The sequence below is a fragment of the Sphingobium sp. R-21 genome (assembly GCF_049913335.1).
In the GTDB taxonomy this organism is placed as follows: Bacteria; Pseudomonadota; Alphaproteobacteria; order Sphingomonadales; family Sphingomonadaceae; genus Sphingobium.
This window is the reverse complement of sequence record NZ_CP184374.1, coordinates 679,642-907,951: the sequence shown is the minus strand read 5'-3', so window position 1 is coordinate 907,951 and position 228,310 is coordinate 679,642. Positions and strand designations below refer to the sequence as shown.

The following is a 228,310-nucleotide window of genomic DNA, read 5'->3' as shown; positions in this document are numbered from 1 at the left end:
CGCGGTCACATAAGTCACACCTTCGTCCGGCCAGCCATTGCTCGTGCCGAAATTGCTGTTCTTGAGGCCGAGGCGCTTGGCTTCCTGGTTCATCAGGGCGACGAAGGCCTGCTCTGTCCCGGCAATGCCCTCCGCCAGCACGACGCAGGCATCATTGCCCGAAAGCGTGACGATGCCGTGGAGAAGATTTTCCACCGACACCTGCTCGCCCGGCGACAGGAACATGGTCGATCCCGCCTGCGGGCCATGCCATCGCTGCCAGGTTTCCGGGCGGACGGTGAATTTCTGGTCGAGTTTCAGATCGCCCTTCTGGATCAGGCGAAAAGCGACATGGGCCGTCATCATCTTCGCCATGGAGGCGGGCGGCATCCGCGTCTCGCCCCCCTTGTCGTAAAGCACGGCGCCCGACGAGAGATCCTTCATATAGGCGATCGGCGCCTCGCTGCTATAGGGTGGCGCGGCGGCGGTCAGCGGCGTGGACAGCAACCCGACGAACAGGAGGGCGGCGATGGACTTCTTCATGCGGGATGCCTTTGGACTGGTGGATTCTTCGAATGCCTAGCGCATTCAATAGCCATGGCAGAACCAATATCAAGGCGCTCTATTGCTTCACCGCATCGGCCAGCAGGCCAACGGACAAGGCATAGAAATTCGAACAGTTATAGTCGAGGATCGCCCGGTAGTTGCTGGTCAGAAGATAGGCGGTCTTGCCCGGACCATCGGGCTCCAGCAATGTCGCCATCACCCGGTCGGCGGGCCAGCCGGCGCCGCTGGGCACGATTCCCATGCGCCGCCATTCGGCCATGCTGAGCCAGCGGCTATGGCGGCTGAAGACGCGGGGGCAACGGACCGCAGTGGTGCGCGCGGCGAGGCCGGAACGGTCCAATCCGACCGGAACGGACACGGCAATGCCCCAAGGCTCGCCGCGTCGCCATCCGGCCTGAACGAAATAATTGGCGATGGATGCCAGGGCGTCGGCTTCGCTGTTCCAGATATCGACCCGGCCATCGCCATCGCCATCCTTGCCCAGCCGCAGATAGACGCTCGGCAGGAATTGGGGATAGCCGGTCGCGCCAGCCCAACTGCCCACCAGGCGGCTGCGCGGCACGCCATCATCGAGCATCTTCAGCGTCGCCAGCAGTTCCGGTTCAAACAATGTCCGGCGACGCCCCTCATAGGACAAGGTCGCAAGCGAGCGGATCAGGTCGAAATCGCCGGTATAGGCGCCGTAATTGGTTTCGTGGCCGTAGATGGCGACCATGATCTCTTCCGGCACACCGGTTTCCGCTTCTATCCGGGCAAGGCGGGCGCGATTGGCCAGATATGCGGTCCGGCCCCGGCTGATGCGTGCCGCATCGACATGCTGGCGGCGATAGGGCTCGAAATTCGGGATCGGGGCATAGGTGCCGCCGCCGGGTTGATTTTGGTCGAGCTGGACTACGCGCGGATTGGGCGTCAGCCCCGGAAAGACACTGTCCAGAGTCGAATCCCGGATGCCCATCGCTCGGGTCTTGGGGCGCAGGGATTCAAGATAGGCGCGAAAGCCGACATTCTCCTGCGCGCTGACGCTGTCCGCCGTCAGACCGCCCGCCACGACGGCAGCAAGTCCCAGCAACAGCGACAGGATCGACGAACGCATTGAAGAATCTCCTTAAGCTCTTTTGTTGCACAGGGATGGCGCGGCGTGAATCCCCTTATTGGCACTTGACGACATTGGCAGGATCAAACCGCCTTCACGCCATTTTACGCTTGGCAAGGCCGTCGGGTTCGCTAGGAAGCGTGACGACGGACAGGTGGCCGAGTGGTTTAAGGCAGCGGTCTTGAAAACCGCCGTGGGTTTACGCTCACCGTGGGTTCGAATCCCACCCTGTCCGCCATCCAGTTTGATCCGCGTTAAGGCGACGCGATTTTCTTCATGCTAGAAGCGGCCGATAATCATCGGAGGTGACAATGTCTGCCGATACCGACGCACGTTATCTGTTCCGGCGTGCAAGAGAGGAAGCCGCGAAAGCCGATGCCGCTGCAAAGCGGAGTGCGGCATCGCAGGAAATTGCCGCCCATCGTGAACTCGCGCTGCGCTATCGGGTACGGGCGCTTGCCATGTCCTGTGCCGATCAGGTTCTCCATGATGCGCTGGGGCGGGAACCCTGATCATCGGTTCTTGCTGGTTGATGACGGTCAGACGTTTCGCGTTCCGGGATGCGGAATAAAAATGCGCCCCCGGGCAAGGGAATGCCGGGAGCGCGATCTGTTTGCTGTCGGGCATCCAAATCCATTTCCGCTTAGCAAGAATGGACGTTCATCGCAATCTATCCAAAGGTAGATCGCCACCTTTCCGTAACGTCAATCGGCGGTCACGGGTGGGCAATCCTTCGAGCCGAAAGGCGGCCTGAACCATGCAAATGGCGATAGCACCGCACCTTCGTCATCAGGCTGAAAATGCGCGCGAGCCAATGTGATGACCCGGCGCGGGACGCTGCCAAGGCGCGCGTGGAACCATTCACCAGCGATCGGGACCGATCGCGGCAGGTGATTCCCGAAAAACATAAGGCCAGAAGCGTGACCTGCCCCTGTCAGGTCACAACCCTTCTAGTTGAGCGCACCGTGGCAATGCTTGTATTTCTGGCCCGATCCGCAGGGGCATGGCGCGTTGCGGCTGATGTCCAGATTGGCGAACTCGCCAGCCGGTCCTCCTGCGGCGGGACGAGGCAGGGTCGTCGTGATGCCGCTGATCTGACCACCGTCGAAGTCTCCGCTATTATCCTCGCCCGAAAACGGGTCGATATGCGTCGTGATGAAGTCGGGCAGTATCGGCAGGTCGAATTCCGGCAGCGGCTCCTCCATGCGGAACTGGACGCGGGCGATGGAGCCGGTCACATCCTCGCGGATATTGCCGAGCATGCGTTCAAACAGGGCGAAGGCTTCCTGCTTATATTCATTGATCGGCGTTTTCTGGGCATAAGCGCGCAAATGGACAACCTGGCGCAGCGCGTCGAGGGTCGACAGATGCTCCTTCCAATGATGGTCCAGACTTTGCAGCAGGATCGACTTTTCGATCATATGCCAGCTCTCGGGATCAAGTTCCCTGACCTTCTCGGCCACGGCCGCGTCGGCCAACGTTCTGAGCCGTTCCTCGATCATCTCCGGATCGACATGGTCCTCGGCCAGCCAGGCGTCGAAATCGGGTTCGAGGTTCAGCACCTCGGCCGATCGAACCTTCAACCGATCGATATCCCATTGTTCGGGATAGGTACCCTGCGGGCATGATGCGCCGACAAGATCATTGACCGTTTCATGCCGCATGTCGGCAACGACATCATCAACCGTATCCGCATCCATGATGTCGCTGCGCTGTTCGTAAATGACCTTGCGCTGATCGTTCATCACATCGTCATATTCGACGACCTGCTTGCGGATGTCGTAGTTGCGGGCTTCCACCTTCTTCTGGGCAGTCTCGATCGCCTTGCTGAGCCATTTGGACGGGGGCAGCGCCTCGCCATCCTCCAGGTTGGAGCGGATCATCTTGGCGAACATCGTGTCCGGGCCGAAGATGCGCATCAGGTCGTCGTCGAGGCTCAGATAGAAGCGCGAAAGGCCGGGGTCACCCTGACGGCCCGAACGGCCGCGAAGCTGGTTGTCGATGCGGCGGCTTTCATGCCGTTCCGTGCCCAGCACGAAAAGGCCGCCAGCCGCGAGCACTTCCTGCTTTTCGGCCTCGATCTCTGCATCGATCCGCGCGATGGCGGCTTCCCGCTCCGGCCCTTCGGGCATGTCGCGCAGTTCGTCCTCGACGCGGAATTCAAGGTTGCCGCCCAATTTGATGTCGGTACCGCGACCGGCCATGTTGGTGGCGATGGTGACGGCGCCCTTGCGGCCTGCCTGCGCCACGATATGCGCTTCGCTTTCATGGAAGCGGGCGTTGAGGACGGCGTGCTTCACGCCTTCCTGCGTCAGGAATTCGGAGAGCATTTCCGATTTTTCGATCGAAACCGTGCCGACAAGGACAGGCTGGCCCTGCTCCGCATGGACCTTGATGGTCTTGGCGATTCCGCGGAACTTGTCTTCCAGATTCTTGTAGAAGCTGTCTTCCTCGTCGACACGTTGCACCGGCCGGTTGGTCGGGATGGTGACGACGTTCATCTTGTAGATTTCGTAGAATTCGGTGGCTTCGGTCGCGGCCGTGCCGGTCATGCCGCCCAGTTTCGGGTACATGCGGAAATAATTCTGGAAGGTGATGGAGGCGAGTGTCTGGTTTTCCGGCTCGATATTCACCGCTTCCTTGGCTTCCACCGCCTGGTGCAGACCGTCCGACCAGCGGCGGCCATCCATCATGCGGCCGGTGAACTCGTCGATGATGATGACCTTGCCATCCTTGACGATGTAATCGATGTCGCGGCGGAACATCACGTTCGCACGCAGCGCCTGATTGACATGGTGGACGACGGCGGTGTTTTCGAAATCATAGAGGTTGGCACCTTGCAGCAGCCCAGCCCCTTCCAGCATGCGCTCGATCTTCTCGGTCCCGTCCTCGGTCAGCGTGACGGTGCGCTGCTTCTCGTCCTTCTCATAATCGCTCTCGTCCAGCTGCTTCACGATGGCATCGACGGAGACATAGAGTTCCGACTTGTCATCGGTCGGGCCGGATATGATCAGCGGCGTGCGCGCTTCGTCGATGAGGATCGAGTCCACCTCGTCGACGATGGCGAAGTTGAAAGGCCGCTGTACCATCGACGCGCGGTCATATTTCATGTTGTCGCGCAGGTAATCGAAGCCGAGCTCGTTATTCGTCGCATAGGTAATGTCGGCACTGTACGCCTCGCGGCGCTGGTCCTCCGACAGGTTCGGCACGATGACGCCGGTGGTAAGGCCCAGGAAGCGATAGACCTGTCCCATCCATTCGCAGTCGCGGCTGGCCAGATAGTCGTTCACGGTGACGACGTGGACGCCCTTCCCTTCCAGCGCGTTCAGATAGGTGGCGAGCGTCGCGACCAGCGTCTTGCCCTCGCCCGTGCGCATTTCGGCGATCTCGCCGCGATGAAGCACGATTCCGCCCACCATCTGCACGTCATAATGGCGCTGGCCCAAGGTCCGCTTGGCGGCTTCCCGCACCGTGGCGAAGGCTTCGGGCAGCAGGCCGTCAAGCGTTTCACCCTGTGCCAGCCGCTCCCGGAACCGCACGGTCTGCGCCGCCAGTTCCTCGTCACTCATGGCCGAAATGGTGGGTTCGAAAGAGGCGATCTGTTCGACGGTCTTGCCCAGCGACTTCACATAGCGGTCGTTGGAGGAGCCGAAAATAGACTTGGCGAGTGCGCCGAACATGCAAATTCCTGACAAAAGGGGACGCGCACGCCTTTTGGGGCGATGCACGCGGACATGCGCGGCGATTTAGGACGCGCACAGGCGTTAGTCAATCAGAGCGGGCATGCCGGATAGCATCGGAAAGCTCCATGTCCGCCCATCTCTCCGTTGACGGACGGGCATATTGCGCTAAGCGACGGGCATGACAGAACGTTCGCCCCTCGCCCCCGCTGCCTTTCCTGAACTTCCGCCCATTGCGGGCGTCACCGCGCGCGTCGCCAGGGCGCGATACAAGAATTGGGACAGGTGCGACCTCACCTATGTCGAACTGAGCGAAGGCACGGCCGTGGCGGGCGTCACGACGCAGAGCAAATGCCCCTCTCCTGAAGTCGAATGGTGCCGGGACGCCATTCCACTGGGTTCCGCGCGGGCGCTGGTGGTGAATGCGGGCAATGCCAATGCCTTTACCGGCCACCGGGGCCGTGCAGCGGTGGAGGCGATCGCCGCCAAGGTCGCGAACCATCTGGATTGCCAGCCTTCCAGCGTCTTCATCTCCTCGACCGGGGTAATCGGTGTTCCTTTGCCGGTGGACAAGGCGGAGGCAGGGCTGGAGGCCGCCTTTGTCGCCGCGCCCTGCGGCTGGGAAGAGGCAGCGACCACCATCGGCACGACCGACACCTATGCCAAGGGCGCCCGCGCCTCTGCCATGATTGGCGGCACGCGGGTCGAACTGGTCGGGATTATCAAGGGTTCGGGGATGATCGCTCCCGACATGGCGACGATGCTGGGCTATATCTTCACGGACGCCGCCATCGACGCCAAATTGCTGCAGCAGATGCTGTCCGCCGCCAACCGGAAGAGCTTTTCCTGCATCACGGTCGACAGCGACACGTCGACCAGCGATACGGTGCTGGCCTTCGCAACGGGCAAGGCGGGCAACACGCCGCTCCTCTCGATGGAGGATGGCGGGGCGGACGCCTTTGCCGCGGCGCTCGACGATCTTTGCCGCCAACTGGCGCATCTGGTGGTGCGCGACGGCGAAGGCGCGACGAAATTCGTTCAGATCACCGTCGAGGGAGCGGAAAGCGACGCGAGCGCCCACCGCATCGCGCTTTCCATCGCCAACTCGCCGCTCGTGAAGACCGCCATTGCGGGCGAAGACGCCAATTGGGGTCGCGTGGTGATGGCGATCGGCAAGGCAGGCGAGCCGGCCGATCGGGACAAGCTCTCCATCCGCTTCGGCGCGACGCAGGTCGCATCGGGCGGACGGGCGGTGGAGGGCTATGACGAGGCGCCGGTGACGGCCCATCTCAAGGGGCAGGACATAGTGATCGGCGTCGACCTGGGGCTGGGCGATGGTCGGGCCACGGTTTGGACCTGTGACCTGACTCACGGCTATATCTCGATCAATGCGGATTATCGCAGTTGAAAAAGGACGGGCCGGATGCCCACGGAATTGCATGAACCCGTCGTCGCGCTGATGCGCGAGGTGGCTCGTGACGTGGTGATGCCGCGCTACCAGAATCTCGCCAGCCACGAAGTGGCCGAGAAAGCGGCCGATGACTTCGTCACCATCGCCGACAAGGAAAGCGAACTCCGGCTGGCGGAGGGGCTTTCCGCCATCCTGCCCGAAGCAGGCGTCATCGGGGAAGAAGCATGCGCCGCCGATCCCGCCATGCTGGACCGCGCGGGCGAAGGGCTCAACTGGATCATAGACCCCATTGACGGGACCGGGAACTTCGCCGCGGGAAAACCGCCCTTCGGCATCATGGTCGCGCTGGCGGATGCAGGCACGATTTTGGCGGGTTGGATATTGGACCCGCTGACCGGACGCATGTGCCACGCCATATTGGGCGCTGGCAGCCATATCGACGGTCAGCAGGTCCATGCACGCGAAAGCGGCGAAGCGCTGCCGATTGCTGCGCTTGCCGTCTATTTCATGACGGAGGAGGAGCGCGCCGACGTCAGGCGCCGGTCGGAGGCGATCTTCCAGCTGGTGGACATTCCCCGTTGCGCTGCCGAGCAATATCCGCGCCTTGTGCTGGGGCAGAATGACGTATCGGTCTTTGCCCGCACCTTGCCCTGGGATCATGCGGCCGGGACGCTGTTCGTGAACGAAGCGGGTGGGCTGTGCCAGCGGCTGGACGGTTCACCCTATGTCGTGGGTGATCTGCGACGCGGGTTGCTCGGGGCTTCATCCCCTCGCCTCTGGGATCTGGCGGCAGACCGGCTGTTCCGTTGATGGAGTGAGGCGCGGGGAGCGCGATCGCGGAACGCCAGCTTCCAGAACGAAAAATGCTCCCGCAAATGCGGGAGCACCAAAGGGAAAGGCCGTTTCAGGCCTTTCCGGACATCATCAAAGGACGCTTTCGATCCAACCCTTGAGCGCGCTCTTGGGCGCCGCGCCCACCTTGGTGGCGGCGGCTTCGCCATTTTTGAAGAGGATCATCGTCGGAATGCCCCGCACGCCATAGCGGCCGGGCGCATCGGGATTTTCGTCGATATTGATCTTCGCGATGGTGACCCTGTCAGACAGTTCGTCCGAAATTTCTTCCAGCGCCGGGCCGATCATCTTGCACGGGCCGCACCATTCCGCCCAGAAATCGACAAGCACGGGCTTGTCCGCATTGATGACGTCCTGCTGGAAGCTGAGGTCGGTGACTGCCTTGGTAGCCATTTAGATATCTCCTTCGATTGCGGAATATTTAGGATGATGACGCATCCGGCTCAACGGTCGGAAGCGGCAAATTCTCCTGCGTGGGCGGAAAGCCCGGCTTGTGCCGTTCCAGCAGCTCAGGCGGCAGCGTGATGAGCCTTGGCGCAGAAGTGTATAGCAGGCCGGCCTCTATCCTGCGGCCGGGAAATATCACCTGAAGCGCAGCGGAATAGGCCGCCATCTGCCGGATATGGGCCAATGGTACCTCTTCGATCCCCAGGGGTGATATGCGGCCGGTCTTGAAATCGACCAGCTGCACGACATCGTCACTGATGCGCAGCCTGTCCACGGTCCCGGCGATCACCGCTTCCCCCACCACGGCGGCGATCGGGGCCTCAGCCAGCGCATCGGCATGGAACAGCGGCGCGAATCGCGGATCTTCAATGATCCGCATGGCCTGTTCGATGACGTCATGCCGCTGCGCCGGATCGCCAAGGCCCTGCTGCGCCAGCCAGTTGCCGGCACGTGCACGGCGGCTGTCCGGCGGCACGTCGGCCAGCCGTTCGAACAGCCGGTGCAGCCAGCGCCCTCGTTCGGCTGCGTCCCGCATGGCCGGGGTCGGCGGCGGATAGGGCACATCATCCTCGATGGCGGCGGAGGGCGCCAGGGGACGTGGCGGCCGGGCCTCCACAGGCGCGCGGCGGCGAAGCCAGTCCGGTTCGACATGCGCTGTCCGGCTTTCGGGAACGCGTTGCTCCGCCGCCTTTGGAGGGAGCATTTCCCTGCCACGCCAGCGGCGGCGCGCGCCCCACAGCGGATCGGCCTCCCACTCCGCCTCCAGCGAAATCAGCGCGCCTTCGACGGCGGCGTACCAGCTTTCGGGCTTGACCTCGCCCTTGGCGCGCGGACCGAGCGAACCCGCGACCACCAGCCTTTCCTCCGCCCGTGTGAGGGCAACATAGAGCAGACGCCAATGTTCGGCGCGCTCGACGGCACTGGCTTCCTCGGCCAGTTGGCCGATCGCTCCCTGCCGCTCGCTCTTTCGGGGGGCGATGATCGGCAGGCCATTCCACTCCAGCGAATCGGCCCGGTTGCCCGCGTCCGGATCAAGGCAGGCGTCGGCAAGAATGACGATGGGCGCCTGCAATCCCTTCGCCCCATGAACCGTGAGCAGGCGGAGCGAATCCCCCTGCGTGGCCGCGTCGCGCACGATCTCGACCTCTCCCCGGTCGAACCAGTCGATGAAGCGCTGAAGCGAGGGGTGATCATCATTCTCGAAGGCGAGCGCGGCGTTCAGCAATTCCTCTATCGGATCGGCCGCCTCCGAACCCAGTCTTTCGATCAGGCGACGACGGCCATCCATCGGGCCGGACAAGACCTCCTCCAGATAGCGATAAGGGGTGGTGAAGTCCGCCTGCGCCAGCAACTGCCGCAAGGGGTGCAGCAGTGTGTCGTCCAGCGTTCCCGTCAGATGCTGCCACAGTCCGACGCGGCGGCCGACAAGGCGGCCCATCAGTTCGTCCTGCGTCCAGCCGACCAGCGGCGATACCAGCAGCGCCGCGAGGTTCAGGTCATCCTCCGGCTGAACCGCGAAGCGCAACGCGGCGAGCAGGTCACGCACGGCAAGCGGCTGGTTCAGGCGAAGGCGGTCAATGCCTGCAACCGCCACCTTCTCTTCATAGAGCCGCGCCACGATCAACCGCGCCAGTTCGGAGCGGCGGCGGACCAGGATCATGATGTCGCCCGCCGTTACCGGGCGGCCCCGGCTCTCCAGCATCAGCCCGTCATCGATCCACTGCCTGATCTGGCGGGCGATGCTCTGGGCCAGCACCCGTTCCTGGTCGGCGGCCCAATCCTCCTCCCCCTCCGCCTCGTCGGACAGCCCGGCGATGACAGGTTTCCAGAGCAGTACTTCGCCGGGAAAGCGGTTGGCGCTGATGTGCTGGACCTCGCCCGGCTCCAGGCCGAAGCGCTCGGCCCGCAGGCTCGCTATGGTGCGGTCGACCACATCCAATATAGCGGGTGTCGAGCGGAAGCTGTGCTGAAGCGAGAGGTCGTGGAACATCTGGCTTGCATCTTCCGCATGGCGTTGGAAGACGATCTGCGCGGCGCGGAAGGCTTCGGGACTGGTGCCTTGAAATCCGAAGATCGCCTGCTTGAAATCACCCACCGTGAAGAGGGTGCGAACCCTGTCGCCCTTCGCGCCTTCGCCCGCGAAAAATTCCGCCGCCAATGCGCCGACAATCTGCCATTGGCTGATATTGGTATCCTGCGCCTCGTCCACCAATATGTGATCGATCCGCTGGTCCAGCTTGTAGCGGATCCAGTCGGCGATGCCGGGCTGGGACAGAAGGCGGGCCGCATTGGCGATCAGGTCGTCGAAATCGACGGCGCCGGCAAGGCGCTTGGCTTCGGCATAGGCTCTTGCGTAGACGCGCCCGGCATGCAACGCCCTGGCGAGCAGGGCGGCATAGGCTGCCCGAACGCGCAGGCCCAGCAGTTCGGAACAGCATTCGTGCATCCGCGCAATCGCATCACCATAGCCATCCACTGACGGCGCCCAACCCTTGGCGGTGGAAAGCAGATCGCCATCGGCCTTCGCCCAGACCGCGTGGAGATCGACCAGTCCGGTGGCGCGCGCCGTCGGATCGAGAGCCCGCCAGCGCGCTATCCTGTCGCAGCGTTCGAGCGCACGCCCCGTGCCCCAATCCGCATTGGCCTGAGCGATCCAGCCGAGCGTCCGCATGTCGAACAGATCGTCCGCGCATCGTTCGGCAATGTGGGCTTCAATGTCTCCTTCGGGCAGGTTCAGTTCCCGCAGCAGCCATGGCGCGATATCTTCCGGTAGGGTTTCGAGCGCATCCAGCCGGGCCGCGCAGCGCAGCAGGAAATTTTCCGCGCCGCCCTCCCCCATGCGCAGGCTCAGCGCCTGCAACGCTTCCATCAGGATGTCGTCGCCCTGCTCCTGCGCCACCACCACCATATCGGCCAGGGTCTGGCGCGCCAGCATCGCCTGCTCGCGCTGGTCGAGCGGGCGGAAACCGGGGGGCAGGTCGGCCTCCAGCGGGAAGGTGGTGAGCAATTGCTGGCAGAAGCCGTGGATCGTCTGGATGCGGAGGCCGCCGCCGGTCGATTCCAATACTTCGGCGAACAGGCGGCGGGCGCGGTCGCGGGCTTCCGGTCCCGACTCTTCGCCCAGCGCCTCCAGGTCATGAAAAAGGTCGGCCTCGTCCATGAGCACCCAGGCGGCGAGGCGATCATGGATGCGATCCGCCATTTCCGCGGCACCCGCCTTGGTGAAGGTGAGGCACAGGATATTTTCCGGCCGCACTCCCTGGAGCAGCAGACGGAAGACGCGGGCGGTCAGCACATGGGTCTTGCCCGTGCCGGCCGAAGCGGACAACCACACATGCGCATCAGGTGCGGCGGCCTGCGCCTGCGCACCAGCCAGCGGTTGCAGTGCCCCAGGCTTTCTAGCCATCGTCCCGGCCATACCATTCCTCCAGCCGCATGAGCTGGTCATAATCACCATAGCTGGCGACTTCCGGATTTACCTGGGCGTCGAAGGGCGCCGATCCGTTGAGCCAGGCGGCGGCGATGCCCTCGAACTGGGCATGCACCCCGGACGTGAAATCGGCGGTGATGATCTTGTCCCGCTTGCCCAGCGGATCGACCGGGCTTTCCCGATAGCCGAACGCCTCCCCCTTCCTGGCCAGCGACCAATATTCGAAACTCCCGACGACAGGCGCGGCGTCGGTGCCGGGAAAGCCGCCATGTTCCGCGATCAGGCCCAGCAGGCCGAGTTGCAGCGCATAGCCCGCCTTCACCTGCCGCGCGCTGGGCGGCTTGCCGGTCTTGTAATCCACAATGCCCAGCTTGCCGTCCGGAAGCAGGTCGATCCGGTCGGCCTTGCCGGTCAGCGTCACTCCGGCAATCTCCGCCCGGCCTTCGGTCTCGACCGAGAGGATCCTGCGCCCGGCGGCAAGGTCGCTCGCGACTTCAGCGGCGATCCATCTTATGGCTTCGATAAGGCGCGGTTGCCAGAGAGCCCTGAGCAAGGGATGGACATCGGGCCGGTCGAACATCGCCCGGGCCCGCGCCTCCAGATCGGACAGCTTGCCATTGCCCTCCTCCGCCCATCGCTGAAGGATCTCATGGACGGCTGTCCCGCGCCAGGCGGGGCCGGCATCGGCATCCACCGGGTCGAGCCGCGCCAGGCGCAGGATGCGCTTGGCATAGAAGGCGTAGGGATCAGCCTTCAACCGATCGACATCGGTGACGGGAATGACCTTCGGTCGCACGGACAAAGGCGGCACCGGGGCCGGGCGCGCTGCGGGCCTGTGTTCCTCTGCCCGGTCGATCGCCTGCGCCAGTGCGGCATAGCGGCCGGTATTCTTCCATTGCGGCCCGGCCATGGCCTTCAGCCGCAGCCAGAAGCGGGAGGCGACCGCCGGACCGCCCGCCCCGCGACGGGCGCGCGTGATCAGCACCTGCGGCGCGCCCAGGGCGCTGGCGAAGTCATGGGCGGCAAGGCCGATGCGGTTTTCGAGGCCCGGCAGTCCTATTTCCCGACGGATGCGCGGCGCGAGCCATGGATCGGGCGCGGGCAGGCCCGGCCAGGTACCCTCGTTGAGACCGGCCAATATCATGAGGTCGGTCTGCACCAGCCGCGCTTCGATGAGACCGAGGATGCTGATCCGGGGATGGCCACCCTGCGGCGGGCGAACCGACAGGCCGCCCAGAAGATGGTCGAAAAGGGCAGGCAGCCCCCGTATGTCGGCCTGACGCGGTCCTTCGCTCGCCGCCTCCTCCATTTCCGCAAAGAGATCGGCGGCGGCGTGACCCTGATGCCCGGCCCAGACCGTATCATGGGAGAGACGACCGGCATGCTCGCGAATTGCCGCCAATTGGCCCGCAAGATCCGGCGCGGCCATGAAGGCCTGCTCCAGCGGTTCGAGCAGTTCTCGGGCTTCTGCCCACCATAGCCGCGTACGGTCGCGCAAGGCCCGCTGCCGGTCTTCGCCCTCCCGTTCGGCCAGCAACAGGTCGAGCCCATGAATGCCCGCCTGCGGCCTTGGCCCGCGCAGCAACAGGTCAAGCCCACGCACGCCCTCCAGCCAGGCAAGCCGCCCCTCCCCCCGCATGACGAGCGGATGTTTGAGCAGGGTCAGCAGCGCAACAGGAGCAAAGCGCTCCGCCAGCGCCTCCGCCATCGCGATCAGCAGCGTTCCGGGCGGCAGGCGCGAGAGCGGCTGCCCGGCGGAATCGTCCGCCTCTATGCCCCAGCGGCGCAAATGGGCGGACACGCGGGTCGCCAATTGCCGGTCGGGCGTCACCAGCGCCGCCGTGCGTCCCGGCGTCTCGACCGCCTCGCGCAAGGCAATGGCGATGGCCTGCGCCTCTTCGCCCGGCGTCGCGACCTCCAGCGTCTCGACGCCGGCGAGCAGGCGGTCAGCGGTCCTGAGGTCTCGCCAACGGCTGGTCAGCCGGGGCGGCAGCATGGCGTTTGAGATGTTGCGTCCCCGGACAGCGCGGGCGTCATGCTCGCTGCCCCAGCGCCAGAGCGCCACGTCATCGCGCGTGGCGCTCATCCGGTCGAGCAGGCGTTTCAGCGCATATTGCGGATGGCTCTCAAGCCCACCGGGCCCGATACCGGTTGCGCTGCCGGCCGTGCTGCCGGTCGGGGTATCGGCATCCGATGGACCAATGGCGTTCCAGGCGTCGGCGTCCATCTCCTGATCCAGCCCGGCAAAGACAACCGCCCCCTTGGGCAGCATGGCAATCCGCCGGAGCAGCATGGCCACTGCAGGCGCCGTGGTGGACATTCCCGCCGCAATGACGAAGCCATCGGGCGGCGCCTTGGCCCAGCGCGCCGTCATGCGGTCCAGCAGGCGATTGCGTCGATCCGCGAGGTCGATGCACCCCAATCGCGCCAGTTCCTGCGGCCATTGCGCCAGCAATATGCCGAACAACCTGAGCGATGTCTGCCAATGCTGCGACAGGTCGTCCGACAGGCCAAGCTCTGCCAGCGCGCGCACGGGGACGCGCTCCACCTGCATCTGGTCGAGGACCGCGCCAAGCGCCTGGGCCAGCTTCAATGCCTGCCCCGCATCGATCGGGTGTGCCGATGCCTGCTGCACCATGCGCGCCAGGATCATCTGGCGGCGCATCGGCGCTATGGCGGGAGGGATCGGGTCATCCTCCCCCAACGGATCGAGCGCGCCACCCACCTGCTCGCCCAGATCGGGATCGCCCAGCGCGACGAGACGCGGCAACAACAGCCCGCCCCCCGATTTACGGACAAAGGCATCGCTCACCGACCGGATGGCGCGATTGTTGGGCAGCAGGATCATGCCCTGCGCCAGCCGTACCAGATCATTGCCGTGCCGGGCCAGGATGCCCGTGACCAACGCGTCGGAAAAGGCGCGATGCGCGGGGATATTGAACAATGCGGGGCGGGTGCGTTCACCCATGGGCCAGCATCGACTCCACGATGGGAATGGCCTGCGGCGTGCCGACGTCGAACCAGAGCCCCTGGTGCGAGACACCGTAGAGGCGGCCCGACTCTATCGCCCGGTTCCAGAAGACATTGGTGGAAAAGACATCGGACGGCGGATCTACCAGCAGCGTGGGAGACATGATCTGGACGCCGGTGAAGACAAAGGGCGCGACATGGGCAGTCTTGCGCCGCGTCAGTCGCCCATTCGCGTCCATGTGAAAATCGCCCGGTCCCCGATGGCAATGGGCGCGGGCGAGCGGCACCAGCAGCAGCAGCGCGTCCATTCGATCCGGGTTCCAGATCCTGCGCATCATGCCCAGCGTTTCCTGCGGCCCATCGATCCACAGATTGTCGCTGTTGGCACAGAAAAATGGCGCGTCGCCCAACTGCGCCTTCGCGTGGATCAGCCCGCCGCCCGTCTCCAGCAGCTTCCCGCGTTCGTCCGAAATGGCGATCTGCATGCCTTCATTATGCGCCGCCAGATGCGCTTCGACCGTATCGGCCAGATAATGGACATTGACTACGAGCTTCCGGATGCCGCCAGCCGCCAGCCGGTCCAGTGCATGGTCCATCAGCGGCTTGCCGGCCACCCTGACCAGCGGCTTGGGGCGGGTCGCCGTCAACGGCCGCATGCGCTTGCCCAGTCCGGCCGCCATCAGCATCGCGGTGTCGATCATGCCGGGACATGGTCCTCTAGCGCATGGTGACGCTTGTCGGGGGGGACGTTCGCGGCGAACCATTCCGCCACGGGCGCCAGCGCCGGATGGGCGAGGTCGCGTTCCAGCAAGTCCCACATGCGCGGCAGATAGGACAGGTAACGCGGCTTCCCATCGCGCTTCCACAGCCGGGTGAATATGCCGATGATCTTCGCGTTGCGCTGCGCGCCCAGCACGGCATAGGCGGTGTCAAAGTCAGCCGGCGGATTGGCGATGGCGCGATAATGGTCCAGCATCGCCGCCTCCAGCGTGGGCGGCACGTCGCGCCGCGCATCCTGCAGCAGCGAGACGAGATCATAGGCCGGGTGCCCCGCAAGGGCATCCTGAAAGTCGAGCAGGCCCAACCCGTGCGATGCCGTCCCGTCGATCAGCATGATATTTTCGGCATGGTAATCACGCAGCACCGTGACCACCGGGCTGGACGATTGCTCGACGATCGGAAGGACCATGTCCCATGCCCGGACATAGCCCTCCTCATCCACCTGCAGGCCGACGGCGGGACAATAATATTGGGTGAGCAACCCGGCCTCCCGTTGATAGACGGCACGGTCATAGGGCGGCACGTCAGCGGCAGGCAGTCGATGAAGCGCGGCGAGCAGGTCCACGGCCCGGCGATACACATCCCGTTCCGCCTCCGGCTGATCCTCGACATGCTCCTTCACGCGCAGATCGCCGAAATCCTCGATCAGGACCAGGCCTTCCTCCAGGTCGCGCGCCAGTATCCGGGGCGCTGCGAAGCCATTTTCCGTCAGATGTTCGGCTATCGCGATGAAGGGGCGCGGATCCTCATGCGGCGGCGGCGCGTCCATCAGCACGGCGCGGCGCGCGCCGTCGATCACCCGAAAATACCGCCGGAAGGAGGCATCGCCGGCGAGGGGAACGACGGCGGCCTGACCCCACCCCACCTGCGCGAGGAAGGCGGGAGCGGCAACGGGCGGGATCATATCTGTGACCATCGCTCCGTCCAAGCGTCCGGCACGTCCGCTGTCAAGCGCCGAGCGCCGTCGGGTTCCGTGCCGATGTGGAAACGCAGCGCGCCGGGCCAGACCCCGATGCCCATCCGTTCCGGCCATTCGACGATCAGCAGGCTGTCCATCAGATAGTCGTCAAGCGCCAGTTCCTGCGCCTCCTCCGGCCCGTCCAGCCGGTAGAGATCGACATGGGCGACAGGCAGCCTCACATCGGGAATATCATAGGGCTGGACAATGGCGAAGCTGGGGCTCGGTGCTTCCTCTTCCAACCCCAGTCCTTCCAAAATCCCGCGGGCGAGCGTTGTCTTGCCCGCGCCCAATCCGCCTTCCAGCGCAATGACATCCCCAATGCGGACCAGCGCTGCCAGCCGATGCCCGAACGCCAGCATGTCGACCTCCGCGGCCAGCAGGATACCGGCTTCAGCCACGGGGCAGCTCGATCACGACCATCGTTCCCTGCCCCGGCTCCGACACCAGTTGCAAGGTGCCGCCATGGGCCTCTGCCAATTGTTTGGCGAGCGGAAGGCCGATCCCCGCCTTGCCGCCGTTGCGCGCCTGTTCGGTCCGGGAAGACGCGTCGAAGATCGTTGCCTGCCGCTTGATACTGATGCCCGGACCATTGTCGGATACGACAAGGCGCGCCTTGTCCTCGCCGCCATCGCCGTGCAGCAGCACGCGCCCCCCCCGGGCGCAATAACGCACTGCATTTTCCAGAAGATGATCCAGCACCTGGCCGATCCTTCGCTTGTCGCCCTGCACGGTGCCCAGGCTGGACTGGAGCGACGTGGCAAGGTCGATCCCCTTGGCCGTCGCATCGCCCTTGATCCGCGTGACAGCGTCGCGCGCTTCCGCCGCAAGATCCACCGTCGCCTTTTCGATGGGCAGCATCCCGGCCTCGCCCTGCGTCAGGTCAAGCACATTGTCGATCAGCATGGAGAGGCGACTGGTGCTTTGCAGGATGCCATCGACATAGTCCTTGGCGGAATCGCTCAGTTCGCCCGCATAGCCCGCACTCATCATCTCCGCGAAACCAGCGATGGTGGTGAGCGGCGTGCGCAATTCATAGCTCATATTGGTGACGAAGGCTGTCTTCACCTTGTCCGCCTGCTCCAGCGCGTCATTGCGGTCGCGGAGCACCTGTTCCACCCGGCGGCTGTCGGTGACGTCGAGCATGGTGAACAGCGCATTGCCGTCGGGCAGCGGGATCGCCGCGAATTCGAAAATGCGCCCATCCGCAAAACCGACATGGCCGACGCGCTGCTTGCGCTCCACCGTGGCGGCGCGCACCAGTTCGCGGACGAGGTTCGCCTGCTGCGGCTTGGCTAGGCGCGACTGGACGGCGCGCATCAGTTCGTCGATCCGGGGATGTTTGGCCAGCAAATCCTCCGGCACCTCCCAGATCGACCGGAAACGACTGTTCCAAAGGTGCAGTCGTCCGTCCGAGGAAAAGACCCCGATCGATTCGAACAGATTGTCGAAAGTCGCTGTACGGACGCGCAGCAGAGTGTCGCGGGCGCTCGACAACTGAACCTGCTCTGTCCGATCCTCGAATATCAGCAGCAGACCGCCATCGGGCAAAGGCTGCCCATAGACGCGCAAATGGGTGCCGTCCGCCAGCAGCCAGTTTTCCTCTCGCGGATCGGGGGAGAGGAACCAGTCGCGCCGTTCCGCGCGCCAGGCCGGAAAATCCCTGTTCTCGGGCAGCCGCCGTGCTTCCCGCATCTGGTCCAGAACCCGCTCGAACGGCGGATTATCGGCCAGCCGTTCCTGATCCAGTCCGAACAGACTCATGAAGGGCTGGTTCCAGAAGCGCAGCGCACGATCGGACCCGAAGCGCGCCACCCCTGCGGACAGCCGGTCCAGCAGGTCGCGCTGCGCCGCCTCCAGCCGCCGATGTTCGACGCGGGCCTGCTCCAGCTCATTCTGGTCCATGGCAAAGCCCGCGACGCCCGCCGCGCCGAGCGGAACGTCGACCACCCGCATCGTCCGCCTTTCGCCGTCGATAGTCGCGGGGACCAGACGTTCGACCGGCGCGCCGTCGGCCAGGGTCTGCGCCGCGGCAGCCTGCGGCGTGACGCCGCCCACCGTCTCCACCAGTTCAGTGCCGTTGGCGATGACCTCCCGCGCGCTTTCACCGTCCACTGCCCGGACATAGGCCGTGTTGACCAGGCTGAGCCGCATGTCGGCGGCGCGATGCCACATGGGAAAGGGCGCCGCCTCGACCAGCCCCGCCAGCGCCTCCAGCGCCTCGCGAAGCTGCTCCACCTTGCCCTTCAGCGCCTGGATCTCCGCCTGGCTGTCGGTCGCGTCGAAGATCCACAGGACGACGCCGCCGCTCTCGGCCAGCACCGGCCCTGCAGGCGCACCACGGACCAGCAGCAGGCGCGACGAATCGGCGCCCTTCACCGGCAGCGCAAAGCTGCGCCCGGCACGCTGGGCCGCAGCGATCTCCTGCGCCAGGGCGGCCGCATCACCGGGTTCCAGACCGCCGTCCGGCGCGGTGAATTCGGAAACGAAAGTGGGCACCCTATCCTTGCCCAGCCATTTGGCGAGCCGGTCGGCCGCCTCCAGCCGCCCATCCGGGTGGATGACGATGGGCGCGGCCGGCGCCGAAGCGAGCAGGACAGACAGCCTGTCGAGCTTTCCCTGCGCCTGCATGCCTTCGCGGCGCCGACGCTGACCACTGGACAGAGCCCAGACCGCAGCACCCAGCCACAAGGCCAGCACGACGCCCAGGATCACGCCGGAAAGAGGGGTCAACGCCATTAGACCTGCTTCACCCTCATTGCCTGATATCTGCCCTGTCCATTGTTCTGAGGGGACTAACCCAAGTCCGATGCAGCGTGAAGCACCGAGATGGAAAGAATCGCGCTTTGCAACGCGCCGCGACCACAAGCCCGACGGAAGCGCCGGCACCCGGCCCGCAACACGCCGCCCAACGCTGCTGAAGCACGTCGCCGGGCACGAAAAAAAGGCCGATCCAAAAAGGACCGGCCGGAAAGTTTTAGGAGAGGATGCCTGAAAGGCCTTTCCTATGTGCAGTGCAGCACATTATTTTGCAAGTGCGAAAATGAAGCCCGTCATTGCAATGATTGCAATCCCTTGATCATCTCCGCACCGCATGGCGAAAATCAGCGCGTCAGCTTCTTATATGCGAGGCGCGTGGGACGATCCGCCGCATCGCCCAGACGGCGGCGCTTGTCCTCTTCATACATTTCGAAATTGCCCTCGAACCATTCAACATGGCTGTCGCCTTCGAAGGCCAGGATATGAGTCGCCAGGCGGTCCAGGAAGAAGCGATCGTGGCTGATCACCACGGCGCATCCCGCGAAATTCTCGATGGCTTCCTCCAGCGCCGCCAGCGTTTCCACGTCAAGGTCGTTGGTCGGTTCGTCGAGCAGCAGCACGTTGCCGCCCTTTTTCAGCATCTTGGCGATGTGCACGCGATTGCGCTCACCGCCGGATAGCTTGCCGACATTCTTTTGCTGGTCCTGCCCCTTGAAGTTGAAGGCGCCGACATAGGCGCGCGTCGACATGTCGTGGCCGTTCACCTTCACATAATCGAGCCCGTCCGACACTTCCTCCCAGACATTTTTCGACGCATCGAGGTGATCGCGGCTCTGGTCGACATAGCCCAGGCGCACGGTCGAACCGATGTCGATTTCGCCCGAATCGGGCTGTTCCTGTCCGGTAATCAGCTTGAACAGGGTCGACTTGCCCGCACCGTTCGGCCCGATCACGCCGACAATGCCGCCCGGCGGCAGCATGAAGGAGAGGTTTTCGAACAGCAGCTTGTCGCCATAAGCCTTGCTGATGTTCTTCGCCTCGATCACCTTGCCGCCCAGGCGCTCCGGCACCTGGATGACGATCTGGGCCTTGCCGGGGGTACGGTTCTCCTGGCTGGCGACCAGTTCCTCGAACTTCTTGATACGCGCCTTGGACTTGGTCTGGCGCCCCTTGGTGCCGGCCCTGATCCATTCCAGTTCGTCGTTGATCGCCTTCTGGCGACCTGTCGCTTCCCGGTCTTCCTGTTCCAGGCGCTTGGACTTCTTCTCCAGATAGGTGGAGTAGTTGCCTTCGTAGGGGAAATATTTGCCGCGATCGAGCTCGAGGATCCAGCCGACCACATTGTCCAGGAAGTAGCGGTCGTGGGTGATCATCAGCACCGCGCCGGCATATTCCTTCAGGTGATTTTCCAGCCATTCGACGCTCTCGGCATCAAGGTGGTTGGTCGGTTCGTCGAGCAGCAGGATGTCCGGCTTCTGGATCAGCAGGCGGGTCAGCGCGATGCGGCGCTTTTCACCGCCCGACAGGCTGTCGACCGGCCAGTCCGAAGGCGGGCAGCGCAGTGCTTCCATCGCGATCTCCAACTGGTTGTCGAGCGTCCAGCCGTCGACCGCGTCGATCTGTTCCTGCAACGTGCCCATTTCCTCCATCAGCGCGTCGAAATCGACGTCCTCCGGCGGATCGGCCATGATCATGCTGATCTCGTTGAAACGGTCCAGCTTGTCGGCGACTTCCCGCGCGCCGTCCTTGACGTTTTCCAGCACCGTCTTGCTGGGGTCGAGCTGCGGCTCCTGCGGCAGGTAACCGACAGTGATATTCTCGCCAGGCCAAGCCTCGCCGCTGAAATCAGTGTCGATGCCGGCCATGATCTTCATCAGCGTCGACTTGCCCGCGCCGTTGGGGCCGACGATGCCGATCTTCGCCCCGCGATAGAATTGCAGGTTGATCTGGTTGAGCACCGGCTTGGCGGCGCCGGGAAAGCTCTTGGTCATGCTCTTCATGACGAAGGCGTATTGGGAGGAGGCAGACATGGCTTGAAGCAGCTCCGAAGGAATTATGTGAAAATTTGCGGCGGAGTTAGCGGAGGCAGAACGCGTTGGCAAATGGGGGATGCCCCGCTAAGCCTGATCCATGCATAAAATCCGATCGGGCACGCTGGCCGCCCTTATCCTGGGCGGCATCCTTACACCCTCCCCGCTCCTTGCCGCCTCCGGTGCCGATGCGATTCGAACCGCTGCCCTGGCGGACGAGATCGCGATGGACTTCACCGAAGGCCTGACCACGGAGGTCGGCCCCCGCCCCGCCGGTACGCCCCAGGAGGCGCGCGCGCGCGATTGGGCCGTGGTGAAGCTTAAAAGCCTGGGCTTCTCGAACGTCCGCGCAGAGCCCTACACCATGCCGGTATGGCTGCGTGGACATGACGAAGCCCGGGTGATCGCGCCCTTCCCCCAAGCCCTGGTCCTCGCCGCCCTGGGCAACAGCGCGTCGACCCCGGACAAGGGGATTGAGGGCGACATCGCCTATTTCCCGACGCTCGCCGATCTGGAGGCGGTTCCTGACGGCAGCCTCAAAGGCAAGATCGCCTTTGTCAGTCATGCGATGCATGCGACGCAGGACGGCAGTTCCTATGGCTATTTCGGTGCAACCCGTCGGCAGGGGCCCAGCGTCGCCTCCAAAAAGGGCGCCATCGCCATCCTGATCCGATCGATCGGCACAGACAATCACCGCCAGCCGCATAGCGGCGTCCAGATGTGGGCGGACGGCGTAAAGCCCATCCCCGCAGCCGCGCTAAGCGTGCCGGATGCGGACCAACTCGTCCGGATCGTCTCGCGGGGACAGGCCGTGCGGCTTCATCTCACGCTCACCTCGAAGATGCTCAAGGACCAGCCCTCGGGCAATGTCCTCGCTGAAATCCCCGGCAGCGATCCCAAGGCCGGCATCGTCGTCGCCGCATGTCATCTCGACAGCTGGGACCAGGGAACGGGGGCAATCGACGATGGCGCGGGCTGCGGCATCGTCGCGGCCGCCGCGCTCCAGGCGAGCAAGACAGGACCGCTCCGCCGCACCATCCGCGTGCTGATGGCCGGCGCAGAGGAAGTGGGCGGAAATGGCGGGCGCGCCTATTTCGACGCGCATGGCAAGGAAGCGCATGCCATGGCGATGGAATCGGATTTCGGCGCGGATCGCGTGTGGCGCGTGGATTTCAAGCTGCCGCAGGGTCAGGACGCGCTTGCCCGCCGTGTCATCGCCGGACTGGCTCCGCTCGGCATCGGCGCCAGCCGGTTGCCCGCTGGCGGCGGCTCCGACATTGAACCCCTGGTGAAGGCGGGCGTTCCCGTGATCGACCTCCAGCAGGACGGCACCCGCTATTTCGACATCCATCACACACCGGACGACACGTTGGACAAGATCGACCCGGCGCAGCTTCGGCAGAATGTCGCGGCATGGGCAGTTGCACTTTTCGAAATCGCAAATGCGCCGGAATCGCTAGGAAGTAACTGAACTTTTATTGTAGACAACACCCTGTCGCGTGATTCTGTCGCTTCACCGACGCAGAAAAGCATTGATTTGTGCAGCGCACACGTTAATGCGGGTCGCTCGCGTAGGTCACGTTTTTTGGCGTGACGACGCGGCAAAATGCTATGGGAGCCGTACACAATGAAGAAGATCGCTGTTGTTTTCGCTTCGGCCGGCCTGATGGCCCTCGCCGCTTGCGGTGAGAAGCCGGCCAACGAGACCGCGAACGCTTCGAACGCTGTTGTTGAGAACGTTGTCGAAAACGCCACCAACGCTGCTGACAACGCCGCGAATGCCGCTGACAACGCCGCCAACGCTGCGAACGTCGCTGGCAACGCCGCCAACGCCAAATAATCTTCGCTTCCGCGAGATTTTCGAAAGGGCGGATCGTCTTGGCGATCCGCCCTTTTTCTATGCCAACGGAAATGAAGGCAAAAGCGCGATTGACGGGCGGCCTGCTTCACCGCTAAGGCCCGCGGGCGCCGGGGAGTAGCGCAGTCTGGTAGCGCGCCTGCTTTGGGAGCAGGATGTCGCAGGTTCGAATCCTGTCTCCCCGACCATTACCCGAATATATTGTGGATGCCGGTCATGCCGGTTGTTCAGTTCAATGGAATAGAAGCCACAGGACGATGATGACGGGAATGGGCACGCCCAGCAGCCACAGCAGAATGCCCTTGCCCATATAGTCGGTCCTCCGTCGTCTGGCTTTGCATGCTGAACGACAGGGGAAGCTCCGAAGTTCCCGTTCCTAAAGGCACGCCCTTCTGGCGGCGCCCCGGCTTATCCTTGCGTCCGGTGCCGGAACAGCCGACCGCCCGGAACAGCCGCCTGCAAAGCAAAAACCATCACTGCCAACCCTGGGTCGGCAGCGATGGCTCATGATACCGGCATTCACGCCGGACAGGCGATATCAGAGCGCGTAGTCGATCTGCGCCCAGAACTTCCTGGTGTCGGCATCGCCGGCATAGCTGGCGATCCCCTTGCGATCATATTCGGCATATTTGACGAGCGCGCTCAAATGCTTGTTCAGCTTCAGCGTTATCTGCGCATTATATTCGTCGCCATAATGGATCGACAGCCGGTCGCTGCTGAAATGATGGTAGATGAAGGAGGCGACGAGCGGCCCGGCCTTGCCGACCTTCGGCACGGTATAGGCGATGCCGGCATAATAATCCTGAAGGCCGGTGCCGGGTGTAGTCAGGAACTTGTCGGCCCAGCCGTTGAACTTGTGAAGCGTTGCGAAGGGTGTCTGAAAGGCAAAGCCGCCCGCGATACCGGTCGCGCCCGCATCCGATCCCAACAGTTCATAGCCGGCCGTCAGCTTGAACGCCGCAACATCCAACCCCAGTTCCGCCGTGGCATAGTCCGCCGAATAGTCGACTGGATTGATCGCATAGTTGCTCTGCCGCGCATAGCTGGCGAGGTAGCTGAGCTTCACCTTCTTCGTCAGCGGCTGCGCGCCCATGAAGCGGACGCCATATGTCTGGCTACTATTGCGCCTCAGCGCGGCCACGGCCTCATCCTCGTCCACCAGATAGGCAAAGCCGGTCAGCGTCCCAAGCTTGGTCTTGTAGGAGATGTTCGCGAAAATATCGTCGCCGTCGATCTGCGTCGGCCGGTTGACGGAGCCGAACTTGCCCCCGTCAATGCCCCAGATGGTGCGCGCCGAAATGGCGTAGCTCAGGTCGATCTTCAGGTTTTTCACGCCCATATATTCGACGCGCACGGCATCGAATGTCTGCTCATTCTGCCGCCATGCGACGGAGCCGACGAAACGCTGGTCGTCCAGGTTGATCCGCTGGCGCCCCACGGTCACGATCAGCGGCTTGGTGCGATACTGGATCTGCACCCGGTTGGCCTCGACATTTTCCGGATCGGGGACGATGGGGTAGAGCGTCTTGCCGTTGACGCCGCTGTTATAATCCTCATCGATCGCCAGCGTGCCTTCCCCTTCGACCAGCAGCGCCCAGGGGCCCTTCGAAATCTCGCCCCCCGCACGCAGTCGCATTGTCACGGCATTGGCATCCCGGCTGCTGCTGAGCGGCGCCGGGCCGGCCTGATCGACCGTCTCATAGCGCAGGCGCGCTTCCACGATCGGTTTGAACACGACCTCCTGCGCCTGCGCAGCGGCCGCGGACAGACCGATTATCGGTGCCGACGCCGACAACAGGAAATAAACCTTCTTCATAAATCCCCCTTCATTTGCTCCCGATGGCTATTCTGGGCCTTTTCAGGGCAGCCTCTCCAAACCCGATTGTTCCTTTGATTTCAGGCCGCGAGCGTCGCCGGATTGCGATAGCGCTCATGCAGGAAGTGGATCACCGCCGAACGCGCTTCGGCATATTCGACGGTATCTATGGCCTCCAGCCGGTTCCGGGGACGCGCCAGCGACACCGTGAGATCCTCACCGATGCGGGCGGCCGGGCCGTTGGTCATCATGACGACCCTGTCCGCCAGCAAGACCGCCTCATCGACATCATGGGTGATCATCAACACGGTATTGTTCAGCCGTGCCTGCAAATTCATCACCACATCCTGCAACGCCGCCCGCGTCAGCGCGTCCAGCGCGCCGAACGGTTCGTCCATCAGCAGCACGCGGGGGTTCATTGCGATAGCGCGGGCGATGCCGACGCGCTGCTTCATGCCGCCGGACAGTTCGCCGGGCCGCTTGCCCGCCGCGTGGGCCATCTGGACCAGTTCCAGATTATGGATCACCCAATCCTTGCGCTCGGCCTTGCTCTTGCCGCCCGCCGTCTTGTCGACCGCCAGGCGCACATTCTCCTCGACCGTGAGCCACGGCAGCAGGCTGTGGTCCTGGAAGACCACCGCGCGATCCGGCCCGGGCACATCGACCAGTTCGCCGTCGAGGAAGATCGCGCCTCGCGTTGGTTTGACCAGCCCCGCCACGGCGTTGAGCAAGGTCGACTTGCCGCAGCCCGAATGGCCGATCAGGGCGACGAACTGTCCCTTGTCCACCTCCAGGTCGATCCCGTCGAGCGCACAAAAGCGCCCCGCCCTGGTCGGAAATTCGACGCTGATGCCCTCTAGTGCGAGATAACTGCGCTGTTTCATGCCAATCCCCCTTTTCAGCCCGCGCGGCCGATGATGCGGCCCGCAAGCGCGACCATCCGGTCGAGCGCGAAGCCCACCATGCCGATCCAGATCAGCGCGACGATGGTGTCGGTGAGGAGCGAGCTGTTGTAGCTGTCCCAGATGAAGAAGCCGACGCCAGTGCCGCCCTGCACCATTTCCGCAGCAACGATGGCGAGCCAGCTCATGCCGACGCCGATCCGCAGGCCGGTGAACATGTGTGGCACGGTGGCGGGCAGCATGATGCGGGCGAAATATTCGACCGGATTGAGCGCCAGTACCTTGGCCACGTTGCGATAGGCCGCCGGAATGGTCTGCACCCCCACCGCCGTGTTCAGGATGATCGGCCAGATCGCGGTGATGAAGATCAGGAAGATCGCGGACGGCTGCGCCTGCTGGAAAATGGCAAGGCTGATCGGCAGCCAGGCCAGCGGCGGCACGGTGCGCAGCACCTGGAACAGCGGGTCGAGCGCTCGGAAGGCAAACACGCTCTGTCCGATCAATATGCCCAGCGCTACGCCGATCACCGCCGCGATGCTGTAGCCGATCAGCACGCGGCCGAGGCTGGTCAGCACATGGCCGGCAATGCCGACATCGCCGCCGTCCTGGATGCTGAGATGGGTAAGGCCGATCTCCACGCCCTTGAACGGGTGAACGATGACGTCATGGCTCTCCTGCCAGACCTTGAGCGGACTGGGAAAAGTCGCATCCAGCGATCCGCAGAGCAATTGCCAGAAGGCCAGCAGGGCACCGACCATCAGCAGCGTCGGCGTGACGTTTGCGGCGACTGACCTGAGGCTGCGGATCAATGGATGAACCGGCGCCGCAACGGGTTCGAAGCTCCGGCGCGCAATGGCTTCCTCGGGATAGGGCAGGATGACCCCCAATTCGGTGGCGGACCCGCCGGTCGAAGCCGACGGTCCATTGGTCTTGCCGGGCGATGCCGATGCCATGCTGATCTCCTTCATCAGGCGCGCTTGATCGCCAGGCTGGCGAGGTAGGCCTTGGGGTTGGCGGGGTCGAAGGTCTTGCCGTCGAAGAACTTCTCGACGCCGCGGCTGTCGCTGGCGGGGCCCTTGCCGCCCAGCATGGCCGCTGCCTTCCGCCAGATGTCGGATCGGTTGACCTTTCCGATCACCCCCTTGGTGTCGAGGGACACGGGCAGCTTCCCCCAGCGCTGGTTTTCGGTGAGGAACCACAGATCGTGGCTCTTGTACGGGAAGGAGGCATAGCCCGCGAAGAACTTCATCTTGAAGGCCGCGTTCGGGAATTTGCGTCCATCCCCCATGTTGAAATTGCCCTGCAGGCGGTCGGCAATGTCGGTGATCGGGCACTTCAGATAATCGCGCCCGGCAATCGTTCCGGCAAGGCGCGTGATGTTGCCGGGATTGTCCGCCCAACGCTGCGCCTCGATGATCGCCGCCGTGATCGCGACGGCGGCCCTGGGATATTTCGCGACCCAGTCGGACCGCATGGCGAAGCTCTTTTCCGGGTGGTTCATCCACATCTGCCCGGTCGAAACCGCCGTGTAGCCCAGTTGCTGCGCGACGAGCTGGTCGTTCCACGGCTCGCCCACGCAGAAGGCGTCCATCGTGTCTGCCTTCATGTTAGCGACCATCTGCGGCGGCGGCACGGTGATCAGCTCGACATCCTTGTCAGGATCGATCCCCCCGGCCGCCAGCCAATAGCGCAGCCACAGGTCATGAGTGCCGCCTGGGAAGGTCATGGCCATGGTGATCTTCTTGCCCGCCGCCTTGCGCTGCGCGATCACGCCCTTCATCTTGCCGGCGTTCTGGTCCGCCTTGGCGCCCAGATATTCCTTGGAAACGGAAATCGCCTGGCCGTTGACGTTGAGGCGGGCGAGGATGCTCATCGGCGTCGCCTTGCCGATTGCGCCCAGCGTCAACAGATAGGGCATGGGCGTCAGGATATGCGCCCCGTCGATGCCGCCGGCGGCGGAACCCAGAACCAGATTGTCACGCGTCGCGCCCCAACTCGCCTGCTTCGCCACCTGCACGTCAGGCATGCCATATTTGGCGAAGAAGCCCAGCTCCTTGGCGATGATCAGCGGCGCAGCATCGGTCAGCGCGATGAAGCCCAGCTTGGCGCCGGTGACTTCCGGTCCCGCACCTGCGGCGAATGCCCCTGATGGAAAGGCCTGCTGCACAGCAGCAAGCACCGCCGCCGTTCCGCTGGTCTTCAGCAGCCCACGGCGACTGACGCCATCCTGATTATCCCCCTCTGCCATTCCCCAATGTCCTTTCCTTGTTGATCGTGATCGCTGGAGGCGGCACGCGACTGGTCATCGTCGGAAAAGATCCAGCACACGAAAATCGATGTCGAAAGCCGCCCTGCAGCACCTATGCCGCCGGTGAAAAACCAATAAAAAAGCCGCCGGAACGAAGGTCATCTGACCCTGTCCAGGCGGCATCTTTGCCATGTCGGTTTTTCAGAAACCGGGCCGACCCCCAGCCGTCATCGGTGGGTTCAGCCTGAATGCCGAAGCGCCCCTGCCTCGACCGTTATGAAGCTGTCACTGATTCGCCTGAGTCGCAAGCAAAATTTTGCATTGCACAAATTGCAACTTCTTCGCAGCCTTCTGCATCGGGCACCATGTCCCGTCAACGCGGCGAGATTAGTCCGGTCGCGGCTTCGACAGGCATCGCGGAGCAAACACCGGCGCGACATCCTTTGCGATCTTCACAACGTCCTGCGAAGCCGCTCATCCGAGCACCGCGTCGCCCAGATGGGCGTGGAAATGGGAGCGGCACCGCACTGACTGTCACCGTGACGGCGGGGCGAAGGCCCGCCTGGGTGTCAAGGAAGGTCCTCTGTCCGCGCGGGGAGCAGACGGAATGCCTGTCCTGCGGGCGCGCGAGATACGGCCCTGACGCCATTTTCCCGCAGTAACCCACCGATTGCCAGAGCGCGCCGTTCCGAAAGATTGGGTTTGTCGGTATCCGTTTCAGGCAGCGCCGGAACGGAGAGCGCCTGCATATTCCACCGCCGCGCGGCCCATGCCGACGTCAGCACCGCCTGTCGAGCCACGCTGTCGAGCGTGTCGCTATTATCCGCAAAGCTTATGATCGGCAGGTCGGACTGCGGCGGGATGATCGCCAGCTCCCAACCTTCGACCTGCGCCGAAGCACGCGCCTCCAGCGCTCGATAGGTCGCAAGCGTCGCACCAGGGAGCGGAGCCGCCGCTACGCTGGCCCGGTGGTGATCGCGATCCACGGTGACCTGATCGGTCGAGACGCCCGCGGACAGGGCGAGCGACTGGATGACCATATTGACGCGTGTGGTTTCCAGAGCCGCCGTCTCGCTGGCCTGGCGCAATTCTTCGCGCTGGGCATCGACGGCGCCCGCGCCAGGTTCCAGCAGGACCCGATCCAGCCGCAGGCGGACCGGTCTTCCCAGGCGCTGCTCCAGCTCGGATTGCAGGATGTCATTGGCCTTCGCCTGATTGCGCGGCGTGATCACCACGGCTCGCACCAGGAGCGGATGGGCATCAAAGTCCAGATCAAGCTGTGTGATGCGCGCGTTCGAACCGAAGCGATCCGAAAGATAGGAGCGCGCCTGATTGGTCGTCACGGCTTCGGTCGCTATCCGTTTCAGGGAAATGCCCAACGGGATCGCCATGGCCGCAAAGACGAACAGCAATATGATGGTCTGCGTCCAGCTCTGCTGACTGGATAGATGGTGACCAAAGCCATAATAGCGGGCCATCACGGTGGCCGACAGGGCGATCGTGACGAAGTTGGTGACGAACAGCGCGACGGCGCCGCCCAGAACCGGCATATTCCAGGTAGCAAGGCCATAGCCGACCACGGCCAGGGGCGGCATCAGGGCAGTTGCAATGGCAACCCCGACAATCGTGTCCCCGCGACCGCGGATGATCGCGAAGGTGCCTGCGAGCGCTGCAAAAAGGGCGACGGCAAGATCGAAAAGATTGGGACGGGTGCGCGCGATGATTTCGGCGGTCGGCGCCTGAAGCGGCGAAAGCGCGACGATCAGCGCCGTGAAGAGCACAGCCGCGATGCTTCCTACGGCGAGCGCGATGAGCGAGCGGCGCATCTCCCCAAAGTCGAACAGTGCAAGGCTGAAACCCAGCCCCAATATGGGGCTCATCAGCGGCGAGATCAGCATGGCGCCTATGACAACCGCCGGCGACGACAGAAGCAATCCGAGAACCGCAATCCCGGCCGACATCATTGTCATGAAGGCATAGCGGGGCGACCAAGCGCTATCGCCGAAAATCCGTTCCAGCACCCGCTCATGCTCGACCCGCCCTACGACCGCACGACGCCACCAACGATAAAGAGCGACCCGTTCCAGCCGCTCATCGGCAAATTGTGCGAGGCCTTGCAATTGCGCTGTCATGAAGTCCCCTTACGCGCCGTTTCCGGCATGGAGCAACTATAACGTCCGCCGCATTCAAAACCAGATTCAGACCCAGAGTTGCTATTTTTCTCACTATATGGCCCGGTTTTCTTGGACATTTCATGGCAAGGGCCGTTATCGGGTTTCACCATGCTGATGCTTGATGCCTTCGACCGCCCCCGCTCGGCGCTGCGCGAATTTCTCAGGACCGAGGCGGCCGGGGGTATCCTTCTGATCCTCGCGGCGCTGCTCGCGATGATCCTTGCCAACAGCAGATGGGCAGAGGTCTATTTCGAAAGTCTGCACGTCCATCTGGGCCCGCTGTCGTTGCTCCATTGGATCAATGACGCATTGATGGCGCTGTTCTTCCTGCTCGTCGGCCTGGAGATCAAGCGGGAGTTCATAGATGGAAGCCTGTCGAACTGGAGCGACCGCTGGCTGCCCGTAATCGCGGCGGCGGCAGGAATGGCGATCCCTGCCATAACCTATTTGCTGATTGCCGGTCGTACGCCGGGACTCGCCAACGGATGGGCGATCCCGGCCGCGACCGACATCGCCTTTGCCATTGGTGTGCTCGCCCTGCTCGGCAAGCGCGCGCCAACGTCGCTCAAGCTGCTGCTGACCACCGTTGCCATCGTCGACGACATGGGCGCGGTTCTGATTATCGCGCTTGCCTACACCAAGGGGATCAGCGGGTTGGCGTTGCTGGTCGGCGCGCTTCTTTTCTGCGCGATGCTGATCCTCAACCGGTCGGGCGTGAAGAAGCTCTGGCCCTATATGGTGCTGGCCGTGGCCTTGTGGCTGGCGGTATTCTTGTCGGGGGTCCATGCGACGATAGCCGGGGTTCTGGCGGCGCTGGCCATTCCCATCCGCACGTCGCCAGGGGCCCCGGACGACGCAGAATCGCCGCTTCATCGCCTTGAGCACCGGCTGCACCCCTGGGTCGCATTTGCGATCGTGCCCCTGTTCGGCTTCGCCAATGCCGGCGTATCGCTGGCCGGCGTCGGCATGGAGCAGATCATGGGGCCACTGCCACTCGGCATCGGTGCCGGACTGTTTCTGGGCAAGCAGATCGGAATATTCGCCAGCATCCGGGGGGCGGTAGCCCTGGGAATAGCAGACCGGCCGGCAGGCGCTACCTGGCTGCAGGTCTATGGCCTCGCTCTCATCTGCGGCATCGGCTTCACGATGAGCCTCTTCATCGGCGGCCTTGCGTTCAGCGATCCGCTTCTGTCCGACGAGGTCAAGATTGGGGTTCTGGGCGGATCGGTACTTTCTGCGGTCGCCGGTTTTCTGCTCCTGCGGCTCGCGCCCGGATCGCCGCGCAAAGAAGGCAGCATGGCCGATGCGTAATTCCTTGCGCCTGCGCGCCCGCCTGCGCCTCTACGGCCTGCGGCCGACCGTCTGGCGCAGGCGAGCAGCCTTCTTGGGCGGGGCAATATTGATCGGCCTTGTCGCGCTGACATTCGCGCGTCTGGCCGACGAGGCCAATCATGTCTTCCTGTCCGTCGTGGCGCGCTGGTGGTGGGCGCCGCTGCTGATCACGCCGGCGGGCTTTGCCGGGCTGGTCTGGGCGACGAGGCGGTTCGCACCGGCCGCCACCGGTTCCGGCATACCCCAGACGATCGCAGCGACCCGCAATCCGGAGCGGGGCATGGATCGGCTGGTTTCCGCGCGAACCGCGATCGCCAAATTCATTCTCACGATCTGCACTTTGCTGCTGGGCGCGTCGGTAGGCCGAGAGGGGCCGACGGTGCAGATCGCAGCTTCCATCATGGGATATGCGCACCGTTTCCTGGCGATCCCGGTACGGGCTTCGGTCTATATCGCCGGCGGCGCGGCGGGCGTCGCTGCGGCGTTCAACACGCCTTTGGCGGGCGTCGCCTTCGCCATCGAGGAACTGGCCGCAGCCTATGAGCAGAGGATGACCCTCCTGGTGATGGCGGCAGTGCTGATCGCCGGCATGGTCAGCCTGGGCCTTGCCGGGGATTATGTCTACTTCGGCGCCATGCAGCAGACGCTGAGTGTGCGTGAAGCACTGGTGGCCGCACCTATTGCCGGTGTGCTCGGCGGCCTGCTCGGTTCGTTTTTTTCCCGCGCCATGCTGGCGGTAGGAAACACGTCCTGGCGGCCGCTGGCACGGATGAGCCGGCGACCCATCATATTCGCCGGATGTTGCGGCTGCATCGTCGCTGTCACCGGCGTCCTGACGGGCCTCACCTGGGGCACTGGTTATTCCACGGCGCACGCGATCATCACCGGTTCGGACGTCCCGATCTGGTTCGGCGCGGCCAAGCTCCTGACGACACTTGCGACGGCGGTATCGGGCCTTCCCGGCGGTATCTTCGCCCCCTCGCTCTCGGTCGGTGCGGGCGTTGGAGATGTGCTTCGAAGCATTTTTCCGACCTATCCACCCGGAGCGATCGTCCTGCTTGGGATGGTAGCCTATTTCACGGGTGTGGTGCGGGCGCCCCTTACGGCTGTCATCATCATTTCGGAAACAACCGCAAGCCGGGGCCTCATGATGCCGCTCCTGGCCTCCGCGCTGGTAGCCGATTTTGTGGCTCCCTTTGTCTGCCGCAAGCGGCTTTACCACCAGATGTCGCTGCGTTTCATTGAGACTGGCGGTGGGGGCACCCGCTGAGAGCTGATGCCCTCGCCGACAGAAGACAAGTGAGGATGGCTTCAGCAGCGCCCAAAAAATAGCTGGAGAGCACAACCGCCATGTAAAAGCTGGAAAAGGTGAACCGGTTGGGCGGATCCCACTGACCGAGCCACAGCCGAAAAGCAAGGCTTCCCAGAACCAGCAGCAGAATGATGAGAAGCCGGGGGAAAAAAGACTCCCACGTTAGCCGAAGCATAAGGCGGACCATATTCAATTTCCCGAAGGCATCCCAATGCTCCAACCACCCTCCGAATGCAATATGCGGTTGGCTAGGTTGGCCGAAGATGATCGATCCGCTTTGCCGCGCAGGACAAGAGCTACAGGGCAATCTTGCCTCACCCCCGGTCCGTCAATTGTTCTGCTGACATCTGCTTTTTCCAAGCTTGCGCTGAGCGAGGCATGGGCGCAATGCCCTCGTCGGCCCGGATTGGACCGACCACGGAACCTATGGTGACAATGCGGCGAAACTGGCAAGCACTCTTCAGGTCGTTCACCATCAGGCAACGGCGACGCCTGCGCGAAAGCGAGGCGGCCTTCATCCTGTTGGCCGTCATAGCGGGCACCGCGGCGGGACTGACGACCAATGCTCAGCAATGGCTGGCCCATGGTTTACAGCGCATATTTTATGGCGTGACGGTGAATCGACTGAGCGCGTTGGAAACGATCCACCACCCCTGGCGCTTGCTGGCGCTGCCATTGGGCGGGCTGATGTTGATGGCTTTCGCCCTGCTGTTGAGGGGACGTAAAAGGGAGCCGATCGACGTGGTCGAGGCGAATGCCCTTCATGGGGGACGCATTCCGGCGACCGACAATCTTGTGATCGCCACCCAGACGATCATTTCCAACGGCATGGGCGCGTCGGTGGGGCTGGAGGCGGCCTTTGCCCAGTTGGGCGGCGGCGTTGCATCATTACTGGGTCAATGGCTAAAACTGAGGCGCAATGATCTGCGCACTTTGGTGGGCGCAGGCGCAGGGGCGGCCATCGGGGCTGCGTTCGGCGCTCCGCTGACCGGTGCCTTCTATGCCTTCGAGATCGTCATCGGCCATTATACGCCCTCGGCGATCGCGCCTGTAATCGCGGCCGCTCTGGCGGGCGTTTCCGTGTCACGGGCGATGGGGGTGGAGCCTTGGCTGATCGCAACAACTGCCGACAGGGTGATCTCCACAGCGGATTATATGTTGTTCGCCCTGCTGGGCATATTATGCGCCTTGTTGGGGATCATGATCATGCGGCTCGTCACCTTCGCAGAGGCGCGGGCGCAGGGTTGGCGGAGGCTGGGGCGATGGAGACCTTTGGTCGGCGGTCTGCTCCTGATACCTCTCGCTCTGGGCTCGCCGCAAACGCTGTCAGCAGGGCATGGAGCGTTGCATCTGGACCTTGTCCTGCAACCTGCACTCGGACTGCTGCTGCTCATATTGGCACTCAAGATCGCCGCATCGGTGATTTCCTTAAGCTTCGGCTTCCGGGGCGGCCTGTTCTTCGCATCGCTTTTCCTGGGCGCCCTTGTAGGGCAGATTTTCGCTGGCGCGGTCAATGCGTCGGCAATTGGGTTCTCGCTCAATCCCCGAGATGCAGCCTTGGTAGGCATGGCGGGGCTGAGCGTGTCGATCGTCGGCGGCCCAATGACCCTGGCCTTGCTGATGCTCGAGACGACCCATGATTTCGGTCTGATGGCTGTCGTGCTGACCGCTTCCTTGCTGTCGAGCGCGATGACCCGGGAGTTTTTCGGCTATTCCTTCTCGACCTGGAGACTTCACCTGCGCGGTTCAAGCATTCGCAGTCCGCGCGATATCGGCTGGGTGCGAAACCTGACGGCCGCGCGCATGATGCGTCGCGACTGGATTTCGGTGGACGAGAATTGCACCGTGGCCCAGTTTCGGAGCAGAGTGCCGCTCGGCTCCGCGAGCAAGGCCGTGATTGTGAACCAGGACGGCCAATATTGTGGAATCGTACCGACGCCCTCAGCCTATGCGCCAGAGATTGAGGAAGATACGCGAATAACCGAGCTTGCAGTGCTGCGCGAGGCTACGCTCAGTCCGGATACCGACATACAGAAGATTTTGCACCTGTTCGACCAATGGGTGGCTGACGAACTGGTGGTGGTCGATGCGTCCGGCAAGGTCTTGGGTTTATTGACCGAAAAGCATGCAAGACGGCGATATTTCGAGGAAATCGAGACATCGCAACGGGCTCTGTTCGGAGAGATTTGATGTTGCAGGCACGCTCTTGGCACAGCGCTTAGGCTAGCCAAACTCATGTTCAATATCGCTCACCCCTATCTCTCCCTGATCGCATCGATTGCAGTCGGCCTGCTTGTAGGGATGGAGCGCGGCTGGACGCAGCGAGATTTCGGCAAGGGGCGCAGGGTCGCGGGCTTTCGTACCTTCGGGCTGATCGGTTTGCTTGGTGGGCTCGGTGGCCTTTCCCCCGACTTGGTCGCCGCTGCCCTTGCCCTGGGAGTCTCGGCTGTGCTGACGGTCGGCTACAACCGAAGCGCCGATCAGGATCATTTGTCTGCCACGACTACGCTGGCGGGCCTGCTGACCTTTGGAGCGGGCTTTTGCGCGACGCGCCTCTCGCCCGCCCTGGGCTTGGCCATAGGTGCGGCGATCTTTGCGATGCTGAGCGCACGGCAATCGATGCACACTCTGCTCCGGGGAATGGATGAGAGCGAGATCGAGGGCGTGTCCCGCTTCCTGCTGGTATCCCTCATCATTCTGCCGTTGCTGCCGGATGCCTCTTACGGTCCTTACGACGCCTGGAACCCCAGGAAAATCTGGATGGTCGTCGTCTTCGTAATGGGGCTGTCCTTCGCCGGCTATGCCATCTCGAGGCGCTTTGGCCGCGACCGCGGCGTGTTGCTGGTGGCGCTCACCGGGGCCATTGTGTCCTCCACCGCCGTCACCGCAGACTATGCCAGGCGGCTGCGCGACGAACCCGATGGCCGAGGATTATTGACGGCCGGAATTGCGGTGGCATCCATCGTGATGTTCGTCAGGGTGCAGTTGGTGGCACTCGTTCTCGTTCCCCGCGCCTTACCGTCTCTGGTACTGACCATGGCGCCGGCGACGCTTGTAGCCGTCGCCTTCGCCCTGACTGCCTGGCGTGCCCAGGGCAAGGGTGGCAACGGCGTAGCCGTCGCCAATCCCCTGGGCTTCACCCCCGCGCTCATGCTGGCCGCCCTTGTCGCGGGATTGTCGCTTGCCGCGCGTTGGGCCTTGGAACATTTCGGCCAAAAGGGCATGGCATTCGTTCTCACCCTTACCGGCGTGTCGGACGTCGATGCAGCCGTGATGACCATGGCCGGGCTCCCCCCGCATGCAATCGACGATCAAACCGCCGGATTCATACTCGGAGGCGCGGTTCTAGCCAACACTCTGGCGAAAGGCGTCATGACGGTGGTCATCGGTTGGGGGCAAGGCGGCATGAGGGCCGCGATACCACTATTCGCCGCTCTTGCAGCGGCGGCAGCGAGCCTTGCAGTCTGGATTGTCATCGGCTGACCGTCCACGCCACGCCTATTACAGGAAGGAACGGCCATGCATGGAACGCCGTCGCCACACAGTTGCGTCAACCCGCGGCCTTCAATGCCTCCCCTCAGCCCTTCTCCAGATACCGTTCAAGAAGCTTCAGCCGATCCACAATGGAAAAGAAGAAAGCGGTGGACCAGCCGATCAGAATAATGCCGTTCGCACCCTCTATCACGCTCAGAATTCGGCTACCGACCGGCAAAACAACATCGCCATAGCCGATGGTCACATAGGTCGAGGTGGAAAAATACAGCGAATGCTCCAGATTGGGAAATGCATCCAATAGCAGGTAAAGAGCCGCCCAGAGCCAGATTTCCACGGCATGTAACGCGAAAAGCCCAAATGCAGCGAGCAGGATCGCTATTCCATTCACAAAAGAAGCGATGAGCAACTGCGATGCGTGGCGGTGGCGCCGCAGGATCGCCAGCAATCCCGCCAGTCCCACCAAATGAATCAGCACGGTCGTCGCCACCATGGCAGTCGCGATCGCCAATTGCGTCGTCAAACTCATCCTACTTCGATCCCTCTCGGATAGTCCGCGAGGAGCCAGCATCCTCGCTTCGGGAGAGGGCTTGTTCGAGAGCCGTCAGAAACGGTGCCTGGCTCCTGAGTATTTTGACGCGCGCCTCGGCTAGCGAAAACCAAGCGGCGTGATCGATCTCGGGAAAGGAACCTATGATGCCACTTCGGGGCGGCCATTCGACTTCGAACGCATTGCTGGCAAGATCGGCGGGATCAAGGTCACCCTCGACGGCGTAAGCCTCCACCCATTTCCCGCCAGCCTGACGCAGGCGTGCGAGTGGCCACGGATTGCCGGCAGGCCGCGCACCGACTTCCTCCTCGAACTCCCGCAGTGCGGCGTTGTGAAGGGCCTCCCCCGGCAAGGCGCCGCCCTTGGCGATCTGCCATGCCCCCTCATCCTTTCGCTGCCAGTAAGGCCCTCCTGGATGAACGAGAAAAACCTGGAGGGCCCCACCGTGCCATCGATACGGAAGCAGCCCTGCACTTTCTTGCGCTACCATCATATTCGCTGCTTTCAATGTCCTGTTGCAGGGAGTCGCTCCGCTTCACGTCATCATGGCCGCGGCGTGCCTGGAAGCCATACGGAAAAGCCCCAATATCGCGGTCCAGGTCATTTGCGCGATGCTGTGCGAAAGGTGTGGCGTCGGCCGCCGATTCACGATCGGATATGCGGCCAGCCACCGGCAATCCACGCCAGGAAAGGCAAAGCCATGAAAATAGCTTCCGGCACAATCCTGTTGATCGTCGACGGCGCGAAGATGCTGTTGCTGAAGAACGAAGGGAGCGCCGTCTGCCCAGAACTGAAGGTTCTGGTGCATCGCACGATCGATAATCCAGCCAATCGCGAGCAGCGCACCGATGCGCCAGGTGTTAGTTATTCGAGTGCGGGCCCGGAGCGCAGTACCTATGAGGAAGCGGATTTACACCAGCAGAAGGAAGATCGGTTCGCGGTGGAAGCCGCCGGCGCTCTCGCCGAATTGGCTGTCAAGGAAGATGGGGACATCATTGTCGTAGCGCCTCCCTCCACCCTGTCCACCCTGCGCCACCATTATGACCGTGCGACACAGGACAAGCTCGTAGCCGAAATCGACAAGAATCTGGCCGGGCACCCAACCTCCCACATTGCCGAACTGGTTGGTGCCTGGACGCCGTCACAGTAACCGCGCCCCATGTCCCATCCCTGGAAACGCCCCTGCCCCTTCGATTCGGGGCAGCTAGGCGAGAAGTCCGGCTGCATCACGGTGAATTTATATCACTGAAGACGCTACGCTTCACGCGGTCCATGAGCCGTTGCCGCCCGGATTGATTGGAACCACCTGTACGCTCCGCCGAAAGCATTCGTCGTTCGCATCGGCAATCACAGGGCCATGCCGTTTTTCGCGGGCAGCACGGAGCATATGCACCGGGCGGCTCATGCCGCCCGGCAGAAAGGATGCAATCTGCCGCCTTCTTCTGCCCTTGAGCATATTCATCCAACACGGCCCCCGCTCCAGGCCAGGTCATACCCCACGGCACCGGAATAAACCTGGAAGCGTTCCGTAACGGTGATGATAGTAACATCGACGCGCAAGGCCTTCGCCAAGGCAAGACCATGGTCGTTGGTGGGCCCGGCAGGACTCGAACCCGCAACCTAGCCGTTATGAGCGGCCAGCTCTAACCATTGAGCTACAGGCCCCACCTTGTTGCCCGGATAGGCAGCATCAGGCGACTTGGCAAGCCTGTCCTCGCTCCGGAACAGCCTTCAGAAACACATCCAGCGTCGCGGGGCGAACATTCCGACGGTCCAGGTGATCCAGCACCGCGTCCCACCAGCGATAAAAGGCCGTCCTGTCCCCCTCGTTCCGGACATAGGGCGTGTGCCCCGGTTCCAGCGTCGGGGAATGAAAACTGAAATTCAGCACTGGCGAACCTTCTTCAATCAGGGCATCGATCGCGGCGATCGCCTCCTGCGCGCTGATGCCTTCAGGCGTCAGCGGAATGCGGCTCAACATTCCCGTTCGCGCCAGGGCGCCGGACAGCGGACCGGCTCCTTGCGCCAGTCGGTACAGCCGTTCGCCACCGCGCCTCAGCAAGCCGGCAAAGGCGGTGGACAGCGGCAATTCGACCAGGCTCCGGCCCGGCCCGGCCCAATAGGGATATTGCGGCAGCCCCTGGAAATCGGGCCCATATTGGCCGCTATAGTCGAACCGGCTGCGGACCGAACTGTCGATCCGGAACCCGGCCTCCTCCAGCAGGCGGGCGCTATGGCGGCCCACGCCATAACGGCCGGCTCGATAGACGATCGGCCTCGCGCCGAAACGCTCCGCGAGCCGCAGGCACAAGGCTTCCAGCTTCGCCCTTTCCACCGCCTCGGGCAGAAAGCCGACATAGCTGTTGGCCGCCGTCACCTCCTCGATGTGCGGCGGATTGACCCAGGGATGAAGATGCGCCCCCACATCGGCCGCGCCATCGGCCAGCCAGCGTCCCATCATTGCCGCCGCCGCATCGCTGTCGACCACCGGATAGTCGGTCACGTAAATCGGCTTGATCCCGGCCGCCGCAAAATAGGCCTGCCCGCGCTCCATCCCTTCCAACGCCGTCACGCCATGCCCCGTCCGGCGGAAGGGCGCGTTCCAGTCAAACTCCTCCTCCGTGTCGACGAACAGCATGAAGCGCGTGCCGAAAGCCGGATCGAGCGTGATCCTGTCTTCCGGCGCAGGCGCGTGGAGCAGATTGCCGTCATGGGAAAGCGAGGTCATGCCACCACCGCTACCCGGATTTGGTTGCGATAGGGTTTCCCTCAGGCGCGCGTCAGGCGCTGCCGACGGCATCCTCTGTTTCCGCCATGGCCGGCACGGCGAGCAGGAAGCGGCCCGGTTCGATGTCCAGAGCGCCGCCGCATCCCGTCGCCAGACTGCGGATCAGGCGCAGCGAAAAACCAAGGCCCAGCAACGGCCCGTCTGCCCAATTGCCGTCCGGCATATAGCCGGGGTCGAGCAACCGCTCCTCCTCCATACCCTCCAGCGTCGAGGGCCTGTCGATGGCCAGTACCACGCGCCCTTCCGCGCCGCCTGGCTGATGCCAGCATGTGCCGGTCAGCGCTTCCCCGGCTGGCGCCACGGAAATCAGCGTGCGCATCAGATGCTGGATCATGCGCTCGCCCTGCACCGGGTCGATCTGCACCATCGGCAGCCCCCGCGCCATCGCGATGTCAATCCGGGCACCGTCGCCCTGTTCGCGAAAGCGCGTCGAGACCTGCGTCACCAGAAGCGCGGGATCAACGGCGCGCGGCGCTCCATTGCCGTCCTCGCCACGCGACACGCGGGCCGCAAGGTCCAGATCATCGAAGGCGGTCAGCAGATGCCGCGCATCCACAGCGATCTTACCCGCCATATCCTGATATTCAGGACCCGCCGGACCGAACAGTTCCTGCTCGATGATCTCGGCAAAGCCCAATATGGCATTCAGCGGCGTCCTCAGTTCGTGCACCAGTTGCCGGATCGAATCGGCGGACAGCCCGGCGATCGACACAGACTCTGCACGCGGTTCGGCGGCCACTTCGTGAAGATAGGGGCGCCTCGCCTGTCCACGATAGCCCTGGAAACGCCCTGATCGCGGATCGAAAAAGGGTGCGGCCGACAGCCGCCATTCACCGGCCATCGTGCCGCCCACGATCGTATAGCGGCCGTTCTGAAAACCGCTGCGCCGCATGAAGGCGCCCGCGACATGGCCATCCGGCCCGCTGCCCCCTTCCAGCGCCGTTTCATTGAGCGCAAGGCCGATCAGCGCCGCCCGCGGGCCCTGATCGACCCATACGATCGACCCGGATGCATCCGTTTCGAAGGCGAAGGTGCGCGGCCCGGTCATGGCGGCCCGTTGCGGCGCTTCGTCCAGATCACCTGTGCGCCGTGCATTGGTGAAGCGCGCGATGCGGTCGACCAGATTACGGATCTGGCTGCGGTCCTCCGCCGCCTCCTCGACCGGCTCGGCCTGTGGCTGCTCCTCTATCGGATCGGCAGGGACGATCATCGCCTCGGTCAGCAGCATGTCGTCCTGCTCCGCCGCGACATGGCTGGTCAGCACCAGATCGGTCGCGCCGAAAGCCTCAAGTCCCTGCACCGTCGCCGATCCAAGGTCGCGCCGCGACCGCAGCACGCCGCGTGCCGTAGGCGTCAGGCGCGGCAACATCTCCACCCAGGCTGCATCGGGGAGGCGCGCGCGGGACATGGCGGCTGCCGCAATCGCCGGGCGATCATTGGCGAAGAATTCCACCAAGGCGGGTGACCGCAACCGCCCGCCCAATTCCACGACGGTCGCAATGCGCTGCGTTTCCGACAATTTCGGCAGCAGTCCGGTCAACCGCTCCAGCAGTGCCGCCCGCTCCGTGTCGGACATGATCGAACGGTCATGCCGGTCATTTTGCGCCAGCAGATCCACGCATTGCCGCCACAGCGTCACGGCCCCCAGGCCGCTACGCCCTTCCGCGGCGAGAACCGTCTGCATGAGATCGTTGAAGCGCACCCAAATTCCCCAATTCCGGCCCCGGCGCAGCGCTGAAAAAACCTTCCGCCGAGGGTATCGTTACACAGGAATAATGCTTCCCGCTGCAAAGGGGAAGGGCCGCGGAAGGGTTCTTATGCGAACGTTGCATAGTGGGACAATTGCATTGTCCTGAAATATTATTATGGTAACGCGATATTAACAGGCAAGGAAATAAGCGGAATAATGGCCGGCCCCAATATTGACGACATCGATCTCCAGATCCTTGGCGAACTGCAGGACGACGGCAGGATGACCAATGTGGAGCTGGCTCGCAAGGTGGGCCTGACGGCCCCCCCATGCCTCCGTCGCGTGCGGGCGTTGGAGGAAAGTGGCGCCATCAGTTCCTACCATGCCGTGGTGAACCCGTCGATGCTGGGCTACACCATCACCGTCTTCGCAATGGTCAGCCTCAAGAGCCAGGCCGAAGCGGACCTGAAGGCATTCGAGGATCATGTCGCGACCCTGCCCGAGGTCCGCGAATGCTATATGCTCAACGGTGAAATCGACTTCATCCTGAAGGTGGTGGCCAAGGATCTGCAAAGTTTCCAGCAGTTCCTGACGTCGAAACTGACGCCGGCGCCCAATGTCGTGAGCGTGAAGACGTCGCTCACCATCCGCACCTCCAAGAACCTGCCCGGCGTACCGCTTCCGGTTTGACTGGCTGGGGGGAGAAAGCGGGAACCCGGCTTTCGCCCATGATGATGCTACAGAAGCGAGAGCGCGTGACCTGCGTCATCCGACGCAGCGCGCTCCCGGCCCCAGCCCCGACCTCGCCGCGATTTTTCCCTCAGCCCGCCGACGGAACGACGACCGGCTTCGCTGCCGTCTTCCTGCTCTGCTGATCGACCCAGACTGACCAGAAGCCGGCGACATTCGCCCAATTGCCCGTCGTCGCCTGACCAAGCGCCGCCTTTGCGCCCGCCAGATCGCCCGACCTTGCCAGCGCCACGCCAAGCCGCGCATTCGCCTTTGCGGCATCAACGCCCCCCTTGCTCAGGGCGAGCCGATATTGCTCCACCGCCTGCGGAAACTGCGCGAGCGAAAAATAGGTGTCGCCGACCGCCATGGCCGCCGACCCGTCCTTCGCCGCTGCCGCCTTCTTCGCAGCAGCGGGCAGACCGGCTATTTCCTTGGCCGCCTTGGGCGTCGCGCCCTTCAGCAATTGCGCGGTCACCGCCTGTGTCGGAGTCAGCTTGCCGGCCGAGCGACCGGCCTCGATGATCGCCTTGGTCTCCGCGCTATAGCCGGTCTTTTCGGCCAGTTGGGCATAGGCCTGGTAATCGCGCTCGCTGGCCATGGCGCCATTGGCGGCCTGAAGACGGTAAAGGTCGAGTTGCACCTGCGAATCCATGCCGGGCGCCGTCAGGTAATTGGCCAGGGCCGACCGCCACTCGCCCGCCGAATCATAGTGGGTCAGGCGCTCCCGATACAGCGCGCCCACCTCAGCCCAGTCCCCGGCCTGATAGGCCATGGAGATCGCTCTGTCATACCAGGCCGCCGGGATCGGCTGCCCCGCCGCCCGCTGCCGCGCCAGGGCCTGCTGCACAAAGCCGCGCGCATCCTTCGTCCTGTTGCGCCGGATGGCGATGTCGGCGCGCAGCATGGTGGCGTCGATGGGATCGTAACCCAGCGTCTTGGCGTAATCGAGCTGCGCCGTCGCATCGTCATAATTGCCGACGATATAGGACAGGTAGCCCGCAACATAGCGCAGGCGCGGCATGTCGCCCTTGGGCACCGAGGACGTCTTGAACATATCGTTCAGCGCCACGCGCTGCGCCTGCCGGTCGACCTTCAGCACCGCAAGCTCGAAGCGCAGGCCGGCCGCGACATAGGCTTCGAAGTCGCTGACCGGCATCAGGCCCGAAATCTGGGCCTGGGCAGTGGAGACATCACCGGCCTTGATCGCACTGTCCGCTGCCTGGGTGGCGGCGCGGAAACTGTCCGACATCTCGATTGCCGGGCCGACATTGGGCTTTTTCGCGATGACAGGCGTGGCCGTCAGCAAGGCGGCTCCCGTGAACATCCCACAGGTCAGAATCGAAAGTCTCGTCACGGCCATGGCAGCCATCCCCCTTGTTGCCTGGCTTCGGCCAGACGATCATGATGTTCGAAGGCGAAAAGGCGCACCACCCGCCGGGCAGTGCGCCTCTGTCAGGCGAGGATCAGGCCTTGGTACCCAGATAGGCCAGCCACAGATCGGCGATCTGCTTGCGCGAACCGGCCTGCACCGACTGGAAAGCGGCCTTGGCCGACGCATTGTCGCCGCTCAGCGCCTTGGCAATGCCCATGCGCGTGTTGATCTCGTCCGCGTCGACGCCGCCCTTCTGCTTGGCGAGTTCGAACATCGCCACCGCCTTGGCATAGTCGCCATAGCCCAGATAGGCGTCGGCCGTGGCTGCCGCGATCTTGCCGTTCGCTGCCTTGCGCGCATCGGCTTCCGCACTGCCCAGCGATCCCTTGTCGCCCGCGATCTTGGCGACGGCCGGCTGATACAGGTCGCCGCCCTGGCTGGCGCTCAGCACACCCTTGCTCCGGCCGGCATCGATGGCGGTCTTCACTTCGCCGTAAATGCCGGTCTTGGACGCCATTTCCGCATATTCCAGATAGTCCTGAGAGACCACCAGACCGCCGGACGTCGCCATCAGACGCATCACGTCCAGATTCTCGCGGTTGGAAATGTTGGGATTGGCCTGCTGGAACAGGCGGATCAGCGTGCGCAGATTCTCACCGCTGGGTGCCGCCTGATAGGCCGACTTCGCCCATTCGGTGACTTCCGGCAGCTTCGCGTTCGCAGCGCGGCTGACCCCGATCTGATACCATTGCGCCGGCACCTGGCCACCGGCGGCCTTGGTGGCGTCCGCTGCCGCCTTCAGCGCGGCGAGGCCCTGCTGGTTGAGGCCGCGCTGCGGCTCGACCGAGGAATTGGCGGTGCCTGCCTTGCCGAAATAGGCCTGCGCCAACGCGACGTTCACCACGTCTGGCTTGTAGCCGGCCTGCAAGGCGGCCCGCGCATGGGTGATGGCAAGGTCGTAATTCTTCATCTGCAACGCCTGATCGGCGGCAATCGCATTGAACTGGCCCACCTGTTCCGGCGGCGTAAGGCCGCTGTCCAGCATCTGCGTCAGCGCCTCGCCCTGCATCGCGGCATCCTTGCTGGCGATGGAGGTGTTCAGCTTGACGGCGCCGATCTGATATTTGTCGTCGTTCGACTTCGCCTTGCTGTCGGCGTCGGCCAGCGCTGCCTTGGCGGCGGCGAAGTCCTGCTTCCCGGCCGCCTGCTGCGCTGCCTGCAAGGCCTTGATCACGTCGGGCGAGACGTTCAGCTTGGGCGCGCCGCCCTTCTTCTCGTCCTTCTTGGCCGCGAATGCCGGGGCCGAAACGGCGCCGCCAGCCAGCGCAAGAGTCAGCGCGAGCGCCACGGGGGTAACAAAACGCATGTTCATCTTCTCCTCTGCGCCCGGGGGACAGGCGGCTTTCGTTTGACGCCGATTAGGGGTCGGCGCGTGAATAACCATTGAACGACCTATATGCACCAGTTAACCGCCTGTCAGCCCCCCGGAAACGATCTGGCGCACCCTGCACGCATCTCATGCCATTGCGCGTGCGCGCGCGAGGGGTGACAGATTTGTTTCGCTCCGCTAGTGATGCGGCAGCACAATTCATCCATCCAAAAAGAGAATCGCTTTGACCGACGAGACTGCCCTCGCCGACCCCTCGGATATCAGCCCCATCTCCATCGTGGAGGAGATGAAGGCAAGCTATCTCGACTATGCCATGTCGGTGATCGTCGCCCGCGCCCTGCCGGACGTGCGCGACGGTCTGAAGCCGGTGCATCGCCGCATTCTCTTCTCGGCCCATGAATCGGGCTTCACCTACAACAAGCCCTATCGCAAGTCGGCGCGCATCGTCGGTGACGTGATCGGTAAATATCACCCCCACGGCGATAGCGCGATCTATGACGCCCTGGCGCGCATGACGCAGGACTGGTCGATGCGCGTGCCGCTGATCGACGGCCAGGGGAACTTCGGTTCCATGGACCCCGATCCACCAGCGGCCATGCGTTATACCGAAGCGCGCCTGGCCAAGGTGACGAACGCCCTGCTCGACGATCTCGACAAGGACACCGTCGATTTCCAGCCCAATTATGACGCCTCGGAAAGCGAACCGCAGGTCCTGCCGGCGCGCTTCCCTAATTTGCTGGTCAACGGCGCGGGCGGCATCGCAGTCGGCATGGCGACCAACATTCCGCCGCACAATCTGGGCGAGGTGATCCGCGCCTGTTTGGCCTATATCGACAATCCCGGCATCACTATCGACGAACTGATCCAGATCGTCCCCGGCCCTGATTTCCCGACTGCCCCGCTGATCCTGGGCCAATCGGGCGCCCGCAGCGCCTATCACACCGGACGCGGCTCGATCATGATGCGCTCGCGCTACAAGATCGAGGAAGGACGCGGCGATCGCCAGTCGATCGTCCTGACCGCAATCCCCTATCAGGTCGGCAAGAACGGCCTTGTGGAAAAAATCGCCGAAGCCGCCAAGGACAAGCGGATCGAAGGCATCAGCGACATTCGCGACGAATCGAACCGCGAAGGCGTCCGCATCGTCATGGACCTGAAGCGCGACGCCACGCCCGAAGTCGTGCTCAACCAGCTCTGGCGCAACACCCCCGCCCAGTCGAGCTTCCCGGCCAATATGCTCGCCATTCGCGGCGGCCGCCCGGAACTGCTCAACATTCGCGACATCATAGAAGCCTTCATCCGCTTCCGCGAAGAAGTCATCACCCGCCGCACCAAGTACGAACTCAACAAGGCCCGCGACCGCGCCCATATCTTGCTGGGCCTGGTCATCGCGGTGACGAACCTCGATGAAGTGGTCCGCATCATCCGCGGTTCGGCCAGCCCTGCGGAAGCCCGCGAGACCCTGCTCGCCCGCGAATGGCCGGTGGCGGAGATCGCGCCTTATCTCAAGCTGGTCGAGGCGATCGAGACCGAAGCATCGGGCGACACCTACCGCCTCAGCGACGTCCAGGTCCGCGCCATCCTCGACCTGCGCCTGCATCGCCTGACTGCGCTCGGACGCGACGAGATCGGCAATGAATTGGCCGAACTCGCCGCCGCCATCGCGGAATATCTCGCTATATTGGGTGACCGGGTGAAGCTCTACGCCGTCATGCGCGAGGAGTTCGAGGCGATCGAACGCGACTTCGCCACCCCGCGCCTGTCGGAAATCACCGCCGCCGCCGACGGCATCGAGGATGAAGACCTGATCGAGCGCGAGGAGATGGTCGTCACCGTCACCGTGCAGGGCTATATCAAGCGGACCCCGCTCGAAAGCTTCCGCGCGCAGGCGCGTGGTGGCAAGGGCCGCTCCGGCATGGCGACCAAGGATGAGGACGCGATCACCGAACTGTTCGTGACCTCCACGCACACGCCGGTCCTCTTCTTTTCCACCGCCGGCAAGGTCTATCGCCTCAAGGTCTGGCGCTTGCCCGAAGGCGGCCCGGCCACGCGTGGCCGTCCAATGGTGAACCTGCTGCCGCTCAGCCCCGGCGAGACGATCCAGACCGTCCTGCCGCTGCCCGAGGATGAGGAAAGCTGGAAGGATCTGCACGTCATGTTCGCCACCGCGAACGGCACGGTCCGCCGCAACAGCATGGACGCCTTCGCCAACGTGCCCAGCAACGGCAAGCTCGCCATGCGCTTCGACGATGACAGCGACGACCGCCTGATCGGCGTCGCCCTGCTGACCGAAGAGGATGACGTCCTCCTCGCCACCCGCCAGGGCAAGGCCATCCGTTTCCAGGCGACCGACGTGCGCGAATTCCAGAGCCGCACCTCCACAGGCGTGCGCGGCATGACGCTCAGGAAGGATGACGAGGTGATCTCGCTTTCCATTCTGCATCGCGCCGGCATCAAGGATCAGGAAGAGCGCGACGATTATCTCCGCTTCGCCCCCTGGAAGCCGGAGAAGGATGGCGAACCCCAGATGGATGCGGAACGCTTCTCTGAACTCGCCGCGAAGGAACAGTTCATCCTTACGGTCTGCGCCAACGGCTATGGCAAGCTGTCCTCCGCCTATGACTATCGTCGAACCGGACGCGGTGGGCAGGGCATCACCAATATCGACAATATCGGTCGCAACGGTCCCGTCGTCGCCAGCTTCCCCGCGCGCCACGGCGATCACCTGATGCTTGTCACCGATCAGGCGAAGCTGATCCGCATGGGACTGGAAAGCCTGCGCGTCATCGGCCGCAGCTCGGCGGGCGTTCGCCTTTTCAACGTGTCCGACAACGAACATGTCGTCAGCGCGGCGAAGATCGAGGAAAGCGATGAGGAGGCGGAGGTCAGCACCCCGGCCGGCCTCGAGGTCGACCCGCAGGTCAGCCCCGAAACCGACCCGGACCTGACCGAGGAATGACCGACCTCTTCGCATACAAGATCCTGACGAAGGATCAGTATGACCAGCTCAAGGCCGACGGCACGTTCAAGGGCGCGCCCGTCGACCTTGCGGACGGCTATATCCACATGTCCACCCGCCAGCAGGCCGCCGAAACCGCCGCCAAACATTTCGCCGGGCAGGACCATCTGGTGATGGTCATGGTCGATCTCGCTCCCTTCGGCGACACCCTCAAATGGGAGGAATCACGCGGCGGCGCCCTCTTCCCGCACCTCTATGGCGACCTTCCCCTGAACGCCGTGGCGGGTAAGGTGATCCTACGCCTGGACGAACAGGGCAGGCACCAGTTTCCAGCCGGCTTCTGATCCCTGCCTCCGCGCAACGCAGAAAGGCGCAATCCTTCATCCTGCATCATTCCCGCCTAACAAGGGCGGGAATGACGAAACTGAATGGGCGCTCCCTCGACGGATCACGGCGCGTCATCGGGAAGCAGGCATGCAATTAATGCCGTCGACGGTCATTGCCGCCACCTGTCCGGTAGTTTAGAGGGGCCGCCATCATGACGTACTTGGGGGAGTACAATGGTGCAAAAGCAGACATATGCCGTCGCGAAGGATGTGTTGACGTTCCTTCAACAACAGTGGCTCGTAGCGACACCAAGAAATTACGCATTGGGCTATGCGCTAAAGACCGATACGGATTCAGCCTTGGTGCGAGCCATGAACGCCATTATCGATGGCGGCGTTCGCATGAGTCAGCAGCAGGCGGATGACCTTTTCATTCAGTTCGTGGGCCATGTCGGGGTGGCTAATGCCATCGAGGCCGACAAGGGCCAGGACCTGGCACGGCATCATGCCATACGCTTGGGCGAGATCGCGCAAAGCGCGGCCGCCGCGACGGGGGAATTCAACCGGGAACTGAGCGCGGGCTACGACAGGCTGGATGGGGAGACATCGGATCTTGCGCCGATCGTCGCGAGCATGATCGAGCGATCCTTGAGGGCCGAGAACGAGCTTGCGGCAGCGGCTCGCGAAGTCGAGGCGCTCCGGCGCGAGCTGGATGTCGCTCGCCACGACGCGACGAAAGACGCGTTGACCGGTCTTCACAACCGAAGAGCGCTCGACATGGAATTGGAGCGTTTGATCGCATCCGAAGGGCCCTATCTCGTCGCGATCTGCGACATCGACCGGTTCAAGTCGGTGAACGATCGTTATGGCCATGCTGTTGGAGATCGCGTCATCAAGACGGTCGCCGCCTCACTTTCGGAGGGCTGCGCACCACATATGGTCGGTCGATGGGGCGGAGAGGAGTTTCTGGTCATCCTGCCCGATCTGGACCTGGAGGACGGCGTAGCGCTCGTTGACAAGGCGCGTCGAGACCTGGGGCAACGTCCTTTCAATTTGCGCGAGACCGACGAGCCGATGGGCGCCATAACCTTCTCTGCGGGTGTCGCCATGATTGGCAGGGATGAAGCGGATAATGTGGCCGTGCTTGCCCGGGCCGACGCGGCACTCTATCGCGCAAAGGATCAGGGCCGGAATCTGGTGCTTTCTGGCTGACTGGGATCCGATTCCAGTTATTTTGCCCGTTCCATTCGAACGACGCGCCTATCCCTCGTCCAATAGTCATAGCCGTCTCATCTGATCCGTCGCGCCGCCCGCGGCTGATCCCGCTCCACCACGCCCGCGATGCCAGGAGAAAGGGTGGCGGGATGAAAGCGGTTCTCACACCCTGCCGCACCGGCTAAAGCGCCTTCATGTCCCGACTCGCCATCAAGATTTGCGGCCTTTCGACGCCCGACACGATCGGCGCGGCCATGCGGGCGGGCGCCACCCATCTTGGCTTCGTCCATTTTCCGAAAAGCCCCCGGCATGTCGAAGCGGACCAGTTGCGATCGCTGGCCGCGCCCGTCCCGTCCCATATCGGGCGCGTCGCCGTGCTGGTCGATCCAACCGACGAAACACTCTCTGATCTGAGCGCCACCGGCACCCTCACCGCCTTCCAGCTCCATGGCAAGGAGACGCCCGAACGCGCCGCCGCCATTCGCACACGCTTCGGCATTCCCGTCTGGAAAGCCATTTCGGTCAAGACCGGCGCGGATATCGCCGCCGCGGGGATTTACGCCGACGCTGTCGATTTCCTCCTGTTCGACGCCAAGACGCCCGATGGTGCTGCGCTGCCCGGCGGCATGGGCCTGCGCTTTGACTGGACATTGCTGCGTGGCGCCTCCCCCTCCCTGCCCTGGGGGCTTTCGGGCGGACTTGGCATCGACAATGTGGCCGAGGCCATCCGCATCACCGGCGCCCCGCTGGTCGACATTTCCTCCGGGGTCGAAAGCGCGCCGGGCATCAAGAGTGTGGACAAGATCATGGCCTTCTGCAATGCGGCATCGGCATGTTGACGCAGAGCATAAATTCAGAACGCATCAGCCTTCGATGGCGTTGATCACTTGGCCCAAGTGATCCAACCCATGCCCGAAGAGATGGAAATGATGACCGATAATATCACCCTGCCCAACAGCCTGCGTTCACAGCCCGATGCCTCCGGCCATTTCGGCACCTTTGGCGGCCGTTATGTGGCCGAAACCCTAATGCCGCTCATTCTGGAGCTGGAGAAGGTTTACAAGGAAGCGAAGCAGGATCCGGCCTTCGATGCCGAATTCACCGAATTGCTGCGCAGCTATGTCGGCCGCCCGAACCCGCTTTACTATGCGGGGCGCCTGACCGAAGCGCTGCGCGCCGATGCCGGCCCCGGCAAGGGCGCAAAAATCTACCTGAAGCGCGAGGAACTCAACCATACCGGCGCGCACAAGATCAACAATTGCATCGGGCAGGCGCTTCTCGCCCGTCGCATGGGCAAGAAGAAGGTCATTGCCGAAACCGGCGCGGGCCAGCACGGCGTCGCCACCGCCACCGTCGCCGCGCTGTTCGGGATGGAATGCAAGATCTTCATGGGCGCAAAGGACGTGGAGCGGCAGAAGCCCAACGTCTTCCGCATGAAACTGCTGGGCGCGGAAGTGATCCCCGTCATTTCCGGATCGCAGACGCTGAAGGATTCGATGAACGATGCCCTGCGTCACTGGGTGTCGAACGTCCACGACACCTTCTATATCATCGGCACGGCGGCCGGGCCGCATCCCTACCCTGAACTGGTGCGCGATTTCCAGTCGATCATCGGCCGGGAAGCACGCGAACAGATATTGGAACTGGAAGGCCGCCTGCCTGATCTGCTGATCGCGCCGGTCGGCGGCGGCTCCAACGCCATCGGCCTTTTTCACCCCTTCCTCGACGATGCGGAGGTCAAGATGATCGGCGTCGAAGCGGCGGGCGAAGGCCTGCATGGGAAGCATGCGGCAAGTCTGGCGGGCGGCAAGTCCGGCATATTGCACGGCAACCGCACCTATCTGCTCCAGGACGAGGACGGGCAGATCACCGAAGCGCACAGCGTGTCCGCCGGTCTCGACTATCCCGGCATCGGACCTGAACATAGCTGGCTGCACGAAATCGGCCGCGTGCAATATATGCCGATCACCGACGACGAGGCACTGGCCAGCTTCCAGAAACTCTCCGCGCTGGAGGGCATCATTCCGGCGCTGGAATCCGCGCACGCCATCGCCAGCGTGGAAAAGGTCGCGCCCACTCTCGACGCGGAGCAGATCATCATCGTCAATCTTTCGGGGCGAGGCGACAAGGACATCTTCACGGTGGCGAGCGCCCTGGGGGTCGAGATATGAGCGCCGATCGTCTCTCCGCCCGCTTCGCCGCATGCAAGTCGCAGGGCCGCGCCGCGCTCGTCACCTTCGTGACCGCGGGCGATCCGACCGTGGCTGACACGCCCGCCATCCTCGACGCCCTGGTGGAAGGGGGCGCGGACATCATCGAACTCGGCATGCCGTTCACGGATCCGATGGCTGACGGGCCGGCGATCGAGCTCGCCAATCTGCGCAGCCTGGGCTCCGGCACGAAGACGAAGGACATCTTCGCCCTCGCTACTGCCTTCCGCGATCGACATCCCGACACGCCGCTGGTCCTGATGGGCTATGCAAATCCGATGCTGGTGCGCGGCGCGGCCTGGTTTGCGGACCAGTGCAAAGCCGCGGGCGTCGACGGCGTCATCTGCGTCGATGTCCCGCCGGAGGAAGATGCCGAAATCGGCCCCGCCCTGCGCGCCCAGGGCATTCACCTGATCCGCCTTGCAACGCCAACGACTGACGCCGCAAGGCTGCCCACCGTGCTGAACGGCGCCAGCGGTTTCCTATACCATGTCGCCGTCGCCGGGATCACCGGCAAGCAGCAGGCCGCCCAGACCGCTGTCGAACAGGCGGTGGCCAGGCTGAAGGCCGCCACCGACCTGCCCATCGCCGTGGGCTTCGGCGTCCGCTCCGCTGAACAGGCCGCCGCGATCGGACGGGTTGCCGATGGCGTGGTGGTGGGTTCCGCCATCGTCGACATCATCGGTTCGCATGGTGATGCCGCCGCGCCCTTCGTCAAGGATTTCATCGCCGCCCTTCGCGCCGCGCTGAACGCCAACAGCCCTCATTTCCGGGAGACCGCCGCATGAGCTGGATCAACCGCGTCCGCAACGCACTGCCCTTCATGGCGAAGAAGGAAACCACCGCCGAAACGCTGTGGCACAAATGCCCTTCCTGCGCCGAGATGATCTTCATCAAGGAATGGGAGGATAATCTCTCCGTCTGCCCGCGCTGTGACCATCATGGCCGCATCGGACCTGCGGAGCGGTTCGAACAGATACTCGATGCCGGCTTCATCCTGCTGCCAACGCCGCAGGTGCAGGAAGATCCGCTCAAGTTCCGCGATTCCAAACGCTATCCCGACCGCATAAAGGCCGCCCGCGCCGCGACCGGCGACCAGGACGCGCTGATCAACGCCCGTGGGGCCATTGACGATGTGCCGCTCGTCATGGGGGTTCAGAATTTCGCCTATATGGGCGGCTCCATGGGCATGGGCGTGGGCGCCGCCTTCATCCAGGGCATCAACGAGGCCATCGCCCGCAAATGCCCCTATGTGATCTTCACCGCCGCAGGCGGGGCGCGCATGCAGGAGGGCATCCTCTCGCTCATGCAGATGCCGCGCTCGACCGTGGCCATCCGGAAACTCCACGCCGCGGGCCTGCCCTATATCGTGGTGCTGACCGATCCGACGACCGGCGGCGTCACCGCCAGCTATGCCATGCTGGGCGACATCCAGATAGCGGAACCCAATGCGCTCATCGGCTTCGCGGGCCAGCGCGTCATCGAAAGCACGATCCGCGAAAAGCTGCCCGACGGATTCCAGCGCGCTGAATATCTGCTGGAACACGGCATGCTGGACATGGTCGTCCACCGCAGTGACCTGCGCGACACGCTTGCCCGGGTGATCGGCTACCTCGCCCCCCGCGCCGCTGCCTGACGCTGCCTGAGACCAGAGCCGATGGCCGACCACGCCGTTTCCGACGATCCGGCTGTTCAGGCACAGCTTGACCGCCTGGCCACCCTGTCGCCCGGCGCCGACATATTGGGGCTGGAACGCATCGCCCGCCTGCTGGACCGCATCGGCAACCCGCATCGCGCCCTGCCGCCGGTCTTCCATGTTGCCGGCACCAACGGCAAGGGTTCGACCTGCGCCTTCCTCCGCGCTGCGCTGGAGGCGGACGGCAGGAAGGTCCATGTCTTCACCTCTCCCCATCTGGTCCGCTTCAACGAACGCATCCGCATTGGCGGCAAGCTGATCTCCGACGAAGCGCTGGCCCATTATCTCTCCCGCGTGCTCGACGTGGCGGAAGGGATCGGCGCCAGCTTCTTTGAGGTCACCACCGCCGCAGCCTTCCTCGCCTTTTCCGAACATCCCGCCGACGCCTGCATCGTGGAAGTGGGCCTTGGCGGCCGCCTTGACGCCACCAATATCATCGAACGACCCGTGATCTGCGGCATCGCGCAGCTCGGCCTCGACCATCAGAGCTTCCTTGGCGCCACGATCAGGGAGATTGCCGCCGAAAAGGCCGGCATCGCCAAACCCGGTGCGCCGCTGGTGACGCAGCGCTATGCCGACGCGCTCTTCCCCGTGATGCTGGAAGCCGCGGCCCGCAACCGGACCCAATGGTTTGCCATGGGCGAGAGCTGGGACGCGGCGGCCTATCGGGATCGCCTCCATTATCGCGATGATCAGGGACGGCTCGACACCCCCCTGCCGCGCCTGCCCGGCGCGCACCAGATCCACAATGCCGCGCTCGCCTTCGCCATGCTGCGGCACCAGAATGTCATACCCGTAGGCGAGGCCGCCTTGAAGGCAGCGCCGCTCTGGGCGCATTGGCCAGCCCGCCTGCAAAGGCTGGACCATGGTCCGCTGCTCGCCCCCCTGCCCGAAAGCACCGAAGCCTGGCTGGATGGCGGCCACAATGCCAGTGCGGGTGAGGCGATCAGCGCCTTCTTCACCAGCGAAAGGCTTGAGGAGCAGAAGCTCCAGCTGATGATCGGCATGTTGTCGAACAAGGATCTGGAGGCCTACCTCCGTCCTTTTGCCGGTCGGATCGCGCATATCCATGCCCTGCCGGTACCTGGCCATGACCATCATCCACCGGAACGATTCGCCGCCATTGCCGATCGCTGGGGCATTGGCTGCACCGCTCATGCCATGCCGGAAGACGCCATTGCGGCCATTGCCGCTGGACCGGACCACGCCTCAAAATTGCTGATTTCCGGCTCGCTCTACCTCGCCGGTGAAATTTTGCGACTGAACGGGCAATTTCCCGACTGATTTTACTTGCGATTGACTCGCAATAGCGTAGCTTTGCCATCTGACGACAAGGCAGAAGGTAGTGACGCATGGTCCATGGAGACTCCCCCTCTCTCGATAATCTCCGGCCGCTTCCCGGCGGCTATGGCAACCGGCTTTTCCTCTACGTGATGCGCCGCATCGCGACGGCCGGCGTCAACGATGCCCATGCCGCCAATGCCATGCTCGGCGCCTTCGGCCGCAGCTATCGTCGGCCGCTGGTGCTGATGCGCGCGATGATGCTCGAATTGGCCCGGACCTCCAGCCGCAAGATATTGATCGCGCCCTGCTGCTGTTCGCGGATGACAAGCGACGAGGCGCTGATGATGCAGGCGATCGGCAGCGCCCTGCGCGATCCCCGATCGGCCTATGACGATGTGGCGGCACTGCTGGGCAACGACCATGCACTGGGCGCCCTCACCTGCCTTCAGGCCGTGGCGCAGGCGCATCGCGACCTGGGGCGTCCTCTCGGACTTTATGGGGCGGTTTAGAGACTGTCTGGAAATACGCTGCTTCGCGCGTTTTCAAACAGATGCCGAGCACATCGGTTCAGCCATCCTGCGTGGCCGCCGTGCCGACGCTGGCATCGATCAGTCCCGCGCGCATCATCAGCCAGAACAGGACGATGCCCGGCACCGCCAGGGCGGTGGTCAGCAGGTAGAAGTCGACATAGCCGAACCGTTCGATCATTCCACCCGCGGTCGTCCCGGTCAGGAACCGTCCCACAATGCTCGCCGCCGCCGAAATCAGCGCATATTGCGCGGCCGTGAAGCGCAGGTCACAGAGCGCCGAGAAATAGGCGACCACAGTCACCCCGCCGATCCCGCTCGCAAAATTTTCGAAGCCAATGGCACCGGCCATACCCCAATTGCTCTTGCCCAGCGCCGCCAGCAGCGCGAAGCTGAAATTGGACACGCCCATCAGCAGCAGGCTGACCAGCACAGACCGCTTCATCCCCATGCGCGCATAGAGCACGCCGCCGACGAAAATCCCGATCAGATAGGCCCAGAAGCCGATGCCAACATCGTAAATGGCGATCTCGTCATTGGTGTAGCCCATATCGTCAAACAGCAGGCGAAAGGTCAGATTGGCGAGCGTGTCCCCGATCTTGTGCAGCAGGATGAACAGCAGCACCAGCCAGGCGCCGCGCCGCCGGAAGAATTCCACGAGCGGCCCGGCGATCGACTGCCATATTTCGTCCAGCCCCCGCCGCGCCGTCGGTTCGCGGTGCCGCTCCGGTTCGCCGAGTGCGAGCCCGGTCAGCATGGCGGGTAGCGCGAATATGGCGCAGGCCATATAGGCGCCATGCCAGCCGATCCGCGCCGCCAGCACCAGCGCAAGCGCGCCCGCTGCAACCGATCCGATGCGCCAGCCATATTGCGACATGCCTGACCCCACCCCCAATTGCTCCGGCCGCAATGTCTCGATCCGATAGGCATCGATGACGATGTCGAAGGTGGCACCCGCAACGCCGACCAGGATCGCGGCATAGGCCGTCTGCAGCAGGCCGCTGGCGGGGTCGACCAATGCCAGGTTGATGACCGCCGCCATCACGAGCAATCCCGCGAGCAGCAGCCAGCTCACGCGTTGCCCCAGGCGACCTATGACCGGCAGCCGAACCCCGTCGACGACCCAGGCCCACAGCCATTTGAGATTATAGACGAGGAAAGCGAGGGTGAACGCCGTCACCGCCTTCTTGTCGATGCCGTCCTGCGCCAGCCGGGTGGTCAGCGTGGCGCCGATCATCGCATAGGGAAAGCCCGACGATATACCGAGAAAAAAGGCACCCAAGGGCGCCTTCTGCATATAGGGCTTCACCGCATCCAGCCAGCTTGTCGAGCCCTTCGCCATGTCGGTCATAAATTGATGCGCCCCCGGACGATGATAGTCCGGGCCACCATATGGGCAAATGTCAGTGTGGCAAGCCGTCCGCCCATCTTATATCGGCGATCGGATCAGACAGCATCCCCGAACAGGTGCAGGCCATCGGGCAAGCGAGGCAGAATCTTGCCCCGCAGCAGAGCATCCACGACATTGATCGCCGCCAACAGATCGCGCGGCGCATATGGCTTTGCCAGGCATCCCAGTGCCAAGCCTCGCGCGTCGACAGGGCAGGCGCCCGTCACGAACAGCACCGCAACTCCTCGACCTGCGGCAAAGCGCGCCAGGTCGATGCCGCTCTTCTCGCCATGAAGGGTCACGTCCGCGATCACCAGATCGACGCTTTCCTCCTCCATGACACTGACGGCATGGGCATATTCGTCGACGGTCGCGGCGACGCGATAGCCCGCCATTTCCAGCACATGTTCATTGTCGAAGGCAACCAGCGGTTCATCCTCGACCACCAGCACGCTGCGAATGGCCTTGCGGCGCTCCCGCGCTCCGGCTTCCCCTTTTACCAGCCCGAAAAACATTTGCCGATACGCCCCATTTGCGCCATTCAACCGACCAACGTGCAGCGCCCCGCAGGGGTTTCGCATCGTCCTGGCGCATGGGCGCAAGGACAGCACCATTCGTCAATTTCCTGGCTTCTCCAATATGGGGAGGCCATCCCGTTTTGAAAAGGAACTCTTCTGTGGAACCGCCGAAAAAATCTGGGCCGCCGCGTCGGCCGGGCTCCGGTGGTCCCAGACGTCCGAATGACGCCAAACCGGTGCCAGGGTCCCGCCCGGCTCGCCCGCCCTTCAAGAAGGCCAGGACGGCGCCCGCAAAACCGGCCAATCCCCATCCCGCCCGCGCCGCAGCCGTCGCTAGCGGCAAGAACGAGCCGCAGCGCATCGCCAAATTGCTCGCCCGCGCAGGCATTGCGTCCAGGCGGGAGATTGAGCGGATGATCGAGGAAGGACGGATCACGCTGAACGGGGAGACAGTGTCCACGCCCGCCACGCTCCTGACCTCGCTTCACGGCGTCGCCGTCGACGGCAACCCGGTCGCCGCGCCGGCACCCGCGCGCATGTTCCTCTTTCACAAACCATCGGGTTTCCTGACGACAGAGCGCGATCCTCGCGGGCGGCCCACCATTTACGACAAGCTGCCGGCCGACCTTCCCCGCGTCATGCCGATCGGACGGCTCGACATGACGACCGAAGGCCTGCTGTTGCTCACCACCGATGGAGAGTTCAAGCGGCAGATGGAGCTGCCCTCGACCGGCGTGCCGCGCACCTATCGCGCCCGCGCTTTCGGAGAGGTCAGCCAGAACCAGCTTGAGGATCTGTTCGACGGGCTGGAGATCGACGGCATCCGCTATGGCCAGATAGAGGCCAATCTGGAACGCCGCACCGGGCGCAACCAGTGGATCGAAATGACGCTGACCGAAGGCAAGAATCGCGAAGTCCGCCGCGTGCTCGAACATCTGGGGCTTCAGGTGAACCGGCTGATCCGCACCAGCTATGGCCCCTTCCACCTGGGCGAACTCGCATCCGGCGCGGTCGAGGAGGTGCGCCAGCACGACCTGGTCCTGTTCCGCAAGAGCCTGAAGGACGCGAAATGAGGATCGTCGCAGGCCAGTGGCGCGGCCGCCCCCTCGTCGCGCCCCGCGGCGACGCGACGCGACCCACGGCGGATCGCACCCGCGAGACCCTCTTTTCCATGCTGCTGAGCCGGATCGGCTCCTTCGAGGGGTTGAGCGTCGGCGATTTTTTTGCCGGCTCGGGCGCCCTGGGTTTCGAAGCGCTTTCACGCGGCGCGGCAAGCTGCGTCTTTGTGGAACAGGACCGTGCCGCGCTCGATGCGATCCGCGCCAATGGCGACAAGCTTGGCATCCGTCCCGACATTCGCCAGAGCAGCGTCCTGTCGCTTGGCCCGGCGAGCAAGCCGCTGGACCTTATCTTCATGGACCCGCCTTATCAAAGCGGGGCGGGCATGGTGGCGCTGGACAAGCTCAGCCGCCTGGGCTGGACCGGCCCCGCCACATGGATCAGCATCGAGACCGACCGCCGGGAAGATGTCGAGGTCAAGGGCTTCGCCACCGACGCGGTCCGGGACGTCGGCAAAGCCCGGCTGACGCTGCTACGCGCAACGGACCAGGCGGAATAATCCGCCCCTCCGATCGGCCCCGGTCCTCGCGGAAGCCCTTCACGCCGGATCACGCCGCTTCGGCATCCTCATAAGCCTGTGCCTCCTTGCCGATCAGGATATTGGCCAAGAACCAATAGGCCTGCCCCCAGGCGTCCAGCACGGCATCGGTCGCCACCTCCTCGCCCAGCACATCGCGGATGGCGGGCAGCAGCGCTTCGGCCACCTTGGGGTAATGTTCCGCCTTGACCCCCGTTTCGACATGGCGCTGCACCATCCGCGCGACGGCGCCGTCCAGAGCCTGCAACCTGTCGATATTCTCGGCATAGCCCAGGATCGCCGCAGCCAGCCGCTTGGGCTGCTCCCCGCTTTCCTGCGCCGCCTGATCGAACATATCCCTGATCGACGCATCCATGAACAGACGGGCGTACATGGCCGTCGTGATCTCCACGCCATGCTTGCGCAAGGCAGGGGCAGTCGCTTTCACGATGGCAATGGTGTCGTTGGTCAATTGGGTCATGGATGCACCTTTGTCGAGCAGTTACAAAGGTGCATCTACTATGCATGTTTTAAGATGTAAACAGGATATATGTTCAAGACCCGTCCTATGGCCTATAAGCGTGGATGCCATGCAGTTGACCCGCCACACCGACTATGCCCTGCGCGTTCTCATCCATCTCGCGGTCGCACCAGGCGGCCGCGCCACCATCCCGGAGATCGCTGACGCCTACGGCCTGTCCCGCAACCATCTGATGAAGGTGGTGCATCATCTCGCCCAAGGCAGCTTTCTGAAGACCCAGAGGGGACGTGGCGGAGGCTTCACCCTGGCGCGTCCGGCAGAGACTATCGGCCTGGGCGAAGTCGTCCGCCATAGCGAGCCTGACATGAAAATGGCCGACTGTGAGGGTTGCGCGCTACGTCAGGCCTGTGGCCTGTCGGGCATATTGCGGGCCGCCACCACAGCCTTCCTGTCTGTGCTCGACCAGCATAGCCTTGCCGATGCGGCGCGGGACCGGGCCGGGCTTGCGGCCATCATCGCCGCCCTGCCCGGCCCGAAAGCCGTCAGCGCCGCTTGCGCATAGATTTGGGCGCTTCGCTTCTGTTGATGCAGCTATCCTGCACGGTCTTGCTGCACAGCGGATAATCCTTCTGTTCAGTTGGCGGAGGAGTCATGTTGCCGCCGACCGTAGCGGGGTTGGCAGACGTGCCGACCGGAGCGGAGGGATCATGCGGCACGCCGGCGGGCGCCGGCTGCATGCCCGTCTCAGGAGGCACGGCACCCATCGGCTGGCCAGCATTGGGATCAGCGGCGGGCGGCGGTGTAGCCGGTGTCGCCGGACTGGCGGAAGCCGCTCCGGGGTCGGCCGGCGTGGCGGGTGTGGCAGGCGTCGCGCCCTGTTCGGGCGGAGGCGGCGCACCGGTCGCTGGCGGCTGCGTCGAAGCAGGCATGTCCTGCGCGATCGCCATACCAGTGACGCCAGTGCAAAAGGCCAGCATGGCCGCACCAGCCAACAGGATCGATTTCATCGGGATCATCCTTTCCTTGTTCTCACCCCGTTCTGCCATTCGGGCTGGACAAAGAACCGGATGCATTACGCCTGCGTTCCTGCGATGGCGACGAACCGTTGCGATCGCGCCGTCAGACGATGCCCCAATGACGCTCCCCGGTGGGGCCTCAATGCTCCGGATAGCGTTCGAACTTGGGCAATTCATGCGCACCCGCCATCCACGGCGCAGCCTCGGCGAATTGCACATGGATGGTGGGCGGCAGAACGGACTGGTCGTCCAGCGTTGCCGTCTGGATGTCGACCATCCCCGGAAAGAAAGCAGAGTTGCGATAGAACAACCCCGTGCCGCAGGTTCCGCAAAATTCCCGCGTCACATTTTCGGAGGACTGGTAGCTCACGGCTTTGCCCGTCACAGTCACCATATCTTCGCGAAACAGAGCCCAGCCGACCATCGGCGCTCCGGCGCTTTTCCGGCAATCCGAACAATGGCACAGCGCGCTATGGACTGGTTCCCCCCGCGCTTCATACTGGATAGCCCCACATTGGCATCGCCCAGAGACCATGGCCTTTCTCCTTGCATGATTCGCCTTTTGTTCTCATAGAAGGAACGGTAGCGCAAGGGGCCCGCTCTTGCCGCTTCCCGCCCAGCATCCTAGTTGACAGCTCATGACCCTGCCCGCTCCCTCGCCCGATGATCCCCCCTATCTTCAGGGGCTGAACGAACCCCAGCGGGAAGCCGTGCTCACGACCGAGGGGCCGGTGCTGGTCCTCGCCGGCGCAGGCACGGGCAAGACGGCGGCGCTCACCGCCCGCCTCGCCCATCTGATCGCCACCAGGCAGGCCTATCCCTCCGAAATCCTCGCTGTCACCTTCACCAACAAGGCGGCGCGGGAAATGCGGGAACGGGTCGGTCGCATGATCGGCCCCGCAATAGAGGGCATGCCGTGGCTCGGCACGTTCCACGCGATCGCCGCAAAGATGCTGCGCCGCCATGCCGAACTGGTCGGCCTGCAATCCAATTTCACCATCCTCGACACGGACGATCAGCTTCGCCTGATGAAGCAACTCATCCAGGCCGAGGGTATCGATGAGAAGCGCTGGCCCGCCCGCCAGCTCGCCGGCCTTATCGACCAGTGGAAGAACAAGGGCCTGACCCCGGAGGAAATCGGCGCCGGCGAGAGCGAGGGCTATGCCAACGGAAAGGGGCAGAAGCTCTACGCCGCCTACCAGGCGCGCCTGCGCGATGTGAATGCCTGCGATTTCGGGGACTTGCTGCTGCATGTTCTGACGATTCTGAAACGCCACCGCGACGTTCTGGAAAGCTATCAGCAGCGTTTCCGCTACATCATGGTGGACGAATATCAGGACACCAACTCCAGCCAATATCTCTGGCTCCGCCTGCTGGCGCAGACGCGCAAGAATATCTGCTGCGTGGGCGATGACGACCAGTCCATCTATTCATGGCGCGGCGCGGAAGTCGCCAATATCCTTCGGTTCGAAAGGGATTTTCCGGGCGCGAAGATCGTCAGGCTGGAACAGAATTACCGATCGACACCCCATATATTGGGCGCTGCCTCAGGGGTCATCGCGGAAAATGGCAATCGCCTGGGAAAGACGCTCTGGACGGACATCGACGTGGGCGAAAAGGTCCGGGTCATCGGCGTATGGGACGGACCGGAGGAAGCGCGGCGCGTAGGCGAAGAAATCGAATCGATAGAGCGCGGAGGCGGGTCGCTGGACGAGGTCGCCATCCTCGTCCGCGCCCAGCACCAGACTCGCGAGTTCGAAGACCGCTTCATACAGATCGGCCTGCCCTATCGCATCGTCGGCGGCTTCCGCTTCTATGAACGTGCCGAGATTCGCGACGCGCTTGCCTATCTTCGCCTGGTCAACCAGCCTGCCGATGATCTGGCCTTCGAACGGATCGTCAACGTTCCCAAACGCGGCCTGGGCGACAAGGCGGTGGAAAAGCTGCATCGGCTTGCCCGCGCAGAGGGCATACCGCTCGCCCTCGCCGCTGCGCGGATACTCGACACGGATGAGATGACGCCGCAGGCCCGGCGCAGCCTGGGCGCCTTCATCGGCGATCTCGCCCGCTGGCGCGACCGCGCGGCGCAACTGCCTCATGCCGAGCTGGCGCGGCAGATATTGGACGAAAGCGGCTACACCGCCATGCTCCAGGCCGAACGCACCGCCGAAAGCGCGGGACGGCTGGAAAATCTGAGCGAACTGACCCGCGCCATGGAGGAATATGAGACGCTGGGCGCCTTCCTTGAGCATGTCAGCCTCGTCATGGACAATGAGGCGCAGCAGGACGAGCGCAAGGTCACGATCATGACCATCCACGCCGCCAAGGGGCTGGAGTTCGATACGGTCTTCCTGGCAGGGTGGGAGGAGGGAATTTTCCCCTCCCAGCGCGCGCTGGACGAAGGCGGCCTCAACAGTCTGGAGGAGGAGCGTCGCCTCGCCTATGTCGCTATCACGCGGGCGCGGAAATCCTGCATCATCCTCCACGCCGCCAACCGCCGCATCTATGGCCAGTGGACCAGCTCCATCCCTTCGCGCTTCGTCGGGGAACTGCCTCCCGAACATGTGGAGGAGGAGAGCAGCATGGCTGGCGGCGCCTCGCTCTGGCGCGCCAACTGGTCCGAACGTGCAGATCCCTTCGCCAATGTCCAACGGGGATCCGGCCGCGGTCCGGGCTGGCAGCGCGCCCAGCAGGGCGGGCAATTCACCACCGAACCCATCCGGATCGTGGAAGCGCGCACATCAGCCGTCTCGCTCGGCAACAAGGGTCGCGACGACATGAGCATCGGCCTGCGCGTCTTCCACCAGAAATTCGGCTATGGCACCGTGGCGCAGATCGAAGGCAACAAGCTGGAGATCGACTTCGAGACGGCCGGACGCAAGCGGGTGATGGACAGCTTCGTCCAGCCGGCTTGATTTTCAACATGCGTTTCCGGAATGGTTCAAAACAATGGGCATCAAATGCTCCGGCTCTCGCACCCCCCCGACAATATAGCCGGACATAAGATCACCGGTCCGTAACCCTGCATTTTTGCCTTTCAAAAGAAATCCGTATATTCCAATAAGATATACGGCAACAGCAACCGAGTCCGCGCCAGAGGCTCCGACGGCTTCCTGATCTCCGCGCAACGAAACTGGCCCCCAGGCGGTTTCAACTTCGCGCAGATGCCAGCTTAACCGTCCTCGTGTTCCGCCGGCGCTACTGCGAAAGGAGGATAGTACTTCTCCCCAGGCCGTTGCCCCGACAGGGATCGCCAACCTCCCGTCAACGCAGACAGGTGCTTCCACTCGAAGCCTGAACCTGTCCCCCGGCTTCGCCCCTCTGCTGCCTACGGCATCCACCACCGAAAGTTGCACAATGGTGCCGTCGATCCAGCGGGGAGCATCGGCTCTGTTCTGCGACACGCCTGGCAAAGGCGAAGCGAGGATCTGTGCATCTACTGCCGAGACCATGCAACTCGCGCTGAGCCATGCGCTCAAGACGAAACGCATCTTCATTGTGGCACCCCGTTGCGGAACTCCGTCTCGCCCCCGTCGGACATGGGTTGTTGCGTCGTTGCCAATGCCGATTGCGCCAACATGTCGCCGGCCGGCGCGCCCATGATGAATGGAAGATCCTCATCTAGAATGGCGGTGAACGCAGTTCCGCGAGGGATGCGGGCGCTTGTGCCGGTCATGATGAAACCCAATGGCCAGGAAGTCATGACAGCGCCTACAACTACCGCCGTACCCGTTACTCCCTTGTCGTTGATTCCGCCCGTCAAACGGACGCGGCGTCCGCTCATATTAAGGTGGACGGCGCGAACTTCGACAAAGCCCGACTTGCCCCACATGCCTTTGTTGCGAGCTTCAATGATCTCTCCTTCGCCGCGCGTTCCAGCGGGAATGACCACCAGCGGACCAATCATTACAGGAGCGACTGTTTCAATCGGAAATCTTTGACCGGAATAGGATTGCTTCTTCTTGGTGGTCAGGTCGGCCAAAATGCGAACCGCAAACTTGGTGCCGACCGGCACATATTGGACGCTGGCGACACCCGCGGAGCTTGTCATCGGGGCCTGAGCCTGCGCCGGGATTACTCCAATCGAAGTCGACCATAAAATCGTAGCGAGTAGTTTCGGCACGTTCTTCCCCCCTTCACGAACTGAACTTGCCGCGACACTACTGCCTTGTTTTATTTACGCTTCTTCGCATTTAGCATTAGCTCGAAAAATTCAGCAGCTAATCCAAATGGCTAGCTGACGATGATCGCGAGTCAGCCGGCTCCGCTAAGCCTTGCACTGCATATCGCGACAGGCGGCAGCATCTGCGATGCAGACGACGAAATAAGGCTCAACCGTAACCCAGCAGCAACAGCATCCTCAAAAAGCGTCCTATTTGTCCAACAGGGGATATTTTCGCCTGTCCTATTCCGTCCCGACCGACCTACCAGACGCCGTCTTTGAAATGTCCGGCATATCAGACCCCCGCGGATACGCGCGCCCAGGCACGCGCGCGCATACACTGTGAACTTCGGCGGAAAATCAAGGAAATCGGCCGCAATCAGCAGCCTCCCGCCCGACAGGATCGAGCGACCTGCCGATGGCAAGGCATTTCGGATGATAGGAAAATTTGGTGGAGCCTAGCGGGATCGAACCGCTGACCTCCTGCATGCCATGCAGGCGCTCTCCCAGCTGAGCTAAGGCCCCATCGTTTGCGGCATCATACCGCATCCCAATGGATCAGGCCATGTCCGGCGTCAAAGCCGTCGGCCTTATGTCTGGACGTCCCGTGCCCAAATCACCAGGAGCGTTGATCGAAGTCATTTGCAACCTCGACACACCCCTTGCTTGCGCTCGGGAGTTTTTCGGAAAAATGTCCCTAGGGACATTTCATTTCCCGAAAAACTGGTGGAGCCTAGCGGGATCGAACCGCTGACCTCCTGCATGCCATGCAGGCGCTCTCCCAGCTGAGCTAAGGCCCCGTTTCCAGTGTCGGCGCCGTTTGGGTCCGGCGCCTCGGAGGCCGCTGCCATTAGGTGGCAGCGAACTCCTTGGCAAGCACAAAATTCAATTAATTGTCGTCGTCGCCATCGTCCCCGCCGGCATCGACGCCCAGGTCGTCGTCGCCGCCCAGATCGACGTCATTGTCCGGCGAATCGCCGTCATCATCCACGTCCAGATCCAGGTCCAGATCGTCGTCGGCCGTCTCCATTTCACCGTCGGCGGTTTCGATGACCTTCTTGGGCGCTTCCTCATAGGGCAACGGCTGTTTCGACTTCAGCACGGGTTCCGGTTCCCAGGCGGTGCCGCAGTTGATGCAGGTGACCGGGTCATCCTTGCCCAGGTCGTAGAAGCGCGTGGCGCATTTCGGGCAGGTACGCTTCGTGCCCCATTCAGCCTTGACCATGTCCGGCCTTATCCTTCTCTTGCGAGTGCTCAAAACAGAAATTACGCGGCACGACAGGGTCGCCCGCGAAGAGACGGCGCCTTGCCATAGCGAGGCCGCGCTGTCAAAAGCCGGGCGCATTTTTTCAAGTTTTGCAGACGGATTGACCCGTGACCGCTTTTTCCGACCAGCCGACCCCGATGACCTTCACCGCCTCCCCCGCCCTTTCCGGTTCGATCCACGTGCCGGGCGACAAGAGCATTTCGCACCGATCGCTGATGCTTTCGGCGCTGGCCGTGGGCGAAAGCCGGGTCGAAGGACTGCTGGAGGGAGAGGATGTGCTGGCCACCGCGGCCGCCATGCGGGCCATGGGTGCGGACATCAGCAAGGATGCGGACGGCATCTGGCATATCCACGGCGTCGGCGTCGGCGGCCTGCTTCAACCGGACGGCCCGCTCGACATGGGCAATAGCGGCACCTCCACCCGCCTGTTGATGGGTCTTGTCGCCAGCCACGCCATCACCGCGACCTTCGTGGGCGACGCCTCGCTCAGCAAGCGCCCCATGGCGCGCGTCACCGATCCGCTGTCCCGCATGGGCGCGAGTTTCACAAGCAGCCCCGGCGACCGCCTGCCGCTCACGATGCGCGGCGCCTGCCCGGCCGTACCGCTCGACTACCGCCTCCCCGTCGCGTCGGCGCAGGTGAAGTCGGCCATCCTGCTTGCCGGGCTCAACACGCCCGGCATCACCCGCATCGTGGAGCCGGTCCCTACCCGCGACCATAGCGAGAAAATGCTCAAGGGCTTCGGCGCAGACCTTGAGGTCGAGGTGGAAGCGGACGGCACGCGCATCATCACGCTCAGGGGCGAAGCGGAACTTCTCCCGCAATCGATCACCGTTCCCGGCGATCCTTCCTCGGCCGCCTTCCCGATGGTCGCCGCGCTTCTTGTTCCGGGATCGAAGGTCACGATCGCCAATGTCGGCCTCAACGCAACCCGCGCAGGCCTTGTCGATCTGCTGCGGGAAATGGGCGGCGACATCATTGTCGAAAATCCGCGCCAGGTCGGCGGGGAGCCGGTGGGCGACCTCGTGATCACCGCCTCGGCACTCAAGGGGGTGGAGCCGGATCCGGCGCGGGCGCCGTCGATGATCGATGAATATCCCGTCGCCTTCATCGCCGCCGCCCTGGCCGAAGGACGCAGCATATTCCGCGGACTGGAGGAACTGCGCGTCAAGGAATCTGACCGTATCGCGACCATGGCGGCGGGGCTGCGTGCCATCGGCGTGCAGGTCGAGGAACTGGAGGACGGCATCGTCATAGAGGGCAGCAATGGCACGCTCCTGCCCGGCGGCGGTCCGATCGCCACGAAGCTGGACCACCGCATCGCCATGAGCTTCGCGATTGCGGGCCTTGTCTCCAGCAATGGTGTAACCATAGATGACATGCGCCCCGTCGCGACCAGCTTCCCGGGTTTCACCACCCTGCTGCAATCGCTCGGCGCGCTGACATGACCTTCGATCTCGCCAGCATCATCGGGTTGATCGGCAGTGGCATGATGGTCTTTGCCTATGCCTACAGCAACATGGCGAAGACGCTGAACTTCATCCTGTTCAACCTGCTGAACCTGGTCGGCGCACTGCTGCTGATCTATTCGCTGACCATCCATTTCAACATCGCGTCCTTGGCGCTGGAGATCGTGTGGTCCATCATCGCGCTCATCGGCCTTGCCAAGGCATGGCGGAAAGGCAAAGCATCATGATCATCGCCGTCGACGGTCCAGCCGCTTCCGGCAAGGGCACCATCGCCAAGGCGCTCGGCCGTCATTATGGCCTGCCCGTCCTTGACACCGGCCTGCTCTATCGCGCTGTCGGGCTCGCCGTCTTGAAGCGAAGCGGTGATCCCGATCACGAAGCGGACGCTCTCGCTGCCTGCGATTTCGACGCCGCCATGCTGAACGATCCTGCTCTGCGCAGCGAGGCCGTCGGTTCGCTCGCCTCCCGCGTCTCGATCCATCAGAGCGTGCGTCAGGCCCTCGTCAATCGGCAGCGCGAATTCGCGACCCAACCCGGCGGCGCGATCCTGGATGGCCGGGATATCGCCACCATCATCGCGCCCGATGCCGAAGCCAAGATCTTCGTCACCGCCAGCGTCCATGTTCGCGCCCAGCGGCGCTATCAGGACGCGCTCGACCATGGCGGCCATCCCGACATGGATAGCCTGATCGCGGACATCCAGGCGCGCGACACCCGCGACATGAGCCGCGACCATGCGCCGCTCCGTATGGCCGATGGAGCGGACTTGCTCGACACCAGCAATTTGACTATAGACGCCGCCGTCCGGCAGGCCATTGCACTGGTGGACGCCCAGTTGGAACGTCGGCGACAGGCCTGACGCGATGCCGGGTGCCGGGAGTTCCCAGGCGCCCTTTTCGCTTATCCACCAGGCGTCGACTCGTCAGGTCTTACGGATGTTCGCGCGGGTATTCGGCCCCGCGGACGATTTGGCCTGAAAGACCACCGGATACAACCGGTAGGCCAGCAATGAAGAATGAAGGAAACTACCATGGCCTCTACGGCATTCCCCTCGCGCGACGATTTCGCCGCGCTTCTCAATGATTCTCTCGGTGGCGAGGACGGCGGCTTCGAAGGTCGCGTCGTCAAGGGCACCGTTACCGGCATCGAAAACGACATGGCTCTGATCGACGTCGGCCTGAAGTCGGAAGGCCGCGTGCCGCTGCGCGAATTCGCCGCGCCAGGCCAGAAGGCTGACCTGAAGGTCGGCGACGAGGTCGAAGTCTATGTCGACCGCGTCGAAAATGCCCATGGCGAAGCCATGCTGTCGCGCGACCGCGCGCGCCGCGAAGCCGCCTGGGACAAGCTCGAAGCCGAGTTCACCGAAAATGCTCGGGTCGAAGGCGTCATCTTTGGCCGCGTCAAGGGCGGCTTCACCGTCGACCTCGACGGCGCCGTGGCGTTCCTTCCCGGTTCGCAGGTCGATATTCGCCCCGTGCGCGACGTCACCCCGCTGATGGATATTCCGCAGCCCTTCCAGATCCTGAAGATGGACCGCCGCCGCGGCAATATCGTCGTGTCGCGCCGCGCCATTCTGGAAGAAACCCGCGCCGAACAGCGCAGCGGCCTCATCCAGACGCTGGCCGAAGGTCAGATCATCGAGGGCGTCGTCAAGAACATCACCGATTATGGTGCGTTCGTTGACCTGGGCGGCATCGACGGCCTGCTGCACGTCACCGACCTGTCGTACAAGCGCATCAACCACCCGAACGAGATGATCAACATCGGCGATACCGTCCGCGTGCAGATCATCCGCATCAACCGCGACACCCAGCGCATCAGCCTTGGCATGAAGCAGTTGGAAAGCGATCCTTGGGAAGGTGCTGCCGCCAAATATCCGGTGGGCGCCAAGCTGTCGGGCCGGGTCACGAACATCACCGAATATGGTGCGTTCGTCGAACTGGAAGCCGGCATCGAAGGTCTGGTCCACGTTTCGGAAATGTCCTGGACCAAGAAGAACGTCCACCCCGGCAAGATCGTTTCGACCAGCCAGGAAGTCGAAGTTCTGGTCCTCGAAGTCGATCCCGAAAAGCGCCGTATCTCGCTCGGCCTCAAGCAGGCCCAGAACAACCCCTGGGACAGCTTTGCCGAACGTCACCCGATCGGTTCGACCGTCGAGGGCGAAGTCAAGAACGCGACCGAATTCGGTCTGTTCATCGGGCTGGACGGCGACGTGGACGGCATGGTCCACATGTCGGACATCGCCTGGGGCATTTCGGGCGAAGACGCCCTGGCTCTGCACCGCAAGGGCGAGACGGTTCAGGCCGTCGTTCTCGACATCGACGTCGAGAAGGAGCGCATCAGCCTTGGCATGAAGCAGCTTGAGCGTGGCGGCCCGGCTGCTGGTGGCACGACCGCCGCTGCCGCTGGTCTCAACAAGAACCAGACGATCACTGTCACGGTTCTGGAAGTCCGCGACGGCGGCCTGGAAGTCCAGGCGGGCGAGGACGGCGCGACCGGCTTCATCAAGCGCAGCGACCTGGGTCGCGATCGCGATGAGCAGCGTTCGGAACGCTTCCAGATCGGCCAGAAGTTCGATGCGATGGTCACTGGTTTCGACCGTGCGAAGAAGCCGACCTTCTCCGTCAAGGCCCTTCAGATCGCAGAAGAGAAGCAGGCCGTGGCGCAGTACGGCTCGTCCGACAGCGGCGCGTCGCTGGGCGACATTCTGGGCGAAGCGCTGAAGGCCAAGAGCGAAGGCTAAGCGCACATTCGATATGTAACTTAAGTAATATGGCCCGCCGGAACTTAACTCCGGCGGGCTTTTTATTTTCCCAAAATGAGATTGACATACCGATATTGGCCGATTGTCAGAAGGTCGCGGATTCATTATAAATAAACCGGGAACCAGAAGGGGGAGTCTGGAGGACCAATGATACGCTCGGAACTCATTCAGAAATTGGCTGAGGAAAATCCAAACCTCAACCTCCAGGAAGTGGAAAGGATCGTCGATCTTTTCTTCAAGGAAATAGTCGATCGCCTGTCCAGCGGCGGGCGAGTGGAACTTCGTGGTTTCGGCGCCTTCACGACCAGAGCGCGCGACGCACGGACCGGCCGCAATCCGCGGACCGGCGAACAGGTGCCGGTAGATGCCAAACGCGTTCCCTATTTCAAACCTGGAAAAGAGATGCGGGAGCGCCTGAACGGCAAAGCTGCTCTCTGACCAAACCATGTCCTTGACCTGCGCGCCGTTAGCCTTCAGGGGTGGCGGCCTCAAGCGGACGTGGCGAAATCGGTAGACGCAGCGGACTTAAAATCCGCCTCCCCCTGGGAATGCGGGTTCAAGTCCCGCCGTCCGCACCAGCACTGATTTTGCTGGCTTTTTCGAAGGCTGGCGTTCACCTTTTTGCGTCACGTTCCGACAGCATTCCGACAAGGCTGCGTGCGCTCACGAACCGTTCTGGCCAAGAGTAGCGGCAATCCAGGCATCCACGGCCTCCGCCACAATGGGCGCGTCGAGGCCCATCCCGCCGGCTTCGATGGCGACATCATGTCCCGGCCGTCATGATATTTCGTGGTCAGCAGTTCCACTCGAGCGCTGGATCGATAGCCTTCCCGGTCAGTAAATCCATCGATACTTCCTGCGTCAGGCAGACCATGTCCCGCCTGTCATCATTCGGCATTTTTCCGGCTTGCGGTGCTTAGCGCTGGATATCCGCGGCATTTGTCGCGATGATCCGCCATGGCCGGCGCGATCAATCCTCAGAGTTTCAGCGATTCCCTTGTCATCCTGGGCGCTGCGGGGGTCGTGATCCCCGGCTTTGCTCGGCTTCGGATCAGTCCCGTCATAGGCTTCATCCTTGTCGGGCTCGCGGTCGGACCGTCTGGGCTGGGGGCATTGGTCGGCCAATATCCCTGGCTTTACCATGTCACGATTTCGAACAGGGCAGCGATTGAGCCCTTTGCCGAACTGGGCGTCATCCTGCTGCTTTTTTCCATTGGGCTGGAACTCAGTTTCCGTCGCCTTTGGACCATGCGCACGCAAGTGTTCGGCGTGGGCGCGGCAGAATTGATCGGCGGCGGCACACTGATCGCACTTGGCCTTTATCTCCTTGGGCAGGCGCCAGCAGGTGCCTTTGGCCTTGGCCTTGCGCTCGCGCTGTCATCCACGGCCGTCGTTCTGCCGATGGTCGGCACCCAAAGCGCGGTTGGACGCGCGGCTTTTTCCATGCTCCTCTTCGAGGATCTGGCCCTCGTCCCCATCATCTTCATGTTGGGCGCCCTGGCTCCCTCCGTAGCTGCCAGTCCGGATGGCCCGTGGACCGAACTGGCGGACACGCTGCTCAAAAGCGGTATCACCATCGCCGTCATGCTGGTTCTGGGACGGCTCTGCCTTCCGCACATCTTCAGCCAGGCCGCCCGTACGAAAAGCCCGGAAGTATTCCTGGCCGCCAGCCTGCTGGTCGTCATCGTCTCCAGCATGGCCACGTCCATCGCTGGCCTCTCCCCGATCGTCGGCGCGCTGCTTGCCGGGCTGCTGATCGCGGAAACCGATTATCACGGCGAAGTCGAGGTCATGACGGCGCCGTTCAAAGGACTGGCGCTCGGCGTATTCCTGATTACCGTCGGCATGGGCCTGGACGTACGCGTCATCCTCGCCAACTGGCCTACGCTCATTCTGGCGGTGATCGGCGTCGTCCTCGCCAAAACGATCGTAACTGCTGCCCTGCTCTACCTCTCCGGCGCAAGAAAAGGCGTCGCGCTGGAAGTCGGCGTGCTGATGTCCAGCCCGTCGGAAACCACATTGATCGTGCTGTCCGCCGCCGCCGCGGCGCAGTTGATCCTCCCGTCTACCGCCGCCTTCTGGCAGATCGTGACCGCGATCGGGCTGACCATAACGCCGCTGCTTGCGCGGCTCGGGCACGATGTTGCCCGACGGTTGGAGATGGCGCTGGGCGAAGAAACGCCGGAATTCACCGAAGACCATATCCAGGCGGCGGCGGTCGTGATCGGCTTTGGACGCGTGGGACGCATGGTCTGCGACCTCCTCAACCTGCACAAGCAGCGCTTCATTGTCGTGGAATCCGACCCGGATGTCGTCGCGGAGGCGCGTCGCGGCGGATATCCTATATTGTTCGGTGACGTATCGCGCGCCGAAATGCTCGACAAGCTTCGTCTCGGCCATGCGCGGGCGCTGATCCTGACGATGGACGACCCCGTCCTTTCCGTGCGCGTTACAAAGCGCGTCAGGGGATGGGTGCCCGACCTGCCGATCATCGCGCGTGCGCGGGATACCGATCATGCAGCGCAGCTTTATCGCGCCGGGGCGAGCGATGCCGTTCCGGAAACGCTCGAAAGCTCTCTTCAGCTAGCGGAAACCGCGCTGGTTGACCTGGGCGTCGCAATGGGGCCAGTAATCGCATCGATCCACCAGACCAGGGAGGATTTGCGCATGGGTATCAAGGATGCGGCCCAGCTCGAAACCGCGCCCAAGCTGCGGAGGCTGAGGGCAGATGAGGTGCCTTAATCCGGCGCCGGGGGTGGACTGAAGACGGACCAGCCTGTTTGCCTGGCCAGTTCTTCGAGCGCCAGCGTGCCAAGCTTGCTGTTCCCATTGTCGTTCAGGCCGGGTGACCACACTGCTATGGAGGCGCGACCGGGCACGATCGCCAATATGCCGCCGCCCACGCCTGACTTGCCCGGAATGCCGACGCGGAAAGCGAAATCGCCCGAAGCGTCATAATGGCCGCAGGTCAACATCAGGGCGTTGATCCGTTTTGCCCTGTTCGACGAGACAACCCGGCCGCCTTCGGGGTGCCGACCATCAAGCATCAGGTAACGACCGGCGAGCGCAAGCTGGCGACAGCTCATCTCGATCGCGCATTGATGAAAATAGGTGCCGAGTACCAGATCGACCGGATGACGGATATTGCCGAAGGCGCGCATGTAATTCGCCAGCGCCATGTTGCGAAAACCCGTCGCTGTCTCCGACGCGGCAACGGTCTCATTGATCGCGATGCTGTCGTCATTTGCCAGAAAGCGAACGAAGCGCAGCATTTCGCCAATGGCCACGCGAGGTTGATGGCCGCCCAGATTGACGTCCGCGACGACCACAGCGCCAGCGTTGATGAAGGGGTTTCGGGGAATGCCTTGTTCCTGCTCCAGTTGAACGATCGAATTGAAGGCATTGCCGGACGGTTCCCGTCCGACCCGCTGCCAGAGCTGATCGCCTATTTTGCCAAGCGCCAGGGTCAAGGCGAACACTTTTGAGATGGACTGGATCGAAAAGGCGGTTTCGGAATCGCCACCTTCGATCAGTCGGCCGTCCGCCGTCGCAACCGCTATGCCGAACTGGCCGGGATCGATTTTGGCAAGTTCCGGGATATAGCTGGCAACGACGCCGTGGTCTTCCTGCTCCGCCATATGGGCAACGATGTCGGCCAGGATCGCGGGTAGGTCCATGAGGAAAGCGGCGTCCATTTGCTACGGGGCTCGGCGGAACAGATTACACAATGACGAGCAAGAGCATGCCATTTTTCGGCATGCTGCCGTGGCGCATGAAAAGACAATGCGCGTCGCCATCTTCCATAAAGGACAAAACCGCACTGCTTTCTGCGAAGGAGCACGGTTCGCCAGGAATTGTCCGCCTTTCGCTTGTGAGGACCGGACCTGTCGGTTGGTTACGCCGGCACGCTGGCCAGCGCCGCCTTGACGGATTCTATCGCCGTCTGCGCCTTGTCCCCGTCCGGCCCGCCGCCCTGGGCCATGTCGGGACGACCGCCGCCGCCCTTTCCGCCAAGCGCTTCAACACCGGCGCGAACCAGGTCCACGGCGCTTATCGTGGCCGTGAGATCGTCCGTGACGCCCACGGCGATGCTGGCGCGCCCATCGACCACTGCCAGCACCGCGGAAACTCCGCTGCCCAGCGCCGCCTTGTTCTGATCCACCAATCCGCGCAATTCCTTGGGGTCCAGCCCTTCGATCACCTGACCGATGAAATTGATCGCGCCGACCTTTTCAGGACCAGCCGCCTGGGCACCCGCCCCGCCAGCTCCTGCCCCGCCGAGCGCCAGCGCCTTCTTCGCTTCGGCCAGTTCGCGTTCGAGCCTGCGGCTCTGTTCGACCAGCGCAGTGATGCGGGCGGGGACTTCCTCGGGCGTGGTTCTGAGCGCGGCGGCGGACTGGCGCAAGCGATCCTCGCGGTCGGACAGCCAGAGGCGCGCAGCCTCCCCCGTCAGGGCCTCGATACGGCGAACGCCGCTTGACACGGCCGATTCCGAGATGATCTTGAAGATCGCGATGTCGCCCGTCGCGCGGACGTGCGTGCCGCCGCAAAGTTCGACCGAATAGCTGTTCGCGTCCCCCCTGCCCATGGAAAGCACACGGACTTCGTCCCCATATTTTTCCCCGAACAGCGCCATCGCGCCGGCCGCAATGGCATCGTCCGGGGTCATCAGACGTGTGGTCACCGCTTCATTGTGGCGGATTTGCTCATTCACCTGGGATTCGATCGTCGCGATCTGGCCATGGGTCAAAGCCTCTGGGTGCGAGAAGTCGAAGCGGAGGCGATCCGGCGCAACCAGGCTACCCTTTTGCGTGACATGCGCGCCAAGCTGGTTGCGCAATGCCGCATGCAGCAGGTGGGTGGCGCTGTGATTGGCGCGAATCCGGTCGCGACGGCTGACGTCAACGCTGAGATGCACCGTATCGCCCAGCTTGACGCTGCCCGCGCCGATCTTCGCACGGTGGGCATGGAGCCGGCCAAGCGGCTTGGCGGTGTCCTCGACATCCGCGACGAGTCCGGATTGCGAACTGATCGTGCCCGCATCGCCCATCTGGCCGCCGCTTTCGCCGTAAAATGGCGTCTGGTTGGTGATGATCGTCACCGTCTCACCCGCGGTCGCGCTGTCGAAGTTCACACCGTCCTTGACGATGGCAAGCACCTCGCCCTCGCCCTCGGTCGAACTGTAGCCGATGAACTCGGTATTGCCCGCCTTTTCGGCGATGTCGAACCAGATTTCGTCCGACGCCTTTTCGCCCGAGCCCTTCCACGCCGCGCGCGCAGCGGCCTTCTGCTCGGCCATGGCGGCGTCGAAGCCGGCGCGGTCGACGGTCAGGCCGCGCGAGCGCAGCGCGTCTTCCGTGAGGTCATAGGGGAAGCCATAGGTGTCATAGAGCTTGAACGCGGTTTCACCGGGCAAGGTGTCGCCTTCGGCCAGATCGCCGGTTGCTTCGTCGAGCAGTTTCAGGCCCTTTTCCAGGGTCTGGCGGAATCGGGTCTCCTCACGCAGCAGCGTTTCCTCGATCAGTGGCTGCGCGCGGACCAGTTCCTGATAGGCGCCGCCCATTTCGGAGACGAGGCTGCCGACGAGCCGGTGCATCAACGGCTCCTTCGCGCCGATGATGTGGGCGTGGCGCATGGCTCGGCGCATGATGCGGCGCAGGACGTAGCCGCGGCCCTCATTGGCGGGCAGCACGCCGTCCGCGATCAGGAAGCTGGTCGAACGAAGGTGATCAGCGATGACGCGATGGCTGGCCTTGAACGCACCATCGGTGGCGGTCTTCGTCAGCGCGCCCGATTCCTCGATCAGTGCCCGGAACGTGTCGGTGTCATAATTGTCATGGACGCCTTGCAGCACCGCCGCGATACGTTCCAGACCCATGCCGGTGTCGATGCTGGGCTTGGGCAGTTCGCTGACGATCTCGTTCGCTTCCTGCTCATATTGCATGAAGACGAGGTTCCAGATTTCGACGAAGCGGTCGCCATCTTCTTCGGGCGATCCGGGCGGGCCGCCCCAGATATGGTCGCCATGGTCGTAGAAGATTTCCGAGCAGGGACCGCAGGGGCCGCTGTCGCCCATTGCCCAGAAATTATCCTTGGTGGGGATACGGATGATCCGCTCCTCCGGCAGGCCGGCGATCTTCTTCCAGAGGTCAAAGGCCTCGTCGTCGGTATGATAGACGGTCGCCGTCAGCCTTTCCGGCGACAGGCCCCATTCCTTCGTCAGCAGGGTCCAGGCATGGGTGATCGCCTGTTCCTTGAAATAATCGCCGAAGCTGAAATTCCCCAGCATTTCGAAGAAGGTGTGGTGGCGCGCGGTGTAGCCGACATTGTCGAGGTCATTATGCTTGCCGCCGGCGCGGACCGACTTCTGACTGGATGTTGCGGTCGAATAAGGCCGCGATTCCAGCCCTGTGAAGACATTCTTGAACGGCACCATGCCCGCATTGACGAACATCAGCGTCGGGTCGTTGTGCGGCACCAGAGGCGCGGACGGAACGATGGTGTGGCCGTTGGCCCCGAAATAGTCGAGGAAGGAGCGGCGAATGTCGTTGGTCGAAGTCATTCGGGCGATTTAGTGGGAAGCGCTCCAACGCACAAGCGGGGCTTTTCGTCGTTTATGGGAATATCGCTTGATGGGGCGGGGATTGGGATGGGCGGCAGCGCCGAACGTCCCGCCCCTCAGCACGAGACATGCTCCCAGCGCGAGGCTTGGGAGGCAGGCAGTCGAAGGCTGATGGGGGAATGAGCGGACGTCGCACATTCCCCACCAGACGATTGCAGGATTACTGCGCCTTGACCAGGGCGCGGTATTTGTGGAGCAGCGGCTCGGTATAGCCGTTGGGCTGGGCGACGCCCTCGAAGACCAGTGCGCGGGCGGCTTGCCAGGCGAGGCTTTCCGGATTGCCGCTCATCGGGCTGTAAAGCGGGTCGCCCGCATTCTGGGCATCGACCTTGGCCGCCATGCGGGTGAACGCCGCATCGACCTGTTCGGCCGTGCAGACGCCATGGAGCAGCCAGTTCGCCATATGTTGCGACGAGATGCGCAGCGTCGCGCGGTCTTCCATCAGGCCGATGTCGTGGATGTCGGGAACCTTCGAGCAGCCGACCCCCTGATCGACCCAGCGGACGACATAGCCGAGAATGCCCTGGGCGTTATTGTCCAGTTCCTGGGCAACCTCCTCCTCCGACCAGTTGCGGCCCGGCTGCGCGACCGGGATGGTCAGCAGCTTGTCGAGGGCGGCGACGGGTTCGGCCGCACGTTCCGCCTGGCGGGCGTAGACGTCGATCCGGTGATAATGGGTCGCGTGCAGCGTCGCCGCCGTGGGCGACGGCACCCAGGCGGTGTTGGCGCCGCTCTTGGGATGGCCGACCTTCTGCTCCAGCATGTCGGCCATGCGGTCCGGCGCGGCCCACATGCCCTTGCCGATCTGGGCGCGGCCCGAAAGACCGCAGGCAAGGCCGGTCTGGACATTGCGATCCTCATAGGCCGTGATCCAGTCGCTGGTCTTCATCTCGCCCTTGCGGATCATGGGACCGGCGCGCATCGACGTATGCATCTCGTCGCCGGTACGGTCGAGGAAGCCGGTATTAATGAAGACGATGCGGTCCTTCACCGCCTCTATGCAAGCGGCCAGATTGGCGGAGGTGCGGCGTTCCTCGTCCATGACGCCGACCTTCAGCGTGTGGCGGCCGAGACCCAGAAGGTCTTCGATCGCATCGAACAGGCGGTTGGTGAAGCCGACCTCCTCCGGACCGTGCATCTTGGGCTTGACGATATAGACGCTGCCCGTGCGGCTGTTGCCGCCCTCCTTGCTGAGGTCGTGCATGGCGATCAGCGTGGTGACGATGCCGTCGAGAATGCCTTCAGGCGCTTCCTGGCCATTGGACAGCAGGACGGCGGGCGTCGTCATCAGATGGCCGACATTGCGCACGAAGAGCAGGCTGCGGCCCGGCAGGGTGAAGGTGCTGCCGTCGGGCGCGGTGTAGCTGCGGTCCGGGTTGAGGGCGCGGGTCATCTGCGCGCCGTTCTTCTCGAACGTCTCGACAAGGTCGCCCTGCATCAGGCCAAGCCAGTTGGAATAGGCGGCGACCTTGTCCTCCGCATCGACGGCAGCGACCGAGTCTTCGAGATCGCAGATGGTCGTGAGCGCGGACTCCAGGATAACGTCCGCTATGCCCGCAGGATCGGTCTGGCCGATGGGGTGCGCGCGGTCGAAGACGACTTCGATGTGCAGGCCATTATGGCGGAAGAGACGGCCCTTCTCACTGCGGCCGAGATATTGGCCGGGGTCGGCCAGATTGATGTCTTCGCTGGCAAGGTCCGCCCAGGAGCCGGAGGCGAGCGGGACGGCTTCGTCGAGGAAGGCCTTCGCCCAGGCGATGACCTGCGCGCCGCGCGCGGCGTCATAGCCCTTGCCCGCGGCTGCGCCGGGAATGGCGTCCGTGCCGTAGAGCGCGTCATAGAGGCTGCCCCAGCGCGCATTGGCGGCATTCAGCAGGAAACGGGCATTGAGGATCGGGACGACGAGCTGAGGCCCAGCCAGGCGCGCAACCTCGTCATCGACATTCTCGCTGCCGATCTGGAACGGCGCGGGTTCGGGGACGAGATAGCCGATCTCGCGCAGGAAGCCCTGATAGGCGGCGGCATCGATGGGCTGGCCCGCCCTTTCCTGATGCCATGCATCGATCTGGGCCTGGATCGAGTCGCGTTTGGCCAGCAGGGCGGCATTTTCCGGAGCGAATTGCGCGAAGATCGCGGCAACGCCACGCCAGAAGGCGTCGGCGTCGATCCCGGTGTTGGGGAGCGCGCGTTCCTCGATGAAGCTGGCAAGTGCTTGCGCGACCTGGAGGCCTGCGCGATCGGTCATGCTGGTCATGGAATGATCTCCTTTTGACGCGGGAACATAGACGCGTCGCATTATGTTCGGTAGACGATATTATTCGAATTCAGATTTTCCTCTGGTGAAACAAATGATGGACCCCGATTACGACCTTTTCGCGACCATCGTCGAGGAAGGCGGCATGGCATCGGCGGGAAGAAGGCTGAATGTCTCGCCCGCCATGGTGTCGAAGCGGCTGGTCCGGCTGGAGGACAGGCTGGGGACGCGGCTGATCCATCGAACGACGCGGCGGCTGGCACTGACCCCGGCGGGCGAGCGACTGCACGAGGATCTGCGGGCGATCATGGCCGCGCTTGACGAGGCGGAACGACGCGTATCCGGCGCTTCGGCAGAGGCGGCTGGGACATTGCGCGTGTCGGCGCCCACATCCTTCGGGCGGATGCATGTCGCGCCCTATCTGGGCCGGTTTCTGGAAGCCCATCCCAAGGTGCGCATGCAGATCGATCTGTCGGACGATTATGCCGACCTGGTGGCGACGCGCGCTGACGTGGCCATCCGCATCACGGCGGATCCGGGGTCCGGCCTTGCCGCCCGGCGACTGGCGACCAACAGGCGCGTGCTGTGCGCGGCGCCGCGCTATCTGGACCGTTTCGGCGTGCCCGAGACTGCGGCCGACCTGCGCCGGCATCGCCTCTTGGCGGCGGAAGGGCAATTGCCCTGGCGGCTGCTGGGGCCGAGGGGGCCGGTCTCGATCGAAGGGACCAGCCATGTGCGCACCAACAGCAGCGAAATGGTGCGGGAACTGGCGCTTTCGGGCGTGGGCATCGCGTTGCGTTCGCTCTGGGACGTCAGCGACGCGCTGGAGCATGGGGATATTCGACAGATCATGCCGGATCATGAGGGATCTGTGGACGTCGGCCTTTATGCTGTTCATCTGCCGCAGAATAATCCGCCGCTCGCCATCGCGGCCTTCGTAGATTTCCTGGTCGGGCTCTATGCTCCCAGCCCGCCATGGGAACGGTCGGGCATTGCTCCGGCTGAAAACCGGCTTTAAGGGGCCTTTCATGGACGAAAACACCCGGCGCGCCGCCTTAGACTATCACCGCTATCCTCAACCCGGAAAGCTGAGGATCGAACCGACCAAGCGCATGGTCAACCAGCGCGACCTGGCGCTGGCCTATTCGCCCGGCGTCGCCGCGCCCTGCGTCGACATTGCCGAAGATCCCGACAAGGCGATGGACTATACCGCGCGGGGCAATCTGGTCGCGGTGATCTCCAACGGCACGGCGGTGCTCGGCCTGGGTTCCATCGGCGCACTGGCATCCAAGCCGGTGATGGAGGGCAAGGCGGTCCTCTTCAAGAAATTCGCCGATATCGACGTGTTCGACATAGAGGTCGACACCACGGACCCGGAGAAGTTCGTCGAGGCCGTCGCCCTGCTGGAGCCGACCTTCGGCGGCATCAACCTGGAGGATATCAAGGCGCCCGAATGTTTCGCCATCGAGGCGGAACTGAAGAAGCGGATGAAGATCCCGGTCTTCCACGATGACCAGCATGGCACGGCCATCGTGGTTGCGGCGGCCGTCCGCAACGCGCTGGTATTGCAGGGCAAGACGCTGGCCGATGCCAAGCTGGTGACGTCCGGCGCGGGCGCGGCGGCGCTGGCCTGCGTCGACCTCCTGGTGTCCATGGGCCTGCCAATCGAGAATGTGACGCTGACCGACAAGGACGGCGTGATCCATTCGGGGCGCGAGGGCATGTTGCCGAACATGGCCCGCTATGCCCGCACCACTAATGCGCGGACGTTGCCCGACGTGCTGCCTGGCGCGAACCTGTTCCTGGGCCTGTCGGCGCCGGGCGTGCTGAAGCCCGAATGGTTGCCGTTGATGGCGCCTAATCCGCTGATCTTCGCGCTCGCCAATCCGGAGCCGGAAATCCGCCCGGAAGTGGCACGGGAGGCACGGCCTGACGCCATTATCGCCACGGGACGGTCGGACTATCCCAACCAGGTCAACAACGTCCTCTGCTTCCCCTACATCTTCCGGGGCGCGCTGGATGCGCGGGCGACAGAGATCAACGAGGCGATGAAGGTCGCCGCCGCCGACGCCATCGCCAACCTCGCCCGGATGCCCGCCCACGACAGCGTCGCCCAGGCCTATGGCGGACGCAAGCTGGTCTTCGGTCCTGATTACATCATCCCCACCCCCTTCGACCCGCGCCTGATCGCGGAGATCGCCTGCGCCGTCGCCAAGGCAGCGATGGACAGCGGCGTCGCCAAGAAGCAGCTCGACCTGGAAGCCTATAAGCGCCAGCTCATGCAGCAGAATACGCGCTCTGCCCAGCTGATGCTGCCGGTGTTCGAGGCGGCGCGGGGAACGCAGCGGCGCATCGCCTATGGCGAGGGCGAGGATGAGCGCGTGCTGCGCGCCATTCAGGATGCACTGGAAGAAGGCATCGTACGCCCGGTCATCGTCGCGCGCAGGCGGATATTGAACCAGAAACTGCCGAACCTTGGACTGAGCTTCGAAGTGGACCGGGATGTCGAGGTGGTCGATCCCGAAACCGACCATCTGCTGATGGGCGAACTGGTGGAGGCCTATCGCGCCGTCGCGGCGCGTCGCGGTGTTTCGTCGGCAGAGGTGGTGCGCCATGTCTATCGCCGGCCCAGCGTGACGGCGGCCATGCTGCTGCGCACCGGGCGGGTGGATGCCGCTCTGGTGGGCGGCAACAGCGAATATTGGGGCGAGGTCGAGCATGTGCTGCGCATCATCGATCGCACGCCCGGCAACAGCCGGGTCTATGCGCTGTCGGGGCTGATCCTGGACGCGGGCGCGCTGTTCATCACCGACACCCATATGGTGCCCGATCCAACGCCCGAGCAGATCGCGGAAATGGCGCTGCTCGGCGCGACGGAACTCAGGCATTTCGGCCTGACGCCGCGGGTGGCTCTGCTGTCCCACTCCAATTTCGGCGCCTCCCATTCGCCCAGTGCGCGCAAGATGCGCGAAGCGATCAAGCTGGTGAAGAAGGCCGCGCCCGACCTGATGGTCGACGGAGAGATGCATGCCGATGCAGCGCTCAGCCAGGGACTGCGCGAGCGGCTGATCCCGGATTCGCGGTTCGAGGGGCCCGCCAACCTGCTGGTCATGCCCAATCTCGACGCGGCGAACATCACATTGACGGCGCTGTCGGCTTCGTCCAGTTCGCCCACGGTAGGCCCGATGCTGGTGGGGCTGAAGCAGCCTATCCATGTATTGACCCCCGGCGTGACGGCGCGCGGTATATTGAACCTGACCGCCATCGCGGCGGCGGAGGTCGAGCGGGAAGGCTGAAGCCTTAACCTTTGTCTGCCATGGCTTGGCCGGCAATGGACCGGTACCGCCCCAAGGGTGGAGCCGGTTCCCGTCGATCCCTGCCGGAAACGGTCGGGAGAATGCGCCCTTCCGGGCGGGATGACGATGATCGGGTAGTGGCAGGTTCATGGCGGGACAGGTTTCGACTGGAGTCAAGCTGGCGATCGGGGGCGGCGCAGCGGCGGTAATGCTGGTGCTGGGGCTTTCCCTCGGCCGCGGGCGCGACCTGCCTCCGCCTGAAACTGAAAGCGCTCCCACAAAAGAGCCAAAGCCAGTCAAGGCGGCCAAGGCGGCCGAACGCACCCGTGCCCAGCCCGTAGCGGTCGATCCCCAGGCGCTCATGGTCAAACGGGTGCTGGCCATAGACGGCCCCTTCCGCCACGGCGATTATGTCTGGAACGAAAGCGGCGCGCCCGCGACGGGACGGATCATCATCACCGTCGATCTCAAGGCGCAGACCTTGTCGGTCTTCCGCGCAGGCTATGAGATCGGATCGGCGGTCATCCTTTATGGCGCGGATGACAAGCCCAGTCCGCTGGGCGCGTTTCCTGTCATCGAAAAGGACGCCGATCATTATTCGCGAACCTACAACAATGCGCCCATGCCCTACACGCTGCGGTTGACCAGCGACGGCGTCGCGATCCATGGCAGCGACGTTCGTTGGGGCTATGCCACCCATGGCTGCATCGGCGTACCCAAGCCCTTTGCGAAAAGGCTGTTCGGCGTGACGAAGCTGGGCGACCTGGTCGTCATCACCAATGGCAGGATGCTGGATACCAGCCATGCCAAACCCGCCGCCTGAGTTGCGCGGGCCATCATTGCACCTGCAATAAAGTCACGCTCCACGCGGCTTGATTTTCGCAGATAACGTTATCATGTGCGGGCCTCATTCCCATCGCATCGCAACATGGAGCAGCCAATGGCGCAGGCCAGCCGTCCCCCTTCTTCCGGCTCCGTTCACCCCGCGCTCGTCATTCTTGCGCTCTCCATGGGTGCCTTCGCCATTGGCACGACCGAATTTGCAGCGATGAGCCTGCTGCCCTTCTTTGCGAGCGATCTGCGCATCAGCGAACCGATGGCCGGTCATGCGATCAGCGCCTACGCGCTGGGCGTGGTGGTCGGCGCGCCGGTGATCGCAGTGCTGGGCGCAAGGCTGCCACGGCGAACACTGCTGATCGGGCTGATGGCGCTGTTCGCCATCGGCAATGGATTGAGCGCCCTGTCGCCTGATTATGCCACCATGCTGCTGTTCCGCTTCCTGAGCGGCCTGCCCCATGGCGCATATTTCGGCGTGGCGGCGCTGGTGGCGGCGTCGCTGGTGCCGAGCGACCGGCGTGCATTGGCGGTGGCGCGCGTGATGACCGGGCTGACCGTCGCGACCGTGATCGGCGTGCCGGTTGCAAACTGGATGGGACAGGCGCTTGGATGGCGTTGGGGTTTCGGCATCGTGGCGGTGCTGGCAATGATCACCATGTCGCTGGTCGCATTATATGCGCCGCGCGACGCGGGCGATCCGCAAGCCAGTCCGATGCGGGAGTTGGGCGCCCTCAGGAAGCCCCAGGTGCTACTGACGCTGCTGACCGGCGCCATCGGCTTTGGCGGGCTGTTCGCTGTCTATACCTATTTGGCCTCCACCATGATTTCGGTGACCCATGTGTCGGAGCGGTTCGTGCCGATCGTGCTGGCGGTCTTTGGCATCGGCATGACGATCGGCAATCTGGGGGCGGCGTGGGCAGCGGACCGGGCGCAGGGCAGAACCGGGATCATCGTGCTGCTGTGGAGTGCGGCGTCCCTTGCCCTTTTCCCGTTGATGGCTGGAAATATCTGGAGCCTAATGCTGGTGATCTTCATGATCGGCTGCGGCGGGGGATTGGGCAGCGTGCTGCAGACGCGGCTGATGGATGTGGCGGACGATGCGCAGACGCTGGCGGCGGCAGCGCATCACAGCGCCTTCAACATCGCCAATGCGCTGGGACCATGGCTGGGTGGGCTGGCGATATCGGCAGGCTATGGCCTGACCTCGACCGGGTGGATCGGTGCGGGCCTCTCCCTGGGTGGCCTTGCGATCTTCCTTCTGGCGCTTGACCTGCGCCGGAGGTCTTTGTCCTTGGTGGCCGTGGCCTGCGAGTGAGCCGAGCCGGCTTCTACTTTTCCGGGGACGCTCTAATCAGCTTCGCATAGCTGCCCGCCACGGCTGTCACGCGCGTTGAGGGCCGAGGCGGCATCGCTCGCCACGCGAGGGAAGCTGACGCCTTCCAGCGAGCCGCGTCCCCTGCAGAGTTCCGTGCATTTCATGTCGACCACGCCGGGCAATGACAGCTGATCGCCGTCATATTGGGCGACCACGATGCAATGATCGCTGCGGGAAAAGCTGAGTATCAGCTTGTCGCCTGCCTTTCGCGCCGTGCCTTCGCCCGCGCAACTCTGGTCCTCCCCGAAGGTCGCTTCCAGGCCGAAGCGATAATCGCCATTCTTTGCCGGGATTACGCAGAGCGCATCGCGTCCAGCTTCATGTTTTCGCTGGTAGAGGCCGACGGGCGGCACTTTGGCGGCGTCCGCGATTACGCCGGTTTCGATGGCGGCGCGCTCCAGGCCCGAACTGGTCTGAATTCCGGTATCCCGCGGCCCTGGCGCGGAGCCCGCCTGACGCTGGCACGCCGCGAGCAGGAGCAACAGGGCAAGACTAGTTCGGCGCATCGACAGGTGCCAGGCCTTTCGGACCGATGCGGCGGAAGAAACAGGAACGCGCGCCGGTGTGGCAGGTGGGACCGGCAGGCGCGGCCTTTACCCAGACGGCGTCCTGATCGCAATCGATGCGGAGATCGCGCACCTGGAGCATATGGCCGGACGTCTCGCCCTTTTTCCACAGCGCCTGGCGGCTGCGCGACCAGAAATGCGCGAGGCCGGTATCGCGGGTGAGTTGCAGCGCTTCGGCATTCATATGCGCGACCATCAGCAGCTCGCCACTTTCCACATCGGTCACGACGGCAGTGATCAGGCCGTCCCTGTCATATTTCGGATTGAGGGTCAGGCCCTTGTCGCGCGCTTCGTCCATGAGCGGGCTATAGAGGGCTGCAACGCCCGTGCGAAGCCCTGAATGATGGAGAGGCGGGAGACGGACAACTCTTCGACCAGCCCGACGCAAATGGAAGAAGCCGTGTCTGCCCAATAGGGCTTCCAAGAGGAGAATGGGGCGATCGACGGGATCCGAACCCGCGACCTCCGGTACCACAAACCGGCGCTCTAACCAACTGAGCTACGATCGCCACAGGGGCTGTGCCCCTTGAGAGAAGGCCACATATGCGGCCCATCCCGCGCCGTCAAGCGACCTCATGGCGAAAAATCAGCGACGCCGAAATAAAAAGAAAAAGGGGCGAAGAGCCTGACGCTCTCCACCCCTTTTCATGCCCCGGAAAATCAGCGCGCATGGGAACCATCGCCCCTGCTGCGTTAAATCCGGCAATCTCTCCAACAGAAACTTCCGCCAACCGCGATGCCGGCTTGGAATCAAAATGGGACGCCCACGAGGAAGCGCCCCTTGAACCCTTTAGTTAACCGAATCCTTCAGGCCCTTGCCGGCCTTGAACTTCGGCTGGGCCGAAGCCTTGATCGTCATCGTCTCGCCCGTGCGCGGGTTACGGCCGGTCGAGGCCTTGCGCTGAGAAACGGAGAAAGTGCCGAAACCGACAAGGCGGACTTCGTCCCCCTTCTTCAGGGCTCCGGTGATGGCGTCGAAAACGCCCTCGACAGCCTTGCTTGCATCGCTTTTTGAAAGGCCGCTGCTTTCAGCGACTGCGCTGATAAGATCCTGCTTGTTCATGCCTTGGGAACCCCCTTCTAGCTGTTTGGATAGTTTAGGAATCGCGGCGTAGGCGGCGCAATAAGGCCCAGCTTTCGGGCCTTGTCAAAGGGAAAGCGGCGTCAGCAGCCAGTCTGGCGAGATTTTATGGTAAATCCCCGCCGATCAGCCCGCCCAGGCCGCTTTCCTGATCCATATCAATGCCGAATGGAGGCTTCCCCATCCCGCCCCTGCGCCGGACTCGGCTGGGCGGCGAGATCATCCTCCTCGGTCCAGGCGATCGCCTCCGGCTTGCTCATCAGGGCGCGGGCCAGCACCTCGTCCACATGGGATACGGGGACGATCTCCAGCCCTTCCTTGATATTGGCGGGAATCTCCGCGAGATCCTTCTCGTTCTCCGCCGGGATGAGCACCGTCTTGATGCCGCCGCGCAACGCCGCCAGGAGCTTTTCCTTGAGGCCGCCAATGGGCAGTACCCGGCCACGCAGGGTCACTTCGCCGGTCATCGCCACATCCTTGTGCACCGGAATGCCCGTCAGCGTCGACACGATGGTCGTCACCATGCCGATGCCGGCCGATGGGCCATCCTTGGGCACCGCCCCTTCGGGAAGGTGGATGTGGATGTCCTTGCGCGTGAAGATGCTGGGCTTGATCCCATAACCGGGCGAACGCGCCTTCACATAGGAGAAGGCGGCCTGAACCGACTCGTTCATGACCTCGCCCAGCTTGCCTGTGGTCTTGATCGCGCCCTTGCCCGGCACGGTCACGGCTTCGATGGTCAGCAGTTCGCCGCCCACCTCCGTCCAGGCGAGGCCGGTCACGGCGCCGATCTGATGCTCTTCCTCGCCCACGCCGTGGCGGAACTTCCGCACGCCGGCATAATCAGCGAGATTCTCCGGCGTGATCGTCACCTTGTCATAGACGCCTTCAAGGATCTTGCGCAGTGCCTTGCGGGCGAGACGCGCCACTTCCCGTTCCAGGGTGCGGACGCCGGCTTCGCGCGTGTAATAGCGGATGAGGTCGCGCACCGCCTCTTCACTGACGTCCAGCTCGCCTTCCTTGAGGCCGTGGGCGTCGATCTGCTTGGGCAGCAGGTGCCGCTGCGCGATCTCTACCTTCTCATCCTCGGTATAGCCCTCGAGGCGGATGATCTCCATGCGATCGAGCAAAGGTTGCGGCAAATTCAAGGAGTTGGCCGTCGTCACGAACATCACGTCCGAAAGATCGACGTCGATTTCCAGATAATGATCCTGGAACTTGCTGTTCTGCTCGGGGTCGAGCACCTCCAGCAGTGCGGAAGCCGGATCGCCGCGGAAATCCTGTCCCAGCTTGTCGATCTCGTCCAGCAGGAAGAGCGGGTTCATCGTCCCGGCCTTCTTGAGGTTGGTCACGATCTTGCCCGGCAGCGAGCCGATATAGGTGCGGCGGTGACCCCGGATTTCCGCCTCGTCACGTACGCCGCCCAGCGACTGGCGCACGAATTCGCGGCCAGTGGCCTTGGCGATGCTGCGGCCGAGCGAGGTCTTGCCGACACCCGGAGGGCCAACGAGGCAGAGGATCGGGCCTTTCAGCTTGTTCGTGCGCGCCTGCACGGCGAGATATTCGATGATCCGGTCCTTGACCTTCTCCAGCGCGAAATGATCCTCGTCCAGGATCGCCTGCGCCTTTTTGAGGTCGGTCTTGACCTTCCCCTTCTTGCCCCACGGCAGGCCCAGCAGCACGTCGAGATAATTGCGCACGACCGTCGCTTCGGCTGACATGGGCTGCATGCCCTTCAGCTTCTTGAGCTCCGCCGTCGCCTTGTTCCGGGCTTCCTTGCTGAGCTTAGCCTTGGCGATCTTCTCGGTCAGTTCGGCGAGTTCGTCACCCTCCTCGCCATCGCCATTGCCCAGTTCGCGCTGGATCGCCTTCAGCTGTTCGTTGAGATAATATTCGCGCTGGGTCTTCTCCATCTGCCGCTTCACGCGGCCGCGGATTTTCTTCTCGACCTGAAGCACGCCCAGTTCGCCCTCCATGAAGGCGAAGACCATTTCGAGGCGCTTGACCGGATCCGCCTCGACCAGCAGCGACTGCTTGTCGGCGACCTTGACGTTGATGTTGGCGGCAACGGCGTCGGCCAGACGACCCGCATCCTCGATCTCACGAAGTTGCACGGGCGTTTCCGCCGGCAGCTTCTTGTTGAGCTTGGCATAGTTTTCGAACTGTTCGGCGACCGACCGCATCAGCGCGGCGGCTTCCGGACCTTCGGCGGCGATTTCTTCAACCGCGGTCACGTCGGCGATCAAATGGCCACCGGCCTGCGCCATGCCGTCCAGGCGGGCACGCTGCTTGCCCTCCACCAGCACGCGGACCGTACCGTCGGGCAGCTTCAGCAATTGCAGCACCACGGCGATGACGCCGGTGTCGTAGAGCGAATCCTGCCCCGGATCATCCTCCGCCGGGTCGAGCTGGGACACGAGGAAGATTTCCTTGTCGCCTTCCATCGCGGATTCGAGCGCGGCCACGCTCTTGTCGCGGCCCACGAACAGCGGCACGATCATCTGCGGGAAGACGACGATGTCACGCAGGGGAAGCAGGGGATATTGCGTAGTCATTCACTCTCCGGGGTGAGAATCCACCCAGTCATGCGGTTCATCGCCTTTATGGGGACGATCACCGCATGGTTCAATCACGCGTTATGGGATCGCAATCATGAATAAAGGCTGATCCCCGGCATCGCTGCGATCAGAAAGGCAGTTTGAAGCCGGGCGGCAGAGGCAGGCCGGCGGTCATCTTGCCCATTTCGGCGCTGGAGACTTCGTCCGCCTTCTTGCGCGCATCGTTGAACGCGGCGGTGATGAGATCTTCCAACATCTGCTTTTCCGATACGGCAAGCAGGCTGTCGTCGATGGCGACGCCCAATATGCGCCCCTTGGCCGAAGCGCGGACCTTCACCAGCCCGCCGCCGGCGCTGCCCTCGACTTCCAGCTTGTCGAGATTTTCCTGGGCGCGTTGCAGTTCCTCCTGCACGCGGTTCGCCATGCCCAATATTTCGTTCAGATCCTTCATCGCTCTGCGCTCCATTGTTCGAGCTCATTGCCAAGCTCGGCATCGGGGAAAGCGGCGAGCGCCGCCTTGACCACCGGGGTTTCCATGATTTCTGCGCGGGCGTCCGCCGCCTTGCGCATGTCCTGTTCCTGCAGCGTCGGCGCGGCGGGACCGTCGACCGCGCTGACGCGCCAGGCCGTGCCGGTCACCTCGCGCAGCGCCGGGTTCAGGCGGGCGAGGAAGTCGGACGGCAGGGAGGGCGTCGGGACGTAATCCAGTTCCGGCGCGGCATAACGGACAAGGCCGATGCAATCGTGCAGTTCCTGCGCCAATTGCCCCTTGCCCCGTTGCCAGAAGGCCTCGATCAGATCCTCAAAACTGCCTGGCAGCTTCGCGGCGGGCGAGCCGACAGGGCCGACAACCGGCGCCTGACCCGGATCAGCAGCAGCGGACGCGCCAGTGCGGAGCAGGCGTGCGATCTCTCCCGGATCGGGCATGGTTGCGGCATGCATCACCCGCAGCAGCGCCATTTCACAGCTTTCGATCGGCAGGGTGGCGCTGGCGACCTCGTCATGGCCCTTCAGCAGCAACTGCCAGAGGCGGTGAAGCTGCGCGAAGCCGAGTTGCGACGCCCAATCGGCCAAAGCCTCGCGCTCCTCCGCCGACTGGCCCGGACTGGCGATGTCGCGGCCAGCCTTCACCAGCGTAACCGCATGAACCAGTTCCAGCAGGCCGCGCATCAGCGAAAGCGGCTCGACCCCCAGCGCATATTGGTCACGCACCGCGCCCAGCAGCGCGCCGGTGTCCCCCTCCAGCAGCAGGCCCAGGAGACGGCGCGTGGCCCCCCGGTCCGAAAGACCCAGCATGTCGCGGACCTGCAGGGCTGTGACGAGCGGGGCGCCGTCACCCATTTCGGCATGGGCGATGGCCTGATCCAGGATCGACAGGCCATCCCGCGCGGAACCCTCGGCAGCCTGGGCGATCAGCGCCAGCGCATCGGGTTCGGCGGCGACCGATTCCGCCTCCACCACATGGGCGAAATGGGCGGCCAGCAGTTCGGCGGGGATTCGGCGCAGGTCGAAACGCTGGCATCGCGACAGCACCGTCACCGGCACCTTGTTCACCTCCGTCGTGGCGAAGAGGAATTTCACATGCGCCGGCGGCTCCTCCAGCGTCTTCAGAAGCGCGTTGAAGGCGTTCTTCGAGAGCATATGGACTTCGTCGATGATGTAGATCTTGTAGCGGGCCGAGACCGCGGCGTAGCGCACGGCCTCTATGATCTCCCGCACATCGTCGACGCCGGTATGGCTGGCGGCGTCCATTTCGACCACGTCGATATGGCGACCTTCCGCAATCGCCCTGCATGGCTCACAGACGCCGCAGGGATCGATGGTGGGGCCGCCCTGCCCGTCGGGGCCGATGCAGTTCAGCGCCTTGGCAATCAGGCGCGCGGTCGAGGTTTTCCCCACGCCGCGCACGCCGGTCATCAGGAAGGCGTGGGCCAGGCGTCCACGCCGGATCGCGTTGCCGAGCGTTTGCACCATCGCGTCCTGCCCGATCAGTTCCCGGAAATTGCGCGGGCGGTATTTGCGCGCGAGCACGCGATAGGGCTGGGGGGAATCGGACATTTCGACGTTCTAACCGTTCGCGCCGGGCTTGTCGAAGCGCTGTCCTGACTTCGTGGAAAGAAAAGAACAGGGCTTTGACAAGCCCGGGCCGAACGGAATTTGGATGGAGGTGGGAGCCGGAACGACCCGCAGCGAAATCACTGTGGCTGCTTCCGTCAGGACCTGACCAGGTTCGCGACGACTACGCCCGCCCGACTCCCGGCGCGGCATATGGCGAAAGGTGGAAGGGATGGCAAGGGGTGGCGCAATCGTTGCAGCTTCCAAATGAGACATGTTCCTGCCTTTGCAGGAGCAGGATGGTTCCTGAAACGATGGTCGCGCGCCTTCTCGCCGGCTTATTCCAATCCCGTCTTCTGCGCCTTCCCCACAAAATCAAGCGCGGCGCGCGCCGTTTCGGCGATGGCGGCTTCGGCGGCCTTCGCATCCACCGTCGGGTGATCGAGATAGATGGCGAGGATATATTCTTCGCCCGACGGCGCCTTCACCAGCGCCACGTCATTATAGGCGGTGCCGCAGCTTCCGGTCTTGCTGCCCGAGGTCCAGCCCTTGGGCAGGCCTGCCTTGATCCGATTGGCCCCGGTTGTGCTGGCATCGAGCCAGCCGCGCAGCTTTTCGGCACTGGCCGGCGCGAGGTCGCGAAAGATCAGGCGGCCCATCAGGCCGGCCATGGCGGCCGGACTGGTCGTATCGCGCTCGTCGCCCTCGACATTCTGATTGAGCGACGGCTCGTTACGATCGAGCCGGGTCACCATGTCGCCATGGGCGCGGATGAAACGGGTCAGGCCTTCCGGCCCGCCGACCATGGGCAGCAACAGGTTGGCCGCGCTGTTGTCACTGACCTCGACCGCTGCCGCCGCCAGTTCCTCCATCGACATGCGGCCGCGCTTGAGGTTCGCCTTCACGACAGGGGCATAATCCAGAAGATCGGCCTTGCTGAAGCTGATCTGTCCCTCCAGCCCGAACTTGCCGCCTTCCGCGCCGGTCAGCACGGCAGCGGCGAGCGGTGCCTTGAAGGTCGAACACATGGCGAAGCGCTCGTGCGGGTTGAAGCCCAGCATCAACGCGCCCTTGCTGTCCACCAGCGCCACGCCCAGCCGGCCGCCGGTCGCGCTCTCAATCTCCTTGGGATTGCGGACAGACGCCAGCGCGGATTCGCTTATTATATAGCGAGGGGCGGGCGGCAGGAGCGATGGTCGCGGGGTTTCCTGCTGCGCGGACGCCGGCGCGGCGAGCAGCAGAACCGCAGGGATCAAGCGTTTTGGCAAGCTCACATTCCCTGCATATTGTAGGATTCGCCCGGAATGCGGACCGTCAGGCTGTCGAGCTTTTCGTCCAGTACGATCTGGCAGGACAGCCGGCTGGTGCGGGTAGCGGCGGCGGCAAGGTCCAGCATGTCTTCCTCATCCTCGCTCGCCCGCTTGAGCTTCGGAAAATCTGCGGCGTCGACGATGACATGGCATGTCGAGCAGGCCATCTGCCCCTCGCAAGTGCCTTCGAGCGGCTGGCCTGCGGCCTGCGCGACCTCCAGCAGCACGGCGCCCGTCGGCGCTTCGACCTCCTGCTTATGCTCTCCATCGGCGCTGACGAAGACGACCCTGGTCATGATATGCGTTCCCCGCTTTATGGTGTCACATGGGGCGCAAACGGTTTTCCGCTTTTCCGCACCATGCCTCAAGGCGCCCATATTTGGGCTGCCCTGTTCATTGTTTCCGCAGCATCCTCCAATTCGGTCAGCGTCGTGTACCGGCCAAAGCCGATCCGCACCGATCCGCGCGCCTCCGCATCTGAAAGGCCGAGTGCGCGCAGAACATGGCTAGGCCGCCCGGACCCACTTGCGCAAGCGCTGCCGAGCGAAAAAGCGACATCACGGCATTCCGACAACAGCCGCGCACCGTCGACTCCTGAACGACGGAGGTTCAGATTGCCATGATAGCGCAAATTTTCGCTGCCGTTGAGCGTCCATTGGGAGAAGAGATCGCGAGCAGCGGTCCAGAGCGATTCCACATGAAGGCGGTCGCTTTCCGCCCGTTCACGCATCAGCCGCGCAGCGACGCCGAAGCCGGCGCACAGGGCCGGCGAAAGGGTACCCGAACGCAGGCCACCCTCCTGCCCGCCGCCGTGGATGATGGGCGCCAGGGCCACGTCGTCGCGCAGCCAGAGCGCACCGACGCCCTTGGGCCCATGGATCTTGTGGGCGCTGATCGCGATCATGTCGCATCGGGATGGGACAGGCACCCGGCCATAGCCCTGAACGGCGTCGCAGAGAAACAGCGCGCCAGCCGTGCGCGCAAGGTCCGCGAGTTCGGCGACAGGCTGGATAACGCCGATCTCGTTGTTGACCAGCATGGCCGCGACGAGCGCCGTGCCGGGCCGGATCGCCCTGGCTGCCTCTTCAAGGTCGACGATGCCGTCATGGCGAACCGGCAGGATCGTGACGTCCCGCCCGGTCCTGCGCAGCGCGTCGACCGTGTCGAGGACAGCGGCATGTTCGGTCGCGATGGTGACGATGCCGCCCGCCGGTGCGCCCTGAATGCCCAGGTTTAGCGCTTCCGTCGCGCCGGAGGTGAAGATCAGGCGCCCGCCCTCCGGCAGCAGCCTCAGGATTTCCGCGCGGGCCAGCTCCACCTGCGCGGTGGCCGCCCGGCCCAGCCGGTGGGGGCTGTGCGGATTGGCGAACTGGCCGCGGAGCAGCGGAACCATCGCGTCGAAAGCTTCGGGCGCGAGAGGCGTCGTCGCCTGATAATCGAGATAGATCGTCATCGCGCCCGCGCCGCCATCGATGTCCAGGCCGCGGCGAAGCGATCCACCTCCGCCTCGCCGGTATCCGGGCCGAAGCTGACGCGGACGACTTCGCCCGCCTGCGCATCGTCCCATCCCATGGCGTGGAGGACATGGCTGGTCTTGAGCGAGCCCGAAGAACAGGCGCTGCCCGCCGAAACGGAAATGCCCGCAAGGTCGAACTGGATGAGTTGGGCGCGAGCGGACAGGCCGGGCATGCGGTAGCTGGCGATGGCAGGGATGCGCGGGGCGTCGCGAGCGACGATCTCGCCGCCGGATGCCTCGATGGCGGCGTCCAGCCTGGCGCGAAGGGTCGCCGCTTTGGGCAGCCAGTCCTCGCGCGCCTCCAGCGCCGCCGCCATGGCGAGGATGGCGGGCAGGTTTTCGGTGCCGGGGCGATAGCCCTGTTCCTGGCCGCCGCTGGGATGGATCAGGGCAAGATCCTTGATCAGCAGCGCGCCTATGCCCGGAGGGCCGCCGAATTTATGCGCGCTGATCGCGATCATGTCGGCATCGGGGAGGGGAAGCTTGCCCGCGCTCTGGGCGCAGTCCGCGAAGAGGAGCGCGCCTTCACGGTCGAGCGCGTCGAGAGGCTGGATGACGCCGGTCTCATTGTTGACGTGCTGGATGGCGAGGATGATCTTGCGCCCTTCATCCCCGTGCCGGCGGGAAAGACGAAGAAGCCCATTCGCGTCCACCTGCAACCGTTCGGCATGCGGGGTGACGCGCAGGACCGAATCATGCTCCACCGGCGAGTTCAGGACTCGGTCCGCCTTGACGCGGCCGAGCGCGATGGCGATCGCTTCGCTCGCGCCGGAGGTGAAGATGATGTGCCCGCCCCATCCCAGCGCGGCTCCGATGCGCCGCCGCGCATCCTCCAGCGCGGCACGGGCGGCGCGGCCATCGCCATGCGGGCTGGATGGATTGGACCAGTTCGCCAGCGCCTCGACCATCACTGCCCTCGCCTGGGGCAGGATCGGCGTGGTGGCGGCATGATCCAGATAGAGACGGTTGGAAGCCACGGATCTGGGAAGACTCATTGATTGCGGAAATGGTGGCGACTTCTATATAGGCGGTCTGTCGCGCAGCGCCAGCGCTGGCTGCTGCGCCCCCTCCATTCGCGGCCCGCCCTGTTTTGGGTCGGGCTGCCCAGAACCATAACAGGTGCCATGCCCGACGTTATTTTCCCCGGACCCGAAGGCCGTCTCGAAGGCCGCTTCAGCCCCCCGCCCCGCCCCCGCGCGCCGGTCGCGATGATCCTTCATCCGCATCCCCAGGGCGGCGGCACGATGAACGACCGCATCACCCAGGCGCTCTACAAGACCTTTGTGCGGCGCGGCTTCGCGACGTTGCGCTTCAACTTCCGGGGCGTGGGACGCAGCCAGGGCACGTTCGACAACGGCATTGGCGAATTGTCGGATGCCGCCGCCGCGCTCGACTGGGTGCAGAGCTTCCATCCGGAGGCCCAGACCACCTGGATCGCCGGATTTTCCTTCGGCGCGTGGATCGGCATGCAACTGTTGATGCGCCGTCCGGAAATTCGGGGCTTCATCTCGGTCGCGCCGCCGGCCAACATGTATGACTTCTCCTTCCTGGCGCCCTGCCCCTCCTCCGGCATCATCGTGCAGGGGACGGCGGACGAGGTCGTGACGGCAAGCGCGGTGCAGAAGCTGGTCGACAAGCTGCGCACGCAGAAGGGCATCACCATCCATCATGACGAAATCCGTGGCGCAAACCACTTTTTCGAGCATGAGCTGGAGCAGCTCATGAAGTCGGTCGACAACTATCTCGACATGCGCCTGTCGCCCGATTCGCCCATTCGGTGAGCCCGGCCCGATGCTGAAGTTTCAGGGGCTGCTCCGGCGGCCCCTTTTCTTTTCGCGCCTTGGGTCAGGCCCTGCAACGGTCCCGCACGCGAGAGGGAAGCTGGCGCTGAGAAGTTGGGGTTGAGGTGGCAGAGGAATTTTGCGCTTGGCCTGATGGTCTGTGCGATCTAGCCGCCAAGCGCGATGAGTGAGCAGAAGAATGAATCCCGGCTGATCTGGAGCCGTTATTACAGCGCCTTCGTTCCCGCTCCGGCGGGGCCGGGTTTTCTGGATCGGTTGAAGGCGGCGAGCGGCGCCATTGGCGGCATCGCCATTACCGGCCTGCTGTGCGGGCTGATGCTGGGTAACGGGATCGCCCACCCGCTGCTGGTTGCGCCCATGGGCGCCTCGGCCGTGCTGCTCTTTGCCGTGCCGGCCAGTCCGCTGGCCCAGCCATGGTCGGTCTTTGGCGGCAATGTGGTGTCGGCCCTGGCCGGGATCACCGTGGCGAAACTAATACCCGATCCCACCATCGCCGCCGCATTGGCCGTGGGTTGCGCAATTGGTGCGATGTCGCTCTTCCGGTGCCTTCATCCTCCGGGTGGAGCGGTAGCACTGTCGACGGTGCTGGGCGCCACCCACGGGGCGCCCGGCTATATGTTCGCTTTTGTGCCAGTAGCGGTGAACACCGCGTTGCTGGTGACGGTGGCGATCATCTTCCATCGGATAGCCGGACATAATTATCCGCATATCGTGCCGAAGGCGTCCAGCGCCCATGGCACCAGCGATCCTGTGCCGGTCCTGCGCACGCCGTCGGAACAGGACGTCGAGGAGGCGTTGCACGCCTATGGCGAGACATTGGACGTGGATGCGGCCGATTTGCAGATGGTTCTGCATGACGCGGAAATGCGCGCCGCCGAACGGGCGCATGGCCGGCTGACATGCGGAGAGATCATGTCGCGGGACGTCATCTCCGTCCAAGAAGACCGGCCGGTGGCCGAGGCGCGGGAACTGCTCCACCTGAGGCAGCTATTGTCCTTGCCGGTGCTGGACAGATCCGGGCGCGTGCAGGGCGTGGTCGGACCCCTGGACCTGGCGCGCCAGGGGGAGCGGGTGCGCGACATCGCCTCTGCGCCCTACGTGGTGCATGCCGATACGCCGGTGGCGGCGCTGCTGCGGCCCCTGACCGGCGGAGCGCGGCGCGAGGCGATTGTGGTGGACGACGACCGGATGCTGTGCGGCCTGATTACCCAGACTGATTTGCTGACCGCGGTGGCACTTCGCGCCTAGCGACCATGTCCCGGCAGCGACAGGTCCGGCCCCGGAATGGCGGAAATGGCGACATTGGCGAACATCACCAGCCCGGCCAGGATCATCAGCGTGCCACGCTTGCGGTCGCCCCGCTTCGCGATGGCGTATATGCCGCCGCCGGTCAGCGCCATGCCCGCGAGCATCAATATCGATAAAATCGTGCCAGCCATGAAGCAGGCCATAGGTGGGCGGGTGGACTGTGGCAATATCGCGGATCAGCCCCTATGAGGCGCGGGAACGAATCACCTTTTGCGTGACAGGACGAATTTGCCGTGAAAATCGCTATCGCCTCCGACCATGCCGCCGTCGATCTGAAGGCGGAACTTGCCGATTGGCTGCGCGCTGAAGGGCATGAGGTCGACGATCTGGGTCCGGCGACTGCGGACCGGGTGGATTATCCCGACTTTGGTTACAAGCTCGCGACGGCGGTGGCTTCGGGTGCTGCCGAACGCGGCATCGCGCTGTGCGGATCGGGCATCGGCATTTCCATTGCCGTGAATCGCAACCCCGCCTGTCGCTGCGCGCTGGTGTCGGAGCCGCTGTCGGCCGCGCTCAGCCGCGAGCATAATGACGCCAACGTCCTGGCCATGGGCGCGCGCCTGACCGGCGTGGACATGGCCAAGGCCTGCGTCTCCGCCTTTCTTTCCACCGATTTCGGCGGTGGCCGCCATGCCGGCCGTGTCGAGAAACTCTCCCAGCCCGCGCTTTAAGGAGCCTGCCCTATGAGCACCGCCGCCCTCACCCAGCCCGCCCTGTCGGACATTCGTTCCGAAGGCTATTTCACGCGCAACCTTGCCGAAGCCGATCCGGCGGTCTTCGCGGGCGTCACCAGGGAACTGAAGCGCGAGCAGAACCAGATCGAGCTGATCGCTTCGGAAAATATCGTGTCCAGGGCGGTGCTGGAGGCGCAGGGCAGCGTCTTCACCAACAAATATGCCGAAGGCTATCCGGGCAAGCGCTATTATCAGGGCTGCGCGCCTTCCGATGAAGTCGAGCAGCTGGCCATCGACCGGGCGAAGGAAATCTTCAATTGCGGCTTCGTCAATGTGCAGCCCCATTCGGGCGCTCAGGCGAACGGCGCGGTGATGCTGGCGCTGACGAAGCCGGGCGACACCATCATGGGCCTGTCGCTGGATGCCGGCGGGCACCTGACCCATGGCGCCAAGCCCGCGCTGTCGGGCAAATGGTACAATGCCGTGCAATATGGCGTGCGCGAGGATACTCACCTCATCGACTATGACGCGCTGGAGGCGCAGGCGATCGAGGCCAAGCCGACGCTGATCATCGCGGGCGGTTCGGCCTATCCCCGCCACCTCGACTTCGCCCGCTTCCGCGCGATCGCGGACAAGGTCGGCGCACTGCTGATGGTGGATATGGCCCATTTTGCAGGCTTGGTGGCCGGCGGTGCGCATCCGACGCCCTTCGGCCACGCCCATGTCGTGACCACCACCACGCACAAGACGCTGCGTGGCCCGCGTGGCGGCATGATCCTGACCGATGACGAGGCCATTGCGAAGAAGATCAATTCGGCGGTGTTCCCCGGCCTTCAGGGCGGGCCGCTGATGCATGTGATCGCGGCGAAGGCGGTCGCCTTCGGCGAAGCGCTGCGGCCTGAATTCAGGACCTACGCCCAGGCGATCGTCACCAATGCGAAGGCGCTGGCCTCAAAGCTGGAGCAGCGCGGCCTGGCGGTCGTTTCCGGCGGCACCGACACGCACCTCGCCCTGATCGACCTGCGCCCCTATGGCATTTCGGGCAAGGATGCGGACGAGGCGCTGGAGCGCAGCTTCATCACCTGCAACAAGAATGGTGTGCCGGGCGACCCGCTGCCGCCGACCAAGACCAGCGGTATACGGGTCGGTTCCCCTGCGGGAACGACGCGCGGGTTCGGCGTTGCGGAGTTCGAGGCGATTGGCGACATGATCGCGGATGTTCTGGAAGGGCTGCGCGATCATGGCGAGCATGGCGATGCCGCCGTGGAAGCCATTGTCCGCGAGCGCGTTTCCGCCCTCTGCGCCCGCTTCCCGATCTACGAAGGGTAAGCGCCCTTGCGTTGCCCCTTCTGCGCCCATGACGACAGCCAGGTGAAGGACAGCCGCCCGACGGAGGATGGCGCCGCCATCCGCCGCCGGCGTCAGTGCGAGGCCTGCGGTGCGCGCTTCACCACCTTCGAGCGGATTCAGCTTCGCGATATCTGGGTGGTGAAGAGCGAGGGGCGCAAGGAAGCCTTCGACCGCGACAAGCTGGCGCGCTCCATCGGCATCGCCTCCCGAAAACGGCCGATCGATCCAAGCCGGCTGGAGAAGCTGATTTCCGGCATCCAGCGGCAACTGGAGACTTCGGGCGACGGCGAGGTTCCTGCACGCGCCATCGGGGAGATGGTGATGGAAGGGCTGAAACGCCTCGACAGCGTCGCCTATATCCGCTTCGCCAGCGTGTACAAGGACTTCACCGATGCGCGGGATTTCGAGGATTTCGCCTCCACGGTGAAGGAGGTGGGGAGTGATTGAGGCTCTGGCCGACTCTCCCCCTCCCCCTGTCATCGTGCTCGTTCGCCCGCAGCTTGGCGAGAATATCGGCAAGGCGGCGCGGGCCATGCTGAATTTCGGGCTGACCGAAATGCGGCTGGTGTCGCCTCGCGACGGTTGGCCCAATCCCGATGCCGGGCCGTCTGCGGCAGGCGCCGATGCGGTGTTGGACCAGGCGGAGGTGTTCGAGACGCTGGCCGACGCCGTGGCCGATTGCGCGCATGTCTATGCGACGACCGTGCGCAAGCGGGGCGTGACCAAGCCTGTTGTGACGCCCGAAGAGGCGGCACGGGAAATCCACGGCGCCGCGGGACGATCCGCTTTCGTCTTTGGGCCTGAGCGATCGGGGCTGGAGACCGAGGATGTGGCGCTGGCGCGGAAGATATTGACGGTGCCGATCAATCCGGAATTCGGATCGCTCAACCTGGCGCAGGCGGTGATCCTGTGCGCCTATGAGTGGTCGAAACAGGCTTTGCTGGAGCAGCCGACCGTGGTCGATCTGGGCGAGCCGGCGCCGCAGGCGGAGCTGGAGGGGATGATCGCGCAGTTCGAGACGCTGCTGGAAGGGGCCGGCTATTTCTTCCCGCCGGACCGGGCGCCTGCGACCAAGCGAACCCTGCGGAACCTGCTGACCAAGCCCGGCTGGAACCATCTTGAGGTTCGGACCTTGCGCGGCGTCCTGTCCGCACTGGGCCATCCCCGCGCGCGCTGAACTACGTTGCGATTCTAGCTCCTGAGCCGATCGAACTCGTTCATTTCATAAGCGATCGACGCTTCGACCAACGTTTCCCACAGCGCCCCGACCACATCGGCGGGGATGCCGAGACGCTCTGCTTCGGCCTGTGCATTGGCTATGACCTCCGCCTTGCGCGCTTCGTCACGGACGGCGCCGCGATCCGGCTTGATGCGGGCAGCGGCGCGCATATGAGCGAAACGGCGGGCAAGCAGGGCGACAAGCTGGCGGTCGAGTTCATCCACGCCCGCGCGGACTTCGGCCATGGTCGTGTAGCTTTCGGGGTTCATGGCCCGCTCACCTAAGGCCGGAACGCCAGGCTGTCGAGGGTTGACATGCCCCGCGCCCTTCGCCATAGGCGCCGCTTCGCGATTGGCTCCGCATCCCGGTGAAGCGGTGGCCCTGCCCCTGAAATACGGATCGCAGGCGATACCGGGAACAACGTTGAAGCAATTGTCTAGGACCATATCATGTCGAAGCGTTCAAGCGCAAAGTACAAACTCGACCGCCGCATGGGCGAGAACATCTGGGGCCGCCCGAAGAGCCCGGTCAACAAGCGTGAATATGGCCCCGGCCAGCACGGCCAGCGCCGCAAGGGCAAGATGTCCGACTATGGCATTCAGCTGCGCGCCAAGCAGAAGCTGAAGGGCTATTATGGCGACATCACCGAAAAGCAGTTCAAGAAGAACTACACCGAAGCCGCGCGCATGAAGGGCGACACCGGCCAGAACCTGATCGGCCTGCTGGAGCGCCGTCTGGACGCCGTCGTCTATCGCGCCAAGTTCGCCCCGACCATCTGGTCGTCGCGCCAGCTGGTTTCGCATGGCCACGTCTATGTGAACGGCGTGAAGTGCAACATCGCGTCGCGCCTGGTGAAGCCGGGCGATGAGATCACCCTGGGCAAGAAGGCGCAGGAAATGGCGCTGGTCCTGGAAGCCCAGAGCCTGCCCGAGCGTGACATCCCCGACTATGTCGTCGCGGATGGCGCTGCCAAGGTCACCTATGTCCGCGTGCCGACGCTGGACGAAGTGCCCTATCCGGTGAAGATGGAACCCAATCTGGTCGTCGAATTCTATTCGCGCTGATCCGGTTTCGCTTCCGGCGAGACATTCAGGAAGGCGGTCCTTCGGGGCCGCCTTTTTTATTTGCCCGCCCGGCTTGTTGGAGCGCTCCGTTTGTTTGCCCATCCAGCTTGTTTGCCCTCCCCGCTTGTTTGATGGCCGGCCAACTGGCATCAACGGCGCATTCGCAGTCTTTTCAAAGGCCTTGCCATGCGCGCGCTTTTCCTCACCTCTCTCATCGCCCTTGCCAGTGGGGGCGCGGCGATGGCGGCCTCCTCCGTCGGCGGTCCTTCGATCGAGACGATGAAGGAAGTGGTCAAGGAGATATCCTCCGACGCCTATGAAGGCCGCGCGCCGGGAACGGTGGGGGAGGAGAAGACCCTCGCCTATCTGGTGCAGCGTTTCGAGGCCCTGGGGCTGAAGCCCGGCAACAAGGGAAGCTGGTTCCAGGACGTGCCCCTGGTCGAGATCGACGCGAAGAATGTGTCGCCGCTGCGCTTCACCGGCGGAAAGACGGCAGTTTCGGCCAGTTACGGGCCTGAAATGGTGATCGCCACCTACCGCACCGGCCAGCCGCACATCGATGTGAAGGACAGCCCGGTCGTCTTCGTCGGCTATGGCATCAATGCGCCGGAAAAGAAGTGGAACGATTATGCCGGCATCAATGTGAAGGGCAAGACGGTCGTCATCCTGGTGAACGATCCCGATTACCAGACCCCGACGCTGCGCGGCCCGTTCAACGGGCGGGCGATGACCTATTATGGCCGCTGGACCTACAAGTTCGAGGAGGCCGCCCGGCAGGGCGCGGCGGCGGCGATCATCGTGCATGATACCGTGCCCGCCGCCTATGGCTGGAATGTCGTACAGTCGAGCTGGACCGGCGCCCAGCATGTCGCCGACAGCGCCAATGGCAATGCCAACCAGTCGGCCGCCATAGGATGGATCCAGAAGGACAAGGCCGCGGCGCTGATGGCAAGTGCGGGCCTGAACCTCGACACGCTGATGGCGGCGGCGAGGAAGCGTGGCTTCAGGGCGGTTCCGCTCAGGAATGTGAAGGCCAGCGTCTCGTTCGACAATGCCATCCGCAAACATAGCTCGAAAAATGTCGTGGCGCTGCTCCCCGGCAAGGCCCGACCTGACGAATATGTCCTCTATGCGGCGCATTGGGATCATCTGGGCCATTGCGAGGCAGCGCCCGACGGCGACGACATCTGCAACGGGGCCATCGACAATGCGACCGGGACGGCGGCGCTGGTGGCTCTGGCAGAAGCCAATGTGAAGGCCGGACCGACCGACCGCAGCCAGGTTTTCCTGGCCGTGACGGCCGAGGAATCGGGCCTGCTGGGGTCAGCCTATTATGGCGATCATCCCGTGTTTCCGCTCAGCCGGACGGTCGGCGGGGTCAATATGGACGCGCTCAGCATGGCGGGCCTTGCGAAGAATGTCGTGGTGATCGGCAAGGGCAAGTCACAGCTCGATGCCTATCTCGACCGCGCGCTGGCGGCGCAAAAACGGGTGGCCAGCCTGGAGCCGACGCCGGAAAAGGGCTTTTACTATCGCTCCGACCATTTCAGCTTCGCCAAGCATGGCGTGCCGATGCTCTATTTCGAAGGCGGCCAGGATCTGGTGAAGGGCGGCCCCGCGGCGGGCGCCAGGGCCGCGAAGGATTATGAGGAGCATCATTATCACGGCCCCAAGGATGAATATGATCCCAAATGGGATTGGAGCGGGGTGAAGGCGGACCTGAAGCTCTATTATGATGTGGGGCGTGCGCTGGCGAATACGACCGATTGGCCCAATTGGATGCCGGGCGACGAGTTCCGGGCAATCCGCGACAGGAGCCGAGCGGGGAAATAACGGTTTTCCTCCATTTTTTACAAAATGTCGCGCCGAAGTTCACACCATATGCGCGCGCGTGCCTGCGCGCGCGTATGCGTGACGAAACAATCTGTCGGACGTTTCAAAGAGCGATGCCGCGATAGTCTGGCCGACACCGAGTAGGACAGGTCGGATTACGTTCCGTTGAAGAAATAGGATGTTTTTTGAACCCATTGTTGCCGATTGGGCACGCATCATGAGCGGGATGTCATGGTTGATCTTCCCGCGGCTGTCGACCAGTTGCGGACCTATTTCCGTTCAGGCACAACGCCCCAATGAAGACGTTAGTGATTGGAATAATGTTGTTAGCCGGTGCGTTTGACACGCCGCCGGTCTTGGTAAAGCCGGAAGTCGCTGCGGCAAAGGTCGCAGAATGCGGCTTCAGAAAGGTCCATTCGAAATTCGACGACACACTTCAAGAAGAAGTGGTCGAAGTTCTGGACGAAGCCCCAATCTCAGATAACCAGCTACAATGTGCGGCCCGCGCCTCACTTGCTACAAGCTATTACGTCACGTTTGTTCCGCCTGTAGAGCAGGCGTATCAGTCAATATACTGGGACTTATCGCGCAAACAGGCAAAGATTGATGCGCGGGCATGGCTGGATAAGAGAGGGTTGCTTTCAGGCCTGCCAACATATGACGCCAATAGCACTGACGAAGTAGCGTTCGCTCACTCTCTTGAGCAACTTTGCGGGCCAAAGGCTGCGGGAGTTCTTCAGCCGTTAAATGGTATGGCGACATTCAAAGCCAGCATACTGGCTTCTGGCGCGCTGGATGAAGAAACACTCTGGTGCCTTACCAACGCCGCTGAGGTTTCTGGTTATCCGTTGGGCTTCATAGGCAACGAAACAAATCGTCAAGACCGTTAAAAATCGGAGATTTGCGTATTTGGTAGGCGTCAGCTTATGCGGGCTGGTGATCCGAAAGCCGACATTCCGCCATCCACCCATTTCCGCAAACGCTGTCGTGTTCCTTCAACGGGTCCCCTTCCCACCCAAATAGGCCGTTCTTCATAATGCCTCTGGAATGCGTAACGCGATCCTGTAGAGGGCGCGGAGGACAGCTTGCAATCAGGAGCCAGGCCGATGACTTTCCGTATGCCCGCCGAATGGGCGCCGCACGAGTGGAGCTGGATCGGCTTTCCCACCTCTGCCGAGGAATGGCCCGGCGCGTTCGAGGGTGCGCGGCGGCAGATCGCTGATTTTGCCAGCGCGCTGCATGCCGGCGGCAAGGGCGAGGAGGTGCGGTTGGTCTGCGCCAATGAGGGCGATGCGGAGGCCGCTCGCACCCTGGTGGCGCCTGGGGTTGCCGTTGTCGTGCACAGACTGGGCGATGTGTGGCTTCGCGATACGGCACCCATCGCGGTGATGCGGGGCCGGGAAAGGGCGCTGGTGGACTTCGGCTTCAACGGCTGGGGCGGCAAATATCGGATGCCGGGCGACGAGGATATAGGCGCGCGGCTGGCGGCGACGACGGGATTGCCCACATCGACCCAGAATTGGGTGTTCGAAGGAGGCGCGGTCGACACCGATGGCACGGGCCTGTTCGTGACGACCGAGCAATGCCTGCTCAACCCCAATCGCAACCCCGAACTGGACCGGGGAAAGATCGAAACCCTGCTGGCGGGATCGCTGGGGCTGTCCGACATGCTGTGGCTGGGCGACGGCCTGCTCAACGACCATACCGACGGGCATGTCGACAATCTGGCCCGCTTCGTGGCGCCAGGGGTGCTCGCCCTGCCCGAAGCGAGCACGGAGGATGATCCCAATGCGGCCGTCTATGCCGATGCGTGGGCGCGGGCCAGGGCGTTCGGGGTCGACATCGCCTCCATCCCCTCCCCCGGCCGGGTGATCGTGGATGGGGAGGCCATTCCGGCGAGCTACATGAATTTCTTTGTCGGCAATGCCGCCGTCATCGTGCCCATTTATGGCCAGCCCAATGACCAGGCGGCTCTCGATGCCCTCAAACCCTTCTTCCCTGATCGGGAGATTGTCGGGTTGCCCAGCGATGCGATCCTGTCGGGCGGCGGCAGCTTCCATTGTTGCAGCCAGCAGATGCCGTCGGCCTGAATGAGCGCGATGCTGGCGCTGCGGGCGCTCCTTTCCGGGATCATCATCGCCATCGTGTCGGTGGTGTCGCGGCGGTATCCGGGGCTGGGCGCGCTGATCGCGTCGTTGCCGCTGATTTCGGTGCTGGGGATGATATGGCTGTGGAACGACAGGCCGGACGTGGAGAATATGGCCCGCCATGCGGAGGCCACATTCTATTTCGTCATCCCTTCCCTGCCCATGTTCCTGCTGATCCCCATGCTGCTGCGCCGCGGCGTTTCCTTCGCGCCCGCGCTGATCGCGGGTTGCGCGGTCACGATCCTGCTCTATCTCCTGACCGTCGCCATTGCGGCCCGCATGGGCATTCGTCTTTAGGGTATAACCGATGACCAAGATTACCGTTGCCGCGCTCCAGCTCGCCTTTTCCGACGATCGGGCGGACAATATCGAAATGGTCGCGGGCCATGTGGTCAAGGCAGCGGCGCGCGGCGCGAAGATCGTCCTGCCGCCCGAACTGTTCGAAGGCCACTATTTCTGCAAGGTCGAGGAGGAGGAGCTCTTCGCCAGGGCCCTGCCCCTGGACGAGCATCCCGCCGTGCAGGAAATGCGCAAGGTGGCGAAGGCGGAGGGCGTCTATATCCCCGCCAGCTTCTTCGAGCGCGACGGCCATCATCATTACAATTCGCTCGCCATGATCGACGATGAGGGCGAGATCATGGGCGTTTATCGCAAGAGCCACATTCCCGACGGGCCGGGTTATGAGGAGAAATATTATTTCCGCCCCGGCAATAGCGGGTTCAAGGTGTGGAACACGAAATATGGCGTCGTCGGCGTCGGCATCTGCTGGGACCAATGGTATCCGGAAACAGCGCGGGTGATGGCGTTGATGGGGGCGGAGATGCTCTTCTATCCGACGGCCATCGGGTCCGAACCTTATGACGCCGATCTCGACACCAGCCGCATGTGGCGTCGGGCGATGATCGGCCATGCGGTGAGCAACTGCATGCCCGTGATCGCCGCCAATCGCATCGGCGAGGAGGATGGCCAGAAATTCTACGGCCACAGCTTCATCACCGACGAGTGGGGCGATTTTGCCGCGGAAGCCGACGGCAAGGACAATGGCGCGCTGGTGGCGACGCTGGACCTGGCGCAGGCACGCCAGCATCGTGCCGGCATGGGCTTCTTCCGCGACCGGCGGCCGGAGCTTTATGCGCGGATCGCGCAGGACATATAGGCTGCGGCGGCTGGGGCGATTTCCTGACCGGCGATCGGTTTCGGCCGAATGGAAGTCGGGCTAGCCCGCCGCCAGTTCCACCGCCCTTTCGAACACCGCCTCCAACATGTCGGCGGTCAGGCGGCCGGTGTTCTGATTATATCGCGAACAGTGGTAGCTATCGATGACGATCCTGCCGCTGGGCATGCGATGCTCCGCCAGATGAGCGAAGCGCGCCTTGGGGAGCTTGCCACCCAGCGCCTTCACCACGGACTGGTGCGCGATCTGGCCCAGGGCAACGAAGACGTGCGCATGGGGCAAGGCCGCGACGGCGGGCTTCAGGAAGGCCCGGCAGTTGCGGATTTCATCCGGCAGCGGCTTGTTCTGCGGCGGCAGGCATTTGACGGCATTGAGAATGATGACGTTGCGCAGCGTCAGGCCGTCATCGGGCCGCGCATCATAAACACCCTCGGCAAGCCCGAATTTGCCCAGCGTGGCGAACAGCAGGTCGCCGGCATCATCCCCGGTAAAAGGGCGCCCCGTCCGGTTGGCGCCCATCTTGCCGGGCGCAAGTCCGACGACCGCGATCCGGCCGAGCGGATCGCCGAAGAGCGGGACCGGCGCATTCCACCAGCCTGGATGATCGACGCGATTCTGCTGCCGGAGAGCGGCCAGTCGCGGACAAAGCGGGCAATCATGCGGCGCTTCACTTTGCGGGATAGGACTTTTCAGCGTCATGGCGACGGGATAGGCGCTGCTCCATGGCCAAGACAAGCGCTCGTCATCTTTACGCCCTCGCTTTGGGATCGAACCGGGCTCTTTCGGCGCGGATGACTCCCGCGCGCCTGCTGGACGAGGCGGTTCGCCGGATCGCGGCGTTGGGCCAGGTTCTCGACGTCGCACCCGTCATGCGGACCCCGCCGATCGGTCCGTCGCGGCGGATCTTCGCCAATGGCGCGCTGCTGGTGGAGAGCCGCCTGCCGCCCGACGAGATGCTGTCGCAATTGCAGGCGATAGAATGCATGCTTGGCCGGCGGCGGTTCAGACGCTGGGGGCCAAGGCGCCTGGACATCGACATCATTCTCTGGTCCGGCGGTCGCTGGAACAGCCGGTCGCTGCACATACCGCATCCAGACTTTCGCAGCCGCGATTTCGTGCTGGAACCGCTGCACGCCATCGTGCCTGGATGGCGCGACCCTGTATCGCGGCTTTCGATCCGCCATTTGCGCTTCCGCTTGCGAAAAGCGATTTCTGGAGGTTGACCAGCCGCACCGCCGCCTCTAGTGCGTGCGGACCTCAGGACATGAGGGCCCTTAGCTCAGTCGGTAGAGCAACTGACTTTTAATCAGTAGGTCGCTGGTTCGAATCCAGCAGGGCTCACCATCCCGCTGATCTTCGATGTCTCGTCAATCGACGGCGTGGATCAGCAGTGCGGCGAAGCACCAGATCTCGATTGAAACCAGCAGGCCGAACAATATGCCGAACATGGCATGCGGCTTTAGCGCATCGTCCATCTGCCTTCTCCCTTTCTTTCTGCAAGATGAACGACTTAACCACCGATCTGGTTCCAGTAACGGATCAGCGCGGCATTGTCTGGTTCCAGCGCGTAATCGATTTCGGCTTTTGCAGCCTCATGCGCTTTGCGTCGGCAGGCTGTTCGGGCCGCTGGGCTGTCCAGCCAGGATGGGCAGTACGGTTCGCGCAGGAACGTGCACGGTGCCGAAGTCGTGGGGCACATCATCGCCATTGATGAAGACGCTGAAGCCCGAACTGCGGAACCGCATCGCCAGACAGCGGCGGTCAGGCTGCTCCCATTGCGAGACGGTCATCGGCTGGCCCTGCTCGTCCAGCCATTCCACGTCGGCTTCGGACAGCCAGTCGGTACGATGCAAATCCGGCGTCGCTGCGCGCAGGGCGGCAAGGGCGAAGGCATGTGCCTCGATCTCCCGGTCCCGTCCCTGCCAGTCGATCCAGCCGATCGCATTATCCTGCGCATAGGCATTGTTGTTGCCATGCTGCGTCCGTCCGAACTCGTCGCCGGCGGTCAGCATGATCGCACCGCGCGAGCAGAACAGCGTGCCGAGCAGCGCCATGATATCGCGTCGCCGCGCGGCCCGGACGTCCGGATCGGCGCTCTCACCCTCGGTCCCGTTGTTCCAGCTGAAATTCTCGCCATGGCCGTCGCGGTTCTGTTCGCCATTGGCTTCATTGCGGCGATGTTCATAGGCGGTCACATCCGCCAGCGTGAAGCCGTCATGAGCAGCCAGGAAATTGACGGTGCGCGTTGCCGGAGCGGCGTGGAATATGTCGGACGATCCCGCAAGTCGCGTCGCCAGTGCGCCGATCATGCCGTCATCCCCGCGCCAGAAGCGGCGCAGATCGTCCCGATAGCGATCATTCCATTCCAGCCAGTTCTCCCCGAACCGCCCGAGTTGATAACCGCCTGGACCGATGTCCCACGGTTCCGCGACAAGGATGCGATCGGAGAGGAGCGGATCGCCGCGCATCGCCGCCAGCAAGGGCGCGTCGCTGTCGAAACCCGCAGGCAGCCGCCCGAGAGCGGGAGCAAGGTCGAAACGAAAGCCATCGACGCCCGCCACGGTGACGAAATGACGCAGCGAATCCAGGATCAGCCGCTGCGCGACGGGATGGTTGCAGTCGATGCTGTTCCCCGTGCCCGTATCGTTGATCAGGCGGCCGTCCGGTTCGTGCCGGAAATAGCTGCGCGCATCCAGGCCCCTGAGCGACAGGGTAGGCCCCAGACGGTCGCTTTCCCCGTCATGATTATAGACCATGTCCAGGATAACGCCGATCCCCGCGGCATGCAGCGCAGCCACCACGCCGCGCAATTCCGCCATGCCGCCGGGTGCCAGCCGGGGATCGAGCGCGAAATAGCTGACCGGATTATAGCCCCAGGCGTTGTGCAGCCCCAGCGGCCCCAGATGCCGCTCATCGATCCAGGCATTGATCGGCATCAGTTCGATGGCGGAAACGTGCAGGCGGCGCAGATGCTCGACCACTGCGGGGTGGCCAAGGGCGGCTATGGTGCCGCGCTGCGCCTCCGGAACGTCGGGATGCAGCATGGTGAAGCCGCGGACCTGCACTTCATAGATCAGCCCGCCGGGCCGGAAGATCGGCGGTTCTGGAGCGACCCCGGGCAAGGGCGCGGTCACCACCCCCCTGGGCATCAGGACCGCTGTGTCCCGGCCCTCGTGGCGCGGCGCTGCCAGCATCGGGTCATAGGTGAACGGCCGGTCGATGGCGATGGCATAGGGATCGAGCAACAGCTTGGCCGGATCGAACCACAGACCAGTATCGGGATCATAGGGACCATCGGCACGCAGCCCATAGCGCGCGCCGTCCCCCACGCCGGGCGCATCGATGAACCAGCCCCCCGCATCGTCCCTTGCCATGGGCAGGCGTTGCTCGCGATCTCCGGCGTCGAACAGGCACAGCCAGAGCTGGTGCGCATCGGGCGCATGGACGCGGAAACGGGTTCCATGCCCGTGCAGGTCCGGACCCAGCGCCTCAGCGCTCATGCCCTGGTCTGGATCAGTGCGTGGAACAGCGCCGCGTAGCGCGCCGCGCTGCGGGTCCAGGAAAAGTCGGCGTGCATGCCGGCACGCTGCATCGCCTGCCATGTCGGCCGCTGCGCATGGAGCCGGATGGCGCGAGCTATGGCTCCGTGCAGGGCGAGCGGGTCGGACGGGGGGAAGACGATGCCGGTGGCCACTCCCGCGCCGACGGCAGCTTCATTGGCATCGATCACCGTGTCGGCCAGGCCGCCGACCCGAGCCACCACCGGCACGCAGCCATAGCGAAGGCCGTAAAGCTGGGTCAGGCCACAGGGTTCGAAGCGGGATGGGATCAATATGGCGTCGCCCCCCGCCTGCATCAGGTGCGACATCGGCTCGTCATAGCCGATCCGCGCGCCCACCCGCCCGCGATGCCGATCCGCCGCCGCCAGGAACGCGCCCTCCAGCACATGATCGCCCGATCCCAGAAGCGCAAGCTTGCCACCCAGCCCCACCAGATGGTCGATGGCATCCATGACCATGTCCATCCCCTTTTGCCAGGTAAGGCGGCTGACGATGATGAAGATCGGCGCGTCGTCGCGGTCTAGGCCGAACTGCGCTTCCAGGGCCCGTCGGCTGGCGCTGCGCCCGCCCAGGGCCCGCGCGCTGAACGGCCTGGCGATCAGGGGATCGGCGGCGGGATCCCATATGGCGGCATCCACGCCGTTCAATATGCCGTGCAGCCTGTCGGAGCGCCCGTTGATCAGGCCATCCAGTCCCATGCCATGCACCGGGGAGCGGATTTCGTCGGCATAGGTGGGGCTGACGGTGGTGATCGCGTCGGCCGAGACAAGCCCGGCCTTCAGATAGCCGGTGCCGCCATAATATTCGACGCCGTCGACGCCCCAGGCTTCGGGCGGCAGGCCGAGCTGCGGAAAGACGTCCGCGCCGAAGCGCCCCTGGAAGGCCAGATTGTGGATTGTCACCACGCTGGGCACCGCATGGGCCGGCCCGAAGCGCATATAGGCTGCGGTCATCGCCCCCTGCCAGTCATGCGCATGGACGAGGTCGGGTCGCCAGCCCTTCACCCCCTCGGCCGCTATGTCCGCCCCTGCGCGGGACAGGGCGGCGAAGCGTTTCCAATTGTCTGGCCATTCGCCCCCGGCCGAATCGCCATAGGGGCCGCCCTCCCGCGCGAAAAAGTCGGGGGCGTCCAGCACCAACAGGTCCAGTTCGCCCAGCTTCGCCGCCAGTACCGCCGCCGATGCGCCGAACAGCGCGTCATAGCGGCGCAGCGGCTTTGCCTTGCCGAGGCGCGACAGAACAGCCGGATAGCCGGGCACCAACGTCCTGACCTCCACGCCCTGCGCCGCCAGCGCGCCGGGCAATGCGCCGGCCACATCGGCCAATCCGCCGGTCTTCACCAGCGGATAGACTTCGGACGCCACCGAAAGCACCCGCATGGCCCCTGCCCTGCTTTCCCCTGCCTTGCCCAAGATCAGTCCACCAGCCGTTCGATCATATATTGGGTGATCAGCGTCACGCCGCTGTCCGTTCGTCGGAAACGTTGCGCGTCATGTTCGGGATGCTCTCCGACGATCAGGCCCGGCGGGATGATGACGCCCGAATCCAGCACGCATTTGTGCAGCCGCGCACCCCGGCCGATCACGCAATTGGGCATGACGACGCTTTCCGTCACGGACGAGAAACTGTGCGTCCGCACGCCCGTGAAGAGCAGGCTGTGATGCAGCGAGGATCCCGATACGATGCATCCCCCCGCGATCAGGGACGATGTGGCGGAACCGCGCCGCCCCTCTTCATTATGGACGAATTTCGCCGGCGGCGTGACTTCGGAATAGGTCCAGAGCGGCCAGCTATGGTCATAGAGGTCGAGCGAGGGCACCACATCGGTGAGGTCGATATTCGCCTGCCAATAGGCGTCGATCGTTCCGACGTCGCGCCAATAGGGCACGGGTTCGCTTTCCGCGCGGACGCAACTGTTGGAGAAACGATGCGCCACGGCTTTCCCGTGGCGGACGATATGCGGGATGATGTCACCCCCGAAATCGCGCTTGCTGTCCGGATCGTCCGCGTCGCGTCGCAGTTCCTCGATCAGCAGGGCGGTACGGAAGACATAGATGCCCATGGACGCCAGCGCCATGCCGGGACTGCCGGGAATATGCGGCGGGTTCTTCGGCTTTTCCACAAAGGCGGTGATCACGTCCTGCTCGTCCACATGCATGACGCCGAAGCCGCTGGCTTCCTTCACCGGCACCTCCATGCAACCGACAGTGACGTCCGCGCCGCTGTCGACATGCTGCTGGAGCATCAGTTCATAATCCATCTTGTACACATGGTCGCCCGCCAGGATGACCATATATTCCGGCGCATAGCTTTCGATGATGTCGATATTCTGGAAGACCGCGTCGGCCGTGCCTTCATACCATTGGCTTTCCGACACGCGCTGGCTGGCGGGCAGGATGTCGAAGCTTTCATTGCGTTCCGTGCGAAAGAAGTTCCAGCCGCGCTGGAGATGCCGGATCAGCGAATGCGCCTTGTACTGCGTCGCGACGCCGATGCGCCTGATGCCGCTGTTGAGCGCATTGGACAGGGCGAAATCGATGATCCTGGCCTTGCCGCCGAAATGCACTGCGGGCTTTGCGCGCCGGTCGGTCAGTTCGGCAAGGCGACTGCCCCTGCCCCCGGCCAGTACATATGCCATGGCGTCACGGGCGATCGGCTGGTTCCTTGGTTGCATCGCCCTCTTCTCCTTCATGCTCGCGAGCGTTGATATTCCGCCCGTTCGTTTCAATATTCCAGTTCCAGCATCAACGTTGCAAGCGGTGGAATGGTGACATTGGCCCACCCCTCTTCATCAGCGACGACAATTCCCATATTTCCCGCGCCGCTGCCCCCATAGTCGACGGCGTCGCTGTTGACGATTTCCCGCCAGCGGCCGCCGGAGGGAAGGCGCATCCTGTATCCGTGGCGCAATGTGGGCGTGAAGTGGCTGATGACGACGATGGGCGCCACGCCGGGCGCGCGTCGCACCCAGGCGAAGACCGAGTCCGCCGCCGCATCGACCAGGACCCAGTCGAACCCCTCCGGCTCGCAATCGCGGGCATGCAGCGCAGGACGGGAGCGGTAGAGGCGGTTGAGGTCGCTCAGCAGCAACTGCACGCCCCGATGCGGCGCGTGATCGAGCAAATGCCAGTCCAGCGCCCGCGCCTCGCTCCATTCATCGCGCTGGGCGAATTCCTGCCCCATGAACAGCAGCTTCTTGCCCGGATAGCCCCACATCATCGTGTAATAGGCGCGCAGGGTCGCGAATTTCTGCCAGTCGTCCCCCGGCATCTTGTGCAGCAGGGAAGCCTTGCCATGCACCACCTCGTCATGGCTCAGCGCCAGCACGAAATTCTCCGTAAAGGCGTAGAGCAGGCCGAAGGTGATGTCGTCATGGTGATGGGCGCGGTGCACCGGATCACGCGCCAGATAGCGCAGCGTGTCGTGCATGAAGCCCATATTCCATTTGAAGCCGAAGCCCAGGCCCCCTTCATGGACGGGATGCGACACCTTGGGCCAGCTCGTCGATTCCTCGGCGATGGTCATGACGCCGCCATGGGTGCCGTAGAGCGCCTTGTTCATCTGCCGCAGGAAATCGACCGCCTCCACATTCTCCCGTCCGCCCTGGCTGTTGGGGATCCATTCCCCTTCCTTGCGGGAATAGTCGAGATAGAGCATCGAGGCGACGGCATCGACCCGCAGCCCGTCGACATGGTAGCGCTCCGCCCAGAAGAGGGCGTTGTTGACCAGATATTGCGCCACCTCCCGCCGGCCGAAATTGTAGATCGCCGTGTTCCAGTCGGGATGGAATCCCTTGCGCGGATCGGCATGTTCATAAAGGGCGGTGCCGTCGAAACGGGCCAGCCCATGGGCGTCGGTGGGGAAATGGGCGGGCACCCAGTCGAGGATGACGCCCACGCCCGCACGATGCGCGCCATCGACGAAGCGGGCAAAGCCCTCCGGATCGCCAAAGCGCGCGGTCGGCGCGTATAGCCCGGTGGTCTGGTATCCCCAGCTCGGATCATAGGGAAATTCGCTGATCGGCAGGAATTCGATATGGGTAAAGCCCATGCCGACCACATAGGGGATCAACCGTTGGGCAAGGGCATCCCAGCAAAGGAAATTGCCGTCATCGTCGCGCTGCCAGGAACCGGCGTGCACCTCATAGACGGAAACGGGCTCGCGACGCGGATCGGCCTTTTGCCAATAGTCGCGGTGGCGTTCGTCGCCCCAGTCATGGTCCGGGGCGGCCGCCACGACGGAAGCGGTGGCGGGCCGCAATTCGGAGCGGAAGGCGAAGGGGTCGGCCTTCAGCGGCAGGACATTGCCGTCGGGCCCGACAATCTCATATTTATAGGCGCTGCCGACGCCCAGTTCGGGCAGGAAGATTTCCCATATGCCCGCATCCTGGCGACGCCGCATCGGCGCCCGGCGTCCGTCCCAGCGATTGAAGTCGCCCACCACCGACACACGCTGCGCATTGGGTGCCCAGACCGCGAAATGCGTGCCCTCCACCCCTTCATGGGTCATGATATGGGCACCCATCTTGTCGAACAGCCGCGCGTGAGACCCTTCGGCAAAATAATAATCGTCCATCGGCCCCAGTACCGGGCCAAAGCTGTAGGGATCGATCAGCGCATGTTCGCCGCCATCGGCATAGGTCGCCCGGTAACGCAGCGGCTGGCGCTTGCGGATGGCGATCCTGCCGAAGAACAGCCCTTCCGGATGGAGCCGGTCCAACGTGCCGACCGCCTTGCCGTCCAGTCTGCAGGCCTCGACGCGCACCGCGTCCGGCAGGAAGACGCAGGCGGTGAAACCCTTTGCCGCCGGATGGACGCCAAGCGTGGCGAAGGGATCGTCCTCCCGCCCCTCCAGCAGGCGGGCGATCTGTTCCGGGTTCGGGCCCACGCTAGATCCGGCCTCGCTTCAAACCGGCACCTTCCAGATGTCCGTCGCATATTCCCTGATCGTACGGTCCGACGAGAACCAGCCCATGCGGGCGACATTGTGGATCGCCCTGCGCGCCCATAGCGCCTGGTCCTGCCATATTCCGTCCACCCGGCGCTGCGCGGCGGAATAGCTGTCGAAGTCGGCCGCGACCATGAACCAGTCATGATCATGGATGCCCTGCACCAGATCCTTGTACCGTCCCGGATCGTCGGGGGAAAAGACGCCGCTCGCGATCGCATCCAGCGCCTGGCCCAGTTCGCGGCTCTGGCCGATCACCTCGCGCGGGTCGTAGCCCTGGGCGCGCCGTTCGTTCACCTGCGCGGCGGTGAGGCCGAAGATCACGATATTCTCCTCCCCCACATGGTCGCGCATTTCGACATTGGCGCCGTCCAGCGTGCCGATGGTGAGCGCGCCGTTGACGGCGAACTTCATGTTGCCGGTGCCCGACGCCTCCATGCCCGCAGTCGAAATCTGTTCGGACAGGTCCGCCGCCGGAATCATCATTTCCGCCAGCGACACATTGTAGTTGGGCACGAATTGCACCTTCAGCAGGCCATTCACCGCCGGGTCGTGATTGACCGCCCGCGCAACATCGCCCGCCAGTTTGATGATCAGCTTGGCATTGTGATAGCTGGGCGCCGCCTTGCCGCCGAACAGCTTGACGCGCGGCACCCAATGCCGCTCCGGATGCGACCGTATCTGGTCGTAGAGCGACACCGCCTCGATGATGTTGAGCAACTGCCGCTTATATTCATGGATGCGCTTGATCTGGATGTCGAACATGGCCGAAGGATCGATCCGGGCATTGACCCGCTGGCGCAGCAGATCGGCCAGCGCCACCTTGTTGGCGCGCTTGACGCCCAGGAATTTCTCCTGGAACGCGCTGTCGTCGGCGAAGCGGTCCAGCTCGCGCAGCGCTTCGGGATCGTCCATGAAGCGGTCCCCGATCGCTTCCCTGATCAGTTCGAACAGCCCGTGATTGCACTGCATCAGCCAGCGGCGGAAGGTGACGCCATTGGTCTTGTTGTTGATCCGCGTCGGGTAGAGCCGGTGGAAATCGGCAAAAACCGTTTCCTTCATCAATTCGGTATGCAGCGCCGACACGCCGTTGACGCTGTGCGATCCGGCAAAGGCCAGATTGCCCATGCGCACCCGCCGCTCTCCCCCCTCGTCGATCAGGGAGATGGTGCCGATGGCCCGGTCGTCGAACTGGCCCGCGCCATCTTCGGCCTTCAGGCGTCGCGCCTCCCCCAGCAGCCGGCTGTTCACTGCATAGACGATCTGCATGTGCCGGGGCAGCAGCCGTTCGAACAGCGGTACCGGCCAGCTTTCCAGCGCTTCGGGCAGCAGCGTGTGATTGGTGTAGCTGAACGTCCGGCGGGTGATGTCCCACGCCTCGTCGAAGTCGAGGCCGTAATCGTCGAGGAGGAGCCGCATCAGTTCCGCGACGGCAACCGCCGGATGGGTGTCGTTCAGCTGGATCGCCGCCTTGTTCGGCAGGGTGCGTATATCGCCGAAATATTGGATATGCCGCCGGACGATGTCCTGCAGGGATGCGGAAGAGAAGAAATATTCCTGCCGCAGCCGCAATTCCTGACCCGCCGGGGAACTGTCGGCCGGGTAGAGCACGCGCGTGAGCGCCTCCGCCCGATTGCTTTCCGTCAGCGCGCCCAGATGGTCGCCAGCGTTGAAGCGGTCGAGCAGGATCGGATCGATCGGCTGGGCTTCCCACAGGCGAAGCGTGTTGACCCGCTTGCCCCGCCAGCCCGCGATCGGCGTGTCATAAGGCGTGGCGATGACCCGCTCGGCCGGGCGCCAGCGCATCTGGTGGGGACCGGCATCCTCATTTTCCGACGGATCGACCCGGCCGCCAAAGCCGATCTCATAGCTCGCCTCGCGCCGTTCAAATTCCCAGGGATTGCCATGGGTCAGCCAGGTTTCGGGCAGTTCCACCTGCCAGCCGTCCGAAATTTCCTGCCGAAACATGCCGTTCACATAGCGTATGCCATAGCCATAGGCGGGCACGTCCACTGTCGCCATGCTCTCCATGAAGCAGGCCGCGAGCCGGCCAAGGCCGCCATTGCCCAGGGCGGCGTCGGGTTCCAGCGCGGCGATGATGTCGATGTCGACGCCCAGCGACGCCAAGGCCGCCTGCATGTCGTCCAGCATTTCCATGTTGGACGCCGCGTCGCGCATCAGCCGTCCGATCAGGAATTCCAGGCTCAGATAATAGACCCGCCGTCCCTGCTCCTGATAGGTTTTCTCCGTGGAGGCGATCCAGGCGTCGATTACCCGGTCGCGAATGGCGAGGATCACCGCATGCAGCCAGTCATGCGGCTTGGCTGCCGTCGCGTTCTTGCCGATCCGGTAGGTGAGCCGCTCGACGATCTCATGGGCAAGGACCTGTGGGTCGACCTGCCGCGGAGCGGGCTTGGGAAGGGTGGTTTGGCCTTTCAGGTTCATAAATGTGCCCCTTTCGCCTTTGAGTCCAGGCGCGATGATGGCACGCCGTCCCGAGGCGCGCCACCAGCAAATTTTGCAGCGCAGCAATTAATCGGTGCGGCTTTCGGCGATGGCACGGCGAACACCCTGCCTCAACTCGCGACGGACCGGATGGATGCTCGAGGGAAAATGCTGGGTCATGAATATGGCGATCAGCCGCTCGACCGGATCGATGAAGAAGAAGGTGGAGAACACCCCGCCCCAATAATATTCCTGCGTCCGAAGGTCCGTCGCGAAGCCCAGGCCGAAACCGACGCCCGCATAATCCGCTTCGCTGAACATGGAGGAGGACAGGCTGGCCAGGTCGCCGCCGCCGGGCAGATGATTGGCGTGCATCGTCGCGACCGTTTCCGGTTTCAGCAGCCGCACGCCGTCCAGTTCGCCGCCGCGCAGCAGCATCCGCGCGAAGCGGTGGTAATCAGCCACGGAGGATAGGAGGCCGCCGCCGCCCGAACGTAGCCTGAGCGGCCTGCGCCATCCGCTGCGCGCGCCCCGGTCGTAGAGCGAAAGCGTGCCGTCCGGTGCCCACTGCCACGCGTCCGTCATCCGCTCGACCCGGTCCTCCGGCAGTTCGAAGAATGTGTCGGGCATGCCCAGCGGATCGAAGATGCGCTCGCGAAAATAGCGCTCCAGGTCAAGGCCGCTCAGCCGTTCGACCACGATGCCCAGCACATCGGTGGAAACCGAATAGTTCCATCGGTCACCAGGCGAAAATTCCAGCGGCAGCGCGGCGAGGGTCGCAATGAAGTCGTCGGAACTGCGCTTCTGCTGGAACTCGTCCAGGCCAAGATCGCGATAGCGCGCGTCAATGGCCGTCTGCCGCTGCAATCCATAGGTCAGGCCAGAGGTGTGCCGCAACAGGTCGATCATCAGTATCGGTCGCCGCATCCGCCCGATTCCATCGGCGCCGACGGCGAGGTCGGCAAATTCCGGCAGCACCTTCACCACCGGATCGTCCAGCGCGACCAGCCCCTGTTCCACCAGCATCATGAAGGCGACCGATGTCACCGGTTTGGTCATGGAGGCGATGCGGTAAAGCGCGTCGTCGCCCAGCGGCTCGCCGGTGGCGCGCGCCGCGCCGCTGCGGACGGAGACGATCGGCTGCTCGTCACGCGACACGAGCAACTGCATATGGGGCAGCTTGCCGGGCGCGACATAGCGATCATGGACAAAATCGGCCAGCGCCTGCAATTTTCCGGCATTCATGCCGGCCGCTCGCGCCGCCGCCACGTCCACCTGCCCGATTAGCTGCATCGATCCTCCTGCCGACCTGACCATCCAGGACGGATCGACATTCAGTCCTGGCGGCCTGCAAATGGCGGCTTTCCGTGCTTCCGGTGCTCACCTACTGGAAGCAGGCTGCGCGCCGGGTCACGAAAAATCACCATTTTCGGCTCGTCATCACCTGAATGTCGATCCGTCCTAGAACAGGCATGGCCGCGGGTAAATGGCAAGATCCCATGGACCGCTTGCCCGTTGCAACGCCCTCATCGGCCCTTTATGGCAACCGCCTGATCCCACTGGACGCACGTTCTTCATGGCTACCGGCCTCTCCGCCATCTTCCTGAACAATCGCCCTGCTCTGCTGCGGTTTTTGCGCGCGCGCGGCGCGGGCGATGAGTCCGAGGATCTGTTGCAGGACATGTGGATGAAGCTGGAGGAGAAGGATCTCGGCCCGATCGCCGATCCCCTGCCCTATCTCTACCGCATGGCGAACAACCTGATGCTCGATCGCTATCGGTCCGCCACGCGGCGGGAGCGGCGCGAACAGGATTGGGCGGAGGGTGCAGGCGGCGTGATGGCCGATCCGTCGGAGGATATCGCCGTCGATGAAAGGTTGGTCCTGAACGAACGGCTGGAGGAGGCCCGCGCCGTGCTGCGGTCCCTGGGGCCGCGGGTCGAGATGGTGTTCCGTCGCTTCCGTCTGGAGGGCGTGGGACAACGGCTGATCGCGGAGGAACTGGGCGTCAGCCTGACCACCGTGGAGAAGGACCTGCAGAAAGCCTATCGCGCGATGATCGCCCTCAAGCAGAAACTGGATACGGAATGAGGATGGCGGTGGCGTCTGGTTCAGATGAGGGGCTGAAATGAACGGGGCTAAGGCCATGATGAACGAGGAGGCGCTCGGATGGGTCATCCGGACGCGCGATCCCGAATTTGCCGATTGGGAAGCCTTCACCGCCTGGCTGGAGGCCGATCCCGCGCATGCGCCTGCCTATGACGCGCTGATGGCGGCGGACGCCGACCTGGTGCGGATCATTCCTGCAGAGCCGGTCGTCATCGCCGCGCCTGCCAATGATGCGGGCACGCGTGGCTGGCGCTGGCCGAGATCGCTGATCGGCGGCGGCGCAGTGGCCGCGGCGCTGGTCGCGGCGCTGTCTATCGGCATGTGGAACCGCAGCGACATCTACACCGTCACGACCCGGCCCGGCGAAACGCGCACCGTCGCGCTGGATGAAGGCACGCATATCGAACTGAACGGTGGCACCACCATGCGTTTCGATCGCCATGACGCGCGTTTCGCGGCACTCGACAGCGGCGAGGCCGCTTTCACCGTGCGGCATGACCCGGCCGACCCCTTCCGCGTCACAGTGGGCAACGCGCTGTTCGAGGATGCAGGCACCGTCTTCAACATCGTCCGGACCGGCACAGCGACGCGCATCGGCGTGTCGGAGGGCGAGGTCATCTACAATCCGAAGGCGGAGGCGATCGCGCTCCCCGCCGGTCGCGCCCTGACCGATGACGAAAACGGCCTGCGCGTCATGGATATCGCGACCGATGCCGTGGCAAGCTGGCGCCAGGGCCGGCTGAGCTATGCCAATGCCCCGGTAACGCAGATCAGCGCCGACATCGCCCGTTCATTGGGCGTCCGGCTTACCGCCACGCCCGGCGCGGGAGCCATGCGCTTCACCGGCACGATCCGCCTGGACCGGGATCCGGCGCGGTTCTTTGGTCAGGCGGCGCCACTGATGGGCCTTAGCGCCGTCAGGGAAGGCGACGGCTGGCTGTTGAAGGAGGGGGATGGCCCGCCACGCTGACGTCCTGATCGTCACCGCCCTCGCCATGATGGCCGCTTCGCCCGCGCGGGCGGCGGATAGACAGCAAATCAGCATCGCCCCCGGACATTTGGGCGAGGCGGCGATAGCGCTCGGCCGTCAGACCGGAGCCAGCATCGGCATGTCCGACCAGTCGCTGGCCGGCATCGCCACGCCGGCCGTGGCAGGCCGCCTCTCGGTCGAAGCTGCGCTGAAGCGGCTGATCAAAGGCAGCGATGCCAGCATCCGGCGGATCGACGCGACCACATGGCGGATCGTGCGGACTGCCACCGCGCGCGAACAGGGCCGCCCCCACATAGCCCGGCCCGTTGCGCAGGCCGCGCCCGAACCTGCCGACATCATCGTCACCGCGTCCAAGCGCGACACCCCGCTGCCCCGCTATGCCGGCATGGTCGATGTGGTGGGCGATGACGCCTTCACCGCCGCCGAGGCGGCCGGGGGCACCGCCAGCCTGATCTTCCGCGTGGCGAGCCTCAGTTCCACCCATGCCGGCGAAGGCCGCAACAAGCTGTTCATCCGCGCCATCGCCGACAGCGGCGTTGCCGGCCCCACGCAGGCGACGTCGGGCCAGTATCTGGGCGACATGCGGCTCAACTATGCGGCGCCCGACCCTGACCTGCGGCTCTATGACATGCAGGGGGTGGAAGTGCTGGAGGGCCCGCAGGGCACACTCTATGGCGCGGGTTCGCTGGGTGGCATCGTGCGCATGATACCCAATGCGCCCGATCTGGTGCGCACCGGCGGGCAGGCTTCCGCCGGCCTCAGCGCCACGCAACATGGCGCGCCCGGCGGGGACCTGTCCGCGACGATCAACCTGCCGATCCTGACGGAGAAGATCGCGCTGCGCGTCGTTGGGTACGGCGTGCAGGATGGCGGCTATATCGACGACGTCCTGCGCAACAGGCATGACGTCAACCGCATCCGCACCTATGGCGGTCGCGCCGCATTGCGTTTCGCGCCGAACGAGGACTGGACCATGGACCTCACCGGCGTTTTCCAGCGCATCAAGGGCGACGATGCCCAATATGCAGAAAAGGATATCGGCGAACTCGAGCGCGCATCCGCCGTCGCCCAGCCCTATTCGTCCAGCTATGCGCTCGCCAATCTGCGCATCGAAAGGCAGTGGGACAATCTGCGTTTCATCTCGTCCACCGGCTTCGTCCACAACGTCCTGACGGAAAGCTATGACGCGACGCAATATGACCCGTTCGGAGCCGATGCACCCGCCGCCCTGTTCCGGCAAAGGAACAAGGTCGATATCTTCTCGACCGAAAACCGCATTGTCCGCGATCTGGACAATGGTCTGGGCTGGATATTGGGCGCGTCCTATCTGGAAAGCACGTCGGACATCCATCGTTCGCTGACATCCTACAGCGCGGACATCATGCAGCCGCAGGTCATTCCCGGTGTGCCGATGTACGGGCGCGGCATGCCGGCGACGTCGACCGGCGTGCATAACCGCATCCGCGAGGCGACGCTGTTCGGCGAGGCATCCTTCGAACCCGTGCGCGGCCTGATCGCCACGGTCGGTGGCCGGCTGACCAACAGCCGCCTGACCGGCGAGGCGCTCGATCCCATAGCCCTCCTGTCCCTCGCCGCCATTGCGAGGGCCGAGGCGCAGGCGAACCGGAACGAAACGATCTTCCTCCCCTCCTTCTCCCTGCTGACCGACGCCTGGCGGGGAACCACCATCTACGCCCGTTTCCAGCAGGGATTCCGCCCTGGGGGGCTGGCGGTCGACGACCAGCATATCCAGCGTTTCCGCAACGACCGCGCCTCCACGCTGGAACTGGGCTTTCGCCGGGGCATTCCTGGGGTCGACAGGATCGCGCTGACCGGCAATCTCGCCTATACGAGGTGGAAGGACATCCAGGCCGACGTCACCGATCGCATCGGCATCCCGACCACCGACAATATCGGGGACGGACGCATCTATACGGTGGAGGGGCGCGTCGTCGTCCGCCCCATCCCGCGCCTGACGCTGGACGGCAGCATCATCTTCAACGACAGCCGGCTCAACCGTCCGGCGCAGTTCGTGCGGCTGCTGTCCTACGAAGGGCAGTCGCTGAGCCTGCCCAATGTCGCCAATCTGGGCGGGCGCATCGGCGTCGACTACCGCGCGCGTGTGGGAGACGAGATGCAACTCCATCTCAGCGGATCGGCCCGCTATGTCGGCAAGTCGCGCCTGGGCGTCGGACCGATATTGGGACGCGAACAGGGCAATTATGTGGACACGGCGTTCAACGCCGCGCTGACCCGCGGACCCATGCAATGGTCGCTATCTCTCACCAACCTGTTCGACAGCAGCGGCAACCGCTTCTCGCTGGGCACGCCGTTCGACATCAGCGGCGATTATGTGACGCCCCAGCGTCCCCGGACGGTCCGGCTGGGGATGGATTTCGCCTTCTGATCCTGCGTCTCATTATTTTTAGGTGACGGACCGGCCGGTCCGGCGCCGTCTCCCCCGCATGCGCGCTCATCGACAAGAGGCGCGGCACGCAGAGGAGACATCATGCGCAATCTACTGGCCTGTACGGCCATCGCTTCCGTTCTGGCCGCTCTTGCAGTGGCCGATGCGGCGGCGGAAACCACCATAGGTTCCTCCACCACGACGGCGGTCAGGACAGCCACCGCCGCCAACGGCGCCCCCGATGACGTGACGGTCAGTTCCGCAGGATCGGTCACCCTGACCAGCGGCACCGCCATCACCCAGGACAGCAACAACAATGTCAGCAATGCAGGTACGCTGAAGATTTCGAACGCGGACGGCGCGACCGGCATTCTTTCGATCGCGGGCGTGAGCGGCAACATCGGCAACAGCGGCACGATCACCCTGGACGAGGATTATACGGCCACCGACACCGACAATGACGGCGATCTGGACGGCCCCTTCGCCAAGGGTTCGAACCGCTACGGCATCTGGGTCCAGTCCGGCGCGGCGCATATCGGCAATATCGACAGCAGCGGAACCATCACGGTGGAGGGCAACCAGTCGGCCGGGATCCGCATCGATGCGCCGCTGACCGGCAATCTGTCGACCAGCGGCTCCACCAGCGTGCTGGGCGACAATGGTTATGGCGTGCTGGCCAATGCGGTCACGGGCAATGTCACGATCCGCGGAACGACCACGGTCACGGGCGCCAACAGCATTGGCGTGGCCCTGCAGGGGGACGTGAACGGAGCGGTCAAGATCCAGGGCACGATCACCAGCACCGGCTACCGCTACACGACGCGGCCCAGTGACATTTCCAAACTGGACCCCGACGATCTGCTTCAGGGTGGATCGGCGGTGACGATCGCCGGCAATGTGACCGGCGGCGTCATCTTCGACATCCCGCCCACGCTCGACAGCACGAAACCGGACGTCGACAATGACGGCCTGCCCGACGCTACCGAAGGGTCCGCCAATATCATCACCTATGGCTCGGCCGCTGCGGTGCAGATCGGCTCGGCCACGGCGGCCACGACCATCGGCGCGGTGGCAGCCGACAGTTCCGGCTATGGCCTGATCGTCAAGGGAACGATCATCGGACAAGGCGTCTATGATGGCGTGAACGCCAACGGCCTGGTCATTGGCGGGCTGGGCGGCAATGTCACGCTGACCAAGGGATTGCTGGTGTCGGGATCGGTCGGCGCGGTATCCTATGACAGCAATGCCACGGCCATTCGCCTGGGCAGCGGCACCATGGCGGATACCATCCAGATCGGCGGCACGGTGGGCGCGTCGGGTTCGAAACTTGCCGGCACCTCCGCCCGCGCGCTGGTGATCGATGCAGGCGCGACGAGCCGCGCCATCGTCAACAGCGGCACCATCTCCGCCAGCGCGATCAGCAGCACGGACGGCGCGGCCATCGCCATCCTCGATGCGTCGGGCACGGTATCCTCCCTGTCCAACAGCGGTGCGATTTCGGCAACGGGGGGCAAGAGCGGATCGAACGTCGCCATCGATATGACCGCCAACAGCAGCGGCGTTACCCTGACGCAGTCGCTTGCCTCGGCGACCGCGACGGCGCCGAAGATCACCGGGGACGTGCGGCTGGGGTCGGGCAATGATGTCATGACCGTGTCGGCAGGCAGCATCGCGGGCAATGTCGACCTGGGCGGGGGCAGCAACAGCCTGGCGCTGTCCGGTTCCTCCACCCTGGCGGGCAATGTGGCCATGGGCGGAAATGGTTCCAGCCTGGCGCTCTCCGGAAGTTCGCAGATCAACGGCGGCGTGGATTTCGGCGGGGGTCCATCGACGCTGACCCTCTCCGGCACCGCGGCCCTGAATGGCGCCATCAGCAATGCCGGCAATACCGCAGTCGTCGTGAACGGCGGCATGCTCAACGCCAGCAACAATGGTCCCGTCGCGCTTGCCTCGCTAGCCGTCGGCGCATCATCCGTCATCGGCGTGACGGTCGACACGGCCAATGGCACCAATACGCTCTACAATGTCGCCGGAGCCGCAACCTTCGCCAGCGGATCGCAGGTGAAGGCGACCCTGACCCGCGTTGCCGGGTCCGAAGGCAATTATGTCATCGTCCGCGCCGGATCGCTGAACGGCACGCCTGCCCTCTCCAGCACGACGCTGATCCCCTATATGTTCAAGGGCGGCATCACCAGCAATGCGGCCACGGGGGAAGTGACCCTGTCGATCGCCGCCAAGACCGTGTCCGATCTGGGCCTGACCGGATCACAGGCGCGCGCCTATGACGCGATCTTCAACGCGCTGGACAAAGACAGCGCCTTTGCCAGCAACTATCTTGCCATTACCGACGGCGACACGCTGAAGGCCAATCTGCAGCAGATGCTGCCCGACCATGCCGGCGGCACGTTCGAGGCGGTGACCGCCGGTTCGCGCGCCACCGCCCGCATCCTGGCCGATCCGGGCGGCATCTATCGCACGGCTGACGGCAATCTGGGTTTCTGGCTGCAACAGGTCGCGTTCGGCAGCTCCAAGAGCGTGGGCGACACGGCGTCCTATGACATCAATGGATGGGGTGCGAGCCTTGGCGCGGAATATCTGACGGGGATCGGCGCGCTGGGCGCATCCATCGCCTATATTCACGGCAGCGATTCGTCCGGCAGCAACGACAATGTGGTCGATTCGGATCAGTTCGAACTGGCGGCACACTGGCGCGGCGATTTCGGGCCGTTCCAGACCTATGCCCGTGTTTCGGCCGCCCATATCGACTTTCGCGGCGGTCGCCACTTTGCATCCGGCGACCTCGTCCGCACGGCGAACGGCGACTGGTCGGGCAAGCTCTATTCGGCGACGTTGGGCGGGTCCTATGAAATGCGCTTCAATCGCTTCACCCTGCGGCCGGCGGCCGGCATCGACTATTACAGGCTGAAAGAAGGCGGCTATAGCGAAACGGGCGGCGGCGACGCGTTCGACCTGATCGTCGACAGCCGCACCAGCGACGAGCTGACCGCCAGCGGCAATGTCACCGTCGGCTACGACTTCGGCAGCCGCAACCGCGAGGACGGCTGGATGCGGTTCGAGCTGGAGGGCGGGCGTCGGCAGATCATCGGCGGATCGCTGGGCGACACGACCGCGCATTATGTCGGCGGCGAGGACTTCACCCTGATCGCGGACAAGCGCACCAGCGGCTGGACCGGGCGCGCGCGCCTGATCGGCGGCACCGAGAGTTTCCGCGTCGGCGGCGAATTCGGAGCGGAACAACAACAAAATCACGTCGCCCTGTCCCTGCGGGCGACGGTTAACTTCATCCTGTGACGTCCTAGCAGTGAATTGGCGGGCCACACCCCACAGACCCTCCGGGCCCGCCGATCCGCCATGACCTAAGCCGTCTTCCCAACGGTGTCATGGCCCTAAAGGAAGGGGCGCTGCCTTCCCCCGGCAGCGCCCCTTTTATTGTCCCGCCTTCAGGGCCGGATCGCGAAATCGAAGATTCGCGCGCCGCCCGTGCCCCCGCCCCACATGCCGGGCCCGGAGCCGGCACTGACGGAATAGAGAAAGCCATATTCGCCCGTGCCCAGATCCACCCTCGGCATGACCTTGAAGACGCCGGGCGCCACCTGCTCATAATCGAAGGCGATGCGGTCCTTGTCCATCACGCCCGATTTGGCGCCGCCCAGATTCATGCTGCCGACGCGGGTTTCGCGACGGTCCTTCTTCACATCGAACTGGATCAGGCTGAATTCATTGGGCGAGGTGATCGCCGTCGCCGGCCCTGCCAGCCAGAGAGACGGCGCCCCTGCCTGCGACAGGCTGCGATTGGCCTCATCGAAATAGAAGTAGAAGATGGGCCGCGCCTTGCCCGAGACGATGCGGGCGCTGACATTTGGAATGACCGCCTTGATGCTGAGGGAGGCGATGCCGCCGGTGAAGGCATAGCCCAGGATGCCGCCGGTCTTGCTCTGGTTGGAAATGGTAGGATCGATCCGGGCCATGCGGGCAGGCTCGGCGGCGTCGACCAGCATGTAGATGCCGGAGGGATGCGGCACGAGCGGATCGGGCGAGTCCGCCGACATCGCCGCCTTGGCGGAGGTGATGCCCTGCGATCCCGCCTCGATCATCGCGGCGATAACGGGGCCGGAAACGCCGCTCTTCTTGAGCGCGATCAGGTCATCGGTGGAGAGCCTGTACTGGGCCGGCGAAGCCTTGATCTTCGCGATCACGGCTTCATCCCCCAGGCCCGCCGAAACCAGCGCGACGACGCTGTCATTGTTGAGCGTTTCCGCCCGCGCCGCGACGGTCGCGACGCATGCCGCGAGGCACAGCCCCGCGACGAAAATCCCCCTGTTCATATCCACCCCCCATTGAAGGCCGGCATCCCCATGCCGGCCCTAGAAACAGATCAGCCCAATGCCTTCCTGACGAGTTCATTGACGACCTGCGGATTGGCCTTGCCCTGCATGGCCTTCATCGTCTGGCCGACAAAGAAGCCGAACAGCGCCTCCTTGCCCGCCTTATATTGTTCGACCTTGTCGCCATTATCGGCAAGAACCCTGGCCACCGCCGCTTCGATCGCGCCGGTGTCGCTCGTCTGCTTCAGGCCCTTTTCCTCGACGATCTTCGGCGCGCTCTCGCCGGTTTCGAGCATGATCTCGAACACCTGCTTGGCAATGGTGCCGCTGATCGTGCCGTCGGCGATGAGGGCCAGCAGTTCCGCGCCCTCTTCCGGGTTGACGGGACTTTCCTCCAGCGTCTTGCCCAGGCGGTTGAGCGCACCGTAAAGTTCCGACAGCAGCCAGTTGGCCGAAGCCTTGGCGACCTCGCCCTCGCTCTTCTTCTGGATGCGCGCGCCCTCTGCCAGCAGCGCCTCGAACCAGCGCGCGGTGTCGGCGTCGGCGGTCAGCGTGGCGGCATTATAGGCGGACAGGCCCAGCGCCTGCTCATAGCGCTGACGCTTGGCGTCGGGCAGTTCCGGCAGCGACTGGCGGCATTCCTCCAGAAAGGCGTCGTCCAGTTCCAGCGGCAACAGGTCCGGATCGGGGAAATAGCGATAGTCATGCGCGTCTTCCTTCGACCGCATGGAGCGCGTCTCATTCCGGTCCGGATCGTAGAGGCGGGTTTCCTGCACCACCTTGCCGCCGGCCTCCAGCACGTCGACCTGACGGCTGGCCTCATGTTCGACGACAGCCATGACGAAACGGACGGAATTGACGTTCTTCGTCTCGGTGCGGGTGCCAAAGGGTTCGCCCGGCTTGCGGACGGACACATTGACGTCGGCGCGCATCGACCCCTGGTCCATATTGCCGTCGCACGACCCGACATAGCGCAGGATCGTCCTGAGCTTCGACAGATAAGCGCCTGCCTCTGCGGGAGACCGCATGTCGGGCTTCGACACGATCTCCATCAGCGCCACGCCGGAACGGTTGAGGTCGACATAGGAGCGCGTCGGATGCTGGTCATGCATCAGCTTGCCGGCGTCCTGCTCGACATGGATGCGCTCGATGCCGATGGTCTTGGTGCTGCTGTCGGGGTTCTTCTCGTCCAGCGTGATCTCGATCTCACCCTCGCCCACCAGCGGGTGGTAGAGCTGGCTGATCTGGTAGCCCTGCGGCAGGTCGGCGTAGAAATAATTCTTGCGATCGAAGCGGGACCATTTGTTGATCTGCGCCCTGATCGCCATGCCGGTGCGCACCGCCTGACGGATGCACTCGCGGTTCGGCACGGGCAGCATGCCGGGCATGGCCGCGTCGACAAGGCTAACCTGAGTGTTCGGTTCCGCGCCGAAAGCAGTCGCCGCGCCGGAAAAGAGTTTGGCGTTGCTTGTAATCTGCGCATGGACCTCAAGGCCAATCACGACCTCCCACAAACCCGTAGCGCCCTGAACGCGAAATATCGTCTCAGTCATTTTCTTGTCCTCAAGTGTTCCTGCGAAAACAGGAACCCAGGGTGAGTGCAGAGCCCAGGAGGCCCTGGGCTCCTGCTTTCGCAGGAGCACGGTTTCGTTACCACCACTTCTCCGGCCGCGCCGTGAAGCCTGCGCGTTCCTCGATGGCGAGGCCAGCGTTCAGCACGGTCTGCTCGTCCAGCGCCTTGCCAATAACCTGCAAGCCCAAGGGCAGCCCTTGCGCGTCCAGCCCGCCCGGCACCGCCATGGCAGGCAGACCCGCCAGCGACGCAGGCACGGTGAAGACGTCGTTCAGATACATGGCGAGCGGATCAGCCTGCTTCTCGCCCAGCGCGAAGGACGCGCTCGGCGCGGTGGGCGTCAGCAGCAGGTCGCACCTTTCGAAAGCCTGTTCGAAATCGCGCGCGATCAGCGCCCGGACCTTCTGCGCCTGCGTATAATAGGCGTCGTAGAAGCCCGCCGACAGCACATAGGTGCCGATCATGATGCGGCGCTTGACCTCCGGCCCAAAGCCCAAGGCACGCGTCGCAGCATACATGTCCTGCAGGCCCGCCCCATCGGGCAGGTCGCGCTGGCCATAGCGCACGCCGTCATAGCGGGCGAGGTTCGAAGAAGCCTCGGCGGGCGCGATGATATAATAGGTCGGCAGCGCATATTTGGTATGCGGCAGCGACACCTCCACCACCTCGGCGCCCGCGTCCTTCAGCCATTCGATGCCGCGATCCCACATGGCGGAGATTTCCGCGTTCAGACCGTCAGGCCGATATTCCTTGGGGATGCCGACCTTCTTGCCGCGCAGATCGCTGGAAAGTCCCGCTTCCCACTGCGGCACAGCCAGATCGAGCGAGGTCGAATCCTTGGGATCGAAGCCCGCCATCGTCTCCAGCAGGATCGCATTGTCGCGCACCGTCCGCGCCATCGGCCCAGCCTGGTCGAGCGAGGAGGCGAAGGCCACGATGCCCCAGCGCGAGCAGCGACCGTAGGTCGGCTTGATGCCCGAAATGCCCGTGAAGGCCGCCGGCTGGCGGATCGAGCCGCCCGTGTCGGTCCCGGTCGCCGCAGGGCAGAGCCGCGCAGAGATCGCGGCGGAGGAGCCGCCCGAGGAACCGCCCGGCGCCAGCGCGGCATTGTCGCCGCCGCCGCGCCGCCAGGGCGAGATCACATTGCCGTAATAGCTTGTCTCGTTCGACGAACCCATGGCGAACTGGTCGAGATTGAGCTTGCCCAGCATGCCCGCGCCCGCGTCCCACAGCTTCTTCGATACGGTGGATTCATAGGTCGGCGTGAAGCCTTCCAGCATGTGGCTGGCAGCGGTCGTCTGCACGCCCTCTGTGCAGAAGAGGTCCTTCATGCCGATCGGCACGCCCGAAAGCGGCTTCAAAGCCTCGCCCGCAGCCTTCGCCCTGTCGGCGGCGTCGGCGGCCTCCAGGGCCTTTTCCGGGGTCTCGACGATGAAGGCATTCAGCGCCTTGGCGGCGGCGACATTGGCGTTGAACGCCTCTGCCACTTCGCGCGCGGAAAAGTCACCGCCACGGAAGCCGTCGCGGATTTCCGCCACCGTCAGATCAGTCAGCGCGCTTTTGTCTGTAGGATTTGACATTATTCGATCACCTTCGGCACCGCGAAGAAGCCATGTTCGGCCTGCGGCGCATTGGCCAGCACCCGGTCGCGGACATTGCCGTCGGTGACGACATCCTCGCGCAGGCGCAGCGTGTTGGGAATGACGGCGGTCATCGGCTCCACGCCGGTCACGTCCACCTCGCCCAGTTGCTCCACCCAGCCAAGGATGTTGTTGAGTTCGGGCACCATCGCCTCGGCTTCGGCATCCGTCACCGAAATGCGCGAAAGGCTGGCGATCTTCTTTACGGTCTGAAGGTCTATCGACATGCGCCGCCGCTACCATCGGCACCTTCATGCTTCAAGTCCTTGCGCGCATGTTGCGCTTGCGCCAGACAGGAAAGCATCTGCACAGCATCCCGATGGAGAGCGCCGATTGGCCCGCAAATTTCTCTATGTCGTAGCCGGCCTGATCGTGCTGGTCATCGCGGCATTGCTGGCCTATCGCATCTGGGGCATGCAGATGATCCGGGCGGTCATGGTCCCGCGGGAGGCCTTTGCGCAGATTCAGCCCTTGCCGGCCAACGCCTATGACGATGCCGGCATGTGGATCGCGCGGCCGGACATCAGGAAGGACAATCCCGCCGCCTGGCTGCCGGAGGGGGTGAAGGACGCGCCCGCCAGCGACAAGGCTGCGGTCTTCTTCATCCACCCGACATCCTACATCACGACGCTGGGCGACGCGCATTGGAACATGCACCTGGACGACCAGGATTCGCTCGCGACGGCGCGGCGCTTCGTGCAGAATCAAGCGAGCGCCTTCAACGCGGTGGGCGCCATCTGGGCGCCGCGCTACCGCCAGGCCAATTATGGCGCCTTCCTGACCGACAAGCCCGCGGGCGACCAGTCGCTCGCCGCGGCCTATCGCGACGTCGCCCAGGCCTTCGCCGCCTTTCTCAAGGCCAATCCGCAGGGGCCGCTGATCCTCGCCGCGCATAGCCAGGGTTCGTTCCATCTGCTGAGGCTGCTGCGCGAGCAGGTGGCGGGAAAGCCGGTCGCTGACCGCATCGCCGCCGTCTATGCCGTGGGCTGGCCGATTTCGGTCGAGGCCGACCTGCCGGCGCTTGGCCTTCCCGCATGCGCGCGGCGGCGGCAGTCGCATTGCATCGTGAGTTGGCAAAGCTATGCCGAACCGGCCGATCCATCGGCCGCGATCGAGAGTTTCGAGCGCAAGCCCAGCTTCACCGGCCGGCCGCACAAGGGCACGCATATGCTCTGCACCAATCCGATCACCGGCGCCTTCAATGGCGCGGCCCCCGCCAGCGCCAATCGCGGCACGCTGGATGCGCGGGACGCCGGCAAGCCCACCCGGCTGGTCGCCGGCGTCGTCCCGGCGCGCTGCGACACCAGTGGCGTGCTGATGATCGGGGAACCGGTGGACATGGGTCCGTTCACCTTGCCGGGCAATAATTATCACGTCTATGACTATGCGCTGTTTTGGGCCGATGTGCGCGAGGATGCGAAACAGCGGCTGGCCGCCTTTCTGAAGAAGTAAACATGTCCATTGTCACTGCCGACCGCGCGGTTTTCCGCGAAGCCCTGCCCCATGGCGGCCGCCTGATCGGGCTGGATGTCGGCACCAAGACGATCGGCCTTGCGCTCTGCGATGCGGAATGGTCCATCGCCAGCCCGGCCCATACGGTCAGCCGCGGCAAGTTCACCAAGGACAAGATCGCGCTGGCGGCTTTCATGGAGCAGCAGTTGGTGAGGGGCGTCGTGATCGGCCTGCCGCTCAACCTGGACGGCAGCGAATCCCCGCGCAGCCAGGCCAGCCGCGCCTTTGCCCGAAACATCGCGGACATGGGCCTGCCGATCCTGCTGTGGGACGAGCGCTGGTCGACGCAGGCGGTGACGCGGACGCTGCTGGAGGCGGATGCCAGCCGTGCGCGGCGGGAGGAATTGGTGGACAAGCTCGCCGCGAGCTATATTTTGCAGGGCGCGATCGACGGGCTGATGTCCGGGTTCTGACGCCCTGCCCTACTCCTCGAAGCCCTACTCTTCGAAGGCGGAGATGATCGGGCAAGGCCCCTCCTGGGAGGCATGGCAGGCACCGGCCAGTCGCCGCAGACTGTCCCTTGCCGCTTCCAGTTCCGCGATCTTCCTGTCCAGCGCCGCCAGCCGCTCCGCCGCCAGTTCACGCGCCCGTGCGCGATCCTGACCGGCGTCCAGCCGCAGCAACTCACCGATCTGATCCAGGGTGAAGCCGGCCGCCTGTGCCGCGCGGATGAACTTCAAACGCCGCACATCGTCCTCGCCATAGCGTCGCACGCCACCGGCAAGGCCGCCGCCCTCCGGCCGGTCGGGCGTGTCCAGCAGGCCGCGACGCTGATAAAAGCGTATGGTCTCGACGCCCACGCCGCCCGCGCGCGCCAGACCGGAAATCGTCATCACCATGCTTGACTCCGGACCATGGTACGGACCCCATATGGGATGCGAAGCGAAACTCTCCAGAGAAAGCGATGCGATGACCACAGCCGCCGCCGAAGCTCCGCGCAAAGCAGAGCTTTATCGCATGGTGATGCCCGACCACATCTGCCCCTTCGGCCTCAAGGCCCGCTGGCTGCTGAAGCGAAAAGGCTATGCTGTCGATGATCACTGGCTGACCAGCCGTGCCGAAACCGACGCCTTCAAGGCCGCGCACAATGTCGCGACGACGCCGCAGATCTTCATCGACGGGCAAAGGATCGGCGGCCATGACGACCTTCGCCGTTTTTTCGGCCTGAAGGTCGCCGACCCGCAGGCGAAAAGCTATACGCCCGTCCTCGTCGTCTTCGCGGTGGCGGGCTTGCTCGCGCTCGTGACCAACTGGCTGACCGCCCTGCCCCTGCTCGGCATCATGACGGCGGAACGCTTCATCGCGATCGCCATGATGCTGCTCGCCATGCTGAAATTGCAGGATGTGGATCGCTTTGCGACGATGTTCCTGAACTACGACCTGCTTGCCCGCCGCCTTGTCCCCTATGGATATGTCTATCCGTTCCTTGAACTGGGCGCAGGCACGCTGATGCTGGCGCGAGCGCTCGACTGGCTGTCGATCCCCGTGGCGCTGTTCATCGGCGGGATCGGCGCGGTTTCGGTGTTCAAGGCGGTCTATCTCGAAAAGCGCGAACTCAAATGCGCCTGCGTCGGCGGCAGCAGCAATGTGCCGCTGGGCTTCGTGTCCCTGACGGAAAATGTCATGATGGTAGCCATGGCGCTGTGGATGCTGGCCGCGCATTGAGCAAAAACGAAAAATAGAGCGATTTCCAAGCGATCGGAACCGATCGCTGGTCAGGAAATCGCGGAAAACAAGGAATCTGGAGCGGCGCTCAACCGTGCGGTGGCGGATCAGAGGACTTCTGATGAGGCCCTGCTTCTGCCTTCGCTCCAGGATATCGAGGCGATCAGGCCTCTACCCACTCGGCCGAAGCGATGCCCTGCGCATAGAGCAGCACGGAGAGGTCGCCATGCACGATTTCGGCCGCCGCCGCTTCCCGCGTCCTGGGCTTGGCATGATAGGCGACGCCCAGCCCGGCCCCCTGGATCATCGGTATATCATTGGCGCCGTCGCCCACGGCGAGTGTCAGCGGCCGATCGATCCCGTCGTTGATCGCCGCCTCCAGCTCCATCCGTTTGCGCGCAGCGTCCACGATCGGAAGCGTCACCGTGCCCAGCAGGGCGCCGTTGGCGATCTCCAGCACATTGGCGACGGCGTCGTCGAAGCCAATCTCCTCCGCCACCGGGCCAGTGAAGCGCGTGAACCCGCCCGATACGAGCAGCGTCCTCGCCCCCCTCTGCTTCATCGTGCGCACCAGCGCTTTTGCGCCCGGCATGATCTTCACCCGCTCGGTCCGGCATTGGTCGATGGCCGCGTCCGCCAGTCCCTTGAGCAGGGCGACCCGCTCATGCAGCGCGCCGGCAAAGTCGAGTTCGCCGCGCATTGCCCGCTCCGTAATCTCCGCGATCTGCGCCTTGATCCCGGCATAGTCGGCCAGTTCGTCAATGCATTCGACGGTGATCATGGTGGAGTCCATGTCCGCGATCAGCAGCTTCTTCTCACGCCCCTCGGCGGGCTGGACGATCACGTCCGCCCGCTCGCCAACCCCGGTGAGCGCAGCGCGCGCGGCAATCGGATCAAGGCCGAAGAAGATGTCGGCCGCCTTGCCCTCGTCCAGCCACTTGCTATCGACAGGCGCGCAACCCACCGTGGCGAGCCGGCCGGCCGCCTCGGCAATATCCTCCTGACTCAAGGCACCACTTGCCACTAAGGTCGCAACGAACATGGAAACTCCTGACTCAAGGATGGGCGAATCCCGCCCGCGCGTCGCGCTTATTGCCGGGCCAACCGCCAGCGGCAAGAGTGCGCTCGCGGTTCGGCTGGCCCGGATGGCGAACGGCATCGTCATCAATGCGGACGCGAGCCAGGTCTATGCCGACCTTCGGATCCTTTCGGCCCGGCCGGACGAGGAGGAAATGGCGGGCGTTCCACATCGGCTGTTCGGCCATATCGACGGCGCGGAAGCCTGCACCGCCGCGCGCTGGGCGGCTGAGGCGCGCGACGAGATCGGCAAGGCGCATGCGGCGGGGCGCCTGCCCATATTGGTGGGCGGCACCGGCCTTTATCTGCGCACCCTGCTGGACGGTATCGCCCCGGTGCCGGACATCGATCCTGCCATACGCGCTGCCGTGCGCGCTATGCCGGTCGCCGAGGCGCATGCCGCGCTGGCAAGGGAGGATCCCGAGGCGGCCGCCCGCCTCGCCGCCGCAGACACCACTCGCGTCGGCCGCGCGCTGGAGGTGGTGCGATCGACCGGCAAGCCCCTGTCAGAATGGCAACGGCACAAGAGCGGCGGCATAGGCAGGGACATCGCCCTGGCGCCCATGGTCCTGCTGCCCCCGCGCGACTGGCTGATCGACCGCTGCGACCTGCGGTTCGGGCAGATGGTGGACCATGGCGCCGTCGGGGAGGTGGAGGCGCTGCTGGCGCGCAAGCTCTCGGCCGAGCTTCCCGTCATGCGGGCCATCGGCGTCCCGGAGATCGCGGCCTGGCTGGCGGGGGAAATCGACCGCGAAACCATGGTCGAGCGCGGCCGGATCGCGACGCGACAATATGCGAAGCGGCAATATACCTGGTTTTCCCGCCAGCCTCCCGCCGATTGGCCCCGCATCGCCGCGATCATTGATAATCATTTAATGGATGAATTAGTAATAAAATTACAACAATAACTATTGACTAGCCATTTTATGTCCAATAGACGCAGCCGCCTTGCCATCGCTCCGCTTCTGGAGCAGAGGGCGCAACATTTATCCGACGGAAGGATCTATCGTGGCCGAAAAGAGCGGCGCGGACATATTGGTTGAGTGCCTGATCGACCTGGGGGTCGAAGTCGTGTTCGGTTATCCGGGCGGCGCGGTGCTGCCCATCTATGACGCACTCTACAATCATCCGAAGATCCGCCACGTTCTCGTTCGCCACGAACAGGGCGCAACCCACATGGCGGAGGGTTATGCCCGCTCCACCGGCAAGCCCGGCGTTGTCCTCGTCACCTCCGGCCCCGGCGCGACCAATGCGGTCACCGGCATCACCGATGCGCTGATGGATTCGATCCCGATGGTCGTCATCACCGGCCAGGTTCCCACGCAGCTCATCGGCACGGACGCTTTCCAGGAAGCGGATACGGTCGGCATCACCCGCCACTGCACCAAGCACAATTATCTGGTGAAATCGCCCGGCAAGCTGGCGAGCGTCGTCCATGAGGCGTTCCATATCGCCACTACCGGCCGGCCCGGCCCGGTCGTCATCGACATTCCGAAGAATGTCCAGATCGCGACCGCGCCATACCGGAAGCCGGAGAGTTTCGAACATGCCAGCTATCGCCCGCAGACCAAGGCGGACCCGGTCGCGATCGCGAGCGCGGTGGAGATGCTGGCGGCTGCCGAGCGTCCGATCTTCTACACCGGGGGCGGCGTCGTCAATTCCGGTCCCGAAGCATCGACCCTGCTGCGCGAGATCGCGGCGCTGACCGGCGCGCCCGTCACCTCGACGCTGATGGGCCTGGGCGCCTTCCCCGCTTCGTCCCCGCAATGGCTGGGAATGCTGGGCATGCACGGCACCTATGAAGCCAATTGGGCGATGAACAAGGCGGACCTGATCCTTTGCGTCGGCGCCCGTTTCGACGACCGCGTGACCGGGCGGCTGGACGCGTTCGCGCCGCATTCCAAGAAGATTCATATCGATATCGACCGCAGTTCCATCAACAAGACCGTCGAGGTCGACCTTCCCGTCATCGCGGACGTCGGCAGTGCCCTGGCGGACATGATCGCCCTCTGGAAGGAACGCGGGCACAAGGCGGCCGATCTGGGCGAATGGTGGGCGCGGATCGACGGCTGGCGCGCCCGCAACAGCCTCGCCTATCCGGAAAGCCGGGAAGAGATCATGCCGCAGGAGGCGATCGCCCAGCTCTACAAGGCTTCGCGGTCGGCGAAGGATGTCATCATCACCACCGAAGTCGGCCAGCACCAGATGTGGGCGGCCCAGCATTTCGGTTTCGACGCGCCGAACAAGTGGCTGACATCCGGCGGCCTGGGCACCATGGGCTACGGCTTCCCGGCCGCCATCGGCGCGCAGGTGGGCAACCCGGACAGTCTGGTCGTCTGTGTTGCCGGCGATGCCTCCATCCAGATGAACATCCAGGAGATGGGGACGGCCAGCCAGTATCGCCTGCCGGTCAAGATATTCATCCTCAACAATGAATATATGGGCATGGTTCGCCAGTGGCAGGAACTGACCTATGAAAGCCGCTATTCCAACAGCTATTCCGACAGCCTGCCCGACTTCGTGAAGCTGGCCGAGGCCTATGGCTGGACCGGCATCCGCATCGAGGGGCCGCAGGAACTGGCGGCGGGCATTGCCCAGATGATCGACACGCCCGGCCCGGTGATCGTGGACTGCCGCGTGGCGAAGCTCAGCAACTGCTTCCCGATGATCCCGTCGGGCGCGGCACATACCGACATGCTGCTCGACCCCAGCCAGGTCGAGGGCATCATGTCGGACGAGGCGAAGGCGCTGGTGTGAGTATGGCGGCGTGACGCAGCATCTGAAGCTCCGCATCCATGTCAGCGAACCCTTCGATTTCGAAAGGATCGCGGGCACGCCGGACCTCACGGGCTGGACGGTGGACCATGCCGATCCGGAAAATGAGGATTGGGAAGTCCATCTGGACGCGGGTTTCGATTTTCATGAGCGCCATATCGGCCGCCTGCTGGTCAGCCCCCGCTATGTGGGCGAGCATCTGGCGCGGATGTTCGACGCGATCGCGGGCTTCCCGGTAAGGATGGCCCATCGCGACGACGGCGCATGGCACTACGCCTTCACGGGCATGATTTCAGAGCGCCATGAGCGCGAAGAACCGGATAACGGAAACATCTGATGCACATTCAGGAAGAGATTAGCGAGCGGCATGTCCTGTCGCTGACGGTTTCGAACGAGGCGGGCATATTGGCGCGCATCGCGGGCCTGTTCACCGCGCGTGGCTATAATATCGACAGCCTGACCGTGGCGGACATCACCCCCGATCATGCGATCAGCCGCATCACCATCGTCACCAGCGGCCCGCCCAAGGTGATTGACCAGATCATTGCCCAGCTCGAACGGCTGGTGCCGGTGCACAAGGTGACCGACCTCACCGACAACGGCCCCTTCGTCGAGCGCGAACTGGCGCTGGTCAAGGTCGCCGGCGTGGGAGAGGACCGGATCGAGGCGCTTCGCCTGGCCGATGTCTTCCGTGCCAAGGTGGTCGACACCACCATAGAGAGCTTCATCTTCGAGATCACCGGCACGACCGACAAGATCGACAATTTCATCGGCCTGATGCGGCAGATCGGGCTGGTCGAGGTTGGCCGCACGGGCGTCGTCGGCCTGATCCGTGGCAAGGAGCCAAACTAAAGCATCGTGCGCGGTTTTTTGCGCCCAGGGATGCGACAACAGACAACTGGAGCGCGGCGCGCTCCAAATAGATTAGCCCCTCTCCCGCCGGGAGAGGGAGGGGCCCATGCGAAGCATGGGAGGGTGAGGGTGAGATCAGCACATCCCCGCCCGGTGGTTCCCCCTCACCAACTCCGACTGGGGCCATGGGGTCCAAGTCTTCGTATCCTCTCCCTCCAGGGAGAGGGTTAGGATATGAAAAGGAACGTCAAATGAAGGTTTATTACGATCGCGATGCCGATATCGGCCTGGTCAAGGGCAAGAAGGTCGCCATCCTGGGTTATGGCAGCCAGGGCCACGCCCATGCGCAGAACCTGCGCGATTCCGGCGTTGCCGAAATCGCCATCGCGCTGCGCCCCGGTTCGCCCAGCGCGACGAAGGCGGAAGGCGCGGGCTTCAAGGTGCTGCCCAACGCCGAAGCGGCTGCCTGGGCCGACATACTCATGATCCTGGCGCCCGACGAGCATCAGGCCGCCGTCTATGCCGCGGACATCCACGCCAATCTGCGTCCTGGCGCGGCCCTGGCCTTCGCGCACGGCCTCAATGTCCATTTCGGCCTGATCGAGCCGCGCAAGGACGTGGACGTCATCATGATCGCGCCCAAGGGCCCGGGCCACACCGTCCGCGGCGAATATCTGCGCGGCGGCGGCGTGCCCTGCCTGATCGCCGTTCATCAGGACGCGACCGGCAATGCCCATGACATCGCCCTTTCCTATGCCTCGGGCGTTGGCGGCGGCCGTTCCGGCATCATCGAAACCAACTTCCGCGAGGAATGCGAAACCGACCTGTTCGGCGAGCAGGCCGTGCTTTGCGGCGGCACCACCGCGCTGGTCCAGGCCGGTTTCGAAACGCTGGTCGAAGCGGGCTATTCTCCCGAAATGGCCTATTTCGAATGCCTCCACGAACTGAAGCTGATCGTCGACCTGATGTATGAGGGCGGGATCGCCACCATGCGCTACTCGATCTCGAACACTGCCGAATATGGCGACATCAAGACCGGCCCGCGCATCATCACCGAGGAAACGAAGAAGGAAATGAAGCGCGTCCTGGCCGACATCCAGTCGGGCCGCTTCGTCAAGGACTTCGTGCTCGACAACCGCGCCGGCCAGCCCGAACTCAAGATGAGCCGCGTCATCGCGCAGCGCCATCCGATCGAGGAAACCGGCGCCAAGCTGCGCGCCATGATGCCCTGGATCAGCGCCAACAAGCTGGTGGACAAGGACAAGAACTAAGGCATCGTGCGCAAAAGTGGCAACCGATTTTGCGCTTGAAACGATGCTGCAACAGAAAGCTGGAGCGCGCGGCCTGCGTCAGATTTGACGCAGCGCGCTCCAAGCCCCGTCCGCCATTCCGACAGCGGGATGGCAGGTAGACGATCCGGTAACCCTTTGTTTCCGGTTACGGCTCTGGAACAATCGAGGGACGTCGCTTATCGTAGCGGCGTCCCTTGATCGCTTCTGGAGATTGTCCTTCATGCGTAAATATCTGATCCCCGCCGCCGCCCTTCTCGCCGTGGCCGGCGGCAGCGCCGTCATCGCCCAGCAGATGCCGCCCGCCCCCGGCGCGAAGGATGCCACCCGCGTGACCGGCGGCACCTATACGATCGACCCGGGCCACACCCAGATCCTCTTCGCCTATGACCATATGGGCTTCACCAACAATCTGGGCGTCATTGCCGGACCGAGCGGCACGCTGACGCTCGATCCCAAAAATCCCGCAGCGGCCAAGGTTTCGGTCGAAGTTCCGGTGGCGAACCTCAAGACCGGCATCGCTGAACTCGACGCGCATCTGATGAAGCCCGACTTCTTCGATTCCGAAAAATTCGCCAAGGCGACCTTCGTGTCGACCGGGGTAAAGGTGCAGGGCACCTCGGCGGAGATCAGCGGCAACCTGACCATCAAGGGCATCACCAAGCCGGTGACGCTGGACACCGAATTCTACGGCGCGGGCAAGGGGCCGGCGCAGATGGGCGGCAAGGAGAATGTCGGCTTCATCGCCACCACCGCGATCAAGCGCAGTGATTTCGGCATGGGCTATGGCGTGCCGATGGTCGGCGATGCGGTGGAACTGAAGATCGTCGCCGCTTTTCAAAAATAAGCGTTGGCCAGAAATAAACACTGGCCAGCAATAAACATAGTACGCTTGCCCCCTCCCGCCGACGGACGGGGCAAGCGCCTGCCCCTTGCGCTCGCCGGCCGATTCAGGCTATGGCGTGTCCATCATGCAGCGCGCGCTTCTTCCCCTGCTACGACTTACACGCCCTTAGGCGTGGTATTTGTGCTGCTCTTCGCTTGAATGACGCGGCAATCCGCCTAAGGGCATAATCAAGCAGATAGTCGTACCACCGGGCAGGCTGCGGTCGCCCGTATGCAGAGAAGCCATTTTCGTCATGATGCTGACTGATCCCTCGCTGAAATACCGCCCCTTCGCCCAGGTGGACCTGCCCAACCGTCAGTGGCCGGGCGCTGTCATCACCTCGCCCCCGCGCTGGCTGTCGACCGACATGCGCGACGGCAACCAGTCACTGATCGATCCCATGAACGCCGAAAAGAAGCGCCGCTTCTTCGACCTGCTGGTCAAAGTGGGCGTCAAGGAGATCGAGGTCGGCTTCCCCAGCGCAGGCGCGACAGAGTTCGACTTCATATCGGGCCTGGTCCGCGAGGGCGCGATCCCCGATGACGTCTTCCCCCAGGTGCTCACGCAGGCGCGCGAAGACCTGATCGCTACCACCTTCGAATCCCTGCGCGGCGCGAAGAAGGCCATCGTCCACGTCTACAACGCCGTATCCCCGGCCTGGCGCAACATCGTGTTCCAGATGGACCGTCCGCAGATCCGGGAAATCGCGATCAATGCGGCCAAGCTGCTGCGCGACAATGCGGCCAGGCAGCCCGATACCGACTGGCATTTTGAATATTCGCCCGAAACCTTCTCCACGGCCGAACTGGATTTCAGCCTGGAATGTTGCGAGGCCGTGATGGAAATCCTGCGGCCGACGCCCGATCGCCCGCTGATCCTGAACCTGCCCGCCACGGTCGAGGCGGCGACGCCTAATATCTACGCCGACCAGATCGAGTGGATCTGCCGCCATATCAGCAAGCGCGATAGCGTCGTCATTTCGCTGCACACCCATAATGACCGGGGCACCGGCGTGGCGGCGGCGGAACTGGGGCTGATGGCGGGGGCCGACCGCGTCGAGGGTTGCCTGTTCGGCAATGGCGAACGTACCGGAAATTGCGACCTGGTGACCGTGGCGCTCAACATGTACACGCAGGGCATCAATCCGGGGCTGGACTTTTCCGATATCGACGAGGTGATCCAGACCGTCGAATATTGCAACCAGCTGCCCGTCCACCCGCGCCATCCCTATGCCGGCGAACTGGTGTTCACCGCCTTTTCCGGCAGTCATCAGGACGCGATCAAAAAGGGTTTCGCCGCGCAGGAAGCGCGCAACGACCAGATCTGGGACGTGCCCTATCTGCCGATCGACCCCAAGGATCTGGGCCGCGATTACGAGGCGGTGATCCGCGTCAATTCGCAGTCGGGCAAGGGCGGCGTCGCATGGGTGCTGCAACAGGACAAGGGGCTGAAGCTGCCCAAGCGGATGCAGGCCGATTTTTCCAAGGTGGTTCAGTCGCTGGCAGACGAAAGCAGCCGCGAATTGAATGCCGGCGACATCTGGGCCGCGTTCGAGGATCATTACCGCCTGTCGGGCGAGCAGCCCTACAGGTTGATCGACTATAATGAGACCGGCCATGCGGGCGACCGCATCTTCACCGGCAAGATCGCGCACAAGGGAGGCGAGCGATCGATTTCCGGGCGCGGCAATGGCCTGATCTCCTCCGTGCTGGCGGCGCTGCGGGACGAATTGGGCGTCGATCTGGAGGTCGCCGACTATAGCGAGCATGCCATCGGCGCCGGTACGGATGTCGCGGCGGCCGCCTATGTCGAATGCCGCACCCCGGACGGCCGGACGATCTTCGGCATCGGCACGGATACCGACGTGGCTACGGCTTCGGTCCAGGCCGTGCTTTCAGCCGCCAACAGCGTTGCGGTGGGGCGCTAAGGGGCCTCACCATCCGCATGGCCAGCGGAAGGGATGGATTAGAGCGATTTCCAAGCGATCGGCACCGATCGCTGGTTAAGAAATCGCGGAAAACAAGGAAGCCAGAGCGGCGATCTGATTCAATCAGATCGAAACCCGCTCTGGTGGAAGGCTGCTATTGGGCGAGGGCCTTCACCATCCGCTCCCACTGATCGAGCGCCTGCGGAATTCCCGCCACCGGCACGCGCTCGTTCAGCCCATGGGCAAAGCCGTCCTCGCCCCGCTGGAACAGGCTGGATACACCATAGCTCGGCACGCCGAGCGCCCGGAAATAGAGGCTGTCCGTCGCTCCCGCCGACATGGAGGGGATGACCGGAATGTGAGGGTAGCGGGCCGACACCGCTGCCTTCACCGCCTTCAGCACATCCTCCCGCAGGGGTGAGGCGTCGCTCGCCTGCGGGTGGTCCAGCGTGGTGATGGTCGCGCCGGGATCATCTATGGCCTGCGTCAGTTCCGCCTTCGCGACTTCGACGGCGATGCCCGGAAAGATGCGGCAGTTCACATCGACCTTCGCACTTTGCGGCAGGGCGTTTCGCGCATGGCCCGCCTGCGCCATGGTGGCGACGCAGGTCGTCCGCACCTGCCCCACAAATTCGGGATAATCGGACAGCAGGTCCGCCGCTTTCGGGTCGCCTGTCTCGGCATAACGCCGCATCGCCGCGCCAACCGCGCCGCCGATCCTGTCCGCCGAAAGAGCCAATGATGCCCTGGTGAGTTCATTGCGCATCGGCGCGAAGCGATAGGCGGCGATCCGGTCGATCGCCCGCGCCAGGCGATAGATCGGATTGCCGGGCGTGGGCGCGCTGCTGTGACCGCCGGCATCGGTGAAGGCGATCTCGAAATCCGCATAGCTCTTTTCACCTGCCTGCAACTGGTAGAGCACGGCCTGTCCATCCTCGTCCAGCAACCCGCCGCCGCCGTCGCCGTTCAGCAGCATTTCGGCATGCTTATATTTCTCCGCCAGTGCGCGGCTGGTGCGCATATGGCTTTCCTCGTCGCCAGACAGAAGGAGGGTGACCGTCCGGCGCGGCCGCCACCCGGACTTGCGCAAACCAGCCAGCGTCGCCACCATCATGGCGACGTCATATTTATTGTCCTCCGCGCCCCGTCCGAAAATATAGCCATCCTCCTCGACCGGCACGAAGGGGTCGCGCGCCCAGTCCGCCGGATCGACGGCCACCACATCCATATGGCCGATCAGCAGCAGGGGGCGGAGCTGAGGATCGCTGCCCCGGATGGTCGCGGCAAGGCTGGCCGTCTCGCCCAGCGGGGTGATCTCCACGTCGCCTGCCACAAAACCCGCCCGCTGCAGCACCGATGCATAATAAGCGGCGAGGCGGGGAACCTGACCCTCCCCCTCCACCGTGCGGAAAGCGATGGACCTGACCAGCATATCCTTGGCCAATGCCGGATCTCCGGCGGCCTGCGCAGCCGGCGGCAGGAACAGGACCGGCGCGGTGAAAGCCGTCAGAACCGCCCACCATTTCCTCAAATCGCATCTCCTGCTGGATCGGGGCTCATTCTGTGGCATAGTGGATCGCGGCGGCCAATCCGTTTGCTGTCCAGTCGCGGAAAGAGGACATCCTTATCCGCGTTCACCCCCATAAAGAATTGTTTGCGCGCATTTGGCAGCGTCGATCACCATATCGCGCGCCGATCGCCCGAAGGAATAAGGCCATGGCCATCAACTATCGCAGTTTCGGATTCCAGGTCATGGCTGGCATGGCCGTCGGCCTGTTGCTGGGCCTCATGGCGCGCGCCATGGGCGCTGGACCGGATGGCGACCTCAACTGGCTGGCCGCAGCACTCAAGACCACGGGGTCGATCTTTATTTCCTTGCTGAAGGCCGTGGTGCCGCCGCTGGTGTTCGCCGCCATTGTCGCCTCCGTGGCCAATCTGCGCGCGCTCGACAATGCAGCGCGGCTGGCGGGGCAGACCCTGCTCTGGTTCGCGATCACGGCACTGATCGCGGTCGTCATCGGCCTCGCCATCGGCTTGATCGTCCAGCCGGGATCGGGACTCCACGGACAGGCGCTCGCCATCGGCAAGCCCGACTCCATCGGCGGCTGGCTCGATTTCCTCAAGGGGCTGGTGCCCGGCAACAGTTTCGCTCTCTCGGCCAGCACCAAACTGAACGACGAGGGCGCATCCACCGCCCTTTCCTTCAATATCCTCCAATTGCTGGTCCTCTCCATCGCCATCGGCCTCGCCACATTGAAGGTCGGGGAGAAGGCGGAGCCCTTCCTGGCCTTTGTCCGTTCCCTGCTGGCCGTGGTCCGCGCGATCCTGGGCTGGATCATCCGTCTGACGCCGATCGGTTCCGCCGCACTGATCGGCAGCGCCATCGCCACCTATGGCTGGAGCGCCCTTGCCCAGCTCGGTGGTTTTGCCGGGGCCGTCTATCTGGGCCTCGCGCTGGTGCTGCTGGTCGTATATCCGCTGCTGCTGGCGGCAAACGGGCTCAGGCCCCTGCCCTTCTTCGCCAAGGCATGGCCCGCGATCCAGCTCGGCTTCGTCTCGCGATCCTCGGTCGGGACGCTGCCGGTCACCGAAACCGTGACGGAACGCATGGGCGTGGAGAAAGTCTATGCCGCCTTCGCCATTCCGCTGGCATCGACGACCAAGATGGACGGATGCGCCTCCATCTATCCGGCTCTGGCGGCGATCTTCGTGGCGGGCTTCTACGGCATTCCCCTTCATGCGGCGGATTATGCGTTGATCGTCTTCGTCTCCGTCGTCGGATCGGCCGCGACGGCTGGCCTGACCGGCGCGATCGTGATGCTGACGCTGACGCTTTCCACGCTCGGCCTGCCGCTGGAGGGCGCGGGGTTGCTGCTTGCCATCGACCCGATCCTCGACATGGGCCGCACCGCCGTCAATGTCGCGGGACAGGTGCTGGTCGCCACGATCGTCGCCAAGCGGGAGGGGATATTGGACGAAGCCGCTTATTATAGCGACGCTTCATCCGCTCAGGCGCTCGGCTCTTCCATGGCATGAGTACCGACGAGGCCGGTCATTTTGCGCTCCGCTTTTGGCACCGTTTCGCCTAAACGCCCCTCGACTACAGATCGATCGGAACAGAAGCAAAGTGGCAGGACATCAGGTTCACATCATCGGCGGCGGGCTTGCGGGGACGGAGGCGGCGTGGCAACTGGCCCAGGCCGGCGTGAAGGTCCGCCTGTCCGAAATGCGGGGATCGGGCGACATGACGCCCGCGCATCAGACCGATGGCCTTGCCGAACTGGTCTGCTCCAACAGTTTCCGGTCCGACGACGCGGACAGGAACGCCGTGGGCCTGCTGCATCAGGAGATGCGGCGGCTGGGCTCGATCATCATGGCGCAGGCTGAACCGGCCAAGGTTCCCGCCGGGTCGGCTCTGGCGGTGGATCGCCATATCTTTTCCGAAGGCGTCACCCGCACATTGGCGGATAATCCGAATGTGGAGATCGTGCGCGAGCGCGTCGACGCGCTGCCGAGCGAAGGCATGACCATCGTCGCCACCGGGCCGCTCACCGCCCCCGCCCTGGCCGCCAGCATCGGGCAGGCGGCGGGCATCGACCATCTCGCCTTTTTCGACGCGATCGCGCCGGTCGTGCACTTCGACAGCATCGACATGGACAAATGCTGGATGGCCAATCGCTGGGACAAGATCGGCCCCGGCGGCGGCGAAGGGAAGGACTATATCAACTGCCCCATGAACAAGGAGCAGTATCAGGCCTTCGTCCAGGGCCTGCTCGACGGCGAGAAGACCGACTTCAAGGAATGGGAAAAGGACACGCCCTATTTCGAGGGCTGCATGCCAATCGAGGTCATGGCGTCGCGTGGCCCGGAAACATTGCGCCACGGACCGATGAAGCCGATGGGCCTTGACGATCCGCGCACCGGCCGCTGGCCCTATGCGGTGGTGCAACTGCGGCAGGACAATGCATCGGGCACGTTGTGGAACATGGTCGGATTCCAGACCAAGCTGAAGCATGGCGCGCAGATCGATCTGTTCCGCACCATCCCCGGCCTGGAAAAGGCGGAGTTTGCCCGTCTTGGCGGGCTTCACCGCAACACCTTCATCCAGAGTCCCAAGCTGCTCGACGCCACATTGCGCTTGAAAAGCGCGCCGCATATCCGCTTTGCGGGGCAGGTCACGGGTTGCGAGGGCTATGTCGAAAGCGCGGCGATCGGGCTGCTCGCGGGACGATTCGCCGCGGCCGAGATATTGGGCCGGCCGCTCCCGCCATTGCCGCCGCAAACCGCGCTGGGCGCGCTGCTCGGTCATGTGACCGGCAATGTCGAGACGGCGGATTATCAGCCGATGAACGTCAATTTCGGCCTCTTCCCGCCGCTGGAAGACGTGAAGAAGAAGCAGCGCAAGGAAGCCATGACCGCCCGCGCCCGCGCCGCGCTGGGCGGCTGGCTGGGCGAACTTCAGCAGGCCTGAGCGTTGCGCGGCGCCTGACGCGTCAGCATTTGCATTTCGGGGTGGCGGTTCGTTTGGGCGCGGTAGTCGCGAATTCCGCCGGCGTCAGCTTGCCGTCACCATTGCCGTCCGCCCCGGCAAAGCGATCCGAGGTCGCCACCGCCCACTCCTCGAAGGAGAGGAGATTGTCATTGTCCCGGTCGAGCGCCTTGAACGCCTTGACGCGGCTGCCCATCATCTCGACGCGGGTGATGACGCCATCGCGATTGCGGTCATAGCGGCCAAATCGCTTCTGCTCGCGGCTTTGCGGCGACGCTTCGCCGGGCATGGGCGGCGCATCGCCCGAAGCGTCCGGATCACCCTCCGGCAGGACATCGACGGCGGGCGGCGGCGGCGATCCGACCAGGAGCTGGGGCACGGGTTCATTGTTCGCCCGCCCCTGCCACCAGAACAGCCCGCCTGCCGTCATCAGTAATGCGGCCATCACGCTCACCAAAACCCGTCCCAACAGATCCCCCCTATCGCCCGAACAACCCGATGCGCACCAATCGCCAATAGTGCGCAGGGGTCAATCCCGCAGGTGCGCGGCGGCCTTTCTCAATGTCATGACGGGCAAGGTGATAGGCGATCTGCAGCGGACGCCATTGTTTCGTCCAGGGTAAGCTGCCGCCACTTATATAGGTCCGTGCCAGATCGATCGCCTTGCCGGCGACGTCCGGGTCCGCATGATGTCCGGACAGGTCCCAGAGCGCCCATGCCGCCCCGGCGCGATCGAGCCATGGCGGAATATCCTCCTGCCCCGCCAGTGCGCGAAACAGGCCGCTCCCCCGGCCCTCCGCATAGCCGGAAAGATCAAGCTCTCCGATCAACGCTTCCCAGCCGTCCAGCCATTGCGCCAGTCCGTGGGGCGGCAAGGCGGCCAATTGCCGCATCGCGTCGATCAGCGGTTCACCCTGTCCCTTGACCCCGTTTTCATCCGTCAAGGCGTCGTTCCACCAGGCCAGGCGCATCTGGCCGATGATCGGCTCGCTCGTCGTCGCCACCAGTCGCGCGAAACGAGCGTCCAGTGCCCAGACCAGCCGATGCCGGGCAGCGCCAGGCCCTGCATAGGCGCTCAGCAGCGACGGCAAGGGCGCGAGATCGTCGCTCACGGCATGCATCCGACCAGATCGATGAAAGGGGAATGGGCCGACATCATCAGCCTTTCAGGACCGACGGACGGCGTCGGCATTCATGGCCCCGACAAGCGACGACAGAATGCAAGGCGTCGATGGGGAGCGACACACGCCGCTCCCCATCTCCACTTTACCGATAACACACCTTCTTCGCCGCCGCGACGACGCGGGCCGCGTCGATCAGCGCCGCCTTTTCAAGGTTCGCCGCATAGGGCAGCGGCACGTCCTCGTTCGTGACGCGCTGCACCGGGGCGTCCAGATCGTCGAAGCCCTGCTCCATGACCACGGCCGCGATTTCCGAAGAGATCGAACAGACAGGCCAGCCCTCTTCGACCACGACGAGTCGGTTGGTCTTCTTGAGGCTTTCCAGCACGGTCGCCGTGTCGAGCGGACGCAGCGTACGCAGGTCGATGACCTCCGCGTCGATGCCTTCACCTGCCAGCGCTTCGGCAGCTTCCAGAGCGATGCCCACGCCAATCGAATAGCTTACCAGCGTCACGTCGCTGCCCTCGCGGACAATGCGCGCCTTGCCGATCGGCAGGACATAATCGTCCACCTGCGGCACATCGAAGCTGCGGCCGTAGACCAGCTCATTCTCCAGGAACACGACCGGGTCTTCCGAACGGATCGCCGCCTTGAGAAGGCCCTTGGCATCGGCCGAGTCATAGGGCGCGATCACGATCAGGCCGGGCACCGCCGCATACCAGGGAGCATAATTCTGGCTATGCTGCGCGGCGACGCGGCTGGCCGCGCCATTGGGACCACGGAACACGATCGGACAGCGCATCTGGCCACCCGACATGTAATTGGTCTTCGCCGCAGAGTTGATGATGTGATCGATCGCCTGCATCGCGAAGTTGAAGGTCATGAACTCGATAACCGGCTTCAGACCGCCCATGGCCGCGCCCGCGCCAATGCCGGCAAAGCCATATTCGGTAATGGGCGTGTCGATCACCCGCCTGTCGCCAAATTCTTCCAGCAGGCCCTGGGTGACCTTGTAGGCGCCCTGATATTCGGCGACTTCCTCACCCATGACGAAGACGCGCTCGTCACGGCGCATTTCCTCGGCCATGGCGTCGCGCAACGCTTCGCGAACAGTAGTTTTAAGATATTCGGTGCCGTCGGGAAGCGCCGGATCCTTGACGGTGGCCTTCGGTTCGGCAGCGGGCCTGGCCGCGACAGGCGCCAGAGCGGCTTCCGCCTTGGGCGCTTCCGCCCTGGGTGCCGGAGCCGCCTCGCCGCCTTCACCCGCCATCGTCGCGATAACGGTGCCGACCTTCACCCCCTCGGTGCCTTCGGCGATCATGATCTGGCCGATCTTGCCTTCATCAACAGCTTCGAATTCCATCGTGGCCTTGTCGGTCTCGATCTCGGCGAGGATATCGCCGGAACGGACTTCGTCACCTTCCTTCACCAGCCATTTCGCCAGCGTGCCTTCCTCCATGGTCGGCGAAAGCGCCGGCATCTTGATTTCGATACCCATTAATATTGCTCCACCAGCACGTCGGTATAAAGTTCGTGCATTTCCGGTTCGGGAGAGGTTTCAGCGAAGTCCGCAGCGTCGCTGACGATCTTGCGAATGTCCTGATCGATCTTCTTGAGCTCGTCTTCGCCCACGCCGGCTTCGGTGAGATATTTCTTGACGCCCTCGATCGGGTCCGACTTGTCGCGCATCGACTGCACTTCCTCGCGCGACCGGTATTTGGCCGGGTCGGACATGGAATGGCCGCGATAACGGTAGGTCTTCATTTCGAGCAGGATCGGCCCGTTGCCACCCTGGACCCATTTCAGCGCTTCTTCCGTTGCGCCCCGTACCGCGAGCACGTCCATGCCGTTCACCTGGATGCCCGGGATGCGGAAGCTTTCACCCCGACGGTAGAGCTGGTCTTCCGCCGAGGAGCGGTTGACGCTGGTTCCCATGGCATATTGGTTATTCTCGATCACGAAGATGATCGGCAACTTCCACAATTCGGCCATGTTGAACGATTCATAGACCTGGCCCTGATTGGCAGCGCCGTCGCCGAAATAGGCGACGCAGACGCCACCGTCATTATTGTACTTATGCGCAAAACCCAGGCCCGCGCCCAGCGATACCTGCGCGCCGACGATGCCGTGGCCGCCGTAGAATTTATGCTCGACGCTGAACATGTGCATCGAACCGCCCTTGCCGCGCGAAATGCCGGCTTCCCGTCCGGTCAGTTCCGCCATGATGACATTGGGATCGATGCCATAGGCCAGCATGTGGCCATGGTCGCGATAGCCGGTGATAACGCTGTCTTTGCCCGGCTGGAGCGCTGACTGGATGCCTACGGCAACCGCTTCCTGCCCGATATAGAGGTGGCAGAAGCCGCCGATCAGCCCAAGACCGTAAAGCTGGCCCGCCTTTTCCTCGAAACGGCGGATCAGCACCATTTGCCGGTAAAATTCGAGCAACTCCTCCTTGGTGGCTTCATAATCCTGGGGAGCGTCAGGGCGAGGCCGGTTGTGGTCCGCGCCGGCGGCGGGTGCAGCCGCCTTTGCCTTTGCGCGTGAAGGACGCGGCGTCGTTGGTTTCGCCAAGGTTCTTATCCTTTTGCGTGGGTGGGGATGGAAGGAAGGGCGATATAGCGGGAGTCCGCCCCGAATTGCAACGCGGCTTGGCACTCAAAAGCGCGGCAAAGCGATCAATCAGCCGTCCGGACCGTCAGTTGAGCGGAACGATCACTTCATCATGATGAACGACGCCCAGCTCCCGCCGGATCAGTTCGTCGGAAAGATCGGGATCGACGCGCCGGGGATCGAGCAGGTCGACCCGGTTCTTCAATTCCTGCCGGTGGGCCTGAACCTGCTTCAGTTCATCCTGCGCATGGTTCAATTGTCGCTTGTAATCGCCCCAGGCCAGAACGCCGTTGGAGCCAAGCACCACATAGCCCGCGAAGAAAAGAAGAAGAAGAACCGCAATCGCCGGGCCAAAAGCCGAGAAAAGCAACATGCGGAGTTTCGCGATATGCGCCATGGACCAGTTGAATCACAGGGACGAACCGGCCGCAAGCAAAATCTGCGTTGCTTGCGGCCGGTCGCCGAATTTATATTCAGCGGAAGATCGAACGCCCGGCATAACGCGCAATATCGCCCAGCTCTTCTTCGATCCGGATGAGCTGGTTATATTTGGCAAGCCGGTCGGAACGGGCGAGCGATCCGGTCTTTATCTGGCCGCAATTGGTGGCCACGGCGAGATCGGCGATGGTCGCGTCCTCGGTCTCGCCCGAACGGTGCGACATCACGGCGGTGTAGCGCGCCCGGTGCGCCATGTCGACGGCGGCCAGCGTTTCGGTCAGCGAACCGATCTGGTTCACCTTCACCAGCAGCGAGTTCGCCAAGCCCTTGCCGATGCCCATTTCCAGCCGCTTCGGGTTGGTCACGAACAAATCGTCGCCCACCAGCTGCACCTTGTTGCCGATCTTGTCGGTCAGCGCCTTCCAGCCTTCGAAATCATCTTCGCTCATGCCGTCCTCGATCGACTTGATCGGATAGTCGGCGCACAGGGCGGCAAGATAATCGGCCATTTCGACCGGGCTGAGCGACAGGCCCTCGCCCGAAATCTCATATTTGCCGTTCCTGAAGAACTCGGTCGCTGCGCAGTCCAGCGCCAGCACGACATCGTCGCCCGGCTTGTAGCCCGCCTTTTCAACCGACAGCATGATGAAGTCGAGCGCGTCGCGGGTCGAGGCGATGTTGGGCGCGAAACCGCCCTCGTCGCCGACCGAAGTGGCCAGCCCCTTGTCGTGCAGGCCCTTCTTGAGCGTATGGAAGATTTCCGAACCGATCCGCACGGCGTCCGCGATGCTTTCCGCACCGACCGGCATGATCATGAATTCCTGGAAATCGATCGGATTGTCGGCATGTTCGCCGCCGTTGATGATGTTCATCATCGGCACCGGCAGCACATGCGCATTGACGCCGCCGACATAGCGATAGAGCGGCAGGCCGCGCGCGTCGGCGGCGGCCTTCGCCACGGCCAGGCTGACGCCCAATATCGCATTGGCGCCCAGGTTCGACTTGTTCTCCGTCCCGTCGAGCGCGATCATCGCCGCATCGACTTCGGCCTGATCCTCTGCATCCAGGCCGATGATCTGCTCGGCAATCTGGTCATTGACGGCAGCGACAGCGGCGAGCACGCCCTTGCCGAGATATCTGGCGGGGTCGCCATCACGTTTTTCCACCGCTTCATAGGCGCCGGTCGACGCGCCCGACGGCACGGCGGCACGGCCGAAGCTGCCATCCTCCAGCATCACGTCGACCTCGACGGTCGGATTGCCGCGGCTGTCCAGAATCTGGCGGGCATGAATATCGAGAATGGCGGTCATGGTCGCTCCTTGGAGTGGCTCTGGGGACTGGCTCTGGTCGCTTTTCGCGCCCCGCTTAGCCACCACCTCCCCGCTTGGCAATGCGGGGGCTTGCAAGGACTCGAAAAATGCCGATGCTCAAAATAGTAACGGCAACGGAACTGTGGGCGGTGGCGAAGCATTAGAAGCAGAGCCGCCCGCCCGCCTCGCAATCGCGCCGTATTTCAAAGGGAGACACAGGACGATGGCCGACACCCCCGAAACCCCGCCCGCCAAGCGCGTCAAGAAGGCCAGTCCCGCCAAGGCGCCAAAGGCCAAGCCCGCCAAGCCCGCCCTGTCCGGAACGCTGGTGAAGGCCGCGCCCGCAAAGGCCGCCGCCCCGCGCAAGGCCGTAGCAGCCAAGCCGGGCAATGGCACGGCCGCGCATGGCTGGACCGCGCAGATCGCGCCCATAAAGGCCCAGGCCGAAAAGGCCGCAAGGGCCGCCGCCGACAAGCTGAACACCGTCGACTGGAAATCGCATATCGACCCGCTCAAGGACCAGGCGTCGAAGACCGCCAAATCGGCTGCCGGCGTCGCCAAGGACAAGACCGGATCGGCCATGCAGAGCCTGGCCAAGCTGATTTCCGACACGGCGGGCACCGTCGATGCCAAGCTTGGCCCGCAATATGGCGACTATGCCCGCCAGGCGGCCGAATCAGTGGCCGGCGCGGCCAAGACGCTGGACAGCAAGGATGTCGACCAGTTGATGACCGAAGCGCGGGACTTCGTGCGCAAGAGCCCGGCCGTCGCGATCGGCGCGGCTGCGGTGGTCGGATTCGTGCTGATGCGCCTTGCCAAGGGATCGGACGAAGACGCCTGATCGCGTCCTGCCCGATTGACCGACGATAAGGCCCCGGTGCCGGGGCGGAGGATATGTTGACCCAAGAGCCCCTGCAGACCGATGCACAGGACGAGTCCGTGCGCGACGTCTTCGCGCGCCTGTACAGCGACGGCCGGGCCTATGCGGAGGCGGAGGTCGAACGGCAGAAGCTGCGTGCCGGCATTGCCGGAGCGGGGATTCGCGATGCGCTGATCTTCGCTTTGGTGGGCATCATGCTTGTCTTCGCGGCCATCGTCGCCGGTCTGGTGGGTGTCATATTGGCACTGGCGCCGCTTGTCGGCCCCGGCTGGGCGACAGGCGCCGTATTCAGCGGCGCGCTGGTCATCGCCCTGATATTGCTATTGTTCGCAAAGGGGCGCATCGACCGGATGAGGAAGGCCATCAAGCCATGACGCGCGAAGACGCCTATCGTGATGCAGTCGCGCGTGCCGACGCGCGCCGCGCCGCGCTGGTTTCCAGCGCCCTTGCCGCCAGGGCGCGGATCGCGCCCGCCCGGCTCAAGCAGGATGCAAAGGCCAGGGCGACGGCAACGATGATGGACGGGGCCGCCTATGCCGCCGCCAAGGTTCAGCAACGACCAGCGGCGACGGCTGCCGCGGCCGGCGCCCTTGCCCTCTATTTGCTGCGCCGTCCGCTCGCGGCACTTTTCCGGCGCATATACGTTCGGACAGGCAATCGCACAGAAGAGACTTCGGAGACTGACAATGGCTGACATCCGCGCTCAACTCACCCGCGCCCGCGAAGCGGCGAACGACATCGCCGGGACCGCGTCCGGCCGGTTCCGCGATACGGCGGATCGGGCCAGGGAAAGCGCCGGCGACCTTATCCAGACCAGCCGCGAAAAGGCCGGCGACGCCTATGCGGACGCACGGGACAGATCGCAGCGGATTGCGGCGCGCGCCAATGAGATCGTGCAGGAACATCCCGTCGCCGCCGTCGCGGGCGCCGTCGCGGCAGGTGCCGTCATCGCATGGATGTTTCCCAAGAGCCGGACAGCGATGAAGGCACTGCCCGGCCTGGCCACCAGTGCCGGGGCAAAGGTGCTGGACGCGGCGCTCGCCGCCAGGGCCATGGCCGCTGAAAATGCGGAGACCCTGCGCGCGAGTGCGGGAGATGCGCTGCACAATGCGGCCGAAGGGACAAAGGACGCCGCCTCCTCGGCACGCGACACCATTGCCTCAGCCGAACTGGGCGCAAAGGCATCCCGTCTTGCCGACGATGTGATGGCGCTGGTCGCCGCCAAGGTCGACGCGTTCAGCGAGGCCGTGAAGGCGCGGTTGCCGAAAAGCTGAACGCGCCGCCGCCACCAAAAGCATGCTGATCCGGCCCCCTGCCCCCTTTGACGGGTGCGGGCGGCCTGCTACGGTACAGGTTCCCCGAACAGGAGAACAGAAGATACCATGAGCAAGCTGCACCTTGTGATGGGCGGTCGCGTCAAAGATCCTCAGACGCTGGAATTCGAAGATCTTGGCTCCATCGAGCTGGTCGGCGTGTACCCCGATTATGCCGCCGCCGAAAATGCCTGGCGCGGCGCCGCCCAGCGAACGGTCGATGACGCCGAAATGCGCTATGTGATCGTCCATCTGCACCGGCTGCTGGAGCCGGATCTGCCCAGCGGATAAAATTCAGGACAGGGGCTGGGGACGTTTGCGGAAACGCCAGCGAAGCAGCGGCCGCGTCAGCACCAGCCCCACCAGAAAGCCGCCAATATGCGCGGCAACCGCAATCTGCCCAAGGTCACCGAGCCCCTGCGCCGTGGCGAGGCCGATCATGAGCTGGATCGCGATCCAGCTTGCTGCCAGCCACAGCAGGCGAACCAGATTCGCCGACATCGGCCCCACGCGGCGAACCTTCTGCTGGCTGTAGAGCAATGCATAGGTCGCGATGACCGCTGATATCGCGCCGCTGGCGCCGACCATCGGATTGGTGGAATGCGGATCGATCGCCCATTGCAGCGCCGTCGCGCCATAGGCGCCCGCGACATAGAGCAGCAGCGTCGCGCCCTTGTCCAGAACATGCTCCACCTGTCGTCCGCAAAAGACGAACATGAACAGGTTGAACCCGATATGCAGCCAGTTGGCGTGGACAAGCGTGCAACTGATCGGGGTCAGCCAGACCGGGACGGCCGACATGCCGGCCAGCAGCGCGCCGTCCTCCACCCGGGCCGGGATGAATCCGGCCATGATCGCGGCATTATCGACCTGCCCTGTGAGATAAATCAGCAGAAACGCGACGAAAGTTATCGCCGCGATCCCGTTCGTCATGCGACCAGCAGGCAGTTTCACGGATGGATCAAATGAAATCGATCTTGTTGACCAGGTAGAATTTGTCGCCGGAGGGCACCGACACTTCGACCTCCTCGCCGATCTGGCGGCCGATCAGCGCACGTCCCAGCGGGCTGTTATAGCTGATCATGCCGAGCTTGGCATCCGCCTCGGCCTGGCCCACGATCTGGTATTTGACCGGCTTGTCATCCTCATCGAGCAGCGTGACGGTCGCGCCGAACACGACCTTGTCTCCCGAAAGCGTCCGGGGATCGATGATCTGGGCGCGCGACAGCTTGTCTTCCAGATCGGCAATGGTGGCTTCGACCTGCCCCTGACGCTCCTTGGCGGCATGATATTCGGCATTTTCCGACAAATCGCCGTGCGCGCGCGCTTCTTCGATGGCGTCCACGATCAATGGCCGCTCGGCCTTCAATTCGCGGAGCTGCTCGTTGAGCTTGTCATAGCCCATCTGCAGCATCGGCATCTTCTCGACGGTCGCCATTCTTGCAAATCCTTCGTCAAAACTTCCCTTTGGCGGCCCCCAACTTGGGGCCACCCGCAGCATGCTTCCTTGTGCAGGGGATCAGGCTTGCGACAGTGGATAATAGGACTGGAGCGAACGCACTTCAAGGGCATGGCCCTGAAGAGCCTCGATCGCATTGGCCGCCGCGACGCTGGCCGCCGCCGTGGTGAAGCTGGCGACCTTGGCGCGCAGGGCGCTGGTGCGGATCGCCTTGCTGTCCTTGAGCGATTGCCAGCCCTCCGTCGTGTTGAAGATCAGGTCGACATCGCCGTCGGTGATCTTGTCTACGATATGGGGACGGCCTTCGGCCACCTTGTTCACTGGCTGCACGGCGATGCCCTGCTCTTCCAGATAGCGGGCGGTGCCGCCGGTCGCGATGATGGTGAAGCCCAGCGCCGCCATTTTCTGCACGGCGGGCAGGATCACCGGCTTGTCGCTGTCCTTGACCGACACGAACACCGTCCCGCTCTTGGGCAGGATGGTCCCCGCGCCGAGCTGCGCCTTGGCGAAGGCGGTCGCGAAATCGCTGTCGATGCCCATGACTTCGCCGGTGCTCTTCATTTCCGGGGAAAGGACGGGATCGACGCCGGGGAAGCGGGCGAAGGGGAAGACGGCTTCCTTGACCGCAATGTGCGAAATCGCGTTGCGGTCGATCTTCGGCAGATCCTTCAGCTTCTCGCCCGCCATCACCCGGCTCGCGATCTTGGCGATGGGCGTGCCGATGGCCTTGGCGACGAAGGGCACGGTCCGGCTGGCGCGGGGGTTGACCTCGATCAGATAGACCGTCTGCCCCTCCGGCCCATCCTTGACCGCGAACTGGATGTTCATCAGGCCACGCACCGACAGCGCGCGGGCGAGGACATCGGCCTGGCGCTCTATTTCCGCGATGATGTCGTCCGACAGGCTGTAGGGCGGCAAGGAGCAGGCGGAGTCACCGGAATGGACGCCTGCTTCCTCGATATGCTGCAGCACGCCGGCAACCACCACGTCATCGCCGTCGCAGAGCGCGTCCACATCCACCTCTACCGCGTCGCGCAGATATTGGTCGATCAGCACCGGGGAGTCGCCCGACACTTGAACGGCGGTGGCGATATATTCTTCCAGTTGCGCCTGGCCGTCGACGATCTCCATGGCGCGGCCGCCCAGGACATAGGACGGGCGCATCAGGACCGGATATCCGATGCGGTTGGCGACGGCGATGGCTTCTTCCCGGCTGCGGGCGATGCCATTGGCGGGCTGCTTGAGCTTCAGCCTGTCGATCAGCGCGGCGAAGCGCTCGCGGTCTTCCGCCAGGTCGATGGCGTCGGGCGAGGTGCCCAGGATCGGCACGCCCGCATCCTCCAGCGCCTGCGCCAGCTTGAGCGGCGTTTGCCCGCCGAACTGGACGATGACGCCGGCCAGCGTGCCGTTCGACATCTCGACGCTCAGTATTTCCAGCACGTCCTCGGCCGTCAGCGGCTCGAAATAGAGGCGGTCGGAGGTGTCATAGTCGGTCGACACCGTTTCCGGGTTGCAGTTGACCATGATCGTTTCATAACCCGCCTCCGCCAGCGCAAAGCAGGCGTGGACGCAGCAATAGTCGAACTCGATCCCCTGGCCGATCCGGTTGGGACCACCGCCCAGGATGACGACCTTCCTGCGATCGGACGGCTGCGCCTCATTCTCCGCCTCGCCAAAGATCGGCGCTTCATAGGTGGAGTACATATAAGGCGTCTTCGCCTCGAACTCGGCGGCGCAGGTGTCGATCCGCTTGAAAACCGGGCGCACGCCCAGCTTGTGGCGCAGGGCACGGACTTCATCCTCGGTGACGCCACCGGTCATTGCCTTGACCGCGTCATGGATCAGGCCCGAACCGCGAGCGATGCCCCGCTCCATCCCGCGCAGATTGGCGGACTTGAGCGCCAGATAGGCCAAGCGCTTGTCGGAAAAGCCCATGGCCTTGAGGCGGCGCATCCCGTCGGCATCCTGCGGCAGGCCATTGGACAGGATTTCCGCTTCGGCGTCGATGATTTCCTTGATCCGCTCCAGGAACCAGGGGTCGAACTTCGCGATATTGTGGATTTCGGCGACGGTCAGGCCCTCGCGCAGCGCCTGCGCGGCGACCAGCAGGCGATCGGGCGTCGGCTGGGCCAGCGCGGCGATGATGTCGTCCTTGGGCGCGCCGACCAGATGGTCGACCTCGTTGAAGCCGCAAAGCCCGGTTTCCAGGCCGCGCAGCGCCTTCTGCATCGATTCATGGATGTTGCGGCCGATCGCCATCACCTCACCCACCGACTTCATCGCGGTGCCGAGCAGCGGTTCGCTCCCCTTGAACTTTTCAAAGGCGAAGCGCGGGATCTTGGTCACGACATAGTCGATCGTCGGTTCGAAGCTGGCGGGCGTCGCGCCGGTAATGTCGTTCTCGATCTCGTCCAGCGTATAGCCGACGGCAAGCTTGGCCGCGACCTTGGCGATCGGGAAGCCGGTCGCCTTCGACGCCAGCGCCGAGGAGCGCGAGACGCGCGGGTTCATCTCGATGACGATCAGGCGGCCGTCCTTCGGATTGACTGCGAACTGTACGTTCGAACCGCCTGTTTCAACACCGATTTCACGCAGCACCGCGATACTCGCGTTGCGCATGATCTGATATTCCTTGTCGGTCAGGGTCAGCGCCGGCGCGACCGTGATGGAGTCGCCCGTGTGGACGCCCATCGGATCGACATTTTCGATGGAGCAGATGATGATGGCATTGTCATTGCGATCCCGCACGACCTCCATCTCATATTCCTTCCAGCCGAGCAGCGACTCTTCGATCAGCACTTCGGTGGTCGGGGACGCATCGAGGCCAGCGGCCACGATCTGCTTGAACTCGTCCTTGTTGTAGGCGACGCCGCCGCCGGTGCCGCCAAGCGTGAAGCTGGGCCGGATGATGGATGGAAGCCCCGTGAATTCAAGGGCTTCGAGCGCTTCTTCCATAGTATGTGCGATACGCGACCGGGCGGATTCCAGGCCGATCTTGTCCATCGCATCGCGGAATTTCAGGCGATCCTCGGCCTTGTCGATGGCTTGCGCGTCGGCGCCGATCATCTTGACGCCGAACTTCTCCAGCGTGCCGTCGTTGAACAGGGCAAGCGCCGTGTTGAGCGCGGTCTGGCCGCCCATGGTCGGCAGCACCGCGTCGGGGCGTTCCTTCTCGATGATCTTCGCCACGATTTCGGGCGTGATCGGTTCGACATAGGTGGCGTCGGCAAATTCCGGGTCGGTCATGATAGTGGCCGGGTTGGAATTGACCAGGATGATGCGATAGCCCTCTTCCTTGAGCGCCTTCACCGCTTGCGTGCCCGAATAGTCGAACTCGCAAGCCTGGCCGATGATGATCGGGCCAGCGCCGATGATGAGGATGGAGGAGATGTCGGTGCGTTTGGGCATTATTTGGCCTGAAATATTTGGGAGACGATTGCGCCAAGCAAGGCATCAGCCAGCTTAGCAATGGCGGGATTACCGTATTTTTCAATTAATTCACCCAAGCCGCGAACAACGGTTAGGTAAACCAAATAGGCCTTAAATTCGCCGGCTCGAATAAGCTCGATACCCGCTCGAAGTTGACCGAGAATACGCTCGCGTAAACCTGGCTGCTCCGGATTGCCGTTGTCTGCCTCAAGCGCTTCAATAACCGGCGCAAATGAAGCAACGGCCTCGTCTACCTGATTATGACTAAATGTCACAACTCGATCGGAGGCGGGAGCGCCATTACCCAGATTCTGTTGATTTAACCAATCATCGCCATTCATAGCGTACCGGCTAATAAAGGAATCGGGATCAGCTAGCTGCTCTTCCACATACTTGTAGCCCTCCGGTTTAATCGTGGACGAACCGCTATTACTCCAGCGCGACACAAATGATCGCTCTACTAGATCATCAAGCGCTAACTCTACGCGCTTAGCGCTAATGGCGATTGAGAACAGCTTCGCAATTTCATCCTTCAGCAGTCTTTCGTCAGCTTTTTGAGCATGGACGAAAAGCTGGAACAGGACTGCTTCGTTTAGCGCTTGCTGTGGAATAAAATTGATCAATGCACGCCCCCCGTCCGGGCCTCGCAGCCCCAGCCGTCATATTCGACGCCGCACAGGATTTCGATCTGGAGGCATTTCTTCGTCAGCGCGCGGATCGACTGCTCATCGACCGGCTGCACGCATTCGAGGAAGAGGAATAGGTCGCCATCCTCATCTTCCTCGCGGTCCAGTTCGACGAAGCCGAATTGGCTGGCGATGGTGAGAACGCGCTCGAAATCCTTTTCGCTGCCCTTGAAGCTGACATCGACCGGGCGCGCCAAACGCGCCACGTCGCCATTGGCGGCGAGATTGGCGAGGACGGACTTGTCCGCCTCCCACTCGGCGGCAAGGCGGGCTTCGTCAACCGGGGGCAGGTTGAGGCTCATTTAAGCCCCTCGACGAAGCGCTGGAACAGATAGAAGCTGTCCTGCGGGCCGGGCGAGGCTTCGGGGTGGTACTGGACCGAGAAGGCTTTCTTATCCGTGAGTTCGATGCCGCAATTGCTGCCATCGAAGAGCGACACATGGGTCGCCTTCACATTGGCGGGCAGCGTGTCGCTGTCCACCGCGAAGCCGTGGTTCATCGAGGTGATCTCGACCAGGCCGTCCGACAGGCGCTTGACCGGATGGTTGGCGCCGCGATGGCCCTGATGCATCTTGATGGTCTTCGCGCCAGCGGCGAGCGCCAGCATCTGATGGCCAAGGCAGATGCCGAAGACGGGCTTGTCGGCTTCGAGTACTTGTCTGATCACCGGCACGGCATATTCGCCGGTCGCGGCCGGGTCGCCGGGACCGTTGGAGAGGAACACGCCGTCGGGTTGCTGCTCCATCACCTGCTCATAGGTGGCGGTCGCGGGCAGCACGGTGACGCGGGCGCCTGCCTTCACAAGGTTGCGGAAGATGTTGTTCTTCGCGCCATAATCAATGGCGACGACATGGGGGCGGTCATCCGCCGCTTCATCCTTGCCATAGCCGAAGCCCAGCTTCCACACGCCGTCCTTCCAGAGGCGGCTTTCCTTGGCGCTGACCTCGATGGCGAGGTCCATGCCTTCAAGGCCCGGCCAGGCCGCAGCCTTGGCGGTGAGCGCTTCAAGGTCGAAATTGCCTTCGGGATCATGGGCGATGACGACGTTGGGCGCGCCCTTCACGCGGATCATGCGGGTGAGCGCGCGGGTGTCGACGCCAGCAAGCCCGATGCGGCCCTTTTCCTTCATCCACTGGTCGAAGGGCTCGACATTGCGGAAGTTGCTGGGTTCCGTGACATCCTGCCGCACGACGCAGCCCAGCGCGTGGGGCAGGTCCGCCTCCACATCGTCCAGATTGGTGCCGACATTGCCGATATGCGGGAAGGTGAAAGTGACGATCTGCCCCGCATAGCTGGGGTCGGTCATCACTTCCTGATATCCGGTCATCGCCGTGTTGAAGCAAAGCTCACCCACGGCATCGCCAGTCGCACCGAAGCCGCGGCCGAAGACGGCGGAGCCATCGGCGAAAACCAATACCCCTGTCGCTCCTTTGGGCACAATGAGGGTCTTGGCGTCAGCCATGGTCGTATCGTCCTTTATGCTTTTGCTAGGAACCCGTCTTAAGCGGGTTAAACGGCCGGTCACCTATGCGCTGAACCATGGCTGGTCAACCACTGTAAAAAATCTCTTTTGCCGTTATATCTGATCCTTTCCGAAAGAGGCAGGATTCATTCGCATGATTCGCGACACCATCAAGAGCGCTCAGGTCACCGCCATGAAGGCAGGCGAGAAGGATCGGCTGGCCGCCGTGCGCCTGATCCTGGCGAAGCTGAAGGATCGCGACATCGAACTGCGCACCGCGTCCAGCGTGCCGGATGACGACACCATCGTGGTCGAGGTCCTGCAGAAGATGGCGAAGCAACGCCGCGAATCCATCGACATGTTCCGAAGCGGCGGCCGCGACGAGCTGGCCGCGAAGGAGCAGGCGGAACTGGACGTGATCGAGAGCTTCCTGCCGCAGCAACTCGGCGAGGACGAGACAAAGGCCGCGATCGAGGCGATCAAGGCGGAAGTGGGTGCGGCCAGCGTCAAGGACATGGGCAAGGTCATGGCCGTGCTCAAGGAACGGCACGGGTCGGTGATCGACATGAGCAAGGCGAGCGGGCTAGTGAAGGCAGCGCTGGGCTGAGGTCGCATCCCCAGGGTCTTCAAGCCTCCGTTCTGGAAGGCTCCATTCCGGAAGATGGTCTCAAGCGGGAGGATGTAAGTTAAGCATGAGCCTGTCGCCCGCCTTCCTCGATGAATTGCGCGTGCGCACCTCGCTTTCCACCCTGATCGGTCGGACGGTGAAGGTGCAGAAGGCGGGCCGCGAATACAAGGCCTGCTGCCCCTTCCATAATGAGAAGACGCCCAGCTTCACCATCAATGACGAAAAGGGCTTTTATCACTGCTTCGGCTGCGGCGCGCACGGTGATGCGATCCGGTGGATGACCGATCATCGCGGCCTGCCGTTCATGGAGGCGGTGAAGGAACTGGCGCAGACGGCCGGGATGGACGTTCCCGCCCCTGATCCCCGCGCGGCGAAACGGGCAGAGCAGGCGCGGGGACTGCATGACGTCATGGCCGCCGCGCAGGGCTTTTTCGAGGAGCAGCTTGGCGGAATAGAGGGCGCGGAAGCACGATCCTACCTCCAGAAGCGCGGCATCGGCGCAGCGACCGCCAGGACTTTCGGCTTCGGCTTTTCTCCCGACGGACGGGGACGGCTCAAGACAGCGCTCAAGGAATTTGGCGAGCCGCTGCTGATAGAGGCCGGCTTGCTCATCGATCCGGATGGTGCCGAACCGGATGGCGGGAATGCCCGAAAACGCGAAAGCTACGATCGCTTCCGGGGCCGGCTGATGCTGCCGATCCGGGACATTCGCGGCCGGGTGATCGCTTTTGGCGGGCGCATATTGGGCGCGGGCGAGCCCAAATATCTGAACTCCCCCGACACGCCGCTCTTCGACAAGGGGCGCACGCTCTACAATATCGACCGGGCCTCTCCCGCCAGCCGGCATAGCGGCCGGATCATCGTCGTGGAGGGCTATATGGACGTGATCGCCCTCGCCCAGGCCGGCTTTGAGGAATCGGTGGCCCCGCTGGGCACGGCACTGACCGAGCATCAGATCGAGCGCCTGTGGAAGATGGCCGATGTGCCGATCCTCTGCTTCGACGGCGATGCGGCAGGCCAGAAGGCGGCGATCCGGGCAGCGATGCGCGCCCTGCCCCTGCTGCGGCCAGGCATGAGCCTGGCCTTCGCGACGCTTCCCGCCGGTCAGGATCCGGACGACCTCATCCGCGCGGAGGGGCCAGCGGCGATGGAAGCGGTGCTGGCTGCGGCCGAACCGCTGATCGAGCGGTTGTGGACCCATGAACAGGGCGCCGCGCCGCTGGATACACCGGAACAGCGCGCCGCGCTAAAGCAGCGTCTCTCCGCGATTACAGACGCCATCGCCCACCCCGACGTGCGGGCGCATTATATCCATGCCTTTCGCGAACGGCATGACGCGCTGTTCTTCGCGCGGGCGGCATTCCAGCCCCGCCACCAGCGCGGTGGCGGCGCCCGATCCGGCTGGCAGCGGGACCGTCGGGGCAATTGGAAGCCCCCCCTTCCCCCCGCGGGAAGCGAGGCAAGGGCGATCGGCGCAAGCGGCATGGAACAACGGCTTTTGCGTGCCGTACTGGCCAGCCTGCTGCGGCATCCCGATCAGATTGCGCTACATCGAGAGACGCTTATCGGGCTTCGCGTGGCCGACTCCGCATTGGCGGAATTGCTGAATGCGATGATCACGGCCTCGTTCAGCAAAGAAACAGTTGAAACCGATGGCCTCCTTACCATATTGGGGCAAGGTGAAGTGTATAATATGGCAAAAGGGATGCTCCGGGCCGACACGTTCACATTCACCCCCCATAAAAGCAAGGCCGACTCGGATCGCGCGCGGCGCGACCTGGATGAGGCCATTCGGGTGATGGCGCAGGGACCGGAATTGGAGGCGGCGTTGGCACATGCCACCCGGCGGGCGAGAGAAGACCTCAACGAGGACAGCTTTGCCGAACAGCAAAGGGTCCACAAGTTGAAGCTGGATCATGATCGCCGCCTGGCGGAACTGGCGCAGTCCGAAGATATTATATGATATGGATCGCTCCCTTCACGGGCGCGGCGGAGTTAAGGCGAATAAATGGCGAGCAAGGCGAACGGCAAGGGTGCGGGTGAGGATACGGATACCGGCGATGCGCCGCTGCTGGATCTGAACGAGGCGTCGGTCAAGAAGCTGATCGCCCGCGCGAAGAAGCGTGGCTACATCACCTATGACGAGCTGAACGACGCGCTGCCGCAGGACCAGATGTCCTCCGAGCAGATCGAGGACATCATGTCCGCGCTCAACGAAATGGGCGTGAACATCGTCGAGAATGAGGAAGCCAGCGAGGACGGCGAGGATCAGCGCGACGACAGCGATGATGACAGCGCCGACGACAGCGCAGAAGACGACGGCTCGCCGCGCCCCGTAACGGAAAAGAAGAAGGAAACGGTCGACCGCACCGACGACCCCGTGCGCATGTACCTGCGCGAAATGGGGGCGGTGGAACTGCTCAGCCGCGAGGGCGAGATCGCCATCGCCAAGCGGATCGAGGCGGGTCGCGACACGATGATCCTGGGCCTGTGCGAAAGCCCGACCACCTTCAACGCGATCATCGAATGGTCGACCGCGCTCAACAATGGCGAGATGCAGTTGCGCGAGATCCTCGATCTCGACGCGATGCTGTCCAAGGATCCCGCTCCGGAAAATCTGGAGGAAGGCGCCGAGGACGACGACGGGGAGATCAGCGAGAAGACCGCTGGCCCCAGCTTCAAGGAAGAGGAAGAGCCGGAGGAGGAATCCGCCGATTCCGACGAGGATGAGGACGGCCTGACCGAACGCCGTGCCCGCCGGATGGAGGAGGAGGAAGAGGAGGACAACACCCTCTCCCTCGCCCAGATGGAAGAGACGCTCAAGCCGATGGCGCTGGAGAAATTCGCGACCATCACGGAGATTTTCCGCGCCTTTTCCAAGGCGCAGGAATCGCGCATGGCCGCCATGGCCAGCGGGGAAACGCTCAGCCAGAAGGCGGAGGACGACTATCAGGATCTGCGCGAACAGCTCACCGCCGAGGTCGAGAGCGTCCAGTTCCACCAGCAGAAGATCGAATATCTGGTCGACCAGCTCTATGCCTATAACCGGCGCCTGACCGCGCTGGGCGGGCAGATGCTGCGCCTTGCCGAGCGGCACAAGGTAAGCCGCAAGGATTTCCTCGACCGCTATGTGAACCATGAACTGGACGATGGCTGGCTCGACAAGGTGTCGGGGCTGGACAAGAAATGGGCCGCCTTCGCCGCCGCCGAGGGTCGCGCCGTGGAGCGCATCCGCGTCGAGGTGAGCGAGATCGCCCAGGCGACGGGCATGTCGCTTTCGGAATTCCGCCGCATCGTCAACATGGTGCAGAAGGGCGAACGCGAAGCGCGCATCGCCAAGAAGGAAATGGTCGAGGCGAACCTGCGCCTCGTCATCTCCATCGCCAAGAAATATACGAACCGCGGCCTGCAATTCCTTGATCTTATTCAGGAAGGCAATATCGGCCTGATGAAAGCGGTCGACAAGTTCGAATATCGGCGCGGCTACAAGTTCAGCACCTATGCGACCTGGTGGATCCGTCAGGCGATCACCCGATCGATTGCGGACCAGGCGCGAACCATCCGCATCCCCGTCCACATGATCGAAACGATCAACAAGCTGGTGCGGACCAGCCGCCAGTTCCTGCATGAACAGGGCCGCGAACCCACTCCGGAGGAGATGGCCGAGCGGCTGTCCATGCCGCTGGAGAAGGTGCGCAAGGTGATGAAGATCGCCAAGGAGCCGATCTCGCTGGAAACGCCGATTGGTGATGAGGAAGACAGCCATCTGGGCGACTTCATCGAGGACAAGAATGCGATCATCCCCGTGGATGCCGCCATTCAGGCGAATCTCAAGGAAACCGTCACGCGCGTTCTGGCATCGCTGACCCCGCGCGAGGAACGCGTGCTGCGCATGCGCTTTGGCATCGGCATGAACACCGACCATACGCTGGAAGAGGTCGGACAGCAGTTCAGCGTCACCCGCGAACGCATCCGCCAGATCGAGGCGAAGGCGCTGCGCAAGCTCAAGCACCCGAGCCGCAGCCGCAAGATGCGCAGCTTCCTGGACCAATAGAGGCGCTTCGGCAGGCCGAGGCCGCAGCGCGGCAGGATGATCGAAAAAGGGCGGCTTCGGGTCGCCCTTTTTTACTGGCGTAAACTCCTCTTTTACCTCGACTCTCTACCGTCGCGGAATGTGGCTCCGCTGGTTGGCCGGCGTGTGCAGGGGAAGATGATGAGCGAAGCAGCACCGCGCTATCAATTTGGCGATGTATCGCAGATCCTGGATGCCGTGGTCGCCGCCGACGGCACGGCCGGACATGGCTATGCCAGCGGCGCGCGGGCGAGTTTCGGCGCGAATGCCACGATGTCGCTGCCCGACCTGGCCGACGCAGCCTATTATCTCTGCCTGCTCCATGGCCGTCATCCCGGCGTGATCGACCATGCCGCCACCCGATCCGCAGACAATGCGGCGCGCAACTGGCTGATCCAGGCGGCCGACGCCTTTGCACGGGAACGGGCCTATCTGACCCAGGTGACTGTCGCCGTCGGTCCCGCGCCCAGCACGGCGGGACAGAGCGATTGCGAAACCGTCGTCAGCCAGCAGCGCCATGCCCTCGACATGCTGGCCCAGTCGGACCGGCGGGGCTGCGCCATGGGCGCGGCGATCGCGCTGGTGCTCGACTGGCGGGCGGTGCGGCACGTTCTGGACATCGCGGCGATTCGCGTCGGGCTCGAACCCCATGTCTGCGATCTTCCCGGCCGGGCGGCGACTCTGGAGGTCGCCAGGGAAATCGGCGGCGACGACGCCGTCGACCGTGCCATCCTGTTCGGAACACGCCAGTTGCTCAACCAGCATCGCGGGCTGTGGGATGTGCTTCAGGCCCGCGCAGGAATACGCGCCGGCAAGGATCAGGCCGTGACTGGCCGATAAAGGCTTTGCGCTCCACCCCTGCTTTGCCATAGTTGGCCCGGCACAAGCAGGGTGAGAAGCAGCAATATGCGGTTTGAAGGCACGCAGGATTATGTCGCCACCGACGATCTGAAGGTCGCCGTCAACGCCGCGGTGCTGCTTCGCCGTCCGCTGTTGGTGAAGGGCGAACCGGGCACCGGCAAGACCGTGCTGGCGCAGGAAATCGCCAGGGCCCTGGGCGCTCCGCTGATCGAATGGAACGTCAAGTCGACGACCAAGGCGCATCAGGGGCTGTACGAATATGATGCCGTCGCCCGGTTGCGCGATGGCCAGCTCGGCGATCCGCGCGTTCACGACATCGGCAATTATATCCGCAAGGGAAAGCTGTGGGAGGCATTCACCTCCCCTACCCTGCCGGTCCTGCTGATCGACGAGATCGACAAGGCCGACATCGAATTCCCCAACGACCTGCTGCAGGAACTCGATCGCATGGCCTTCCACGTCTACGAGACGGGGGAAACGGTCGCTGCCAGGGAGCGGCCGGTGGTGGTGATCACCTCCAATAATGAGAAGGAACTGCCCGATGCCTTCCTGCGCCGCTGCTTCTTCCACTATATCAAATTCCCCGACCGGGAGACGATGCAGGCGATCATCGACGTCCATTTCCCCGGCATCCAGAAGGTCCTGGTCAAGCGCGCGATGGAAATCTTCTACGAATTGAGGGAAGTCCCCGGTCTCAAGAAGAAGCCATCGACCAGCGAACTGCTCGACTGGCTGAAGCTGATCCTGGCGGAGGACATGCCGCTCGACATATTGCAGGACCGCGATCCCACCAAGGCGATCCCGCCACTCCACGGCGCCCTGCTCAAGAATGAGCAGGACATCATGATGTTCGAACGGCTTGCCTTCATGGCCCGGCGACAGGGCCGGTAAGGATGCCCCCCTTCAACTGAAAGGCCCGACCCATGGCTCATCAAGCTGGATGCCTGTGCGGACAGGTACGGATCGACATCGATGCGGAACCCATGGCGGCGCGCATGTGCTGGTGCCGGCTTTGCCAGTATCTGGGCGCCGGATCAGGAACGGTGAATGTCTGCTTCCCTTCCGACAAGCTGACGGTGACCGGAGAGGTGCGCTGGCATCACAGCATGGCGGACAGCGGCAATGCCATGCGGCGCGGCTTCTGTCCCGAATGCGGCACGCCGCTTTTCAGCCTGGCCGAATCGCGTCCCCACCTCACCTTCATTCGGGCTGGCGCGCTTGACGATCCTGAACTTCTGGGACCGCAGGCGGTGATCTGGACCGATGCGGCGCCCGATTGGGCGCATCTGGACCCGGAATTGCCCCATTATCCGGCACAAATGCCGCCCGTGACCTGAAAGGCCGCTTGCGCCGCCGATGCATTTCGGCTCAACTTCCCCCGACGTTCAAAGCCGCGCCAAGACGGCCATGAATCGGAGGAAGGATGCCAATGCCCAAGCGTGCGTGGTCCCTTTTATCGGCGGTGCTGGCCCTGTCAGCGCCCGCATTCGCGCGCGCGGCCGAGGAAAGGGAAGCCTGGACACCCACTGCCACCGCGCTGCGCGCCGATGCAGCGGGGATCAGCATGCCGCAGACAGTGGCCGGGCTGTCCCTCTCCAAGAGCGGGGAGGTTTCCAACGGCGGCAAGGGGATCGACAATTACGCCCAATATCTGTCCGAAGACGGCGCGGTCCAGGCGACGCTCTATGTCTATCTGCCCAGCTATGCCGACGCGTCGCTGGCCGCCTATATGACGGACAAGGCGGTGATGGAGCGCTTTGGCGCAAGGACGCACCGCACCGATTATTCCAGCGTCGCCGTTGCGGGGCGCGCCAATGCCGCCATTCGCGCCGTCTATGACGATGCCGCCGACGGTGCGCTCACCACAGCGGCGGCATTCCTGCACGCCGGGCGCTGGATCGTGAAGCTGCGCGTCACGGGACCGACCGAACGGCGGAGGGAAGTCCTCGCAGGCCTGGACGGCATGCTGGCGGGTCTCCGCTTCGATGCGCCCGCATCCATCCATGCCACAAAACCGGCGAGGCTGACGGCGTGCCCGGCCGTCGACGCGGCCGAAGCGCGGCTGACCCATCAGACATCTGCCCAACCCGTCGATAATTCCCTGCCCCGCGAAGGGCAGGCGGATCTTTGCGTCCGCGGGAAGGCCGAAACCGCCAATGGCAGCTACGACATCCTGCAACAGGCCGGCATTGCCGACGGCGCGATCATCGTGCCGGTGGACGATTCGGGCACGGTAATGACATTTGATCCCGCCACGACCGGCAGCGGCTATCAGCTTTCGATCCACTCGGTGGGCCAGACCGATCTCTACGGCATTTACGACAAGGTGCCGAGTGCGCGGCAGATTGCCCAGATACTGGATGGAAAGGATCCGCAAACCGCGCAGGCCGGGGCAACCGCAGCCTACACCGCCAGCGGCCAGATGACGGTGCGGACGGCGGACGCAAAGCTGCATTAGGGCGGGCTTCCGGGCGGCCGGGTAGAAATGCGGAGTGGCAGGATAGCCGATCAGATCAGATAGCCGACCTCATAAAGGCCCCAGCGCCGGCCGCCGAACATCAGCGGCACGAAGACGCTGCGCAGCGCCCGGTAACGTCCCTCGCCCAGATCCTGGCGATAGGTGAACAGGAAAAAATCCCCTTCTCCATCCAGGGCGCGGCGCGTCTGGCTGTCCATGAAAATCTGCCGGTTGCGCGCATGCTCCATGTTCCATCGCGCCTCGCCGGGCCGCTGCGGCTGGCTGCGCGCGCTGATATGGGTTGGCAGATAACCATTCATGTCGATCAGGCAACAACCGACGATGGCGCTGTCCTGCGCCGTGCGACGATCCAGGACGGGTTGCACGAAGCGGTCGGCAAAGGCGGTGAAGCCATTTTCATATTGCGCCGGTTCTGAACCGGGAGCCGGCCGATAGGCGGTATCGAACAGGCCGGCCATGTCCAGCGCGCCTTCCGCCAACGCCCGTTCGATCAGCGCCTGCACCTCCTCCGCCCCTTCTTCGGCGAACCCGATATAGCGGCTGTTGCGCGTGACGTGCCCGCCATGCGCCGCCGTGTTGAGCATCGCGTTCGCCATGCCCTCCAGGCTCTCCAGATGGCTGCGCGCCGTCGCCACGCGCGTCGCGCTCTCCGTCGCGGACTGGCTGAAACGGGCCAGCCCCTGCCGCAACGCCGCCACATCGCCATCCGCCTCATCCGTGCAAGTGGCGATCGTGTCGGAACGTTGCCCGAATTGCGTCACCAGCGAAGCGATTTCCGCCATGCTGACGCGCAGAGTATCGATATGCGAACCGACGTCGCGGCCACGCAGGATATTGGCCTCGACCCCGCCGATCAGTCGCCGGGCGTCATGGTCGAGCTGCCCCAGCTTGTCCCCCACGGAAGCGGCGGACTCGCCCGCCTGCCCCGCCAGCCGACGGATTTCGTCCGCCACCACGGCAAAGCCCTGCGTCGCCTCGCCTCCGCGGGCCGCCTCGATCGCTGCGTTCACGCCGAGCAGGCGGGTCTGCCGCGCGATCGCGCCCAGTTGCCCGGAAATATCGCCCACGGTCTCTATAACGCTCAGAAATTGCCGCAAATGCCCTTCAAGGCCAGTCACATTCTCGATCAGCTCCGTGACCTGGCCCAGGGAACGGCCAATCGCCTCATGCCCCTGGGCGATGATCTGGCCCGCGCGACGGGCCGTCAGGCTGAGCTCCTGCGCAGCCAGCACGCTTTCATTCTGGCTGACGGCCAGCGCCTGCATCGTTGATTGCAGTTCACCCAGATGCGCCGAGTCCTCATGAATGCGGCGGGTAAGCTCCCCCAGAAAGCCTGCCGTTTCGCTGCATTGCAACGCAATGTCGCCCGATCGCTCCCCCAGGTCGGTCAACAAATCTCCGTTTTCCAATGGTCACTGCCCCATTCCACCCAATATGGATACTGCCCTGTTAACGATGCAATGCAACACTTAACATTCCGACAACGTCCGCTGCTTGCATGATCCGCCAAGCTGGCGGACAAGGGCGCCATCATGATGCTCAACTTTCTCGATGCGCTGCGCGCTGCCGGCATTCCCGCCAGCATCAAGGAACATCTGCTGCTGCTGGAGGCGCTGGACCGGGACGTGATCGGACAGCGCCCGGAGGATTTCTATTATCTCGCGCGCGCCACCTATGTGAAGGACGAGGGGCTGATAGACCGCTTCGACCAGGTATTCGCCCGCGTGTTCAAAGGCGTGCTGGACAGCGAAGCGGTGGAGGCGGACATCCCGGAGGACTGGCTGCGGCTGGTGGCGGAAAAATTCCTAAGTCCGCAGGAAATGGAGGAGATCAGGTCGCTGGGAAGCTGGGACGAGATCATGGAAACGCTGAAGAAGCGGCTGGAGGAGCAGAAGGGGCGTCACCAGGGCGGCAACAAGTGGATCGGCACCGGCGGCACATCCCCCTTCGGCCATGGCGGCTATAATCCCGAGGGCGTGCGGATCGGTGGCGAGGGCCGGCACAAGCGCGCCATCAAGGTCTGGGAAAAGCGCGAATTCGCCAATCTGGACAATCAAAGGGAACTGGGCACCCGCAACATCAAGGTTGCGCTGCGGCGGCTGCGCCGCTTCGCGCGGGAGGGCGCGGCCGACGAACTGGACCTGGACGAGACGATCCGGGGAACGGCGCGGCAGGGCTGGCTCGACATCCGCATGCGGCCAGAGCGGCACAATGCAGTGAAACTGCTGCTGTTCCTGGACGTGGGCGGATCGATGGACCCGTTCATCATGCTTTGCGAGGAGCTGTTCTCGGCGGCGACGAGCGAATTCAGGAACATGGAGTTCTTCTACTTCCACAACTGCCTTTATGAGGGCGTGTGGAAGGACAACCGCCGCCGCTTTTCCGAACGCACGCCGACCTGGGATATCCTCCACAAATATGGGCATGACTATAAGGTGATCTTCGTCGGCGACGCGGCGATGAGCCCCTATGAGATCAGCCATCCCGGCGGCTCGGTCGAACATATGAACGACGAACCGGGCGCAACCTGGCTGAGCCGCGTGCTGCATACCTATCCGGCGGCCGTTTGGCTGAACCCCGCGCAGGAGGCGCACTGGGGTTATAATCAGTCGACCCGGATGATCCGCGAGATCATGAACGGGCGCATGTATCCGCTGACGATCGAGGGGATAGACGACGCCATGCGGGAACTGACCCGCAAGCGGTGATCCGCCGGCTCGCCCGGTATTGCCGAGGCGACGGAAAACAGCCCTGGGCGGAAGAATTTACGCCGGTTCGAAGAGCACGCCGCCCGTCATCGGCTGCGGCGCGCCGGTCGTGCCGGGGAAGCTGATGGGCAGGCCCTTCATATGGCGTACGGCCATATAGGCGAAACCCTGCGCCTCCAGCGCGTCGCCGTCCCATCCCAGTTCGTCCACGGGCCGCACATCCGCGCCGGTATAGGCCCCCAGCATTCGCATCAGCGTCGCATTGCGGCGTCCTCCGCCAGCGGCATAGATGCGCGTCGGCCGTTCGACGAGATGCTCCATCCCCCGCGCAACGGCTGCGGCGGAAAAGGCCGTCAGGGTCGCCGCGCCATCCGCAAGCGACAGCCCGCGCACCGCGTCGATGGTGAACGCCTCGCGGTCTATGCTCTTGGGCGGAGCGACGGCGAACCACGGGTCGGACAGCATGCGGGCCAGCCGCGCCTCGTCGACCTGGCCGCTGGCCGCGGTCGCGCCATCCTCGTCGAAGCTGCGGTCGCCATGGGTCTGCATCCAATTGTCGATGAGGCCGCTTGCCATGCCGGTGTCGAAGGCAAAAATCTCCCCGTCGGAGGCAATGGCGGTAAGGTTGGCGACCCCGCCCAGGTTCAGCACGGCGAGCGGCTTCGCCAGATCATGGGCCAGCGCACGATGATATACGGGGAGCAGCGGAGCACCCTGCCCGCCTGCCGCGACATCGGCGCTGCGCAGGTTCGCGACGACAGGGATGCCGAATGCCCCCGCCAGGGCGGCGCCGTCGCCGATCTGCCAGGTCCAGCGCCATTCGGGACGATGGGCCACGGTATGGCCATGGAAGCCGATGACGGCAATGTCCTGCGTCACATGGCCGCTGCGGGCCAGCAGGTCCGATATCGCCTCGACATGAAGCTCCGTCAGTTCCTCCTCGACCGCGTGGATGAGCGGTTCGAAACCCGGCCTCTCCATCGTCATGGCGCGCTGACAGGCTTCGGCAAGGCGAAGGCGGAAGCCCTCGCCATAGGACATGGCGTGGAAAGCGACGCCCTTGCCGGCGCCCTCGCCATCGGTTTCTATCAACGCGGCGTCTATGCCGTCGCGCGATGTTCCCGACATCAGGCCTATTGCGAGCATCGATGATCCTGCCTCTTTTACACTATTCCTCTCAATGCTACAGGGCCGCGCCATGAGCAACTACCAGTCCGATCTGCTCCGCCTGCTCGAAGCGCGCGGCTATATCCACCAACTGACCGATGCGGAGGGCCTGGACGCCCTGGCCGCCAGACAGATCGTGCCGGGCTATATCGGGTTCGATCCCACGGCGCCCTCGCTGCATGTCGGTCACCTGGTGTCGATCATGATGCTCCGCCAATTGCAGAAGGCCGGGCACAAGCCCATCGTCCTGATGGGCGGGGGCACCGGCAAGATCGGCGATCCCAGCTTCAAGGACGAGGCCCGCAAACTGCTGACCACAGACACGATCGCGCAGAATGTCGGGAGCATCAAAAGCGTGTTCGAACGCTTCCTGACATTCGGCGACGGGCCGACCGACGCGATCATGGCCGACAATGCCGATTGGCTGGACCGCCTGGAATATATCCCGTTCCTGCGCGACATCGGCCAGCATTTCTCGGTCAACCGGATGCTGAGCTTCGATTCGGTGAAGCTGCGACTGGACCGGGAACAGTCGCTGAGTTTCCTGGAGTTCAACTATATGATCCTCCAGGCCTATGATTTTCTGGAACTGTCGCGCCGTTCGGCCTGCCGGTTGCAGATGGGCGGATCGGACCAGTGGGGCAACATCGTCAACGGCGTCGAACTGGCACGCCGGGTGGACGGTACGCATGTGTTCGGGTTGACCACCCCGCTGCTGACCAATGCCGACGGCACGAAGATGGGCAAGACCGTGGGCGGCGCCGTCTGGCTCAATGAGGACCAGCTTTCGCATTATGATTACTGGCAGTTCTGGCGCAACACGGCCGATGCCGACGTTGCCAGCCGGCTGCGCCTGTTCACCGATCTGCCGATGGACGAAGTGGAGCGGCTGGCCGCCCTGCAGGGAGCCGAAATCAACGAGGCGAAGAAGATCCTGGCGAACGAGGCGACGACCCTTTGCCGCGGTGCCGAAGCCGCCGCCGCGGCCGCGGAGACGGCCCGGCGAACCTTTGAAGAGGGCGCATCGGACGCCAATCTGCCCAGCGTCAGCCTGGGCGCGGACGGGCTGAACATCCTGCAGGGGACGACAGCGCTGGGCTTTGCCGCTTCCAACAAGGAAGTGCGGCGAAAGCTGGCCGAGGGCGCGATCCGCGTCAATGGCGAGGTGGTGAGCGATCCCGCCCTGTCGCTGAAGGCCGGTGACAAGGTCAGCTTCGGCGCGAAACGGCACGGGCTGGTAACCCCCTGAAATCGAAAAAGGCTTTAGGCGGCCTTAACCACAATAGGTAAGGAAGAGGCCATCTTCCCTACCTATCCTGTTTCCATGCCTTCAGTGTTCGCCAGCCTTTCCCATCTGAACGAGCGGGGTCCCGCGGTCAGCCAGCGGCGCGTGCAGCGAGATCTGGTCGATATGGTCAGCCATATCACGGCAAAGGGCCGCAGCCATGGTGTGCGGATCATCAACATCTCTGCCCTGGGCCTGATGTGCCGGACAGAGGCGCCGCTGACCATTGGCGAGCGGGTAACGATATGGCTGCCCGTGGTGAAGAACCAGGCCGCGGAAGTGCGCTGGTCGGAAGAAGGGCGGATCGGCGTGGAGTTCCTGCAGCGGATCGAGCCGGAGGTCTATGACGCCATGCTCGCCCTCATACCGCCGCGCCAGACGGCCTGGTAAACGCCTTACCCAGATCATCCCCCGCCTCCAGCCGCTGACGCGATCGCACCAGCGCCTGCGGCATTTGCGTGCGCAGGAAATTCATCATCGCCTCTCGCACCTCGCAGCGCAGGTCAAAGGCTATGCCGGCGTTGCGGGCGCTCAGAAGGCCGCGCAGTTCCAGCGCATCGGCGCGCTGGTCGGTCACCTGCATGATGGCGACGCGGCCATCCCAGCGGCTGTTGGCCTGGACCGCCTCGATGAATCTCGCCCGTATCGCCTCTATGTCCGCGGCAGGATCGACATAAAGGAAGACGGTGCCGAGCAGGTCGGAGGTTTTCGTCGTCCAGTTCTGGAAGGGCTTTTCGAGGAAATAGGATATCGGCACGATCATCCGCCGGTCGTCCCAGATGCGGACGACGACATAGGTCAGCTTGATATCCTCGATCCGGCCCCATTCACCCTCGACGATGACGACATCATCCAGCCGGATCGGTTCGGAAAAGGCCATCTGTATGCCCGCGATCAGATTCTTGAGCGCGGGCTGCGCGGCGGCGCCGACGGCCAGCCCCGCCAGCCCCGCAGATGCCATCAGCGTAACGCCGATGCTCCGTACGCCGGGAATGGCGATCAGCATCAGCGAGAGGATCAGGAAGCCGACGATGAACTGCGTCACGCGGTAGAGGATACGGATTCGGGTATGCTGCCGCCGCGCCTTGAGATTGTCCGCCACGCTGATGTCGCTGCGGCGCTCCAGGATGATGCGCCCCGCCCGCATCAGGGAAAAGATCAGCCATCCCATGAGCAGGATGAACAGCATCCTGGAACCGATGGACCAGATCGCCTCCACATTCGGGGTGAAGGTCAGCGGCTGGACGCCCGCCGACAAGGTCATCAGGACGATCAGCCAGCGCGTAGGGTGGTAGAGGGCGGGCAGGATCACCGGCTCCATCCGCATCCGGTGGACGATGCGGGTCGCCAGCCAATAGGCCAGCCAATGGAGCAGGAAGGCGACGACGACCGACAGGCCGATCGAGATCGCCGCCATCGACGTGACATGGTGCAGGCTGATGTCGGATTGCATGGCGATGCAACGACAGGGCGGCGGGATGGTTTCGCAACTGCGGCAAGACGTTGTTTTCACAATATGTGCCGCGCCGTCCTGTCCTGTTCCTGGCCCTGTTCCTGAAGGCAGGAGCAGGGACTCTACCCGCTGCGAAGCAGGCCCACCGCCGCGTCGCGTTCGAAAAGATAGAGGCAGGTTCGGGCTGCCTGCCCGCGTGCTTCGCTCAGGCCGCCATCCCTGTCGATCAGCAGATGGGCGTCGTCCCGAGCCGGGTCCAGCAGGGCGGAGAGATGCTCCGGCGTAGCGAGCTTCAACTGCTGCTCGCCCGACTGGCGCGTGCCCAATATTTCGCCCGCGCCCCGCAGGCGCAGGTCTTCCTCGGCTATGCGGAACCCATCATTGGTTTCCCGCATCAGGGCAAGGCGCGCCCTCGCTGTTTCACTCAGCGCATTGCCGCGCAGGAGAATGCACACCGATTGATTCTGCCCCCGCCCGACGCGCCCGCGTAGCTGGTGAAGCTGGGCAAGGCCGAAGCGGTCGGCCCCTTCGATGATGATGAGGTTGCTGTTGGGAACATCGACGCCGACCTCGATCACCGTGGTCGCCACCAGGATTTTCGTGCGGGCCGAAGCGAAGGACTCCATCGCGGCGTCCTTTTCCGGCCCCTTCATCCGGCCATGCACGATGGCGACGCGTTCGCCAAAGCGCATCCGCAGCGTTTCCGCCCGCGCCTCTGCGGCGGCAAGGTCGCTATTCTCGCTTTCCTCGACCAGCGGGCAGACCCAATAGGCCTGCCCCCCGCCCTCCACATGGCGGGCCAGCGCCTCGACCACTTCGTCGAGACGTCCGGAGGACATGACGACGGTCTGGATCGGTTGCCGGCCCGGCGGCATCTCGTCCAGGCGCGACACGTCCATCTCGCCATAATAAGTGAGCGTCAGGGTGCGCGGGATCGGCGTGGCGGTCATCACCAGCAGATGCGGCGTGCGCTCCGCCTTGGCCGCCAGCATCATGCGCTGCGCGACGCCGAAGCGATGCTGCTCGTCGATCACCGCCAGGGCGAGGTTCCTGTAACGCACCGCATCCTGGAAAATGGCATGGGTGCCGACCAGAATGTCGATGCTGCCGTCGGCCAGCCCCATGAGGGTGGATTCGCGCGCCTTGCCCTTTTCCCGCCCGGTGAGGATGGCGATGTTCACCGGCAGGCCCGACGCCATCCTGCGCAGCGTTTCATAATGCTGGCGGGCCAGGATTTCGGTGGGAGCGAGGAGCGCGCCCTGGGCTCCCGCCTCCACCGTGTTGAGCAGGGCCATCAGCGCCACCAGCGTCTTGCCGGATCCTACGTCGCCCTGCAGCAGGCGGAGCATGGGGACAGGCTGGGCCATGTCCCCCTCGATTTCTCCGAAGGCGCGGCGCTGCGCGCCCGTCGGCGCGAAGGGCAGTTGCAGCATGGCGCGCAGTCGGCCGTCGCCGGCGATCGGCACGCCCCTGCGCTTGCGGGAGGACTGGCGGACCAGCATCAACGCAAGCTGGCCGGCGAAGATCTCGTCATAGGCAAGGCGCTCGCGGGCCATGGCGTCGCTGGGGTCGGCGTGGATGCGGGTGAGCGCTTCGCGCCATGTGGGCCAGCCCCTTTGCGCAAGGAGGCTGGGTTCGATCCATTCGGGGAGGTCAGGCGCGCGGGTCAGCGCCTGCGCCACCAGGTCGCGCAGGCGGTTGTTGCTGAGGCCTTCGGAGAGGCCGTAGACCGGCTCGCGCGCCGGGATGGTATCGGCTTCCTCCGGCGGGAGGACATGGTCGGGGTGGACGATCTGAAGATTGTCGCCATAGGCCTCCAGCTTGCCGGAGACGAATTTGGGTTCGTTGAGCGGCAGCAGCTTGCGCGGCCATGCGCTGTTGCGGCCGAAATAGACCAGCGCGACGCTGTTGCCGTGCTTGTCCCGCGCGATCACGCGGAATGGAGCGCGGGCGCTGCCGGAAGCTCGGTAATCGGTCGGCGTCAGTTCAATGCCGATGACCCGGCCGGAGTCGGAGAGGATCAGTTCATCCACCATGCGGCGGTCGATGAAGCTGACCGGCAGGTGGAATGCCACGTCCACGGCGCGAGCCAGCCCCAGCCGCTCCAGAGGTCGGGCGAGCGCGGGGCCGACGCCCTTCAGGGCTTCGATTTCGGTGAAGAGTGGGTTGAGGATATCGGGTCGCATGGCTATCTGAGGCGGTCTAGAGCATTTTCGAGCCGGACGGTACGTCTGGCGGCCCGGAAAATGCGCAAACAGAAAAACTCCAGCCGGGATGGTGGTTCAAACATCCGATCGGCGAATTTGTCATGTCCGCGCAAGGAACAAATTGTGAACGAAGACCCCCGCATCCGCCGCCTGCAATTCCGGGCCTGGCATCGTGGCATCAAGGAAGCGGACCTGGCGGTGGGCGGGTTCTTCGACCGCTACCATGGCGAATGGGGCGAAGCGGAACTCGACTGGTTCGAGCGGTTTATCGAGGAACAGGATGCCGACATCATGGCCTGGGCCCTGGGGACGCTGCCGCTGCCGGACGAGTGGCGCGGGCCGATGTGGGACAGGTTCGTGAAGATGGATTTCGTGGAGATCGGCAGGAAGTAATCCCCTCCGACCTGACCTGACCTGACTTGCCCTCCCTGACCCCTCCCGTCTCCGGGCGGGCTACTGAGTAGCGAATGACCGACCTTCTCAAAATCCTCAAAGCATCCTCACCCATCACCCTTTCGGGCGTGCCTGCCGGTTTCCAGCCCTGGTTGCTGGCCGACATTGCGCGGGCGGCGCCTTCCCGCGCCCTGTTCGTCGCGCCTGACGAGCAACTCATGCGGGCGGTGGCGGACACGGCGCATTATTTCGCGCCGGAGATCGAGATTGTCGAGATTCCGGCCTGGGACTGCCTGCCCTATGACCGGGCCAGTCCTTCGCTGCGGACAGCGTCGGCGCGGCTGGCGGGGCTTCATGCCTTGCAGGCCAGGCCCAGGGGGCCGCAACTCGTCCTGACCACGCTCAACGCCCTCACCCAGCGCACCCTCACCCCGTTCCGCGTGCGGCAACTGGTGGCGAAGCTCGCGCCCAAGGAACGGATCGCGATCTCGCGGCTGGCCGAAATGTTGCAGGCGAACGGCTATGTGCGCACCGACACCGTGCACGATCGCGGCGAATTCGCCATTCGCGGCGGCATTGTCGACCTGTTTCCGGGCGGCGAGGAACAGCCGCTCCGGCTTGATTTCTTCGGGGACGAGATAGAAACGGTCCGCCGCTTCGATCCTGCCGATCAGCGGACGAGCGGGAGTGTCGAGGGCTTCACCCTGCTGCCCGCGTCGGAGGCGTTGCTGGACGAGGAGACGATCAAGCGTTTCCGCGGCCGCTATCGCGAGATTTTCGGCGCCACGGCCACTGGCGACCCGCTCTACCAGGCGGTGAGCGACGGACGGCGACTGCAGGGCATGGAGCATTGGCTGCCGCTGTTCGAGGAACGGCTGGTGCCCCTGACCGATCATCTGGGCGACGACAGCCTTATCCTGCTGGACCACGGCGTCGCCGGCGCGGCAGAGGCGCGGTTCGAGGCGATCAGGGACTATCATGCCAATCGTGCGGCGGCGAAATCCTCCGATCCGGGGGCCTATCGGCCGCTGGAGCCCAAGGCACTTTATCTAGAGGCGGAGGAATGGGCCGCCCTCGCGCACGACTGGCCGATGCACGCCACCACGCCCTTCCATGAACCGGAAAGCGCTTCCGTCATCGACTTCGCCGTGGACGGCCCGCGCGACTTCGCACCGGAGAGGGCGCAGAACGCCAACGTCTATGAGGCGGTGGGCAAGCATATCGCCTCGCTTCAGCGGGCGAAGAAGAAGGTGGTGATCGCCAGCTATTCGGGCGGCGCGCGGGAACGGCTTTCCGGGCTGCTGGCCGACCATGGGCTGAAACGGATCGCCGCGGCGGACAGTTGGCAGGAGTCTCTGGGCCTCGCCGCCGGGGGCAGCACGGTGCTCACCGTCCTGCCGCTCGACCATGGCTTCACCGCCCCGGATGTCGCGGTGCTGACCGAGCAGGACATGCTGGGCGACCGGCTGGTGCGGCGGGCCCGGCGGAAGAAGAGCGCGGACGCCTTCCTGGCCGAACTGGCGACGCTCTCGCCGGGCGACCTGGTCGTGCATATGGACCATGGCATCGGCCGCTATGAGGGGCTGACCCAGATTCCCGTCGCCAAGGCGGCGCATGATTGCGTCGCGCTGGAATATGCCGGCGGCGACAAGCTCTATGTGCCGGTCGAGAATCTGGAGGTTCTCTCCCGCTACGGCTCCGAAAGCGAAGGCGTCAGCCTCGACAGGCTGGGCGGAGAGGCCTGGCAGCGGCGCAAGGCGCGGATGAAGGAACGCATCCGCGAGATCGCCGGGGAATTGCTCAAGACCGCGGCGGAGCGCGCCCTGCGGCCCGCGACCGTGGCGGAACCCGACAGCGCCGGCTATCCCGCCTTTGTCGATCGCTTCCCCTATCAGGAAACCGACGATCAGGATCGGGCGATCAGCGATGTGATCGAGGATCTGGGCGCGGGCAGGCCGATGGACCGGCTGGTCTGCGGCGATGTCGGATTCGGCAAGACGGAGGTCGCGCTGCGGGCCGCCTTCGTCGCGGCGATGGCGGGGATGCAGGTTGTGGTGATCTGCCCGACCACCCTGCTCGCCCGCCAGCATCACATGAATTTCGAGGAGCGTTTCCGGGGCTTCCCGGTTAAGATCGGCCGCCTCTCCCGGCTGGTCCCGGACAAGGAGGCGAAGGCGGTGAAGGCCGGTCTGGCGGACGGCACCGTCGACATCGTCGTGGGCACCCACGCGCTGCTGGCCAAGGGGCTGGAATTCAAGCGGCTGGGCCTTGTCATCGTGGACGAGGAACAGCGGTTCGGCGTGACCCACAAGGAACGGCTCAAGTCGCTCAAGACCGACGTCCACGTGCTGACGCTGACCGCGACGCCCATACCGCGCACCCTGCAGATGGCCATGTCTGGCCTCCGGGAACTGTCGGTCATCCAGACGCCGCCGGTGGATCGCCTGGCGGTGCGGACCTACATCATGCCCTGGGACGGCGTGGTGGTACGCGAGGCGCTGCTGCGCGAACATTATCGCGGCGGCCAGAGCTTCTTCGTCGTGCCGCGCATTTCCGACCTGACGGAGATCGAGGAATTTCTCCGCACCGAAGTGCCGGAGGTGCGCCCGGTCGTCGCCCATGGACAGATGAGCGCGACGGAGGTGGAGGAACGCATGTCGGCCTTCTACGACAAGCGCTATGACGTGCTGCTCTCGACCACCATCGTCGAGAGCGGGCTCGACATCCCCTCCGCCAACACGCTCATCATCCATCGCGCCGACCGCTTCGGCCTGGCACAGCTCTACCAGCTTCGCGGACGCGTCGGACGCGCAAAGACCCGCGCCTATGCCTATTTCACCACGCCTGCCAACCGGGTGATCACCGAAACGGCGGAAAAGCGGCTGAAGGTCCTGTCAGACCTCGACACGCTGGGCGCCGGCTTCCAGCTCGCGTCCCACGATCTCGACATACGCGGCGCGGGCAATCTGGTCGGCGACGAGCAGTCCGGCCACATCAAGGAGGTGGGGTTCGAACTGTACCAGTCGATGCTGGAGGACGCGATCCTGGAGGCGAAGGCCGGCGGCGCGGGGCTGGACAAGGCGCGCGAGAGCTTCTCGCCGCAGATCACCGTCGATGCGCCCATCCTCATTCCGGAGGATTATGTGCCCGACCTCGACCTGCGCATGGGGCTCTACCGCCGCCTCAACGAAGTCGAGGACCGGCAGGGGCTGGAGGCCTTCGCCGCCGAACTGATCGACCGTTTCGGCAAGCTGCCCGCGCCGACGCAGAATCTGTTCAAGATCATCGAGATCAAGCAGAATTGCGTCACCGCCAACATCGCGAAAATCGATGTCGGGCCAAAGGGCGCGCTGGTCAGCTTCTTCGAGGACCGCTTCCCCAGGCCGGAGGGGCTGGTCGCCTATATCCAGCGGCTGAACGGCGTGGCCCGGCTGCGGCCCGACAGCAAGGTGGTCGTGAACAGGGCCTGGGCCGATCCGGCCGCCCGCCTCAACGGTGCGTTGCAGCTTTCCAAGGGGCTGGCGAAGGCGGCGAACTAGAGCGATTTCCAAGCGATCGGAACCGATCGCTGGTTAAGAAATCGCGGCAAACAAGGAATCCGGAGCGGTATCGACATTCAGCCAGCACCCCTTTGTCATCCGCCAGACAACAGCCAGCAACAGTCGCAACCTAGATCCCGCTCTGACGACCGGACAGCAAAGTCCGGCGTCGAGCAGGAGATAGACATGAGTTTGACCCTTATTGCCCTGGCCGCGGCAGCGGCCACGCACAGCGTGCAGATCGACCATGGCGGAACGCCGGTCGATGCGACCTACAGCGCCCGCGCCGAATTCCGCACCAGGACCATAGGCGCCCGAACCCCGAACCGCGCGGACGCGCAGCGGTGCCAATGGACCGCCACCATCCTGGTCGACCGGGCGCTCAGCCATGGACCTGCGCTCAGCCGCACGGTTTCCAGCGACAAGCAGTTTACGGGCAGCGAGCATGGCGCCTGCACGCCCGGCCGCCAATCGGGCGAGCGCAATCTGGCGCGCCATGAAGGCGAGATCCGCGCGCACCTGGTCGCGGTTGCGCAGGCGGACCACGCACCGCTACTGGCCGAGCTTGATGCCGTTCGCAATCTTGCCTCCAATTAAAAGGAAGGCTGCGCTGGCCTGCGCCTTTCTGGCCTCTGCCGGCGCCAGCCCCGCCTTCGCGCAATATGCCGATGGCGTATCTGGCACGATGGAGGCCGCCAGCGAGGAACGGCGCCGGGGGCTGAGCTGGAGCGACGGCGACCCGGTGCTGCGCGGCACCCTCTCGGTACCCGTGGCGGAAGGGCTGAGCCTCGACGGCGTGGCCGTCTCGCTATGGGGCAGCGATCGGCATGGCGGAGCCGACGCTGTCGTCGACCTGGGTGCCACCTATGCGCGGCAGATCGGCGGATGGCGGCTGTCCGCCGAAGGTCGCTATCATCTTTTCCCCGGAAGTGCCGACCAGGCTTATGGCGAAATCGGCGCAGGCGCGGCTTTCCTGATTGGTCCGGCCAGCATCGATTTCAACGGCAGCTATGCCCCGCGGCAGTCGTCCATCGGCGGCGACAATCTCTATCTGTCCGCGTCGGCGACCATGGGGTTGCCCGGCACGCCCTTGACCATCTCGGCGCGGATCGGCCGGTCTTCGGGCGATGTGCAAGACCCGGCCCGTGCCATGCGGCTGCGCCCCGATGGCACCTATTGGGATTATGGCGTGGGCGTCGATTATATGAAGGATCGCTGGTTCGCCGGGCTACGCTATGCCGACAGCAGCATCGCAGGCCCAGCCAGCCGGCATGCGGGCGCAAGCCTGATCGCACGGATAGGACTGAGCCTTTAGCCTGCAACCGTGGCACGCCCCTTACGGTTTGAGCGCCAGCGCCACCAGATCGGCGGAGGACACCCCCGCCGAACGCAGGAAACCCTGATAATAATCGCAGCCTTCGCGCGTAAGGAGATCAAGCTGCTGCTCGGTTTCCACCCCCTCGGCGATCACCCGCAGACCCAGCGACTTCGCCATATGGATGACGCCGCGAACGACGATCCGGTCGCGGGACGTCCCGGCGATGTCCTGCGCCAGGCCGCTGTCGATCTTCAGATAATCAAGCGGCAGGCTCTTGAGATAGGCGAGGCTGGAATAGCCGGTGCCGAAATCGTCCACCGCCACCGCCAGCCCTTCTGCGCGCAACGCCGTCAGCAACGCCGTGGCATTTTCGACATCCTCGATCAGGCCGCTTTCGGTGATCTCCACCGTCAGGCGCGACCGGGGAAAACCGCTCATGTCGACCAGGTTCAGGAATTGCGGCATGAAGCCGGGCTGGGCGATGTCCTCCGCCGTGACGTTGATCGACAGGCGCAGGTGGGACAGGGCGTGCGGCCAGGCGGCGGCCTGGCGCAGCGCTTCGGCCTGGATATGCGCCGAAAGCGGCAGCATATAGTCGGAACGCTCCGCCGTGGCGAACAGCATCCCCGCGCCCAGCGCGCCATATTGCGGGTGGTTCCAGCGCGCCAGCGCCTCTACCCCGATCATATGCTCGCCATCGACGGGATATTGCGGCTGGAACAATATGCCGATCTCCCCGCGATGAAGGGCAAGGCGCAAGTCGGTTTCCAACTGGTCGGCATCCACCTGGCGGCTGCGCTTTTCCGAAGAGAAGATGCGGATGCCCTCCCCGCCCCCGACCCGGGCATCGGCCAGGGCAGTTCCGGCGCGACGGATCAGCCGGGTGGCGTCATCGTCGGGGCGCGACTGGGCAATACCGCAGCGCGCCGTCAGACGGATCAGATGGTCCCCCGCGCTGAACGGCCGGCCAATGGCGCCGATCAGTTGGCGGGCCAGGAAGGTCGCCTTGTCCGCGGTGGCCGCCTCTCCGGTCAGGCCGATCAGGAATTCCGTCCCGGCGATGCGCGCGACCATGGTGCCGGCCGCCATATCGATGGTCATCCGCTCTATGCGGCGGGCGATTCGGCCCAGCAAGGCATCGCCCACGACCTGGCCATAGGCGGCGTTCATCCGGTCGAACTGGCTGATCGACAACAGCAGCACCGTCGTCGCCAATCCCTGCCGCCGCTCCAGCCAGTCGAGCGCCGCCTGGCGCGAACGCAGGCCGGTCAGGTCGTCACGGCCGGTCGCCTCATGGCCATGCGCATCGGAAAGCCATTCCACGTCCGCCGCAACGACGCCGTCGATCAACCGAAGATGATGAACCAGCCTGTCACCGGGCCGGCCCGGCGCCGCGTGGGCGAACGCCTCCGGACGACCCGACCGCATCATGCCGCGCAGCGCCGCGATCACGGACCGGCGTTCCGACCGGGGCAGGCACCGGATAAAGCCCGCCGGATCGACGCTCTGCCCCTCGACGCCAAGATGGCGGGCGAGATTGTCGCTGAGGCGGATCCGGTTCCCGTCCCGCTCCCAGAACAGGGCGTCGCCGCGCCGGATGCGTTGCGCCCGCCGGCTATGGGTGGTGCCGCCGACGAGCCGGTCGACCAGGCGCTGCGCCGAAGCCAGCGTCGCGCCCAGTTCGGCAGGCGTGAAGGGGGCCGCGAGATAATGCGTCGCCCCCGCCTCCAGCATGGCCGGCACGGCGGGAAGGTCATGCGCGTCCACCAACACGACCAGCGCACCCCCGCCCGCGTCCACCGCCGGCACCAGCGACGCGATCAGGCGAAGGTCGCCGTCCCGCGCGCCACGCATGTCGGTCAGCGCTATGCGGGCATCGCTGTGCAGGAAACGCTGCGCCGCATCGGTGGCGCGCCGCGCTGCGATCACGCGCCAGCCGGCCGACTGCGCGAGCTGCGACAGTCCATCGCGGTCGCCCGGCGAGAGAATGTAGAGGCTGCGCTGTCCGTCCAGTGCGGTCTCGCCGCTCACATCTTGCTCCTTGGGACGATCCACCAGCTCTTCCCTATGCTCTATCGGTTAGCGACCTGTTTACGCTCCCGCAACCAGTGACGCTTGCACGGGGCAGGTCCATCGCCTAACTTGCATATATGAAGACGACTGATCTTACGCGTGCGGCTCTGACCGATGCACTTGGCCGCCGGATCAGCTATTTGCGGATTTCGGTGACGGATCGCTGCGACCTGCGCTGCCGCTACTGCATGTCGGAACGGATGACCTTCCTTCCCAAGGACCAGGTGCTGACGCTGGAGGAGATCGGGCTGCTGGCCGACCTCTTCATCTCGCGGGGCGTTCGCAGGATTCGGCTGACCGGCGGCGAACCGCTGGTGCGCCGGGACATTGTCGACCTTGTCCGCCGCATCGGCCGCCATGTGGGCGAGGGTCTGGACGAACTGACGCTCACCACCAACGGCACGCGGCTCGCGCAGCATGCCGAGGCGCTGGCCCAAGCGGGCGTCAGGCGGATCAACGTCAGCCTGGACAGCCGCGACCCTTCGCGCTTCGCCCATGTCACTCGCAATGGCGACATCCGGCTCGTGTTCGAAGGACTGGAAGCCGCGCGGGCGGCCGGGCTGGCGATCAAGATCAACATGGTCGCGCTCAAGGGCCTCAATGAGGATGAAATCCTCCCGATGCTGCATTGGTGCGACGAACAGGGCTTCGACCTGACGCTGATCGAAACGATGCCGCTTGGCGAAACCGGGGAAGACCGCACCGATCATTATCTGCCCCTGACGGAGGTGGCCGACTCGATCCGCCAGCATCATGCCCTGACGCCGATACCGCATCGCACCGGCGGTCCGGCCCGCTACCATGCTGTGGAGGGGCTGAAGGCAAGGCTGGGGCTGATCACGCCGCTCACTCATAATTTCTGCGCCGATTGCAATCGCATGCGCATGACCTGCGAGGGCAAGATTTTCATGTGCCTGGGCCATGAAGATCATGTCGACCTGAAATCGGCCTTCCGGCAGGGCGGACTGCCGGCGGTCGAGCCGCTGATAGACCGCGCCCTTCGCCTGAAGCCGGCGGCGCATGATTTCCGCATCGGCGCTGGTGCTGCGCCGGCGGTGCGAAGACATATGAGCGTGACCGGCGGATGACCGAAGAGGTCCGGCGCGCCCTGGTCGCCTCCTCCAGTCCAGCAGCCAAGGCGGCGGAGGAAAGGTTGCGCGCCGCTTATGATTTCGTCCCGGTCGAGCAGGCGGACATGATCATCGCGCTCGGCGGCGACGGCTACATGCTCCAGACGCTGCACTCCATGCTGGAGGGGCGGCACATCCTGCCGGTCTTCGGCATGAATCTCGGCACGGTCGGCTTCCTGATGAACGAATGGCGGCTCGAACGGCTGGAACAGCGGATCGAGGCGGCGAAGCCGTTCAAGGTCAATCCCCTCCGCATGATCGTCGACACGGTGGATGGAGAGCGCTTTTCCATACCCGCGATCAACGAAGTGTCCCTGCTGCGCGAAACGCGCCAGACCGCCAAGCTGGAGGTCAAGGTCAACGATCGCACCGTCCTGCCCGAACTGGTGTGCGACGGCGTGCTGGTTGCTACGCCGGCCGGATCGACGGCCTATAATCTTTCCGCCCATGGGCCCATCCTGCCGCTGGGATCGGCGCTGGTGGCGCTGACGCCGATCAGCCCCTTTCGCCCCCGGCGCTGGCGCGGCGCGATCCTGCCTGAAAATACCGCGATCCAGTTCACCGTGCTCGATCCGGTGAAGCGGCCGGTCAGCGCCGTCGCCGATCAGCGCGAGGTTCGCGACGTGGCGCAGGTGGAGGTGAAGATTGATCGCGCGACGCCGCTGACCCTGCTGTTCGACCCGGAACATACGCTGGACGACCGGATCGCGGCCGAACAGTTCATCGCGTAAAAATTCCGTCATTTGCCGCTTGCCATTGCGGGAAAGCCGCTGCTATAGGCGCGGCCTGCCCGGCGAAGGCCGGGTTGCTCCCCGATAGCTCAGCGGTAGAGCATTCGACTGTTAATCGAATGGCCGTAGGTTCGAATCCTACTCGGGGAGCCACTTTTCAACCGGCGATCGAGCCGGAAAATCCACCATGATCCGACAGGCTGGCCGCCCCTCTTCACGGTACATCAAGCCACCGGTCCATTTTTTCGGGCGGACGGCTTTTGCCACCCTTGCCATTTCACGAAAGCCACTGCATATGCGCGGCCTGCCCGACGAAAGTCGGGTTGCTCCCCGATAGCTCAGCGGTAGAGCATTCGACTGTTAATCGAATGGCCGTAGGTTCGAATCCTACTCGGGGAGCCACTTTCCTTCCGGTGCCGAAGCCGTAGTCCGGCGGATCGTCATCCCGCCCCCGACAGCCTCCGTTCAGCCGCGCTGATCCGCCGCCAGGGCGCGCACCACCTTCTGGTCGACCGCCCCGAAATGGTCGCCGACCGCCTGCATCTGCACGCGATCGCCGAACCGCAGGAAAGACGTCGCAGGGGCGCCAGAAGCGATCATTTCAATGGCGCGGCGTTCGGAAATGCAGGCCGAACCAACCCTGTCATAACTGGCATTGGAAACAGTGCCCGAACCAATGATGGTCCCCGCGACGAGATCTCGGGTCCGCGCGGCATGGGCAACAAGTTCATGGAAACCAAAGGCCATCTCGCCCCCGTCGGGATTGCCGAACCACTGGCCGTTGACATGGACCTCCAGCGGCAGGTGCACCCTCCCGTTCTTCCACGCGTCGCCCAGTTCATCCGGCGTGACGGCAAAGGGAGCGGCGGAACAGGCCGGCTTGGCCTGTACCCAGCCAAAGCCGGTCTTCATCTCGACAGGCGCGATGGCCCGCAGCGACCAGTCATTGGTGAGGATGACGAGCCTTATATGCTTCATCGCCTCCTGCGCGGTGATGCCCATCGGCACCGCATCGGTGATGACGCCGAACTCGCCCTCGAAATCGATGCCATCCGCCTCGCTGGGCAAGGGCACATCGGCGTGGCCCGGCAGGAAACGGTCGGACAGGCCCTGATACATCAGTGGCCGGTCAGTCTCGATCGGCGGCAGGTCGAAGGCGCGCTGCATAAGCTCGCCATGCTGCGGAAATGCCGATCCATCGAGCCATTGCCAGGAACGCGGCAGGGGAGCCAGCAGCGCTGCGGGATCCAGCACCTCTCCCTCCCCCGCTTCCAGCCGGGCCGCCAGCCCCCGCATCGCCCGTTCGGTCTCCCCCCAATGCTCCATCGCCGCAAGGAGGCTCGCAAAGCGCCCACCAACCGGCAGCAGGCGATCGCCACCGGCCGATATCACCACAAGTTCGCCATCCGCCTGACCGTTGGCCCGCGTTGCAACCCTCATGCGGACTGTTCCCCCTTGATCATCATTTGCAGCTTCCGGCGCGCCCGCGTCCCGCCGGAGTCTATGCCCAGCGAAAGCGGCTTTGCCGTCCAGAAATCCTCACCCTCCAGATTCTCGTAGGCGGCCTTGATGATCGGCTTGTCCTCCTCGTCAAATGCCTGGGCGAAAAGCGCCTTGAGAAACGCGTCCGTCTCTGGCGAGTCCAGATCATGCATGCGCGCGGAGGCCCAGAAATAATGCGCCGTCGTCGCGCTCGCAGGCGTCAGCACGTGCGCCTGATACGCAACCACCCCCGTCTCGCGCAGTCCGCCCGACGGACAGGAACCGATCTCCAGCAGCATTGTCGCGGGCGCGTTCCACCGCATCTCCAGCCAGTGGTCGGTAATCATGTCGGGGGGATAGATGCCCATCGTGTGGCTCGGGGCGGGCACGCCGGGCATCCACCAGTTGGATCGCAGCGTGTCGCCTTCGTCGATCACCTCGTGACGGCCGGCAAATATGACGCCACCCCCGGCAAAGGACCCCTTGTGCACGAACTCGATATGCGAAAGGTCCATCAGATTGTCGGTGCCGAACTCATAGGGCGCCTCCAGCAGCGTATAGCCGCGCACGACGCGCACGGTGTCGCTGTCCTCGACCAGGCCAAGGTCCGGTATCATCGCGGGATCGGCGGATTGCGGCTCGCCACCCCATAGCCAGATCGCGCCATGACGTTCGTCGCACAGCCACGCGTCGATGCGGGCGGCGGCCGGAATATTCTCCGAAAAGGGGTTGCGGACGCAGCCGCCCGATCCATTGAAGGTCAGGCCGTGATAGGAGCAAACCAGCGCGTCGCCGTGCACCTCTCCCAGGCTCAATGGCGCGAAACGATGGGGACACCGGTCCGCCACCGCGCTGACGGCGCCCGCGTCCGTCCGGAACAGGGCAATCCGGCGGTCACGGATGCGGCGGCTGATCACCTGGCCGGGACCAAGTTCCTCGCTCCACCCGGCCATGTACCAGACGTTGCGCAGATACTCGGCCATGGCCTTCACTCCTCGAAAATGGCGACGGCGCGGGTCCAGCCGGCCGAGGCGCCCTTGATCTTGTGCGGGAAGCAGCTGACGGTGAAGCCATCGGGTGGCAACACCTCCAGATTGTGCAGCTTTTCAAGGTGGCAATAGCCGATGTCGCGGCCCGCCTTATGCCCTTCCCAGATCAGCGAGGTATCGCCGGTTTCCTTCACCTTTTCCGCCGTGTGGACGAAGGGCGCGTCCCACGACCATGCGTCGGTCCCTGTCACCCGCACGCCCCGGCTGGTCAGGTAGATGGTGGCCTCATAGCCCATGCCGCAGCCCCGGCTGACATAGTCCGGATCGCCCAGCGCCTTGCCCGCAGCCGTGTTGATCATCACGATTTCCAGCGGCTTCAGCTCATGTCCGATGCGCTTGAGCTCCGCCTCCACATCCGCCGCCGTGACCACATAACCGTCGGGAAAATGACGAAAGTCCAGCTTGACCCCTGGCTGGAAACACCATTCCAGCGGCACCTCGTCGATGGTCAGGGCCGGTTTGCCGCCATCCTGCGTCGGATGGAAATGCCAGGGCGCATCAAGATGGGTGCCGTTATGAGTGGTCAGCCTGACTGATTCCACCGCCGCAAAACCCTCGCCCCCCGGCGTTTGCTCCGCCGTCACGCCCGGAAAGAAAAAACCAAGCTCCTGCATGGTTTCGCCATGCTTCTGATAGGTGATCTCCGGCCGCAGGAACGGCGGATCGCTCACCACCTCATTGCACAATGTGATCGACAGATCGACGAAGCGGCGCGTCATGCCGTATGTCCTCCCAGCGTTTCGGCAAACCAGTCGGCAATGCAATCACGGCCATAGCTCATATTGTCCGCGCCGACATGCTCCACCCCGCCCTCGCGCGCGGTGAAGATCACCTTCTCGCGCCGGGGGGAGTTCACGAGCTGCCCATAGAGATCGTCGGCATAGCTGGCGCTGATCTGCCGGTCCTGCGCGCCATGGGTGACGAGGAAGGGCACCTTGATGCGGTCCATATGGCCGTTGAGGTTCATGCCCTGCGACTTTTCCAGAAATTCGTCCATATCGCCCGCGCCAAAGGCCCACATGACATGCGCCCAGTAATGCGGCACCGGATTCTCGCCCTCGCGCTTCATCCGCTTGTCCTGCACCTCGCGCCAGTTGTGGTTGGCGCCCCAGACCGCGCCGGAGGCGAAGCGGGGTTCATAGGCGACCGCGCGGGGCGCGAAATGGCCGCCCAGCGAAATGCCGGTCATGCCGATGCGCCTGGGATCGACGTCGGGCTGCTGCTCCAGCCAGTCCACCGCCTTGCTCGCCCAGCTTTCGCTATGCGGCTCGATGGGCAGGTTCTGCAGGCGAAGCGCCTCACCGCTGCCCGGCTGATCGACGCAGAGCGTCGAAACCCCGCGCCGCGCCAGAGCCTCCGGCAACCGCGACCAATAGAGCAGTTCCTTGCAGCTATCGAGGCCGTTGCAATAGACGACCACCGGATGCGGCCCATCCCCCGGCGCGCGGGTGTAGAGCGCTGGCATGGTCCCCCTCTCCAGCGGAATGTCCACCCGTTCCCGGTTGATCCTGCCCAGGACCGTCGAGCGGTCGAAGGTCTCCCGCGCCTTGGCATAGGTGGCCTGGCGTCCCGGATGACCATGCCCTTGCATCCGCTCCGCATTCAGGAGGTAGAGCGCGGCGCGTTCCAGCTTGTTCGATGCCGAAAAGGCCCGTCCCTTCGCCTCATCCTCGGCGGCGAGGTCAATCAGCTTGTCGCCCATCGCCGCCCATTGCGCCATGAATTGCGGCGTCCCCGCATCCGCGCCGCTCGCGGCCGCGTCCCGGATCGGCTGGCACATGTCCACGATCTCGCCGATCTGGCCGCCGCTCTCCATTGCGATGGCGACCGACAGGTTCCAGATATAGTTGGGGAAATATTCGAACAGAGCCATGCGATCAGGCCTCCACCGCCACGAACAGCCCCGGATTGGGCGTAGGATGCGGCAGGGTCTGCGGCCCGCCAACGCCAATGCCCCATTGGTCCATGACCATCGGCGCGGGCGTGTAGACGGTCGGTTCCCGCGTCTCGAAATCCACCTCTTCCAGCTCCGACGTATATTCCGTGACAAAACCGTTCGGCGTCACGAAATAGCTGAACGTGTTGTTGCCGGCCGTGTGCCGCCCCGGACCCCAGCCGATGTCGACATTCTTCAGCTTCAACCGATGCACGCCGCGCATCATGTCGTCGATCGAAAGCATGTCATAGGCCACATGGTTGAGGCACGGCGGCCCCGGAAGAATGGCGATGCGGTGGTGCGCCGAATTGCAGCGCAGGAAACACATGAAATCGCCCAGCCAGTCGGATATTTTGAAGCCCAGCACGTCGGTGAAGAATTTGACCAGCGCCGGATGGTCCGGCGAATGCAGCACGATATGGCTGATCTTGACCGGCAACCCTTCCCAGCGCGTCAGTTCGCGCTTCGGCCCGGTTTCGACATCGCTCGAAATCTCGAACTGAAGGCCGTCGGGCGAGAAGAAGCGAAAACCATAGCCGCCGCCCGGCGTCGTCAGGTCGCGCGGTTCATGCACGATCTTCGCGCCCGCCGCCGCCACCTTGCCGCACAGGGCATCGACATCGGCACGACTCTCCGCGGCGAGGGCGATGACATCGACCCGGTTTTCGTCCGCCGGCCGCAACCGCACGACATGATGCTCGCCATGGCCGGGCGCCTTGAACCAGGCAAGACCATCGTCGGAGGGAACGGGATCAAGCCCGAAGACTTCGCCATAATAGCGGCGTTCGGCCTCGATATCGGTGACGCCATAACCAATATAGCGGATTTCAGTGACGCGGCTCATTGCCGGCTTCCTTGTTGCATGAGGGATTTCACAGCGGCTGAGATACGACGGCGAACATTTCAGCCGTCGCCTTGTGGTTGTCCACCAGCGGGCCCTTGCCCAACTGGCCGTAACAGATGGCCAGGCTGCTCTCGACGATATAACGGCAACGCTCATGGCGGCGATCGCGATAGGCCTTCAAGGCCGCCTCGACATTGTCGTGCTTCCCAAGCTCGTCGACGAGGACGATCGCATCCTCGATCGCCATGCCCGCCCCCTGCCCCAGATGCGGCGTCGTGGCATGGACCGCATCGCCCAGCAAGCCCACGCGTCCCCTGCTCCACGGACCATGAACCATCATGCCTTCAAGGGGGCGGTAAACGACGCCATCATCGTCGGTGATCTGTTCGGCCAGGGCGCGGATCGCCGGCGCGCAATTGGCGAGCTTGCCGCGCATCGCCGTCGCCAGCCCCTGGCGCGGATAGCGCGGATTGTCCGGCTCGGGCGTGGTGACATACATATACATAAGTTCCGGCCCGATCGGCACCAGTCCCACCCCGATAGGGCCGTTATAGGCCCGCAACGCATCCAGATCGGTATCGCGCGGCAGATTATATCGCCATACCGCCTGCCCGGTGAACACCGGGCGCTCCGCGCCGGGCAGGATGAGGTCGCGGACCTGCGAATAGACGCCGTCCGCGCCGATCACCAGGTCGAATGCGCCCGCCGAACCATCGGAAAAGGTCACATGGACTTGCGCACCATCATCCGAGAGGCTCTCCACTGTCACGCCGAGTCGGATTTGCGCACCCAGCCCCTTGGCGCTGTTCCCCAGCACGCTCTGCAGGGCGCGCCGGCCAATCCCGACATTCGCCGGCTTGCCCTCGACCAGCCGGGGCGACGGAATACGCGCCACCCGGGTTCCGTCCGGGGCAAAAACCTCGACGGCGTCGAAACCGCAGGCCGCATCAAGGAAATTCTCCAGCACGCCAAGCTGATCCATGGCCCGCAAGACATTGGATTGCTGGATGATGCCGACGCCATAGACCGACCATTCAGGATCGCGCTCGATCACCAGCACGTCATGGCCGGCGCGGCGTGCCGCAATCGCGGCGGACAGGCCGCCAATGCCCGCTCCGACGATCAGCATGTTCAATTTTTGCATTCCAGGCTCTCCGTGAAGGCGTCGCACGGACCGATGCCGCCACCGCCGCACCCTCCCCGCAGGCAGACCTTCTTCCAGGTCACTGCCGCACGCCGTCTTTTCTATTGCCCAAAAGCTAGCCGGAAACGGATCATCCTCAAAAATAATTCTTTTTATAGCCTTCTATCGATTTCATGGATTTTGAGGGGCGGCCTCCATCAGCGTCGCGATCAACCAGCGCAGACCCGCATCGTCAGCCCGTGCCCTGTGATATTGCACCATTTCCCGCATGCCCGGCATGTCGAACGGCAGCGGCGCCGATTTGATCGGATAATGGAGCGAAGCCCTCTCCGCCAATCGTCGATGCATGACAGCCAGACGAGCCGTTCCGACCAAAAATTCAGGAATGAGGGTGAAGGAGGAAACGCGGATCTCGATCCGCCGCTCTATTCCTCGCGACCGCATGAAGGATTCGGCAAAGGACGCGCGGTTGACGCGCCCGATCTCCACGGCGACATGGCCGGCGGCCTGAAACTGGTCCATGTCGATCGCGCCTGCGAACATCGGGTTTTCGTTCCAGCCGGCTACGACATGTTCTTCCTCGAACAACAGTTCGGCGGGATGATCCCCGCTGATATAGATTTCAGGCGCCAGCAGCATGTCGGTCTCGCCCCGGTCGAGCTCCGCCGTGGCCTCGTCACTCAGGGGGACAAGTTGTATCCGCAAATTGGGCGCCACCAATTCCATCTTCGGCAGCAGCGGCGCGATCAGCACGCTGGACAGAAAGTCCGACACGCAAAGCTTGAACGTCCTGTTGCTCGTGGCCGGATCGAAATAGGGGGACGTGCTGATGAGCGAATCGACGTCGCCCAGCAAAGCCGTGATCGCCGGCAGCAGTCGCATCGCATGGGGCGTCGGCAACATCCGCTTGCCATGCGGAACCAGCAGCGGATCACCGAAGAACACCCTGAGCCGCGACAGGGCGGCGCTGATGGCAGGCTGGCTGAGATTGAGCTGCTCGGCCGCGCGCGTGACGCTCTGCGCCTCCAGCAACGCGTTGAGGCAGACCAGAAGGTTCAGATCCAGACCCTTGTACCGCATTGTCGCTCCATTTTATTCATAACCAAATTTGTTACATAACAATAAAAACTAATCATTTCCATTATGACAACTCCCCTGCAAGGATGAAAATAACGATAGTCAAGAACATCTGGGGAGAGAGAAATGCTGTGCAGAACCTTGTTCCGCTCATCAGTCGCAATCACCGCGCTGGCGCTGGCAAGTCCGGTTGTCGCGCAGGAAGGAAGCGATGCCCGGCCTGATCCTGCCGCCTCCGGCAACGGCCTTTCCGATATCATCGTCACCGCGCAGCGCCGCGAGGAAAATCTCCAGCGCGCCGCCCTCGCGGTCAGCGCCGTGAACGGCGATGTGCTGGTCAACCAGAGCGTCACGCGGGCCGATGACCTGACCCGCCTCGTGCCCGCGCTGCAAGTGGCGCCGGCTTCCTCCTTTACCCAGATCTACCTTCGCGGCATCGGCACCTTCGGGGCGAACGCCTTTGCCGAACAGGGTGTCGCCTTCAACCTCGACGGCGTCTATCTGTCCCGTCCGGCGGCACCGGCCGCCCTCTTCTATGACCTGGAGCGGTTGGAGGTGCTGAAAGGGCCGCAGGGCACGCTCTATGGCCGCAACGCATCGGGCGGCGCCGTCAACGTCATCACCGCCAAGCCGAAGCTGGGGGAAACCTCCGGCTTCCTGACCGGCGAATATGGCAATTACGACACCTTCAAGACCTCCGGCGCCATCAACCTGCCGCTGGGCGACCAGGCCGCCCTGCGCATTTCGGGCCAGCGCGCCAGGCATGACGGCTATATGAGCGACGGTTATGACGACGAAGACAGCTGGGCGCTGCGCGGCCAGCTGCGCTTCGATACAGGCGGCGGGTTCAATGCCAATCTGATGGTCGATTATGGCCATGTCGGCGGCATGGGATCGGGCGGCACGATCATGCCTCTGCTGGCCGGCAAGAAGCGGCTGGGTCCAAGCGACCCGGCCGTGATCGCTGCCTATCTGGCGAGCCCACCCACACTCCCGGTGCCTCAGATCATCGCCCGCGACGATGGCTATCAGGACAATGAATATTATGGCGCGATCGCGACCCTCAACGCCGATCTGGGCTTTGCGGAACTGACGGTCATTCCCGCCTGGCGCAGGACAAATCTGGATTTCCTCGGCTACGCGTCCAGCTTCCTTATCGACGTGACCGAGAAATCGGACCAGATGTCGCTGGAAACCCGCCTCGCCAATCAGAGCGACAGGCTGAAATGGGTGCTCGGCTCCTATTATTTCGTGGAGGACGTGTCGGCGCGCCAGTTCTTCGACCAGGGCAGCAACGGCACGCGCATCAACTCGGAACTGGAAACAAACAGCTATGCGGTATTCGGCGAGGCGACCTATTCGCTGACCGACCGTTTCCGCCTGACCGGCGGCTTGCGCTATACCCATGACAACAAGAAGCAGGATACGGAAGCGCACACCTATCCCTTTGTCGGCTTCGTGCCGCCCGCCTTCCCCAACTTCACGCCAATCATCCTCGACCTGCGCACCGACGCCACGTCCGACGTGAATTTCAGCAAGGTGACATGGAAGGCCGGCGTGGAATATGACGTCGCCGACCGCTCGCTGCTTTACGCGACGGTCTCCACGGGCTTCAAATCAGGCGTGCTTTTCTCTGCGCTGGGGCGGAATTTTTCCCGCCCCGAACGGCTGACCGCCTACACCATCGGCAGCAAGAACCGGTTCCTGGACAACCGGCTGCAACTCAATGTCGAGGCCTTCTACTGGGATTACAAGGACCAGCAGATTTCGCATCTGGCGCCGGTCCAGGTCGCCATGACGCCGGGCGGCCCGATATATGGCCCTGTTTTCGCGACGGAGAATGCGGGCGCGGCGACCCTCTACGGCGCGGAACTGGAAATGCTGTGGAAGGTCATGCGCGACGGCGTCCTGTCGCTCAACGTCCAGTATCTCCACACCAAATATGACGACCTCAACTATCAGGCCTATTCGACCAGCGGCCCCGCACCGGTGATCGGTTGCGCGGTGACGCCATCGTCGCTGACAGGAGCCTCGCCCGCCGCGCGCATCTACAATGTCGATTGCTCCGGCCGTCCGCTGGTGAATGCGCCGAAATGGGTGGTGAACGCCGGCTATGAACATAGTTTCGACCTTGGTGGCACCGGCCGGATCAGGGCGGGCGTCGATACCCGCATCGAAAGCTCGCGCTATCTGTCGCTGGATTATCTGTCGCTGGGCCGGCAGGGCAGCTACATGATGTCCAACGCGCGCCTCACCTATGAAACGGCCTCGGGCAAGCTGGCGGTGACCGCGTTCGTGAACAATATCGAAAATAGGCTGGTATTCGCCAATTCGGTTCAAAGCCCCGCCAAGTCGGGCGTGATCTACAATCAGATCCGTCCACCGCGCACCTATGGCATCCGCGGTACGGTACGCTTCTGATCGCGTCGCGGGGCGGGTTGGCACCCCCGTCCCGCGCGCTTCTCTCGGCATGGGGCAACGGGTTCGCAACAGCAGACTGGCGGAACAACCGGCATAGACCGGGCCAGCAATATACAGGTCAGCAAATGGAGGACATCATGGCAGGGACCGGACCGACCTTTCCAGGCGTCAGCATGGATCGTCGCGCCCTGCTAGCGGCTGGCGGCGCGACCGTGGCGGGGGCATTGGCCACGCGCGCCGCCGCCGCCCCCCCCTCCCCCCTGCGCCTGATCGCCGTCGAAGAGGCATGGGCCTGCCCGGAGTGGATGGAGGCGATGGCGACGCTGCCGGCGCGCGGGCTGGAGGAGGATGAGGTCCGCGCCTTCCAGATGCTGGCGCATATCGGGGACATTCATGCGCGCCTCCTGGACATGCATATGCGTCAGACGGCAATGGACGAAAATGCCGTGGACATGCACGTGCTCAGCCTGACCGCGCCGGGCGTGCAATCGTTCGACAATGCGTCCGCGCTTCGGCTCGCGCGGCTGACGAATGACCGGCTGGCGCGGATCGTCGCGGACCAGCCCCGCCGCTATGCGGCGCTTGCCTCCGTTCCTCCCCAGGACGTGCCGGGCGCGATCATGGAAATCCGCCGCGCCCGGCGCGAACTGGGGCTGAACGGCATCATCATCAATTCGCACACGCGCGGCGAATATCTGGACGACCGCAAATATTGGCCATTGTTCGAAGCCGCGGCCGAAACCGGCGCGCCGGTCTACATCCACCCGCGCACGCCCAATCCGACCATGGCGCCGCTGTTTCGCGATTATAATCTGTGGGGCGCGATCTACGGATATGGCGCGGAAACCGGGCTTCATGTGATCCGCCTGATCTCCAGCGGCCTGTTCGACGCCTATCCCGACCTCAAGGTCGTGATAGGCCATATGGGCGAGGGATTGCCTTACTGGTTCTACCGCATCGACCATATGCACCATAATATGGTGACGCTGGCCAAACCACCGCTCCGGCCGGTGCTCAGGAAAATGCCCAGCGAATATTTCAGGTCCAATATCTCGATCACCACCAGCGGTGTGAACTGGCACCAGGCCCTGGCCTTCGCGGAGGAGATCGTCGGCGCGGACAACATCATGTTCGCAATCGACTACCCCTATGAACGAACGGAACCGGCGGTTGCGTTCATCCGCTCCGCCCCCCTTCCTCCCGACAAGCTGGAGCGGATCGCCCATCGAAATGCCGAGAGGATTTTCGGCATCAAACCGGCCTCCTGAAAAGATTTGCGGGCGGACACCATGGGTGCCGCCCGCAAATCATATCCCTTTGGTCGCCGACTTTTTTTTCAGCGTGACGCGTATTGGCGGCCCCTGGTCGCCAACGCCCAGCGCTGCGGCGTTGCGTCGGCCACATTTTCGCGCACGAAGCACTGGCCGCGCCGCGCCTGGATCGCGCGGCAAAGCGCAACCGCCTCCGCACGTGCGTCGAAACCGCCGACCGCCAACCGCGCGAAAGTGGCGCCGTTCACCGTGATCTGGCTGGTAACGACCGGCAAATTCGCCAGCACGCCGTTGCGGCGAGCCATGGAGAACCATTTTTCCTTGGCAATGGCCGCATTGTCATAGGCGCCAAGCTGGACCACCCAATGACCATCGTCCTTTCCGCTGAAGCGGAAGGCAGCCTGCTGGAACCGTGCGGCCGCCGTGGCACGGACGGGCGCCATCCCTCGCGAAACCTCGCGAACCGGTGCGACGATCGCCTGGATCATCGGTGCCGGCGCCTCGGATATAACCGGGGAAGGCGCGGGTGCCGGATCGGCGGCGGCGATTTCGACTGGCGCGGCCTCGACGGCCTGCTCGGCCGGAGCGGCTTCGGCGGACCGGACTTCGGCGGACTGGACTGGCGACGACTCAACGGGTGCCGACACCGGCGCCGCCAGCGCAAGGGCAACCGGCTGCCCGGCGTCCGCGCCGTCGATCGTCACGCCCATCAGGGCGGCGACCCGCTGTTGCGAAAGGCCCGGCGCGGCGGTCTGCGCCCATTGGGTGATGCGCTGGTTGGCGGCAAGCGGATCAAGGTCGAAGCCCGCCATCATGCGCGCATCCTTCCATCGTCCGGCCAGCGCATAGGCATAGGCCAGGTTCTGGCGGGTGCGGGCATTGGCCGACGGATCATGGATCATCTCGGACAGGATGCGCACGCCCTCCGGCGCGTCGCCCGCCATCGCCATGGCCAGGCCATAATCGGCGGCGGGCAGGACGTCGGCATGGCTTGCGAGCAGGTCGCGCGCGGCGCGATCCTTGCCCAGCCCTACCTGCACCAGCGCAAGGGTGATGATGGTCCGCGCATCGCCATTGCCCAGCGTCATCGCGTCAGACAGAGCGGTTTCCGCCGATGCGAAGCGACCGTCAGCGACATAGGCGCGACCCAGCAACTGGCGGTAGCGGGCATCCTGCGGCGCCGCCTGCACGGCCGCCTCGGCCAGGTCGACCGCGCGGGCACCCTCGCGATCCGCCAGCGCCTTCTCGACGCCGGCCGCAAGACGGTCGGGCTGTTGCGGCGCGACGGCGGCGGTGCGGAACGCCGCCCCGGTGCATCCCACCATGGTCGTGCCGATCATCATCGACGCGACCGCTGCTTTGGCGAAGGCGTTGCGCTTCATCGCTTCCCAACCCTTAATTGTCGCCGCGGGCGCGCGGCAGTTGCTGGGCCAGCCGGTCGACGTCCGGCAGGCTGCCAAGATAGGCGTCCAGTGCTTCGGTCACCATCTGCTGCGCGGACCGGCCGACAATGGCGCTGGCCAGACGCAGCTTCAGATGGCGGTCGGCATCCAGCCGCAGGGTGAAGGCGGCCTTGCGCCCCTTCGCCACGGCGGAGGCGCGGGGCTTTTTCCCGGCCTTTTCGACCTTGGCGGGCACAGCCGCTTCGGCAATGCGTTCGGCCAGCTCCTCGCGTTCGGTGACCACGGCGGGCACCGGCGCCACGGCGGGAACCGCCGTCATGGGCGTCAAGCCGGCAACGGAGCGGGCTTCGGACGGCGCCGGTTCCGGCTGCGTCACGTCAAAGCCCATGTCGTTCCAGCCCAGATCCTCCTGCAGCGCCGTCGCTCCGGCGGTCATGCCGAAGACGGGGCGGCGCATGGCGGGCGAGGCGGCGCCCTTGCGCGCCAGCAGGCCGGAAGTCAGCGAAGCGAGAGGTTTCGGTTCGACCATGATGCTCCCCTTCCCTTATTGCGAGACCCGGCGGCCGAAGCCACCGCTTGTCGGACGGGCCGTCCCCGCCGCGCCGACCGCATTGTGCGGAACGGAAAAGACGGTACGACGGAAATTCTTTTCCAGCCGGTCGGACACATAGGTCCAAAGCTGCACGACTTCGCTGGCGGATCGACCATTGGGATCGACCTCCATCACCGTGCGGCCATCGATCATCGATGCGGCGAAATCCGTGCGGTGGTGCAGCGTGACCGGCGCGACGGTGCCGTGCTGCGACAGCGCGACTGCCGCTTCGGATGTGATGCGCGCCTTGGGCGTGGCGGCGTTGACCACGAAGATCAGGGGCTTTCCCGCCCTTTCGCACAGGTCCACCGTGGCGCCCACGGCACGCAGGTCATGCGGGCTCGGACGGGTTGGAACGACGATCAGTTCGGCGACGGAAATGACGCTCTGGATCGCCATGGTGATGGCCGGCGGCGTATCGATGACGGCCAGCTTGAAGCCCTGCTGGCGAAGGATTTCAAGGTCCGCCGCCAGACGCGCGACCGTGGTCTGGGCAAAGGCGGGATATTCGGCCTCGCGCTCGTTCCACCAGTCGGCCAGCGAACCCTGCGGATCGATGTCGATCAGCACGACCGGACCAGCGCCAGCCATCTGCGCCTGAACGGCCAGATGCCCTGACAGGGTCGTCTTGCCAGAGCCCCCCTTTTGCGATGCCAATGCCAAAATGCGCACGCAACTTCCCCCAGAAAACCAATGCATGGCAGGATTGCCACAGGCCCGCCTAAGAATTGGTTAATCCGCGTGGAAGCCTGACAGCCGGTAAAAAGGCGATGTTCTTAATGCTAAGTCGCTATTAACCTTGACGTGGCATAGACCGGGCAGGAACCCTTGGGAGCATGAGCATGAAGCATATCTGTGGCGTGCTGGCCGCCGGCGCGGTGTTGATCCTGGCGCAGCCAGCGCTGGCCGACGTCAAGGCAGGCGTCGATGCCTGGCAGCAGGGCGACTATGCCAAGGCCGTCGCCATATGGCAGCCGCTGGCGCAGTCCGGCGATCCCGACGCGCAGTTCAACATGGGCCAGGCCTACAAGCTGGGCCGTGGAGTGAAGACCGATCCGTCCGCCGCGATCGACTGGTACGGCAAGGCCGCAAGGCAGGGCCATGCGCGGGCCGAGGACAATCTGGGGCTGCTGATGTTCCAGCAGGGTGACCGGGCTGGCGCCCTCCCCTATCTTCAGCGCGCCGCCGAGCGGGGCGAGCCGCGCGCGCAATATATCGTCGGCACGGCCCTGTTCAACGGAGACCTGACCGCGAAGAACTGGGTGCGCGCCTATGCGCTGATGACGCGGGCGTCCGAATCCGGCCTGGCCCAGGCAACAGCCAGCCTCCGCCAGATGGACAAATATATTCCGCAGGATCAGCGCGACCAGGCCGTCGCCATGGCCCGCTCCATCGGCCAGCAGAACAGCAGCCTGGCGGCGGATGAGCCTCGCCGGCCCGCGCCGGTCATGCGGGAAGCTCCCGCCCCGGTGCGGAGCGCGCAACTGCCGCCCTCCGCTTCGTCCGCACCCAGGACGGCCGAACCGGCCCCCCGGCCCGCACCCGCGAAGACAGCCGCAGCCAAGCCCCCGGAAGCCAGGCCGGCCGCCTCCAAGCCCGCGCTCCCCAAGCCCGCAAGCGGCGGCTGGCGCGTGCAGATCGGCGCCTTCAGCGCGGAAGCGCGCGCCCGCACGCTCTGGACGCAACTCAGCGCGAAGGTGGGCGGCCTGTCCGGCTATCAGCCCTATATCATGACCAGCGGCGGCGTGACCCGCCTGCAGGCGGGTCCCCTGGCGAGCAGCGCGGACGCCACCCGGCTGTGCAGCGCGATCAAGGCGGCCGGCGCGGAGTGCATGCCAAAGAAGATGTAATTCTTGCTACGACTTGGAATTTTATTTCAACCATGCGATAATGGAAACTCAGCACGGAGCGTCCCATGTCGGTGGAAAATCTGTCGGTGATCAATGCGCTGGTCGAGGGGTTTCTTGGCCCCGAACCGGCCCGGGCGGCGCTGGCCGCGCTCGATCTGGACAGCCGCCTGACCGAACAGAGCGGCCCCCATGTTTCCCGCGCCGCCTTCGCCATGGCGATGAACGTCGCGCTGTTCCACGATCTTCTCCAGCGCGTGCCGAGCGGGGCGGCCTATGTCGCGGACCGGCTGGCGCGCGGCGGCAGGGTGGTGTTCGACCATGGCGCGCTGCGCACCGTAAGGCTGGTCGAGGGTGCGACCGGGCAATTGCCGCCGGGCGAGGAGGCCTTCACCCGCATATTGCTGCCCCTGGGCTATGAGATGGCGGCGGTCTACCCGCTCGACCGGCTGCGGATGACGGGCCGGGCCTATCGCCATGTCGACCTGCCCGAATCGATCCCGCAATTCTTCCTGTCGGAACTGCATGCCGACCGCTTCGACCCGGAATTTGCCGAAGCCGCGGCGCGGGTGTTCGGCACGTCCCGCGATCCGCTGACGCCGGAAGCGCAGGCCGTGCTGGAAAAATTCGCGGACAAACGCCCCGTCACGCGGGCGGAGGCGGCCGCCGCCCTGCCCGCGATCGTGGCCGCCTTCGACCGACAGCACCAGCCGCCAAGCATGGAGGATTATGAACTGCTGCTCTCCCGATCCCATGAGGCGGGCTGGATCGCGACGGAGGGCAATGCCTTCAACCATGCGACGGACCGGGTGGCGGACGTCGCTGCTTTGGCGGAACGGCTGAAGACGCAGGACTGGCCGATCAAGGAGCGGCTGGAGATCTCGATCACCGGGCGGGTGCGGCAGACCGCCCTGCGCGCCGACACGATCGAACGGCTCTTTGCCGGCAACGAACTGCGCCGCGTTCCCGGCTCATTCTACGAATTCATCAGCCGCGACATCGATCCGGAAACCGGCAGGCTGGACCTTGCCTTCGACACCGGCAACGCCACCGGCATCTTCGCCATGACCAGCGCGGCGGACGAGGGACGCCCGCAACAGGGTTGATCGGCGGGCGCGCTTGAGGCAACGGGTTCGCCGAATTTGCGGGGAGATGCACGTTGACTGATCCGGTTGTCCCATCCTGGGTGCTGACCCTGGCCTGCGCCGACCGGGTCGGCATCGTCGCGGCCGTCAGCCAGTTCCTGGCGGAACGTGGCGGCTTCATCACCGACAGCCAGCAATATGCCGACCGGGAGGCAGGCCGCTTCTTCATGCGCGTCGCGTTCGAGGCGACGGACCAGCGCATGGGCGACACCGACCGGCTGCGCGGCGAATTCGGCGATATCGGCACCCGTTTCGCGATGGACTGGCGGTTGACCAGCGCCGATGAAAAGCCGCGCATGCTGATCGCCGTGTCCAAGGGGTCGCACTGCCTGGCGGACCTGCTGCACCGATGGCAGACGGGAACACTGGCGGTCGACATCATGGGCGTGGTGTCCAACCATCCCGACATGCGCCGGATCACCGAATGGCACGGCATCCCCTATCATGAGCTGCCCCCCAATGGCGACAAGGCCGCGCAGGAGGAGGCGCTGTTCAACCTGTTCGAACGGACGCGCTCGGAATATCTGATCCTCGCCCGCTATATGCAGGTGCTCTCGGGCGAACTGGTCGAAAGGCTCGCCGGGCGCTGCGTCAACATCCACCACAGCTTCCTCCCCGGTTTCAAGGGCGCGCGCCCCTATCACCGCGCGCATGAGCGGGGCGTGAAGCTGATCGGCGCCACTGCCCATTTCGTTACCGCCGACCTCGACGAAGGGCCGATCATCGAACAGGCGGTGGAACGCGTGGACCATCGCGCGACGGCGGAGGACATGATCCGCATCGGACGCGACATCGAAGCGCAGGTGCTCGCCCGCGCCGTGACATGGCTGGCGGATCGCCGCGTCCTGCAGAATGGCGGCAAGACGGTGGTGTTTCGCTAGGCTGTTATGCCCCCACCGTGCTCCTGCGAAGGCAGGAGCACGGCAGACATGGGGTACCCTGCGTTTTTTTGATCGGAAGGCAGGTCGTGAATCGCCCGATCCCGCCTCCCCCCTATCAAGCCAGCTTCCGCGCCCGTTCCCGCCACGCCTCGGCCAGCACCGGCATGTCCGCCAGCGCCCGCACGGCGTCCGGCTCACCCTTGTGCCCGCCCCCGATCAGCAGCCGGAACACTCGTGCGATCGACCATTGGGGCAGGGGCCGCTCCAGCAATTCCATCATCACGCCGGCCTCCGCCTCTCCCTCCCGCAGCACGCGGAAATAGATGCCGCAGCGGGCGGTCTTCACGATCGTCGCCATGACGTCGCGCGCGCCGAAACGATGGTCGAGCTTCCAGCAGGGCTGCCGCCCATGGCTCGCCTCGACCACTGCGCTGCCCAGCGAAAAGCGGTCACCCAGGCAGACCTCCTCCTCCGTCATCCCGCGGGAGGCGATATTCTCGCCAAAGGCGCCCGGCTTCTCCAGCAAGGGATGGCCGGGCTTGCGCTCGCGCCACCAGCCATAATGGTCCTGCGGATAAAGGTGGATCGCCTTGTCCCACCCGCCATGATGCACGGGGTCGGCCACGCTGTCGCCCGCCAGGCCCAGCCAGCCGATCCGCACCGCGCCCGACACCGGCTGCTTCGCGATCGCGCTGTAATCGCCATCGCGGAAGGGAACGGGTATCCCCGTCAGCAGCGCGTCGACAGTCATGAAGGAAGCGGTCATGCCTCCCCATGCCACGGAAGCAACCGTGAGGAAAAGGCCGCCTGATGGAAAAAGGATTCAGCCGGGGGAAAGCTCCGAACCCAGCTTCAGCACTTCGGAACCGCTGTCGGTGGTCACCAGATAGGCGGGATTGCGGCTGGACCCGTTACGCCTGATGACCGCGCCTTCTATCCGGCACTCCACCTGCCGCTCGAACCGCTCCGCTATTCTCCCACGGCCGACGCCCTGCCCCCAATTCCACTTGACCCTCGCTCCTTTTCGAAAGCTTTCGGTCATCAAGCATCTCTCCTTCGGGGAACAACCACGACGGCCGGCCGTCATCGCTGCCGCTACTGTGGTGGATTTGAAATACGCCTCATTATGGCGGCCAGGTGGGGAGCGTATTTCAAATCCAAAGACCACAGTAGAATCATATAGTTGCTAGTGACCCTGATAAATCTGAAGTTCGTTCAACGCCCACCCAGCAGTGTGACGAACTTCAGATTCGGGTCACTAAGCAAAAATCCCGAATGCCGCGCTGGTTCCCTTGGGTTTTGCGCTTGCCTGGGTTAAGGGCGGCGGATGGATGTCACGGGGCTTCGCGTCGCACTCTTCAGCGGCAATTACAACTATGTGCGCGATGGCGCGAACCAAGCGCTCAATCGCTTCGTCGGCTACCTGCTGCGGCAGGGAGCGAATGTGCGCGTCTATTCACCCACCACCGATACGCCGGCCTTCGAACCGGCGGGCGATCTGGTCAGCACTCCTTCCTTTCCGGTTCCGGGCCGCCGCGAATACCAGGTTCCCTACCGCATGTCGGGCGCGGTGCGCCGCGACCTCAGGGCCTTTCGTCCGAACCTGGTCCACGTCTCCAGCCCCGATCCGCTCGGCCATCGCGCCGTCGCCTGGGCGCGCCGCCACGGACTGCCGGCGGTCGCCTCCGTCCACACACGCTTTGAAACCTATCCGCGCTATTATGGCCTCGCCTTTCTGGAGCCGGTGATCGAATCGCTGCTTCGCCGTTTCTACCGCCGCTGCGACGCCATCGTCGCGCCGTCCGAGTCGATGGCGCAGCTCCTGCGCGAACAGCGGATGAGCTATGATGTCGGCATCTGGACGCGCGGCATCGACCGCGAAATCTTCCATCCCGGCCGCCGCGACATGGCCTGGCGCCAGTCGCTCGGCATCGCCGACGATGAACCGGTGATCGGCTTCATCGGCCGCCTGGTGATGGAAAAGGGCCTCGACGTCTTTTCCGACACGATCGATCATCTGGCGGCGAAGAATGTGCGGCACAAGGTGCTGATAATCGGCGAAGGGCCGGCGCGGGAATGGTTCGCGAACCGCCTGCCGAACGCCGTCTTCACCGGATTCCAGAAGGGCCCCGACCTGGGCCGCGCCGTCGCAGGCATGGACATGCTGTTCAACCCCAGCGTCACGGAAACCTTCGGCAACGTCACGCTGGAGGCGATGGCCTGCGGCCTGCCCACCGTCGCCGCCCGCGCCACCGGCAGCGAGAGCCTGGTCGCGGACGGGATCACAGGCCGGCTGATCCGGCCGGGCGCCATCACCGCCTTCGCCAACGCGCTGACCGTCTATTGCACCGATTCCGCTGCCCGCGCCGCCGCCGGTGCCGCCGCCATGGCGCAGGCGGAACATTATGGCTGGGATCAGGTGAACCAGGCGCTGGTCGACACCTATCTGCGCATCATCCGCCAGCGCGAACATGGCGCGCTGGTCCGGTCGAGCCCTGTTCCCTGAAAGCAAAAGCCTGACTATATCCGGGGCAATGGCCGATCTTTTCGCTCCCCACGATCTCCCCCCTGTTCCAGCCGACGCGCCGCTGGCCGACAAGCTGCGGCCCCGCACCCTGGCGGAGGTCGTCGGCCAGGATCATCTGACCGGGCCGGAGGGCGCGATCGGCCGCATGGTCGCCGCCGGCCGCCTCTCCTCGATCATCCTCTGGGGCCCGCCGGGCACGGGCAAGACCACCATCTCACGCCTGCTGGCGGATGCCGTCGGCATGCGTTTCGAACCGATCTCCGCCGTCTTCTCCGGCGTTGCCGACCTCAAGAAGGTCTTTGCCGCCGCGAAGGAACATGCCCGGCGGGGCGAGAAAACCCTGCTCTTCGTGGATGAGATCCACCGCTTCAACCGGGCGCAGCAGGACAGCTTCCTCCCCTTTGTGGAGGACGGCACGGTGACCCTGGTCGGCGCGACCACCGAAAATCCCAGCTTCGAACTCAACGCCGCACTGCTCTCCCGCGCACAGGTGCTGATCCTGCGCCGCCTGGATGCGCCCGCGCTGGAACAGTTGCTGGAACGCGCCGAAACGGTGATGGAACGCGCCCTGCCGCTCGACACCGCCGCCAGGGACGCCCTGCTCGCCAGCGCCGACGGCGATGGACGCTTCCTGCTCAATCAGGTCGAGACCCTCTATTCCATCGACATTCCGCAGCCGCTCGATCCGGCGGGCCTTTCGGCCCTGCTCCACCGCCGCGTCGCGGTCTATGACAAGGATCGGGAGGGCCATTACAACCTCATCTCCGCCCTTCACAAATCCCTGCGCGGTTCCGATCCGCAGGCCGCGCTCTATTATCTGGCGCGCATGCTGACCGCGGGTGAGGAGCCGCTCTATGTCCTGCGCCGCCTCGTCCGCTTCGCCGTGGAGGATATCGGCCTTGCCGACCCGCAGGCGCTCGTCCAGTGCCTCGCCGCCAAGGACAGCTACGACTTCCTCGGCTCGCCCGAAGGCGAACTCGCCATCGTCCAGGCCTGCCTCTATTGCGCCACCGCGCCCAAATCCAACGCCGCCTACAGTGCCATGAAATCCGCCTGGAGGTCCGCCCGCGACACCGGCTCGCTCATGCCGCCGCAGAATATCCTGAACGCCCCGACCAAGCTCATGAAAGACGTGGGCTACGGCAAGGGCTATCACTATGACCATGACGCGGCCGACGGCTTTTCCGGCGACGATTACTGGCCCGAAGAGATGCAGCCCCAGACCTTCTACGCCCCCACCGAACGCGGCTTCGAGGCGCGCATTGCCGAACGCATGGCCTATTGGGACCGCTTGAGGACCGAACGCCGCCAGAAATGACGCCCCGTTTCACCCGCTACGCTGTCATCGACTGGTCCGGCGCAAAGGGATCGCGCCACAAGGGGATTGCCGTCGCCCTGTGCGAAGCCGGCGATGCGGCACCCCGGCTCCAGCATCCCGACGGCGGCGGCGTCTGGTCGCGCCGCGCCGTCGCGGACTGGCTTGTCCGAACCGCGCGGGAGGCCCCGACCCTGTTCGGCTTCGATTTCAGCTTCGCCCCGCCCTATGTCGCGCGCCAGAGCTATCTGCCCGGCGACATCGTGCCCACCACCGCTCCGGCCTTCTGGGCCTATGTCGACAGCATTTGCGCGGATGAGGATCTGGGCGCCGCCAGCCTGCTCGAACACACCCACCGGCGGCATTTCTATTTTGGCAAGGTCGACGGCATCAAGGCGGACTATATGCACAACCGCGCCTGCGAGGCGCACTATAATGCCCAGGGCGGCGGCAAGCCCTCCACCGTCTATGACGCCATCGGCGCGGCGCAGGTCGCCAAGGCGAGTTTTTCGGGGATGCGCCTGCTCCACCACGTCCATCCCCATGTCCCGGTCTGGCCGTTCGACCCGCCGCCGCCAAAGGGCTCCCTGATCGTGGAGATCTACACCAGCATCGCCGCCCGCGCCGCCGGACGCCCCAAGGGAAAGGCCAAGATGCGCGACCTCCCCGCGCTGAACGACGCGCTCCTCGCCGTCGGATCGCAACCGCACAGGGGCCTCCCGCCTGACGACCATGGCGCCGACGCGATCCTGACCGCCGCCTGGCTGCGACGCATGGCCCCGCGCCCCGGCCTGTGGAACCCGCCGCCTCTCGACGAAAAAATCGCCGCAACAGAGGGCTGGACGTTCGGCATCATCTGATAGTAAGGCGCTCCCCGTCCGAAACGGATATGCCGGATTAGCACAGCGGTAGTGCAGCGGTTTTGTAAACCGAAGGTCGGGGGTTCGATCCCCTCATCCGGCACCATATTCCCCTCGCGCCCGCGACGCGACGGTCGCCACCCCAACGCACTCCAGCTTTCAACCGATCCTGCCGCCGCTTCACGCGATGCCCCGGATCGCCCGCCGCGCCAGAAAAATAGCCCGAAAAGCAAAATGGGGGCCGGCATTTCTGCCGGTCCCCACTTCCGTCGTGTCTCTCGATCCGCTTCTCTTTCAAGATGCGATCATCGGACTCGGCGCGCGATAGGTCCGCCGCAAGGGCTTTGCTATCGTGTCGGCTCCGTTTGTCCGGCCGGTCGGCCGTTTTCCCGCAGCCTGTCCTCTTTATTCGATGCCCGACGTTCACTTTCGCGCGTGCACAGCATCGTCTATTGAGGCTCATCGGATTTCCGCATTTTCCTTCCGGTCCATGCTTCTTTCCCGACGCTCGAAAATTCCTTCAAGTCGCTGATTTCTCACCGACTTTGGCATCCAGATTTCTCTGTCTCCCGGTCTTTCCGATAGGGAGATCGTCTCACCAAAAGCGAGTCGCTCAAAGCGGAATCTTGCACCCTGAAGACCGTGTCACGCTAAAGCTGTGGATAAATGTGGATAAATTTTCCAGAAGGCTCGGCGGCCATGCGATCAGCCTCGCGGCGCCGGCGCTACCCCCCGAAAATTCTGATCGCCGAACCAGGCCGCGCCCTGGCGACGTCCAGCCCTCTACACGCGGTCAGATCAACCAGCAGATCGATGCCGTCCCCGCTTCATCGGTGCCGCCCATCGCCTCGTCTCAAAATTTATTGCTTCAGAAACAACATGCTGCGCCGTTGTCGCAGGTTCATGCAACCTCCATCAATATGCGCGGGTTGAACGATCAAAACACGCCTTTTTGGAGGAGAAAAAATGCGTAAAGCCCTTATGGCACTGGCCGCCGTCTCGCTGGCCATTCCCGCTTCCATGGCGATCCCGACCGAGGGCGCCAATGCCCGCCGTCATTATGAATATCGCGAATGGCGCGGTCGCGACGGCCGCATGTACTGCCGCAAGTCCAATGGCACGACCGGCCTCATCGTCGGCGGCGTGGGCGGCGCGCTGGTCGGCCGCGCGATCGACACCCGCGGCGACCGCGCCACCGGCACGATCCTGGGCGCCGCGGGCGGCGCGCTGCTGGGCAAGGAAATCGACAGCAAGCGTCGCTGCCGCTGAGATATGCGAAAAAAGGGGGGCGGCTTCCGATCGGAAACCGCCCCCCTTTTTAATCCGAAATGCCTGGGGCTTATTCGGCCGAGGCGCCGCGCGCGTCTTCGACCTTGAACGTCACGGCCTGACCGCCGGACATGCCCGACACGCGGCCATTCTTCACCGCAAGGTTGAAGGCAACGGCATCGGGGTAACGACGGCCCGAAATCACCCTGCCGGTCTTGGTGTCCTTGACGGCATATACATAGGTATAGCCCTCATGCGTGAACTTCTGCTTGGCAGCGTCTTCGGCATGGGCCGGGCCGTTGGCGGCGCCGGCGGCCAACAGGGCGGAAAGAACAAACTTGGACAGCATTCGCATGGGTAAACTCCTTGTGAATGCCGATCAAACACCTCTGGAATATTCTTTTCTGTTGACGTCGATTTATGGAGCGCCGCCAAAGGAGCACAATCGCAAACAAGGGCGGAACGATTGCGTTTCCCGCAATCGCCTTTCAACCCTTTGGCCTTTCAACTCTTTGACAGGGCGACGATATGCCTGAACTCCGCCTCTGTAAGCGGGGATACGGAAAGCCGCGACTGGCGGATCATCGCCATATTGGCCAGCGCCGGATCGGCCTTCATCGTCTTCAACGTGACCGGCTTGGCGAGCTTTTCCTTCGGCCCGACATGCACCGCCATCCACTTGCCCGTTTCGTCCGTGCTGTCTGGCGCCGCCTCCTCGACGATCTCCATGATGCCGACCGCCTCGACCCCGATATTGCTGTGGTAGAAGATGGAAAGGTCGCCCTTGCGCATCGCCCTCATATGGCCCTGCGCGGCATGATTGCGCACGCCGTCCCACTCGGCCTTCCCCTTCTTGACCAGATCGTCATAGGAAAAGACATCGGGTTCCGATTTCATCAGCCAATAGTTCATGGCTTCTCCTTGCATCAGCCGCCAAGGACGATCAAGGATGCTCGCATGGCCAGCATGGCGCCCGACGGCGCGCCGGCTCTATCCAGTTGAGTTTCGGAGAATAACGTGTCGCAAACGGTGCCCGGACAAGTGCCCGTCCTGTCCATGGGCAATATGGACAAGGCCGACTTCGCCGCGGCTTTCGGCGGTTCCTTCCAGCGCTTCGGCTTCGCCATGGTGAAGGATCATGGCATGGACCAGGCGCTGATAGACAGGGGCTGGGCACTGGTCCGCCGGTTTTTCGCCCTGCCGGAGGGGGTGAAGCGCCGCTACGATGCCGCCAATAATGGGGGTCAGCGCGGCTACACGGCCTTTGGCGTGGAAATCGCCAGGGGCGAGAGCGAGAATGATCTCAAGGAATTCTGGCATGTCGGACGCGACCTGCCCGCGGGCGATCCGCTGGCGCAAAGCATGCCGCCCAATGTCTGGCCGGACGAACTGCCGGAATTCCACGCGACATTCGCGCCTCTCTATGCCGAATTCGACCGCGTCGGCGGGGAACTGCTGTCCGCCATCGCCCTGTTTCTGGGGCTGGAGGAGCAGTGGTTTGAAAGGCCGGTCGAAAACGGCAATTCAATCCTGCGCCTGCTCCATTATCCGCCCGTCTCTGCGGAAGCGCCGGGCATCCGCGCCGGCGCGCATGAGGATATCAACCTCATCACCCTGCTCCTGGGCGCGGAGGAAGGCGGGCTGGAGCTCAGGGATCGCGACGGCAACTGGCTGCCCGTGGTCCCGCCGCCCGGCGCCCTTGCCATCAATGTGGGCGACATGCTCCAGCGGCTGACCAACCATTATCTCCCTTCGACCAGCCACCGCGTCGTCAACCCGCCGCCGGAACGGCGCGGCCATTCGCGCTATTCCATGCCCTTCTTCCTGCACCTGCGACCGGATTTCCTGATCGACGCGCTGCCCCAATGCGTGGATGCGGACCACCCCCGCCGCGACCCGCCGATCACCGCGCACGACTATCTGTCGGAACGGTTGCGCGAAATCGGCCTGATCAAGGGGTAAGGGCAGCGATTCAGGAAAACCTGGGCCGGGAAAACCCGATGGAACAGGCTATCTGCGCCCGCGCGCCATGGTGATCCCGATCTCCTCGCCCTTCTCGCTCAGGGCCAGCTTGACGATCTTGACCTCGACATGGGTCACCTTGTCATCCTGCAGGAAGATCGTCTCGATGATATGGTCGGCCACCGCCTCGATCAGCGTGAAATGCTGCCCCTCCGGCAGAGCGGTGGTCGCGGCATGTTTCAGGTCCATGTAATTTTTGGACCGCGACAGCGGCGTGTCGGGATCATAATGATCCGCGATCTTCAACCGCGCCCTGATCGATATGCGCAGCGGTTGCGGCAGGTGCGTCTCCTCCGAATAGATGCCGGTCAGGACATCCACGTCCAGATTATTCACCTCCAACGTCAGAAAATCGTCAAATACGCTGTTCATAGCTCGCCACATTCGGGCCCTCCCTGCCGCGGGCGGGCCCCAGTTTAGACTTTTATTTTGCCAGCCACGCGCTAAAGCCCGCCGCTCTCGGCGCGTCCATGCGCCATTGAGGACGGATCGGCAAGACGTGTCTGTGATAGTGCCCCTCAAGATGATGTCGCATGACGCGGTTGAGCGGTTGCTGGATGCGGCCTTCGGCCCTGACCGGCACGGGCGCACCGCCTATATGATTCGCGACGGCATGCCATGGCTTCCCGAACTCTCCTTCGGCATGAGGGATGAGGACGGCGGGCTCATCGGTTCGCTGCAAAGCTGGCCCGTCGCGCTCGTCCATGCCGACGGCGGCCGGACGCCGCTCATCATGGTCGGCCCGGTCGCCGTCGATCCGGCGGTGCAGGGCACCGGGCACGGCCGCGCGATGATGGACGCCGTCGTCGCGGCCGCCCGCGCACAGAACAGCGCCCCGCTGATGATGATCGGCGATCCGGAATATTATGGCCGCTTCTGGGGCTTTTCGGCGGAAGGGACCGGCGGCTGGAACTGCCCCGGCCCGTTCGAGCCGCGCCGCCTGCTGGCGCTGTCGGTCGACGGCCGGCCCATAGGGGGCACGGGCATGCTGGGTCCGCGCGCCATTGCCCGCGCCTGAAATTTCCCTTTTGCCTTCGCCTTCAAGCGCCCCTATCTCGGCCCCATGCCGATGGAGCCGCCCCCTGATCTTTCCAGCCTGTCGCTGACCGACGTCGCCCGCCTGCTGGCGGAAAAGCGTCTGCCGCCGGTCGAGAAATGGAATCCGGACCATTGCGGCGACAGCGACATGCGCATCGCCCGCGACGGCACCTGGTTCCACCAGGGTTCGCCCATCGGGCGGGAAGCCATGGTCCGCCTCTTCTCGACCATCCTGCGCCGCGAACCCGATGGCGGCTACGTCCTGGTCACGCCGGTCGAAAAGCTCTCGATCGAGGTGGAGGACGCCCCCTTCCTCGCCGTGGAGCTCAAGAGCGAAGGCGAAGGCCGGGCACGCAGCCTCGCCTTTCGGCTCAACACGGGCGATCTGGTCGCCGCCGGGCCGGACAACGCCCTTGTCCTGCGCGAAACGCCTGACGGACCGCATCCCTATCTCCACGTCCGCGGCGGGCTGGAGGCGCTGGTCGCCCGCAGCGTCTATTATGAACTGGTGAACCTGGCGCTGGACGAAGGCGCCGAACCAGTCGGCCTCTGGAGCAACGGCGCCTTCTTCGCGCTGGACGGGTCGGCATGACGCTGGCGGAACGGCTGCGGATCGCCCTGAAGGAGGGGCATGAGCGGGAGATCGGCCTGATGCCGTCCGACACCCGTGATCCCCGGATCGACGGCGACATCATGCTGTCTCCTGCGGCCGTGCTGGTCGCGATCACCGATCGTCCCGAACCCGGCCTGATCCTGACCCAGCGGTCCGCCAGGCTGCGCAAGCACGCCGGGCAAGTCGCCTTTCCGGGCGGCCGGGTCGACGACCACGACCCCGACGAAATCGCTGGCGCGCTGCGGGAAGCGCAGGAGGAAATCGGTCTCCTGCCCGACCTGGTCGACATCATCGGCACGTCGGACCGCTATCACACCTTCACCGGCTTCGACATCGTCCCCGTGCTGGGCGTGATCCCGCCCGACCTTCCCCTCCTCCCCCAGGAGGCCGAGGTCGCGGAACTGTTCGAACTACCCCTCTCCTATGCCCTCAATCCCGCCAACCGGATCAGAAAGTCCATGGAGTTTCAGGGCATTGAGCGGCATTATTACGAAATATTCTGGGAAGGACGACGCATCTGGGGCATCACCGCCGCCATCCTCGCCAATCTGTCGCGCAGGCTAGGCCATGACCAGCCTGCTGCCTGACGCCGACTGGCGCCACCGCCCCGGCCTGGACGCGCTGCTCGACGCGCTTGGCGCGGAACAGGGCCTCGTCCGCTTCGTCGGGGGCGCCGTCCGCGACGGCCTTCTGGGCCTGCCGGTCAACGATCTCGACATCGCCACCATATCGGAACCGCAGTCGGTCATCGACCGCCTCAGGGCCGCCGGAATAAAGGCCGTGCCCACCGGCATCGACCATGGCACGATCACGGCCGTCATCCATGGCTGGCCGGTGGAGATCACGACCCTGCGCCGCGACGTCAGCACGGACGGCCGCCGCGCCACCATCGCCTATACCCATGACTGGCGCGAAGACGCCGCCCGGCGGGATTTCACCATCAACGCGCTCTATGCCGACCCGCTCACCCACGCCATCACCGATTTCTTCGGCGGCGTCGCCGATCTGCGCGCGCATCGCGTCCGCTTCATCGGCGATGCAAACGCCCGCATCGCGGAGGATCACCTCCGCATCCTGCGCTATTTCCGCTTCCTGGCCCGCTTCGGCCATGACGAGCCGGATGTGGAGGCCTATGCCGCCTGCCGCGAAGCCGCCAACAGCCTGATGGCCCTGTCGCGCGAACGCATCGCGGACGAACTGCTCAAGCTGCTCGCCCTGCCCGCCCCGCTGGCCTCGTTCCAACTCATGGTCGACGGCGGCATATTGCTGCCCGTCCTTCCGGAGATCGACCAGGACGGGCTGGCCCGCCTGTCCACACTGATGCAGCGGGAAGCCGCCTCCGGCACCAGTCCGTCAGCCCTGCGCCGTCTTGCCGCCCTGCTCGCCCATGATCCGCGCACCGCCGAGCAGGTGGGCGCGCGCCTCAAATTGTCCAACAAGGCCCGCAAGCGCCTGGCCACCGCGCTGGAGGGCGCCACGGCCCCCATGCCCCCTCGCGCCCTCGCCTTCCGGGTCGGCGTGGAGGGCGCGATCGACCGCATCCTGCTCGATTCTTCGGCTCCGCTCGACGGCCTGAAGACACTCGCTGACTGGACGCCGCCACGCCTGCCTCTGGGCGGCGGCGCCCTCATCGCCCGCGGCCTTCAGCCCGGCCCGGATGTGGCAAAAGCCCTGGCCGAGGTCCAGGATATCTGGGTTGCGGAGGGTTTTCCCGACGAAGCCCGCCTCGCCGAAATCGCGGATCAGACCGTTTCGAAATTCCAGCGCGCCCGCCAATAGTCATAGGCGTCGCTCTCCGGCATCGGCCGCGCGAAATAATATCCCTGCCCCTGCCAGCAGCCCATATTCTGCAGCGCATGGGCAAGCTGCTGCGTCTCGATCCCTTCGGCCGTGACACGCAGCCCCAGCGATTCGGCCAGCGACAGGATGGTGCGGACCATGACCACCTTGTCCCGGTCCTCCAGCATGGAGGTCACGAAACTGCGGTCGATCTTCAATATGTCGATCGGCAGGCTGTGCAGGCTCGCCAGGTTGGAATAGCCGGTGCCGAAATCGTCCATGGCGATCGGCATTTGCAGGTCCTTGAGCGCGAACAGCAGCTTACGCGCCTTTTCCGGGTCCGCCACGATCGCGCTTTCGGTCAGCTCCGCGGTCAGGCGATTGCCCGAAATTCCCGAATAACGCAGCGCTTCCTCGAACATGGAGGCGACATCGTCCCGCGCCATCTGGATGGGGGACAGGTTCACATTGATGCCGACGGGCAGCGACTGGCCGAATTTCGCGTCCCACCGGCTGAGCGCCTGCGCCGCCTCATAGGCAGCCCAGCGACCCAGCGAGGTGATCTGGCCACTCTCTTCCGCCACGGCAATGAACTCGGCGGGCGACACATGGCCCAGCTCTTCATCCTGCCATCGAGTCAGGGCCTCGAAGCCCGTGATTTCGCCAGTCTGCAGATGGATCAGCGGCTGGAATGCCAGGGTCAGTTCTCCCTGCGCCAGCGCGTCGCGCAACCGGCTCTCGACGGAAAAGCGCCGCTGCGCTTCCTTCAGCACGCCGTTGCGATAGATTTCCACCTTGCCGCTGCGCTTGGCGATCTTCACCGCGGCCTGCGCCTTGCGCACCACATCCTCCGGGTCTTCGGTCAGGCTGGTCGACAGGGCGCATCCGATCGCGCAATCGACCCGGATCTGCAAATCGCTCAACCTGATCGGATAGCTCAGTCCATCACGAATACGCTGAACAATATGAAGAGCATCCGACAAGCCATTGTTCAGGCGTGCAAAAATAGCAAAGTCATTACCGCCGATGCGGGCCAGCACGTCCCCCTGCCGCAGGCTGGACTTCAACCGCTTGGCCACGGTGATCAGCAATTCGTCGCCGGCCATTGGCCCCAGCGACTCATTGACCCGACTGAACCGGCTCAGGTCGATGGCAAGGATGCCGAACTGCGCATTGTCAGGCCAGCTCGTATTGGCCAACCGGTCCTCGATCTCCTCGCCGAACCCCGTCCGGTTGGGCAATGCCGTCAGACCGTCGGACAGCAATTCCCGCCGGAGATTCTTCTCCATCGTGCGGTCGCTGGTGCGATCAAGCGCCGTGAACAGGAAAAGGTCGGACTCGCCGTCCCGCTTGGGCAGGCGTCCGACCGAGCAGCAGAAATATTCCGGCCCCAGCGATCCGTCGCGGCGCAACTCGAAACTTTCCGAATCACGGCCCGACCGCACGCTCTGCACGATCCGGTCGCGCCATTCGGCAGCGTGCGGTTTTTCCGGCTCGCCTGAACCACTCACCCTGAAACGGTGGTGGAACGGCGCATTGGCAACTACGGTTGATAAATGATTGTTTGCAAAGGAAAGTACCGCTGCGGGATAAGGCAGCGCCGCCAGCCATTCGGTGATCGCCAACCCATGCGAAAGATGCGCTCCGTCCTGCCCCGCAAGGAGCTGTCCGCCCGGCATTGAGATTGGCCGATCGCGCATCGACATGGATTCCATAGGGCCGGCGATAGGCCCAAAGGGTAAATTTTCGGGAAACAACATTCCCGATTCCGACGCGATGGCAACAAAAAATCGCTTTCTCAGAAACGGTTATCGCGTGGAAAGCCGGTTGGCGGCATCCGCCCCGCCGCGCCCCTTGCAACGCGCCATGGCGTCATGTCCGCTTCCGTGCGAACCCGCCCGGATTCTCCCCCCATGGCCCAGCTCAGGCCATCCGACAGGCGGAACGCGATCGCGTCGGACAGGCCGCCGTCACGATAGCGCTGCATCTGCACGCCCTGCCCCCGCGCCATGCGCGGCATTTCGATCAGCGAGAAGACCAGCAGCTTCCGGTTTTCACCCACCACGGCGACGCTGTCCGCCTCCGGCGCGATGGGATGCACGACACTCAGCTTCGCGCCGGTGCGTACATTGACCACCTGCTTGCCCTTGCGCGTCTCCGCGATCACATCGGCGACCGTCGCCACGAAGCCGCGCCCGTCCGAGGATGCAAGCAGCAATTCGCCGCCGACGCGGGCAGGCAGAAGCGCCACGATATTGCCGGTGCCGTCCATGTCGACCAGCGACCGCACCGGGTCGCCAAAGCCGCGCCCGCCCGGCAGCTTGTCCGCACCCAGCGTGAAGATGCGCCCGGTCTCCGTCGCCAGCAGCAGCTTGTCGGTGGTCTGCGCGTGGAAGGCGATCATCGGACCATCGCCTTCCTTGAATTTCAGCGTGTCGGCCGAGGCCAGGTCGCGATGCCCGCTCATCGCCCTGATCCAGCCGCGTTCGGACAGGATCACGGTGATCGGCTCGCGCTCGATCATCGCCTCCAGCGGGATTTCCCGCGCCGGCGCCGCTTCCTCGACCAGCGTGCGCCGGCGGCCGAAATCGCTTTCGGGCGAATAGCGCTTGCGAAGGTCGGCCAGGTCCTTCTTCAACCGCGTCCGCTGCCGCGCCGGGCTTTCGACCAGCCTGGTCAGCTCGTCGCGTTCCTTCAGCAATTCGGAATGCTCGCGCCGCAGTTCCATCTCCTCCAGCTTGCGCAAGCTGCGCAGCCGCATGTTGAGGATCGCCTCGGCCTGCCGGTCGTTCAGGCCGAACTCGGCCATCATCACCTCCTTGGGCTCATCCTCGGTCCGGATGATCTCGATCACCCGGTCCAGGTTCAGATAGGCGATGATATAGCCGTCCAGCAGCTCCAGCCGCGCCGCGATCTTGTCCAGCCGGTGCTGCGCGCGCTTCACCAGAACGTCGATCTGGTGCCTCAGCCATTCGACAAGGACGGTCTTCAGGCCCAGAACGCGGGGCGTGCGCGTCGCGTCGAGCACATTCAGGTTCAAGGGAAAACGGTTTTCCAGATCGGTCAGCCGGAACAGGCTGTCCATCAGCACGTCCGGATCGACGGTGCGCGCGCGCGGCTCGATGACGATGCGGATCTCCGTATCGCTCTCGTCGCGCACATCGGCCAATATGGGCAGCTTCTTGTCGTTGATCAGCACGGCGATCTGCTCGATCAGCTTGGATTTCTGCACCTGAAAGGGGATCTGTGTGACCACCGCGACCCAGGTACCGCGCCCGCCATCCTCCTTGTGCCAGCGCGCACGAGTTCGAAACGATCCCCGCCCCGTCGCATAAGCCTCTGAAATCATGGAAGCACTGTCCACCAGCACGCCACCAGTGGGAAAGTCCGGACCGCGCACGATCTGCATCAGCTCGGCATGTTCGGCTTCCGGATTTTCGATCAGCAGGCTCGCCGCATCGATCAGTTCCGCGACATTGTGCGGCGGGATGCTGGTCGCCATGCCGACAGCGATACCGGTGGCGCCGTTGGCCAGCAGATTGGGGAACAGGCCGGGAAAGACCTCCGGCTCCTGGTCCTCGCCATTATAGGTCGGGCGGAATTCGACGGTGCCTTCGTCCAGCCCCGCCATCAGGTCGGCCGCGGCCTGGGTCAGCCGCGCCTCGGTATAGCGCATCGCCGCCGCATTATCGCCGTCGATATTGCCGAAATTGCCCTGCCCATCCACCAGCGGCGTGCGCAGCGAGAAATCCTGCGCCAGACGCACCATGGCGTCGTAGACCGAGGCATCGCCATGCGGGTGATATTTGCCGATGACGTCACCAACCACGCGGGCGCATTTCTTGTACGACGTGGTGTTGCGCGCCGGATTGGCGACCAGCACGTCGGGCGACGCGCCGCCCGGCTCCATCCGCAGCAGCCGCATCGCCCACAGCAGCCGCCGGTGCACCGGCTTCAACCCATCGCGCAGGTCCGGCAACGACCGCGCCGTGATGGTGGAAAGCGCATAGACGAGATAGCGCTGGGACAGCGCATCGTCGAACGGGTGATCCTTGATAGCGTCGAACGGGTCGCGAAATTCGGTCATCGCAGGGGGGAATAGCAGTGCCGCGACAAAACGGAAACGGGGTTTAATCCCGAAGATGCCGACCGGAATGGCTCAGGCCGGTCGCAACCTGCCCCGCAACCGCCACGCGCGCCTGCCTCTCCGCCGTGCTCCCACCATCCCGCCGTGCTCCTGCGAAGGCAGGAGCCCAGTTCCGACGCCGCGATTTCATGCCGCGACAGAAACAGCATCCCATAAACCGCTAGCCCGCGTCCCACCCCTCCGCAACACCACCCCCATCATCGCGGCAGAAACCGGGCCTCCGGGTCCGCGGCGATTTCCCGCCTGAATTCCGCGGAAATCCAGTCGCGAAAGGCCTTCACCTTGGCCGTGTTGCGGGCGTGGGCAGGATAGACCACCCAATAGCTCGCCCGTTCCCGGACATAGGATGGCACCGCCTCCACCAGCAATCCCGCCTCCAATTCCGTCCTCCACATGAAGGGATTGACGATGGCAACGCCATGCCCGGCCATCGCGGCGCGGCCCTCCATCACCTGGGAATCGAGCGCGATGGCGGGCGGCAGCCCCCTACCGTCCTCGTCCACCCCCATGGCGACGAACCATTCCTGCCACCAGCTATCGCCGGGCGACAGCCGCGGCATGGCGTGCAGCACCCGCGCATCGGCAATCGGCCCATTGGCCGCCAGCCATGACGGGCTGCAAAGTGGCGCCAGCCGGTTATGGGTCAGCAGCTTGGCCTCCAGTCCCGGCCATTCGCCCCGCCCGCCCCGCACCGCCACGTCGACGCCGTCGCGGGCGAAGTCCACCACCCGGTCGGTCGCGTCGATCCGCACGGCCAGCCCCGGCTGGCGCATCTGGAACGTCCCGATCCGCTGCGCCAGCCAGAGATGGGCGAAACTGTTGGTGCAACTGATCGTCAGGATGGTCGAATGATCCTGCGTCAGCGCGGCGAACCCCTCCCGCATCTGGTCGAAGGCGCGGGACACGACCATGGCGATCTCGCGCCCCTTCTCGGTCAGCGTCACCTTCCGCCCCGTCCTCTGGAACAGGCTGATGCCCAGCCGCTCCTCCAGCAATTTCACCTGATAACTGACAGCCGCCTGCGTCATCCCCAACTCCTGCGCGGCGGCCGTGAAATTCTCCAGCCTTGCCGCGGCTTCGAACACGCGAACGGCCGACAGGGGAGGCAATGGGTTCATCCGGTCCAGATAAGCCAGACTTATGATTCGCGTCCATCCTTTTGTTGGCTGCCGCTACGGAAATCAGCGATAGGAATTGCCACGAAACGCAATCCATTCACCGGATCATTCATGGAAAGGCACGTCATGCACTTGTCGAACGACGCCCGGTTGCCCACCCGCAGCCATGAAACCACCAGCGGCCTTTCAGGCCTCCTCACCTCCATCATGCAGGCCTTCTGCGCGCTTCATCGCATCAGCTGGTCGGCCCCCTGGACGGAGCAGGGGCAATGAGATCCCCCAAAAATCGCCAGGATCGTTCAACAGGGCTTGCACTATCCGCGCCACGCGCCAACTTGCGCCCGTGCACGATTCCCGTCTTTCCCCTGTTCCCGATCTTCCCCCTCCGCCGCCCGGGCTGCTGACCGGCGCCGCCTTGTTCCTCGATTTCGATGGAACCCTGGCTCCCATAGCGGATACGCCCGACGGGGTGGTGGTCGATGACGATCTGCTCACCCTTCTGGAGCATTTGCGCGACCGGCTGGATGGCCGGCTTGCCATTGTCAGCGGCCGTTCCGTCGCGACGCTGCGCGATTTCGGCTTCGGCCAATTCCTGCTGGCCGGCACGCACGGACTTGAGCTGGCGGAACCCGGCCGCCCGGTCGAGGCGCCTGCCCGCCTCCCCGCCATCAACGAGGCCGAAGCCGCCTTCCAGACCTTTGCCGCCGGAAAGGCCGGCGTCCTTGTCGAACGCAAGACAATCAGCGTCGGCCTTCATTTCCGCGGCGCACCACAATGGGGTCAGGAGGCCGGCGACCTCGCCACCGGCCTGGCGGATCGGCTCGACCTTGCCCTGCAACCGGGCAAGATGCTCTACGAATTGCGCCCCGGCGGCGCCGACAAGGGCAGCGCCATCCGCGCGCTGATGCGCCGCACGCCCATGGCAGGCGGCACACCGCTGTTCATCGGGGACGACGTGACCGACGAAGAGGGTTTCGCCGTGGCGCGCGACCTGGGCGGCGCCGGCATTCTCGTCGGCGTGCCCAGGGCAACGCTCGCCGCATTCTCTTTGGAACAGGTTGCCGCCGTCAGGCATTATCTTGCCCAGGGGGTTGCTGGCGCCGTCTGATCCGATCGTCCGGCACCCCTGTCGTGCACGAACAAGGGGGACGGACCAATAGAAACGCAGAAAAACGACCTTCCGGGCGGGAATGAACGCTCGCTCGACCTGTGGCCCATCGGCAATTGCCAGGCATCAGCGCTGATCGACCGCGCCGGGCGCATGATATGGGCCTGCGTGCCCCGCGTCGACGGCGACCCCGTATTCTCGGCCCTGCTGGACGACGGGGCCTGGGACGAGCCGGATTCGCGAGGCTTCTGGGCCATAGAGCTCGAGAATTGCGTCCGGATCGAGCAGCATTATATCCGCAATACTCCCGTGCTGGTGACGCGCCAGACCGATGGGCAGGGCAATGCGATCGAGCTCTATGATTTCTGCCCGCGCCACAAGCATCAGGGCCGGATGTACCGCCCGGTGGCGTTCGCCCGCGTCGTCCGGCCGGTGTCAGGCAGCCCGCGCGTACGGGTCAGATTGCGTCCCACCACCTCATGGCATTCGGAACGGGTGCCGATCAGCTATGGCTCCAATCACATCCGGCTGGTACTGTCCTATATGGCAATGCGCGTTTCCACCAATGCGCCCATCGGCCTCATTTCCCAGGAAAGCTGGTTCCGGCTGGAACATGACATGCATTTCTTCCTGGGTCCGGATGAGAGCTTTTCCGACGCCCTTCGCCCCGCCGTGGAGCGGATGCTGGACGACACGATCCACGAATGGCAAATCTGGGTCCGCGGCCTGGCCATTCCGGCCGAATGGCAGGAGGCGGTGATCCGCTCCGCCATCACGCTCAAGCTTTGCCAGCATGAGGAAACCGGCGCCATCGTCGCCGCGCTGACGACCAGCATCCCCGAACATGCCGACAGCGGCCGCAACTGGGATTATCGCTATTGCTGGATCAGGGACGCCTATTACACGGTGGAGGCGCTGAACCGGCTGGGCGCGCTGGACGTTCTGGAAAGCTATCTCGTCTATCTCCGCAACATCGTCGATGGCGCGCGGGGCGGCCATATCCAGCCCCTCTACGACGTGCGCGGCAAAGCCACGCTGGAGGAGCGGGAGGCGCAGAACCTGCCCGGCTATCGCGGCATGGGACCGGTTCGCGTCGGCAATGCCGCCTATTCCCAGGTGCAGCATGACGCCTATGGCCAGATCGTCCTGTCCTCCGTTCAGGGTTTCATCGACCAGCGCCTGCTGCGCATGGCGGGACTGTCGGACTTCGAGGCGCTGGAGGCGGTCGGCGAACGGGCGTGGCAGGTCTATGACCAGCCTGACGCCGGCCTGTGGGAATTGCGCACCCGGGCCCATGTCCACAGCTATAGCGCGGTGATGTGCTGGGCGGCATGCGACCGCCTCGCCCATGCAGCAGCCGCTCTCGACCTGCCGGAACGCGAGGTTCATTGGCGCAAGCGGGCGGAGGTCATGAAGGCACGCATCCTCCAGTCAGCGTGGCGGACCGACAGCAATGCCATCTCCGCCAATTTCGAGGACGATGCCAGGGACGCCTCCCTGCTCCAGTTGATCGACCTGCGTTTCCTGACGGCCGACAATCCCATGTTCCTGGGAACGCTGAAGGCGCTGGAAAAGGATCTGCGCCGCGGCAATGACATGTTGCGCTATAGCGCGCCGGACGATTTCGGGGAGCCGGTCACGGCCTTCAACGTCTGCACCTTCTGGCTGATCGAGGCGCTGCACCGTACGGGACGCGGCGAGGAAGCCCGCGCCCTGTTCGAGGAGATGCTGTCCCGCCGCACCGCCGCCGGGCTGCTTTCCGAAGACATCGATCCCGTTACCGGAGAATTGTGGGGGAACTATCCCCAAACCTACTCATTGGTCGGCATCATCAATTGCGCCGTGCTCTTGAGCAAACCGTGGAGCGTGATGCGATGAGGCGATTGCTGTGGAGGCGCTCGGCATGAGCCGCCTGATAGTCATTTCCAACCGGGTCAGTCGCCCGACCAAGACCGGCAACCAGGGCGGCCTCGCTGTCGCGCTTTCCCAGGCCCTTAGGGAAAGCAGGGGCATATGGGTCGGCTGGTCCGGAGAGGTCACCGAGAATTTCACCGGCCAGATCGGCTTTTCCGAGGATGAAGGGGTCAAGACCGCGACGATCGACCTGGAAGAGCAGGATGTCGACGAATATTATAATGGCTATGCCAACAAGACGCTGTGGCCGCTGTTCCACTTCCGCATCGACCTGGCCGAATATGCCCGCGATTTCGAGGGTGGCTACAACCGTGTCAATCAGCGCTTCGCCGACACGACCAGCCCGCTGATCGAACCGGACGACATCATCTGGGTCCAGGATTATCACATGATCCCGCTCGGCCGGATGCTGCGCGACCGGGGCCATGACAATCGCATGGGATTCTTCCTGCACATTCCCTGGCCGCCTACGCGGCTGCTGGTGTCGCTGCCCCATCACAGCAAGCTGGTTCAGACGCTGTTCGCCTATGATGTCGTCGGCTTCCACACGGAGGAATGGCTGGAGTCCTTCCGCCACTATGTGGAGCGGGAGATGGGCGGATCGGTGGACGGCGATTTCGTGACGCTGGGAAACCGCACGATCCAGGCGATCGCCTGCCCGATCGGCATCAACGCGCAGGAATATGCCAGCGCCGCCGTCAGCGACGCGGCGAAGGATATGTATGAAAAGGTCCGCCGTTCGCTTCAGGATCGTCCCATGATCGTGGGCGTCGACCGCCTCGACTACAGCAAGGGGCTGGAAGAGCGGTTCAACGGCTATGCCCGCTTCCTGAAGGATCATCCTGAACAGCATCGCAACATCGTGCTGACGCAGATCGCGCCGCCCTCCCGCGGGGAGGTGGAAAGCTATCAGCAGATCCGCGCCACGCTCGACGCGCTGGCGGGCCGCATCAACGGCGAATATAGCGACGTCGACTGGACGCCGATCCGCTACGTGAACCAGGGCTATCCGCGCGACAAGCTGGCAGGGATATATCGCGCGGCGAAGATCGGCCTGGTCACGCCGCTGCGCGACGGCATGAACCTGGTCGCCAAGGAATATGTGGCGGCACAGGATCCCGACAATCCGGGCGTCCTCATCCTGTCGCGCTTCGCCGGCGCCGCGCAGCAGCTCAAGGACGCGCTGCTGATCAACCCCTACAGCCCGGAGGAGATGTCGGACGCGATCACCCGCGCCCTTGCCATGCCGCTCGACGAACGCAAGCGCCGCTGGCGCGCCATGATGGACATCGTCGAGAAACAGGACATCAGTTGGTGGCGGCAGCGCTTCACAGAACGGTTGATGGCGGTACAGCGCAATGGCGAGCTGAAGCCGGAGGCGCAGCCCGCTTAACTTTCCCGCACATGCCGCTACTGTAGGTGCAATGGAAGACGAGGAAGAAGCGGGCGGCACCCTTGCCGCCATTCGCGCCAGATCAGGTGTCATATTGGGCATTCTCGGCCTCGCGGCGTGGCTGGCACTGATCTGGTTCATGTTCGGTGACGTGTTGTAACGAACTTCGGCGCCTGAAACGGGGCCATTTGCACCCCCGCTCCTTTTGGTCTAAGGGCCAGCCCAAGCAGCCCCGGCACCCGCTGATCCCTCCCGATTCGCGTTTGCCGGGGCACATTCTTTCCGGAGCAGGCCATGATCCGATTCATCGGTTATGGGCCTGCTCCAGTTTTTGATTCACCGCGTTTTTGAAGCAGGTGATTCCACCTGCTTCAAAAACGCTCCAGGGAAGACAGGAACCGCATATGGCCCGTCGCCGCCAGATCTATGAAGGCAAGGCAAAGATCCTTTACGAAGGCCCCGAGCCGGGTACGATCATCCAGTATTTCAAGGATGACGCGACTGCCTTCAACGCCCAGAAGAAGGGCACGATTTCAGGCAAGGGCGTCCTTAACAACCGCATTTCCGAGCATATTTTCACGCTGCTCGGCCAGATCGGGGTTCCCACCCATTTCATCCGCCGGCTCAACATGCGCGAGCAGCTCGTCCGCCAGGTCGAGATCGTGCCGATCGAGGTCGTAGTGCGCAACGTTGCTGCCGGCTCGCTCAGCAAGAAGCTCGGCATCGAGGAAGGGACGCAGCTTCCCCGCACCCTGATCGAATATTGCTACAAGGACGACGCGCTGGGCGACCCGCTGGTGTCCGAAGAGCATATCGCCTGCTTCGGCTGGGCCAGCCAGGACGAGATGCATGACATTGCCGACATGGCGATCCGCATCAACGACTTCATGTGCGGCCTGTTCGCGGGCATCGGTATCCGCCTGATCGATTTCAAGCTGGAGTTCGGCCGGTTGTGGGATGGCGAATATAGCCGCATCATCCTGGCTGACGAGATCAGCCCCGACGGTTGCCGCCTTTGGGACATGGCCACTGGCGAAAAGCTGGACAAGGATCGTTTCCGCCGCGATCTGGGCGGCGAAGTCGAAGCCTATCAGGAAGTCGCCCGGCGCCTGGGCCTTATGCCCGAGGGCGTTGATACGACGGTCCTGGACCTCGACACCCACCGCAAGAAGCGGAGCAAGGACTGACGCGAATGGCGGACGCGCCGTTCAGGCGAGCAGCGCGTCCGCCATCAGCTTGATCCCCAGCAACACCATCAGCACATAGATGAGCGTGTAAAATCGCGCGGCATCGACGCGACGCACCAGTACGACGCCCGCCAGAGTCGATGCGATAGCCACGGGGATCAGGGCCGCCGTCGCTAGCAGATTGGCCCTGGTGAACTGCCCCAGCGCCGCATAGGCGGGCACCTTGATCCAGTTCACCGCGGCAAATGCGATGGCGGTAGTCCCGATGAGCGTGTCGCGCGGCAAACGCTTGGGCAATACCCACATCTGGAACGGCGGAGATCCGGCATGGGCAATATGGCTGGTGAAGCCGCTCGCCACGCCGAACAGCATGCCGATCCAGCCCGGCGAATTGGACGGCAGCACCATCGCACCGCCGCGCTCGGCCCATAGTCGTTGAAGCCCGAAAAGAGCCGAAATCAGGCCCAGTACACCAAGCACCGCGACTTCGGACACCTGGGCCGCAAAAAGATAGCCGATCGCAACCCCTGCGGCCATTCCTGGCAACATAACCATCAGAACATGCCTGTCCCAGTGATGGCGGAACGACCAGACACTGACGACGTCCTGCAGGATCAAAATGGGCAGCATGATCGCCGCCCCCCTCACTGGATCCACGCCCAGTGCCATGATGGGCATGGCGAGTGCCCCGATCCCGGCAAATCCGCCCTTGGCGAGACCAGTGAGGATCACGGCGGTGATGGCGCAGGCATAATAGAAATAGTCCGGATTCATGGAGCCCGCCTAAAGCAAAGCATCCCATCCGGGGAGCAAATTTTGTTGTCGAACAATCAGCTCTGGGCGCGATAGCCGATCAGGACGCCGAAGGTGAAGGTCGCAAGGAGCGTCAGTTGAACCCGGCCATGAGGATCATCATAGCCCATGATCTGCTGACCAAAGGCGAAAAGCCCCACGAACATCGCCAAAGCAAGACCGGCCATGCGAAAATCCTTCCCTCCGCTGGCCACCATAGGGGCACGGCGCTAACAAAAGCATAATGCCAGGGTTAAGGCCGCGCAGCACCTGGGCGTTACCAAGAGGCTGATGCCTCAGCATCACTGCATCCTGGTATAATGCCTTGCCTGCGGAGCGCTCCGCGACTAGAGGGCTGGACGATTCAAACGATCGCCAGCCCTCCGGTTTTCGCGGCTTGCGCATTCTGCAAGCAGGATGCCCTGGGGGCGCGAAAGACTGTCTTATGGAGTCCCACGCTCATGAAAGCCCGCATCTTCGTCACCCTCAAGGGCGGTGTCCTCGACCCGCAGGGCAAGGCGATCCATCACGCGCTCGAAGGCCTGGGCTTCGCTGGCGTCAATGATGCGCGCGCGGGAAAGCTCATTGAACTGGATCTGGCCGACGGCACCAGCGACGAGGATATTGACGCCATGTGCCGCAAGCTGCTGGCGAACACGGTGATCGAAAATTACCGCATCGAAAAGGTGGCCTGAGCCATGAAGAGCGCCGTCATCGTCTTTCCCGGCAGCAATTGCGACCGCGACCTCGCCGTGGCGTTCGAGAAAGCGACCGGCGCGAAGCCTGCCATGATCTGGCATCGCGATACGGAACTGCCAGACGATATCGACCTGATCGGCGTGCCGGGCGGTTTTTCCTACGGCGACTATCTGCGTTCGGGGGCGATGGCGGCCCGCTCGCCGGTGATGCAGGCGGTGGCGAAGGCGGCGGATCGGGGCGCCTATGTGCTCGGCATCTGCAACGGCTTCCAGGTATTGACGGAAAGCGGGCTGCTGCCCGGTGCGCTGCTGCGCAATGCGGGCGGGCATTTCGTCTGCCGCGACGTGGCGCTTACGGTTGATAATGCGCAAAGCGCTTTCACCAGCCGTTATGGGGCGGGGGAAGCGATCAACTTCCCGGTGGCGCATCATGACGGCAATTATTTCGCCGACGCGGAAACGCTGGACCGGCTGGAAGGCGAAGGCCGCGTGGCGCTGCGCTACGCGGAGAACGTTAACGGATCGGCGCGGAACATTGCGGGCATCCTGAACGAAGGTGGCAATGTGCTGGGCATGATGCCGCACCCGGAGCGCGTGATCGAGACCGCCCATGGTTCGACC

The 228,310-nt window shown here is 63.9% G+C and carries 202 protein-coding genes, 11 tRNA genes, 1 other RNA gene and 1 pseudogene (2 of these 215 running past the window's edge); 114 read left to right on the top strand and 101 right to left on the bottom strand.

Features of this window, described 5'->3' with window-relative positions; translation table 11 throughout:
* Together ACN9MX_RS04235 and ACN9MX_RS04230 are read right to left on the bottom strand one after the other, a co-directional pair.
* On the bottom strand, positions 1-522 hold the 5' end (the start) of the coding sequence (locus tag ACN9MX_RS04235) for a D-alanyl-D-alanine carboxypeptidase family protein (RefSeq protein ID WP_363825700.1). Its footprint begins 642 nt before the window's first position; 522 of the gene's 1,164 nt are visible here — the first part of the coding sequence; its start codon is at positions 520-522; its stop codon lies off the left edge, out of view.
* A gap of 79 nt (positions 523-601) precedes the next feature.
* Positions 602-1,639: a lytic murein transglycosylase gene (locus tag ACN9MX_RS04230; RefSeq protein ID WP_363825697.1), complete on the bottom strand. Its 1,038-nt coding sequence runs from the start codon at positions 1,637-1,639 to the stop codon at positions 602-604.
* A 148-nt stretch (positions 1,640-1,787) separates the two neighbouring features.
* Between ACN9MX_RS04230 and ACN9MX_RS04225 the strand changes: the two genes are divergently transcribed.
* Positions 1,788-1,877, top strand: a tRNA-Ser gene (locus ACN9MX_RS04225).
* A 73-nt stretch (positions 1,878-1,950) separates the two neighbouring features.
* Positions 1,951-2,151 carry a hypothetical protein gene (locus ACN9MX_RS04220; RefSeq protein ID WP_133654158.1) on the top strand — a complete coding sequence of 67 codons (201 nt, stop codon included), beginning with the start codon at positions 1,951-1,953 and terminating at the stop codon, positions 2,149-2,151.
* Positions 2,152-2,589: 438 nt separating this feature from the next.
* Here ACN9MX_RS04220 and secA read toward each other — a convergent pair whose 3' ends face one another.
* The gene (secA, locus tag ACN9MX_RS04215; protein WP_363734867.1) at positions 2,590-5,319 is read right to left on the bottom strand and encodes a preprotein translocase subunit SecA; all 2,730 of its coding nucleotides are present in this window, start codon (positions 5,317-5,319) and stop codon (positions 2,590-2,592) included.
* A gap of 181 nt (positions 5,320-5,500) precedes the next feature.
* On the opposite strand from secA, the gene argJ reads away from it, so the two are divergent.
* Both argJ and ACN9MX_RS04205 read left to right on the top strand, forming a co-directional pair.
* Positions 5,501-6,727: a bifunctional glutamate N-acetyltransferase/amino-acid acetyltransferase ArgJ gene (argJ, locus tag ACN9MX_RS04210; protein WP_363825696.1), complete on the top strand. Its 1,227-nt coding sequence runs from the start codon at positions 5,501-5,503 to the stop codon at positions 6,725-6,727.
* 15 nt (positions 6,728-6,742) lie between these two features.
* The gene (locus ACN9MX_RS04205; RefSeq protein WP_363754226.1) at positions 6,743-7,540 is read left to right on the top strand and encodes an inositol monophosphatase family protein; all 798 of its coding nucleotides are present in this window, start codon (positions 6,743-6,745) and stop codon (positions 7,538-7,540) included.
* A gap of 114 nt (positions 7,541-7,654) precedes the next feature.
* Here ACN9MX_RS04205 and trxA read toward each other — a convergent pair whose 3' ends face one another.
* From trxA to ettA, 8 genes are all read right to left on the bottom strand, one after another.
* Entirely contained in the window at positions 7,655-7,975 is a 321-nt protein-coding gene (gene trxA, locus ACN9MX_RS04200; protein ID WP_363825693.1) for a thioredoxin TrxA, read from the bottom strand.
* 28 nt (positions 7,976-8,003) lie between these two features.
* Positions 8,004-11,447 (bottom strand): double-strand break repair helicase AddA, encoded by a 3,444-nt coding sequence (gene addA / locus ACN9MX_RS04195; protein WP_426387233.1) that lies wholly within the window; start codon positions 11,445-11,447, stop codon positions 8,004-8,006.
* The gene (gene addB, locus ACN9MX_RS04190) at positions 11,428-14,427 is read right to left on the bottom strand and encodes a double-strand break repair protein AddB (RefSeq protein WP_426387232.1); all 3,000 of its coding nucleotides are present in this window, start codon (positions 14,425-14,427) and stop codon (positions 11,428-11,430) included. Before addB ends, addA begins: the two co-directional genes overlap by 20 nt.
* Entirely contained in the window at positions 14,420-15,130 is a 711-nt protein-coding gene (locus tag ACN9MX_RS04185) for a nucleotidyltransferase family protein (RefSeq protein WP_363734874.1), read from the bottom strand. The genes addB and ACN9MX_RS04185 overlap by 8 nt, the downstream gene beginning before the upstream one ends.
* Positions 15,127-16,113, bottom strand: coding sequence for an aminoglycoside phosphotransferase family protein (locus tag ACN9MX_RS04180; protein WP_363826623.1), 987 nt, complete (start codon positions 16,111-16,113; stop codon positions 15,127-15,129). The genes ACN9MX_RS04185 and ACN9MX_RS04180 overlap by 4 nt, the downstream gene beginning before the upstream one ends.
* Positions 16,110-16,529 (bottom strand): tRNA (adenosine(37)-N6)-threonylcarbamoyltransferase complex ATPase subunit type 1 TsaE, encoded by a 420-nt coding sequence (gene tsaE, locus ACN9MX_RS04175; RefSeq protein ID WP_414714625.1) that lies wholly within the window; start codon positions 16,527-16,529, stop codon positions 16,110-16,112. The genes ACN9MX_RS04180 and tsaE overlap by 4 nt, the downstream gene beginning before the upstream one ends.
* Positions 16,530-16,560: 31 nt before the next feature.
* Positions 16,561-18,906, bottom strand: a complete 2,346-nt coding sequence (locus ACN9MX_RS04170; RefSeq protein ID WP_363825682.1) for a sensor histidine kinase — start codon at positions 18,904-18,906, stop codon at positions 16,561-16,563.
* Positions 18,907-19,271: 365 nt separating this feature from the next.
* Positions 19,272-20,957: an energy-dependent translational throttle protein EttA gene (gene ettA, locus ACN9MX_RS04165; RefSeq protein ID WP_363734879.1), complete on the bottom strand. Its 1,686-nt coding sequence runs from the start codon at positions 20,955-20,957 to the stop codon at positions 19,272-19,274.
* Between the two features lie 100 nt (positions 20,958-21,057).
* Here ettA and ACN9MX_RS04160 point away from each other — a divergent pair, with 100 nt between their 5' ends.
* From ACN9MX_RS04160 to ACN9MX_RS04150, 3 genes are all read left to right on the top strand, one after another.
* Complete coding sequence (locus ACN9MX_RS04160; protein ID WP_363825679.1) at positions 21,058-22,428, top strand: M28 family peptidase; 1,371 nt, start codon at positions 21,058-21,060, stop codon at positions 22,426-22,428.
* A gap of 156 nt (positions 22,429-22,584) precedes the next feature.
* Positions 22,585-22,797 carry a hypothetical protein gene (locus tag ACN9MX_RS04155; RefSeq protein WP_133654171.1) on the top strand — a complete coding sequence of 71 codons (213 nt, stop codon included), beginning with the start codon at positions 22,585-22,587 and terminating at the stop codon, positions 22,795-22,797.
* 129 nt (positions 22,798-22,926) lie between these two features.
* Positions 22,927-23,003 (top strand) — tRNA-Pro (locus tag ACN9MX_RS04150).
* Positions 23,004-23,353: 350 nt separating this feature from the next.
* On the opposite strand, the gene ACN9MX_RS04145 is transcribed toward ACN9MX_RS04150, so the two are convergent.
* From ACN9MX_RS04145 to ACN9MX_RS04125, 5 genes are all read right to left on the bottom strand, one after another.
* Positions 23,354-24,631, bottom strand: a complete 1,278-nt coding sequence (locus ACN9MX_RS04145; protein WP_426387230.1) for an alginate export family protein — start codon at positions 24,629-24,631, stop codon at positions 23,354-23,356.
* 80 nt (positions 24,632-24,711) lie between these two features.
* Complete coding sequence (locus tag ACN9MX_RS04140) at positions 24,712-25,515, bottom strand: ABC transporter ATP-binding protein (protein ID WP_363734882.1); 804 nt, start codon at positions 25,513-25,515, stop codon at positions 24,712-24,714.
* A 14-nt stretch (positions 25,516-25,529) separates the two neighbouring features.
* Positions 25,530-26,486, bottom strand: a complete 957-nt coding sequence (gene ntrB, locus ACN9MX_RS04135; protein ID WP_363825673.1) for a nitrate ABC transporter permease — start codon at positions 26,484-26,486, stop codon at positions 25,530-25,532.
* Positions 26,487-26,500: 14 nt separating this feature from the next.
* Positions 26,501-27,781 (bottom strand): CmpA/NrtA family ABC transporter substrate-binding protein, encoded by a 1,281-nt coding sequence (locus tag ACN9MX_RS04130; protein WP_363734885.1) that lies wholly within the window; start codon positions 27,779-27,781, stop codon positions 26,501-26,503.
* A 569-nt stretch (positions 27,782-28,350) separates the two neighbouring features.
* Positions 28,351-29,913 carry a DUF389 domain-containing protein gene (locus ACN9MX_RS04125; RefSeq protein WP_363825671.1) on the bottom strand — a complete coding sequence of 521 codons (1,563 nt, stop codon included), beginning with the start codon at positions 29,911-29,913 and terminating at the stop codon, positions 28,351-28,353.
* 150 nt (positions 29,914-30,063) lie between these two features.
* On the opposite strand from ACN9MX_RS04125, the gene nhaA reads away from it, so the two are divergent.
* From nhaA to ACN9MX_RS04105, 4 genes are all read left to right on the top strand, one after another.
* Complete coding sequence (nhaA, locus tag ACN9MX_RS04120; protein ID WP_414714614.1) at positions 30,064-31,266, top strand: Na+/H+ antiporter NhaA; 1,203 nt, start codon at positions 30,064-30,066, stop codon at positions 31,264-31,266.
* Entirely contained in the window at positions 31,259-32,557 is a 1,299-nt protein-coding gene (locus ACN9MX_RS04115; RefSeq protein WP_426387229.1) for a chloride channel protein, read from the top strand. The genes nhaA and ACN9MX_RS04115 overlap by 8 nt, the downstream gene beginning before the upstream one ends.
* A gap of 477 nt (positions 32,558-33,034) precedes the next feature.
* Entirely contained in the window at positions 33,035-34,789 is a 1,755-nt protein-coding gene (locus ACN9MX_RS04110) for a chloride channel protein (protein WP_363825668.1), read from the top strand.
* Positions 34,790-34,834: 45 nt separating this feature from the next.
* Positions 34,835-36,082: an MgtC/SapB family protein gene (locus ACN9MX_RS04105; RefSeq protein WP_363825665.1), complete on the top strand. Its 1,248-nt coding sequence runs from the start codon at positions 34,835-34,837 to the stop codon at positions 36,080-36,082.
* 94 nt (positions 36,083-36,176) lie between these two features.
* Here the strand turns inward: ACN9MX_RS04105 and ACN9MX_RS04100 are convergent, their stop codons facing one another.
* Entirely contained in the window at positions 36,177-36,620 is a 444-nt protein-coding gene (locus ACN9MX_RS04100) for a potassium channel family protein (RefSeq protein ID WP_363734894.1), read from the bottom strand.
* A 1-nt stretch (position 36,621) separates the two neighbouring features.
* Entirely contained in the window at positions 36,622-37,131 is a 510-nt protein-coding gene (locus ACN9MX_RS04095) for an NUDIX domain-containing protein (RefSeq protein WP_363826620.1), read from the bottom strand.
* Here ACN9MX_RS04095 and ACN9MX_RS04090 point away from each other — a divergent pair.
* On the top strand, positions 37,057-37,791 hold the full coding sequence (locus ACN9MX_RS04090) for a host attachment family protein (protein WP_363825662.1): 735 nt from the start codon (positions 37,057-37,059) through the stop codon (positions 37,789-37,791). The genes ACN9MX_RS04095 and ACN9MX_RS04090 overlap by 75 nt on opposite strands.
* 111 nt (positions 37,792-37,902) lie before the next feature.
* Here ACN9MX_RS04090 and ACN9MX_RS04085 read toward each other — a convergent pair whose 3' ends face one another.
* The 4 genes from ACN9MX_RS04085 to ACN9MX_RS04070 form a co-directional block, all read right to left on the bottom strand.
* Positions 37,903-38,103 carry a hypothetical protein gene (locus tag ACN9MX_RS04085; RefSeq protein WP_363754191.1) on the bottom strand — a complete coding sequence of 67 codons (201 nt, stop codon included), beginning with the start codon at positions 38,101-38,103 and terminating at the stop codon, positions 37,903-37,905.
* Between the two features lie 127 nt (positions 38,104-38,230).
* Positions 38,231-38,306, bottom strand: a tRNA-Ile gene (locus ACN9MX_RS04080).
* 25 nt (positions 38,307-38,331) lie between these two features.
* Complete coding sequence (locus ACN9MX_RS04075; RefSeq protein ID WP_363825659.1) at positions 38,332-39,369, bottom strand: polysaccharide deacetylase family protein; 1,038 nt, start codon at positions 39,367-39,369, stop codon at positions 38,332-38,334.
* 52 nt (positions 39,370-39,421) lie between these two features.
* On the bottom strand, positions 39,422-41,131 hold the full coding sequence (locus ACN9MX_RS04070; RefSeq protein WP_363825656.1) for a sensor histidine kinase: 1,710 nt from the start codon (positions 41,129-41,131) through the stop codon (positions 39,422-39,424).
* A gap of 204 nt (positions 41,132-41,335) precedes the next feature.
* On the opposite strand from ACN9MX_RS04070, the gene ACN9MX_RS04065 reads away from it, so the two are divergent.
* Positions 41,336-41,809 (top strand): Lrp/AsnC family transcriptional regulator, encoded by a 474-nt coding sequence (locus ACN9MX_RS04065; RefSeq protein ID WP_133654704.1) that lies wholly within the window; start codon positions 41,336-41,338, stop codon positions 41,807-41,809.
* Between the two features lie 130 nt (positions 41,810-41,939).
* On the opposite strand, the gene ACN9MX_RS04060 is transcribed toward ACN9MX_RS04065, so the two are convergent.
* On the bottom strand, positions 41,940-43,211 hold the full coding sequence (locus tag ACN9MX_RS04060) for a hypothetical protein (protein ID WP_363734902.1): 1,272 nt from the start codon (positions 43,209-43,211) through the stop codon (positions 41,940-41,942).
* A gap of 103 nt (positions 43,212-43,314) precedes the next feature.
* Positions 43,315-44,595: a hypothetical protein gene (locus ACN9MX_RS04055; RefSeq protein ID WP_363734904.1), complete on the bottom strand. Its 1,281-nt coding sequence runs from the start codon at positions 44,593-44,595 to the stop codon at positions 43,315-43,317.
* Between the two features lie 241 nt (positions 44,596-44,836).
* On the opposite strand from ACN9MX_RS04055, the gene gyrA reads away from it, so the two are divergent.
* The 9 genes from gyrA to ACN9MX_RS04010 all read left to right on the top strand — a co-directional run bounded on the left by gyrA (position 44,837) and on the right by ACN9MX_RS04010 (position 54,812).
* A complete protein-coding gene (gyrA, locus tag ACN9MX_RS04050) occupies positions 44,837-47,572 on the top strand; it encodes a DNA gyrase subunit A (RefSeq protein ID WP_363825654.1) in 2,736 nt (911 codons plus the stop codon).
* Positions 47,569-47,916, top strand: a complete 348-nt coding sequence (locus tag ACN9MX_RS04045; RefSeq protein ID WP_363754181.1) for a DUF952 domain-containing protein — start codon at positions 47,569-47,571, stop codon at positions 47,914-47,916. Before gyrA ends, ACN9MX_RS04045 begins: the two co-directional genes overlap by 4 nt.
* Before the next feature lie 216 nt (positions 47,917-48,132).
* Positions 48,133-49,110, top strand: a complete 978-nt coding sequence (locus tag ACN9MX_RS04040) for a GGDEF domain-containing protein (RefSeq protein ID WP_363825651.1) — start codon at positions 48,133-48,135, stop codon at positions 49,108-49,110.
* A 197-nt stretch (positions 49,111-49,307) separates the two neighbouring features.
* Positions 49,308-49,952, top strand: a complete 645-nt coding sequence (locus tag ACN9MX_RS04035) for a phosphoribosylanthranilate isomerase (protein ID WP_363825649.1) — start codon at positions 49,308-49,310, stop codon at positions 49,950-49,952.
* A gap of 90 nt (positions 49,953-50,042) precedes the next feature.
* A complete protein-coding gene (gene trpB, locus ACN9MX_RS04030) occupies positions 50,043-51,284 on the top strand; it encodes a tryptophan synthase subunit beta (RefSeq protein WP_363735385.1) in 1,242 nt (413 codons plus the stop codon).
* Positions 51,281-52,111, top strand: coding sequence for a tryptophan synthase subunit alpha (trpA, locus tag ACN9MX_RS04025; RefSeq protein ID WP_363734911.1), 831 nt, complete (start codon positions 51,281-51,283; stop codon positions 52,109-52,111). The genes trpB and trpA overlap by 4 nt, the downstream gene beginning before the upstream one ends.
* The gene (accD, locus tag ACN9MX_RS04020; protein ID WP_363734912.1) at positions 52,108-52,959 is read left to right on the top strand and encodes an acetyl-CoA carboxylase, carboxyltransferase subunit beta; all 852 of its coding nucleotides are present in this window, start codon (positions 52,108-52,110) and stop codon (positions 52,957-52,959) included. The genes trpA and accD overlap by 4 nt, the downstream gene beginning before the upstream one ends.
* A 21-nt stretch (positions 52,960-52,980) precedes the next feature.
* Positions 52,981-54,303, top strand: coding sequence for a bifunctional folylpolyglutamate synthase/dihydrofolate synthase (locus ACN9MX_RS04015; RefSeq protein WP_363825648.1), 1,323 nt, complete (start codon positions 52,981-52,983; stop codon positions 54,301-54,303).
* Positions 54,304-54,371: 68 nt separating this feature from the next.
* The gene (locus tag ACN9MX_RS04010) at positions 54,372-54,812 is read left to right on the top strand and encodes a DUF6628 family protein (protein WP_363734914.1); all 441 of its coding nucleotides are present in this window, start codon (positions 54,372-54,374) and stop codon (positions 54,810-54,812) included.
* Positions 54,813-54,870: 58 nt separating this feature from the next.
* On the opposite strand, the gene ACN9MX_RS04005 is transcribed toward ACN9MX_RS04010, so the two are convergent.
* Both ACN9MX_RS04005 and ACN9MX_RS04000 read right to left on the bottom strand, forming a co-directional pair.
* On the bottom strand, positions 54,871-56,181 hold the full coding sequence (locus ACN9MX_RS04005) for an AmpG family muropeptide MFS transporter (RefSeq protein ID WP_363734916.1): 1,311 nt from the start codon (positions 56,179-56,181) through the stop codon (positions 54,871-54,873).
* 95 nt (positions 56,182-56,276) lie between these two features.
* Entirely contained in the window at positions 56,277-56,735 is a 459-nt protein-coding gene (locus ACN9MX_RS04000) for a response regulator (protein WP_363734917.1), read from the bottom strand.
* A 161-nt stretch (positions 56,736-56,896) separates the two neighbouring features.
* Here ACN9MX_RS04000 and ACN9MX_RS03995 point away from each other — a divergent pair, with 161 nt between their 5' ends.
* On the top strand, positions 56,897-57,811 hold the full coding sequence (locus ACN9MX_RS03995) for a pseudouridine synthase (RefSeq protein ID WP_363734918.1): 915 nt from the start codon (positions 56,897-56,899) through the stop codon (positions 57,809-57,811).
* Positions 57,808-58,356 (top strand): 16S rRNA (guanine(966)-N(2))-methyltransferase RsmD, encoded by a 549-nt coding sequence (rsmD, locus tag ACN9MX_RS03990; protein ID WP_363825646.1) that lies wholly within the window; start codon positions 57,808-57,810, stop codon positions 58,354-58,356. The genes ACN9MX_RS03995 and rsmD overlap by 4 nt, the downstream gene beginning before the upstream one ends.
* Positions 58,357-58,405: 49 nt before the next feature.
* Here rsmD and ACN9MX_RS03985 read toward each other — a convergent pair whose 3' ends face one another.
* Positions 58,406-58,855, bottom strand: a complete 450-nt coding sequence (locus ACN9MX_RS03985; protein WP_363734921.1) for a globin domain-containing protein — start codon at positions 58,853-58,855, stop codon at positions 58,406-58,408.
* 109 nt (positions 58,856-58,964) lie between these two features.
* Here ACN9MX_RS03985 and ACN9MX_RS03980 point away from each other — a divergent pair, with 109 nt between their 5' ends.
* Complete coding sequence (locus ACN9MX_RS03980) at positions 58,965-59,417, top strand: RrF2 family transcriptional regulator (protein WP_363734922.1); 453 nt, start codon at positions 58,965-58,967, stop codon at positions 59,415-59,417.
* Here the strand turns inward: ACN9MX_RS03980 and ACN9MX_RS03975 are convergent.
* Both ACN9MX_RS03975 and ACN9MX_RS03970 read right to left on the bottom strand, forming a co-directional pair.
* On the bottom strand, positions 59,398-59,862 hold the full coding sequence (locus ACN9MX_RS03975; RefSeq protein WP_363825644.1) for a Fe-S oxidoreductase: 465 nt from the start codon (positions 59,860-59,862) through the stop codon (positions 59,398-59,400). The genes ACN9MX_RS03980 and ACN9MX_RS03975 overlap by 20 nt on opposite strands.
* 148 nt (positions 59,863-60,010) lie before the next feature.
* Positions 60,011-60,406, bottom strand: a complete 396-nt coding sequence (locus tag ACN9MX_RS03970; protein WP_363825641.1) for a GFA family protein — start codon at positions 60,404-60,406, stop codon at positions 60,011-60,013.
* 103 nt (positions 60,407-60,509) lie between these two features.
* On the opposite strand from ACN9MX_RS03970, the gene ACN9MX_RS03965 reads away from it, so the two are divergent.
* Positions 60,510-62,786 carry an ATP-dependent helicase gene (locus ACN9MX_RS03965; protein WP_363825638.1) on the top strand — a complete coding sequence of 759 codons (2,277 nt, stop codon included), beginning with the start codon at positions 60,510-60,512 and terminating at the stop codon, positions 62,784-62,786.
* A gap of 578 nt (positions 62,787-63,364) precedes the next feature.
* Here the strand turns inward: ACN9MX_RS03965 and ACN9MX_RS03960 are convergent.
* From ACN9MX_RS03960 to ACN9MX_RS03945, 4 genes are all read right to left on the bottom strand, one after another.
* The gene (locus ACN9MX_RS03960) at positions 63,365-63,922 is read right to left on the bottom strand and encodes a hypothetical protein (RefSeq protein WP_363825635.1); all 558 of its coding nucleotides are present in this window, start codon (positions 63,920-63,922) and stop codon (positions 63,365-63,367) included.
* Positions 63,923-64,482: 560 nt separating this feature from the next.
* A tRNA-Ala gene (locus ACN9MX_RS03955) sits at positions 64,483-64,558 on the bottom strand.
* Between the two features lie 199 nt (positions 64,559-64,757).
* Positions 64,758-64,833 (bottom strand) — tRNA-Ala (locus tag ACN9MX_RS03950).
* A gap of 89 nt (positions 64,834-64,922) precedes the next feature.
* A complete protein-coding gene (locus ACN9MX_RS03945) occupies positions 64,923-65,258 on the bottom strand; it encodes a TIGR02300 family protein (protein ID WP_133654682.1) in 336 nt (111 codons plus the stop codon).
* A 149-nt stretch (positions 65,259-65,407) separates the two neighbouring features.
* On the opposite strand from ACN9MX_RS03945, the gene aroA reads away from it, so the two are divergent.
* From aroA to ACN9MX_RS03910, 7 genes are all read left to right on the top strand, one after another.
* The gene (gene aroA / locus ACN9MX_RS03940; RefSeq protein WP_363825633.1) at positions 65,408-66,748 is read left to right on the top strand and encodes a 3-phosphoshikimate 1-carboxyvinyltransferase; all 1,341 of its coding nucleotides are present in this window, start codon (positions 65,408-65,410) and stop codon (positions 66,746-66,748) included.
* Positions 66,745-66,996, top strand: coding sequence for a CBU_0592 family membrane protein (locus ACN9MX_RS03935; protein ID WP_133654680.1), 252 nt, complete (start codon positions 66,745-66,747; stop codon positions 66,994-66,996). The genes aroA and ACN9MX_RS03935 overlap by 4 nt, the downstream gene beginning before the upstream one ends.
* On the top strand, positions 66,993-67,628 hold the full coding sequence (cmk, locus tag ACN9MX_RS03930) for a (d)CMP kinase (RefSeq protein WP_363825630.1): 636 nt from the start codon (positions 66,993-66,995) through the stop codon (positions 67,626-67,628). The genes ACN9MX_RS03935 and cmk overlap by 4 nt, the downstream gene beginning before the upstream one ends.
* A gap of 171 nt (positions 67,629-67,799) precedes the next feature.
* Positions 67,800-69,512 (top strand): 30S ribosomal protein S1, encoded by a 1,713-nt coding sequence (rpsA, locus tag ACN9MX_RS03925; RefSeq protein ID WP_133654678.1) that lies wholly within the window; start codon positions 67,800-67,802, stop codon positions 69,510-69,512.
* A gap of 168 nt (positions 69,513-69,680) precedes the next feature.
* The gene (locus tag ACN9MX_RS03920) at positions 69,681-69,971 is read left to right on the top strand and encodes an integration host factor subunit beta (RefSeq protein ID WP_133654677.1); all 291 of its coding nucleotides are present in this window, start codon (positions 69,681-69,683) and stop codon (positions 69,969-69,971) included.
* A gap of 54 nt (positions 69,972-70,025) precedes the next feature.
* Positions 70,026-70,111 (top strand) — tRNA-Leu (locus tag ACN9MX_RS03915).
* A 379-nt stretch (positions 70,112-70,490) separates the two neighbouring features.
* On the top strand, positions 70,491-72,275 hold the full coding sequence (locus ACN9MX_RS03910; RefSeq protein ID WP_363734933.1) for a cation:proton antiporter: 1,785 nt from the start codon (positions 70,491-70,493) through the stop codon (positions 72,273-72,275).
* Here the strand turns inward: ACN9MX_RS03910 and ACN9MX_RS03905 are convergent.
* The 3 genes from ACN9MX_RS03905 to ACN9MX_RS03895 form a co-directional block, all read right to left on the bottom strand.
* Positions 72,272-73,210 (bottom strand): glutaminase, encoded by a 939-nt coding sequence (locus tag ACN9MX_RS03905; protein ID WP_363734935.1) that lies wholly within the window; start codon positions 73,208-73,210, stop codon positions 72,272-72,274. The two genes, ACN9MX_RS03910 and ACN9MX_RS03905, sit on opposite strands and share 4 nt — an antisense overlap.
* 218 nt (positions 73,211-73,428) lie before the next feature.
* On the bottom strand, positions 73,429-76,095 hold the full coding sequence (alaS, locus tag ACN9MX_RS03900; protein ID WP_363825628.1) for an alanine--tRNA ligase: 2,667 nt from the start codon (positions 76,093-76,095) through the stop codon (positions 73,429-73,431).
* A gap of 220 nt (positions 76,096-76,315) precedes the next feature.
* Positions 76,316-78,409: a malate synthase G gene (locus tag ACN9MX_RS03895; RefSeq protein ID WP_363825625.1), complete on the bottom strand. Its 2,094-nt coding sequence runs from the start codon at positions 78,407-78,409 to the stop codon at positions 76,316-76,318.
* A gap of 94 nt (positions 78,410-78,503) precedes the next feature.
* Here ACN9MX_RS03895 and ACN9MX_RS03890 point away from each other — a divergent pair, with 94 nt between their 5' ends.
* The 4 genes from ACN9MX_RS03890 (at position 78,504) to ACN9MX_RS03875 (ending at position 83,857) form a co-directional block, all read left to right on the top strand.
* Positions 78,504-79,427 (top strand): LysR family transcriptional regulator, encoded by a 924-nt coding sequence (locus ACN9MX_RS03890; protein ID WP_363825622.1) that lies wholly within the window; start codon positions 78,504-78,506, stop codon positions 79,425-79,427.
* Positions 79,428-79,437: 10 nt separating this feature from the next.
* Positions 79,438-81,705, top strand: a complete 2,268-nt coding sequence (locus ACN9MX_RS03885) for an NADP-dependent malic enzyme (protein WP_426387228.1) — start codon at positions 79,438-79,440, stop codon at positions 81,703-81,705.
* A gap of 148 nt (positions 81,706-81,853) precedes the next feature.
* Positions 81,854-82,528 (top strand): L,D-transpeptidase family protein, encoded by a 675-nt coding sequence (locus ACN9MX_RS03880; RefSeq protein WP_363734943.1) that lies wholly within the window; start codon positions 81,854-81,856, stop codon positions 82,526-82,528.
* 117 nt (positions 82,529-82,645) lie between these two features.
* On the top strand, positions 82,646-83,857 hold the full coding sequence (locus ACN9MX_RS03875) for an MFS transporter (protein WP_363825617.1): 1,212 nt from the start codon (positions 82,646-82,648) through the stop codon (positions 83,855-83,857).
* A gap of 32 nt (positions 83,858-83,889) precedes the next feature.
* Here ACN9MX_RS03875 and ACN9MX_RS03870 read toward each other — a convergent pair whose 3' ends face one another.
* From ACN9MX_RS03870 to ACN9MX_RS03815, 12 genes are all read right to left on the bottom strand, one after another.
* On the bottom strand, positions 83,890-84,423 hold the full coding sequence (locus ACN9MX_RS03870; protein ID WP_363825614.1) for a hypothetical protein: 534 nt from the start codon (positions 84,421-84,423) through the stop codon (positions 83,890-83,892).
* Positions 84,410-84,781 carry a phosphoribosyl-AMP cyclohydrolase gene (gene hisI / locus ACN9MX_RS03865; RefSeq protein ID WP_363734947.1) on the bottom strand — a complete coding sequence of 124 codons (372 nt, stop codon included), beginning with the start codon at positions 84,779-84,781 and terminating at the stop codon, positions 84,410-84,412. Before hisI ends, ACN9MX_RS03870 begins: the two co-directional genes overlap by 14 nt.
* Positions 84,782-84,915: 134 nt before the next feature.
* Positions 84,916-84,992: transfer RNA gene (locus ACN9MX_RS03860), tRNA-His, on the bottom strand.
* 281 nt (positions 84,993-85,273) lie between these two features.
* On the bottom strand, positions 85,274-85,546 hold the full coding sequence (locus ACN9MX_RS03855; protein WP_007688799.1) for an HU family DNA-binding protein: 273 nt from the start codon (positions 85,544-85,546) through the stop codon (positions 85,274-85,276).
* A gap of 176 nt (positions 85,547-85,722) precedes the next feature.
* On the bottom strand, positions 85,723-88,119 hold the full coding sequence (gene lon / locus ACN9MX_RS03850; protein ID WP_363825611.1) for an endopeptidase La: 2,397 nt from the start codon (positions 88,117-88,119) through the stop codon (positions 85,723-85,725).
* A 130-nt stretch (positions 88,120-88,249) separates the two neighbouring features.
* Positions 88,250-88,573, bottom strand: coding sequence for a YbaB/EbfC family nucleoid-associated protein (locus ACN9MX_RS03845; RefSeq protein ID WP_363734949.1), 324 nt, complete (start codon positions 88,571-88,573; stop codon positions 88,250-88,252).
* Positions 88,570-90,180, bottom strand: coding sequence for a DNA polymerase III subunit gamma/tau (locus ACN9MX_RS03840; RefSeq protein ID WP_363825608.1), 1,611 nt, complete (start codon positions 90,178-90,180; stop codon positions 88,570-88,572). Before ACN9MX_RS03840 ends, ACN9MX_RS03845 begins: the two co-directional genes overlap by 4 nt.
* A gap of 105 nt (positions 90,181-90,285) precedes the next feature.
* An RNA gene (ffs, locus tag ACN9MX_RS03835) (signal recognition particle sRNA small type) lies at positions 90,286-90,383 on the bottom strand.
* A gap of 132 nt (positions 90,384-90,515) precedes the next feature.
* A complete protein-coding gene (gene blaSGM / locus ACN9MX_RS03830) occupies positions 90,516-91,433 on the bottom strand; it encodes an SGM family class A beta-lactamase (RefSeq protein ID WP_363826617.1) in 918 nt (305 codons plus the stop codon).
* 14 nt (positions 91,434-91,447) lie between these two features.
* Positions 91,448-91,783: a 2Fe-2S iron-sulfur cluster-binding protein gene (locus tag ACN9MX_RS03825; RefSeq protein ID WP_133654664.1), complete on the bottom strand. Its 336-nt coding sequence runs from the start codon at positions 91,781-91,783 to the stop codon at positions 91,448-91,450.
* Between the two features lie 68 nt (positions 91,784-91,851).
* On the bottom strand, positions 91,852-92,940 hold the full coding sequence (locus ACN9MX_RS03820; RefSeq protein ID WP_363825606.1) for a cysteine desulfurase family protein: 1,089 nt from the start codon (positions 92,938-92,940) through the stop codon (positions 91,852-91,854).
* Complete coding sequence (locus tag ACN9MX_RS03815) at positions 92,937-93,980, bottom strand: cysteine desulfurase family protein (RefSeq protein ID WP_363825603.1); 1,044 nt, start codon at positions 93,978-93,980, stop codon at positions 92,937-92,939. The genes ACN9MX_RS03820 and ACN9MX_RS03815 overlap by 4 nt, the downstream gene beginning before the upstream one ends.
* Positions 93,981-94,127: 147 nt before the next feature.
* Between ACN9MX_RS03815 and ACN9MX_RS03810 the strand changes: the two genes are divergently transcribed.
* Both ACN9MX_RS03810 and ACN9MX_RS03805 read left to right on the top strand, forming a co-directional pair.
* Positions 94,128-94,784, top strand: coding sequence for an alpha/beta hydrolase (locus ACN9MX_RS03810; protein WP_133654661.1), 657 nt, complete (start codon positions 94,128-94,130; stop codon positions 94,782-94,784).
* 183 nt (positions 94,785-94,967) lie between these two features.
* Positions 94,968-96,053, top strand: a complete 1,086-nt coding sequence (locus tag ACN9MX_RS03805) for an HPP family protein (RefSeq protein WP_363734955.1) — start codon at positions 94,968-94,970, stop codon at positions 96,051-96,053.
* On the opposite strand, the gene ACN9MX_RS03800 is transcribed toward ACN9MX_RS03805, so the two are convergent.
* Positions 96,050-96,244 (bottom strand): hypothetical protein, encoded by a 195-nt coding sequence (locus tag ACN9MX_RS03800; RefSeq protein ID WP_363754156.1) that lies wholly within the window; start codon positions 96,242-96,244, stop codon positions 96,050-96,052. The two genes, ACN9MX_RS03805 and ACN9MX_RS03800, sit on opposite strands and share 4 nt — an antisense overlap.
* 102 nt (positions 96,245-96,346) lie before the next feature.
* Between ACN9MX_RS03800 and rpiB the strand changes: the two genes are divergently transcribed.
* The 4 genes and pseudogenes from rpiB to ACN9MX_RS03780 all read left to right on the top strand — a co-directional run.
* On the top strand, positions 96,347-96,784 hold the full coding sequence (rpiB, locus tag ACN9MX_RS03795) for a ribose 5-phosphate isomerase B (protein WP_363734958.1): 438 nt from the start codon (positions 96,347-96,349) through the stop codon (positions 96,782-96,784).
* 12 nt (positions 96,785-96,796) lie between these two features.
* Positions 96,797-98,116 carry a serine hydroxymethyltransferase gene (gene glyA / locus ACN9MX_RS03790; protein WP_363825601.1) on the top strand — a complete coding sequence of 440 codons (1,320 nt, stop codon included), beginning with the start codon at positions 96,797-96,799 and terminating at the stop codon, positions 98,114-98,116.
* A 6-nt stretch (positions 98,117-98,122) separates the two neighbouring features.
* The gene (nrdR, locus tag ACN9MX_RS03785) at positions 98,123-98,584 is read left to right on the top strand and encodes a transcriptional regulator NrdR (RefSeq protein ID WP_133654656.1); all 462 of its coding nucleotides are present in this window, start codon (positions 98,123-98,125) and stop codon (positions 98,582-98,584) included.
* Positions 98,585-98,600: 16 nt separating this feature from the next.
* Positions 98,601-99,314, top strand: a pseudogene (locus tag ACN9MX_RS03780) (RNA methyltransferase); the annotation flags it as partial.
* 14 nt (positions 99,315-99,328) lie between these two features.
* Here the strand turns inward: ACN9MX_RS03780 and ACN9MX_RS03775 are convergent.
* The gene (locus tag ACN9MX_RS03775) at positions 99,329-99,625 is read right to left on the bottom strand and encodes a chorismate mutase (RefSeq protein ID WP_363825598.1); all 297 of its coding nucleotides are present in this window, start codon (positions 99,623-99,625) and stop codon (positions 99,329-99,331) included.
* A 180-nt stretch (positions 99,626-99,805) separates the two neighbouring features.
* Between ACN9MX_RS03775 and rpsD the strand changes: the two genes are divergently transcribed.
* From rpsD to aguB, 6 genes are all read left to right on the top strand, one after another.
* Positions 99,806-100,420: a 30S ribosomal protein S4 gene (gene rpsD, locus ACN9MX_RS03770; RefSeq protein ID WP_363734962.1), complete on the top strand. Its 615-nt coding sequence runs from the start codon at positions 99,806-99,808 to the stop codon at positions 100,418-100,420.
* Between the two features lie 186 nt (positions 100,421-100,606).
* Positions 100,607-102,253, top strand: a complete 1,647-nt coding sequence (locus ACN9MX_RS03765; protein ID WP_363825595.1) for a M28 family peptidase — start codon at positions 100,607-100,609, stop codon at positions 102,251-102,253.
* A gap of 296 nt (positions 102,254-102,549) precedes the next feature.
* On the top strand, positions 102,550-103,143 hold the full coding sequence (locus tag ACN9MX_RS03760) for a hypothetical protein (RefSeq protein WP_363735620.1): 594 nt from the start codon (positions 102,550-102,552) through the stop codon (positions 103,141-103,143).
* Between the two features lie 216 nt (positions 103,144-103,359).
* Positions 103,360-104,343 (top strand): agmatine deiminase family protein, encoded by a 984-nt coding sequence (locus tag ACN9MX_RS03755; protein WP_363754148.1) that lies wholly within the window; start codon positions 103,360-103,362, stop codon positions 104,341-104,343.
* Entirely contained in the window at positions 104,344-104,697 is a 354-nt protein-coding gene (locus ACN9MX_RS03750) for a DUF3147 family protein (protein ID WP_363825592.1), read from the top strand.
* A gap of 10 nt (positions 104,698-104,707) precedes the next feature.
* Positions 104,708-105,556: an N-carbamoylputrescine amidase gene (gene aguB, locus ACN9MX_RS03745; protein ID WP_363734967.1), complete on the top strand. Its 849-nt coding sequence runs from the start codon at positions 104,708-104,710 to the stop codon at positions 105,554-105,556.
* Positions 105,557-105,616: 60 nt separating this feature from the next.
* Here the strand turns inward: aguB and ACN9MX_RS03740 are convergent, their stop codons facing one another.
* Entirely contained in the window at positions 105,617-106,273 is a 657-nt protein-coding gene (locus ACN9MX_RS03740) for a uracil-DNA glycosylase (RefSeq protein WP_363826614.1), read from the bottom strand.
* A 23-nt stretch (positions 106,274-106,296) separates the two neighbouring features.
* On the opposite strand from ACN9MX_RS03740, the gene folK reads away from it, so the two are divergent.
* Entirely contained in the window at positions 106,297-106,797 is a 501-nt protein-coding gene (gene folK, locus ACN9MX_RS03735; RefSeq protein WP_363825589.1) for a 2-amino-4-hydroxy-6-hydroxymethyldihydropteridine diphosphokinase, read from the top strand.
* A 45-nt stretch (positions 106,798-106,842) separates the two neighbouring features.
* A tRNA-Lys gene (locus ACN9MX_RS03730) sits at positions 106,843-106,918 on the top strand.
* A 248-nt stretch (positions 106,919-107,166) separates the two neighbouring features.
* Here the strand turns inward: ACN9MX_RS03730 and glgX are convergent.
* The 6 genes from glgX to ACN9MX_RS03700 all read right to left on the bottom strand — a co-directional run bounded on the left by glgX (position 107,167) and on the right by ACN9MX_RS03700 (position 117,819).
* Positions 107,167-109,074 carry a glycogen debranching protein GlgX gene (glgX, locus tag ACN9MX_RS03725; protein ID WP_363825586.1) on the bottom strand — a complete coding sequence of 636 codons (1,908 nt, stop codon included), beginning with the start codon at positions 109,072-109,074 and terminating at the stop codon, positions 107,167-107,169.
* Complete coding sequence (gene glgA, locus ACN9MX_RS03720; protein WP_363825584.1) at positions 109,071-110,513, bottom strand: glycogen synthase GlgA; 1,443 nt, start codon at positions 110,511-110,513, stop codon at positions 109,071-109,073. The genes glgX and glgA overlap by 4 nt, the downstream gene beginning before the upstream one ends.
* A 35-nt stretch (positions 110,514-110,548) precedes the next feature.
* Positions 110,549-111,808 carry a glucose-1-phosphate adenylyltransferase gene (glgC, locus tag ACN9MX_RS03715; protein WP_363734971.1) on the bottom strand — a complete coding sequence of 420 codons (1,260 nt, stop codon included), beginning with the start codon at positions 111,806-111,808 and terminating at the stop codon, positions 110,549-110,551.
* A gap of 50 nt (positions 111,809-111,858) precedes the next feature.
* Positions 111,859-114,021, bottom strand: coding sequence for a 1,4-alpha-glucan branching protein GlgB (gene glgB / locus ACN9MX_RS03710; RefSeq protein WP_363825581.1), 2,163 nt, complete (start codon positions 114,019-114,021; stop codon positions 111,859-111,861).
* Positions 114,022-114,039: 18 nt separating this feature from the next.
* Positions 114,040-116,526, bottom strand: coding sequence for a glycogen/starch/alpha-glucan phosphorylase (locus tag ACN9MX_RS03705; protein WP_363825580.1), 2,487 nt, complete (start codon positions 116,524-116,526; stop codon positions 114,040-114,042).
* 87 nt (positions 116,527-116,613) lie between these two features.
* Positions 116,614-117,819 (bottom strand): serine hydrolase domain-containing protein, encoded by a 1,206-nt coding sequence (locus ACN9MX_RS03700; RefSeq protein WP_363825577.1) that lies wholly within the window; start codon positions 117,817-117,819, stop codon positions 116,614-116,616.
* A gap of 283 nt (positions 117,820-118,102) precedes the next feature.
* Between ACN9MX_RS03700 and ACN9MX_RS03695 the strand changes: the two genes are divergently transcribed.
* The 4 genes from ACN9MX_RS03695 to ACN9MX_RS03680 all read left to right on the top strand — a co-directional run bounded on the left by ACN9MX_RS03695 (position 118,103) and on the right by ACN9MX_RS03680 (position 125,343).
* Positions 118,103-118,615 (top strand): RNA polymerase sigma factor, encoded by a 513-nt coding sequence (locus tag ACN9MX_RS03695; RefSeq protein WP_133651998.1) that lies wholly within the window; start codon positions 118,103-118,105, stop codon positions 118,613-118,615.
* 55 nt (positions 118,616-118,670) lie between these two features.
* Complete coding sequence (locus tag ACN9MX_RS03690) at positions 118,671-119,603, top strand: FecR family protein (RefSeq protein ID WP_363735388.1); 933 nt, start codon at positions 118,671-118,673, stop codon at positions 119,601-119,603.
* On the top strand, positions 119,587-122,031 hold the full coding sequence (locus ACN9MX_RS03685; protein ID WP_426387227.1) for a TonB-dependent receptor domain-containing protein: 2,445 nt from the start codon (positions 119,587-119,589) through the stop codon (positions 122,029-122,031). The genes ACN9MX_RS03690 and ACN9MX_RS03685 overlap by 17 nt, the downstream gene beginning before the upstream one ends.
* Before the next feature lie 102 nt (positions 122,032-122,133).
* Entirely contained in the window at positions 122,134-125,343 is a 3,210-nt protein-coding gene (locus ACN9MX_RS03680; RefSeq protein WP_363825573.1) for an autotransporter outer membrane beta-barrel domain-containing protein, read from the top strand.
* 149 nt (positions 125,344-125,492) lie between these two features.
* Here the strand turns inward: ACN9MX_RS03680 and ACN9MX_RS03675 are convergent, their stop codons facing one another.
* The 4 genes from ACN9MX_RS03675 to gatC form a co-directional block, all read right to left on the bottom strand.
* Positions 125,493-126,377: a hypothetical protein gene (locus tag ACN9MX_RS03675; protein WP_363825570.1), complete on the bottom strand. Its 885-nt coding sequence runs from the start codon at positions 126,375-126,377 to the stop codon at positions 125,493-125,495.
* Positions 126,378-126,427: 50 nt separating this feature from the next.
* A complete protein-coding gene (gatB, locus tag ACN9MX_RS03670) occupies positions 126,428-127,930 on the bottom strand; it encodes an Asp-tRNA(Asn)/Glu-tRNA(Gln) amidotransferase subunit GatB (protein WP_363825568.1) in 1,503 nt (500 codons plus the stop codon).
* 97 nt (positions 127,931-128,027) lie between these two features.
* Positions 128,028-129,530, bottom strand: a complete 1,503-nt coding sequence (gene gatA, locus ACN9MX_RS03665; protein WP_363825565.1) for an Asp-tRNA(Asn)/Glu-tRNA(Gln) amidotransferase subunit GatA — start codon at positions 129,528-129,530, stop codon at positions 128,028-128,030.
* Entirely contained in the window at positions 129,530-129,817 is a 288-nt protein-coding gene (gene gatC / locus ACN9MX_RS03660) for an Asp-tRNA(Asn)/Glu-tRNA(Gln) amidotransferase subunit GatC (RefSeq protein ID WP_133651941.1), read from the bottom strand. Before gatC ends, gatA begins: the two co-directional genes overlap by 1 nt.
* A 106-nt stretch (positions 129,818-129,923) precedes the next feature.
* On the opposite strand from gatC, the gene ACN9MX_RS03655 reads away from it, so the two are divergent.
* Together ACN9MX_RS03655 and ruvX are read left to right on the top strand one after the other, a co-directional pair.
* Entirely contained in the window at positions 129,924-131,042 is a 1,119-nt protein-coding gene (locus tag ACN9MX_RS03655) for a DUF3089 domain-containing protein (protein ID WP_363825562.1), read from the top strand.
* Between the two features lie 2 nt (positions 131,043-131,044).
* Positions 131,045-131,515: a Holliday junction resolvase RuvX gene (gene ruvX / locus ACN9MX_RS03650; protein ID WP_363734983.1), complete on the top strand. Its 471-nt coding sequence runs from the start codon at positions 131,045-131,047 to the stop codon at positions 131,513-131,515.
* A 24-nt stretch (positions 131,516-131,539) separates the two neighbouring features.
* Here ruvX and ACN9MX_RS03645 read toward each other — a convergent pair whose 3' ends face one another.
* Positions 131,540-131,941 (bottom strand): MerR family transcriptional regulator, encoded by a 402-nt coding sequence (locus ACN9MX_RS03645; RefSeq protein ID WP_363825559.1) that lies wholly within the window; start codon positions 131,939-131,941, stop codon positions 131,540-131,542.
* Positions 131,942-132,011: 70 nt separating this feature from the next.
* On the opposite strand from ACN9MX_RS03645, the gene ACN9MX_RS03640 reads away from it, so the two are divergent.
* Positions 132,012-132,767, top strand: a complete 756-nt coding sequence (locus ACN9MX_RS03640) for a glutaredoxin (RefSeq protein WP_363825556.1) — start codon at positions 132,012-132,014, stop codon at positions 132,765-132,767.
* A 163-nt stretch (positions 132,768-132,930) separates the two neighbouring features.
* Here the strand turns inward: ACN9MX_RS03640 and serB are convergent, their stop codons facing one another.
* Positions 132,931-133,809, bottom strand: coding sequence for a phosphoserine phosphatase SerB (serB, locus tag ACN9MX_RS03635; RefSeq protein ID WP_363754124.1), 879 nt, complete (start codon positions 133,807-133,809; stop codon positions 132,931-132,933).
* On the opposite strand from serB, the gene miaA reads away from it, so the two are divergent.
* The 7 genes from miaA to leuA all read left to right on the top strand — a co-directional run bounded on the left by miaA (position 133,808) and on the right by leuA (position 141,573).
* Positions 133,808-134,752, top strand: coding sequence for a tRNA (adenosine(37)-N6)-dimethylallyltransferase MiaA (miaA, locus tag ACN9MX_RS03630; protein ID WP_363825553.1), 945 nt, complete (start codon positions 133,808-133,810; stop codon positions 134,750-134,752). The two genes, serB and miaA, sit on opposite strands and share 2 nt — an antisense overlap.
* A 100-nt stretch (positions 134,753-134,852) precedes the next feature.
* Positions 134,853-136,601 (top strand): acetolactate synthase 3 large subunit, encoded by a 1,749-nt coding sequence (locus tag ACN9MX_RS03625; RefSeq protein ID WP_363734989.1) that lies wholly within the window; start codon positions 134,853-134,855, stop codon positions 136,599-136,601.
* Positions 136,602-136,611: 10 nt separating this feature from the next.
* Positions 136,612-136,956 (top strand): hypothetical protein, encoded by a 345-nt coding sequence (locus tag ACN9MX_RS03620; RefSeq protein WP_133651933.1) that lies wholly within the window; start codon positions 136,612-136,614, stop codon positions 136,954-136,956.
* Positions 136,956-137,471, top strand: a complete 516-nt coding sequence (gene ilvN / locus ACN9MX_RS03615) for an acetolactate synthase small subunit (RefSeq protein WP_133651932.1) — start codon at positions 136,956-136,958, stop codon at positions 137,469-137,471. The genes ACN9MX_RS03620 and ilvN overlap by 1 nt, the downstream gene beginning before the upstream one ends.
* Positions 137,472-137,722: 251 nt before the next feature.
* Positions 137,723-138,742, top strand: coding sequence for a ketol-acid reductoisomerase (ilvC, locus tag ACN9MX_RS03610; RefSeq protein ID WP_133651931.1), 1,020 nt, complete (start codon positions 137,723-137,725; stop codon positions 138,740-138,742).
* A gap of 241 nt (positions 138,743-138,983) precedes the next feature.
* Entirely contained in the window at positions 138,984-139,607 is a 624-nt protein-coding gene (locus ACN9MX_RS03605; RefSeq protein ID WP_363734991.1) for a YceI family protein, read from the top strand.
* Positions 139,608-139,899: 292 nt separating this feature from the next.
* Positions 139,900-141,573, top strand: a complete 1,674-nt coding sequence (gene leuA, locus ACN9MX_RS03600) for a 2-isopropylmalate synthase (RefSeq protein WP_363825550.1) — start codon at positions 139,900-139,902, stop codon at positions 141,571-141,573.
* Positions 141,574-141,727: 154 nt separating this feature from the next.
* Here the strand turns inward: leuA and ACN9MX_RS03595 are convergent, their stop codons facing one another.
* Positions 141,728-143,104 (bottom strand): M20/M25/M40 family metallo-hydrolase, encoded by a 1,377-nt coding sequence (locus ACN9MX_RS03595; protein ID WP_414714613.1) that lies wholly within the window; start codon positions 143,102-143,104, stop codon positions 141,728-141,730.
* A 185-nt stretch (positions 143,105-143,289) separates the two neighbouring features.
* Between ACN9MX_RS03595 and ACN9MX_RS03590 the strand changes: the two genes are divergently transcribed.
* Positions 143,290-144,609, top strand: a complete 1,320-nt coding sequence (locus ACN9MX_RS03590; RefSeq protein WP_363825549.1) for a dicarboxylate/amino acid:cation symporter — start codon at positions 143,290-143,292, stop codon at positions 144,607-144,609.
* Positions 144,610-144,700: 91 nt separating this feature from the next.
* Positions 144,701-146,044: a methylenetetrahydrofolate--tRNA-(uracil(54)-C(5))-methyltransferase (FADH(2)-oxidizing) TrmFO gene (trmFO, locus tag ACN9MX_RS03585; protein ID WP_363825546.1), complete on the top strand. Its 1,344-nt coding sequence runs from the start codon at positions 144,701-144,703 to the stop codon at positions 146,042-146,044.
* 22 nt (positions 146,045-146,066) lie between these two features.
* Here trmFO and ACN9MX_RS03580 read toward each other — a convergent pair whose 3' ends face one another.
* The 6 genes from ACN9MX_RS03580 to eno all read right to left on the bottom strand — a co-directional run bounded on the left by ACN9MX_RS03580 (position 146,067) and on the right by eno (position 151,544).
* Complete coding sequence (locus tag ACN9MX_RS03580; protein WP_133651925.1) at positions 146,067-146,531, bottom strand: EF-hand domain-containing protein; 465 nt, start codon at positions 146,529-146,531, stop codon at positions 146,067-146,069.
* A gap of 10 nt (positions 146,532-146,541) precedes the next feature.
* A complete protein-coding gene (locus ACN9MX_RS03575; protein ID WP_363825544.1) occupies positions 146,542-147,183 on the bottom strand; it encodes a hypothetical protein in 642 nt (213 codons plus the stop codon).
* A gap of 145 nt (positions 147,184-147,328) precedes the next feature.
* Positions 147,329-148,681, bottom strand: coding sequence for a pyruvate dehydrogenase complex E1 component subunit beta (locus ACN9MX_RS03570; protein WP_363825542.1), 1,353 nt, complete (start codon positions 148,679-148,681; stop codon positions 147,329-147,331).
* The gene (gene pdhA, locus ACN9MX_RS03565) at positions 148,681-149,757 is read right to left on the bottom strand and encodes a pyruvate dehydrogenase (acetyl-transferring) E1 component subunit alpha (protein ID WP_133651922.1); all 1,077 of its coding nucleotides are present in this window, start codon (positions 149,755-149,757) and stop codon (positions 148,681-148,683) included. The genes ACN9MX_RS03570 and pdhA overlap by 1 nt, the downstream gene beginning before the upstream one ends.
* 124 nt (positions 149,758-149,881) lie before the next feature.
* Complete coding sequence (locus ACN9MX_RS03560) at positions 149,882-150,193, bottom strand: FtsB family cell division protein (protein ID WP_363825539.1); 312 nt, start codon at positions 150,191-150,193, stop codon at positions 149,882-149,884.
* Positions 150,194-150,269: 76 nt separating this feature from the next.
* Entirely contained in the window at positions 150,270-151,544 is a 1,275-nt protein-coding gene (gene eno / locus ACN9MX_RS03555) for a phosphopyruvate hydratase (protein ID WP_363735002.1), read from the bottom strand.
* A 223-nt stretch (positions 151,545-151,767) separates the two neighbouring features.
* Between eno and ACN9MX_RS03550 the strand changes: the two genes are divergently transcribed.
* From ACN9MX_RS03550 to ACN9MX_RS03530, 5 genes are all read left to right on the top strand, one after another.
* Complete coding sequence (locus tag ACN9MX_RS03550; RefSeq protein ID WP_363735003.1) at positions 151,768-152,385, top strand: hypothetical protein; 618 nt, start codon at positions 151,768-151,770, stop codon at positions 152,383-152,385.
* 53 nt (positions 152,386-152,438) lie between these two features.
* Positions 152,439-152,798: a phage holin family protein gene (locus tag ACN9MX_RS03545; protein ID WP_363825536.1), complete on the top strand. Its 360-nt coding sequence runs from the start codon at positions 152,439-152,441 to the stop codon at positions 152,796-152,798.
* Positions 152,795-153,118 carry a hypothetical protein gene (locus ACN9MX_RS03540; RefSeq protein WP_363735006.1) on the top strand — a complete coding sequence of 108 codons (324 nt, stop codon included), beginning with the start codon at positions 152,795-152,797 and terminating at the stop codon, positions 153,116-153,118. The genes ACN9MX_RS03545 and ACN9MX_RS03540 overlap by 4 nt, the downstream gene beginning before the upstream one ends.
* Positions 153,111-153,698: a hypothetical protein gene (locus tag ACN9MX_RS03535; RefSeq protein WP_363735007.1), complete on the top strand. Its 588-nt coding sequence runs from the start codon at positions 153,111-153,113 to the stop codon at positions 153,696-153,698. Before ACN9MX_RS03540 ends, ACN9MX_RS03535 begins: the two co-directional genes overlap by 8 nt.
* A 108-nt stretch (positions 153,699-153,806) precedes the next feature.
* On the top strand, positions 153,807-154,028 hold the full coding sequence (locus ACN9MX_RS03530; protein ID WP_133651916.1) for a DUF4170 domain-containing protein: 222 nt from the start codon (positions 153,807-153,809) through the stop codon (positions 154,026-154,028).
* A gap of 3 nt (positions 154,029-154,031) precedes the next feature.
* On the opposite strand, the gene ACN9MX_RS03525 is transcribed toward ACN9MX_RS03530, so the two are convergent.
* The 6 genes from ACN9MX_RS03525 to carA form a co-directional block, all read right to left on the bottom strand.
* Complete coding sequence (locus ACN9MX_RS03525; protein ID WP_363826608.1) at positions 154,032-154,670, bottom strand: rhomboid family intramembrane serine protease; 639 nt, start codon at positions 154,668-154,670, stop codon at positions 154,032-154,034.
* Between the two features lie 28 nt (positions 154,671-154,698).
* On the bottom strand, positions 154,699-155,175 hold the full coding sequence (greA, locus tag ACN9MX_RS03520; protein WP_133651914.1) for a transcription elongation factor GreA: 477 nt from the start codon (positions 155,173-155,175) through the stop codon (positions 154,699-154,701).
* An 81-nt stretch (positions 155,176-155,256) separates the two neighbouring features.
* Positions 155,257-158,604: a carbamoyl-phosphate synthase large subunit gene (gene carB / locus ACN9MX_RS03515; protein ID WP_363754110.1), complete on the bottom strand. Its 3,348-nt coding sequence runs from the start codon at positions 158,602-158,604 to the stop codon at positions 155,257-155,259.
* The gene (locus ACN9MX_RS03510) at positions 158,604-159,248 is read right to left on the bottom strand and encodes a hypothetical protein (RefSeq protein ID WP_363825533.1); all 645 of its coding nucleotides are present in this window, start codon (positions 159,246-159,248) and stop codon (positions 158,604-158,606) included. The genes carB and ACN9MX_RS03510 overlap by 1 nt, the downstream gene beginning before the upstream one ends.
* Complete coding sequence (locus ACN9MX_RS03505) at positions 159,245-159,613, bottom strand: ribonuclease E inhibitor RraB (protein ID WP_363825530.1); 369 nt, start codon at positions 159,611-159,613, stop codon at positions 159,245-159,247. Before ACN9MX_RS03505 ends, ACN9MX_RS03510 begins: the two co-directional genes overlap by 4 nt.
* Entirely contained in the window at positions 159,610-160,773 is a 1,164-nt protein-coding gene (gene carA / locus ACN9MX_RS03500) for a glutamine-hydrolyzing carbamoyl-phosphate synthase small subunit (protein WP_363825528.1), read from the bottom strand. The genes ACN9MX_RS03505 and carA overlap by 4 nt, the downstream gene beginning before the upstream one ends.
* Before the next feature lie 154 nt (positions 160,774-160,927).
* Between carA and ACN9MX_RS03495 the strand changes: the two genes are divergently transcribed.
* The 7 genes from ACN9MX_RS03495 (at position 160,928) to ACN9MX_RS03465 (ending at position 168,792) form a co-directional block, all read left to right on the top strand.
* Complete coding sequence (locus ACN9MX_RS03495) at positions 160,928-161,380, top strand: GatB/YqeY domain-containing protein (protein ID WP_363735015.1); 453 nt, start codon at positions 160,928-160,930, stop codon at positions 161,378-161,380.
* Between the two features lie 85 nt (positions 161,381-161,465).
* Complete coding sequence (gene dnaG, locus ACN9MX_RS03490; RefSeq protein WP_363735017.1) at positions 161,466-163,364, top strand: DNA primase; 1,899 nt, start codon at positions 161,466-161,468, stop codon at positions 163,362-163,364.
* Positions 163,365-163,409: 45 nt separating this feature from the next.
* Positions 163,410-165,455, top strand: coding sequence for an RNA polymerase sigma factor RpoD (gene rpoD / locus ACN9MX_RS03485; protein ID WP_363735019.1), 2,046 nt, complete (start codon positions 163,410-163,412; stop codon positions 165,453-165,455).
* Between the two features lie 159 nt (positions 165,456-165,614).
* Complete coding sequence (locus ACN9MX_RS03480; protein ID WP_363826605.1) at positions 165,615-166,313, top strand: DUF6975 family protein; 699 nt, start codon at positions 165,615-165,617, stop codon at positions 166,311-166,313.
* 66 nt (positions 166,314-166,379) lie between these two features.
* Positions 166,380-167,225 carry an AAA family ATPase gene (locus tag ACN9MX_RS03475; protein WP_363735021.1) on the top strand — a complete coding sequence of 282 codons (846 nt, stop codon included), beginning with the start codon at positions 166,380-166,382 and terminating at the stop codon, positions 167,223-167,225.
* Positions 167,226-167,257: 32 nt separating this feature from the next.
* Positions 167,258-167,671, top strand: a complete 414-nt coding sequence (locus tag ACN9MX_RS03470; RefSeq protein WP_363825525.1) for a GFA family protein — start codon at positions 167,258-167,260, stop codon at positions 167,669-167,671.
* A gap of 92 nt (positions 167,672-167,763) precedes the next feature.
* Complete coding sequence (locus ACN9MX_RS03465) at positions 167,764-168,792, top strand: hypothetical protein (RefSeq protein WP_363825523.1); 1,029 nt, start codon at positions 167,764-167,766, stop codon at positions 168,790-168,792.
* A gap of 50 nt (positions 168,793-168,842) precedes the next feature.
* On the opposite strand, the gene ACN9MX_RS03460 is transcribed toward ACN9MX_RS03465, so the two are convergent.
* Positions 168,843-170,207, bottom strand: a complete 1,365-nt coding sequence (locus ACN9MX_RS03460) for a methyl-accepting chemotaxis protein (RefSeq protein WP_363825520.1) — start codon at positions 170,205-170,207, stop codon at positions 168,843-168,845.
* A 138-nt stretch (positions 170,208-170,345) separates the two neighbouring features.
* Between ACN9MX_RS03460 and ACN9MX_RS03455 the strand changes: the two genes are divergently transcribed.
* Positions 170,346-171,521, top strand: coding sequence for a vWA domain-containing protein (locus ACN9MX_RS03455; protein WP_363825517.1), 1,176 nt, complete (start codon positions 170,346-170,348; stop codon positions 171,519-171,521).
* 57 nt (positions 171,522-171,578) lie between these two features.
* Here the strand turns inward: ACN9MX_RS03455 and ACN9MX_RS03450 are convergent, their stop codons facing one another.
* Positions 171,579-172,667 carry an anhydro-N-acetylmuramic acid kinase gene (locus ACN9MX_RS03450; RefSeq protein ID WP_363825514.1) on the bottom strand — a complete coding sequence of 363 codons (1,089 nt, stop codon included), beginning with the start codon at positions 172,665-172,667 and terminating at the stop codon, positions 171,579-171,581.
* Between the two features lie 52 nt (positions 172,668-172,719).
* Here ACN9MX_RS03450 and tyrS point away from each other — a divergent pair, with 52 nt between their 5' ends.
* A complete protein-coding gene (gene tyrS / locus ACN9MX_RS03445; protein WP_363735027.1) occupies positions 172,720-173,937 on the top strand; it encodes a tyrosine--tRNA ligase in 1,218 nt (405 codons plus the stop codon).
* A 75-nt stretch (positions 173,938-174,012) separates the two neighbouring features.
* The gene (locus ACN9MX_RS03440) at positions 174,013-174,363 is read left to right on the top strand and encodes a PilZ domain-containing protein (RefSeq protein ID WP_363735028.1); all 351 of its coding nucleotides are present in this window, start codon (positions 174,013-174,015) and stop codon (positions 174,361-174,363) included.
* Here the strand turns inward: ACN9MX_RS03440 and ACN9MX_RS03435 are convergent.
* The gene (locus ACN9MX_RS03435) at positions 174,335-175,426 is read right to left on the bottom strand and encodes a mechanosensitive ion channel family protein (RefSeq protein ID WP_363825512.1); all 1,092 of its coding nucleotides are present in this window, start codon (positions 175,424-175,426) and stop codon (positions 174,335-174,337) included. The genes ACN9MX_RS03440 and ACN9MX_RS03435 overlap by 29 nt on opposite strands.
* Before the next feature lie 122 nt (positions 175,427-175,548).
* Positions 175,549-177,612 (bottom strand): ATP-dependent DNA helicase RecG, encoded by a 2,064-nt coding sequence (gene recG / locus ACN9MX_RS03430; RefSeq protein ID WP_363825510.1) that lies wholly within the window; start codon positions 177,610-177,612, stop codon positions 175,549-175,551.
* Between the two features lie 144 nt (positions 177,613-177,756).
* Here recG and ACN9MX_RS03425 point away from each other — a divergent pair, with 144 nt between their 5' ends.
* From ACN9MX_RS03425 to ACN9MX_RS03410, 4 genes are all read left to right on the top strand, one after another.
* The gene (locus ACN9MX_RS03425) at positions 177,757-178,026 is read left to right on the top strand and encodes a succinate dehydrogenase assembly factor 2 (RefSeq protein ID WP_363825507.1); all 270 of its coding nucleotides are present in this window, start codon (positions 177,757-177,759) and stop codon (positions 178,024-178,026) included.
* A 74-nt stretch (positions 178,027-178,100) separates the two neighbouring features.
* The gene (gene mfd, locus ACN9MX_RS03420) at positions 178,101-181,565 is read left to right on the top strand and encodes a transcription-repair coupling factor (protein ID WP_363825505.1); all 3,465 of its coding nucleotides are present in this window, start codon (positions 178,101-178,103) and stop codon (positions 181,563-181,565) included.
* 186 nt (positions 181,566-181,751) lie between these two features.
* On the top strand, positions 181,752-182,162 hold the full coding sequence (locus ACN9MX_RS03415; RefSeq protein WP_363825503.1) for a hypothetical protein: 411 nt from the start codon (positions 181,752-181,754) through the stop codon (positions 182,160-182,162).
* Entirely contained in the window at positions 182,134-182,880 is a 747-nt protein-coding gene (locus tag ACN9MX_RS03410) for a TorF family putative porin (protein ID WP_426387226.1), read from the top strand. The genes ACN9MX_RS03415 and ACN9MX_RS03410 overlap by 29 nt, the downstream gene beginning before the upstream one ends.
* Before the next feature lie 21 nt (positions 182,881-182,901).
* On the opposite strand, the gene ACN9MX_RS03405 is transcribed toward ACN9MX_RS03410, so the two are convergent.
* Positions 182,902-184,914, bottom strand: coding sequence for a putative bifunctional diguanylate cyclase/phosphodiesterase (locus ACN9MX_RS03405; RefSeq protein WP_363754080.1), 2,013 nt, complete (start codon positions 184,912-184,914; stop codon positions 182,902-182,904).
* A gap of 119 nt (positions 184,915-185,033) precedes the next feature.
* Between ACN9MX_RS03405 and moaA the strand changes: the two genes are divergently transcribed.
* The 4 genes from moaA to ACN9MX_RS03385 all read left to right on the top strand — a co-directional run bounded on the left by moaA (position 185,034) and on the right by ACN9MX_RS03385 (position 187,219).
* On the top strand, positions 185,034-186,044 hold the full coding sequence (gene moaA / locus ACN9MX_RS03400) for a GTP 3',8-cyclase MoaA (RefSeq protein WP_133651891.1): 1,011 nt from the start codon (positions 185,034-185,036) through the stop codon (positions 186,042-186,044).
* Complete coding sequence (locus ACN9MX_RS03395) at positions 186,041-186,817, top strand: NAD kinase (protein WP_363735038.1); 777 nt, start codon at positions 186,041-186,043, stop codon at positions 186,815-186,817. The genes moaA and ACN9MX_RS03395 overlap by 4 nt, the downstream gene beginning before the upstream one ends.
* 78 nt (positions 186,818-186,895) lie before the next feature.
* A tRNA-Asn gene (locus ACN9MX_RS03390) sits at positions 186,896-186,970 on the top strand.
* 174 nt (positions 186,971-187,144) lie between these two features.
* Positions 187,145-187,219: transfer RNA gene (locus ACN9MX_RS03385), tRNA-Asn, on the top strand.
* A gap of 63 nt (positions 187,220-187,282) precedes the next feature.
* On the opposite strand, the gene ACN9MX_RS03380 is transcribed toward ACN9MX_RS03385, so the two are convergent.
* The 7 genes from ACN9MX_RS03380 to ACN9MX_RS03350 form a co-directional block, all read right to left on the bottom strand.
* Positions 187,283-188,257: a fumarylacetoacetate hydrolase family protein gene (locus tag ACN9MX_RS03380; protein WP_363825499.1), complete on the bottom strand. Its 975-nt coding sequence runs from the start codon at positions 188,255-188,257 to the stop codon at positions 187,283-187,285.
* Entirely contained in the window at positions 188,254-189,282 is a 1,029-nt protein-coding gene (locus ACN9MX_RS03375) for an aromatic ring-hydroxylating dioxygenase subunit alpha (RefSeq protein WP_363825496.1), read from the bottom strand. Before ACN9MX_RS03375 ends, ACN9MX_RS03380 begins: the two co-directional genes overlap by 4 nt.
* Before the next feature lie 5 nt (positions 189,283-189,287).
* The gene (locus ACN9MX_RS03370) at positions 189,288-190,067 is read right to left on the bottom strand and encodes a cyclase family protein (protein WP_363825493.1); all 780 of its coding nucleotides are present in this window, start codon (positions 190,065-190,067) and stop codon (positions 189,288-189,290) included.
* On the bottom strand, positions 190,064-191,221 hold the full coding sequence (locus ACN9MX_RS03365; protein WP_363825490.1) for an alpha/beta hydrolase family protein: 1,158 nt from the start codon (positions 191,219-191,221) through the stop codon (positions 190,064-190,066). Before ACN9MX_RS03365 ends, ACN9MX_RS03370 begins: the two co-directional genes overlap by 4 nt.
* Positions 191,222-191,225: 4 nt before the next feature.
* Complete coding sequence (locus ACN9MX_RS03360; protein ID WP_363825488.1) at positions 191,226-192,128, bottom strand: VOC family protein; 903 nt, start codon at positions 192,126-192,128, stop codon at positions 191,226-191,228.
* A 28-nt stretch (positions 192,129-192,156) separates the two neighbouring features.
* Positions 192,157-193,272 carry an FAD-dependent oxidoreductase gene (locus tag ACN9MX_RS03355; RefSeq protein WP_363825486.1) on the bottom strand — a complete coding sequence of 372 codons (1,116 nt, stop codon included), beginning with the start codon at positions 193,270-193,272 and terminating at the stop codon, positions 192,157-192,159.
* Between the two features lie 171 nt (positions 193,273-193,443).
* Entirely contained in the window at positions 193,444-194,352 is a 909-nt protein-coding gene (locus ACN9MX_RS03350; RefSeq protein ID WP_363825483.1) for a LysR family transcriptional regulator, read from the bottom strand.
* A 123-nt stretch (positions 194,353-194,475) separates the two neighbouring features.
* On the opposite strand from ACN9MX_RS03350, the gene ACN9MX_RS03345 reads away from it, so the two are divergent.
* Both ACN9MX_RS03345 and ACN9MX_RS03340 read left to right on the top strand, forming a co-directional pair.
* Positions 194,476-196,770: a TonB-dependent receptor gene (locus ACN9MX_RS03345; protein ID WP_363825480.1), complete on the top strand. Its 2,295-nt coding sequence runs from the start codon at positions 194,476-194,478 to the stop codon at positions 196,768-196,770.
* A gap of 137 nt (positions 196,771-196,907) precedes the next feature.
* A complete protein-coding gene (locus tag ACN9MX_RS03340; protein ID WP_363825477.1) occupies positions 196,908-198,038 on the top strand; it encodes an amidohydrolase family protein in 1,131 nt (376 codons plus the stop codon).
* 68 nt (positions 198,039-198,106) lie between these two features.
* Here the strand turns inward: ACN9MX_RS03340 and ACN9MX_RS03335 are convergent, their stop codons facing one another.
* From ACN9MX_RS03335 to ACN9MX_RS03325, 3 genes are read right to left on the bottom strand one after another with little or no spacing between them, the layout of a single operon-like run.
* Complete coding sequence (locus tag ACN9MX_RS03335; RefSeq protein WP_363825474.1) at positions 198,107-199,423, bottom strand: SPOR domain-containing protein; 1,317 nt, start codon at positions 199,421-199,423, stop codon at positions 198,107-198,109.
* Positions 199,424-199,436: 13 nt separating this feature from the next.
* The gene (locus ACN9MX_RS03330) at positions 199,437-199,973 is read right to left on the bottom strand and encodes a hypothetical protein (protein ID WP_363735050.1); all 537 of its coding nucleotides are present in this window, start codon (positions 199,971-199,973) and stop codon (positions 199,437-199,439) included.
* 15 nt (positions 199,974-199,988) lie between these two features.
* Positions 199,989-200,708: a ParA family protein gene (locus ACN9MX_RS03325; protein WP_363754052.1), complete on the bottom strand. Its 720-nt coding sequence runs from the start codon at positions 200,706-200,708 to the stop codon at positions 199,989-199,991.
* A gap of 164 nt (positions 200,709-200,872) precedes the next feature.
* Here ACN9MX_RS03325 and ACN9MX_RS03320 point away from each other — a divergent pair, with 164 nt between their 5' ends.
* The 3 genes from ACN9MX_RS03320 to purU all read left to right on the top strand — a co-directional run bounded on the left by ACN9MX_RS03320 (position 200,873) and on the right by purU (position 203,909).
* Positions 200,873-201,886: an SPOR domain-containing protein gene (locus ACN9MX_RS03320; protein ID WP_363825471.1), complete on the top strand. Its 1,014-nt coding sequence runs from the start codon at positions 200,873-200,875 to the stop codon at positions 201,884-201,886.
* A gap of 65 nt (positions 201,887-201,951) precedes the next feature.
* Positions 201,952-202,989, top strand: a complete 1,038-nt coding sequence (locus ACN9MX_RS03315) for a 2-oxoadipate dioxygenase/decarboxylase family protein (protein ID WP_363825468.1) — start codon at positions 201,952-201,954, stop codon at positions 202,987-202,989.
* An 80-nt stretch (positions 202,990-203,069) separates the two neighbouring features.
* Positions 203,070-203,909, top strand: a complete 840-nt coding sequence (gene purU / locus ACN9MX_RS03310; RefSeq protein WP_414714624.1) for a formyltetrahydrofolate deformylase — start codon at positions 203,070-203,072, stop codon at positions 203,907-203,909.
* Positions 203,910-204,024: 115 nt separating this feature from the next.
* Here the strand turns inward: purU and ACN9MX_RS03305 are convergent, their stop codons facing one another.
* Positions 204,025-204,675 (bottom strand): MOSC domain-containing protein, encoded by a 651-nt coding sequence (locus ACN9MX_RS03305; protein WP_363825465.1) that lies wholly within the window; start codon positions 204,673-204,675, stop codon positions 204,025-204,027.
* Between the two features lie 57 nt (positions 204,676-204,732).
* Complete coding sequence (locus tag ACN9MX_RS03300) at positions 204,733-204,951, bottom strand: DUF2945 domain-containing protein (protein ID WP_133651874.1); 219 nt, start codon at positions 204,949-204,951, stop codon at positions 204,733-204,735.
* A 285-nt stretch (positions 204,952-205,236) separates the two neighbouring features.
* Between ACN9MX_RS03300 and ACN9MX_RS03295 the strand changes: the two genes are divergently transcribed.
* The 6 genes from ACN9MX_RS03295 (at position 205,237) to ACN9MX_RS03270 (ending at position 209,880) form a co-directional block, all read left to right on the top strand.
* The gene (locus ACN9MX_RS03295; protein WP_363825462.1) at positions 205,237-206,415 is read left to right on the top strand and encodes a glycosyltransferase family 4 protein; all 1,179 of its coding nucleotides are present in this window, start codon (positions 205,237-205,239) and stop codon (positions 206,413-206,415) included.
* A gap of 28 nt (positions 206,416-206,443) precedes the next feature.
* A complete protein-coding gene (locus ACN9MX_RS03290; RefSeq protein WP_363735057.1) occupies positions 206,444-207,754 on the top strand; it encodes a replication-associated recombination protein A in 1,311 nt (436 codons plus the stop codon).
* A complete protein-coding gene (locus ACN9MX_RS03285) occupies positions 207,751-208,611 on the top strand; it encodes a hypothetical protein (protein ID WP_363754041.1) in 861 nt (286 codons plus the stop codon). The genes ACN9MX_RS03290 and ACN9MX_RS03285 overlap by 4 nt, the downstream gene beginning before the upstream one ends.
* A gap of 31 nt (positions 208,612-208,642) precedes the next feature.
* Positions 208,643-208,717, top strand: a tRNA-Thr gene (locus ACN9MX_RS03280).
* Positions 208,718-209,237: 520 nt separating this feature from the next.
* Positions 209,238-209,585: a hypothetical protein gene (locus ACN9MX_RS03275; RefSeq protein WP_363825460.1), complete on the top strand. Its 348-nt coding sequence runs from the start codon at positions 209,238-209,240 to the stop codon at positions 209,583-209,585.
* Positions 209,578-209,880 carry a glycine zipper 2TM domain-containing protein gene (locus ACN9MX_RS03270; protein ID WP_363735060.1) on the top strand — a complete coding sequence of 101 codons (303 nt, stop codon included), beginning with the start codon at positions 209,578-209,580 and terminating at the stop codon, positions 209,878-209,880. Before ACN9MX_RS03275 ends, ACN9MX_RS03270 begins: the two co-directional genes overlap by 8 nt.
* Before the next feature lie 70 nt (positions 209,881-209,950).
* Here ACN9MX_RS03270 and ACN9MX_RS03265 read toward each other — a convergent pair whose 3' ends face one another.
* Positions 209,951-210,235 carry a hypothetical protein gene (locus tag ACN9MX_RS03265; RefSeq protein ID WP_414714612.1) on the bottom strand — a complete coding sequence of 95 codons (285 nt, stop codon included), beginning with the start codon at positions 210,233-210,235 and terminating at the stop codon, positions 209,951-209,953.
* Positions 210,236-210,384: 149 nt separating this feature from the next.
* Complete coding sequence (locus ACN9MX_RS03260; protein ID WP_363735062.1) at positions 210,385-210,792, bottom strand: EVE domain-containing protein; 408 nt, start codon at positions 210,790-210,792, stop codon at positions 210,385-210,387.
* Between the two features lie 105 nt (positions 210,793-210,897).
* Here ACN9MX_RS03260 and ACN9MX_RS03255 point away from each other — a divergent pair, with 105 nt between their 5' ends.
* Complete coding sequence (locus ACN9MX_RS03255) at positions 210,898-211,842, top strand: isopenicillin N synthase family dioxygenase (protein ID WP_363825457.1); 945 nt, start codon at positions 210,898-210,900, stop codon at positions 211,840-211,842.
* A 48-nt stretch (positions 211,843-211,890) separates the two neighbouring features.
* Here ACN9MX_RS03255 and ACN9MX_RS03250 read toward each other — a convergent pair whose 3' ends face one another.
* Positions 211,891-212,274 carry a dihydroneopterin aldolase gene (locus tag ACN9MX_RS03250; RefSeq protein ID WP_363735064.1) on the bottom strand — a complete coding sequence of 128 codons (384 nt, stop codon included), beginning with the start codon at positions 212,272-212,274 and terminating at the stop codon, positions 211,891-211,893.
* Between the two features lie 127 nt (positions 212,275-212,401).
* Between ACN9MX_RS03250 and ACN9MX_RS03245 the strand changes: the two genes are divergently transcribed.
* The 4 genes from ACN9MX_RS03245 to ACN9MX_RS03230 are packed head-to-tail and all read left to right on the top strand — an operon-like array spanning position 212,402 to position 215,332.
* Positions 212,402-212,920, top strand: coding sequence for a GNAT family N-acetyltransferase (locus ACN9MX_RS03245; RefSeq protein ID WP_363825454.1), 519 nt, complete (start codon positions 212,402-212,404; stop codon positions 212,918-212,920).
* Positions 212,921-212,965: 45 nt separating this feature from the next.
* Positions 212,966-213,532 carry a DUF1285 domain-containing protein gene (locus ACN9MX_RS03240; RefSeq protein WP_133651866.1) on the top strand — a complete coding sequence of 189 codons (567 nt, stop codon included), beginning with the start codon at positions 212,966-212,968 and terminating at the stop codon, positions 213,530-213,532.
* Positions 213,529-214,140 carry a CoA pyrophosphatase gene (locus tag ACN9MX_RS03235; protein ID WP_363735067.1) on the top strand — a complete coding sequence of 204 codons (612 nt, stop codon included), beginning with the start codon at positions 213,529-213,531 and terminating at the stop codon, positions 214,138-214,140. Before ACN9MX_RS03240 ends, ACN9MX_RS03235 begins: the two co-directional genes overlap by 4 nt.
* Entirely contained in the window at positions 214,121-215,332 is a 1,212-nt protein-coding gene (locus tag ACN9MX_RS03230) for a CCA tRNA nucleotidyltransferase (protein ID WP_363825451.1), read from the top strand. The genes ACN9MX_RS03235 and ACN9MX_RS03230 overlap by 20 nt, the downstream gene beginning before the upstream one ends.
* On the opposite strand, the gene ACN9MX_RS03225 is transcribed toward ACN9MX_RS03230, so the two are convergent.
* The 3 genes from ACN9MX_RS03225 to ACN9MX_RS03215 all read right to left on the bottom strand — a co-directional run bounded on the left by ACN9MX_RS03225 (position 215,296) and on the right by ACN9MX_RS03215 (position 220,597).
* Complete coding sequence (locus ACN9MX_RS03225; RefSeq protein ID WP_414714611.1) at positions 215,296-217,038, bottom strand: putative bifunctional diguanylate cyclase/phosphodiesterase; 1,743 nt, start codon at positions 217,036-217,038, stop codon at positions 215,296-215,298. The two genes, ACN9MX_RS03230 and ACN9MX_RS03225, sit on opposite strands and share 37 nt — an antisense overlap.
* Positions 217,039-217,130: 92 nt before the next feature.
* Entirely contained in the window at positions 217,131-219,419 is a 2,289-nt protein-coding gene (parC, locus tag ACN9MX_RS03220) for a DNA topoisomerase IV subunit A (protein ID WP_363825449.1), read from the bottom strand.
* Between the two features lie 257 nt (positions 219,420-219,676).
* Positions 219,677-220,597, bottom strand: a complete 921-nt coding sequence (locus ACN9MX_RS03215; protein ID WP_363825446.1) for a LysR substrate-binding domain-containing protein — start codon at positions 220,595-220,597, stop codon at positions 219,677-219,679.
* 111 nt (positions 220,598-220,708) lie between these two features.
* Between ACN9MX_RS03215 and ACN9MX_RS03210 the strand changes: the two genes are divergently transcribed.
* The 6 genes from ACN9MX_RS03210 to purC all read left to right on the top strand — a co-directional run bounded on the left by ACN9MX_RS03210 (position 220,709) and on the right by purC (position 226,199).
* Complete coding sequence (locus ACN9MX_RS03210; protein WP_363825443.1) at positions 220,709-220,870, top strand: hypothetical protein; 162 nt, start codon at positions 220,709-220,711, stop codon at positions 220,868-220,870.
* 70 nt (positions 220,871-220,940) lie between these two features.
* A complete protein-coding gene (otsB, locus tag ACN9MX_RS03205) occupies positions 220,941-221,705 on the top strand; it encodes a trehalose-phosphatase (RefSeq protein ID WP_363825441.1) in 765 nt (254 codons plus the stop codon).
* Between the two features lie 99 nt (positions 221,706-221,804).
* On the top strand, positions 221,805-223,583 hold the full coding sequence (locus tag ACN9MX_RS03200; protein ID WP_363826599.1) for a glycoside hydrolase family 15 protein: 1,779 nt from the start codon (positions 221,805-221,807) through the stop codon (positions 223,581-223,583).
* Between the two features lie 25 nt (positions 223,584-223,608).
* Complete coding sequence (otsA, locus tag ACN9MX_RS03195; RefSeq protein ID WP_133651859.1) at positions 223,609-225,012, top strand: alpha,alpha-trehalose-phosphate synthase (UDP-forming); 1,404 nt, start codon at positions 223,609-223,611, stop codon at positions 225,010-225,012.
* A 31-nt stretch (positions 225,013-225,043) separates the two neighbouring features.
* Entirely contained in the window at positions 225,044-225,172 is a 129-nt protein-coding gene (locus ACN9MX_RS03190) for a hypothetical protein (protein ID WP_363735079.1), read from the top strand.
* Between the two features lie 244 nt (positions 225,173-225,416).
* Positions 225,417-226,199: a phosphoribosylaminoimidazolesuccinocarboxamide synthase gene (gene purC, locus ACN9MX_RS03185; RefSeq protein WP_133651858.1), complete on the top strand. Its 783-nt coding sequence runs from the start codon at positions 225,417-225,419 to the stop codon at positions 226,197-226,199.
* Positions 226,200-226,220: 21 nt separating this feature from the next.
* Here the strand turns inward: purC and ACN9MX_RS03180 are convergent, their stop codons facing one another.
* Together ACN9MX_RS03180 and ACN9MX_RS03175 are read right to left on the bottom strand one after the other, a co-directional pair.
* Positions 226,221-226,973, bottom strand: a complete 753-nt coding sequence (locus ACN9MX_RS03180; RefSeq protein ID WP_363735080.1) for a sulfite exporter TauE/SafE family protein — start codon at positions 226,971-226,973, stop codon at positions 226,221-226,223.
* A 56-nt stretch (positions 226,974-227,029) separates the two neighbouring features.
* The gene (locus ACN9MX_RS03175) at positions 227,030-227,179 is read right to left on the bottom strand and encodes a hypothetical protein (RefSeq protein WP_166666297.1); all 150 of its coding nucleotides are present in this window, start codon (positions 227,177-227,179) and stop codon (positions 227,030-227,032) included.
* A 273-nt stretch (positions 227,180-227,452) separates the two neighbouring features.
* On the opposite strand from ACN9MX_RS03175, the gene purS reads away from it, so the two are divergent.
* Positions 227,453-227,686: a phosphoribosylformylglycinamidine synthase subunit PurS gene (purS, locus tag ACN9MX_RS03170; protein WP_133651856.1), complete on the top strand. Its 234-nt coding sequence runs from the start codon at positions 227,453-227,455 to the stop codon at positions 227,684-227,686.
* Positions 227,687-227,689: 3 nt separating this feature from the next.
* Positions 227,690-228,310, top strand: the 5' portion of a protein-coding gene (gene purQ, locus ACN9MX_RS03165; RefSeq protein WP_363735081.1) for a phosphoribosylformylglycinamidine synthase subunit PurQ. 54 nt of this gene lie beyond the right edge of the window; 621 of the gene's 675 nt are visible here — the first part of the coding sequence; it begins with the start codon at positions 227,690-227,692; its stop codon lies off the right edge, out of view.

What these genes read in the sequence shown, in the direction of transcription:
- ACN9MX_RS03290 (WP_363735057.1), top strand. Translation starts at nt 206,444, where the DNA reads ATGGCCGATCTTTTCGCTCCCCACGATCTCCCCCCTGTTCCAGCCGAC.
- ACN9MX_RS03265 (WP_414714612.1), bottom strand. Translation starts at nt 210,235, where the DNA reads ATGCGAATGCTGTCCAAGTTTGTTCTTTCCGCCCTGTTGGCCGCCGGC.
- gatA (WP_363825565.1), bottom strand. Translation starts at nt 129,530, where the DNA reads ATGTCAAATCCTACAGACAAAAGCGCGCTGACTGATCTGACGGTGGCG.
- ACN9MX_RS03240 (WP_133651866.1), top strand. Translation starts at nt 212,966, where the DNA reads ATGCCGATGGAGCCGCCCCCTGATCTTTCCAGCCTGTCGCTGACCGAC.
- cmk (WP_363825630.1), top strand. Translation starts at nt 66,993, where the DNA reads ATGATCATCGCCGTCGACGGTCCAGCCGCTTCCGGCAAGGGCACCATC.
- ACN9MX_RS03440 (WP_363735028.1), top strand. Translation starts at nt 174,013, where the DNA reads ATGCCTTCAGTGTTCGCCAGCCTTTCCCATCTGAACGAGCGGGGTCCC.
- ACN9MX_RS03560 (WP_363825539.1), bottom strand. Translation starts at nt 150,193, where the DNA reads ATGGCGCATATCGCGAAACTCCGCATGTTGCTTTTCTCGGCTTTTGGC.
- ACN9MX_RS03480 (WP_363826605.1), top strand. Translation starts at nt 165,615, where the DNA reads ATGAGCGAAGCAGCACCGCGCTATCAATTTGGCGATGTATCGCAGATC.
- ACN9MX_RS03965 (WP_363825638.1), top strand. Translation starts at nt 60,510, where the DNA reads ATGACCCTGCCCGCTCCCTCGCCCGATGATCCCCCCTATCTTCAGGGG.
- ACN9MX_RS03810 (WP_133654661.1), top strand. Translation starts at nt 94,128, where the DNA reads ATGCCCGACGTTATTTTCCCCGGACCCGAAGGCCGTCTCGAAGGCCGC.
- ACN9MX_RS03340 (WP_363825477.1), top strand. Translation starts at nt 196,908, where the DNA reads ATGGCAGGGACCGGACCGACCTTTCCAGGCGTCAGCATGGATCGTCGC.
- purC (WP_133651858.1), top strand. Translation starts at nt 225,417, where the DNA reads ATGGCCCGTCGCCGCCAGATCTATGAAGGCAAGGCAAAGATCCTTTAC.
- ACN9MX_RS04055 (WP_363734904.1), bottom strand. Translation starts at nt 44,595, where the DNA reads ATGAACATGCGTTTTGTTACCCCCGTGGCGCTCGCGCTGACTCTTGCG.
- ACN9MX_RS03530 (WP_133651916.1), top strand. Translation starts at nt 153,807, where the DNA reads ATGAGCAAGCTGCACCTTGTGATGGGCGGTCGCGTCAAAGATCCTCAG.
- ruvX (WP_363734983.1), top strand. Translation starts at nt 131,045, where the DNA reads ATGTCCATTGTCACTGCCGACCGCGCGGTTTTCCGCGAAGCCCTGCCC.
- ACN9MX_RS03545 (WP_363825536.1), top strand. Translation starts at nt 152,439, where the DNA reads ATGTTGACCCAAGAGCCCCTGCAGACCGATGCACAGGACGAGTCCGTG.
- rpsA (WP_133654678.1), top strand. Translation starts at nt 67,800, where the DNA reads ATGGCCTCTACGGCATTCCCCTCGCGCGACGATTTCGCCGCGCTTCTC.
- accD (WP_363734912.1), top strand. Translation starts at nt 52,108, where the DNA reads ATGAGCTGGATCAACCGCGTCCGCAACGCACTGCCCTTCATGGCGAAG.
- glgA (WP_363825584.1), bottom strand. Translation starts at nt 110,513, where the DNA reads ATGCGGGTGCTTTCGGTGGCGTCCGAAGTCTATCCGCTGGTGAAGACC.
- addA (WP_426387233.1), bottom strand. Translation starts at nt 11,447, where the DNA reads ATGGCCGGGACGATGGCTAGAAAGCCTGGGGCACTGCAACCGCTGGCT.
- ACN9MX_RS03540 (WP_363735006.1), top strand. Translation starts at nt 152,795, where the DNA reads ATGACGCGCGAAGACGCCTATCGTGATGCAGTCGCGCGTGCCGACGCG.
- ntrB (WP_363825673.1), bottom strand. Translation starts at nt 26,486, where the DNA reads ATGGCATCGGCATCGCCCGGCAAGACCAATGGACCGTCGGCTTCGACC.
- serB (WP_363754124.1), bottom strand. Translation starts at nt 133,809, where the DNA reads ATGTTCGTTGCGACCTTAGTGGCAAGTGGTGCCTTGAGTCAGGAGGAT.
- ACN9MX_RS03410 (WP_426387226.1), top strand. Translation starts at nt 182,134, where the DNA reads ATGCCGTTCGCAATCTTGCCTCCAATTAAAAGGAAGGCTGCGCTGGCC.
- ACN9MX_RS04090 (WP_363825662.1), top strand. Translation starts at nt 37,057, where the DNA reads ATGAACGAGAAAAACCTGGAGGGCCCCACCGTGCCATCGATACGGAAG.
- nhaA (WP_414714614.1), top strand. Translation starts at nt 30,064, where the DNA reads ATGCTGATGCTTGATGCCTTCGACCGCCCCCGCTCGGCGCTGCGCGAA.
- alaS (WP_363825628.1), bottom strand. Translation starts at nt 76,095, where the DNA reads ATGACTTCGACCAACGACATTCGCCGCTCCTTCCTCGACTATTTCGGG.
- ACN9MX_RS03395 (WP_363735038.1), top strand. Translation starts at nt 186,041, where the DNA reads ATGACCGAAGAGGTCCGGCGCGCCCTGGTCGCCTCCTCCAGTCCAGCA.
- ACN9MX_RS03330 (WP_363735050.1), bottom strand. Translation starts at nt 199,973, where the DNA reads ATGGTCGAACCGAAACCTCTCGCTTCGCTGACTTCCGGCCTGCTGGCG.
- ACN9MX_RS04060 (WP_363734902.1), bottom strand. Translation starts at nt 43,211, where the DNA reads ATGGCCGTGACGAGACTTTCGATTCTGACCTGTGGGATGTTCACGGGA.
- ACN9MX_RS04230 (WP_363825697.1), bottom strand. Translation starts at nt 1,639, where the DNA reads ATGCGTTCGTCGATCCTGTCGCTGTTGCTGGGACTTGCTGCCGTCGTG.
- ACN9MX_RS03210 (WP_363825443.1), top strand. Translation starts at nt 220,709, where the DNA reads ATGGAAAGGCACGTCATGCACTTGTCGAACGACGCCCGGTTGCCCACC.
- ACN9MX_RS04180 (WP_363826623.1), bottom strand. Translation starts at nt 16,113, where the DNA reads ATGATCCCGCCCGTTGCCGCTCCCGCCTTCCTCGCGCAGGTGGGGTGG.
- moaA (WP_133651891.1), top strand. Translation starts at nt 185,034, where the DNA reads ATGAAGACGACTGATCTTACGCGTGCGGCTCTGACCGATGCACTTGGC.
- rsmD (WP_363825646.1), top strand. Translation starts at nt 57,808, where the DNA reads ATGAGGATCGTCGCAGGCCAGTGGCGCGGCCGCCCCCTCGTCGCGCCC.
- ACN9MX_RS04105 (WP_363825665.1), top strand. Translation starts at nt 34,835, where the DNA reads ATGTTCAATATCGCTCACCCCTATCTCTCCCTGATCGCATCGATTGCA.
- ACN9MX_RS03645 (WP_363825559.1), bottom strand. Translation starts at nt 131,941, where the DNA reads ATGGTGATGACGATTTCCGGTCTGGCGCGCGCGGGCGGCGTGGGCGTC.
- ACN9MX_RS03945 (WP_133654682.1), bottom strand. Translation starts at nt 65,258, where the DNA reads ATGGTCAAGGCTGAATGGGGCACGAAGCGTACCTGCCCGAAATGCGCC.
- tsaE (WP_414714625.1), bottom strand. Translation starts at nt 16,529, where the DNA reads ATGCTGGCGTTCGGGCATCGGCTGGCAGCGCTGGTCCGCATTGGGGAT.
- ACN9MX_RS04015 (WP_363825648.1), top strand. Translation starts at nt 52,981, where the DNA reads ATGGCCGACCACGCCGTTTCCGACGATCCGGCTGTTCAGGCACAGCTT.
- ACN9MX_RS04160 (WP_363825679.1), top strand. Translation starts at nt 21,058, where the DNA reads ATGCATAAAATCCGATCGGGCACGCTGGCCGCCCTTATCCTGGGCGGC.
- ACN9MX_RS03700 (WP_363825577.1), bottom strand. Translation starts at nt 117,819, where the DNA reads ATGCAGCTAATCGGGCAGGTGGACGTGGCGGCGGCGCGAGCGGCCGGC.
- ACN9MX_RS03845 (WP_363734949.1), bottom strand. Translation starts at nt 88,573, where the DNA reads ATGAAGGATCTGAACGAAATATTGGGCATGGCGAACCGCGTGCAGGAG.
- ACN9MX_RS03435 (WP_363825512.1), bottom strand. Translation starts at nt 175,426, where the DNA reads ATGCAATCCGACATCAGCCTGCACCATGTCACGTCGATGGCGGCGATC.
- miaA (WP_363825553.1), top strand. Translation starts at nt 133,808, where the DNA reads ATGGAAACTCCTGACTCAAGGATGGGCGAATCCCGCCCGCGCGTCGCG.
- ACN9MX_RS04185 (WP_363734874.1), bottom strand. Translation starts at nt 15,130, where the DNA reads ATGATCGACACCGCGATGCTGATGGCGGCCGGACTGGGCAAGCGCATG.
- parC (WP_363825449.1), bottom strand. Translation starts at nt 219,419, where the DNA reads ATGACCGAATTTCGCGACCCGTTCGACGCTATCAAGGATCACCCGTTC.
- ACN9MX_RS04155 (WP_133654171.1), top strand. Translation starts at nt 22,585, where the DNA reads ATGAAGAAGATCGCTGTTGTTTTCGCTTCGGCCGGCCTGATGGCCCTC.
- ACN9MX_RS03305 (WP_363825465.1), bottom strand. Translation starts at nt 204,675, where the DNA reads ATGACCGCTTCCTTCATGACTGTCGACGCGCTGCTGACGGGGATACCC.
- otsA (WP_133651859.1), top strand. Translation starts at nt 223,609, where the DNA reads ATGAGCCGCCTGATAGTCATTTCCAACCGGGTCAGTCGCCCGACCAAG.
- glgC (WP_363734971.1), bottom strand. Translation starts at nt 111,808, where the DNA reads ATGCAACCAAGGAACCAGCCGATCGCCCGTGACGCCATGGCATATGTA.
- ACN9MX_RS04125 (WP_363825671.1), bottom strand. Translation starts at nt 29,913, where the DNA reads ATGACAGCGCAATTGCAAGGCCTCGCACAATTTGCCGATGAGCGGCTG.
- ACN9MX_RS03855 (WP_007688799.1), bottom strand. Translation starts at nt 85,546, where the DNA reads ATGAACAAGCAGGATCTTATCAGCGCAGTCGCTGAAAGCAGCGGCCTT.
- ACN9MX_RS04205 (WP_363754226.1), top strand. Translation starts at nt 6,743, where the DNA reads ATGCCCACGGAATTGCATGAACCCGTCGTCGCGCTGATGCGCGAGGTG.
- ACN9MX_RS03640 (WP_363825556.1), top strand. Translation starts at nt 132,012, where the DNA reads ATGACCACAGCCGCCGCCGAAGCTCCGCGCAAAGCAGAGCTTTATCGC.
- gatB (WP_363825568.1), bottom strand. Translation starts at nt 127,930, where the DNA reads ATGACTGAGACGATATTTCGCGTTCAGGGCGCTACGGGTTTGTGGGAG.
- ACN9MX_RS03575 (WP_363825544.1), bottom strand. Translation starts at nt 147,183, where the DNA reads ATGCATGCCGTGAGCGACGATCTCGCGCCCTTGCCGTCGCTGCTGAGC.
- ACN9MX_RS03250 (WP_363735064.1), bottom strand. Translation starts at nt 212,274, where the DNA reads ATGAACAGCGTATTTGACGATTTTCTGACGTTGGAGGTGAATAATCTG.
- ACN9MX_RS03920 (WP_133654677.1), top strand. Translation starts at nt 69,681, where the DNA reads ATGATACGCTCGGAACTCATTCAGAAATTGGCTGAGGAAAATCCAAAC.
- ACN9MX_RS03225 (WP_414714611.1), bottom strand. Translation starts at nt 217,038, where the DNA reads ATGTCGATGCGCGATCGGCCAATCTCAATGCCGGGCGGACAGCTCCTT.
- ACN9MX_RS03415 (WP_363825503.1), top strand. Translation starts at nt 181,752, where the DNA reads ATGAGTTTGACCCTTATTGCCCTGGCCGCGGCAGCGGCCACGCACAGC.
- ACN9MX_RS04115 (WP_426387229.1), top strand. Translation starts at nt 31,259, where the DNA reads ATGCGTAATTCCTTGCGCCTGCGCGCCCGCCTGCGCCTCTACGGCCTG.
- ACN9MX_RS03570 (WP_363825542.1), bottom strand. Translation starts at nt 148,681, where the DNA reads ATGGGTATCGAAATCAAGATGCCGGCGCTTTCGCCGACCATGGAGGAA.
- mfd (WP_363825505.1), top strand. Translation starts at nt 178,101, where the DNA reads ATGACCGACCTTCTCAAAATCCTCAAAGCATCCTCACCCATCACCCTT.
- ACN9MX_RS03345 (WP_363825480.1), top strand. Translation starts at nt 194,476, where the DNA reads ATGCTGTGCAGAACCTTGTTCCGCTCATCAGTCGCAATCACCGCGCTG.
- addB (WP_426387232.1), bottom strand. Translation starts at nt 14,427, where the DNA reads ATGGGTGAACGCACCCGCCCCGCATTGTTCAATATCCCCGCGCATCGC.
- greA (WP_133651914.1), bottom strand. Translation starts at nt 155,175, where the DNA reads ATGGCGACCGTCGAGAAGATGCCGATGCTGCAGATGGGCTATGACAAG.
- ACN9MX_RS04035 (WP_363825649.1), top strand. Translation starts at nt 49,308, where the DNA reads ATGTCCCGACTCGCCATCAAGATTTGCGGCCTTTCGACGCCCGACACG.
- ettA (WP_363734879.1), bottom strand. Translation starts at nt 20,957, where the DNA reads ATGTCTGCCTCCTCCCAATACGCCTTCGTCATGAAGAGCATGACCAAG.
- eno (WP_363735002.1), bottom strand. Translation starts at nt 151,544, where the DNA reads ATGACCGCCATTCTCGATATTCATGCCCGCCAGATTCTGGACAGCCGC.
- ACN9MX_RS03705 (WP_363825580.1), bottom strand. Translation starts at nt 116,526, where the DNA reads ATGAACCTGAAAGGCCAAACCACCCTTCCCAAGCCCGCTCCGCGGCAG.
- ACN9MX_RS04075 (WP_363825659.1), bottom strand. Translation starts at nt 39,369, where the DNA reads ATGACCTCGCTTTCCCATGACGGCAATCTGCTCCACGCGCCTGCGCCG.
- folK (WP_363825589.1), top strand. Translation starts at nt 106,297, where the DNA reads ATGGCCAAGACAAGCGCTCGTCATCTTTACGCCCTCGCTTTGGGATCG.
- ACN9MX_RS03805 (WP_363734955.1), top strand. Translation starts at nt 94,968, where the DNA reads ATGAGTGAGCAGAAGAATGAATCCCGGCTGATCTGGAGCCGTTATTAC.
- leuA (WP_363825550.1), top strand. Translation starts at nt 139,900, where the DNA reads ATGATGCTGACTGATCCCTCGCTGAAATACCGCCCCTTCGCCCAGGTG.
- aguB (WP_363734967.1), top strand. Translation starts at nt 104,708, where the DNA reads ATGACCAAGATTACCGTTGCCGCGCTCCAGCTCGCCTTTTCCGACGAT.
- lon (WP_363825611.1), bottom strand. Translation starts at nt 88,119, where the DNA reads ATGACTACGCAATATCCCCTGCTTCCCCTGCGTGACATCGTCGTCTTC.
- ACN9MX_RS04145 (WP_426387230.1), bottom strand. Translation starts at nt 24,631, where the DNA reads ATGAAGAAGGTTTATTTCCTGTTGTCGGCGTCGGCACCGATAATCGGT.
- rpsD (WP_363734962.1), top strand. Translation starts at nt 99,806, where the DNA reads ATGTCGAAGCGTTCAAGCGCAAAGTACAAACTCGACCGCCGCATGGGC.
- ACN9MX_RS03300 (WP_133651874.1), bottom strand. Translation starts at nt 204,951, where the DNA reads ATGACCGAAAGCTTTCGAAAAGGAGCGAGGGTCAAGTGGAATTGGGGG.
- ACN9MX_RS03605 (WP_363734991.1), top strand. Translation starts at nt 138,984, where the DNA reads ATGCGTAAATATCTGATCCCCGCCGCCGCCCTTCTCGCCGTGGCCGGC.
- ACN9MX_RS03800 (WP_363754156.1), bottom strand. Translation starts at nt 96,244, where the DNA reads ATGGCTGGCACGATTTTATCGATATTGATGCTCGCGGGCATGGCGCTG.
- carA (WP_363825528.1), bottom strand. Translation starts at nt 160,773, where the DNA reads ATGGCTGACGCCAAGACCCTCATTGTGCCCAAAGGAGCGACAGGGGTA.
- ACN9MX_RS03825 (WP_133654664.1), bottom strand. Translation starts at nt 91,783, where the DNA reads ATGACCAGGGTCGTCTTCGTCAGCGCCGATGGAGAGCATAAGCAGGAG.
- ACN9MX_RS03350 (WP_363825483.1), bottom strand. Translation starts at nt 194,352, where the DNA reads ATGCGGTACAAGGGTCTGGATCTGAACCTTCTGGTCTGCCTCAACGCG.
- ACN9MX_RS03765 (WP_363825595.1), top strand. Translation starts at nt 100,607, where the DNA reads ATGCGCGCGCTTTTCCTCACCTCTCTCATCGCCCTTGCCAGTGGGGGC.
- ACN9MX_RS03180 (WP_363735080.1), bottom strand. Translation starts at nt 226,973, where the DNA reads ATGAATCCGGACTATTTCTATTATGCCTGCGCCATCACCGCCGTGATC.
- ACN9MX_RS04085 (WP_363754191.1), bottom strand. Translation starts at nt 38,103, where the DNA reads ATGAATATGCTCAAGGGCAGAAGAAGGCGGCAGATTGCATCCTTTCTG.
- ACN9MX_RS03375 (WP_363825496.1), bottom strand. Translation starts at nt 189,282, where the DNA reads ATGGCCGAGTATCTGCGCAACGTCTGGTACATGGCCGGGTGGAGCGAG.
- trpB (WP_363735385.1), top strand. Translation starts at nt 50,043, where the DNA reads ATGACCGATAATATCACCCTGCCCAACAGCCTGCGTTCACAGCCCGAT.
- ACN9MX_RS03885 (WP_426387228.1), top strand. Translation starts at nt 79,438, where the DNA reads ATGGACGAAAACACCCGGCGCGCCGCCTTAGACTATCACCGCTATCCT.
- ACN9MX_RS03980 (WP_363734922.1), top strand. Translation starts at nt 58,965, where the DNA reads ATGCAGTTGACCCGCCACACCGACTATGCCCTGCGCGTTCTCATCCAT.
- ACN9MX_RS04010 (WP_363734914.1), top strand. Translation starts at nt 54,372, where the DNA reads ATGGTCCATGGAGACTCCCCCTCTCTCGATAATCTCCGGCCGCTTCCC.
- ACN9MX_RS04040 (WP_363825651.1), top strand. Translation starts at nt 48,133, where the DNA reads ATGGTGCAAAAGCAGACATATGCCGTCGCGAAGGATGTGTTGACGTTC.
- ACN9MX_RS03880 (WP_363734943.1), top strand. Translation starts at nt 81,854, where the DNA reads ATGGCGGGACAGGTTTCGACTGGAGTCAAGCTGGCGATCGGGGGCGGC.
- ACN9MX_RS03230 (WP_363825451.1), top strand. Translation starts at nt 214,121, where the DNA reads ATGACCAGCCTGCTGCCTGACGCCGACTGGCGCCACCGCCCCGGCCTG.
- ACN9MX_RS03475 (WP_363735021.1), top strand. Translation starts at nt 166,380, where the DNA reads ATGCGGTTTGAAGGCACGCAGGATTATGTCGCCACCGACGATCTGAAG.
- ACN9MX_RS03820 (WP_363825606.1), bottom strand. Translation starts at nt 92,940, where the DNA reads ATGACGATCTATCTCGATTATCAGGCGACGACGCCTCTCGCGCCCGAA.
- ACN9MX_RS03380 (WP_363825499.1), bottom strand. Translation starts at nt 188,257, where the DNA reads ATGAGGGTTGCAACGCGGGCCAACGGTCAGGCGGATGGCGAACTTGTG.
- ilvC (WP_133651931.1), top strand. Translation starts at nt 137,723, where the DNA reads ATGAAGGTTTATTACGATCGCGATGCCGATATCGGCCTGGTCAAGGGC.
- ACN9MX_RS03315 (WP_363825468.1), top strand. Translation starts at nt 201,952, where the DNA reads ATGTCGGTGGAAAATCTGTCGGTGATCAATGCGCTGGTCGAGGGGTTT.
- ACN9MX_RS03680 (WP_363825573.1), top strand. Translation starts at nt 122,134, where the DNA reads ATGCGCAATCTACTGGCCTGTACGGCCATCGCTTCCGTTCTGGCCGCT.
- ACN9MX_RS04045 (WP_363754181.1), top strand. Translation starts at nt 47,569, where the DNA reads ATGACCGACCTCTTCGCATACAAGATCCTGACGAAGGATCAGTATGAC.
- ACN9MX_RS03590 (WP_363825549.1), top strand. Translation starts at nt 143,290, where the DNA reads ATGGCCATCAACTATCGCAGTTTCGGATTCCAGGTCATGGCTGGCATG.
- recG (WP_363825510.1), bottom strand. Translation starts at nt 177,612, where the DNA reads ATGCGACCCGATATCCTCAACCCACTCTTCACCGAAATCGAAGCCCTG.
- ACN9MX_RS04170 (WP_363825682.1), bottom strand. Translation starts at nt 18,906, where the DNA reads ATGGCGTTGACCCCTCTTTCCGGCGTGATCCTGGGCGTCGTGCTGGCC.
- ACN9MX_RS03970 (WP_363825641.1), bottom strand. Translation starts at nt 60,406, where the DNA reads ATGGTCTCTGGGCGATGCCAATGTGGGGCTATCCAGTATGAAGCGCGG.
- ACN9MX_RS03895 (WP_363825625.1), bottom strand. Translation starts at nt 78,409, where the DNA reads ATGACCAGCATGACCGATCGCGCAGGCCTCCAGGTCGCGCAAGCACTT.
- ilvN (WP_133651932.1), top strand. Translation starts at nt 136,956, where the DNA reads ATGCACATTCAGGAAGAGATTAGCGAGCGGCATGTCCTGTCGCTGACG.
- ACN9MX_RS03525 (WP_363826608.1), bottom strand. Translation starts at nt 154,670, where the DNA reads ATGACGAACGGGATCGCGGCGATAACTTTCGTCGCGTTTCTGCTGATT.
- trpA (WP_363734911.1), top strand. Translation starts at nt 51,281, where the DNA reads ATGAGCGCCGATCGTCTCTCCGCCCGCTTCGCCGCATGCAAGTCGCAG.
- ACN9MX_RS03505 (WP_363825530.1), bottom strand. Translation starts at nt 159,613, where the DNA reads ATGAGCCTCAACCTGCCCCCGGTTGACGAAGCCCGCCTTGCCGCCGAG.
- purS (WP_133651856.1), top strand. Translation starts at nt 227,453, where the DNA reads ATGAAAGCCCGCATCTTCGTCACCCTCAAGGGCGGTGTCCTCGACCCG.
- ACN9MX_RS03550 (WP_363735003.1), top strand. Translation starts at nt 151,768, where the DNA reads ATGGCCGACACCCCCGAAACCCCGCCCGCCAAGCGCGTCAAGAAGGCC.
- ACN9MX_RS03870 (WP_363825614.1), bottom strand. Translation starts at nt 84,423, where the DNA reads ATGCGCCGAACTAGTCTTGCCCTGTTGCTCCTGCTCGCGGCGTGCCAG.
- ACN9MX_RS03975 (WP_363825644.1), bottom strand. Translation starts at nt 59,862, where the DNA reads ATGAAATCGATCCTGTTGGCTGGTGCGGCCATGCTGGCCTTTTGCACT.
- gatC (WP_133651941.1), bottom strand. Translation starts at nt 129,817, where the DNA reads ATGTCGATAGACCTTCAGACCGTAAAGAAGATCGCCAGCCTTTCGCGC.
- ACN9MX_RS04000 (WP_363734917.1), bottom strand. Translation starts at nt 56,735, where the DNA reads ATGTTTTTCGGGCTGGTAAAAGGGGAAGCCGGAGCGCGGGAGCGCCGC.
- ACN9MX_RS03285 (WP_363754041.1), top strand. Translation starts at nt 207,751, where the DNA reads ATGACGCCCCGTTTCACCCGCTACGCTGTCATCGACTGGTCCGGCGCA.
- ACN9MX_RS03740 (WP_363826614.1), bottom strand. Translation starts at nt 106,273, where the DNA reads ATGACGCTGAAAAGTCCTATCCCGCAAAGTGAAGCGCCGCATGATTGC.
- carB (WP_363754110.1), bottom strand. Translation starts at nt 158,604, where the DNA reads ATGCCCAAACGCACCGACATCTCCTCCATCCTCATCATCGGCGCTGGC.
- ACN9MX_RS03750 (WP_363825592.1), top strand. Translation starts at nt 104,344, where the DNA reads ATGAGCGCGATGCTGGCGCTGCGGGCGCTCCTTTCCGGGATCATCATC.
- ACN9MX_RS03535 (WP_363735007.1), top strand. Translation starts at nt 153,111, where the DNA reads ATGGCTGACATCCGCGCTCAACTCACCCGCGCCCGCGAAGCGGCGAAC.
- ACN9MX_RS03465 (WP_363825523.1), top strand. Translation starts at nt 167,764, where the DNA reads ATGCCCAAGCGTGCGTGGTCCCTTTTATCGGCGGTGCTGGCCCTGTCA.
- ACN9MX_RS03910 (WP_363734933.1), top strand. Translation starts at nt 70,491, where the DNA reads ATGGCCGGCGCGATCAATCCTCAGAGTTTCAGCGATTCCCTTGTCATC.
- tyrS (WP_363735027.1), top strand. Translation starts at nt 172,720, where the DNA reads ATGAGCAACTACCAGTCCGATCTGCTCCGCCTGCTCGAAGCGCGCGGC.
- ACN9MX_RS04065 (WP_133654704.1), top strand. Translation starts at nt 41,336, where the DNA reads ATGGCCGGCCCCAATATTGACGACATCGATCTCCAGATCCTTGGCGAA.
- ACN9MX_RS03450 (WP_363825514.1), bottom strand. Translation starts at nt 172,667, where the DNA reads ATGCTCGCAATAGGCCTGATGTCGGGAACATCGCGCGACGGCATAGAC.
- ACN9MX_RS03695 (WP_133651998.1), top strand. Translation starts at nt 118,103, where the DNA reads ATGGCTACCGGCCTCTCCGCCATCTTCCTGAACAATCGCCCTGCTCTG.
- ACN9MX_RS03875 (WP_363825617.1), top strand. Translation starts at nt 82,646, where the DNA reads ATGGCGCAGGCCAGCCGTCCCCCTTCTTCCGGCTCCGTTCACCCCGCG.
- ACN9MX_RS03495 (WP_363735015.1), top strand. Translation starts at nt 160,928, where the DNA reads ATGATTCGCGACACCATCAAGAGCGCTCAGGTCACCGCCATGAAGGCA.
- ACN9MX_RS03455 (WP_363825517.1), top strand. Translation starts at nt 170,346, where the DNA reads ATGATGCTCAACTTTCTCGATGCGCTGCGCGCTGCCGGCATTCCCGCC.
- ACN9MX_RS03890 (WP_363825622.1), top strand. Translation starts at nt 78,504, where the DNA reads ATGATGGACCCCGATTACGACCTTTTCGCGACCATCGTCGAGGAAGGC.
- ACN9MX_RS03755 (WP_363754148.1), top strand. Translation starts at nt 103,360, where the DNA reads ATGACTTTCCGTATGCCCGCCGAATGGGCGCCGCACGAGTGGAGCTGG.
- ACN9MX_RS03470 (WP_363825525.1), top strand. Translation starts at nt 167,258, where the DNA reads ATGGCTCATCAAGCTGGATGCCTGTGCGGACAGGTACGGATCGACATC.
- ACN9MX_RS03840 (WP_363825608.1), bottom strand. Translation starts at nt 90,180, where the DNA reads ATGTCCGATTCCCCCCAGCCCTATCGCGTGCTCGCGCGCAAATACCGC.
- ACN9MX_RS03935 (WP_133654680.1), top strand. Translation starts at nt 66,745, where the DNA reads ATGACCTTCGATCTCGCCAGCATCATCGGGTTGATCGGCAGTGGCATG.
- rpoD (WP_363735019.1), top strand. Translation starts at nt 163,410, where the DNA reads ATGGCGAGCAAGGCGAACGGCAAGGGTGCGGGTGAGGATACGGATACC.
- ACN9MX_RS03360 (WP_363825488.1), bottom strand. Translation starts at nt 192,128, where the DNA reads ATGAGCCGCGTCACTGAAATCCGCTATATTGGTTATGGCGTCACCGAT.
- argJ (WP_363825696.1), top strand. Translation starts at nt 5,501, where the DNA reads ATGACAGAACGTTCGCCCCTCGCCCCCGCTGCCTTTCCTGAACTTCCG.
- ACN9MX_RS03690 (WP_363735388.1), top strand. Translation starts at nt 118,671, where the DNA reads ATGATGAACGAGGAGGCGCTCGGATGGGTCATCCGGACGCGCGATCCC.
- ACN9MX_RS03355 (WP_363825486.1), bottom strand. Translation starts at nt 193,272, where the DNA reads ATGCAAAAATTGAACATGCTGATCGTCGGAGCGGGCATTGGCGGCCTG.
- ACN9MX_RS04095 (WP_363826620.1), bottom strand. Translation starts at nt 37,131, where the DNA reads ATGGTAGCGCAAGAAAGTGCAGGGCTGCTTCCGTATCGATGGCACGGT.
- ACN9MX_RS03235 (WP_363735067.1), top strand. Translation starts at nt 213,529, where the DNA reads ATGACGCTGGCGGAACGGCTGCGGATCGCCCTGAAGGAGGGGCATGAG.
- glgX (WP_363825586.1), bottom strand. Translation starts at nt 109,074, where the DNA reads ATGAGCGCTGAGGCGCTGGGTCCGGACCTGCACGGGCATGGAACCCGT.
- ACN9MX_RS03685 (WP_426387227.1), top strand. Translation starts at nt 119,587, where the DNA reads ATGGCCCGCCACGCTGACGTCCTGATCGTCACCGCCCTCGCCATGATG.
- ACN9MX_RS03270 (WP_363735060.1), top strand. Translation starts at nt 209,578, where the DNA reads ATGCGTAAAGCCCTTATGGCACTGGCCGCCGTCTCGCTGGCCATTCCC.
- ACN9MX_RS03760 (WP_363735620.1), top strand. Translation starts at nt 102,550, where the DNA reads ATGAAGACGTTAGTGATTGGAATAATGTTGTTAGCCGGTGCGTTTGAC.
- ACN9MX_RS03675 (WP_363825570.1), bottom strand. Translation starts at nt 126,377, where the DNA reads ATGAACAGGGGGATTTTCGTCGCGGGGCTGTGCCTCGCGGCATGCGTC.
- hisI (WP_363734947.1), bottom strand. Translation starts at nt 84,781, where the DNA reads ATGGACGAAGCGCGCGACAAGGGCCTGACCCTCAATCCGAAATATGAC.
- ACN9MX_RS04130 (WP_363734885.1), bottom strand. Translation starts at nt 27,781, where the DNA reads ATGGCAGAGGGGGATAATCAGGATGGCGTCAGTCGCCGTGGGCTGCTG.
- secA (WP_363734867.1), bottom strand. Translation starts at nt 5,319, where the DNA reads ATGTTCGGCGCACTCGCCAAGTCTATTTTCGGCTCCTCCAACGACCGC.
- ACN9MX_RS03190 (WP_363735079.1), top strand. Translation starts at nt 225,044, where the DNA reads ATGGAAGACGAGGAAGAAGCGGGCGGCACCCTTGCCGCCATTCGCGCC.
- ACN9MX_RS03260 (WP_363735062.1), bottom strand. Translation starts at nt 210,792, where the DNA reads ATGAACTATTGGCTGATGAAATCGGAACCCGATGTCTTTTCCTATGAC.
- ACN9MX_RS04110 (WP_363825668.1), top strand. Translation starts at nt 33,035, where the DNA reads ATGCGGCGAAACTGGCAAGCACTCTTCAGGTCGTTCACCATCAGGCAA.
- ACN9MX_RS03775 (WP_363825598.1), bottom strand. Translation starts at nt 99,625, where the DNA reads ATGAACCCCGAAAGCTACACGACCATGGCCGAAGTCCGCGCGGGCGTG.
- ACN9MX_RS04100 (WP_363734894.1), bottom strand. Translation starts at nt 36,620, where the DNA reads ATGAGTTTGACGACGCAATTGGCGATCGCGACTGCCATGGTGGCGACG.
- ACN9MX_RS03320 (WP_363825471.1), top strand. Translation starts at nt 200,873, where the DNA reads ATGAGCATGAAGCATATCTGTGGCGTGCTGGCCGCCGGCGCGGTGTTG.
- ACN9MX_RS04220 (WP_133654158.1), top strand. Translation starts at nt 1,951, where the DNA reads ATGTCTGCCGATACCGACGCACGTTATCTGTTCCGGCGTGCAAGAGAG.
- ACN9MX_RS03335 (WP_363825474.1), bottom strand. Translation starts at nt 199,423, where the DNA reads ATGAAGCGCAACGCCTTCGCCAAAGCAGCGGTCGCGTCGATGATGATC.
- trxA (WP_363825693.1), bottom strand. Translation starts at nt 7,975, where the DNA reads ATGGCTACCAAGGCAGTCACCGACCTCAGCTTCCAGCAGGACGTCATC.
- ACN9MX_RS03175 (WP_166666297.1), bottom strand. Translation starts at nt 227,179, where the DNA reads ATGGCCGGTCTTGCTTTGGCGATGTTCGTGGGGCTTTTCGCCTTTGGT.
- ACN9MX_RS03365 (WP_363825490.1), bottom strand. Translation starts at nt 191,221, where the DNA reads ATGGCTCTGTTCGAATATTTCCCCAACTATATCTGGAACCTGTCGGTC.
- glyA (WP_363825601.1), top strand. Translation starts at nt 96,797, where the DNA reads ATGAGCACCGCCGCCCTCACCCAGCCCGCCCTGTCGGACATTCGTTCC.
- ACN9MX_RS04140 (WP_363734882.1), bottom strand. Translation starts at nt 25,515, where the DNA reads ATGAAACAGCGCAGTTATCTCGCACTAGAGGGCATCAGCGTCGAATTT.
- ACN9MX_RS03960 (WP_363825635.1), bottom strand. Translation starts at nt 63,922, where the DNA reads ATGACAAGCTCCGCGGGTGTCGCCAGCGTCCAATATGTGCCGGTCGGC.
- ACN9MX_RS03905 (WP_363734935.1), bottom strand. Translation starts at nt 73,210, where the DNA reads ATGGACCTACCCGCGATCCTGGCCGACATCGTTGCCCATATGGCGGAG.
- dnaG (WP_363735017.1), top strand. Translation starts at nt 161,466, where the DNA reads ATGAGCCTGTCGCCCGCCTTCCTCGATGAATTGCGCGTGCGCACCTCG.
- ACN9MX_RS03370 (WP_363825493.1), bottom strand. Translation starts at nt 190,067, where the DNA reads ATGACGCGCCGCTTCGTCGATCTGTCGATCACATTGTGCAATGAGGTG.
- ACN9MX_RS03215 (WP_363825446.1), bottom strand. Translation starts at nt 220,597, where the DNA reads ATGAACCCATTGCCTCCCCTGTCGGCCGTTCGCGTGTTCGAAGCCGCG.
- ACN9MX_RS04005 (WP_363734916.1), bottom strand. Translation starts at nt 56,181, where the DNA reads ATGACCGACATGGCGAAGGGCTCGACAAGCTGGCTGGATGCGGTGAAG.
- ACN9MX_RS03985 (WP_363734921.1), bottom strand. Translation starts at nt 58,855, where the DNA reads ATGACCCAATTGACCAACGACACCATTGCCATCGTGAAAGCGACTGCC.
- ACN9MX_RS03295 (WP_363825462.1), top strand. Translation starts at nt 205,237, where the DNA reads ATGGATGTCACGGGGCTTCGCGTCGCACTCTTCAGCGGCAATTACAAC.